This is a genomic window from Calothrix sp. PCC 6303 (assembly GCF_000317435.1).
In the GTDB taxonomy this organism is placed as follows: domain Bacteria; phylum Cyanobacteriota; class Cyanobacteriia; order Cyanobacteriales; family Nostocaceae; genus PCC-6303.
In genome coordinates this window covers 1,384,119-1,614,804 of sequence record NC_019751.1, presented here as the reverse complement: position 1 = coordinate 1,614,804, position 230,686 = coordinate 1,384,119, and the positions used below count along the sequence as shown (strand labels likewise).

Below are 230,686 nucleotides of genomic sequence, written 5' to 3'. Positions count from 1 at the left end.
ATTAAATTAGCCAGAGCGCGGCGAGTTTTATTTCTGGTGGATAGGAAAAATCTGGGAGAGCAAACCCAGAAGGAGTTTCAGCAGTACATAACTCCCGATGATGGGCGTAAGTTTACCGAACTTTATAATGTGCAGTTATTGACTTCCAATAATTTTGACCCGGTGAGTAAAGTTTGTATCACCACGATTCAGCGTGTTTACTCAATGTTGCGGGGAGAAGCGGAGTTTGATGTTGCAGAGGAAGAAGAATCGCTGTTTGACAGAGACGAGGAAAACCAACAACCGAAGGAGGTTGTTTATAGTTCGAGGATACCGATTGAAACCTTTGATTTTATTATTACCGATGAGTGTCACCGCTCGATTTATAATGTTTGGCGGCAGACTTTAGAGTATTTTGATGCTTTTTTGGTAGGTTTAACGGCTACACCTTCGTTGCAAACCTTTGGCTTTTTCAATCAGAATTTGGTGATGGAATATCGCCACGAAGATGCAGTAGCAGATGGGGTAAATGTGGGGTATGAAGTTTACCGCATTCGCACGCAAATTACAGAACAAGGTAGCACTGTGGAAGCTGGCTATCATATTGATCGACGCAACCGGAAAACCCGTGCGGTACGCTGGCAGGAATTAGATAATGATTTAACCTATACAAGTAATCAATTAGACCGTTCGGTTGTGGCGATTGACCAAATTCGCACGGTAATTAGAACGTTTCGAGATAGGTTATTTACGGAAATTTTTCCCGGTAGAAGGGAAGTTCCCAAAACTTTGATTTTTGCTAAGGATGATTCCCACGCTGAGGATATTGTGCGAATTGTGCGGGAAGAATTCGGCAAAGGGAACGAGTTTTGTAAAAAAATTACTTATCGCACTACAGGTGAAAAAACTGAAAATTTAATTGCTAGTTTTCGTAATTCCTACAATCCCCGGATTGCGGTAACTGTTGATATGATTTCCACGGGGACGGATATTAAACCCCTCGAATGTCTACTGTTTATGCGGAACGTCAAATCGCGGACTTATTTTGAGCAAATGAAAGGAAGGGGAACCCGCACGATTAACTATACGGATTTTCAAGCGGTGACACCCGACGCGGGAGTTAAGGAACAGTTTATTATTGTTGATGCAGTGGGGGTATGCGAGGCAGATAAAACAGATTCTCGCCCTTTGGAGCGTAAACGCAGCGTTACCTTTGATAAATTATTACAAGCAATAGCTTTAGATCAACGGGATGAAGACACGTTGATGTCATTAGCGGGAAGATTAGCGCGGTTAGATCAGAAATTAACCCCAAGCGATCGCACTCAGTTAGAATCCTTTACTGGGGGTAAATCTATGCGGCAAATTACTAAAGATATACTCACTGCTTTAGATTTAGACAACCAAATCGCTAAAGCCGAGGAAACATTTAAAACCGAAAATCCCACCGAACAGCAGCAGGAAGCAGCAGCAGAGGAATTGATTAATCAAGCTTGCGAACCCTTTGATAATCCTCAATTTCGCCAGCTACTTGATGAAATTTATGAAAGTAAGAAGGACAACGACCAAATTATTGATGTAGTCAGCCAGGATAAAGTTTTACAAGCCGGGTTTGATACAACTGCCAGGGATAAGGTAATGGGGACAGTGGAGAGCTTTCAGGAGTTTGTCGCCGCGAAGAAGGATGAAATTACCGCGCTGCAAATCCTGTATAATCAGCCCTACGGACAGCGACGGTTAACCTACGAGCAGATTAAGCAGTTAGCGAATGCCCTAGAACGTCCACCCTGCAACTTGACAACAGAGAAGTTATGGCAAGCTTATGCCCAGTTGCAAGCGGATAAAGTCAGGGGTGCTGGGGTGCAAAAGCTGTTGACAGATATCATTTCTCTGGTACGCTTTGCGATGGGGGAAACGGAGACGTTAGAACCCTACGCGGTGACAGTTGAGGAGAAATTTCAGCAGTGGTTAGCAACAAAAGAGTTTACCTCACAGCAGGTGGGGTGGTTGGAAAAGATTAAGGAGCATATTGCCACCAGTATGAGGATTGAGCCAGAGGATTTACAGGAAATGCCACAGGAAGCGTTTCAGGGTTATCAGTTGTTTGGGAATGATTTAATGGATATTTTGGATGAGTTGAATGAGGCGTTAGCTGCGTAATGGGTGAGGAGTTGTATGAGTTGCCGAAGGGTTGGGCATATTCAGAACTTAGAGATGTAGCAGAAATTATTATGGGACAAAGCCCACCAGGAGATTCTTACAATCAAGATGGTATCGGTGTTCCTTTAATTAATGGTCCAGTAGAGTTTGGACCTAGACCATTTTCTAAAACCATTAGATCAAAATTTACAACTCAACCAACACGAATGTGCAAAAAAGATGATTTAATTTTGTGCGTTCGTGGTTCAACCACTGGGCGAATAAATATTGCTGGTTTTGATGCTTCTATTGGTAGAGGAGTGGCTGCTATACGCTCACTCCTATATCAGGAATATTTGAATATATTTATTCATGCAATAAGAGAGCAAATATATAATCGTGGTACTGGTTCAACATTTCCTAATGTAAGTAATGAAGCAGTAAGTAGTATTATTGTTCCCCTTCCTCCACTTCCCGAACAACATCGCATAGTTGCCAAAATAGAAGAACTATTCACCCAACTTGATACAGGGGTAGAGCTACTCAAAAAAGTAAAAGCCAAATTAAAACGCTACCGTCAGGCAGTGCTAAAAGCCGCAGTCGAAGGAAATTTAACTAAAGAATGGCGCGAAGCGAATCAAGGAGAATTAGAACCCGCCTCAGTGTTACTTGAACGCATCCTCAAGCAGCGACGGGAGAAGTGGGAAGCCGAACAACTAGCGAAGATGAAAGCGCAGGGTAAAACTCCCAAGGATGACAGTTGGAAGCTGAAATATCAAGAACCAGTTGCACCGGATACCTCTGAATTACGTGAATTACCTGATGAGTGGGTGTGGACAACTTTAGAGTTAGTTGCTAATGCTGTTGATCCTCAGCCCAGCCATCGCACTCCTCCCACTGTAGATGGTGGTGTTCCTTACATAGGCATGGGTGACATTAAAGACGGAAAAATTGATTTTGAAAATTCTAGAAAAGTATCTATTGAAGTTTTAAAAGAGCATCAAGGGACTTCCAAAGAATAAATTATTCCAAAAAAAGGAAAAGACAGGTTGATTTAAAGAATGATAATCATTTTGAGGGGGAGAAAAGGGTTTGCCGTCGGCAAGCCCTTTTCTCCCCCTCATTTATGCATAAGAGTCTATACACTTGTTATTTGAAGTTAAACAGTGTAAATAAGGGATATTTTGCCGCTAAATAAATGTTGCTATTAAAATGAAATCACGTTTGTTTTACTACAACAAATATCAATAAACCAATTACCTAAATTTGGGAAAACTTCATGATTAGAATCGGTTAGCCGCTCAATCTGTTTTTCGATTTGAGCCATAGCTTTTTTTGTAAGCTTTACCCCATTCTCATAAGTTTCGTGTACTAGCTTAACGACTGGATGTTTCCCGTTCCATTTCATAGTGCTAGCAAAATTTAAAGCCGTTTCTAGTTCATCTAAAATACTCCCATTCCAATGATTTTCTAGTACTGCCCATGTCCTTTCTATTGGATTGTATTTACTATGATAGGGAGGATAATAAGCTAAACGTATATTTACTTGATGTTTGTGAGCAAACTCTACTATACGTTTCATAAATTGGGTACGCCGCGAACTATTCTGCGGACCATTATCTTGATTCAGAAGTAGTGTTTTAACTTCAGAAAAACGATGCTTTTCACAAGACCAAAAATCTTCTAGAATATCAACGATAAAATCACTTGTAACTTTCGATTCTGTAAAGTACAAAAATAACTCGTCAAGCTCTGGAAGAAATATTCCATAAGGAGTTACAGTTGTTTTCGGATTATAATCATGGTCTGATGCTTTCACCCCATCCCGGCTTTTACCCCCTCGGTCAAATGAGCCGATCTTAACACAGGCTTTCCGTCCATGCTTAGACGTAAAACACTCTTATCTTCATCTGCATCTTTATTTACTACATCTAATTGCTCAAAGATTGCATCAGTTTGTGGGATTTTTTTTGAGGCTGAACTTTCTTTACCCTTCTGAGCTTATAACCTAAATTATTTAATTTGACTCGAATTGTTTCTGATGTATGTAACTTTTCATCACTATAACCAGACTTTTCGATTAATTGCTTTCTAACTTCGGCTGCACTGAGTCTAGTATATAGTCTTTGACTTTTAAAACTCGGATCGGTTTGACTATAGAAGTCAACTATTTTTTTGATATCTTCTAAAAGATTTGGCAGATGTTCTTCTGCTTTGTAACGTCCTTTGCCACTCATGTTATCAACACAAGTAATACCGCTTTTTAATTCTCTTGTTCCTTTGCGAATTGTGTCTCGATTCCATCCTAATTCTGATTGTGCAAGTCTTTGCCCTCCTAAACCTAAGCTTTGAACTGTCGAAGCCATAAATCTACGCTTTTCTGCACCTTTTAATTGAGATGCAGTTTCAATGAACAACTTTTTCAGAGAATCAGTTAATACTATAGTCACCAGTTGCTACACTCAAAAACTCAGTCATTATTCAAATTACTACAAAAGGGGGATGAAGGGGCTGCCGTCGGCAGCCCCTTCATCCCCCTTTAAAATGATTATCATTATTTCCAATGGAATAGTTTATTTTCTGGAAGTCCCCAAGAGCGTTATCAGCTTCAGATGGGAGACTTTATTTTTGGAAAAATTGGAACTTTAGGCAAGCCTGTTAAAATTAGCCAACCTTTTAACTACACATTATCGGCTAATGTAGTCTTAGTTCAACCTGATATTAATTTTTTAAATCCTGAGTTTGCTATTACATATATGGCAAGCCCATTAATAGAAACTCTACTTAAGAAAGAAAGTCGAGCAACTACTCAATCAGCATTTGGTATTCAAAAAGTTCGTATTATTCCCTTTCCTTTGCCACCTTCACAAGAACAATTAGCTATTGCAGAAGAAATTGAACTGATATTTTCTGTCACAGACAAACTCGAAAAAACCATAAACGTAAACCTCAAACGTGCTGAAAAACTCCGCCAAACTATTTTAAAACAAGCATTTGAAGGCAAACTCGTACCCCAAGATCCCAACGACGAACCCGCCGAAAAACTGCTAGAACGCATCAAAGCTGAGAAAGCTCAACGCGAAGCTGACAAAAAACCAAAACGTCAATCTACAATTAAATCTAAGCAACCCCGTAAATCTAAAACTACAGCTACACAACTAGAGTTGAAATTAGATGATTAAACGACTATTCCCCGTTCCCAATCATCTGGGCGAACAACTCCCAATTCTCACGGAAGACAAAAAGCAAGTCCTCCAACAGCAAACCATCACCCAAAATTCCCCAGGAACAATTCTGCGGGACTTTCAAACCATCTTAGAATTTCTCCAACCTGACGGCGTTGAAGTTAGCAGCACTTATCACCAATTCTCCCTCAAATACCTCCAGGAACTAAATTCGCGCTTGAGTTACCCCATTGAAACTAACCTCAAGCGTCCCCAACAAAAATCCTACCCCTACATTTACGGGTTATATTTCGTCCTTCGCACCTCTGGATTGTCTCAAGTTATCACCCAAGGCAAAAAAACCAAATTAGTATTAGACGAACAACTCCTCAAAATTTGGCAAGGCTTCAACCCAACAGAACAATATTTCACACTTTTAGAATCCTGGTTAATTTGGGGAGAAAGCGAAGTCTTAGGCGAACCCAGAGACCCCTTTGGACTATTATTTCGCTGCTGTCAATTTTGGCGAGAAATTCCAGATGAAGGCTTAAATATTAACAGTTACTCTGAACAAGATAAATTAGTCTATTACCCAGGCTTGCACAGTCTTAGCCTCTTTCATTTATTTGGCTTTCTCGAACTCATCCCAGGAAAACCCGAACCTGCTAAAGGCTGGCGAATCGCTGCTGTAAAACGCCGTCCTTGGGGAGATGCAATGATAGCTTTAATCTCCGAAATTTATGATGAAATTGAACCAGACAGAGAAGAGGAGGAAATTACCCTTAACTTCCGCATCGCCTTTGAAAAATTAAAACCATCACTCCAAATCTACTTTCCTGAATGGGAACAAACCTTAGTCATTGCCAAAGGAGAGTTTACCGACGCAATTTATACTTTTAAAGTCACCCTGCTGGATGCTTGGCGACGCATAGCGATTCCCAGTAACTTCAATTTTGATCAAGTCGCCGCAGCATTTGTTCAAGCATTTGATTTTGACTTTGAACACCTCTACCGATTCATTTACAAAGACCATTTAGGGCGTACCTTTGAATTTTCCCATCCCTTTGTTGATATTCCTCCAAACACCAGCGATTTTCGCTTGGGTGAATTACCACTAAAAACAGGAAATCATCTGCAATTTATCTTTGACTTATTGGATGAGTGGGAGTTTGATTTGCTGCTAGAAAAAATTGAGCCTGCTAATGCCAAAATGAAACAGCCCAAAATTCTTGAGATTCATGGTGAAGCACCAACACAGTATGGCGAAGAGGAAGAGGTTTACTGATGCGATCGCACATTCAAGACCTGTCAGAATTGGTAATGCGATCGCTATTACTGTATTAGTAAGGATGGGTAGTGCGATCGAGCAACATCGCTTGCATCTTGTCTAATATTTATTCTCCATCTTCCACCGCGCCTAATGCTTTAAGTGAGGCTTTTTCAGCTTCGGTTAAACCTCTAACGCCTGTGATGGTCATATTTTCGTATGGTCTTTTATTTATTAAAGTTTTCAAACACTCTCCTGTTTCAACATTCCAAAGTTTGATTGTGCTATCACAACTACAGCTAGCAATTATGTTGCCGTCTGAACTAAAGGCAACTGAGCGAATCCAAAGAGAATGACCTCGTAAAATTTTCAGGCATTCACCACTGTTGATATCCCAAAGTATTACAGTTTGGTCATCTCCACTGCTAGCTAGAATTTTACTATCTGGACTAAAGGCAACAGCTAGCACTGAGTCGGTATGAGCCTGCAAACTTCTTAAGAATTCACCCGTGGAAATATTCCACAACCCAACACTTGCGTTAGAGATGCCACTAGCTAAAACTTTACTATCAGGACTGAAAGCAATTGAACGTGTACCAATATTATTTCCTACCTGCAAAGTTTTTAAGCATTCACTTGTATGAATATTCCATAGCTGTAATGTTCCATCCGAAAGACCGCTCGCAAGTATTTCGCCATCTAGACTAAAAGCAACTGAGCGTATTGAGTAATTCGAGCGCAAAATCTTCCAGCATCTTCCAACTGGAACTTCCCATAATCTTACAGTTCCATCTGCGCTACCACTGGCAAGTAATTGATTATCTGGACTGAAAGCAACAGATTGTACCCAGTCGCTATGTCCTTGTAAAAGTTTCAAACATTCTCCGGTTTGAAAATCCCATAGTCTGACTGTGTTGTCTGCACTGCCACTGGCAAGTATTGTACCATCCTGATTTAAAGCAATTGACTGTACCCAGTGAGTATGACCTTGTAGAGTTCTGAGAGATTTACCGCTACTAACATCCCATATGACTATTGCCAAATCATCTCCACTAGCCAGCTTTTGACTGTCCAAACTAAAGGTAATGGAATTTACCCAATTACTATAGCCTTGTAAAATTTTAAAGCATTCACCTGTGCTAATATTCCAAAACCTCACTGTCTTGTCATAGCTACCACTAACGAGATTGTTACCTTTTGGACTGAAAGCAATTGAACGTACTATATTGAAATGACCCTCTAATATTTGAATACATTTATTTGTACTTATATCCCAAAGTTTTATTATTTGGTTACTGCTACTAGCAAGTATTTTACTATCAGGACTGAAAGTAATAGCGAATATTGGATTATTAGGTGTTTCCAAAGTAGACTTACATTGACCTGTTTGAATTTCCCATAATTTTAGAGTTGCATCATAACCTGCACTAGCAAGCAGTTGACCATCTGGACTAAAAACAACTGAAGATACAGAATTTGTATGTCCTTGTAATATTTTTAAACATTTTCCAGTTTGAGTATTCCATAACCTTACGGTATTATCTGAAGCTCCACTTGCTAGTATCTTATCATCTGTCGATAAGGCAATTGAGAGTATTGAATCAGTGTGTCCCTCCAAAATTTGTAAACATTGACCAGTAGTAATGTCCCATAATCTTATTGTGTTATCAGAACTGCCACTAGCCAGAATTTTACCTTCAGAGCAAAACACTACAGAATTTACGGAATAGTTATGTCCTTCCAAAGTTTTTAAGCATTTGCCATTCTGACTATTCCATAGTTTAATTGTTCCGTCATAACCACCACTAGCAAAAGTATAAGCATCAGAACTAAAGTTAACTGAAAGTATTCCAGACGTATGTCCTTTACAAGTTAGTATCTCTCTACTAGTAGAAACTTTCCATAAACGAACAATACCATTGCCATCACCAGTAGCTAGAAATTGACCATCTGAACTGTATGCAACTGAAAAAACTGCACCAAAGTCTTTTACAAAACCAGAATCAATTAAATTAGCTTCAGTAAAATTTACATCCCGTAAACTCGCATTACTAAAATCTGCCGCTTTAATTACTGCACGACTTAAATCTCTCCCTTCCAACACTGCCTTATCTATCTTTACTGCTAGCGTCGCTGCATTCCCGCCAATATAACCTACCTCATCTTCGTTTTTATCCCGTGTCTCTTTAATGACACTAATAAGCAACTCATTATTACCCAACATCGGTAAAAGCAAATCCATCACTGCTTTTGTGAGTGGCACTTTGCCAAAAGTCTCTCTCAACTTATCCAAAGACTCACTTTTAAATTCCCTTAAAGATGCGTTCCCCAAAGGGTTTGCCGCAGGCATCGCCTCACCACTCCCTTGCTGAGAAAAATAACCAGACCACGTATAATCAGCAGGCGCGACAGTTTTATCTACAAGCGATCGCGCTTGTGCTAATTCCGTAAAATCACTCGCCAAAGCCCCCAATTCTGCGGCAAATTTATACGCTACAAAAAACTCTAACAGAGATCTATGCGCGGGAGTATAGTCACCATCAGCATTGCGGACAAGCATCGTTTGCGCCATCATGTCATAATGCCAGTGGTCTAAATCTTTCTCTTCTTGAACACTAGAACCAAATAAGCGGCGAATGCGTTCTGGGAACAGCCGATAATTCAGACTCATTTGGTCATTAGACAGCATTTCCCAGGAAAGTTCACACAAAAAGTACAGTTTATCTGCCAAAGAAGTAAAAGTACGTTCTGCTTTGATGTCTCGTTCCATTTTGCGCCGCACTGCATACAAATAAACCCGCGACATATCCACAGGTTTACCCGCTTCAATATCTGGCAATGCTTCCAAGATTAAGTCAGTCATCACTGGACGACGGGCTAAGTCTAATAATTGCTCATTGCCCATCACTTGTTCAACTGTCGCAGCTTCAGCTTGGTATGAAAGCACCTGCCGAATTTGCTCATCGTTGAATTTCTCTAATTCCAAAACTTCAAATTGCGGTGTTTCCCCAGTTAATTTTTTAGTTGATGCTTGCAACTCTGCATTTAGTAAAGCACGTCCTTCCTTCGCCTCTGGGAAATGCTCAGTCCGACAGGTAAGGATGACCTTAGCACCGGGAACTACAACCTTTGCCAGTTCCCAGAAGTTGTTAATCATCTGTTGACGGTCAACTTTTGCTGCCATTTCGTCAAAGCCATCGAAAATTAGTAGCAATTTACCCATGCGGTTGAGTTGGTCAAAAACTTCGCTGTTAATGCGGATATTGTGTTGGGTAAAAAAGAACCCTGCCAAAACATTCTCCACATTTAACGCTTTGGCAAAGTCACGCAAGGTAATTACTAAAGGGAGACGGGGACGTTCAACACCACGTTTTTGGGCATCGCGGTAACGTTGCAGTGCTATCCAAGCATAGTGAAAGACAAACCAAGTTTTACCTGTACCAAATTCTCCCAAAATTGAAATATGCTCTTTTGCGGGGTCATCAAGCCATAAATCGATATAGCCATCAATCCAGCCGTCCTCTTCTTCATAACGACTCACCCCAATTCGCTGCTTAGTCACTGGGTGAATTTCTTCTTTTGTACAAGCAAGGGGTACATACTTAGTATCAATTTTTCGGCGTTTGATTTCTGCTTCTAACCAGTCAAGATAGGCATTAAAGTCGGCATCCAAGTCAATTAGTTCGTCAAAAGTGAAACAATCAAGACGATGATTTTCTTCCTTCTTGACTTCATCCCTGGCGGCGCGGGAAATGCGGCGGGTTGTTACTAACCATCCTTCATCAGTTTTTTGCGCCTCAACTGAGGAACGCAACGCCATGACATCACTCAGTCCAATTTCTCCAGCAACGCCACGGATAAGAATGCGGTCATAACTGCGACGTACTGGAATTTGAATTATCCATTCAAAATATTCTTCTGCCCAGATTTCATATTTTTCAAAGTCATAGCCCAAGGTTTCAAACCATCCTCGCATTTGTTGGGCAAGTGCGATCGCTCTACATTGGTTTTCGGTTACACTTCCTGGTAATGCGGGATAATTCTCTACTGCCAACCTGGCTATTTCTGTGCGAATTCCCTCCAAAGTCGGCAATCTTTCCAGTTGTTCTTGAATAGTAGCAATTCTTTTATGTAGAGAACCAATTTTCTGGTTCAGCAATACATCAGCAGGTGTGCGAGTGCGTTTTGCAACTTCAATAAATACCGTCGCAAATTCAGCTACTTCTCGCCTGACATCAAGCCCTAAACCTCTGATATCATCACCTAATGTATAGGCATCTAGAAAAACATCAACCTCAGAAAGCAAAATTGAGGGGTTATTGTGGTCTAATGCTGTGCGAAAAGCTTGTTTAATTGCTTCTTGTCGAAATAATTCCAGCAATGGTTTTGGTTTACCCACACCGTATTCTACTAAGGCGTAAGCGTAAACACCACTAAAATCAGCAGGTGGATGCTCTGGATCTAGGTTAAACTGCTGGAGTAACTTAATAACTGTCTCACTACGCAGAAGTTTTTCTTTAATCAAAGGATTGGCGATGCTAGTAATGGCGTTAAAGACCAGATCCAGATTAATCAAGCTCATGAGGACACTCCAAAAGTACAGAGCTATCTTGCTAACTAAGGGTTACTTACTATTAGAAATGATGTATCGCCAAAAAAAGTTTTATTTTATACTTTCTCAAGCATTATCGAAATAAATACACCATACACCTAATTACTGTAATATACTCAAGCATTGGGATTTTTCCCAGCAATGCATTTATTTCAGTTATACAAAGAGTGAAGCTGGCATTATGGCTATAAGTGAGCAATGGAATCATTAATTTGAGACTTTCTTCGCTGCGATCGCCATCACAAAAATATATAATTCTTCGTTACTAGTAAAACTCCCTGTAGCATCACTCAATGGCTAACGAATCCTCAACCATCGTTCAAAAACTCTGGAATTACTGCAACGTCCTCCGCGATGATGGCGTTAGCTACAGTGACTATGTAGAACAGCTTACCTATCTGCTGTTCCTGAAGATGGTCGAAGAACAAAACCAACTTCCCCCGCCTTTGGGTAAACGTTCCACCATTCCTACAGAATACAGTTGGGAGGCACTGCGATCGCAAGATGGAGATGCCTTAGAAATCCAGTACCGCCACACCTTAGAAAACCTGGGTAAAGAAAAAGGACTATTGGGGGTTATCTTCCGCAAATCGCAAAACAAAATTCAAGACCCCGCCAAACTTAAGCGTTTGGTAGAACTCATCAACTCGGAAACTTGGATTGGTTTAGATATCGATGTCAAAGGGGAAATTTACGAAGGACTGCTGCAAAAGAACGCTGAAGATGTCAAAGGCGGTGCAGGTCAGTATTTTACGCCAAGGGCATTAATTAAAGCCATTGTAGAAGTCATGGAACCCCAACCAGGACAGCGCATTTGTGATCCTGCTTGCGGTACAGGTGGTTTTTTCTTAGTTGCCAATGACACCATTATCAAAAATTATAAACTCGATAAAGCCCAAAAGCTATTCTTAAAAAATCAAACTTTCAAAGGATTTGATGTCGCTGATGGGGTAGTGCGCCTCTGTGCCATGAATCTGTATTTACACGGTATTGCAGGTGATGAAAGTCCAGTGGAAGCCAAAGATAGCTTGATGGCAGATCCAGGCGATCGCTTTGAATTAGTATTAACAAATCCACCCTTCGGTAAAAAAAGCAGTATCACAGTTTTCAATGATGATGGCAAAGCGGACAAAGAAAAGATTGTATATCGCCGGGATGACTTTTGGGCTACCACATCCAACAAACAGTTAAACTTTCTCCAACACGTCAAAACCCTACTGCAAATCAACGGTAAAGCTGCGGTTGTCGTTCCTGATAACGTCCTGTTTGAAGGTGGTGCTGGTGAAACCATCCGCAAGAAATTACTGCACGAATGCGACGTACATACCTTGCTGCGACTACCTACGGGTATTTTCTACGCTCAAGGTGTCAAAGCTAACGTGTTATTCTTCGATCGCAAACCAGCTAGCGCCGATCCTTGGACTAAGAAACTCTGGATTTACGATTTCAGAACCAATCAGCACTTTACCCTGAAAACCAATCCTATACGCTACGAAAATTTGCAAGACTTTATCCAATGCTATAGTGCGGAAAAACGCCAGGAACGCCAGGAAACAGAAAGGTTTCGAGCCTTTAGCTATGAAGAACTCATGCAACGGGATAAAGTCAGTCTGGATATTTTCTGGCTGAGGGATGAAAGTTTAGAGGACTCCGATAACCTCCCAGCACCGGATGTTCTAGCTTTAGAGATTGCTGAAGATTTAGGAGCAGCGTTGGAACTATTCCAAAGTATCACCGAGAACTTGGAAGCGAAAACTGTCATCGAAGTGTAAGTGGGTTTGGTGCTGGAGGCGATCGCTGGAATTTGTAGAGTTTGGGTTGGGAGATGCGATCGCATCTTGAGATGAAGGTAGTCAAATTGTTCAATTCACCAGACTTAGCAATTTGTGCCAATTTTCACCTAACCAACCCACAGTTTTAGTTAGGTGGGGTTTAAGTTTTTCAATCACAGACGCAAATCCCTCAGCCTTCTTAGCATAGTCAAAAGCTCGTTCTAACGCCTTACCCACTTCATTTTTATCTGGTTGTGGTTTGTTGATTTCTTCTTCGGCATCAGCAATAGCATTGTCAATTTTACGACGGTCTGAAGTTTCTAACTTTGCCAGTATCTCACGTAAGGCGTTGAGTTCTGTTTCTATGTTGACGCTGGCAGGTGCAGGTAAACTGACTTGTTGAAAATTAATGTTTGCAGTGTTGCTGTCTCCTGTTTGAATTGCGCTACCAGGAACATTACCGACAATAGAAACTGAGCGGTTTTGCCAGCCTTTATTATCATTATTGATACTATCATCCTTGTTAGATGTTACTGGATTTGCCGCCTGTACAGTCTGATAACGCCGCTGCCTAATTTTTCTCATAGGGGTTAAATACTCTGGAATTCCCTGCAAATCAATAGATGTACAACCCATGTGAAAACAATCTTCATAATTCCTGCCAGCCGCCAAAGCAGTATAAAATCCCACGCTAAACTCAATTGCGGCTTTATCCCCAATCGCCTGATTCATCCCCACCACGCAATCAATATATTGGTGAATTGCTGTGGCTTGTGATTCGCTGTAGCAGGCGTTGAGTAAAACACACTCGACTTGTAATTGGAACAAATCAAATAGCTTTGCTAGGGCTTGGGTACTTACAAGCTGCATGTGCCCAGAATTATCTTCCAAAGCTAATCCATCAGTACCAGAACCATGTCCGGAAAAGTGAACAATTGTTGGTTGATGGTGAGACAGGAAGCGGGTTAAATCATCCACTCGTACCGCAGATTCAGTGATGATTTGAAATCCGTCTCGATTGGGAGATAGTTGCAGTGTGTTTTTGATTTCCCGCACTTCTTCATCTAGGCGCAGATTTGGTGTGTTTTTGGGGTTGGCGGAGAGGATGAGGATTTTTTTCATGGTGCTATTTAATGCTGACAAGTCAGTTCGTTAATTATCGCTGTTTGAATAAAATGTTCACTCTTCTTCCTTCTCCTTCTCTTTCTTCAACTCAGGGCGCTGCTGCTCGGTATGAACCGTTAAAACCTTCGCCAGCAAATCCACCTGACATTCGTCACTGGGGCATTTTTCCGTGGCTTTCAGTGCCTGTCCCCAATTTTTCAGGTTCGCTGCGGCTTCGGCAATGGCTGTTAAGGCATTGGCTTTGTCGGAGGAATTCTGAATCTGGTTGGCAGAGGCGATCGCTTTTTCCAGCAAAGCAGCAGCAGTTTGCCCTTGGTTGAGTTTGCCATAGGCTTCGGCAATGGCTGTTAAGGCATAGGCTTTGGAGTTGGAATCCTGAATCTGGTTGGCAGAGGCGAGCACTTTTTCCAGCAAAGCAGCAGCAGTTTGCCCTTGGTTGAGTTTGCCAATGGCTTTGGCAATGGCTATTAAGGCATCGGCTGTGGAGGCGGAATTCTGAATCTGGTTGGCAGAGGTGATCGCTCTTTCCAGCAAGAGAGCGGCTGTTTGCGCTTGGTTGAGCTTGCCATAAGCTTTGGCAATGGCTATTAAGGCATTGGCTTTGTTGTTGTAGGAATCCGGAATCAGGTTGGCAGAGGCGCTCGCTTTTGCCAGCAAGGGAGCGCCTGTTTGCGCTTGGTTGAGCTTGCCATAGGCTTCGGCAATGGCTGTTAAGGCATCGGCTTTGTTGTAGGAATCCGGAATCAGGTTGACAGAGGCGATCGCTTTTGCCAGCAAGGGAGCGGCTGTTTGCACTTGGTTGAGTTTGCCAATGGCTTCAGCAATGGCTATTAAGGCATCGGCTGTGGAGGCGGAATTCTGAATCTGGTTGGCAGAGGCGATCGCTCTTTCCAGCAAGAGAGCGGCTGTTTGCGCTTGGTTGAGCTTGCCATAAGCTTTGGCAATGGCTATTAAGGCTTTGGCTTTGTCGGAGGAATCCGGAATCAGGTTGGCAGAGGTGATCGCTCTTTCCAGCAAGGGAGCGGCTGTTTGCGCTTGGTTGAGCTTGGCAATGGCTTCGGCAATAGCTATTAAGGCATAGGCTTTGCCGGAGGAATCCGGAATCAGGTTGGCAGAGGTGATCGCTTTTGCCAGCAAGGGAGCAGTTGTTTGCACTTGGTTGAGCTTGCTATAGACTTCGGCAATGGCTTTTAAGGCATAGGCTTTCTCATAGGATTGCGAAATCAGGTTGGCAGAGGCGATCGCTTTTGCCAGCAAGGGAGCGGCTTTTTCGGGTTGTTGTAGCTCTGCATAGGCTTCGGCAATCGCTGTTAAGGCATAGGCTTTGTACTGGGAATCCGGAATCTGGTTGGCAGAGGCGAGCGCTTTTTCTAGCAAGGGAGCGGCAGTTTGCGCTTGGTTGAGCTTGCCATAGGCTTCGGCAATGATTGTTAAGACATAGGCTTTGTTTTGGGAATCCGGAATCTGCTTGGCAAGTTTCAAGGCTTCAGTAAAATTTTCATCCTTAGCAAAGGCGACAACCGCTTTTAATTTATACTCAGGACTGCTTACCTTTTGACCCATATCAGTCAATTTCCAGCGAATTTGAGTCAATTTCCCCGGAGTTGTATAATTCAACCAACCCCAAATCCCCAGCGTCAGTAAAAGGATAGTACTAACTCCCCCAAAAAAATAGTAAATTCGCTGCTTACCACGTTGAAGCACTGCTAAACTAGCTTGAATAAATTCTTGCTCTCCCTTGCTCAGTTCCTCTCGGCGTTGCTTCAGCTTGGCTTCTGCTTCTTTTAACACTGCACCCCGCAACAATACCCCTTCATCCCGTTGCATTTTTTGCCATTGATCCATTGTGAACCGCAGCCTTTCTTGCCAAGCACGAAAGCTACGATCTGCATCCATCCATTGTCGCAGTTCGACCCAATTACGAATCAATGCCTCGTGGACAACTTCCACTGTTTCTTGCTCGGCAGCATTACGACTAGTAACCACTAATCGCGCATCCGCCAACTGCTTCACCAATCCCCAGCTGGCTTCGCTTAATTCTGCCTTCGTTGCCAGTCGTCGCGTATCTTGCGTGCCTTCACCCGGATGCACTAATTGGATGAAAATGCGCCGTACTTGTTCTTTTTCAGTTGCACTCAACTTACCATACTTCTGATCTGCATGACGAGCCAAAGCTCCTTGTACCTTGCCTATTTGCTGATAAGCTGCATGAGTTAACTGTTTACCCTGGCGCTGCTGCCACAATTCCGTTAACGCAAATTCCAGCAGAGGTAAATTCCCCGGTTCATCTTCCACATCATCTAAAATCCGTTCCAGCAATCCTACTTCAAATGTCACCCCCAACTTGTCAGCAGGCTTGGCAATCACTTGTGAAAGTTCTTCATGATTCATCGACCTGATCAGCTTGATATCAGTTTTCAACCCACATTCCGCACTTCAGAATGTAGCATTTTATGCTACATTAGAACTCTCTGGCACGAGTAAATAAAAATACTCGTAAAATTCAAGTAAGACAGTATTAAGAATCAGCCAAAGGTTATTAAGTATACAGAAAATTGCGTAGGCGATTAATACTGGTTTCAAGCTTTTGAGAAAAGTTAATATATATTGTTTTATCGTGCCAAATTACTTAGATAGCAAAAGTGAGACAATTAAAAAAACTCAAAAATATTTGAGAGGTAAAAATGTCACCAACTTCAATTGCAGAAATTAAAAATATAGATCATCTCGGAATAGTAGCTGGGCTAATTGATGAAATAGGAATAGTTGAAACAATTAATTCCAAATTAGGAGTAGACTCCCGTGAGAAGATTACAGCAGGAGTATTGGTAAAAGCTGTTTTAATCAATGGATTAGGATTTGTATCAAGACCTTTATATTTATTCAAGCAGTTTTTTGATGATAAAGCAATTGAATTATTATTGGGAGAAGGTGTAGAAAGTAATTATCTCAACGACGATAAAATTGGAAGAGTCATGGATGATTTATATAAATATGGATTGAATAATTTATTTATAGAAATTGTCCTATCAGTAATTAAGAAATTTAAAATAGATACAAAATACTCACATTTAGATGCAACTTCATTTCATTTACACGGGAAGTATAAAAGAGAAATGAATCAAGAAAAAGAAGAAGAAATCACTAAAGAAAGACCAATATTCATAACCAAAGGATATTCTCGTGACCATAGACCAGATTTAAAGCAATGTGTTTTAGATTTAATCACGAGTAGTGATGGAGATATACCATTATTAATGAGAGCAGGAGATGGGAACGAAGCAGATAAAGCAGTATTTGGAAAAATCTTAATAGAATTTAAAAAACAAATAGTTTTTGACAGTATTATGGTCTGTGACAGCGCATTATATAGCCAAGAGAATCTCAAATTAATTGAGAATTTAAAATGGATAAGTCGAGTGCCGATGACGATTAAGAAAGCACAAGAATTAGTTCAGTCTGTAAATACAGAGGAGATGGAAGAGATAGAGGAGATAGAAACAGAAGAAAAGGAGATAGAAACGGAAGAAAAGAAGAAAAAGACATATCAAGATTTAGACGGATACAAGTGGAAAGAAGAAATAGTTAATTATGGTGGTATTAAACAAATTTGGCTAATAGTAGAAAGTCAAAAAAGAAAAGATAGCGATTTAGAAAAGCTAGATAAAAAGCTAATAAAAGAAAAAGATAAAGTTGAAAAGTTGCTTAAAGAGTTAAAAAGAGAAGATTTTGAAACTCCAGAGCAAGCACGATATAAACTAAAAGGTATCAATAAAAAGCTAAAATTCCATGAAATTAAAGAAGCTAATTTTATTGAAAGTAAATCAAAAAATAATAAAACTATTTATAAAATGGAAGGAGTAAGTTATGAAAAACCCGAAGAAATAGAAATACAAAGAAAGGAAGCTGGAAGGTTTATTTTAGCAACTAACCTAGTTAATGACGACGATAAATTAAAACCAGAAGAAATTATTACGACTTATAAAAATCAACAGTCTTGTGAACGAGGATTTAGATTTCTAAAAGACCCCTTGTTTTTTGCAGATAGTTTTTTTCTTGAAAACCCTGAAAGAATCGAAACTATGCTATTTTTAATGTCTTTATGTTTGCTAGTCTATAACCTTGGTCAAAGGGAACTGAGAAATAGCTTAAAAAGAATCAAAATCGGAATCAAGAATCAATTAGGAAAACTAACTTTATCTCCGACATTAAGATGGGTATTTCAATGTTTTCAAGGAATTCATTTTTTAATGTTAGATGGTCTTAATCAAATTGTTAATTTAACATCAGAACGTCATTTTATTTTGAGTTGTCTGCCCTCATCTTGTCAAAAATATTATTTACTTTCTTAACTTAAACAAGATTTGGACAGGAAATAAAAATTTATTGAAATTTCAAGGAGCAGTAATTGCTCCTCAAATTTTTAGTGCTTACGTAATCTATTTTATGGGTCAATCTTTTTGTCTTTGATTATTTATTTTTAAAAGTATATTCATTCAGCATTCTATTTCTTCATCATCCTGACTTTTTACTTTTTCCTTACTTGTAATCTTTTTGTACTTCAAATTGAAGTGCGGAATGTGGGTTTCAACACATCTCCAAAAGGAGGATATAACAGAGCATTTCCTAAGAAATCTGCTCGCATGGTTGCAACTAGCACATGGTTATATTGGGACTGATGAGGAGAGGATTGAAAACTGGCTAATAAACTATCTAGAAAACTATGGCGAACTTTATGATCCGCGCATAAAGTGTAAATTTCTTCAAATTGATCGGCAATCAGCAAAACCCGATGTGTAGGGTGATTTTGGTGAATCTGGGCAAATACATCAGCAAGAGTAATTTCACCCTCGCCAAGAGCTTGTGACAACTTACGAGCTTGGATGATTTTATCAGTATTATCGAGATTTTGCGTGTAAAGGGGAACTAGCGCCAAAGCCAGAGCATGGAAAGGCTCGGAACCAGGACGGAAGTGAGTAAATAACCAGTGACCTTCATTTTGGAGCTTTGGCACTAATCCCGCCAATACCACCGAAGATTTACCGCTTCCCGACGCACCCAATACGGGTATCAAATTGCGGTTTTGAGTCGCCGCGAAAAGTTCTTCGACAAATATCTCACGTCCAAAGAAAAACTCCGCGTCATCGGGGCCAAAGTGAAACAAACCGCGATAAGGACAGGGAAGATTTTCATCAGCAGCAACTGTAGATTCAATCGGTACTACTGTTGTATCTTCACGATAATAGTAATTAGTGATGGTAATAGTAGCAGTATTGCCAGTACCAGTCTGAATGGCACTGCTGTCAGCACTCCCTCCAACTTTGACGCTGCGGTTTTCTTCTGTCATCCCACCCTCTGTTATGGATTCTGCTCACTCCAAATCAACTCATCTGATTTAATAAGTCGCACTAGATATATAAGTAAAATCAACATAAGTATTTAAAGGATAATTCAAAACAAACATCTGTAATTACGCAAGAATCCGCAAATTTAAACAAAATCCTGCTCTAGCTCATAATTAGTCAAGCAGAATTAATTACACAATGTCATTGCGAATGCTTGTGGTGAATGTAAATATTTTGACTACTTATTTACGAATAAATATTGAAAAATAAATCGCTAGCACTATTGCGCTCGTTATAGGTGCTACCACACCAAGGATTTTATATACCGCTCCACTCGCTTAATATATATTCCCAACTATGCTCAAAATGCGATCGCATTATTTCTGTAATATTAAGCGATCGCCTCACTAGCTATTGTCAGCGAGGCATGACACCCAAGAATTGTTATGCCAAATGGGAAGTCAATCATGAGGCGATCGCAGACGAAAATGGTATTACGGGTAAGGAATTGTTTGATCAATTAGTACAATTTTAACGCCAGCATAATATGAATAAGTTGCAAAATAATTTACCCACACTATCTCAACTAATTCTTATAGTTGTCTGTAGCGAGGGTTTAGTGTGAGGACAATGGAATATGTGTTAAGCGATCGCATTCCCTAACCAGACTTCTGACGCTTCGCCATTTTCGTAAAACTCAAACAACAATGGGGACATTCCCCGTCACCCAATCCGCAGGAATAGGGAAAGGAGTTCCACAATTTTTACACTTTGTCGATAACTGAACAATCATTTAAAGGCGACAAAGCTTAATATAGGTGGCACGAATATTTCTAGCCCTCATAAAAAACCTCGAAATAGGGAATTAACGGCTGAACAAAAAGACGAAAATAAAGTATTTTCTAGTAATCGAGTTTTTGTCGAACATATAATTAGAGTCATCAAGATTTTTCGTGTAGCATCAGAGAGATTTCGTCTTCATTCAAATACATATTAAAAGGTAATTTTTACTGTTTGTGGTCTAGTTAGACTAAGAATTGGTTCCCTAATTTTGCCAGGTTCATCCTAGTTCTTAAAAATATGTGTGTGATGAATTAACTATCGAAGTTTTTCTGGGCTATACTATCATAAATTATCTCTAGCCCTCATTATTCAGTTGACTCTGGCTTTTCCGGAAAATTAGACCAGAGAAATCAAGAAGTAGCACAGAGAAGGCAACAAGTTGAAACGTTAAAAAAGAGCGTAGAATCTCTAAAAAAATCAGCGACGCGATCGCAGGGAGATAGAGAAAAAGCGCAACAAGCAGCACAGCAAGCTCAAACAAAACTTAAAGAAGCAGAAAAAAGTCTAGAAATTGCTGTTAATCAGCTAGAAGAAACCAAGCAAGAACAGCAAGTAGCATTACGAGAAAGGCAAGTAGCCCTACAAGAAAGGAAAATTGCAATTGAGCAATCTCAACAAGCAAAACAGCAAAACCAAGAAGCGAAAAAACAAGCACAAACAGCCGAAACGCAACGAGAAGAAGCAGAACAACAACGCAAAAATGCCCTGACAGCTACCCGATTAGAACAAGTGGGAATCAGAACATTGCGTCAGTTCTATGTAGGAGGGCAAATTGAGAATTTGCTGGAAATAATGCGGGCTGGAAGAGAGTTGAAAGGTTTGGTGAAAAGTAAACAGTCTTTGGCTGATTATCCGGCTTACAGTCCAGTGTTTAGTTTACAAGAGATTTTGTTAAACATTCGTGAATGGAATCAGTTAGAGGGGCATAATAAAGTTAACAGCGTCGCCTTTAGTCCCGACAGAAAAATGCTAGCTGTCGGTTCTGATGGCAGTATCAAATTATGGAATTTGACCACGGGTAAAGAAATTGCCTCCCTGACGACTGGAAATAAATCTGAGATTAACAGCGTCATGTTTAGTCCCGACGGCACAACCTTAGCTTCTGCAAGTGAGGATACAACCATTAAATTGTGGAATGTCGCCAAGGGTAAAGAAATTACATCCCTGACTGGACATGAAGAAAGTGTCCAGAGTGTTGTGTTTAGTCCCGATGGCACAACCTTAGCTTCTGGAAGTAAGGATACAACCATTAAATTGTGGAATGTCGCCAAGGGTAAAGAAATTACATCCCTGACTGGACATGAAGAAAGCGTCCAGAGTGTTGTGTTTAGTCCCGACGGCAAAACCCTAGCTTCTGCAAGTTGGGACAAAACCATTAAATTGTGGAATGTCGCCACAGGTAAAAAAATTGCCTCCCTGACTGGGCATCAAATAAATGTTGACAGCGTTGCGTTTAGTCTTGACGGCACAACCTTAGCTTCTGCTAGTTCTGATGGCAGTATCAAATTATGGAATTTAGCCACTGGTAAAGAAATTGCCTCCCTGACTGGACATGAAGAAAGCGTCCAGAGTGTTGTATTTAGTCCCGACGGCAAAACCCTAGCTTCTGCAAGTTGGGACAAAACCATCAAATTATGGAATGTCTTAACAGGTAAAGACATTCCCTCCCTAACTGGACATCAAGATTATGTCTACAGCGTTGCATTTAGTCCTGACGGCAAAATGTTAGCTTCTGGAAGTGGGGATAGTACAATCAAATTATGGAATGTCTTAACAGGGAAGGAAATTACTTCCCTAATTGGGCATCAAACAAGGGTCGAAAGTGTTGTCTTTAGTCCCGATGGCAAAACCCTAGCTTCTGCAAGTTTGGACAACAGCATCAAATTGTGGAATGTCGCCACGGGTAAAGAAACTGTCTCTCTCACTGGACATCGACAAACAGTCGAAAGCGTCGTTTTTAGTCCCGATGGCAAAACCTTAGCTTCTGCAAGTTCGGACAAAACTATCAAATTGTGGAATGTCGCCACGGGTAAAGAAACTGCTTCTCTCACTGGGCATCAAGAAACAGTCGGAAGCGTTGTCTTTAGTCCTGATGGCAAAACCTTAGCTTCTGCTAGTGTGGACAAAACTATCAAATTGTGGAATGTCACCACGGGTAAAGAAACTGCCTCTCTGGCTGGGCATCAAGGTTACGTCTACAGCGTCGCTTTTAGCCCCGACGGCAAAACCTTAGCTTCTGGGAGTAGAGACAAAACCATCAAATTATGGAATGTCACCACGGGCAAAGAAATTTACTCCCTTACTGGACATCAAGAAGGTGGGAGAAGCGTCACTTTTAGTCCTGATGGCAAAACTTTAGCTTCTGCAAGTTGGGACAAAACCATCAAATTATGGAATGTCGCTACGGGTAAAGAAATTGCCTCTCTAACTGGACATCAAGATTGGGTCAGCAGTGTCGTGTTTAGTCCCGATGGCAAAACCCTAGCTTCTGGAAGTGGGGACAAAACCATCAAATTGTGGAGTTTAGATTTAGATGATTTACTAGCGCAGGGTTGCAACTATCTCAAAGATTACCTCGCTACCCGTGATGAGTTGCGTCAGGAAATTTGTCCAAATAAATGAGGAAAGAAAGGGGAAAAGGTTAAGGGTTTGTGGGAGGATGCGATCGCGGCTTCGTAGTTTTGCGAATTGTGCGATCGCGTTTTGGTTGTTTGGGTTGGAGTGCGATCGCTTTTATTGGGGTTTGTGGGATTAGTGCGATCGCAGTTATGAGGGTTTGGGTTGGAGTGCGATCGCTTGTGCGACGAAAGTGGTTCGCGTTGATTGGATTTGTGGGGAAGTGCGAAGCTTGCGCGACGAGAGTGCGATCGCATTCCTAACCAGACTTCTGACGCTTCGCCATCTTTGTAAAACTCAAACAGCAATGGGGACATTCACCCCTCACCCAATCCGCAGGAATTGGAAAAGGAGTTCCGCAATTTTTGCACTTTGTCGATAACGGTAACTGATGGCGATCGCATACCATCACATCCTTAAACTGCCATTCAATACGATGATGAGGAGATTCTGCATAGCAAGCAGCACACAGCCGAATTGGTCGAGGTTTCATCGTCATACCCTTAGGTGGTAGCATTTGCCTCAGTCTTTCAACCTCCACCTCAATAACCTTTGCTAACGCTTCTAATTCTGTTTCGCTAGGAAATGGGTTCAGGTAGAGCTTCTCCCATCGCGTCGTAACGGCACCAATACCAGCAATTTTACCTAAAGAGTATCCTGAAGGAAGACTATTAGCCTTAAATCGACGTACACGACCTAAATAGTGACTAATACTTTCACATTCATATGGCTCAACAAAGCCTAATCTGGGTAGAATTTCATCACCCTTATTAATTTCCTTATTACTTATTATTTCTCTTTTCGGGAGGTATATATCTTCTGCCATACCGATTAGCTATTTTTTCTAAAATGTTTTGATCAATTTTGCTAAAGCCGTTTTTGAGAGAATGTAAAACCGCCTTCGTTAATATCTTCACCAGTAATCCTATTCGCGCACCTGTACTTTCCGCTAAAAGCTCGAATATAATCCCCTCAGATAAATTAGAAGCTTCAGGCAGAGCTAAAATATCAAATTCGATTGTATTTAATGTTTTTTTAAAATCATTTTCGTCCAAGCCGTCAAATTCATACAGCGTTGGAAAGCAAGTTAATAAATCAAATTCGTCCAAGATTGTATCTAACTCTTGTCCTCCGATTAAGACAATGGGAACATGGCATTCGTCAAAAAGTTGCTTAAGGTCTAGTAGTGCTTCCTTTTGAAGATTTTCTGCATTGTCAATAATGACCTGTTCAAAACCAAATACTTCAAGGCTTCCAGCCAATCTTGGGCGTAAATCATCTCGCTTACCCATTGGTGCTGCGTGTTTAATATCCTTAAGGATTTGCGAAAACAAACGCTTGGAACTTGATGCTGACCAAGCTCTTACATACGAAATTCGTTTTTGATCCTGCCCTTGATAGTGAAGAGAGGCTCGGCTTTTACCAACATCTCGCGGACCAATTACTCGCCCACATTGTCTAAGTATCCGTAGTTCATCTAGCCATCTTAAATATTCTGAAGAGCGATCGGTAGGTATAAAGTAATTACTGAATATCTCCTCAACTTCAACGACTTTAGCAAGTTGAGCATTTAAATCTAGCTGAGGAACTAGGACTTCGACAGAGGACTGAATTGCGAGTTGCGATCGTGCCATAGTTTACCAAATCTTTTTCAAATGTTGTTTACGGCTAGAAATAACCAATTTGTGTCTTTCCTGTGGTGGAGTCTCTGCTTTATCTAAAATTTCTAGTTGCGGCTCTATTTTCTCAACCTTTAGTTCTTCCCTTGAAACTCTCTCTGGCAATAATTCAATTTTCTCATCTTTCTCATCTTTATTTGAAGAACTTGAAGCTCTATTTTGTCGTAGTTCAACGACATTTGAATTTTTCTTAGAAGCAGCCCGTAGACGCTTTTGCTCTGCTTGTCTTTTTTCTTTCTTGCCCTGTTTGCGTTCTTCCACAAGCTCCTTTCGTTTGCTTAATGCCAACAACGCATCGTAATTAGAGTGTTCTCTACGAGCTTTGCTCCGCTCCTTATTAAGACTTTTTAATTCTTCTAAACTTAAGTCTTGAGTGTCCATGTTTATTGCATGAACATAGCCTAAGAAATTTTCCAGTTCATCATTTACATCGTAGCTATAAACATATAATGTCAAAATATGGTCTGGATCATATCTCAACGTTACATATTCACCTTTATGTGCATTGAGTGATTCTCCTCGATAAACCAAATTTTCAAACTGGATAGAGCCATGAGCTTGGACAACTCGTTGAGCTTCTTTCATCAAGCAAATATCCAATTCTCTTTCGTTTAAAGGTTCAGGCAGTTTTTCTCCCATACCCTTAAACCAGCGTTCAAATCTTGTAATGCGAGTATCTTTTGGATAAGGCTCGTGGTTATAAATGTCACAAAAGAAACTAGCTAAAATCTTGTCCAAGTCATGTATACTCAAACAAGCTTCTTTCTCTGCGTTTTCGGGTCGTTCTTGAACATTCGGTCCTGTGTAGCCCGGTAAGTCCTTTAGAACTTGAGTATTAATTGTATTGAAAATTCGCTCTACAATGCCACCTTGGATTGGGCGATCGCGTAATTCGCACTGAAATCCCAATTTCTTGCCAATAGCTTTTAGATGTTTTGAGCGAAAATCTTTTCCGCCATCAGTAAAAAAATATTGAAAAGGATGTCCGTATATTTTCCAAGGTTTACCAAGTTCATAATCATCGGGATACTGCTTGGGTAAGATAGCATGTCTTAGAGCAATAGCTACCTCAGCAGAACCAGGTTGTTTTATCCATAAGTGAAAACCGTTCACACAACTGGAAAAAGTATCTACAACAGTGGTGAGCCAAGGTCGTTCAGTTAATAATATACCGTCACTATCAACTATGCGAATATCCAACTTCGTATGATCGCATTGAATAATTTGGTTACTAAAATCAACCTTAAGTTGCTTTCCATCTCTCGTTTCAACTGTCATCCAAGACCCAGAACCTGGATTTCTAACTTTTTTCTTCCGTTCTTGCTGCTCAATTAATGGGTTTAAAATCCGATAGACAGTAGCTGGATGAGGATAATTTCCTTGTTCAAGCTTAAGGTCAACGATGGCATGTCGCTTGACTTCCCGAACTATAGATGCTGGCGATATTGGATGTTTATCTTTAAGGCTTTTTTCATAAGTCGTTTTTATAAATTCTTGCCAGTAGTCGCTGACTCGGTATTTTCCCTTATCAGAGCGTTGTAAACCTGATGTCTCTGATAGTCTGTCTTCATCGTATTGCTTAAGAAGACGCTCCACCTGTCGAGTTGAAACACCAAGAGTACTTGCAATTGCCTGCTTTCTTTGAGATTTAATGGTGCGATTTGGCGATTCCGCAAGCCATTGCATGAGATTAAATGTGAGTTTATGTTTATCTGACGTTTCCAGAATAATTTGGGATGGATCTATTACGAAATTATTCTCGCCAAGAAAAACAGCTTCAGGAAGTTGTGTAAATTTTTCTGTCAATTCAAATTTTTTGTCTGCCATTAGAGCAAAAACACTCATTAGAGTACCAATGTACCATGAATCGCTCAATAATACGACAAACAATTTGCGAAGTGACAAATTTTAATAAACGACATTCAATTTGCGAATATTTAGTTTGCGACATGGAATATGCGAATTAAGTAAATTCGTGGGCTTGATGTGCTAAGAGCATCAAACCTTTGTAAAATAGGGTTTATAGCAGTTAAATGCGGTTGCGACCTAACTTGCGAAAAGCGACATATAATGTGCGAATGTACAACATTCGCACATTAAATGCCGCTTTTTACTCATTTTTCAAATTTGAGTCGAATAAATTAGTTAATTTGATGATGACTAACTTTTCCTGGACTAAACAGTGGTATCCTGTAACTCCTATCAGCTATCTAGAACCCTCTCATCCCACTGCAATTACTTTGCTGGGTAAAAATCTGGTAATTTGGAGAGATAAGCAGCAAAAATGGGTGGCAATGGATGATGTTTGTCCCCATAAATTAGCGCAGTTATCTTTAGGAAGTATTGACAAAAATGGCAACATCATGTGTCGCCATCATGGTTGGTGTTTTGATGGGACAGGAACATGTACAAATATTCCCATGTTGAGCGATGAAAAGGCTTTAGAAACTGCTTGTAAAAGCGAGCGATCGCAAATTACCACATATCCGACTCAAGTATTACAAGGATTACTGTGGATATGGGCAGATAATAGTCCTACTGCTTTTGAGGATAGTAACTTAAAACAACCTGCACTAATGCCAGAATTTCAGCTTGATAGCTCTGCGACAGATTGGTTTATGTCAGAAGTTCCTGTTGGTTATACTGTCTCTTTTGAAAGTAGTTTTGACCCTTCTCATGCCCAATTTTTGCATAATGGGATTGCTGGATTTTCTCCCGAAAGAGCTATCCCCATGGAACATTTTGAAGTATCTGGAGAAATTTCTGCTGAAAATGGTTTTACTTTAAAGCATTCTGGTTACAATATTTTCAACAAGGATATGGATGCAACACGGCAGTTCACCCCACCTTGTTGTAATACAACAATCTACAAGTATTCTAACGGTAAATCTGCTTTATTTCAGTTATATTTTGTACCGACAGAACCAGGTTATTGTAAACACATTGGTAAGTTTATCACTGATACCTTTTCTCAAAAACGTAACTTCTGGTTTGAGCTACTGCCCAAATATTTACAAACCGGATTAAGACATTCATCTAGTTATAAGTTGAGTAACCAGGATTTATCAATGATGCATTCCCAAGCTATGAATGAATCATTGGAAGATAAACCTTGGCAAAAGTCATATTTTATGCCCTCATTAGCTGATATTGGCATCGTTACTTTTCGCAAATGGTTAGATGAATTTGCTGGTGGTAAACCTGCATGGCAAGGAATGAAAGAAGTACCTTTTCAAGAATTAAGTGACGAGCAGTTATATGATATTTGGCATAGACATACAAAACACTGCCCTAGTTGTCGGCAATCTCTAGTATTGATAGATAAAGTTAAAGATTATTGTCAGAATTTTACCGCAGTGTTGGCGATTTTAGGGTTGTTATTAATAGTTGTTAATTTACCGATAAAAATAGTTTTACTACCTGTTTTATTAAGCATATTGAGCTTAGGTTGCTCCTATAAACTCGGTTTAATGAGGGAAAGATTTATTAGCAGTGTTCCCAGAAAAGGTTTACCCGTGGTTGATTTATATAAATAGGGAAGCCGATTTATGAAATTATAGTATCAAAAAAATAGATAATTAATCGTTGATGTCATTGTAGTAACAACAAGTAATTAAGTGAGCATATGAGTATAAATTTAATAGAAGCTCAGAATGAAAGTTGGAGTAATTTTTGTAAATATCATGTTGGTGATTGGCATGGAAACTGGACTACATTTTCTTCAGAAGGTCAATTAACTAACTCTATTCAATGTATTAGAAGTTTTCGCCTCAATGAAGATGGTACTGAAATTCAACATCACAATCACTACACTTATGAAGATGGGAAAAAAGAATCGAAACTCTATGGTAATTATAATAAGTCAACGCTCAGAAGCCTATTTTTAAAAAACTGCTTTTCCTGGGGACTGAAACAAGTCGATTCAGGAACAAAATTCTTTTTTGAGACTGGTTTTAGATATGAGCAAAGACGAATAAGTGTAGTCGGGATTTATAAAAATGGTATTTCTATAGATTCAGTATTAGTCATTTCCGAACATATTGCAGATTTTCCAGATAAACCTACTTCAACTGTAAAACAAATTACTGGGATTAACTGGAATGGAATTAGTAAAACAATTACAGATGATTACCAAGTATCTTCCTCAGAAGAAAAAATATGGACAGCACTAGAAAGTTTAGGAATTGATTACTTTACCATGCACTTTTCTGATGGTATTTCAATTAGCTGTCCCCAAGTTATAGAAAAAGGGCAACATTTCTTAACGGTAATTGATTGGCAAGTATTACCTACTTTTTGGCAACGTGGTATCCGAAAATATGATCAATCTGGATTCTCAAGTCTGACTTTAGAGGAATTTCATAAACCCCAATAAATAGGAATTGAATACAATACGTTGCTATTTTTATCACGTATTACAACAACTTATCCGGTTTAATTGCTAAATCACGAATATGCTTACCTGTAGCATACTAAACAGTATTAGCGATCGCAAATTCTCGCGCAGTTACTAAAGGACTTCCAACAAAATAATTCCCCAATAGATGCATTGCTGGAACAGGCTTCTAGCCTCTTTTATGCAGGCTAGAAGCCCAGTTGACTTTATTTGTAGCTACATACTTACTGCTTGTTAATTGACATATTCTTCACTGGTTAGGTGCATTTAAAAAGACTGGGTTATGGACAACACCAGTCTTTTTGCTGTTCTGAAAAAATATTAGCCTTTGTGCAATCAGCTAATTACCGTTAGCTACAACTTGTTGACATTTGTCAAGGTAATTTTCCACCTCTGAATGCTGGGGAAATAACCGTTTGACTAACTCAAATTTCCGTAATGCTTGGCTGTATTCACCTCGACTGTACAATTGTAATCCTTCGCGGTATGTCTGATTTACCAATCCCTGTTGATTACTAATATTGGCAGAGTCGAGAAACTCTTGGATGGTATCACTGGTGAAAATAAAGGTAAAATTATCATCAGGACCAAAGGTGACTAAACCGATAACTTCTCCGTTATCATTGAGAACGGGACCACCGGAGTTCCCTTTAGGTACAGGGGCAGTAATTTGGAGAATTGGTGTACCATCTTTCAGGTTTTTCTTAGCCGAAATTTGACCACGAGTAAAACTAGCTTCGTAGAAGGATTCTTCGTTAAATACAGGAATTGTTTCAACTAATCCCGGATATCCCACCACGGTTACAGAGTCTAAGAGTTTGACTTGGTTGGATTCGGCAAGTTTGAGAACTGGTGCATTAATTAGATTAACTTTGATGATGGAAACATCCTTACCTTCACCTGCAACTGCACCAAAATTAATAATTTCAAAAGGTAGCTGTTCTTGATTTGGTAAATATACTAATTGAATTGGTTTGGTTTCAATCCACTTTAATTCGGCTTCGACATTTTCTAATGTTTCTCCGTCAGCTTCAAGTTTTGCAGCTAAATCTGCTCGAAGAATTTGCTGGCAATCCTCTGGGTTGGTAACATGGGCGTTGGTAGCAGCGTAACCATTGGGATTTACAAAGAATCCAGAACCATGACCTGTGATTTTTTCCAACTCATAGATTTTACCAGTATTGGGTGAGTAAACTTTGGCTTTGCAACCAACAACTACCCGCACGACTGATGGTTTAACATCTTCTGCGACTAAATTGGCTTGTGTGAGTTGTTGTGTTTGGCTGAAATTGGTTTGTAAAGGTTGTGAAGTTTGGGATTTGGCTGGTGCGATGGGTAATGTAGCCGAAAGTAAAGCAGAGATAACTAGGGCAGATTTGAATTGATTCTGGATTTTAGACAGCATGGTTTTGTTTCCCTGATTGTTAGGAAGGCTAAAAAATGAGTAATAAGTCATGAGTCAGTTTTGTAATGGGGATTTAGCGCAAACTTAACGGGGGCTTCTGCCTCCGTTAAAGTTTGCAAGACAGATCCCGACACAGAAGATGTTGCTTAAATCCCAAAGTTGGTTAAATAGGGTTTTGGATGGAATTGGGATTTATTTATGAAGCGGTAAGTTAATATTTTTGTGGCTTGAGAAGATATCAAAGGAGCAAAGTTACATAATACATAAATGTAATAAATACAGAACATTTGTCTCTTCGCTCCTTTGTTGGCGTAATGATTTAGTTTTACTGACCAAATGCACCGATACCGTAGTAACAATTTCTGGTATCGCAACTAGCCATATCTACACGGATTCGATAGGTTCCACTGCGAGAAGGATTTATGGTGATAGTAGGAATATCATCATTTCCCAAATCAGAAGCAACACGATTTCCTCGGCTATCATAGAGAGAAATATCTAAATCTCGACAATCACTATCACACACGCCAACTATGCCGTATGATGTACCTGCACGTAGATTTAATGTAATATAGTCAGAGCGACCGTGGTCGAGTACATCTATAAAAGGATCATGAGTTAAACTGTAGCCTTCCAAGCCGACTCTAATCGCAGCTGCCATTAATTGGGTACGAACTTGACCACTATATTCAGCGTCATCTGCGCGAACTGGGGTAACTGCAACGAAAAGAGAACCATAAATAGCGGTAATTCCAGCGACGGTTCCGAATAATGTAGCCTGAAGTTTTTTGTGTAACATTGAATTGCCTGTTGAACTCGATAACTTTAGTTTCCTAAACTGAAACTTGAGTACAAGCGGGCGTTATAATTTTATTTGAATTGATTTAATTGAGTAAATTGTCTTTTGAATATTGGGTATTTTTTTACTTTGAGTATTCTAAGTCTTGTTAATGACTGCAAAAATATTGACGGTATAACTGGCATCTGGGTGTGACTTCGTTACCATGTAAATGTACTAATCCCATGCTGTGTAACTTGAATCTGATGGCAGTTGGCAGATTTACCGGATTATCGCTGCTAGCAACTTCCTGCATTGCTGTCTGTAATTCTGGTTGTTGCTGCAAAATCTCTTCTAGATGTTGCAGGTGTCTACTATATATACCTTGTGCTGTGGCTGCGGTTTGCAAAAATTCAGCTAAATTGATTTCTTGCCGAGCAATTTTATACAGAGCTAAACGCACTAAAAAAGGGTGTCCTGACACCAATCCCATCAACTTTTCTACCTCTGTATCGCTCCAATTGAGTTGATGACGTTGGGTTAAATCTTTTACTTGTTCGTGGGTAAATTCTGGTAAATCTAATGCCAAACCGACATTAAAGGGTGACTGATTGATATCTACTGGTCCGTAAGCGTAGACTTCGGTGGAATATGCTAATACTAGCCGCAGTTGTTTCCAAATATCCCGACGTTTGGCTTCTTCGTGGACAGCACGCAATAATCCGAAAAAATCCTTGTAGATTTTGGGATATGCAAATAATCTATCGACTGCTTCTAAACCTAAAACTAAGGGTTGGTTGATTTCTGGGAATAAGTAGCGCTCAAAGTAATTTTTACATGTTTTCATGTAACCAAAGCGCTGTCCCGTTTTCCAATGTTCGTCCAGTTGTTGCAGCAATTTTTCGAGTAATTCTCGATTATTTCCCGCTACTCCTTCGGCGACAGTATCACAAAACCAGTGGATAAATTTGTTAAAGTCGCTGAAAAATTCTTCTTCTACTAATTGAAAATCGATTTCTACTGTTCTGTTGCCTTGGTTTTCTGCTTCCTGGAGAATCCGCGCTAGGAGTGAAGATTTTCCCATGTGTTGCGGTGCTTTGATGCGGATGAGGGAACCAGGTTTTTTGATTTCTTCGTAACAGCGCTGTTCGATGGGAGAACGTTCTACGTAGAAGGGAGAATTTAATGGTACTTGCCCTTCTGGATATTCGAGTTCTGGTAATGGGGAAGATGAGGGGGGAGAATTATTTGTTTTTTGTGGTTTCTCTATTTGTGTTTTCTCTGTATATATATCTGCGAGTGCTTCAAAATCGGCGATTTCTTGGATGTCGAAGTTTAATAGGTTGCAAAATTCTAAAAAATTCAGGTAGTCAACTGGTTTGCCATTGAGAAAACTGTAAGCTGTGGATTGTCCTCGATTGATTCTCTCAGCTAAATCGATTTGACGGGTAAATCCTTTTTGTAAGGTTCTTTGCTTGACGAGGGTGATGCAATCTGGACGAACTCTGATTCCGCGTGGCATGGCTGAGTGACAAAAACACTACAAGGTTCAGCTTACAGGATCGGTATTTGTTTGGTAAAGTCAATTACGAGTCAATTGTGAGTCAATAGCAACTCAATACGTACTCAATATTCTGGAAATTAAACTCAAGATACCTGTAGGGTTTGTATAGCCGCAACAGCGTAATGCACAATAATCAAGGATTTGGTGCGTTACGAACTCCGTTCTAACTCACCCTACAATACTAGGAACAAGTGTAGGTTAATAAATAGCCACGTTGTAGGGATTTAGCAATGCTAAATCCCTACGAAAGATGTATTTTTTCTCTACTAGAAATTAAATTATGACGGGAGATTACGAGTATAAAGTTGGTGGCAGTTTAGAGGAGGATGCTCCTAGCTATGTAAGACGGCAAGCGGATTCTGACCTTTATTACGGATTGAAGGCAGGGGAGCTTTGTTATGTTTTTAACTCCCGGCAGATGGGGAAAACAAGCTTGTTGGTGCGAACAATGAAACGGCTGCAAGCGGATGGTTTTGCTTGTGCTGTAATTGATATTTCGGGGTTGGGTAGCCAGGATATTACTCTGGAACAGTGGTATGGAAGTATTGTTGATAGTTTATTGACCGAGCTTAATTTTGTTGAACCGGAAGATTTGGCTGTGTGGTGGGAGAAGTCAATTGAAATTACTCCGGTGCGACGTTTGGGTAAACTTTTTGATGAGTTATTGCTGCCAAATGTTAATCAAAATATTGTAATTTTTCTGGATGAAATTGATAGTATTCTCCGCTTAGATTTTCCGGCGGATGATTTTTTTGCTTTGATTAGAAGTTGCTACCAAAGACGTTCTTTTAAGGCTGAATATAAGCGTTTGACTTTTGCTTTGTTTGGGGTGGCAACACCTGCGGATTTAATTAAAGATGAGGAAAGAACCCCATTTAATATTGGCACAGCAATTCAACTTGATGGTTTTAGATTAGATGAAATTGCACCTCTAGCACAGGGTTTAGAGGGGAAGGTTGAGAATCCCCAAGCTGTGATGAGGGAAGTTTTAGCTTGGACGGGAGGACAACCTTTATTAACGCAAAAGGTTTGTAATTTGTTAATTCAGGATTTGAGGAACCCCACCCCCACGCTTGCGAGGAGGGGAGAAATAGGGGGAAACGAATGGGTGGAAGGGGTGGTGAGGAGTGGGATTATTGAAAATTGGGAATCTCAAGATGAGCAAGAGCATTTAAAGACGATTAGGGATAGGTTACTGGTTAACGAGCAAATTGCTGTGGCTTTGTTGGGGTTATATCAGCAGATTTTACAAAAGGGAGAGATTGCTGTTGATGGTAGTTTTGAGCAGATGCGATCGCGTTTGACTGGTTTGGTGGTGCAGCAGCAGGGGAAATTAAGGGTTTATAACCAGATTTATGGGAATGTTTTTGATTTAATTTGGGTTGAGAATGAGCTAGGTAAATTACGTTTTTATGCTGATAAATTAAGGGCTTGGGTAGAGAGTAATTATCAAGATAATACTTGTTTATTGTGGGGAGAAGATTTAGAAAAATCTCGCGTTTGGGCGGATGGAAGAAAGTTAAGCGATGTTGATTATCGGTTTTTATCTGCGAGTTTAGAAGCTGAGTTAAATCAGAAGGTTGCGGAAGCGGAAGGGAAACAAAATCAGGCTTTCGAGGAAGAAAGGAAAGCTAATAAGCGTTTGGCAGAAGTGGAAAGGAAGACAAATCAAAAGATTCGTAATGGTTTGATTGTACTTACTTTATCTGTTTTTGGAGTTATTACAGCGTTAATTTTTGCTAGCAGCGCGGAACAGCGCCGAAGTGTTGCAACATCTCAATTTAACTCCACAAATTCGGAGCTAGATTCAAAAAAAATCGAACTAAGTAAAGCGAAAGAAAGTATTAAAACACTAACAAGACAACAAGAGGAAAGAGAAAAATTAATAGCAATAGCAAATAGTGAAAAAAAACAAGCAGAAACAGCCAAAAAACAATTAGAAATTAAGTCTAAACAAGCAAACTATAAGTTAAACGCTACTAATACAAAGTTACAAACCGCTAATCAGCAAGTTAAAGCAGCACAACAACTATTTTCAGAAGCGAATAATAAGGTGCAATCTGCGGAAGAAGAAGCTAAAAATGCGAAAGGAGAACAAAAAAATGCCAACAATTTAGCGCAACAAGCCAGGAATGAGCTTGCATCTGCAAAAAAAGGGTTAGAAGAGGCACAAAAAAAACAGCAGGAAGCAGAAAAGCAAGCACAAATAGCAGAGAAACAACAAAAAGAAGCACAGCAGCTACTAGCTAAAGCTAAGGTAGATTTGGAAATAGCTAGTAGAGGAGTAGAAAAATTAAATATAGCAGTGGTAGACATCCAACAAAAAATTGGTGAAAGCCGAGCTTTAGCAAGAAATTTAACTAATACTGGGGAGGTTTACAACAGTATTGGAGAAACAGAGCAAGCGTTGAAATTATTTAACGAAGCTCTACCAATTCAACGAGAAATTAGAGACTATATCGGACAAGGTAGAACACTTAGCAAAATCGGAACAATTTATAGCTATATTGGAGAACCTAAAAAAGCTTTGGAATTTTTTAACCAAGCTTTACCGCTCCAGCGTACAGCACTTGATCGTGCTGGAGAAGCAACCACATTGGATAATATTGGTGCAGTCTACCAAACTCTTGGAGAACGACAGAAAGCTTTGGAATTCTTCAATAAAGCTTTGTCTCTTCGTCGAGAAGTGGGTGATAAGGCAGGAGAAGCTACAACACTGGACAATGTTGGTAGTGTCTACCAAGCCCTTGGAGAATCACAAAAAGCTTTGCAATTCTTCAATCAAGCTTTGCCTCTTCGTCGAGAAGTGGGTGATAAGGCAGGAGAAGCTACCACATTGGATAATATTGGCACTGTTTACCAAACCCTCGGAAATCCACAAAAAGCTTTGGAATTCTTCAATCAAGCGTTGTCTCTTCGTCGAGCAGCAAGTAATCGTGTTGGAGAAGCTAACACGCTCAAAAATATTGCGAATCTCGAACGTAGTAGGGGAAATCTTAACAAATCCTTAACTCAGCTAAAAACTGCGATTAATATTAACGAAGATCTCAGCAAAAATTTTATTAATCCAGAGTTACGCGCTTACTATTTTTCTAGCGTTCAGGATAATTATGAATTATATACTGACCTGCTAATGCAGATGCATGTACAGCAACCATCTAAAGGTTATGATGCCCAAGCCTTAAGTGCTAATGAAAGAAGTCGTGCAATGAGCTTTATGGAATTTCTCACAGAATCTAATAGTAATATTCGTCAAGGTGCTAACCCTGAACTATTAGCACGCGAACGTAGTTTACAACAAGAAATTAGTGCTTTAGAAACACAACGACTAGAATTATCAAGTCGTCGGGACACAGAAAAACAAGTTACAGAAACTTCACAAAAAATTACATCTCTTTTGGAAGATTATAAACAACTCCAAACAAAAATTCGCATTAGTAGTCCCCGTTATGCTGCATTAAAGTACCCCAAGACTCTTTCTTTACAAGAAATTCAACAACAGGTATTGGATAATAATACTTTGCTCGTGGCATATTCCTTGGGTAAAGAACGAAGTTATCTTTGGGCAGTAAGTAAAACTAGTATTACAAGCTATCAGTTACCTAAGCGTTCTGATATCGAAGTAGCAACAAGTAATTTTCGTTACAGTTTAGGGCAACCTAATACAGCAGCCAATTTCGCCCAAGAAGACGGAAAAAAATTAAGTTCAATTATACTTTCTCCAGTAGCAAATCAACTTCAACAAAAACGATTACTTATTACTGCTGATGGCATTTTACAAACTATTCCCTTTGCCGCATTACCAATACCAAATAATAATGAGCAAGACTTTACTCCTTTATTAGTACAAAATGAAATTGTCAATGCACCCTCAGCATCCAGCATTGCAGTGTTAAGAAATCAACTTAAAGGACGTATCCCAGCGCCTAAAACTGTTGCAGTTATAGCTGACCCTGTATTTACAAGTGATGATCCTCGCTTAACAGGGAAAAGACCTGAAATAGCTCCGCAGTTAGATTTGCAATTCACAGGGAAAAGACCTGAAATAGCTCCGCAGTTAGATTTGCAATTCACACACTCAGGTTTTGCACGACTACCTTTTACACGCGAAGAGGCTGAGGAGATTCTTCGTCTTGTACCAGAGAATAAACGCTTCTCAGCATTTGATTTTGCCGCTAACTACGAAACAGTTACCAGTCCTAAATTAGCCAAGTATCAGATTATGCATTTTGCAACCCACGCTTTTGTGGACAGCCAAAATTTAGAGTTATCAGGCTTGGTATTGTCACAGTTTGATTCTAAAGGCAATCCAAAGCCTAGTTATTTAAGACTATTTGATATTTTCAATCTCAACTTATCAGCAGAATTGGTTGTTCTCAGTAGTTCTGATACTGGATTGGGCAAGGAAGTAAAAGGGCAAGGGATAGTAGGATTGACAAGGGGCTTTATGTATGCTGGTAGTCCAAGAGTTATCAGTAGTTTGTGGCAAGTCAGTGATCAAGGCACATCAGTCCTGATGGCTAGATTTTACAGAAAGATGCTGGTTGATGGCTTAAAACCTTCAGCAGCACTGAGAGCCGCACAATTAGATATGTTGAAAGAAGAAAAATGGAGAAATCCTTTTTATTGGGCAGCATTCACAATGCAAGGTGAGTGGAGATAAAAACTTTTATTAGGTTTTGGAATTTGTGCGATCGCGCAGCTAAACGAAGTTATCGCGTTTAGTAGGATTTGTAGGGATATGCGATCGCATTTATGGGGGTTGAGGGGAGACGCGATCGCGTTTGGTGGTTTGTAGGGATATGCGATCGCTTTTTAGTTGTTTGAGTTGGAGTGCGATCGCATTTAGTGGAGTTTGATGAGATGTGCGATCGCTTTTGGTATTTGGGGATGGCGATATACCGAAGGCATTAAGCTACCCTGCGGGAACGCTAAAAGCGAACGCTTATCGCGTTTGGTTTCGGGGATTGCATTGCGATCGCATAAATTTTAACTGTACATTTATTACCAAGTGATCGGAACCAAACCAGACTCAACTATATTTTTGTCACAGGACAATAACTGTACTTCCTCACCTTTGTTAGCTAAAAATATCACAGTCGCAACAATTTGGCGATCGTGCATTTCATTTATTGCTGATAAATTTATAGTGATTTCAATTACATCTTTATCTAATGGATAAATTATCACACGAGAATCAGCCTCAACTGCGGATATCACATCTTTAGCAGAAGGAATACATGTTCTTCCTCTTTCAACAATCCAAACAGCTTCAGCCAATGCAGTTGCGGGAATAATTAATCGAGAATCGGGATGAGAAAGAATAGCTTTAGCATTTGTACCCAAACGTGGGTTCCCTTCTAGAAACCAAATAAGAGCATGGGTATCAATAACATATTTCATCTATTATTTTGACCAATCTAAGTAGTCTTCTTTATCTCCATGAAATTCAGCAATAGAAAAATCCTCTTCTGTAGATTGCTTATTTCCAGAAAACATCCCAAACTTCATCATTTGTTGATGTTGCAAGCTAGTTTTCGTCTCTAAAAAAGTCACAATTACACGACTTTCCGATACCTCTAATGGTAATTCATCAAGTTCTACCTTGCCATCTTTATAAATTCCTTCAATCGATTGCAACATGACATCTTACTAATGATTTATTTAGGGCAATTATAAACTTAATTTCACTCATTAACTCGCATATTTATTTGACTCAATTCTTCCCGCACAACTCGCCGTAAAATTTCCTCTAGAGGTTCTCGACGTTGTTGTACATATTCACGCAACGCATTATTTATCAAAGTTTGGTAATTTCCACCACCAGCAAGATGAACTTGCTTGCGAAACCACACCAAAATCTCATCATCTAAGCGAATTGTAATCCTTGTTTTACCTTCACCTGTAGCTTCAATTGCTCCAGGTTTGCCTTGACTAAAATCATACTCAGTATCCATAATTTATACAGGCTACGCCAACGAGCATTGCATTTTGGTTGTTTTAGGGAAAGTGCGTTAAGTTTCAGCCTATTTTCTCCAATAGTGCTTCATTAATAACCGTTTGATAGCCTATCCCTCGTTTTTCTGCCTCTTCTTTTCCCCAAGTTATGATTTTAGGATGAAATCTGAGAGAAATCGGCTCATACTTGTCCTCTTCATCCTTAGCGGGTCGTCCACGCTTCCTTGGAGTAATCCCAAACTGATCTGCGATCGCACTACCTGTTATCGAACAGATTAGAGTTCCGCTAAAATAAATAACACAGTCATTAGGCGCAAAGCCATGAGCAATCAAGAACTAGAGCAACAACTCCTCAGCCTCGACTTAGCAGAAAGAATACGCATCCTTCAACTTTTGGCTCAAAGCTTGACAGTGCCATCATCACAGTCATCTCAAACTACTGATGAACTTGATTTAATAAGCGATAACTTCGTTAAGCTTCGCCAACGCACTCCTGAGCATCCCCTACGAAAAATTCCCTTGACAATTCCCCCAGATTTTGATGAACCCATGCCTGAATTATGGGATGCTTTGGGGCAATGATTTTACTAGACACCCACATTTGGCTGTGGTGGCTCCATTCTCCAGAACAGCTTTCTGAGCGTGGACTTTAGGACGCTGAGTATGTCAAATCCACCTGCCGACATTCTGTTGCGTAGACACGAAGTGGCTTGTCGTCAGACATCGCTCGTTTTAATTCTTGGGCTTCGACATCACTTAAAATCCCTGCAAATTTTGCGAGGGGATGGGTTTTGCGTGTGGCTTTTACCCTACGAACAAAATCCAGCACTGACTGGACTATATCATCAGGAGCCTGTTCGAGTTCCTGGAACAATTCTTCACGATTTGTCATGCATTCAATTATGCTATGTTGGTTATTTCTAATTTGAGTATATCTGAAAGGGAAGCTTGCGCGACGAGAGTCGTTCGCGTTTATTGAGTTTGTAGGGATGTACGAAGTTGAATATTAGGAAACTTCTAATTTGACACTCTCCGGTCTAAAGACACAGGGTTTTCACCTTAGTTACTTATAACTTTGATAATATTGATGATATTGAAACTAAAAATCTCAGTAAATGCCAAGAAAAAAGCGACCAAGAGAGCATGTAATAGCAGATTTAAGTGTAAATTATGTTGAACTATACGTACTGCTATGCGGCTATTCTGTAGAGCGTGTTGAGTACGATTATGGCTACGATCTAGTTATATTTACTTATAATGCTGAAGGTGAAATTGAAAATGGTCAGATATATGTACAGTTAAAGGCGACAGATTCGCTATCTATACTTTCCGACCAAAAAACTATTACTTTTGGTCTCACACGCTCAGATTTAGAACTATGGTTGCTTGAACCAATGCCATGTATTCTAATTGTATATGATGCCAAAAATAGCCAAGCTTATTGGTTATATATACAAGCATATTTTGAAAGCCTTGAGGGATTCGATTTATCAAATATTGGTGATAGTGTTACTGTTCGTTTATCTAAAGACAACGTATTAAATCGACAGGCGATCGAAATATTTGCTAAATTTAAAAATGATGTTCTCAGCCAGTTACAAGGAGTGATTCGCCATCATGGTTAGAGAAATTAAATTCACAGAATTAGAGAAATTACTCTTAGAGACGGGGTTTGTAACAATGCAGACCTTTGGTACTCAAAAGATTTACCAGCATCCATCATCTGGTACATTAATAGTTCTGCCTGGTTACGAGCAACAAGCCTATGTCAGAACATTGCATTTAGTTGCAGTGCGACGAATACTGTCGGAAAATGGCTTGATGGATAGCGATCGCTTCAACAGTTTTTTGAACAAGGTAGCAAGCTAAATGCCACATGCGAAGCTTGCGCGACGTAGCTTGTCTGACGCAAGTCGTAAGTCGTTCGCGTGAATTTCAATATTTTTAGCAACTAAAAATATTAATGATGTACTTGTTATAATCATCTGATAAGGATTTATTAAAGCTTAAAAATGCGCCAATTTACCCTTGAAGAACTCCAAAATCCCCACAGTAATGCTTTAGAACAAGCTGCGACAGAACCAATCGTACTGACAAGTGAATCACAAGCTAGCTATGTGATTATGTCGGTGGAAAATTATGAGCAATTAATGAATCGATTTGCTCAACTCGAAGATTCAATTTTAGCTCAACAAGCACAAATAGCTGTGGCTAATTCTCAAATGGTTGGTTCGGAGATTTTTACAGCAGAACTTGAACGTTTAGCAGCGCTTGATGACTAATTCATGGTATGGCAAAGTTAGATGGTTTAGAGACAGTTCTCGATTTTCTCAAAGGTTTACAACCTAAAATAGCTGCTCAAATAGCAAAAAAAGTAATGTCGCTGAATGTTGACCCCCTACCCGCAGATTATAAGGAATTAACTGGTTATTCAGGATACTATCGCGTAGATTCTGGAGAATATCGTATTGTTTATCGCTTTGATGTAGATGCAGATTTGGTCGAGGTAATTTTAGTCGGTAAACGTAACGACGATGAAGTCTATAAGCAACTTAAGCGTTTGCTGGGTTAGAGATTTACAGAGTGAAGCTTGCGCGACGTAGCTTGTCCGACGCAAGTCGTAAGTCATTCGCGTTTTGGTTGTTTGAGTTGGAGTGCGATCGCGTAGCTGAAGGAACCCCTAACTTGGTGACGATAGTCTTTCGCGTTACCTGTTATCGAAAGTATGTGTACACTAACTATCTACCTGACCCTCATCAAACTTGTTGCCGTAGCTTGGGTCTTGGGTACTAAAAATTTTGTCCCAAAAGGTAAAATATAAACCGTAATGTACCGTGTATTTGAGATGATGAATTGAATGATGGGCAGGACCAATAAACCATTTCCCAAGCCAATGATGTGGAAAGGATGAAGGTAGACGATCAAGTCCCATATGATTTAAGACTGCCCATACTGTCATCGTGGTAAGTACTGCAATCATAGTAACTAAGTGAAGTGGGATTACCAAGACGATAGCAATTAAAAAAAGCGACTGAAAAATTGCCTCTAAAGGATCAAAGGCAAATGATGTCCATGGAGTTGGATACCGTGAACGGTGATGTCCCTGGTGTAACCAGCGAAAAAGTGACGGATGGTGAAATAACCTATGTGTGAAATAAAAATAGGTATCTTGGAGAAATAACACGACAGTGTAACTTACACCTAAATACCACAAACCATACTGGTGGTAGTTACTGTACAAGCGGGTAATACCCGAACTATATCCTGACATGATCAATGCCGCTGCTAGCGCAAATATCCCCGCAGAGAGGATAGAAAGTTTAATATCATTTTGGATCGATCTCCAAGAGGGTGATTGATTTCGGAGATTTTGATTAATAAAGTACTGGCTAATTGGTGAGTAAAAGAACAAGTAGGTTCCCCCTGCTACCAAAAAATACCGCAGTACAATAATTCCAAAAAAAGCGATGCCGTAAAACCCAAATGAGTGGTGTATCAATTAAATCTCCTTGCCATTCCCGATCTTCCGATTCCTTTTCAGGAAGTAGCAATGTGGTTTCAATTTCTTGCTGGATTGCCATGAGTCATTCACAAAGCAATGGACTAGCAGTTGATTGGCATTGTACAAGTATTCTAGCACTTGGGATTTTTACGGGCTAAACTCCTAGGGATGATAAATTTAGGATTGTTTGAAACTGTCTAATATCTTAGTCAAAAGAGAGGATCCCCCCCTTTGGAAAAATACTCTACAAGGGTATCGCAACAGGAGTAGAGCCTAGGACTTACGCATTGACAAGAAAACTAGTCTATGTATTTAAGCCGCACAAGTAGCACTCAAATTATCCAAAACATATTCACGAATAACATTTGTAAATAGGTTTCTTTGTACTTCGTACCAATTGCTAATGGTTTTTTCAGAGCGCATTTTTTCTAAACGAACAAATGCTTGAAGCGAGCAGAATATATGTGTTTTTATTGCATAGCTATCTCTAACCATGAACCGACAAATACCACATAGCTGTTTTATTGCTCTATGAAAAGTTTCAATGCCCCAATGTGTATCATGAATTGTAACGAAAGTACTTCTGGTTATCTGTTCTAAACACTCTTTGAGATTTTCTTCTGAAGGCAGATAAAATATATAATGTCTAGAGTCTTCTTTTTTAAAGTCTTTCCTAAACAATTTTATAAACCCAAATTCCCTTAAATGAGTTACTAATCCTTCATTTGGAATATCTAAAATCCTTACCTGGCAGTACTTTCCAGGTTCTTTTGATACTGTTCTGTTCTTCTCAACTCCAAATAGAAAACCCAATTTCTGGTTTCTTAAAAATTTCAGATTTTCTACTCCTGAGTACCAACTGTCTCCTGTAACTATTTGTGGTTTTAATCCCCAACTAATCACTTCTACTACCATTTCTTGGAAATAATCGTTTTTTGTTTTTCCCTCCTGCTTATCATATATCCTGTAATTTATTGGAACCGAATGTCCATGAATATCGCTATAATAAAGTGTGATTAAATTTAATCCCTTAATAGTTTTATGGTATTAGGAGTTACGCACTGTACAAATTAGTCATGGTATGATTTCACCGCAATAGCTTGTTTCAGACTTTGACCAATTTGTTTTTAGCGATAAATTAACCGTGGGGTAGGGGTTTAGCATTGCTCATTGGTGTCAACTTAAGAAGATAAAGCCCAAATTTGTTGGGTGTAAGCGTCAATCTCTCGATGGCGCTTACGCCTGTATTTGACTAATCCAAACAGCTTGTGACGTTCCACAAGATAGCTCACAACGTCAGCCGCCTCACCACGGAGAACAGCAGCAGAGAAATGGTATAAACTACGAAAAACCATTTCAGTAGAAATAAGGTCTAATGGTTGATTCAAAGCCACAGCCACATCAATACACAATTGATTGAGAACAGCATAAAAATCCAAGTGGCAAAAATTTGGATTTGTACGCCGTTGGTATCGCCAACCCAAATATAAGCCAAACCCAAAAGTCGTTTTGTGAGCAAAAATGCGTCTTCAACACGCCAACGCCTGCGATATAATTCACAGACCTGCTGTGCAGACAACTTTTGGGGGTCAAGTACATTTGTCAGGTAGTAGTACCAAGTTGAACCCCACAACACAGAAACTAAGCGAACTGGACGCTGACAAGGGTTAGAACGGTATTCTCCCATGTCAATAATTTCATCACGGTAGAATGGGGCATTGGTCAAACAACGAATCACCTTGTAAGAAGTTTTTTCTCGTAGTCGTGTCAAGAAAAACTTATCAGATGATGTAAATGCATCGAACCAAGGGAATTTAAAAAACCCTAAATCAAAAATTAGCAATCCACCAATTGGTAAACGCTCAAGTAATTTGTCACACCAAGTTTTATCATTAGCTTTACTGTTGTTTGTATACCAGGTTGTCACTGGATGATGGTTAAACGCCTCTACCACCATCATGATTTTCCCCGCCAGTGTTTTTTGTTGTCCTTTGAGTGCTTTGAGTTTTCTTCTGAGTGCTTCGAGTGTTGACCCATCTGCAATCCAGATGGCTGTGAACTCTGCACATACTGGCTTCCAATTCTCTGGTACTACCTGATTTCTGGGTTGTACACTAATTCTCGCCATTACTTGCTCAAATATTTCTGCAAACAGTTCTATTGGCAGTGTTCGTAATCGTTTTGACAATGCTTGAGTACTCACCAGCATCGGCTCCACCCATAACAATCCCTCTTGTGAGATGACTCTAATTACTTCTCTTAATCCTGGAATTTGCCGATACACTAGACTCACTACTATCGCCATCATCACTGGCAGAGTCAATATTCTGTCTCGTCCTATTTTTCTTTTGTTCTGCCTCTTGTTCCTTTTTATGTTCATAGGATTTTAGGGGTTTGAAGTTTGCAGGCGATAGCAATGAAAATATCTGTTTCTCGATTTCTTCAATGGATGGTGTTGGCACATGTTTTTGTTGACGCAGATCGGGGTTTCCTGTTCTAGCTGGTCTTTTTTTTGCCATGATGTATCACCTATCACATCGAAAACAATATTTTGAGATTACATCTAAATCGACCCTTTTTGCTTAAGTTGACACCAATGAGCATTGCTAAACCCCTACGAGAAATATGGTTTTCCCGCAACATATATTTATTGTTTTCTGTCAATGCGTAAGTCCTAGTTATTACCTTTGATGTTAAACACAGTAAAATTACTAACAGCTTCTGCTTTGGGATAAATTGCCTGAACTTCAATTAAGTTTTTCCATTCCGCTTTAGTTGCAACCCTATACCAATCATAAAGCGCGTCACAGGAATCTGCGTGTATTTCACAAAAATCCCGCAAAATCCTGCGGCTAATAACATGCATCCAACTACTCCAAATTGGTGTTACAAAAATTGTCGCCTAAATTGTGTGTTTTAGTGGATCGCACTTGACAACAAACCCACAAAACCCTAACTGTCCGAAGCGATAAAGGGTGTGATCGCGCTCTATCTATAAACAAGACATTCCTCATTTACAATTTGAGAATGTAGAAAAAACTCAGGCAAAAATTATTTATGAGTATTTCCCTAACTCCTGAATTAGAGCAATTTATCCAAAGTCAAGTAGCAAGTGGTAAATATACCTCCACTGAAGAGGTGATTATTGCGGGTATTAAACTGCTGGAGGAAAGGGAAAATATTTACAAAGGTAGGTTTGATGAATTGAAACGGGAAATTGCCATCGGGGTTGAAGCTTCCGAACGTGGGGAAGTTATTGACGGGGAGATAGTTTTTCGTCAACTAGAGCAGAAATTACAGCAGCGTCGTCAACAAGCAGGGAAATGAGCAATATTTGTAGATTTACTGCTCCTGCGAGTCGAGATATTGAAAGCATAATTGATTATGTTGCTGACAACAGTAGTTTTGATGCTGCGGAAAGTTTGCTAAAGAAAATTAATCAAAAATGCAGTAATTTGGCTAATTTTCCCAATATGGGACGTAGACGTGATGAACTTTCTCCCTTTTTGCGTAGTTTTCCTGTTGATGATTATTTGATTTTTTATCGTCAAATTGAAAATGGGATTGAAATTACACGGGTTGTTAGTGGATATCGGGATTTAGATGCATTGTTTGATGAAGACTCATAGATCCCCGACTTCTGACAGAAGTCGGGGATCTGAAACCCAAATCACCCCCCATTTTCTCGCTGCTGTGTGCGTAAATATTCTAGGTTTTCCCGAATAGTCACTGTATTGGGATGATTTGCACCCAAAACCCGCTCCGCAATCTCCAAAGCTTGGATGTAAAGAGGTTCTGCTGCTTCGTACCTTCCCTGGGAATCGTAGAGTGAAGCTAAATTGTTCAAACTGGTTGCAACGTCGGGATGATTTTCTCCCAGTAGCTGTTTTCTTAACTCCAATGCTTGGATGTACATAGGTTCCGCTGCTTCGTACCTTCCCTGGGAATCGTAGAGTGAAGCTAAATTGTTCAAACTGGTTGCAACGTCGGGATGATTTTCTCCCAGTAGCTGTTTTCTTAACTCCAATGCTTGGATGTACATAGGTTCCGCTGCTTCGTACCTTCCCTGGGAATCGTAGAGTGAAGCTAAATTGTTCAAACTGGTTGCAACGTCGGGATGATTTTCTCCCAGTAGCTGTTTATATAACTCCAATGCTTGGATGTAAAGAGGTTCCGCTGCTTCGTACCTTCCCTGGGATTTGTAGAGTGCAGCTAAATTGTTCAAACTGGTTGCAACGGAGGGATGATTTTCTCCCAGTAGCTGTTTAGATAACTCCAAAGCTTGGATGTAAAGAGGTTCCGCTGCTTCGTACCTTCCCTGGGAATAGTAGAGTGCAGCTAAATTGTTCAAACTGGTTGCAACGGAGGGATGATTTTCTCCCAGTAGCTGTTTAGATAACTCCAAAGCTTGGATGTAAAGAGGTTCCGCTGCTTCGTACCTTCCCTGGGAATTGTAGAGATAAGCTAAATTGTTCAAACTGGTTGCAACGGAGGGATGATTTTCTCCCAGTAGCTGTTTAGATAACTCCAAAGCTTGGATGTAAAGTGGTTCTGCTGCTTCGTACCTTCCCTGGGAATTGTAGAGTCCAGCTAAATTGTTCAAACTTTGTGCAACGTCGGGATGATTTTCTCCCAAGCGGGATTTGACTGCGGATACGCATCCTTCATACCAAGGTGTTGCTAATCCATATAAACCCTGTCCATTGTAAAAGCTAGCTAAACCAGTAAAAGCCCAAATTAAATTTTCATCGCTGACTGCATCGGTTAAGTTTTCAGCAACTTCTGTCAAATGGGGAATGGCTGTTTTAACTGAGTTGATAAATTCTAAGGTTGGTGATTGGGGAATGGTTTGAGCAATTTCCATAAAGGTGTTGGTAAATGCTTGTTTAATTTCCTTGCTTTCCCCATCTGCGGTTAATTTTACTTTCAAAAATTCTCTAATTAAGGGATGAATTTTATAACCATATAAATCATCTGCTTCTAAACATTGCACCAAATGACGTTGGTAAAGCTGCTCAATTGCTGTCTCCACATCCGACTGTTCCCAGTTGAGTAACTTCGCTGTCGATTCTACCCATTCCCACACAAATATATCTGCCGCAAATAGACTTAATAATGTTGCGACTTGCTGTGTTTCTTGGTTCAATTCCACCCAACTGATTTCAAATGCAGCTAAAACCCCAAGCTGTGCGGTACTCAATGTTTTTTGTTGAGGATTTATTGCTTCCTGATGCAGTCGTTGCTGTTTCAACTGCTCCAACATTTTCGCTAAAGTGAAATGGGGAGGTTTTTTAACTAAATATCGTCCGACTAATTCTATTCCTAATGGTAAATATCCCAACCATTTACATAATTCCTTCGCTGTGGCTAATTCTTTATTTACCTTCTTTTCACCAACTAAATTAATCAATAATTCCAAAGCTTCCTCTGGTGATAACACATCAAGGGGTATTTCTTGAATATTTGTGTCCAGATTTCGTAACCTAGTTGTCATCAAAACCCGGAAGCGGTTATTTGTGGGAAGTAATTCAGCAAAACCATCTAAATTCGTCACATCATCGAAAACAACCAACACCAAACCTTCTGCTGGTTGCCAATTTTGCCAGCACCAAGCTACTTGTTGAATCAGCGTCAGTTGATTTCCTTGAAAATCCTGCTGTGGGACTTCCAAACCCATTTGCAACTGCACAAATTGAATGATTCCCGCTGCTATATTTGCATCTCTAGCATTTAACCAACAAATCCCACCGGGATAATCAGCTTCATGTTCCCTGGCATATTTTACTGCTAATTCTGTTTTCCCTACACCACCCATTCCCGCAACTGCGGAAATAGCAACTGCATTGTTTTTGTGGAATTTTTCGTGAATTTTGATAAGTTCATCGCTACGTCCAACAAAGTTAGGGATACTCGGATATGGAATATATTTGACAGCAGTTGCCGCTTTTTCTGGTGGGTAGAAGTTAAATGTATTATCTTTAACCTCGACTTCTCCACCTTTAATACTTATCCCTTGCCAGTTTTCATTAATCATATCTAAATTTCAAATAGTAATCCTATGCAATTATTGATTATGTAGATATTAATGTTGGGTACTCCGAAACGGAGTAGACATGTAGTGGCTTCTGTAAGTAGCAAGCTAACGCAAAGCCTCCACCCAACCTACAATTATTTATAAACATATTTATAGGACTTACGCATTGACAAAAAAGGCAAAATATAGTTTTAGGTAAAACCAGGTTTATTGTAGGGGTTTAGCAGTGCTAAACCCCTACTGCGCGGCTTTACATATCAATTTAATAAAACCTTGGAATGACCTATTTTCACAGGATGCATTACATGATTAATTTGTACAGTGCGTAAGTCCTAATTTATAAACATATTTATAAGCACTCTAGCTTGAGAGCGATCGCAATCTCTCAACTGTCATGATGACGCAAGGAAGCATCCCACTTTTTAAATCAATACCCTGGAAGGGTATCGCTATACGGACTAAGCCTAGGCTGTTGACTTTGTTGAAAATTGGGCGATTTTTGGTACTTTTGTTCGTGGCGTTTAATATCTCGTTAAAACCCTATCAAAATCAAGCTTTTAGCCATCGTGACTATCCACGTTTTTTGCATGAATGAAATCCCGAAAAAGTCACAGAGTCAACAGCCTAGACTAAGCCTGCCTCCGCAGGCTAAAATTTAAACACATCAACGCGATTGCTTCGTTACGTCGCAATGACGTAAGCGAGATACTTTCTGAAAAATTCCAGGTTTCAAAATAGACTAAGATTTATTTCCCAAAATTCAAAGTATTACCTGTGATGGTATTTGTCCCACCTTTGATATTTATCCCTTGCCAGTTTTCATTAACAATATTGGGACGTTCTTTTTTCAACATCTCTACCAATTCATTGATGCATTTTTCCAACCTAGAATCATCCTTTGCAGCATCCTGGATTCCATTTCCCAAATCTGCCAACTTTTTCCCTATTTCCGGGTTTTCCTTGGCAACTTCTTCTACCATCCCCACCAAAACAGCTTCCCCCATGTCTTTCCTTTCCCCAGCAGGTAAAGCCATTACCTTGGTAACATCGGGTGACTTTGCTTTCATCTGCCCTATAATCTCGTCATAGCCAGTATCAAAGCCTTTGTCGATTGCCCAACCAGCAAATTTATCGCCAATGTAGATTAAAAGCCCCAAAATGCCTAAGCTTACAGGTTCCATACGTTACCTTCGACATTACAGTTTTCTAGTAATAATACCTGGTGTAACCGCAGGATTCCGGAAGTGCTCTGTTTTTTTAATTTTTGCCGATACTTGAAATCACAATTCAGAAACTCCAACGGAAATATTTACGCGATCGCACTCAGGTTAAAATGCAACAATGAACAGAATCTTTGACCAAAAGTCGGCGAATAGGGTACCAATAATTCCAAATTTTCACTAAATTCTCAATATTTGCTCAAACCTTTAACTATATAGCTAAACCACTATTAAGTAATTGAATTTTTCAACTTTCAATAATTTAAATTAATAATTTTTAACAAACATAGCTTCAGCATCGTAAGAGAATTAAAAAGGGAATGAGGATGTAAAAAACTTTAAAATGCCCATATTGTCAGAACCAAAGCTTTCGGAAGTATCCGAATCAATATTTTAGTTCTGATTGGCTAAGTTTCTTAACATCTCTTCAAAATCTTTCTCATAAAAAACTGTTGTTAACTGGGAGATGATTGATGGCTTTCGGACCAGCATCAAGATTAGGAGTTGCTCTTTTCGAGGAAACCGATCCTGTTGAATTAGTACCAGGTCGTTCAGAAGAAGAAGTAGAAGTCGTAATCAAAGCGACTTACAGACAGGTGTTGGGCAATGCCTATGTCATGGAAAGCGAGCGTCTTGTTGTACCAGAGTCACAATTGAAACGTGGCGAAATCAGTGTACGTGAGTTTGTTCGTCAAGTGGCGAAGTCCGATTTATATCGCTCCCGCTTTTTTACCAGCTGTGCCCGTTATCGCTCAATAGAGTTAAATTTCAAACACTTACTCGGTCGTGCCCCCGATAGCTACGACGAAATGAAAGCTCACAGCGCGATTCTCGACAACGGCGATTTCGACGCAGAAATCGATTCTTACATCGATAGCGACGAATACCAAGCAGCTTATGGCGAGTTTATCGTCCCCTACATCCGAGGCTACAAGACCCGTAACGGTCAGAGCATGGTACAGTTTACTCACATGTTCCAATTGTTACGCGGAGCTTCCAGCAGCGATTTGAAAGGCAACCTCGCCGGAATTCGCCCACGCTTGAACTCCTTGGTAATTCAAAACACTGCAACACCTGTAATTCCACCTAGTGGAGCTTCAGATGGTTGGTCATTCCAAAATCCTTCCCTATCTTCCCGTACCCGTCTTGGTTCTGGAGCGGGTGAAGGTGGTAAAGTCTACCGAATCGAAGTTACAGGATATCGCTCAGGTGCTGTCAACCGGATTTCCAAATTTCGTCGCAGTAACCAAGTATTCCTTGTGTCTTACGAGCAACTTTCCCAAGAATATCAGCGCATTCATAAAATGGGTGGCGTAATTGCCAGTGTTACAGCAGTCAACTAGTACATGAAGGCAGAAATAAGTAGGCATAAGGAATAAAACTTATTTTATAAGCTTTTTGTCTATTTTGTAGACGCGTTCGCTCTTAGCGTTCCCGCTAGGGTAGCGGCTTCTTGTAGAGTATGCTTGGCTTATTTACACCGAAGTGTACTAAGTATATTCTGCCTCAACTAGGTTAGATAGAATCGGATGTTGGGGAACTTTATGTAACCCAATATCCGAGCGATTAGGAGCAAAGTAGCTTCAGCCGACGTATTCTAGACAAAAATTTTAAAAAAAACTATTGAGGAGTACCATCAAATGTCAAGCTTAGTACTAAATTCCCCTAAGGTAGAACTGTGGCAAAATAGCTCTACCGAGGAAATAGAAGCAACAATTCGTGCCGTGTATAAACATGTTATGGGTAACGCTCACCTAATGGAAAGCGAGCGATTGATTAGTGCAGAATCCCAATTACGCGATCGCAAAATCTCAGTAAAAGACTTTGTACGTGCAGTTGCTAAATCTGACATCTATCGCGCTCGTTTTTTTGAAAGCGCAGCACCCTACCGGTTTATTGAACTCAACTTCAAGCACCTATTAGGACGCGCACCTAACGATCAAACAGAAATATCAGAACATATCCAATGCTGCATCAACAACGGTTATGAAGCTGAAATCGATTCCTACATCGATAGTGCTGAATATCAAAATGCCTTTGGAGACAACATTGTTCCCTACTACAGAGGTAATACTTCCCAAGTTGGACAAAAGCAAGTTGCTTACAACCGCATTTTTGGTATAGTTCGCGGTGCTGCGGAAACTTCCAGCGCTGTCAAAGACTCACAACTAGTATATTCGGTTGCCAGCAACAGCACCTCGAAAATCCGAGCAACAGCAAACAGTGGCAGCACCGAAAAAAGATTCAAAATTGTGGTGACAGGTTCCAAATTTGATGCACCTCGTCGCATCAGCACCAACGAATATATTGTTTCTGCAACCAAAATGACTCCCCAAATTCAGCGGATTCATCGTGCAGGTGGCAAAATTGTTAGTATTACAGAGATAGTTTAGGGACTTTCAGAAAATAAAATATCCTGTGGTTTGGGCATTTTGTCCAAAAAGACAGGCAGTAATACCTGTTCCACAATAGAAAATTGGATAATTATTTAATTAGAAGCCCCTTAATTAATCTCAATTATTAGTAGTTAGTTATTGGGAGCCAAAAGCTAATGGTCAAAGATATTGATTATTAGTAGTTGATTGGCAGTTACTAACTACTAATAGCTTTAAAACCAGAAAAGCTTGATCAAAATAGACTTGGAAAAACGAATTTCAAAATAGTTGATACACCGTCGGAGGTAATAATATGTATGGGATAGCAACAACTGGAAACTCAAATATGAGTGACTATAATAATCGCATGGTGTTATTAGAGGTGACAGGTGTTTTAAACGCAAATGCCAGAAATAGCCATCAAATAATCAAAGTTCCTTATTCTCGTCTATCTCAAACAGTTAAACGGATTTGTCGAGCGGGTGGCAAGATTGTTAATGTCACAATGCCTTCTTTTTCTCCATCCGAAGTTACTGAAACTATTGAACAGAATCAGATAGTAGAAACAGTAGCTGCTGAAACTGTTGAGGAAACACCAATAGTTGAAACTGTTGAGGAAACACCAATAATTGAAACCGTTGAGGAAACACCAATAGTTGAAAGTGTTGAGGAAACACCAGTAGCTGAAACTGTAGTAGTGGAAATAGTACCCCAAGCCATCTCAGCTACATCCAAAAAAACAACATCAAAAGCCAAGGGAATGGGAGAAAAACCAAGTAAAAATACAAAACGCGATCGCAAACCGAAATCTAGGCACTAAATAGCAATTGATTTGCTCACCTGAAGTTAATTATTATCTGTTTTTAAAATCCGTTTTGTAATGAATATTACCGAATTCTTTGAGATGTCCTTTGGACAATGGCGATCGCAACGTAGCGCTCATCATCTAGCGTTTGCACATTTCGAGCAGGTTATTTCTCAAATCAATATCGAACTACTGAACCACGAAGACCCCGAAGTCGTGGAAATTTGTCAAACCTACAACATAGACATTAGCACTATCACTCATCCATTTCGTATGACATGGGAAGGTGAATCAGATTGGGATGACAAACCACTTTCTGGGAAAACAGTCCTTGTACCTGTTCCTGACCCACAAACAAACAATAAAGGTAAATTGTTGCGAGATCAAGGATATGCCGAAACCATTCCCGCAGTCGGTAATTACCACCTCTCAGAAGATGGGATATTTACCCTCGTCACCGCATATGAAAATGCCGCTGCTGAGGAGAAAATTTGGTTTGTGAATCCTAATTTACGCTTTCGGGCAGCAACAATCAAAACTAGCGATGGAAAAGGGGTCACAACAGCTTCCTTCTCATCAGAAATCCGCAAACAGGGAATAGTGAACAGTAAGCAGTGAACGGGGAAAATTAATACAACTGATAACTGACAACTGATAACTGGTAACTGACAACTGACAACTGACAACTGACAACTGACAACTGATATGACTGTATCGCTTAGTAATCCTGGTACATATAGCAGTGACTTGTTTTTACTAGCACAGTGGATGGCAGGAGATTTTAGTAACCACAAACAAGCACAGGCTAATCCAAAAGAATTTGCCCATATTCATGTACTTTTCCGTCCTTTAGCGTTTGATTTTTTTTCGAGTATTGGTTTTTATTCCGAACAAGTTTATGACTATGATTTATGGACACCATATCGTCAGGGGGTACACAAATTAGTTGACAAAGGCGACCACATATACATTGAAAACTATGCATTGAAAGATCGATTTATATATGCAGGTGCAGCGCGAGAATTAGATATTCTCAGAACAATTACCCCGGATCAAATTGAGCGTCGTTGCCACTGTTCAATGGTATTTACTCGTACTGGAAATATGTTCCGTGGTGCGGTAGAACCAGGTAATCAGTGTTTGATTCCTAAAAATGGACAACAAACCTATTTAATTAGTGACGTTGAAATTACAGAAAACACATGGAATAGCCTTGATAAAGGCATGGATATAGAGACCCACGAACAAATTTGGGGTTCTTCATCTGGATCATTGTGTTTTGAGAAAAGTCAAAATTTTGCCCACGAAGTACCTCTGGTAGGCGAGATATGCTAACACAAATTGAGTTAAATGAAACAGGAATGTTGCCACCAACGGCTGAAAAGAAGATGCGTTGCTGGATTCGCAGTCGCCATCTAATTTGTTCTGGAAACTTCTTTATTTTGGAAACAGTTGAATATACCACTGTTGAACGCTTTGGAGAATGTGTCACTTCATTGGGAGGGACATTAATTTCAGTTGAATCCATCAACAAAATTTGGATGGGAGCACATCGACAGGTGATTTTGTATCAAGCTAAAGCCAGTTTACATACCCCACATCATACATTGAAGCAGTATTGGATTAAGTATGGTGGATTTTTCACTCGATTTGATGAGCGATGCTGAAGATTCAATAACCGAGGTGGAATTAAATATTATGAGTGCAGCTAAAACTTACTTATTGATTAGATAATCTTAATCAATGAGATATTTTTATACAAAATAAAACTATTCATTATATTCGACCCTGGAATTATAACGAAAGTTAATTATCAAAGTGAAATATATGAAAAATCAAAAAAATCATGAAAAAACTGTGACTGAAATAATCTAGATTTTAGTAGACCTTAATCACACTATAACTCTACAGGCTAAATATACGGTTTTGAACATATTTTCATAAAAGTTAACTATAAAGGAATACCAAAAGTTGATAGCTTAAAAACATACTTGATAATAAATAAGGTTGCTAAATGCTAAATACTTTTGTTCCTCCCCTTAATATTGGTCTATCGCAATTAATTAACGAAGATGGCAACCCTCTAGAATTATGGGGAAATGCGTCCCCTGATGAAATCGAAGTCATTATTCGAGGGGTCTATCGACATGTTTTAGGCAATGCTTATGTGATGGAAAGTGAGCGTCTTGTAGTTCCCGAATCACAACTCAAAGCAGGTGAAATCACCGTTCGAGAATTTGTCCGACAGGTGGCAAAATCAGAGTTATATCGTTCTCGTTTTTTTGATAACTGCTATCGTTATCGAGCAACTGAATTGAATTTCAAACATTTGCTAGGAAGAGCACCAAATAGTTATCAAGAAGTGGCATTTCACAGTCAAATTTTGGACGAATCTGGCTTTGATGCCGATATTGATACCTATATTGATAGCGATGAATATTTGAATGCTTTTGGGGAAAATATCGTACCATTTTATCGAGGTTATCAAACCGACAATCAGATAACGATGCTTGGTTTTACTAATATGTTGCAATTGGTAAGAAGCAATTCCGGCAGTGATAAAGAAATCACCACAGGTAACACAGCCAAGTTAACGCGATCGCTCATTAGCAACAGCCCCTATGGTAAGGCAAAATTAACTGATATAAATGCTCTGTTGGCAGAAGTCTTGAAGCCGAAATTACCACAGGAACCAACCGTAATATATTCACAACAAATACAAGCACCTTCACAGTCAGATATCGAACGAGAACTACAAGAAAAAAATGCCCAAATAGCAGCTTTAAAGCGACAACTCGCCGATTTGCGACCATTTGCCAATATTGGAGCATTTCAAACTAGCGGTGATTGGCAAGTTTCCCCAGAAAAAGTCGATACTCAAAAACAGGAAATTGCCGCTTTGCAAGAACAGATTGCTGATGCTCGCAGATTAGCGACGATTGGTGAAGCTAAGTTAAATAAATGGCGCGATCGCGTTTTTCGTGGATAGGCTAAAATCAGTGAGCAGTTAACAGTTATCAGTTATCACTAAGGAGTTGGTGCGTTAGACGGAACGTCGTAACGCACCCTACAAGACTGACTTAAGCGTAAACCACAGCGACTGCACCACCAATCGCGGCGAAAATAGCCGACACAACCGCTGTTGAAAACAGCCACCAGGCGGCACTAGCAGCCGCTTTCCGCGTTTCTTCTGCTTGACGCTGTGCTTGGTGTTTCACCTGTTCTAAGCGACGCTGGGCTTCATGCTGGATACGTTCAGCCCGTTGGAGGACATTATTCCGGGCGCGTTCAATTTGGTCGATAATGCGGTTAGCATCGTCAGTGGAAATATCATCGCGGGAACTGAGAACAGCTACTAGGGTTTCCCTATCAAAAGATTGTAAGCGATCGCGTAAAGCATCGAAGCCAGCTTGCGGATCATCAAAGAGCGATCGCACATCACGCTTAATGCCATCATAGTTTAGTTCGGGGCGATCTAAACCATTGAGGTAGTTACGAACCTGGGCAAATACCCCATCGATGGTATCTTGGATGCGTCGTTGAATATTCCGCACCTGTTCCACAAATTGATCACGGACTCCAACAATATTATTAGCAATTTGTTCGGCTTCCTCATCGCTGATATCTTCACGGATTTTTAGCAATGCCACAATTGTGTCACGATCGAAATGATTCAATCTATCGCCGAGATTTTCCACTCCCAACTTCGGATCATGTAATAGCAAATTTAAGTCGCGTTTGATACCTTCAGGATTTAACTCCTGCTTTCCAGTTTGGCGAAGGTACTCTTCTACATAAGCCTGATAGTTTTGGACTTGTTGTTGAGTTCTGGCAGCGATTCGGCGAGGAGCGCGAACAAGGTTACTAATAGATTTTTGAGTTGAGTCAATGATTTCGTTGACTTGCTCTTCGCTCAAATCACGACGTTGACTTAGTAATTTTACTAATGTATCACGGTCTAATTGTGACAATCTTTGACGTAAAGCTACAGCCCCCTCTTTGGGATTATGGAATAACTGATCTAAGTCGCGTTGGATACCTTCAGGGTTAAGTTCATCTTTGCCTGTGTTGCGAAGATAATCAGCTAAAGTTGTTGTTACTGAGTCGTACTGTTCCTTAGCTTTACCTACTAACATTTGGGGTGTTTGACGCACATCATGCCAAGTATTTTCTACATCCCGGACAATTTGGTCAGCTTCAGTTTGGCTCAAATCTTGGCGTTGATTCAACAATTGTACTAATGTATCGCGGTCAAATCTAGATGTTCTGGCTTTAATTGCGGCAATTCCCCCTTGAGGATCATCCAGTAGTTTTTTCAAATCAGCGCGGATTCCATCGGGGTTTAATTCCTCCTTTCCAGTATTCCGCAGATATGATTCCAAGTTTAACCATAGAGATTCCACTTGATATTTTGCCTGTTCGGCTAGTCCTTTGGACTCAATTAGGGCATTTTGCCGCTGTTGTTCCAATAAGTCAACAATTCGATCCGCTTCCGCATGTTGAATATCATTTCTTTCTAGGAGAATTTCCCGCATTTCTTCCCGGTTGATAGCTGCAAGTCTGCGGGTGAGGGTTTCGTAGTCGGAATTAGAGTCAGCTACTAAGGGTTTGAAGTTGAATGCGATCGCATCTTCGGTAAACTCATATTTGGGAGTCACTAATAGGTAACTTTCCACTCGACGCTGTAAATCTTGAATGATTTCCCGTTCTTCAGCTGCGGTGACTTCTACCAAAACTTGCTGACGAATTACTTCCAGTTTGTCAACAATCCTTTCGATTTCTGCCTTGGTTAATAATCCCCGTTGTTGGAGAATATTACTAAAGTCTTGGGAAGATAGACGTTGCAACTGTTGCTTAACTTGACTCGGATCAGCAGCAGGATCATAGATGACATCCCGGAATTCCTGAGTCAACTTTTCTGAACTCAATTGCCAAGTATAGCTATTGAAAAGGTAATGTTCAACATCAATATAAATTTGGTTATAAGGTTGAGATGAGGCAGTTAAACCTAATTTCTCAGCTTGTTCAGTAACCTTATCCTTAGTTTGCGTTAATGTAGTGATAATTTTTTCAACATCAAAATCAGACAAATCAGTCCTCGCTAAAACTACCCCTGTTAAAGCTGTCATTGCTTGCTTAATTGGGTTGAAACCTGAATCTTGATTACTTTGGTTCTTATTCCCAGATTTAATTTCCCGCATCAAACCTTCTACCTTTGCACTGAGTTCATCAGTTTTCCCTTGTCCTGCGGGTAGAGATTTCAGGTATTCTGTCATCTCAGTTAACCGATCTTGCGTTGGTTGTTGACTATTGACAACCTGTTGCCAAACACCATACAAAGTATCGGTAATCTTATTAATATCACGCTTGGAAAGGTCAGTGCGATCGCTTATCAGTTCAACGAATCTATTCCGATCAATATTTTTTAGGTCACTTCCTTTAATATCTTTTAGTTTAGGATCATTAAGTAGCTGTTCAAACTCACCTCTAATTCTATTTAGATCTAACTCTGGAGGACGTACCATCTCCAAATATTCTTCTACCCGTACTTTTAAACCCTCAGGATCAATTGCATTGCCAATTTCCCGACGTACAGCAGCAGCAGCAGCTTCAGCGGTGGAAACCACCTGATTACTCATAGCTTTCGCACCCAATGCAGCAGTCGCAGTCCCCATAATTGCCTGGAAACCCGAAGTTGCGGTATTGACGACATTCCCCACCAAGGAACCCACCGTCGTTGAACTCACCCACACCAACAACAGGAAATAAGCACCCCAAATTACTAACCCCAGAATTGCACCCAGTTGCGGATTCAGCGTTAATAAACTCAACTTCACAGCCAAAAACGAAGCAATTAATAGGGATATCGTAACTGTAATTAGAGTCCAGAACCCAACTGCCGTACCGATTTTCTTAATTGTACCGCCAACACTACCAGTTTCCTCGGTACCATCGCCAGATGAATCCATAGCATGTCCTAAGTATGTGATTCCAGCGGCAACCGAGAGGTTAGTCAAAACTAGTTGAATCGCAAAAGCTAAAATCACCCCTGCAATTAACACTACAAAGAAACGTGGTCCCACTGTTGCGAGTGAAGCTTGCGCTGCTGAGATATCTCCCGGAATTTGCGAAAACCAAAATAGCACTAATTTTGGAGTCAGAAACATCGTAATTTTTCCCTCTTTAGGTATAAGTCGATTGTGGGTAAGATATTGTGTGATCGTAAATTTTACCTATCCCAATACTTAACTCCCTAGCACCAGAATCCTGTAATATATAGGGTTTCGACATCTCTCGGAGGTTGTAATCTCTTCTCTAGCGTTGGGTATAACTTTGTCAATTAATGTTAGTTTAATTTTTTGACCAATTCTTGCTCATTCCTTCAAAATCTTGATTACCTTCTCCCTAAATAATATTGAATCATGAGCCAATTGTTGAATTAAAGATAACTGCTTCTGATCAAGAGTTGCATCTAATAATAGTACCCAATCCCCTTCGGAAGAGGGGAATATATGGACATCAGCACAAATTCCTTCTTCAGGTTGCACCTGTGGTAAAAATAGAGGAGAATCATCCAGAGGAAGTAAACCTTCCAAAAACAAAATCTGTTCCCCGACATTTTCATCTTGGCAAAGATTTATAATTCCATAAGTAGCTAATTTTCCACCCCATGTAGATGGATTACCCTCCTTACTAACTAAAACATATGCCAAAGAACGACTTTCCAACATGAAATTAAGAATATATGTAATGATTGATTCGGGAACCTCTAACATTTATCCCTCCAATATTTTGCTTGCAAGAGTCTGAAAAACTTTTTCAACTCCGTAACCAGTTTTGGCACTAGTTAAAATCACATTCCAACCGTCATTTATTCGTCTTTCAAGCTCTAGATTATTAATTTCCCACTCTTCTTTTAAATCTGATTTATTCATCACGAGAACGAAGGGAATTTTGCCCAAAACCTCTTCAACTCTTTGTTGAAGTTCTAATGCTTTTTCCCAAGTGTTGTGTCGAGTTCCATCCACAACTAATAAATACCCGGATGAACCACGTAGATAAGATAGTTTAATTTTTTGAAAATCATCCTCTCCATATAAATCCCAAATAATTAAATTTAACTTTTCTTCTCCATAAACAACTATTTTTTTATCGATTTTCACCCCTACGGTTGTCTGGTAACTATCAGAAAAAATACTATAGACGTACCTGGAGATTAAACTTGTTTTACCTGTCGCAAATGCACCAACCAGACAAATTTTTTTCTGAAGCATAAAAGACAATTAGTTCAGATTTTTTTGATCAAAGATATCCACTTCTAATGATACTCGGCGATTTAAATTTAAAGCTTCTGTTTGAGCTTGAGGGTTTAATGGCTTTCTGGAACCTAAAGCAACAGTTTGGATTTTGATATTCTTAAAACCATCAGATTTGAGATATCCGAGAATTTTCTGAGCGCGAGTTTGACTCAAGACAATATTTTGGGCTTCAGTTCCACTATTACTAGCATGTCCAATAATTTTGATGTCTACCCTTTTTTGGAGAGATTGAGCAGTTTTAATGAGATTCTGAAAATCTGATGCTAGTTTTTTAAGTTTGTCAACCTCCCCAGGTATGAATTCGGTTTTACCCTCAGCAAAAAAGAACATTTCCTGCTCGATTTGCCGTTCATAGAATTGGAGTTTTTGAAGATTGTCATCTACTAAACCTTGCTCATTTAACTGATTCACCCCAGGAATTAAATGCCAGTTTCTTCTAGTTGTTAAAATCCACTGATTTGAAGCTGAACCACTCACTTGCAAAGTTCCATCTGGTGTAGTTTGCAGAAAAACCGTATTTGGAGGTTTTAGTCGTTCTTTTGCTCTTTTTGTCGCAATTTCTGGCTCTAATGATAAATAATACTCCCAAGTTGCCTTAATATCATCTTGATTGATTTGAAATTGTTGAGATATGGGATTTATGTCTCCAGTTATGGGATCACGCATTCCCGTAAGCAAGTATTTCCCATTTTGTCTTTCAGCTTTAGTAATTACAATTCCCGGTAAAGAATTGAGATGATGGACGTATGCATTCCAGCGTAGTTGCTGCCTAACGTAAAAAAAGCCCCAAATGCTCAACGCGATCGCACTCAGACCTGATAACATCCCTACATAGTTATATTTTTTCTTGGTTGAGGACTTGTATTGCGCTTGTAGACAATTTTCTAAATAAACCTTACTAGGTAGGAACAATTCACTATTACCGTTATAATCACGCAATTCTTGGTGAAATTTCAGGTGAATTTTGGCAATGGTATCCTGAAAAACTCCTCGAAATTCTTGAGGTGCATTCCCCCGAATAATACCAGCAACCACAGCTAGTGGTCCTTCTTCAATCCAAATCGTTAATTCCCCAAATTGCAGACTTTGTAATCCATCACCTTTTTTTAAGGTGAAAGAATCCTTGACAAAATCTTGAATAGCTGTCAGCATTCCCGAAACTAAATCAGGATCTTGAGTAATTACCAAAGGTGCAACAACATGTTGTAATACCAATCCGGTTTGTTTGTGAATCAAGAAAATCTGCTCAACCCGATATAGCAAAGTCCGCAGTAAGACTATCTCAGCAAATGATTTTCCTGTTTGTACCGCCTCGACCCGCCACTTTAGGCTTTGTAGTGATAAACTGTGATTTAGGGTCTGATTCAAAGACTGAATTGTCTCTTCCAGTGCAGATGCGATCGCTTTCCTAATGGCAGTCCCTAAAATAGGAAATAAAGCCTCCGAAAGCACATTCAAATCCTGCTCAACTGAAATTCTCACCGCGTTTTCAACCGTCGGTACAATAGCTTCCCCCAACTTATTACCATCTGTCGTCCCCAACATCACTGCTTCGGGGAGGATACAACTAATATCTTCTGGCTGAATTTTCGGGGTTTTTAATCTTTTGTGTAGTTCATCAAGTTGCTCAGACTCCATTCCAAATAATAAGCTACGAAGTTGAACCATTTCATCGCTGATTTGATTCTGATTCGGGGATTGATTTGATAATGTGTCACTGGAATTGTCGTTCATAATTCCCCTATTTCACAGCAGCTTATATCACTGAACAATGGACTTTGAGCATTTTTACCGAATATCAAACCTAGACTAAACATACCTCACCGTCATCAAGTTACGGGTATTCTGAATATACCTAAGTTACCGGAAACCTGCTTTATATACAACCAAACAAAAATATCGTGGGGATGCAATTATACCCCACATAGCCATCAAATTAAAATAACCTTAAGCTAAAATCTACGTCTTAAATGTATTCCTTCTTGCTATAACTAATTGGAACTAGTAATTAGAAAAAAAGTACTTTAGGTACTTGTGTACAGAGTGCAGCATCTAATAAATTTAATTAAGAATTTAACCGTAATGCCAGTTCATTTAATAATGTGGCTAAAGTAGAGCGATCGGTTTTTTGATGACGCAACTGTTCCGACTCACGCTGAAGCAATGTAGTTATCTCCTCATATTTCTCTCTAATCTCGTTATGTAAAGTTTTAGATTGCTCAAGAAGTTGTTCACGTAGTTCCGATTGACTACGATTAACTTGATCATCAAACTGCGTTAACCGTGATTGCAAAGATGCATTCATAGTTTTAGCTTCATTTACAGCAATTTGGATAGCAGCATCTCGATTATTTTGTTCATTTCTAATTCTCTCAGACAAGGAACTAACTTCTTGCTTGAAATAATTTTCCAGTGCATCTAAACGTTTTCTTGTATCTTCTCGAATCCCACTACATTCTTGCATCAGTCGTTCCTCTAAATGCAAAAATCGCTGTTCAAATTCTCTGACTTGACTCCCAAACAGAATATCCCGAACTTTCTCTAAATTATTATCGGGGACATTTGCAATCTTTAATTGTTCTTGTTTCCCATCTTGATGAGACTTCTCCTCATTCACCCCAGAATTATGACTATTTTGATCTTCTGTCTCTGCTGGAACCATACTTTTACGCCTTAAACACACTAAATTTTAGGCGATCGCCAAGACGGAGAGAATTAATAATTTACAATTGTATATATTTATTCTCTCTTTCAATAGGTATTTTCGGATATCGTGAACTATTAAAGGCTATTAGAAGCCATTTTACATTTGCTATCGAAACTTAATGACCAGGTAAATAGTCGAAGTGATTAACTGAAGTAACATCACAGGGATACCATAATGCAAGAACGTTTTAAATGATATCCGTTTTCCATATTGTTCCGAAACTCCAGCTGCTACAATATTTGAAGACGCACCCACCAAAGTTCCATTTCCCCCCAAGGTTGCACCAAACATCATCGCATAAAATAACGGTAAAACCTCTGGAGGAAATTGTCCGCTAAAAGTCGGTTCGAGTATTTCTGATGGTGCTAAATTAACATTCACAACATATTGTTTCAGCAAAGGAACCATTGCCACAACTAAAGGAATATTGGGAATAACGCTGGAGAGAATTCCTACAAAAAAGACTAAAAAGACACTCCCCAAGAGAATATTTTTTCCTAAAATTACCGCTAAAATCCCCGATAAACCACCAATTACCCCAGTTTTTTCCAATCCACCAATCAGGACAAAAATACTCATAAAAAATATGAGTGTACTCCAATCAATATCACTCAGAATATTATTAACTGTATCAATTCGGCTATGATGAGCTAATAATAAAGCTAAAGCTGCTCCTAATAAAGCTACAGCCGCAGGTGAAATTGGAATTGGTAGTTCTTCCCCAATTACGAAAAACAATAAAACTAGTGCAACTATCACAGCACCCAAAGCTAAAACACGGGGATGATTAATTTGGGGATGGGGTAATTCCTCCATGTTTTCCAATTTTGTATTCCATATTTTGCGAAACAAAAATGGTAAAGTGACAATTACTGTAATAATTGCGATCGCACCACCCAAACTTAGACGCTGGAGATAGTCGATAAAGCTAATATTAATCGCATCTCCAACAATAAATGTTGCCGGATCTCCAACTAGTGTTAATAAACCTGCACTGTTAGCAACGAACACTAATAAAATTAGCAAAGGAACAAAATTTATCCCAATATCCTCCGCTATCGGGGGAATTATTGGTGCTATCAACATTACTGTGGTTGCATTTGGTAAAACTGCACAAATAGGGGTGGTAATTGCCACAATTCCCAGCAATAAACGTTTTCCTTCTCCCTTTGCTAAGATTACCATTTGGGTTGCGAGGTAATCAAATACTTTAGTTGGGGTAAAGGATCTCACCAAAACCATCACACCAAAGAATAAAGCCAAAGTTCCATGACTCTTACTAATATAACCAATGGCATCATCTAAAGTCATGACATTTGTAAATACCAAGAATAATGCACCTAGTAATGCCGCGATTGTTAGGTGAATCCATTCAGTCATAATTAGGATAATCACACTGATGAATGTGATAATGCTAACCAATGCTTGCCAATTTTCCACAAATAACCTCTAATATAGACGCAGGTTTGGGCTTTCACCAGTCAGTATATAGGAAATATAAATAAAAGCCATTCCCTGATTTTTTTTACTGACTGATACTTTAAATTTAGTAAGTTTAATCCCCTGAAGAAAAATTCTCTTCTAGGAAATTTAGTGCATAGTTGCGGAGTTCGTAGTATTCTTTCGAGTTTCGCATTGCCCCTCGATCGCGTGGATGGGAAAATGGTACTTCTAGGATCTCACCAATAGTGGCAGCAGGACCATTAGTCATCAACACAATTCTGTCTGACATGTAAATTGCTTCATCCACGTCATGGGTAATCATCATCACTGCTTGGCGATTATTTTCCCAGATATCCAGGACTTGTCGTTGTAATTTCCCACGAGTCAATGCATCCAAAGCACCAAATGGTTCATCCATCAATAACATTTTAGGACGAATTGCTAAAGCACGGGCAATTCCCACCCGTTGTTTCATCCCACCTGATATTTCATCCGGATATTTATCGGCAGCAGGAGTTAAATTTACCATTGCTAAATGCTCATTCACAATGCTGATTTTTTCCGAGCGATTGGCATTTTTTAAAACTTCATCTACTGCCAAACGAATATTTTCCCGCACCGTTAACCAAGGTAATAAGGAATAGTGTTGAAAAACCATCATTCTTTCTGCACCTGGCTTCCGAATTTCTTTCCCATCAAGTTGTACCAAACCCGAAGTGACTTTTTCTAAACCAGCAACTATTTTTAGTAACGTTGATTTACCACAACCAGAATGTCCCACCAATGTGACAAATTCATTTTCTCCAATTGTCAGGTTTACATTATCTAAGACGATAAACTCATCTCCATCCTTGTTGCGATATGACTTAGATAAATTACTAATTTCTAAAAAGTTTTGATGATTAAAATGAGATTCATGTAAATTATTTGTATGTGTGGTAGATTTCATTCTTAGTTCCTTCCAATCAATAAAAATTGCAAACTAGGTTAAGACATAAAAAACGATTTGGGACGATTGGCACGAATTTCAAAGCTGTTGAGATAACCAATCGGATCACTAGGATCAAAAGCTTTTTTGTCAATAAAATTATCCGCTGCCGCCACTTTATAGTCATCTGACGGGGACTTAATTCCCATCTCGCTACTAATCTCACGATAAAGTTTAGTTTGCCAAGCTTTTTTGGCTAATTCTTCTGCATTTTTGGGAAACTCCTTGTTTTGTCCCCATCTTGTCGCTTGTGTCATCAACCACAAACTTTCAGATTGCCACATAAATGTTGAATGGTCATTTTCAATGGTGGCTAAATTGCTTGGATAATCAAAAAATATTGTTGTTCCTGGTGATGATATAACTCGGCTTTTCCCATCAAAACCTCCATAATTATAGTCACCCACAATTCCCGGACGAGTTAGCTTTGGCTTTGCACCTGTAAAGGAACGATTAGAAATAATCTTGGTAACTTCTTCATGATTTTTCGAGTCACCACAGTACCGACAAGCTTCAATCATCGCCTTTACTAATGAGCGATAAGTTTTCGGATTTTCGTCAATAAATGACTCCATTACCGCTAACAATCTATCAGGGTGTCCCTGCCAAATTTCCCTTCCTTGGGCAAAGGTAAAACCAATTCCCTCATTGCCAGAAATTGCTCTTGTATTCCAAGGTTCTGCCACCATGTAACCTTGAGTTGAACCAATTCGCATGTTTACCACCATTTGCGGTGGAGGAACAATAATAATCCGGAATTCTTCATCAGGGGCAACTCCTGCTGCTGCCGCTAAATAACGGACAAAGTACTCATAAATTGCTGAACTTAAAACAACTGCCCAAACACGATTTTCCGGACGTAATTTACCGAAATATCCGCGAAAGTCCCGCCCAAAAGTTTCTAAGTCACCGTTATATTCATTCCATGGACGTAAACCAGCTTCCCACATTGCCCGATTCATGGTCAGGGCATTACCGTGACGGTGAATCGTCATGGCAGCACATAGGGGGGCGTGGCGTGCCCCCTCTGCCCCTGTGCGGGCATTCGTGACTGCACCACAAACCACAGGAGAAGCATCCAAACGTCCAAAAATGATTCCGTCGCGGGAGGTTCCCCAACTAGCTTCACGGCTGAGAGTTACATTTAAACCATACTTGCGGAAGAAGCCTTTTTCCCAAGCTACGGCAAAGGGAGCACAATCGTTAACAGGGACATAACCGATAGTTAAATTGGGCTTTTCTAGGGTTTTGGGATTAACTAATTGTTCTATTTCTAAGGCTTGTTGAGATATATTTTGAGGGGCGCGGTTGGCATTAATAGCACAGGATGAAATGCTAGAACTTGCCGCTGCAATTCCCATACCTTTGATGAATTCGCGGCGTGTCCAATTATTTTTATTTGTGTGACTCATCGGTTTTTACAGAAACAACTGTAAGTGTAATTTTTCTCATTAAAAATAATGATTACTTACGAGCCAATACCTAGAAGGGTATCGCTATAAGAACAAAGCCTGGGGGTATTTGAAAAACTGTGATATTCCCTATTTACGATGAGTAACTAATACTTCAATTTTGCCAACTGCATAGTCTAGTAATAGTCCAGTTACACCTATTACTAATACGGCAAGAAATACAGAATTTAAATTCAGACGACTCCATTCATCCCAAACAAAAAACCCGATCCCCACACCACCTGTCAGCATTTCCACAGCGACAATTACTAGCCAAGCAATTCCTAAGCTAATTCGTAAACCAGTGAAGATATAGGGTAAGCTTGCTGGTAGAATAATTTTGGTAATTTGTCGCCATCGTGGCATTTCTAAAACTTTAGCAACATCAATGTAGTCTTTATTGATGCTGGAAACTCCTAAGGCTGTATTGAGGATTGTGGGCCAAAGTGAAGTGATAAAAATTACGAAAATGGCTGATGGATCTGCTAAATTGAAGATAGCGAGGGAAATTGGCAGCCATGCTAAAGGTGATACAGGTTTGAAGATTTGAATTATGGGGTTTAGTGCCATCATTGCCTGCTTTGACATGCCAATTAAAAAACCCAGGGGAATGGCAACTAAGGCACCTAGGGAAAAACCAATTAATACCCGACGCAAACTTGCTAGTAACAACCAACCAATTCCCAAATTACCAGGACCACGCTGGAAAAACGGATTCAGGATATAGTCCAGGTTGGCAACCAGTGCTTCCGCTGGGGTTGGCATGAGTTGACGGTTGGTAATGGCAATGAGCCACCATAATAGGATTACGCCCAGAAAACCAGCACATGGTAGCAGGAAGCGATCGCGTAAAACAACGGGCTTAGTACGCAGCCACACAGCTGCTAAATTCAATTGAAATATCATTGGCAATCTCGACAGATTTTAAATGTAGGGACACAAAATCCGAGCAGTATGAACCAAGGATACTGAAAATTTTTCTTTCAGTTTCCTCTCAACGCTTACGAAGTTAGCTGACGGGCTAGGGTTGAGAGATACCCTTTTCACTCAGATCATGGTTGTAATTGCCACAATCGATTTTTGAAATACGCCCCAATATTTGGTTCCTCCGTTCCAGTCTTAGTATTTTTGCTCACAAGCAAAGCATCTATCTGGATTAAGCTGACTTACTCTGAATATGGTTATATAGTAGCATAAATACTTGCATTCAAAATCTATCTATAGGTAAATACTTTTATTTGTAGTATTCAATACCATTTATTTTCAAAATTAACTACCTAATCATTCCTTCTACTTTTAACTTATCCAAAGCATCTTCCGCAGCAGCTTTCTCTGCTTCTTTTTTATTCCGTCCTCTTCCCTGTCCAAATTCCTTATCTTCTACAATAACTGTAGCCACAAATTCAGGTGCATGTGGTGTTCCACCCACTTGAACTGATACATATCTTGGTGGATTTGTAGTAATATTTCGTTGAATCCATTCTTGAAAACGATTTTTGGAATCAACTTTAGAACGAGACACAACAACATCTTCAGGAACCCCGTCAAATAATGGTTCTACAACTTTTTTGACAGCTAAGATATCAGAATTTTGGTCAAGATAATAGGCAGCAATTACTGCCTCAAAAGTGCTACTAAGTAGATTTTCATTTTGATAACCACCTTCAACAATTGCACCCCTTCCTAACCGCATCCGAAAATCTATTCCGACTTCAACAGCGAATTTTGCTAGTTGTTTTTCATCCACCAGTGCCGAACGTCTGCGGGTTAATTCATCTTCACCTTTTTCTGGATAGCGATTAAATAGATATTGTCCACTGAGGTAATTTAATAATGCATCACCCAAGAATTCTAAACGTTCATTATGTTCACCTTCTTTGGGATTTTCATGCACATAAGAACGGTGAGTTAGGGCTTTACGTAATAGTTGTTCATTTCTGAATTGTAGAAGTTGATGCATGATATGCATGATAATTTATGTTAGGTAATCAAGAAGATGAATTTACTAACCAAAAATTAAATAGTGGTAATGTTGCAAATTCTTGAAAATGGTGCTTTAAGGATTTCTTCCTAAGGCACCCTACACACGGAAGAAGCAGATAAGTAGGTGGGGGTGAGTAGTGAGCAGGGGTAAACCTAAACATTTGGGGTAGTTGTGCCTAGGCTGTTGACTCTGTGCTTTTTCGGGATTTCGTTCATGCAAAAAACGTGGATAGTCACGATGACTGAAACCTTGATTTTGGTAGGTTTTTAACGAGAGATTAAACGCCACGAACAACAGTATCAAAAATCGCGCAATTTTCAACAAAGTCAACAGCCTAGGCTTTGTCCGTATAGCGATACTCTTCCAGGGTATTGATTAAAAAAGTGGGATGCTTCCTTTTGTGTCGGGGTCTAAATCCTCGTTACAAAACATACTTATTACTCATTACTCATTACTTACTTATTATTCTCCTTCAGGTAAGGCTTGTACTTGACCATCAGGACTAAAAACAGCACGAATCCGAACCGATTGACCGTTACGATTAGGTGAGACAAAACGCTCACTAATTCTTGGCATTCCGGTACGTTCGATATTGTCAGTTGCGGCTTTACCTAGTGGGTAAATGCGTTCTAAAGTTCCATCAACCCCGACAATTAAACTATATTCTAGGGTTTGTTTGAGACCTGCAGGTGGTCGCCAGCGCTTTTTCAAGAAATCTCTGGCTTCAGCGATTTGGGGGGTATCAAAGAGAGTTCCATTGCTTCCACTACGATTTGCGGTGGCAACTGCCCCATCTGGTTTACGTCCTTCACGCAGACGGCTAACTAGTTGGGATTTCTCATCACCTGTTGGGGTGGGAGGATTTTTAGCGTTGCCACTAATGCGTTGGTTGATGGGTGCGCTGGGAACTATGGGAGGAATTGGGGATAATTGGGGAAGTTCACTAGATGCGCCGTAGGGTGGTGAGATATTACCTCCCAATCCGGTGGTGGGAGAATTGGGGGAACTGCCAGTACCTTTGGTGGGACTGACTCTGTTGGTGTTAGTTTTGGTAACTCCAGAACTGTTACCAGCTAAGTTGTTACCTGCTGCGGGGTTGTTGGAAAATGCGATCGCATTTCCACTTGAAAGCTTACCAGAGTTAGCTGGATTCGTCCCAAATATCGGGTCTCCAGAACTACTAAATAAATTTCCCGAATTGCCAGTAGTGTTATTTCCTGGGTTTTGAGTGGGAATTTTGTTTTGTTGTGTACCTAAATTCTGGTTTGTGGAGTTAGCAGCATTGGGCATCACTGGTGATAGTCCCCCAGCACCGGGAATTAAGTTGGGGTTACCAGCTTGAGGGTTAACTAAACCTGGTGGTAATGTCGGTAATCCTGATGAAAACGTTGAATTTGGACTAGGAGACAGTTGAACTGAAGACTCCTGTTGAGGGGAGGGTTCAAGGGCTATTTTCTCATCAACACTGCTAGATGTGGTGGCTGTTTGTTCTTGGAGACGGGTACGGTTAGCATGTTGATAAGTTATGGGAATTAAGGCTACAGCTACCGCTGCAACTGCTGCCATTGGTGCCCATTTGGGGATGCCAGATCTTCTATTACTGTTGGAATCGAGATTTGGTAATGCCATGACATCAGCAGAATACTCATCTAAAGCGGTTGCCAAATCAAATAGCTGTAAAAGACTAAGTTGAATGACGGGTGCTGATGTGTGGGAAGCAAGGGAACCGAGAAAAAGATTATGAGTTAAATTTCGACCCGGTTGTAAATGAATGTTGCTTCTAGAGTTTTCTTGATTAAAAGGAATTATTGTATTGGTTTGATATGAGTTATTGCTAGAATCTGTTAAGGTTTGGTTATCTAAGCCCAAATCTCTATTTTGATTGCCTGGAGAATAGTATTCTCGAAAATTTTCTGGGGATTTGTGAATGAATTCTTGAACATAGCTGCTGACAGCTGTATGCAATGCTTCAAGTTGATCCCGATCACCTCGAATTGCAATCCTTTCTTCTTCTGGCAGTCGCGGATCATCCAGACGAAGTTCAAAGCGTAAATCTTTAAGTACTGATTTACCCGTCCATCTTGACAACGGTGAACTTTGTGCCAAAACTTCGAGGGTGCAAGTAGGGGGTGTATAGCGACGAATTACAGGGTTTGATAGAGGCATGACTAGAAGTTCATTAGGACGTGATCGATTTTGGATTTTGTGACACAAGCAGTTTGACTAAAAGTAAAATTACTTGGTGAGTATGAGATTTTGGTCACTGAATTAAACTGGTTAATTAGTTTTTGGGTGCTTGCTGTTCCCACTCAGAATCAAAACCTAACTGGTTGATGACAAACCTCTCAAAAGTCGTGAATTAAAGTTCGATAACTTTGAATTTTTAACTTCCAAGTAGCCGATTTAGTCTTTTAACCCCAAATATCCAATCAACCGAAATCTATAATTTTGTCGAACGATCAATTAGGGCAAGCCAAAGTCTTCGGTGTCCACCGGGACCACTGTAGAACAGTAAGTCTACCAGTAATTTTAATCCCAAGTTAGTTAGGGATTCTATGGAGATACTTTCGTCTTCCTCCATCCGTTCTTGATACGTGTTGCAGAAAGCGTCAATGTAATCTCCTAGTAAAGCTGCCTGATGGGGTTCGCGGTTAGTTTCCGCCATTTGTTCCAACAGACTCACAGCACGGCGAATTAGTTCTTGGTGCTGTTTGGTAAGATGGCAGATAATGAGAACAAGCGATCGCGCTTCTTCTACATCTAGCTTTTTTCGTCCTCCTTGACCTTTTCGTAACGGGTTTGATTGACGTAACCGCCACAGCGCTACGCGATCTGGTACCTTTGACTCTAAACCGAGTTCGATTGCCGCAGAAAGCATGGCTTCCGAACCGATGCCAGTCAAGGTTTCTAGTGCCAACAACACTAAGTCCAACTGGGTTTTGATATTATCCCACTCAACCGAGCTTGGGGCACCTATTTGGGTTAAGTCCTCCCACTGCGATATTGGCGTGGGTGAATTGGCGGCAGGCTGCATAACTTTTAGCATAGGTGATCAGACTAATAGGGGCGTTGCTGTTACCCATTTTGAAACCAGACTCTTAAAAATTTAGATTGGTTTCTTCCCCAAGGCTAACTTATACAACTTAGCCAACGGCTTTGAGTATCATCTCAACAACACTTTTCTTTGTCTTACTCTATGACGAAAATCACCCCGATTAAAGTACTACTGTAATTTATTCTCTAAAATCACATCAAGATATTTTATGCATCTATCTCAGGTATGAAAAAATAAGAAGAAGAAAATAAAAAATTTCGTAGCTGCAATCAGGGATGGTTTAAACTTTCCACTAATTACAACTACGTAATTCACTTCTAGATTTTGTTGTATGTACCGAACTCTAGCCATTAATTATGAAACTATTAACTATTAACCCTTGCTCTTAAAGGAGTTGAGCCATTGTTGAACCTCATTGCGGGCAATATCCCGTCCACCTAAGCCAAAAGCCAAAGCGATGGCAACAGCGATCGCGCCTAACAACAAACCAAATGCTAGATTGACGATATCTGGGGCAACTCCAATTTGTTGTAGTGCCATGGCTGATACCAATGTAATAATTGAAATCCGTGCTACTTGTCCTAATACTCTTGCTTGGGCGCTACCAGAACTAGTAATTAGATTAAACGCCAAATTGGCGAAGAATAAGCCCACAGCAAAGATTAGTAACCCAGCTAAGACCCGCCCCATAACCAGGAGAATACCTGTCACCAAGGCTGTTAGAGAAGGAATACCGAGGATATTAACTGCTGCCACAGTGGCAAACAACATAATCCCCACAAGAACGATGATTCCAGCAAGTTCTGAGGGGGTGCGTGCTGCGATACCTGGTGTTGCATTGCCGACATTGGCAGCTGCACGGTTGAGGGAATTTAATCCCAAAACTGAAAAAATATTGTTAAAACCAAGACTAGTGAGGATACTAGTCACTAAATCAGCGATAAATCTGCCTAAGAAATAGGCAAGAATTAAAATTGTCGCCGCAGTGAAAATCAACGGTAAAGCGCTGAGAATCTGTTGCAGCATGGCGATTGCTGGGACAGAAATTGCGTCGATTTTCAGTGCATTGAGAGCTGCGATTGCCACTGGAATTAAAATCAACACATAAACAATTGTGCCAACAATATTAGACAGTGACTGTACCCCAGCCGCTGGACTTAAACCAAAACGACTACCAATATGATCTACACCTGTACTTGCTAACAAGTTGGTGACAATCTTACGGACTATATTTGCGACAAACCAGCCAGTAGCAGCAATTAGAACTGCACCTAAGATATTAGGCAAAATTCCTAAAACTTCGGTAATCAGATTTTGAACTGGTAGTAAAGCTTGACGCAACCCCAAGGTATCCAAAACTGGTACCAGGAATAGCAAAAATACAAACCAGTACAGTGCATTCCCAATAGTCTCAGACAAAGATAATTGGTTGAGACTGGGGGAAGCATCATCTGGTGGATTCAGCCGTTCATCGATACGTAAAGCATCCAAACCGCGAATTGTCACCAATTTGAGTACAGTTGCCAGTACCCAGGCTAATGCCAGGAGGACACCAACACCAAATAATTTCGGTAGAAAATCACCAATTTGGTTGAGGAAGTTGTTGAGTGGTTGGGAAGCAGTTCGTAAATTGAGTTGTTCTAGAACTGCAACTAAAGTGATGAGGAGAATACTCCAAAACACCAAACCAGAAATTATTCCCTCAACTTGAGGAACATCTCTACCACCGGAAACAGTAGCTGCAATGCGATTATCTAGTTTGGTTCGGTTTAAAATCCCCTTCACCACAGCAGATACAATTGCAGCAATCAACCAGCCGATTACAAGAATTACCACCGCACCCAAAAGCTGTGGTAAAAAATCTATCACCTGTTGGAGTGCTGTTCTGGCGTAATCAACAGACTCATTCACTCCCAGATTAGGAACGCGAGAAGCTTGTGCGAAAAGATGCTGCATCCCTTTCCCCATATCAAACCCCATCACTTGGGTTATATCTTGCCAAGTTGTATTCATGGTTTTGCGATATTAACTATCAGTGCTATGGCGCGAAACATTTGCGATGTTTTCAGCGTAGATTGCTTTGAATGAGCCAATACCCTGATAACTTCATAAATGTTTTGCAATAGTAATTTACCAGTAAAATACTACAAGGAATATTAATCTACGTAGCTTTTTGAATTTTTTATTTATAATTTGATTTTTAGACCCAAAAGTGCTGCGAAAAATTGCCTTTTTTGTAAGTATTTTGTGATAATGTATACATGTATCCAAGAATGTATCAGAAAAAATAATTTCCCATTCTCGGTGAAATATTTAGAATCAATAAATATGAGTGACTTTCGGCGCACATATTCGCACATATAATATCGGAGATGTCTAATAGATAAACATGTCTGCAAATCAAACTTTTGAGCAATCGATTCAAATTAGCGCTTCCGCCACCATAGTTGAGCGTTGTATTACCAATCAAACATTAATGCATCGTTGGTTAAATCCAGCTTTACGTTGCGAACCTGTGGGAGAATGGAGCAGCGACGTTGGTGCTAAAAGTAGATTTTTCATTCAGATACCAATCCTTCAGCCGACATTAAACAGCACCGTGGTGAAGCGACAACCAGGTTTAATTATTTGGCAGTTTACAGGGTTTTTTCACGGAAGCGATCGCTGGGAATGTCAACCCACCGAAAAAGGTACCACCCTCATCAACCGTTTTGAATTCACAATCCCTAATCCCGTTGTCAGTTGGGGATTTAAAACCTTTGCCGAAAAATCCACCAAACAAGACATGCAAGCACAACTACGTCGTCTCAAACGTGTTGCCGAAGAAATTCAAGTCAAGGAATCCTATTAGTACATGAAGGCAGAAGTAAGAAGGAAGGAGGCAGAAGCTAAGAAGGTATATAAATAAGGCTTTTTACCAAGTTATAATGATCGCTTTATTTCCGCCGTGCTGTACTAGTAGTCTGTCAAGATAAAAATGACGGTTGTAGAGACGTAGCACTGCTACGTCTCTACAGGATTGTGGATGTGTATATAACCATCAAAATTAATGACATGGACTACTAGTTGGGCATAGGAGTGAATATCATGTAGGGGCAAACAACCGTTTGCCCTAATCCCTATTTCCTCATAGGAAATTTACTTCTGACTCAAATCCTGCTCAATCGTTGAAATCTTCACCGCAAAATTAGTAATATCCTGTCCAGTGCGGAGATTTTTCGCCTCAGCATTATTCAACGCTAAAATATAAGGCTCACCACCAATTACCCCAATCAGCGCACCACCAGAAGAACCACTAGAAGTGGCACAATCATGTAACAAAAAGCCATTTTCCTCTCCCGTAATACTGCATCCCTCTTCATAACCAGCCGTCCATCCTTTACCAGCAGTAAAATACTTTTGATACTGCTCTGTAGGGAAATCACCAGAATAACCTACGAAAAATAGGCTTTTAGGGTTTTTAATCAGCGTCGAAGTTGGTATAGGTTTAACGCCTAAATAACCGTATTTTCTACCAAGAGGCTGATTAATTTTCATAATTGCCCAGTCTTTAGGACTAATATCGCTACTTTTCTTAAAATCAGTACCGTAAATAACCTTTTCCACCTCGGCGACATCTTCATATTTCCCATCGATGACATTGGGCATAAACTGGATTTTGGTACTCATTTTGCCAGTTTCCGGATTAATGATACAGTGGGCGTTAGTTAAAACCAGATTTTCAGCAATTAAAGTACCTGTGCAGTGATAACTTTCAGCATCAGTTGTGGTTCCCTGTACTCTGCCAATTGCCGACCAGGGGTATTTTTTGCTTAACATGGGAATACGAGGATCTTTACCAGTGGGCTTCCCTCTAGAATCACCTTCATCGGGTTTGACGGAACGTCCCAAACCATCGGGAATAAAGGGTTTTCCCTTGCCATCAAGTTTGAATTCTCCAGTTTTAGCACTAATAAACTTTGGTGTGATGCTTTGTTTGGTTTGAGCCTGAACCGATAGAGTTAAGGTTGCAGCACCGATGATTCCGGTAAATAATAGTGCGAAAGATTGTTTATTCATGGTTTTGATTCTCCTAAATTTAGCTATTGTTGAAGAAGGCAGTAGGCAGTAGGCAGTGGGCAGTGGGCAGTAAAGCTATTAAACCCCCTACTATTGATAAAAATTACGCATTTACGTCATTGCGTAGCTTGCGTCTTCGTAAGGAAGCAATCTCAAAATCTGCTGTTCACAACAGTTGAAGATCCCCTCTTCCGTAGGTTGGGTGGAGGCTTTGCGAAACCCAACATCACTATCTTGGTAACGCGAGGTTTAGCACCACAGATCCGCTTTTCATGACAGTCGTGGTGCAGCGAGAAACCCGGTTTCATTAGTCGGAGTGAAAAATCGTGATTTTGAATATGGAGAAACCGGGTTTCTAAACCTTTCCCCTTCCCCCCGTTTCCCCACTCATTACTCATTACTCATTACTCATTACTCACCTCCACTCCCCCTGTAAGGTGAAAGCCGCCCAATAAAAGGGATTCCGCCACTCCTTACCCTGCCACATCTGCAACTGTGCTTCCCGCAAAGCCACAGCCGGAGACTTACCAGCTAACACCGACTTGTAAAATATCGGCATCAACTGGGATGTCCCGTTGTCGCTGACATTCCACAACGACACCACAGCCCGTTTGGAACCTGCATACATTAACCCCCTTGTCAATCCAACTAAACCTTCACCTTTGGTATCCTTGCCCAAACCTGTTTCGCAGGCACTTAGCACCACCAACTCAGCAGCCCAATCCATGTTGAAGATGTCACCAAGGCGTAGATAACTTTTTTCCACGGGTTTACCATTTTTATCAACCTGTGTCAGCGCAATCCCTGATAACTCAGGTTGTTTAGTATCCACCAAGCCGTGGGTTGCAAAGAAAAGGTGTTGATATTGTTTGAGTGTGGGATTAGTGGCAAATTCGTAATTAGCATCAGCACCGAATGCATAGGTAGTTTGCTCAGATGGCAGTAATTTGAGCATTGCTTTAGCTTCGATGCGGGTACCTGGTAGAGGTATCAAACCGCTGCGGTTGAGGTTTTTCATTGCCCGTTGCTGGGCTGAACGATGTACATCAACTTCAATTCCCCAAGATTCGGGTTTGCCTTGGGCTTGTTCTGCTGAAAATACCGGATCTGCAAGTACAGCCAGGGTTTTGGGTGAAAGTGGACGGTTATTAAGTAGTTTGCGCTGGGTTTGAATAGCTGTAACTGAGGGGAGATTAACAATTTCGTGGTTAACCAGTAGTGGTTGATAAGAACCTCTCTGCAACGCGGAGAGAGGCTTTGATTCCTCCCTTCCCTGCTGCGGAGACAGATTTTGAGGTTTTGTTTGATCTTTCTCCCCTCCCTGCAAGCCAGGAGGGGCTGGGGGTGGGGTTCCAGGATCTGCTAATGCCGCAAAAGGAATAGTTTGTAATCCACCATCCGCGACAATAACTAATCGCTTGTTCCCCAACTTGTTAGCCACAGGTGCCAGAACCAATTGACTCAGTTGCAAAGCTGGTTGATTGATGTCATTTGGATGTTCTTGAGGCTTGTAATTATCCCCACGTTTAACGAATTTATCCATGACATCTCGGAAGTTGGTTACTGCTTTTTCAATCTCTTCACCTTTTGGCAGTTCATAAGCTTGCAGAGAATCGGGTGTAACTAACCAGAGATAACTACGTTCTTCACCAAGGGAATATTGCAGCAGAATGGTGTCTTTGTCCAGTTGTTGCTGAATTCCCTTTAATTCCAGGGGTTGAGGATATTGAAGTGCGTCATATTGCGGGCTTTTCTGGCGAATTTCGGCTTTTAGTGTTTCCTGCTGGCTGATAATCTCAGCAATTTCTTCTTCTAACTGTTTTGCTGTAGCTTTGGCTGCTGTGTCACTGTCTTTAGTAGTGCTGATAATATTGGTTCTGGCTTTTTCTTTAGCATTGAGTAACTGCTGTAACCGCTGTTCCTCTGCTAGGAGTTGGGGATTTACACCTTTGCGGATATTTGCCCCAGATTCGGCAAGTAAATCAATGAGAACTCTAGCACGGGAACGCTCGTTATTATTCAACGCTTGAGAATCGTAGCCTTTGGATGGATTTCTTTTGTGGAGTTCCATCAACAGACTGGTTTTGAATTGGTAGAAATTTTGAACTGATGCGAAATAGGTGGTTTGTAATTCTTTGTTAGTATAGGTTTTGCGTAGTTCTTCAATGATTTCGATAGCAGCGTCTATTTGTTTAAGGGATGCTTCCAAGTTGCCTTGTTTGCGTTCTAAGTCAGCTAAATTCGCTAGGATTTTAGCTTGTCCGGATTTATCCTCCACTTCTATCGTTAAAGGCAGAGATTGGTTAAAAAACTTGAGTGCTTTAGTTTTCTCTCCTAAACTATCGTAGACTAAACCTATATTATTGAGAGTTGTAGCTTGCCCAGATTTATCCTCCACTTCTATCGTTAAAGGCAGGGATTGGTTATAAAACTTGAGTGCTTGCTGTTTATCTCCTAAACTAAAGTAAACTTCACCAATATTATTGAGGGTTGTAGCTTGCCCTGATTTATCCCCCACTTCTATTCTTAAAGGCAGGGATTGGTTATAAAACTTGAGTGCTTGCTGTTTGTCTCCTAAATCTGAGTAGACAGCGCCAATATTATTGAGGGTTACAGCTTGCCCAGATTTATTCCCCACTTCTACATATAAAGGCAGGGATTGGTTATAAAACTTGAGTGCTTGCTGTTTATCTCCTAAACTATAGTAGACAAGACCGCTATTATTGAGGGTTGTAGCTTGCCCTGATTTATCCCCCACTTCTATTCTTAAAGGCAGGGATTGGTTATAAAACTTGAGTGCTTGCTGTTTGTCTCCTAAATCTGAGTAGACACCACCGATATTATTGAGGGTTGTAGCTTCCAACTGCTTATTCCCCACTTCTATCGATAAAGAGAGGGATTGATTATAAAACTTGAGCGCTTCCTGTTTATCTCCTAAATCTGAGTAGACACCACCAATACCCAGAAGAGTAAGAGCTTGCCATTTTTTATCATCTAATTTCTGCCACAAAACCAGTGCTTGCTCCAATTTTTTACGGGCTGCAATGAGTGATTCTGCGGTTCCTTGCTTATATAATTCCAATCCTTCCTTTGTTAATTTCTCAGCTTCCGCACGGGTTGCATCTGGCTGTGTCGTCGCTGGCTGTTGTGCTATTTGCAACTGTGCTAAAGTTGCCCTTGCCCCCACCGATTCCGACACTAAAACCACACTCAGCAAAGCAATCAAACTGTAATGGCTGAATTTTGGTAGTAAATAACTTAAAATAACCCTGTTTTTCTTGCACTGTGCCATTTTCACGCCTCAAATAGTAATTATCTCCATAGGAACTGCACCGTATTTATACGGTTGAGTTAACAAACAATATTTTTTCTGCTCAGGAAATATACTGATTTACATATTGGTTACTTTAAAGCTAAAGCGAAGAGGAAGTAAACCTGGTTTCAGTTTTTGCAACGAGATTTAGATCCCCGACGATGAGGTATTTGTCATTGCGACGCAAGGAAGTAATCTCAAAATCTGCTGTTCATGACAGTCTCGGTGCGGTGAGAAACCAGGTTTCACCAGCTTGGTAAGCAAATCATCAAACACTAAAACTGAAAGAAACCTGGTTTCCTGTACAAACTAATCAATCCGCAACAACCTTATCCTTCAAAATAAACTGGGTTGAACAGGACTTTTCGACTTCGAGGAAACCCGGTTTCATTAGTCAGAGTGAAAAATCGTGATGTTGAATACTCATTACTCATAATGATATCCATTCCATGCACGCTGAAAGCCTATTGATTATGATGGGCAAGGTTAGGTGACTTTACTCACAATCCTTGCACTTGGGCTTGGAGAGTGATTCAGTAAGCCTGAGATTATCTAGATGTTAGGTTAAAATGCAGTACATAGTTTCGGCAATTTATTCTTTGATTCTGGCGATTATTTGGATAGCGCCACTTTTCATTCTGGTGATGATTTGGATAATGCCATTTGCAATGCCCTTTCTGTTGAAATGGAAGGGTTCTGTGGCTAGTTTGCTCTGGAGTGGTTTTCTATCTCTTATTGCCTGTGTGCTTCTAGTTTTTTTGTTTGCATATTTGCCAGATTTATATGTCAGTATGCGGCTTGATTTTCTAGGTTTTGATTTTGATGCTTGGACTGACGAAGAACGAGTCAGAAATATTGCCCCTCAATTCAGAGGCGAAGCTATAAAACTTTATTTCTCAAGAATGGGTATTGGGTGGACTTTTAAAGCGATGATTGGTGCTGTCTTACTCATCCCTTATCAAATTTTTGCCTCTAGCTTGCTTTTGATATTAAGTAAGTTCAAAGCCTAATTAGACAAAAGTGCATAAAATTGTGAAAGCAAACATACCAGTTAGTGAAAGGGAAAAACAAACTTTCAATCAACTGTTAAAACTAACTGGGTAAATAAATCATGAAACTCACAGCTAAATCCATTGCTTTGACTGCTTTACTTGCTGTATCTTCTGGAGTGACTGTTTTTGCTGCTTCTTCTCAAGTTTCCGCCACAATTTTCCAAGCTTCTCCAGCAAATTCATCCAAAATTAATTCAGTAATTAGCGCATCTCCTTCAATTGTCGGTAATTGGAAAGGTAAAATTGTCGCTAAAGGTGATGATGCTGCCACAATTTTAGAGATTAATGTTCTTCCCAAACCTGGAAGCATCAAGCAGGGGACTTGGAAATTCTGGGGTTCTAATAATAATCAAGATGTTGTTTATCAAAGCGGTACTTTAGTGGCTACTGTCAATAATAATAATGTGGTTCTGGAATTAAAAGAGCAAGGTCAAAGTATGATAAAATTTCAGACTAAAATCACTAATAATAAAGAACTATCAGGAGAATCTTTGGATGGAAACAGTCAGGCAAAGGTTCTAATTTACTTGAATAAAACTAAATAATGTGGTGGATAAGAAGGGTGAAAATTAGAGAGATGTATTTTCCCAAAGAAAAAGTGGGATATCCAACTCAAAACCCCCTTCTTCCTTCTTCAATCCTGTGGCTGCAAAGGACGGATAATAGGTGGAGATGGTGTGTTATTGGTTGCAAACATGGTAGAAAGGGCTTGTTCTAGTGTTTCTGCCATGACAATCCGATTTTGATAAGCAACCACAACTCTAATTAGTGTTGGTAGGCTATTTTTCTCGGCTTCTAAATAGAGAGGTTCGACATAAAGCAAGTTGGAAGTACATTGATTTTTTGCGGCGCATCCCCCAATTGGTATGATTAGTAAATTCCCCTGAATTACCCGCGAACCTTCTCGATTCCATAGGGTTATTTGTCCAGAAATTTCTGGATCTTGGTTAATTAAAGCTTCTATTTGTTCTGTTCCATAAACTAGCTGTTGTTTGGGAAAAGTATATAACAACAACTTGCCGTATTCTTGATTATCGGAGCGGGCTGCTAACCAAGCAATTAGATTTTGACGTTTGGTTGGGGTAAAAGGTAGCAACAGAATAAATTCTTCAGTTTCAGCGCTAAGTAACTTAGTAATGAGAAAATAGGGTGCCACTGGACGGGGTTTGGTTCCGTATATTTCGGTGGGAATCTGCCACAAATCCTCTCGGTTGTAAAATACCTGTGGATCGGTCATGTGGTAAGTTAGGAGGCGTTCCGATTGAATTGCAAATAGGTCTATAGGGTAGCGGATATGGCTACGCAGGGGTGCAGGTATGTTGGTGAGGGGTTGGAATAAATTGGGGAAAATGGACTGGAAGGTGGCGATAATTGGGTCAGTTGGGTCAGTGATGTAGAAACTGACGTTACCATTGTAGGCATCTACTATGACTTTGACTGAGTTGCGGATATAGTTAAAGGAGTTCTCACCAGGGTCTGAGTAGGGATAGCGATCGCTTGTGGTGTAGGCATCAAGTATCCAGTAGAGATAGGTATTTTCTCCTTTGAGAGTTTTTCCACCTCCATCTGCTGCCACTAAATAGGGATCGCTATCATAATGCAGAAATGGAGCGATTTCTTGGACTCTTTCGGTAATTTTACGCCGAAATAGTAATTTGGTTTCGGGTGTGAAGTTACGGGTTAAGAGCATTTGCCAATCTTTGAGATATTGAGCAAATAATACCCGTCGCCAAATTGAAGAAATGGGAATTCCACCCCGTCCATCGTAGATGTTATAAACGTTGTCCCCGCCACTGGGATAATCTAACTCGCCTGTCTTTGTCCCCGTCATTACATAGGTTTGAGTATTTTCACCGTAGTAAATTCGCGGTTTGCCAATGGGAATGCTATTGGTGATTGTTTCGTTGGATATCCGTAGTGAACCTTTACCTCCAACTGTGTCAGAACCGATATCTTTGACAAAGTAATCGGGTAAACCTCCAGAACCAACTGTGTTTACGGGACTGAGGGTAAAACCATAACCATGGGTATACACTAAATGTTCATTTACCCAGGTTTTAGCTAGTTCTGGTACACCAGCATAATCTAGTTCCCGTGCAGCGATAATTGTTTGTTGTTTTTCCTGGTTTCCATTTGCTTGCTGTAAGGTGTAACGATCGATATCGGCACCAGGAAAGCTATAATAGGGGCGGATTTGTTGAAGTTGGCGATTGGTACGCAGGAGTGGGTTAGTGTCCCAAAGTCGAATATTCCGAATTGTTGAGGTGTTTTCGGCTAAATCAGCTTTGGTTAGGGTACCTTCGGGGTTAAAGGTTCGAGCTTCGATTGTATCTAAGTTAAAAGCTTGACGAGTTAAAGCGACACTGCGGTTAATGTAAGGGGTTTCTTGAATAAGTTCATTTGGTTGAACGATGAATCGCTGAACTAGTGAAGGAATAATTTCTCCAGAGGTTGCGGCAATGAGGATGTATACTGAGAGCGCATAAACTAGGTGACGGGGAATAAGGGTTAGGGATAAAGATTTTTTGCTTCTGCGTCGAATCACGAAAAACAGTAGTAAAAAGTAGAATGCGATCGCTATTGCTAAAAAACTCAACAATGTGTAGACTGGCAGTTCGACTTTAACTGCGGTATAACTGGCACCATAGCTGACTCCCCGTTGATCATATAGCAAGGAGTAACGCCACAGCCAATATTGAAATCCCACTGCCATCATCAAGCAGGAACCCAATATATTTAGATGTAACCTTTGGGGGATGGAGAAACCGATAAATTTCCCTTGGCTTAAACTATTTCCTGAACGCAAATATACTAGTAATGTAGCGACAATAGTATATATAAAAACTTTCAAAATAACTGATTCTAATAATTCCCATACTGGCAGTTTAAATACATAAAAGCCAATATCAGTATTGAATAGTGGTTCTTTGAGATTGAAAGGGGTTGCGTGAAAAAATTGGAGAAATTTATCCCAATTTGTTGAACAAATAAAGGCTAATAAAAGTGCATTTAAACCAGCGAATATATTCAAACTTAATCTGGGAAATATCCAAATTACCAGCGCTACCACCAGCATTAAGGTTAGTCGGATAGTTGATCTGGAAATTTCTGACAAACCCAATGCTTTGACAGCAACTTGTAAAGAGTTAGGTAATTGGAAATTAGGGTAAAAAATGTCCCATAGCTGCTGAGTCAAATCCACTAACACCCAAGCAGACAATAAACTGAGAATTAATACGGCTGGCAGTAAAACAGTTAGTTTCAGAGATGAAGGCAGGTTTTTGACGGAAATCGGCGAAAAAAAAGGTATTTGACTAGGATATTCGGGATGGGTATGATGCCGATATTTAGCAGCAAGTAACAAATTACCCACCATAAAACCACCACAAACCAAAAACGCGATCGCCCACAGCCAGAACCGCGTATTTAAGCGTAGCCAAAAAAGTGGTAAATAATCGACTTCCCGAAACCACAAAATCTCGGTGGTGAAGTGGGAAACCAGATCAATAACTAACCACACACTTAGGAAAAACAATACCAACCGAAAATTACGGTTCTTAAGGCGTTGGAACATGTTACCCCTTTCCCACTATCCAATGATATTTGGAAAATATAGATCAGATTATTGAGTGTATTTGAATCTTTGTATATGCTACCGTTTTTATGCGGTTCCAACACAGTGAAAATTGAAGAAGGCAGTGGGCAGTAGGCAGTAGGCAGTAGGCAGTGGGCAGTAGGGGTGTGGGAAATTGTCGTATAACAAGGCAGTGGGCAGTAGCGAGTTTGAACTAGAATTAAACGTGAATTTATAACTTTAAAATTGAATGTCTTACCAGACTACAAAAACTATTAATCTCAATACCCATATCAAAGGGCAAGGTTTTCCGATACTCTGCTTACATGGTCATCCCGGTTCGGGTTCCAGTATGTCGGTATTTACCAATCACCTCTCTAAACGATTTCAAACTTTTGCGCCAGATTTACGAGGATATGGCAAAAGTCGGTTTCAGGGCAATTTTGACATGGAAGACCATTTAGATGATTTAGAGCGGCTTTTAGAGCAATATAAAATCGAAAAATGCCTGGTATTGGGATGGTCATTAGGGGGGATTTTGGCAATGGAAATGGCATTGCGATCGCCTGAACGAGTAACAGGGTTAATTTTGGTAGCGACTGCGGCAAAACCCTATGGAAATCATCCCCCTATTAGTTGGCAAGATAATTTATTTACAGCAATAGCAGGAATTATCAATTTAATTAAGCCAGGTTGGCGCTGGAACATCAATACATTTGGTAAGCGATCGCTCTTTCGCTATCTTATCCAAAAACACACCCCCCAAGCTTACCGTTATATCGCCAATGATGCTGTTTCGGCATATCTCCAAACTTCGGCTGGTGCAACTCGTGCTTTGATGCAAGCGATTCGCTCTGGTTATGATAAAACTTCGGAAATCCAAAATATCCACTGTCCAAGTTTAGTCTTAGTAGGTGCTGAAGACCGCCATATTACTGCTAATTCTAGCTTGGAAACCTCCAGAAACCTAAAATATTGCCAATCCCATTGTTATCAAAATACTGCCCACTTACTACCTTGGGAAATTCCCGATTTGATATTAGCTGACATTGATAGTTGGTTGGTTAAACATCCGCAAGCTACTTGTCAGCCTAACTAAAGCCAACCATTGAAAATAAGCGAAAAGCCTGTTTTATCGGCTTTATCCCTTCTGGCACTCCGTGTCTACTTACTTCTGGCTTCATGTACTAGCTTGATTCCGAATCTCTCCGTAGACTAATTTCATCAGTATTATATTCAAGTTAGCTTTAAGTAAATATCGATGTAGCCCATAAGTAAGGTCATTAATTTTAGGTAAGCCACATGAGTCAAGATAAATTGCATTCTAACCAACAGTATCCTCCGTTTGATGACAAAAACTCAGAAACGCCAGATGTAGGTGGTGGCTTACCTGTGATTAAATACTGGGCAGAGCATACACTTTCACCCGAAGGAGCAAAACTTTGGAAAACTCTACTTCATCATAGTGCTTGTTTATCTTGCTCTTGGGGTACCGGAGGACAAAAAGGTGGCTTTACCAACGAAGAAGGTGAAAAACTTCAGCGTTGTATGAAAAGTGTTGAGGCAATTTCGGCAGAAATTAAACCAGGTATCAAATCTCAAGTTTTTGAGCAACGCACCATTGAAGAATTGCAAAAACTCACCTCACTGGAAGCAGATAGGTTAGGAAGGTTGAGTTTTCCGATGATTTTACGAGCAGGTAAATCCCACTATGAGCGGATTTCTTGGTCAGAAATTTATGAGATAGTGACAGAGGGTTTTCGTAAAACCCCGGAAAGAGTAGCTTCTTACAGTTCTGGCAGATCTTCCAATGAAGCAGCATTCCTACTTCAACTGATAATGCGATCGCTTGGCTCAAATAATCTAGCTGATTGCTCAGATTTATGCCATAGTCCCTCAACTTACGGACTTGAGCAGATGTTTGCGACAAAAACATCGGTTGTAAGTTTAGAAAGCTTGAAAAAATCAGATTGCGTAGTGTTGGCAGGATCAAATTCTGCTTACAACCATCCTCGTTTAATGAATGAGTTGATCGAACTACGCCGCCACGGTGGCAAAATAATTGTGATTAATCCGATGATGGAAATCGGCTTAGTTAAATTCGGTTCTCCTGCTTTCCCCGTCAAATCTCTAGTACCAGGTTCTGATATTGCTTCCCTATATCTCCAACCAATTCCTGGTAGTGATTCGGTACTATTTACTGGGATTCAAAAGGCATTAATCGAAACAGGACACATCAAAACAGAGTTTCTCCAAGCTCACACCGAAGGATGGGAACCAGTAGTTGAAAACGCTCGCTCAACCTCTTGGGAAACCATCGTTGAAATTTGTGGAGTATCGCAAAACGAAATTGAAGCGGCAGCAACTATAATAGCCGATGCCAAAGGGGTTGTTTTTGCCTGGGCAATGGGAATCACCCAACATGATAATGGTGTGGATAACGTTTTTAGTATTTGTAACACTGCGTTAATTAGCGGCAATATTGGGAGAGAGGGTGCAGGTTTAATGCCTGTCAGAGGACACTCAAACGTCCAGGGATTCGGCTCAATGGGTGTAACTACTCAAAAAATCAAAAAAGGACTTCAACAAGCCTTAGAAAAGCTTTTAGGTCGTTCTTTGAGTTCTGTAAAAGGCTATGATACTCGTTCCTTAATTGAAGCTGCCGACGATCACAAGGTAGACACCCTGATTTGTTTGGGTGGAAATTTGTACGCAGCTAACCCAGATTCAACCCAAGCAAAACGGGCTTTAGGTAAAATCGAAACTATCGTTTACCTCGCCACAAAACCCAATTTAGGACATTTTCACGGATTAGCCAAGCAGAATACAATTGTTATCCCCGTATTGAATCGGTTTGAAAACCCCCACAAAACAACCGTTGAATCGGGTAATAACTTTGTCCGTCTGAATGATGAAGGAAAAACCCATCTTCAAGATGCTGATTTGATTCCTGAAGTGAAATTTCTCACCGAGTTGGCTCATCGAATTCACGGAGAATACCCGGTAGATTGGCGCAGACTTCAAGACACCAAATTTATCCGGCAATTAATTGCAGAAACTGTTCCCGGATTCGAGAAAATGGCAACAATCGACGAAACTAAAGAAGAATTTACAATTAGCGATCGCATTCTCACTACACCTCACTTTCCCACTCCTTCCGGCAAAGCCAAGATGTTTGTGACACCATTGCCACAACTAACCCTCCCACACCAAAAAACCTTTGCTGGGGCTGAAAATCATCAAGGAATCGTTGTAGCTTTAATGACAGGGCGCAGCTATGCCCAGCACAATACTGTGGTTTATCAAATAGAAGATAAGTATCGAGGAATACCCCACCGTAACTGCATTTTAATGAATCGAATTGATTTAGAAAAAATTGGATTACAAGAACATCAACGGGTTACAGTTGAGGGCAATGCAGGTAAATTAGAAAATGTGGAAATTATATACGGGGCAGTGCGTCCAGGTGCTGCACTGATGTTTTACCCTGAAGTAAATGTAATTTTTAACCCAGCAGTAGATAAGCGATCTGGTACACCTGCTTTTAAAAGAGTACCTGTTTTTGTATATGCAGAAAATTCCCCTAAAAATTATTAATGGTTTTCCTAAATATGTCACTCAAGAGTCTGTTATTCTGTTATGAGTCGGGGAATTGAGATTATTTTGGCTTGATACCTAAGTACTGATTCTCGTACAAGTAATTCCTATTCCAAAACCAAGCCCAAAATAGAATTTTTTATGATTACCGTTGCTTTACCGAAAGGGGAATTACTCAAAAATACAATTCGCCTACTAAAAATTGCTGGATTAGATTTTAGTGCCTTTTTAGACTCAGGTACTCGTCAATTACAAATTCCTGATGCTAGTGGTAAGGCAAAGGGGCTTTTAGTCAGGGCACAAGACGTACCTGTATATGTAGAATATGGGCAGGCGCAATTGGGTATAGTTGGTTACGACGTGCTACGGGAGAAAAAACCTAATGTTGCACACTTGGTAGATTTACAATTTGGCTATTGTCGGCTTTCGGTGGCAGTTCCAGAATCTAGTTCCTATCGTTCACCTTTAGATTTACCAGCAAATGGAAGAGTAGCTTCAAAATATGTAAATTGTGCGCGGGAATATTTCCATAGCCTGGATTTACCTGTAGAAATTGTACCTTTATCAGGCTCGGTAGAGTTGGGTCCAATTACCGGAATGTCGGAGGCAATTGTTGATATTGTGTCCACAGGGCGGACTTTGAAGGAAAATGGATTAATTGAAATTGAAACCCTTTATGAAAGTACTGCCAGACTAATTGCTCACCCATTAAGCTACCGTTTGAATACAGGAAACTTGGGGGATGTTGTTGAGAAGTTGCGGGCAGAAATGTTATTAACTGCTAGTTGAGATCATATCCCGTGGGGGCAAACAGTTGTCTGCCCCAACTTCGCGATGGCTTTTAGACTGTTGCTTTTTCCAAAATTAGTTTTGAACGCTTCAAACTTTCAGGTAAAGGAACTGGGTAAGATCCTGTAAAGCAAGCAGAACAGAAACTGTTTGTATTTTCTTTAGTTTCTTCTAGCATTCCTTCCCAACTGAGGTAAGCGAGGGAATCGACTTCTAGTTGCTGGGCTATTTCGGGTATGCTTTTTGTGGCTGCAATTAATTGATCCTGTGTGTCGGTGTCAATTCCATAATAACAGGGGTGGGTGACTGGGGGAGAGGAAATCCGCATATGCACTTCTATTGCACCTGCGTCGCGGATAGCTCTAACTAGTTTACGGCTGGTGGTTCCTCGCACGATAGAATCATCGATGATGATGACGCGTTTTCCTTTGAGGACATCTTTAAGGGGATTGAGTTTCATTTTGATTCCCGACTCCCGCATTGCTTGGGTTGGTTGGATAAATGTTCGTCCAACGTAACGGTTTTTAATTAATCCTTCGGCATAGGTAATACCAGAAGCTTGGGAAAAACCTATGGCTGCTGGGATTCCCGAATCTGGTACACCAAAGACTATATCTGCATCTACAAGAGATTCTTCGGCAAGTCGTCGTCCTAAGCGCATTCGATAGCTATATAGTGTTTCATCATGCATGATGCTATCTGGACGGGCAAAGTAAATCATCTCAAAGATGCATAATTTACGTTCAAGTTGATTGCTCCAATGATGTGATGTTAAACCAGATTCTGTAATCCAAACTAGTTCTCCTGGTTTGACATCGCGCAGATAGTCGGCACCGATGATATCTAAGCCGCAGGTTTCAGATGCGAGGACGTAGCGCACCGGATTTTCGCCGATGGTGCCAATTACTAGGGGACGAATGCCGTTGGGATCGCGCACTCCCATGATTCCGGTGGGAGTAGCGATCGCTAAACTGAATGCACCCTTGCAACGGTGTAAGGCTTTGATTGTTCCTTCTAGCCAGTCTAAACCGTTGTTGACTTCTTCTGCGATCGCATGAACGATCATTTCTGAGTCTGTCGTTGTCATTAACTGACAATCCTGTTCAACTAGTTCTTCTCGCAAATCTATTGTATTGACTAAATTGCCGTTATGTGCTAATGCTACATAACCTAATCTAGTTTTTAAGACAGCGGGTTGAGCATTGGCTTTTTTGCTGGAACCAGTGGTGGAATAGCGGTTATGACCGATAGCGATGAAACCGGGTAATTCCTTGAGATTAGTTTCATTAAACACTTGGGATACTAAGCCCATATCTTTGCGGATATGCAGCTTTTCGCCTTCAAAGGTAGCTATCCCAGCCGATTCTTGTCCCCGATGTTGAAGTGCAAATAAGCCAAAGTATGTTAGTTTGGCAACATCTTCTCCTGGTGCAAAGATACCAAAAACGCCGCAAGCTTCTTCTGGCTTATCTGGTGCGTTATCTTGATTTTCTGAATTTTCAATAGATTGAAGATTCAAGTTAGAGGTGACGGGATGGTCGGGAATCATGCTGGCAAATGCTCCTGATGAAAGCGTCAAGTAAGGGATACGTGAAAAGCGTGGCTATAACAGCGGAGTAGATAATCGAAGTTCTCTTAACAAATCTTTAATCATCTATTAAGACATTACCGCAATTTTCGCTCATCGCGTTTAAAGTTGTCGTGATCAAATTTGGGACTCTTCTAACCTAACCGTCGTTCGATTGCATTGAGAAAGCGATCGCATATTACTTTCAACTCTACTTCTACCAAGCTTTGACTGTCTGTAGTGAAAACTTGCAACCCTTGATCTTGACTTTCCACTGTACCCAATTGTTGCCATTGATTACCTAAATTTTCCCCCAAATAAGATTCCCAAGCTTGTTGATGCACAAGAGGTACTGAAACCAAAATTCTCGCACCACCTTCACCAAATAAAACCTCATCCCAGCGCAACCCAGAAATATCACCAGGTAAATTTAGCTGAATTTTTGCCCCTAGGTTTCCCGAAATACAAGATTCTGCCACAGCGACAATCAACCCACCTTCAGCAGAATCATGTGCTGCATTTACCCAACCTTGATGAATTCCTTCCCTACAAGCTTTTTGTACAGTACGTTCTAATTCAAAGTTGACACGGGGTGGTTTCCCGGCAACAGTGTTGTGGATTGTGGCTAAATATTCGGAAGCACCTAATTCGACTTTAGATTCTACAGGGGTTCCCAATAGGTAAATAATATCACCTGCGTTTTTCCAACCTTGACCACACACTTTACTCAAATCAGCTATATAACCAACCATCCCAATTACAGGCGTGGGATAAATAGGTTGTGGATTTCCCTGAGAGTCGAGAGTTTCATTATACAAAGAAACATTTCCCCCTGTTACAGGTGTTTCCAACTCCCCACATGCTTCTGCCAAACCGCGACAAGCTTCGTGTAACTGCCAGTAACCAATCGGTTTTTCTGGGCTACCAAAATTCAAATTATCTGTCACGGCAATTGGTTCTGCCCCTACGCAGGAGAGGTTTCTTGCAGCTTCTGCCACAACTGCCTTAGCACCTTCATAAGGATCTAAATAAACATAACGGGGGTTACAATCTACCGTTGCCGCCACCCCTGTAAAAGTATTGGATATTACCGCTCCCTCTTTTTGTTCTAGGGGACGTAAACGAATCACAGCCGCATCTGCACCACCTGGTAACATCACCGTATTATTTTGAACTTGGTGGTCATATTGGCGATAAATCCAGCGTTTAGAAGCAATGGTGGGGGTATCTAGCAAAGTTAATAAAACATCATTCCAACTGTGCTGTTTACCTTGAACTTCAATTCCTGCCACCGTGCAAACTGGTAAACTATCTGCTGACCATTCCCAAGCTGTACGGGCATATTCGGGAGGTTCTGCCATTAATTCTCGGTGATAAATTGGGGTATTATCAGCCAAAGCGGTAGAGGGAATCTCCGCTGCCACTTTTCCTTCAAAGAGAATTTTGACGATGGGATTTTCGATTACAGTTCCCGCCACAACAGCCTGTAAACCCCAACGATGGAAAATATCAATTAATTCCTGTTCCCGTCCTTTGTGTGCCACAAACAGCATCCTTTCTTGGGATTCTGAAAGTAAGTATTCGTAGGGAACCATCCCCAGTTCTCGCACGGGGATTTTATCCAAATCAAACTCAATTCCTACACCACCCTTAGCTGCCATCTCCGCCGTGGAACAGGTGATTCCTGCCGCGCCCATATCTTGGGCTGCCACAACTGCACCAGTTTTAAAGGCTTCTAAGCAAGCTTCGATTAGGGATTTTTCTAAAAAAGGATCTCCAACCTGTACCGCAGGACGATTATCCAGGGAAGCATCACTTAATTCGGCACTGGCAAAACTTGCCCCACCCATCCCATCGCGTCCAGTGGTGGAACCAACATACAACACGGGGTTGCCCAGTCCAGCAGCACCAGATTTGACAATTTCGGGTGTTTCCATCAACCCCAATGCCATGACATTTACCAAGGGATTGCCAGAATATGCCGGATCAAAATAAACTTCACCACCAACAGTAGGAACTCCCACACTATTCCCGTAATGGGAAATACCTGCTACAACTCCTTGGAATAATCTGCGGGTTTTGGCATCCTCCAACGAACCAAATCGCAGGGAATTTAACACCGCAATGGGACGCGCACCCATAGTAAAGATATCCCTGAGTATCCCCCCAACACCAGTTGCTGCACCTTGAAATGGTTCAACAGCGGAGGGGTGGTTATGGGATTCAATTTTAAAAGCCAGTTGTAACCCATTACCCAAGTCTACAACCCCAGCATTCTCACCGGGACCGACTAAAACCCGTTTACCAGTGGTGGGAAACTGCTTTAATAAAGGTCGGGAATTTTTATAACAGCAATGTTCCGACCACATTACACCAAACATACCTAACTCAGCCTTATTCGGATGTCTTCCTAAGCGGGCGACAATATCTTGGTATTCTTCGGGCTTAATACCTTGGCTGGCGATTTCTGCCGGAGAAAAAGGAACTGCGGATGAGGCGGTCATGGGATTAATACACCAGAGGGACAGAAAAATATTGTATCTACTTCTGGCACCATCTTGTTACAGTATTTGACATCCTCACTGCCCTATAAGTGCGGTGATTTGAGGTTCCCACATTAGACATCTCCAGAAATTAATTATCCGTTACTCAGAACCCTTGTAGAGACGTAGCATTGCTACGTCTCTACGTCTTTTTCGGAGATGTCTATTATTCGTGTTCCACCCTGATTACACTGAGACATCGGGCTTCTGCTGTCTCAACTAAAAGCTACTCAGTTCACAATTGATGATGTTAGAATTGAGCTAAAATATACCTTTGTATGAAAATAGCGATCGCGCAAATTAATCCCACCATTGGCGATTTACCTGGGAATGCCGCACAAATCCTGGCATCTGCAAAATTAGCTGTAAAATTAGGCACTCGTCTATTACTGACTCCAGAACTATCTTTGTGCGGCTATCCACCCCGCGATTTACTTCTAAACCCCAGTTTTATCGGGGCTATGGGCGCAACTCTCCAGCAATTAGCCCTGGATTTACCACCTAATTTAGCTGTATTAATTGGCACCCCAGAAGTTAACGCTAATGCCCATGTAGATGGAGGCAAAGGCTTATTCAACAGCATGGCTTTATTGGAAAACGGTAAAATTCAGCAAATCTTCCACAAACGTCTTTTACCAACCTATGATGTTTTCGACGAAAACCGCTACTTTGAACCAGGTTTAGAAGCAAACCATTTCACTCTCGATCATATCAAAATTGGTGTCACCATTTGTGAAGACCTGTGGAATGATGAAGAGTTCTGGGGTAAACGCAGCTACGCCATTAACCCTATCGCAGATTTAGCCCATCTCAATGTAGACTTCATTGTCAATTTGTCAGCTTCCCCCTACAGCCTCAACAAACAAAAATCCCGCGAGGCAATGCTGGAACACACCGCAATTAGATTCAACCAGCCAATTATCTACACAAACCAAGTTGGTAGTAACGATGATTTAATTTTTGATGGCAATAGTTTCGCCGTCAACCGTCAAGGTAATATCATTTCCCGTGCTAATGGTTTTGAAACTGATTTAACTTACATCGAATTTGACCCCAATAAAAGGGATTTGCTACCATCTACCATTGTTGCTGCACCTAGCAGCGAAGATGAAGAAATCTGGCAAGCATTGGTTTTAGGAGTTCGTGACTATGCCCAAAAATGCCGATTTTCCAAAGCAGTCCTCGGTTTAAGCGGTGGTATCGATTCTGCCCTCGTAGCTACCATCGCCGCTGCTGCCCTGGGGAAAGAAAATGTCCTTGGTATTTTGATGCCATCTCCCTACAGTTCTGACCATTCTATCAAAGACGCGATCGCGCTAGCAGAAAACCTGGGTATCAAAACCGAAACTATTCCTATCGGCAATTTAATGCAAAGCTTTGATGCATCCCTAGAAAGTATGTTTGCTGGGACAGAATTCGGACTTGCTGAAGAAAACATTCAATCTCGGATTCGGGGCAACCTCCTCATGGCAGTCGCTAACAAATTCGGACATTTACTACTTTCCACAGGTAACAAATCAGAAATGGCAGTGGGTTACTGCACCCTCTACGGTGATATGAATGGCGGATTGGCAGTAATTGCAGATGTGCCTAAAACTCGCGTTTTCTCTCTCTGTAACTGGTTAAACCGTAACGGCGAAACCATCCCCGCAAATGTCATTACCAAACCCCCCAGCGCCGAACTCAAACCAGGACAAATGGATCAAGACTCACTACCACCATACGATGTGTTAGATGATATTCTCCAAAGAATAATTCAACAGCACCAGTCAACCAGCCAAATTATCGCCGCTGGACATGATGCTGCTACAGTTAATCGAGTTGTCCAAATGGTTACTCGTGCCGAATTCAAAAGACGACAAGCACCCCCCGGATTAAAAATTACCGATAGGGCTTTTGGAACAGGTTGGCGGATGCCAATTGCCAGTCAAGTTAAAAAATAAGTAATGAGTAATGAGTAAGTAGAACGGTGCAAATAAACCGTAGACGCGGTAGGCACGGAGTGACTTCTGTAAGTGCGGCTTCTCGCAGAGTACTATGTAACGAAAAGTAAACTGATTTGAAAACCTCTTTCCTCCTGCCCTCTGCCTCCTGCCTTCCGATAACGACAATTTTTAACACCCACCTACTTAATGAGTAATAAGTGTTTTTTGTAACAGAAATTTAGACAAGGCGCATTTACGGGGGAAGTTTTCACGCGCATTGCTGCCGCCGTTGATTGTTGGGGAATTAAACCCCCAAACTTTGTTAAACTAGTAACTGTTAACTAATGGTACAATAGTACTCTTATAGTTGGAAAAATTCTGAATTGATACATGATCACATTAAATAAGAATAAGCTAGTAAAACCATTTTTAAAATGGGCAGGAGGGAAAAGACAATTAGTTCCGGTAATTCTCGAAAAACACTTTCCCAAAAGTTACCCACGAGGGAGAACTTACTACGAACCATTTATTGGGGGTGGTGCTTTATTGTTTGCTTTACAACCCCAAAAAGCAGTAATTAGTGATACTAACGCTGAACTGATTAATTGCTATCAAGTAATTAAGAATGCTGTTGAAGAACTGATTATTGATTTAGAAACTCACCAAAATAATGAAGAGTATTACTACGCAATTCGAGATTGGGATCGACAAGATAGTTTTACTAGTAAAACACATGTACAACGAGCATCAAGAATAATTTTTTTGAACAAAACCTGTTTTAATGGGTTATTTAGGGTTAACTCTCAAGGACAATTTAATGTACCTTTTGGGAGATATAAAACCCCAAATATTGTAGATAAAGCTGTTTTAAGAGCGGTAAGTAAGTATTTAAATGACAATGAAATTCATATAGTCAACTCAGACTTTCAACATATTCTGGAAAGCGTTAAACCAATAGATTTTATTTATTTCGATCCTCCTTATGATCCGGTATCAGAGACAGCCTCGTTTACAGGATATGACGTTAATGGATTTAATAAGGATGAACAAATTAGATTAAAAAATACAGTTGATCAATTGGATAAGAAAGGCTGCAAATTTTTATTGAGCAATGCTTACACTCCATTTATTATTGATTTGTATAGAGATTATTATCTGTCGAAAATATCAGCTAATAGAGCCATTAATTCCCAGGGAGATAAAAGAGGGAAAGTAGATGAAATATTAGTCAAAAACTATGAGTAAAGGCAAAAATAATATTGCTTGGGAAAAATTATTTGATAAATATGCGATTCTCGAAAAGATATCAGAGTTTGGATATTTTGAAATAGAGTCTGCCAGTATCAATGAATTTCGGGAAAGTCGCTTAATGGCAAAGTTTGATCACTATGCCAGTTTGCCTGATATTTTTAAAAACTATAATCTTTCTATATTATCTATTTCTCGAAGTAAATATATTATCGGTAGATTCGATGCTTATTCAAAGGTTGCTTATAATCATGATTTACAAGTAACTACAGTAGAACTTCCAGCAACAATAGAAACCATAGATGACACAAACTTCTATTCTGAAAGTTCTGCATTGAGTTGCGCCTTTAATACAGGGATGATACATGATTTAGTTAATGATGGCAAGATGTATCATACAGTTTATGGAAGAATGTCTACGGGAGAATTTGAATTTTCCATCAATAGTGTGTTAGATGAACTACCATCCAATATCAAAGTGAATAAAGCTCAATGTGAAATAGATGCAGGATTTGAAAGCGAAAATTATTTTCTAATTTTGGAAGCTAAATTATATGATGTCGATGATTTTATCATTCGACAATTATATTATCCCTATAGACTTTGGTCTAACAAAATTCCTGACAAAAAAATAATTCCTGTTTTAATGACTTATTCAACATCTAGGAACACATTTAGTTTTTTTATTTATAAATTTGATGATTTATCTAACTATAATTCAATTCAACTAGTGGAGCAGCGAAACTATGTCATTGCGCCAGAAATAATTACTCATGAAGATGTAGATAAAATCTTTAAATCAATCGAAATAGTTTCGGAATCAGATATTCCGTTTCCTCAAGCAAACAATTTTGAGAGAGTTATAGATGTACTCACACTTTTAGTTGACAAAGAATTGACAAAAGACGAGATTACCGCCGAATACAGGTTTGATGAGAGGCAAACTGAATACTACACTGATGCAGCTAGATATCTGAAATTGATTGATAAATATATAAATCCGGCTACTGGCAAGTTAACATTTTATTTAACAGATGAAGGAAAGCATTTATTAAATGGAAAGTACAAAAAGAAAATTATATCTTTAATTAAAAAAATTCTTCAGCATGAGGCTTTTTACAAAACCTTTAAGCTAACCCTTGAAAATGGTTTGAACCCGGATATTCATACAATATCTGAAATTATCAAATCATCTAGTTTAAGCAAAAACTATGCAGATGCCACTATCAAAAGACGTTCAAGTACAGTACGTGGATGGATTGATTGGATTTTGAGTATTATTTCATAGAAATAGTCAACTGTACGTGATTTAGATTTGACTTTTCATTGCCAAAAGCGCCGAACCGTATGCAGCTTCAGTATTTCTAGAAGTTTCAACAGGAACTTGCAAATATTGCTGACGAATTGCTAACCAAGTCAGATTATTTGCCCCACCCCCAGCAGTGTAAACATGATTTAGTTTATCTGCCCCTAATTTTTGGAGTAACTCATAACCCTGCGCTTCAATTTTGGCAATACCCGTTAATAAACCGTGGAGAAACTCCACATGACTTTGGGGACGAGGTTCCAGACGTGGTGACAACTGGGGATCATTGATGGGGAAGCGCTCACCTGGCTTCAGTAAGGGATAATAATCAAGTTTACTAGGTTGTTTAAGGTTAATTTCTTGGCTGAGATGATTTAATTCTGTATTACTAAAAAAATGCTTCAGGACTGCACCACCTGTGTTAGAGGCACCGCCAACCAGCCAAAAGGGTGTTTCCACCTTTTCAGAGTTAAAAGATGGGAAACGGTGACTGTAGATGCCATAGCGTGCATCCTCAATGCGGGTATGACTTAATAACTTAACTGCGAGGGTTGAACCTAAGGAAGTAACAGCTTCACCCACATATTTCGCTCCACTAGCCAAAAATGCGGCGATACTATCGGTGGTACCCGCACAAACAAGACAATCTGGAGATAATTCAAAATCTTGAACAATCTGCGGAGTAATTTGCGCGATCGCACTCCCAGGTGCGACTATATGGGGCAAGGAAATCGGTAAATTTAGCTCAGTTAACCATTGGGGATATTCCAAATTCTCAACGTCATAGCCCAGTTTCAACGCATTATGGTAATCGCTAACACCTAACCTGCCATGCAACAAGAAACCTAACCAATCGGCTTGATGTAGGAAATATCTGGCTTTGGCAAAAGATGGTGACTGCGACATCCACAGCAATTTAACCAAACTTGATGTTGCATTTAATACAGTATGTTGTGGTGGAACTAGATCTCGAAGTTGCTCAATCACTGCTGCACCCCTCGCATCGTTGTACAGCATCGGTGGTGCCACAGGTTCCCCAAACTCATTACATAGCACGACAGTAGAGGATGTACCATTGAGTGCGATCGCTTGAATCCTTGACTTCAATTTTTTAGGGATTTGTGCCAAAAGTGCAAACAACCCTGTTTTCCAAGAATCAGCCAAATTAACCCCGGCAAACTCTGTAAACCCAAATCTTCCCTCAAATTGAATATTGCCCTGTGCATCAACTACCGCACTTCTGGCACCAGATGTCCCAAAATCGATCCCTAGATACAAATGACAAGCAGTAGAGACAGAAAAAAGCTCCCCCTGCCTCCCCTGCTTTTTCTCCCCCTCCCAAAACCCCATTTTTCACCTCCAATTGTTGAAAGTTGTAACAACCTATTTCCGAATCCGCCTAAAAAGGTGAAAAGTAGTAGACGAACCACTTTAAATCAATTGGTAATAGGAGATTCTTGACTATGCCATTATCTGACACTCAAGTTTACATTGCTTTAGCTGTTGCTCTAATCCCTGGCATCCTTGCTTGGCGTTTATCAACAGAACTTTACAAAAACTAAACAAGAACCTCTCTAGAGGCTCAAAACCTAGCAGTTAACAGCTATTTTCCGATATATTCACGGTTATTTTCCGTAATTATCGTGGAAATACTGATTAAAAACTGCTAGGTTTATTTTTTTTCCAGTGAAAACACCGTAGCAAAAATTATAAAATCAAGTAATATTACAGCAAAATATAGTCGCAATCCTCACAATTAAGCTGTCTGCGGCTTGTCTGTTTAATAAGCAAGGTTGCTCAATCTCATGCAAGCAATTCAACCCTCTAGACCACCTCTAGAGCCAAACCCCAAACGACCCCATAAACCCCGTCCCAAGAAGCATCTACGTCAACGTTCCCATCAGATCATGGCATTGGAAACAACTGCCAAAATCGGGGTAAATGTTCTAATTTCTGCCGCTGCAATCTCCGCTTTGGCAAATTTGATACCTGACAACTGGACACAGCAAGACAAACTCCGTACTATCCGTACCCAAGTTAGTTTGATGGAAACCCGGGTAAATACGATTAAAACTGAGTTTAACCGTAATTTTGATCCAACCCAGACTAACAGAATTATGCAGGAACAGGGATACCGTATTGATCCCAACCAATACCCTGTGGTGTTTACACATAGCAAAGAAGTAAATGAAGTAGATCAAGATTCACCTTAAAAGTAACTGTGTCTTGATAACCCTTGCAGCTGATAGTTAATAGCTAATGGTTACTGTAATGGTAGCTATCAAGTTATCATCTATTAGCTGAATTCCTGTGGCATGTTGAATCCATCGGTTTGAATCGTGATGCTTCTACCCTCGTTAGTGGTAGCGAAGATAAAACCCTCAGAATTTGGCGACGTAGTAAGGATTGAGTGTTAAATAAAATGTAAGTTTTTATTTTGTGGAACAGGCATCCTGCCTTGCATAAATTAGATTCACGGGCAAGACTTCGGCGTGAGCCCTCAGTCCTTACCTCCGGTACACTTCGTTCCGACAGGCTCAGGAACCATCGAACGCTGCCCATTCCACAAGATATATATATTATTTAATTGCTAATCCTAAGTAATATCTCATCTGTTTCTAGGGTTAAAATGAACTCAGGTTCCCGAAATACAACCCATGACTTACACCTCACCCAAACTGGTAACTTTCCAGCAATTTATAGCTGAATATGGGGATAATCCTAATTATGAACTAATTGACGGAGAATTACGCGAAATGGAGCCTACCGGACCTCATGAAGAAGTTTCAGGAAATGTTGCAGGTAGAATCTATGTCGAAATTCTTCGCTCTAATTTCAATTGGATGATTCCCAAAAACTGTTTAATTAAACCGCTACACACCGAAGCTACAGCGCTACGTCCTGATGTAATTGTTCTAGATAAAATAGAATTGAATAATGAACCACTTTGGCAAAAAGAGCCAATTATTTGTAATGGGAAGACAATTAAGCTAGTTGTTGAGGTTGTCAGCACAAATTGGCAAGATGATTATGCCAGAAAAGTCGAAGAATATGCTTTTCTTCACATACCAGAATACTGGATTATAGATTTTCGTGCTTTAGGAGGATTACAATTTATTGGCAATCCGAAACAACCTACTTTGACAATTTGTCAACTAGTTGAGGGTATCTATCAGCAGCAACAATATCGCTTAGGAGATACCATTACTTCTTATCTTTTTCCTAACTTACAGTTAAAGCTCGATGATTTGATGCCAAATTAATGATAAATTGCCAATAGTTGATAATTTTGTCATGTTTTACGGTATTTCAGGGTGCGAATAGTGAATGCGATCGCTATCTAACAGAATACCTTGACTAGTCTCTGATTTTTTTCGCTGCACCCACTCTCACGCAATGATGCCAAGTATCATTTACATCCCAGATATAAAACGTATGATATTTACCATCTTTCATATATTTATATCTCATCCAGTGCTTATCATCACTAGCTTGTAAAAATAATGCCGATTTGACTTTAACATCATCATGCCAAGTATTATCATTTCTCAACACTTGTAAACAATGATGATTTGCTCCATCCAATTTACGAAATTTTATCCAATGTTCGTTGTCTTTTCCTTTTAACATTAAAGCCTTCTGTGCCACAATAGAGCCGTTTTCGACACCTTTTTTGATATCCTGAACTGTTTTGTCAGTTTTTTTATCTAAGTTTTCGACTTTTTGCTTTGTTTGTTCCGATTCGTTTATCAGATTTTTTACTTCTTTTTTCAAATTTTTTATACTTTCCTGCTCAGTTTGTAATTTTTGCTCTTGAATCTGTAGCTTTAATTTTGTATTTTCTAATTCTTGCTGAGTCATTTGAAGTTGAGTTTCTAAATGGAAATATTTTTCTTTAAAATTTCTCACTTCTCGCAGTTCATCTTGTAATTCGTCTTGAGTTTTTCTCAGTTCGGCGATAGCTTGCTCTATGTATCCTAATGGTGTCTTAAAGTTATTTGTACTCATATATTTTATAAATATCTTTTAATTTTTTTGAGATTTGATTGCTTTCCAAATAAAAGGAATAATGTATAGGAATCGTACTTGAATCTTGTTAAGTATACTGAGAAACAAACGTTTGTATGGTAGGCTTCTAGCCAATTTGGTTTTTCAGAAATCAAATATGAGTCCTATATCAAACTATAATGCTTTTGTACGAAAACGAGACATCATAGCTGCCTTTACTCGAACATCATCATGCCATTGACGCTCATATATCTTCCATACTCCTAAACAATGGTGATAAAGATGATCTAAGTAACAAAAGCCAATCCAATGTTCATCATCTACACCTCGTAATAGACATGCTGCTTTTACTCGAACATCATCGTGCCAAGTATTATTATGTTTATTCCATACTCCTAAACAATGATGATTAGCTTCATCTAAGTTAGAAAAACCAATCCAATATTCATCATCTACGCCCCGTAACCAGCCTGCTGCTTTGATTCTAATATCATCATGCCAGGTATTATCCGTTGTTTTCAATACCCGTAAACAATGGTGGTTAGTTTCATCTAATTTATGAAAACCAATCCAATGTTCGTCATCCTTACCTTTTATCATTAAGGCTTTTTTAGCAACAATCGAACCTTTTTCAATATCTTTTTTCACATTATTAACTTCTTGAACAATTTTTTTATTTAATTTGCTTGTATTTTGCTCTATTTCTCTCGAACTTACCTTAATATCTGCCATTTCTTGTTTTCTTTGAGATAAGCCTATCTGTGTGTTGCTTATTTCTATCTTTACTTCTTGTATTGTCTCAAAATTTACTTTTTCTATCTTCTCTAGCTTTTGCTGATACAACTCTAAATTATCTTTTGTTACTTTTAATTCTAGTTGAACCTCTTTTAAATCTTGCTCTGTAGTTCTTAACTGATGCTGCAAACTAGCAAAAGTAACTTTTAACTCTCTTAAATCTCTTAATTCCTGATGTAACTCTTCTTGAGTATTTTTCATTTGTTTTGAATAGTTTTTCATGATTAAAATATTAATTTTGAACTATCTTCCAGATAATAAATTTTGCGCTAATTGAGATTCTGATAAAACATTTTCTTTCATACCATAATTCTGTGATGTATTACGCCAAAAATCACATAACATTCCATAATGTATCCAATCCTCAATTGCTCTTCGCTTTAATTCAGGTGCATTTCTCACCAAATATGCCATTCTTGCAGCATTAAGTTGAAGTTGTCCATAGGTTTTCAAAACATCATCTATAGAAGTGTTTTCGGTTAATTTGTTTAACTCATAGCACTCGGTTAATTCGTAAAGTTCAATATCTGATAACATTGCACCTGGTTTCATTCCCAGTTTCAATATTTGTCTACACTTGTCAAAGGGATTGGGCAAGGAATGGACTAAGTATTTTTTAAATTCGTTTCTAACTAATTCAATATTCCCCCCAATCACCTCATCCATTTTATAAATTAGTTTATCTATTAACAAATTAGCGTCTTGGAAAAGTTTTTCTTCTAAATCAGTAATATCTTTGTTAATTTTGTCAATTGCAAAATTTAGATCTTGAAAAATCTTATCCTCTAAAATATTCACCTCTTTTAAGGTATTATTAGTGATTTTTTCCAGAGCACAAATACTCTCCATCACTAATAAGGAAATTTGATTTATCCGATTTTCTAGATAAAAATCTGCTGTTTCTAGTGTTGTTCGGATATCTTTAATTGTTTCTTGTCGAATATTATCTACTAACAGGAGATTATTTTTAATTTTTTCATCAGCATTTCTTAATAATAGTATGATGTCATTGTTAGTTTTGATTTCAAGTTGTTCTAAGCCACCAATCGCTTGCTCTATTCTCTGCTTGGCAATATAATCTAATTCATCTGCTAGAGGGAAAAGCTTTTTATCAAATATTTTATTGATATCCTTCAAAGCTTGAGATTCAAGTTTATCTAGTCCATCTAAGGTTTGGTTAATTCTCTTCTTCGTTTTATCATCAATGTCATCAGATAACTTTTCTAGCTCTTGACGATTCTTTTCTGCAAAATATTTTAAGCTGCCTTTGATATTCAACGGGTCTTTCAGGCTTTTGACAAATTTTTTAAAGGGGGATTTGAACATATCGGTATGTTTATGAAGCCAATATTTGTAGGTAGTCTTAACATACCCAAATCTGTGAGTAAAATAAGACTTACTTAGAAAATATTTGTATCCCTAACAAATATGTTCAACCTGAGCAATTATTAAATAATTAAAAATTCGCCAATTTTATCGAGATAAATGATAAGTGGCGCTATCATTAGTCATCAACACTGTCATCCTTGCTCAAAGATGCTCTGCTGCCTCAACCCAGATTGCCCCAGTCCGATGAATCCTAACGGGAATCAATATTGCCAGAGTTGCAGCGCTCCTCTTACACAGCTATTACGAGGTCACTACAGGGTGAAGAGAGTGCTATCTGATGAAGGTGGATTTGGTAGAACTTACCTAGCAGAAGATGCCGATAAACTCAATGAACGCTGTGTAGTCAAGCAATTAGCACCTAAAGTCCAAGGAACTTGGGCTTTAGCCAAAGCTGTTGAATTGTTTAAAGAGGAAGCTAAACGACTGCAAGAACTAGGGAGACATCTACAAATTCCCACGTTACTGGCATATTTTGAACAAGATAATTATCTGTATTTAGTCCAAGAATTTGTTGATGGTCAAAATCTATTTAAGGAGTTACAACAAAAATTAACTTTGAGCGAACGTGATGTTCGGGAAGTATTACTAGATGTGTTACCTGTGTTGCAATTCATTCACGAACATGGAGTAATTCACCGTGATATTAAACCGCAAAATATTATGCGTCGCTCTCTACAATCTTCTTTTCCCAAACCTTCACATCCCCCTTCCCGAGGAAATTTAGGAAATGTGGGATTGGTGCGTGGAGATTTGGTTTTAATTGATTTTGGTGCTTCTAAACAATTGACTGCTACTGTCCAAAGTAAACCAGGAACTACTATTGGTTCTTTTGGTTACAGTGCCATTGAACAAATTAACGGTGGTGAGGCTTATCCAGGTAGTGATTTATTTAGCTTAGGTGCTACTTGTTTTCATCTTCTCAGTGCGATTTCACCTTTTCAATTGTGGACAGAATATGGCTACAGCTGGGTAAATTCTTGGCGACAACATGTTAAATACCCAGTGAGTAGAGAGTTTGGTGAAGTTATGGATAAACTTTTGAAAAAGAGTATTCATGAACGTTATCAATCTGCTAATGATGTTTTGGAAGATTTAATCTTACAAGCACCAAATCCACCATCAAATCCACCACAAATACCTGTACCTCATACTAATAATTCCCCAATTCAACCAACTCAAAATCCAGTTAAACCTGGTAATAGAACATTTCCAATTGGTAAACTTGCCAGTTTAAAGTTAGCTTTTCAACAAACGACAAAACTGCAAAAAACTATGTTGGTGGGGGGAACTTTCTTCCTCACAGCTTTAATTGGGACTCAAATCTATGGTTACGTGCGTTATGGTTTGTTTCCATCTGCCCCAAGTTTTCTAATTAGTAGTTTACCTAGTAGTGTGTTTTTGCAGCGGACATTATCGGGACATACTAATTCTGTGATGTCGGTTGCCGTTAGCCAAGATGGTAAAGTTATTGGTAGTGGCAGTCGAGATAAAACCGTTAAATTGTGGGATTTTGAAACTGGAGAGGAAATTCGTACCCTCAGAGGACACAACGAAGGTATAACTCAAGTTGCATTTAGTCCGTTGCGGGAAACATTTCCCCAAGGTTTGGGTAAAACCCTGGTGAGTGCAAGTAGCGATCGCACTATTAGATTATGGAACATTTCTACTGGTGAAGGTATTCGCATCTTCAGAGGTCATACTGATGGGGTGGTGGGGGTTGCCTACAGTCCAGATGCGAAAATTTTAGCAAGCGCTAGTAATGATAAAACTATAAAGTTGTGGAACATTTCTACAGGAGAGGAAATTCGCACCCTCAGAGGTCATACTAATGGGGTTTGGTCTGTTGCTTTTAGTCCAGATGGTAAAACTCTAGCTAGTAGTAGCGGTGACAAAACCATAAAATTGTGGGATGTTGCCACCGGAGATGAAATTCGCACCCTCCGAGGTCACACTCAAGCGGTAGTACGTATAGCCTATAGTTCAGATGGGAAAACTTTAGCTAGTAGTAGCAACGATCAAACCATTAAACTTTGGAATTTGCCCAACGGACAAGAAAGTCGTTCGCTTAATGGTCACGATGGTGCTGTTTGGTCAGTTTGTTTCCGTTTTGATAGCACTATGTTAGCTAGTAGTGGTAGCGATAGAACAATCCAACTGTGGAACCCTTTTAGAGGTGAAGAAATTCGTACCCTCAAAGGTCATGCAGGTAGTGTGTGGTCGGTTATTTTTAGCCCCGATGCCAAAAACCTCGTTAGCGCAAGTGAAGACGCTACAATCAAAATTTGGCGTGTATCTCCATAAAAACCTGGCAAGAAACATAGTACAATACACACAAATTCCCCTACCTCCTAACTGCTTTCCTCTAACTTCGGGAATGCAATTCTGTACACTTGTCACGTTGAGAAGTTATAGTTTAATCTCGAACCATCGGTATGTTATAGGTGGTGTTATGTCTAACCTGGATGCTCCAGATCGGCAAAACCGTAATCTGGAACAAGCCCTGACAAACAAAATTATTAATGATTACTTCGAGTATGCAGAAAGCTGGCTGCGTGCTATCCTGCGGATGTGCTTTTTCTCGTTAGGTTTTTTAGATGGTTTGCCTGTTTTTGTAGTTGAGTGTCCCAACCAAGCTGTTGCCAAGCGTTTAAGCCGTAAAACCAATCCATTTCGAGGAATTTTATACTACCTGACTGACGATTTTAGTGCTGGTAGTCGTTCGCTTTTTTGCTACCTTGATCAAAAATCGGGTGAATGGCATTGTTATGATACCAGCACCAGTTCTTGGACAGCAGTAATTGATTTGCAAACTCCTACTGCTCAAACTGATTGGGATTGAAGAAGGAAGAAGGCAGCGGGGATCATCCCACTCCCAAAACATGCCACCCCAATTCAAAACTGGTGACGCATAGGCATCCTCTTGATAATTGGGAATCCCTCAAATTCGGTTTGAAATAAGCGAAAATATTGAAGCAATGCTATTTCAACCTTGAGGAGTGTATTTATTGTGTTCCGTCTACTAAAAGCGATTACTTTGGGAATATTGCTGATTCTGACTAGCAATTTCTGCAATATATCAACTACTTGGGCTGCTGGTTTAGGTGTTAGTGATGCTCATCTTAGTTCTTGTCCAGCCTCTCCAAATTGTGTTGTCAGCCAAGATGCCGACATTAAACATAGCATTGATCCGATTACTTATCATATAGACCGCAACGCCGCACGAGAAACATTGCTTAAAGTTCTGACTGTTGTTCCCCGTACAGAGGTTGTAGAGCGAACTGATAGTTATATCCGTGCTGTTTCCAAAAGCCGCATTTTTGGGTTTGTTGATGATGTGGAATTCTATTTTCCCAAGCATGAAAATCTCATTCATCTACGTTCGGCATCTCGTGTAGGTGACTCAGATTTAGGTGTGAATCGTAGACGTATGGAGCAAATTCGTCTGGCTTTGCAGGATCTTAAAATCTAAGCAACTAATACAAGAAGGCAGTAGGGGTGTTTTGAGATGGGAATACCCTGCAAGTAGCAAGCCACAAGGAAGTAATGGCTGATAGTTCTTTTGCACTATCTACTGCCTGATTATAACTATAATTTTCCCACCCACCTACTTAGTTTAGGTAAAACTTCCGATCTCGATCAGTAATTATATATGTTGTAATTAGAGTCTAGAAATAAATAACTACAAGTAAGTTGCCATAAAAAAATTATTAGTGCGTGGCACTAGTAATTTTTTTCACTATATATGGTTACTAAAAGTGGCACATGCCCTATGGGCGAAAATGTGTCAATTGTGTCAATCCTAATTTTATTTTTATTTTCATCTCCTATTTTTAATCTATTGTGTAAATAATTCATGTTGACAGAAGTTTTTAGCGAACTTTTCCCTTTAATGAGTACAGCCAGTCCCCAAACCTTGGAATGGCTACTGAATGTTTCTACTGATCATGAGTATCCAGCCGGAAGGGCTGTGTTGATGGAAGATTCTTGGGGGAATGCGGTTTATTTTGTGATTTCTGGTTGGGTTAAAGTTCGACGAACTTTAGGAGATGATTATCGGGCTTTGGCAATTTTGAGTCGGGGGGATTTTTTTGGGGAGATGGCGATTTTGGATGAATCTCCCCGTTCTACTGATGTGATTGCTCTTTCCCCTGTAAAATTACTGAGTATTTCTAAAGAGCGATTTGTTCAGATATTATTTAAAGATCCACAGTTACACCATCGGATGTTACAGATGATGGTGAGACGGTTGCGTCATGTAAATATGCGTTTGCAAATGCGATCTTCACCTCCAGCGGTAAAACTGGCTTATACACTGGTTCTTCTAGGTGATAGTTATGGGCAGGATTTGGATGGTGGGAAGGTAATTTTTAATATTGCCTTTAGGGATTTAGCAGATGTGACTGAAATTGGTGTGGAAGAAACCACCGCTATTATCGAAAAGTTGGCGGAGAAGGGCTGGATTAAGATTGATACGGCAAAACAAGTGATTCACTTAGTCAATTTTAAGCAGTTGGTAAATTTAGCTGGAAAAATCTAACAGCATTGACAAATTATCGTTAAAATGCGGCTATTATTAAAGCCCGGTTTCTTCTCAGAAACTGGGTTTATTGATTTTTTGCCCATTATCTAACAAGCAACCCGAAAATGACTGATGCGATAAACCGTTCGGCTGACACTCACGAAAGCCTCAAATTGGAGGGGCAACGTCTATCGGTAATATTTCCAGAGACTTATCAAGCTAATTCGGAAATTACTCCAATTATCAGCTATGAAGTGGCAATGCCTCAACCACAAACACATTTATTTGAGGTGACGCTGAAAATTGAAAATTGCCCATCACCATTGCTGAATTTAAAGTTACCTGTATGGACTCCTGGTTCCTATTTGGTGCGAGAATATGCCAAGCATTTACAGGATTTTAGGGCTTTGGCTGGGGAACAGGTTTTAAGTTGTGGCAAAGTTGCTAAAAATCATTGGCAAGTTGAGACTAATGGTGTTTCTGAAGTTACTATTAAATACCGTGTTTTTGCTAATGAGATATCGGTAAGAACAAATCATTTAGATATGACTCATGGATATTTTAATGGTGCGGCAATATTTTTGAGGATTCCTGATTGGGAAAAGCAGGGAATTAATGTTACTATCATACCCCCATATCCAGATTGGCAGGTGACAGCGGTGTTGCCGATGGTGTCAACGGTTAAAAATACTTTCTATGCTAAAGATTATGATACTTTGGTGGATACGCCTTTTGAAATTGGTAAGCACCAAGTTTATGAGTTTGAGGTTTTGGGAAAACCCCATGAATTAGCGATTTGGGGTCAGGGAAATTTTCAGATTTCACGATTGATTTCTGATTTTGAAAAGATTATTGAGGTGGAAGCGGAGATATTTGAGGGTTTACCTTATGAAAGATATGTATTTTTATTACACTTACTAACTCAAGCTTTTGGAGGTTTGGAGCATAAAGATTGTTGTTCTTTAATATATCAGCGGTTTGGTTTTAAGGATACTGATAAGTATGAACGTTTTATTCAGTTGGTAGCCCATGAGTTTTTCCATCTGTGGAATGTGAAGCGAATTCGTCCCCAGGCTTTGGAAGTTTTTGATTATGATCAGGAAAATTATACACCGTCGCTGTGGTTTTGTGAAGGAACTACTAGTTATTATGATTTACATATTCCTTTGCGGGCAGGGATTTATAATGCTAAGTCATATTTAAATCACTTAAGTAAGGAAATTACTAGGTATCAAAATACTCCTGGTAAAGCAGTTCAACCACTTTCGGAATCAAGTTTTGATACTTGGATTAAGTTATACCGTCCTGATGCCAATAGTCCTAACTCCCAAATTTCCTATTATTTGAAGGGGGAAATGGTGTCATTGCTATTGGATCTCCTAATTCGGGCACGTCATGATAATATGCGATCGCTTGATGATGTGATGCGGCTAATGTGGCAACAATTTGGGAAAGCTGAAATCGGTTACACTCCCAAACAGCTACAAACGGTGATTGAGTCGGTTGCTGGGGTAGATTTAACTGATTTTTTTGAGCAATATATTGATGGTTTGGTTGATTTACCTTTTAATCAGTATTTGGAACCTTTCGGTTTGCAGTTGTTTGCTGATGCTGAGGAAGAGCCTTTTTTAGGTATTAAAGTGGCAGGTGAAAATAATCGGGATATAGTCAAGTTTGTGGAGTCACTCTCACCTGCCCAAATTGCGGGAATTGATACGGGTGATGAATTAGTGGCAATTAATGGTATCAAGGTTTCAGCTAGTAATTTATCAGAACGTTTGCGAGATTATCAAGCAAAGGACACTATCCAAATTACAGTTTTTCATCAGGATGAGCTTTTTACCTACGATGTAACGTTAGCCCATCCCCGTGTCAGCAGATATGCAATTAAACTGATGGCAAATACTTCTAAAATGCAGAAAAAGAATTTAACTGGTTGGTTGGGAATGTCGATAATTAGTTAAGCAACTAGCGTTAGAAGCTAGATTTTTCTCGAATTAATAAACATTCGGGAACAACAAACTGGGGAAACTTAAGCTGATTTCCAGGTACCATGGAAGCCGTGGGGAATGACACTGGGTAACGCTAGTGTACAAACTGGTTCGGAATTAAGTCTGTCTGAGTCATAAATCCAAACTTCACTAGTATCTTTATCTCCGTCATAAACTACGGTAATTACCCAACCTTGCCATGCATCTTCGGCATCTGGGATGTATATGGGTTCAGATGGGTAACGATTGTCACCAATTTTGGCAGTTGTGAGGGTATTTGTGCGATGATCGTAACGTGCGATCGCATTCAACAATTCTCGCCCAATATTGGTTCCTGGTTGTATCGTCGATAAATAGGTGTAACGTGATGCTTTCCCAACATCTGCGGCAGGAACAGTAGGGAATTCACACTGACTGTCTAGAAGTTTCTCGATGCTGATGACTTTCCCTGTTTCGGGATTTAGTTGTACCCGCGAAAGATGACTTTTTGCCACTGTTTGGATTTCACCTGTGGCAACTTCCTTTAAAAATTTATTGGTTTGAAAGTCTTCGTATCTGGCAATATCTACCACAACTGTACCGCTACCATCCACGTAACCGTTGGCAAAGTGCCACTGATACCAAGCTTCTGCTTCTGTACGACTAACTATTTCTAGGGTTTCGCGGTTGATAACAAGAATTTGGGTACCTTTCTCAGGTTGCCATGTCATCGCTTCACCAAAGCATTTTAATCCTAGCAATACGGGAAATAAGTTTAACCGTACAGGGGAAATAAAGAAGAGTAAATATTGCCCAGCTAAAACAAAGTCATGCACCAAAGGTACACCATTAATTTTATGTGCTGCCTGTTTGACTATTTTCCCAGTAGCGTTACTTTTGTAGAGGTTGAGAGTGGCATTTATACCGGGACTAACACCAAAGTTAAATATTTCACCTGTATTCGGATCTCGTTTACAATGTGCAGAGTAATGCTTTCCTTTAGTTAAACCTTGTAAATCATCTTCCCCAATGGTTTCTAAAGTTTGTAAATCGAGGATATGGGGTTTACCACCTTCCCATAATGCCAAAAGTTTATCTGGTAGTGCTAACACGGAAGTATTCGCGGCATTTTTTACGGGTTTAAATGGCTTTTGCCAAAATTTACCCGGTGCAGTCATCCCATAGTTGCTGTAAATTAACTGTTCTGCTAAAGATTCGGCTTGATATCCAGCGGTTTGTACATATCTATAAGTTGCTGTTGCCCCATTACTATTTAAATGTACTGCCAGAATCGCCCCATCCCCATCAAACCAATGTCCCATCCGCACACCACCTCTTTCCAATCTGGCGGGTCCATTGCGGTATAATGAACCGCAAATACCAGGGGGAATTGTTCCGGAAATAATTGGGAGTTGAGTCGGTAAGAATTCTTTAGCGGGATGAGATATGGCTTTTGCCCAAGTTGGCTGATTAATGGTAGCAGTAGTCATGGTTTTAGGGAAAGTTAGGATTTAGAAGGAAAGTATTTATTTTGTGGCTTGGGGAATTACTGCATCATTGTAGGGATATTATATTTAATCAGTAAACTCAATGGGAATCAGCTAAAAGTGCTAATTATTTGGGTGCGGCTCTTTTAGTAAGACAGGAAATGTAGTTTAGACAGGTATTGGAAGGGGTGAAGGGGTAATAGGGCAACGGGCTTTAGCAACTCGCTTCATCAAGGGAATTGCACCTTGATACAGAGCAAGATGATTGCGTTTATGCTCTTGGTGTAAATGGAAGCGCCAATACTTATGCCAATCCCCGCTAATATACAAAGAACGAAGCCGTAAAACAGCCTCGGCACCAGCTAGACTCCATCTGGCACCAGTAATATCCATCCGATCTTTAATCAGATGACGGCAAGCACCTTCGATAACTCCGGTAGCAATTGGCAACCCAGCTTTTAAATAATCATGGTATTTGAGATATTCGCGGTTGTTGAGCAAATATCTGGCACAGTTATCCACAGGTTTGCGTTCTTGGGGTGTGAGTTTACGTTTTGTCGCGCTTGTTCGCATCCCAGAAGCAACATCACTGGATTTCCCCTCAAGGATAGACTTCAAACGTTTCGTAACCCAGGCTTCGGCTTGTTTATCCGTACTGGAATAAAATACAAATGCTGCTTTCCACAAATACTCAATCACATGGATAATATCCAGGACAATAGTCAGTTCGAGGTGATGTTTTTTGGTAAATTTCTTCATCAACGATAATTGTTGCTTATTACCATCGACCAAGGCACAAAAGCGTTTTTGCCGATCTGGATCACGATGCAATGCCTCATCGAAAGCCTCTTTAATGACGACTTCTGGTTCCTTGGCAACAGAAGCCCAAACCCTTTTTCCAATAGGTTTAGGACGCTTTATTTTCTTATCCTCATCGGATGGGTTAACTATTTGCTCAACTGTACGAACAAACGGGTTGATTGTGTAAACTGAAGCTACCGTTGCCATTCGTTTGGCATTGGCTTTTTCTCCTTTGGTTAAACGCTTATCTAACTTCTTGCTGGAAGCTTGCGCTCGTTTTTGGGTTTGGGGACGTAAATCCTCTGTACGCACCGCCACTTCGACACTGGGCACAGCCCGTGTCGAGTGGCTCACAATCACACCTTTCCCATCTGCACTGATTACAACAATTTCTCCTATTTCCTCAACTTGTACCGCTTCTGCCTGTTGATATGTGTAGAAATCATCAAAATCGACAGCGCTCTGGTACGCTAGTTCTTCTGCTTGCCGTTTACCAATTTTGGCTGCTGTTGTTTTTTCGATAATATCCACTGTTTCCCTAAATCCTGAACGAGCTACTTCCACTGCTACTCGTTGTCTTAATCCGTGAGAATATTGTTCTGCTGGTAGGTTTAGCTCTGCATCTAATGGAAATAGGGTGTTTATCTTTCTACCTCCGTAACCGATTCGGTTTGCGATTACTGTGCCAAATATTGTTGTTAATTTCCTTGACAATTTTTTCTTGTGCGTTCGCTTGGCTTGGTCTTTTCCTACCCACTCAGAATCCGTTTCGTCTTGGCTACGCTTATCAAAGTATCCTTGTAACAGCCTTCTAAGTAGTTCATATCCATTATCAAGCAACTTACTTTCTATTTCTCCATGCTCCAACCCACAAATACTATCTGAGTCCAGCCAACCAACTATTTCTTCAAATAGTTCTCGTGCTTCTTCCCAAAACATCCCTGGATTTGATCTAGATGCTTGCATACGTCCGTACTTATTCCCGTTTTTATCTTTTGACAAGCAAGGATGCATCTGTTTCATTTTTGCACTGAAACATTACTCTGGTTGACTTGTCTCCTATTACTCTTATACCATACCTTGTACTACTAAAAGAGTCGCACCCTAATTATTTTGAATAGTGCATTTTACTTTGAGGGATAAAAGTACTTGAAAATACTAATAACTATTCTGACAAAAATAATTGCGATCGCACCAGTTACGATACCACCTGCAATACCTGCTACAATACTCAGTTGAAATGCAGATGTTTGGTAAAAAGGAACACCTTTGGGTGGCGGTTCTTGGGCAATAATCACCGAGGATACTATTTGGCTGGTTGCGAGTCCAATACCTGCGATCGCAATTACAATATTTATATTACGTTCTCTCTCTGCTTGTTGAATTTCTACCATTCCACGGGTAGTGTTTGTCAAATTTTCAAGAATGGTTAAGGTAGAGCGGAAACTAGAAGCATCTTTTTCTAGTTGAAGTATATATTTACCGCTTGCTGTTTTCCGCAGTTCTTCTAAAAACTTTTCTGTAGGGAAAAATTCCTGACACTGTTTTTCGTAGTTATATAAGTTAATTTCAATTGTATGTTGTTGGACTTCTAAGAGTCCTAAATCTTGAACGCAGTCGGGCAAAATCATAATATTTGCCTGTAAATCAGCTTTTAGTTGATGGAGATTTTTTCTAGATAAACTAGATATATCTATAATATTTGTTTGAGTTTTTTTCAAGAGTCGTTTTTTAAGTTCTCTTGCTTGTTCATATGCCCAGAGAATTTTATGGCGACAATAAAATAAATACCGCCAAGCATTGTAAAAAGTAGCTGCTGTACGAAAAGTTGCCATGTCTGGATAAAAAACCACTAGGACATGACTATTTTTTTCTACTCCTTTCCAACGTTCAGAACCTCGCCACATTTCATAAATTGTAGCGCCAAGAAATTTGCCAACATTTTGATGTTGATGTTTCTCTAAAATGATTGTTTGATAAGTTTTATGGGCTATATTTTCGGTATCTACATTATTGGCTGAATCTAACCAACCAGATATCATCCATGTTTGCCCTAAATATCCTTCTTCCGAAAGAATTCCAGGTGGTAAATCTTGTCCTTTAAAATTTTTGCTTTGAGGTAATTGTGTGATGTCTTTTGTTTTTTCTAAAACAGATAATAATTCAGGCAGTTCGACTGTGGCATCATGGGAACAGCTAAATCGCAAACAATCAGTATCTTCAAAATTTGCACGACTGTAACATCCATCAACGGTTTGATTATCAACAAAATCTAAACGTTCCGAGTCTTCTACATTTATTGTAGACACTAAATTAATTTTCCCTAGTTTATCGGGTAAATCCAACCAAAATTTATGGTATGTATTTTGAACTTCTTCTTCATTTTTTAAACCATCTGTCAGATTATAAATAAATAAGTCTAGGGTGGGATATTCTATCTTGCTCATTAATAAATGATATTAAATATATTAGGAAAGAGGTGGTGGAGGTAGAACAATATCGGATTGGTATTTTTTTGCTTCTTCGCTAGAATCAACAGCTTGGAGAATTGGCAAAGCAATATTTTCTAAGCGTTCATCAGGGACTGCATTCGGCTGATTTTGTTTACTTGGTTTATCGAATTTATTACGCTCTTTAATTTCGTATTGTGTCTGAATATTCATCCTCGCTTGCATGTACAGGGGTTTAATGCATTCATATTCTGCTAACTGTATCAAACGGTTAGTAGCAGTAGAGGGTTGTTTGACAAAGATTTCAGCAACTTGATTAATTTCCTGCTGCAATTCTGGTGGTAAAGGGACATTTAATTCTAGCAAAGCTGTTAAAAAAGCACGTAGGGTAACTTTTTCGGTGGAATTGAGAGTTTCATTCATTTCTTGTGTCAATTATTTTGATTAGAGGTTAGTTATACCTTGTTCATGACGAAAAGTGGAGTTTTGTCATTGCGACGTAAGGAAGCAATCTCATAATCTTGACTTAAAACTACAGTTCTCAAAATAGACAAGGTTTAGTATTTAATTAGGATTACCAGTAAGAATAAAACCTGCCCAATAATAGGGATGGTTGTAAAGTGGCTCTATCGATTCTATTTTATTTTGATCTTGTTCGATGATTAGAGCTTCAGTTTCTAAATAGGCTTGACAATGGGGATTTTTTATGTGCTTCGCTAGATTTCGATACCATTGGGCTAATTCCTCATACGTGAGATTAGATAACCAGTATTGAGAATCTTTTAATGCTTGTGCAAGAGTTTTTTCCTGTTGTAGCAGTTGATAAAATTTAATCATTAGGAGTGCGGTAGAACGTTCATCAACTGTCCAAAGGGTACTCAGGACACATTTTGCACCTTTGGCAAGAAATCCACTTACTAAACCGACATATTCATCAAGCAAATTATCTTTGCTGGTGATACCGGTTTCGCAGGCAGATAAACAAATGAGTTGATACTGATTAAAATTTAAATTTTCGTCATCGAAGATATTTCCTAAAGTTAATTTATCAGGTTCTGCCAGCATTAAAGCGGAATCTCTCGGTTGTTCTGGTTTGTGATAGCCATGTCCGGTAAAGTGAAAGTATCCTGTATTTAACTTCAAAGATTGGATTACTTCTTCTGCTTTGATAATAGGAAGATCTATTTGATGGTACTGCTGATATAACGAAGCTAGGACAACTGATTCGATTGTAGCAAAAGGCAAGTCTTTTCGAGGATTTTCGACATTTAAAAAGGATATTTCTTGATTTTTATTTTCAGCCGAACTTAGTTGTAAATCTAAACCGATTTGAAAACTAGGTAAATAGGTAATAGTAAACTTTTGGGGGAACAAACAATCGAGCGGTAGCAAATGTAAATCTCGATGGGGAATCAAGATTAATTCGTTAATATCTTTCAAATGCTCTCTGTTGATCAGGTTAATTTCAAGAATATCTCGAAGTTGATTAAACAACCTATATTCCATATTCAACCACCAAGGAGATTCTTCTTTGGATAAGCTGGTGTAATTACCCTCTCGATAATTTTGATAATCCTGCTTCCACTCCCGCATCCATTTTTCAAAGCGTTTTAGTCGTTGAGTATTGTGATAAAAGCAATTTTCTCCTGGTTGCTGATGAAATATTTGAGATGATTGAGATATTACAACTGGTTTGAAAACTATGGGTGGTTGCCCATGTTTAATAATAAAAGTTGTAATTGCAGCATCGCTAATATGCCAGTAGATTACAGCAGTTCCAGGTTTTAATAATTGCTGCATCCGCGAGTAGGGCAAAGTTTCTGCATCTCGCCAAGTTTTTTCTCGCAACCAATTTAAACAAGTATTTTTACGCTGTTCGGCTAATTGTAGTGCTTCTATAACTCTATTTGATTGAGCTAAACTATCGACACGAATTTGATTAAACTGGGCAAATTCTCGTCGCAGTTGAATTTTTTTACCTAGTGATAATTCATTCTCTTTGAGCCATCCCTCTAAAACGTCAGTTCCCCGTCGCCATAATTCTTCAACCTTATTTGCTGGCATTACGTATTGACAAACTTGAATTAAATCTTGAAGGACTTTGAGGTAAGTTTGGCGCAGTTCTGGTTTGTTTAGGTACTTTAATGCTTGTTCATAAGCAAATTTTGCTTGAAGCCAATTATCAAAGGGAGATTGTTGTTGCCATCCCTGCCAGTGGTAAGAATAGGCTTTTACGTAATAGACATAAAAGTCATCTGTTTTAATCGCTAATGCTTTATTGCAGTCAAGAATTGCCTCCTCATATCGTCTTAAGTTATTTAATGCACAAGCTCTTTTAGATAAGTATTCGTAGGAGTCAGGTTTGAGTATCAATGCTTGGTTGTAATTAGCAATAGCTTCTTCATATCGCTTCAACCCATCAAAAACATAGCCTCGATTAAAATATGCATCATAGTCATCAGGTTTGAGTATCAATGCTTGGTTGTAATCCGCGATCGCTTCTTCATATCGCTCTAAGTTCCTAAAAGTAATGCCTCGATTAAAATATGCATTATAATAATCGGGTTTGAGTATCAATGCTTGGTTGTAATCAGCGATCGCTTCTTCATATCGCTCTAAGTTATTAAAAGCATAGCCTCGATTAAAATATGTATTATAGTCATCAGGTTTGAGTATCAATGCTTGGTTGAAATCGGCAATAGCTTCTTCATATCGCTTCAACTCATCAAAAGCAATACCTCTCCCTAGATAATCTTCATGATTTATAGGTTGAATTTGAATTGCTCTCTCGAAATCGGCTTTTGCTTCTTCAACCTGATCTAATTTCGTATAAGCCATACCACGACGCGCTAGCGCCAAAATATAACTTGGCTGTATCTCTAATGCCTGTGTTAGATACTCAATAGAATTTTGATAACTCTCTAATCTATATAAAGCCAACCCTAAAGCATATAATACCCTGTGGTTTTGCGGTTCCAGTGTCGCAGCTTGCTGGAAAATCTCTAAAGCTGTTTGTTCTTGCCCTCTATCGAGTAAATCATATCCTTGCTCTAGCAAAGTTTCTACGCTGCTGCTTTGTGTCATTGCTTACAACTACTACGCTACTAATCACTATTTTTGCTTAAAAATAAGGACAGAGTAAAAAATATACGCAAAAAATTGTAACTTGGACTAAAGAAGGTTGTTGAGTAAAAACGGGACGTTAGAAAGGGTATCTTGAGAACAATGTGCCTATGAACCGCATCCATGCTAAAGCACACCCTGGAACCCCACCCCCTAACCCCCTGCCCCGCTTGCGGGGAGGGGGAACTAATTTCTTGTTCCCTCTCCGCTAACGCGGAGGGTTAGGGTGGGGTTTTGGATCATTTCCTTTTTGGAACACTCTAAGTCTCCAAAGAGGTTAACTATAAGCTTTTTACTCGGAATCCGGAGTTAAACAGCGAATTGCTTCTAATAATCCTCGTGCTTTGTTGAGTGTCTCCTCATATTCCTTTTCCGGTTCTGAATCTGCCACTAATCCGGCACCTGCTTGGACACTAACTTGACCATTTCGCAGTACCATGGTGCGAATAGCGATCGCGCTATTCAATTGTCCCTCAAAATCATAATATCCATATACCCCCGAATATACCCCGCGACGGCTGGGTTCTAATTCGTTGATAATTTCCATTGCCCGAATTTTTGGCGCACCACTTACTGTTCCTGCGGGGAAACAAGCTTTGAGTAAATCCCAGGCATTTTTATTTTTGGCTAGTTTTCCCACCACATTACTAACTATGTGCATTACGTGGGAATAACGCTCAACTATCATCAATTCATCTACTTTTACTGTGCCGCTTTCACAAACTCGCCCTAAGTCGTTTCTTCCCAGATCCACCAACATAACATGTTCGGCTATTTCTTTGGGATCTTGTAATAAATCTTCAGCTAGATTGTTATCTTCCTGGGTAGTTTTGCCTCGACGACGAGTACCAGCGATGGGACGTACCGTCGCAATTATCTCATCTCCATCCCCACATTCTGCCTTTACCATCACTTCTGGACTGGAACCAATAATTTGCCAGTCTTGGAAGTTAAAGTATGCCATGTAGGGTGAGGGGTTGATTTGCCGCAGGGAACGATATAGGGAGAAAGGATCACCTGTATAATCGGTGGTGAGACGTTGGGAAACCACTACTTGGAAAATATCCCCGGCTTTGATGTGTTCCTTTGCCTTTTCAACGCTGCTACAAAATTCTGATTTGGTGAAGTTGCTTTGATATGCGGCTGTTTCTGATGCTTGTGACAACTTCCTTCTTTCTGGGGAAGTCCAGGGTAAAATGGTTTTTTCTGGTGGTATGGGTAACGATAACTTCTGGACTATTTGGGAAACGCGATCGCACGCGGCATCATATGCTTGTTTTACATTCCCATTTCTCAAATCAGCGTATGCTATAGCCCAAATTTTCCGCTTAACTTGATCAAACACCAACAAGTGATCCACTTGCATCCATAATCCATCTGGGATATTCCGCTCATCTTGAGGATGAATCGATACCCGTGGTTCAATCCATTTAATTAGTTCATAGCCCCAAAACCCAAATAACCCACCAATTCCTGATGGTAATTCCGGCAGATGAACCGGATGATAGGGTGCTAAACACTTTGCCAAAGCATCAAATGGATCTCCTGTAAATACCACTTCTGAAGTATCACGATGCTTTTGGGTAGTTTGTTCTCCCCGCGCTTCCAAAATCCAGACAGGGTTACAACCTAGCAAACTATAGCGTCCAACTTTTTCGCCACCCTCTACCGACTCTAGCAAAAAACTGTATGGTTGACCTGCACATACCTTATACCAAGCCGAAACCGGAGTATCTAAATCGGCAACCCATTCTTGATATACCGGGACAAAATTACCTTGTGTTGCTAGTTGGGAGAATTGGGAAAAATCGGGAAAAATCATAATCTAATAAGTACTGAATGCCAAGCTCTGAGTGATTGCTCTCAACTTAGCACTCAGCACTTTTAACTAACTATACATCGTAGGGCTTTTTACCGCTAAACTTAATTTTAGCAGCGCTAGGGTTTTCACCAATCCGACGAGGAATAGCACCAACTTTCTGCCGTCCTTCGGTGACTTTTTCGGGGAAATTGCCATCAGCAGGGTGAATTTTGGTTGTTTCGCCGTTGGGAAGAATGCGGTAGATTTTATAATCTGTGATTTTCATCTTCCGTAGCTGTTGTCCACCAAGGAAGATACCGTACTCTTTACGAGCGATATAAAGAAGGTTTTCACCTTCATTCATTGTCGCAACACCACCAGTTGGTAGTTCAAAAACTTGCTTCTTTGGACTAGTCCAGGTGATCGCGTACTTTTCTTCAACTTCAGCTTTTGTTAGCAAGCCGCCTGTGCCGCCACCAAACAAAGGCGCTTTTCCCTTAAGTTTCTCTGCCATAAGGATCTTACACTCAAATGTTTTTACGGCATCGTAACATTGTCTTCAGGCAAATATAGCGATCGCGTTATAGTCTGTAACAGTTAATGGAAGTTGGCAAAGAGGCAGGGGAGAGGGAGGAAATGCAAAAGGGCTGAATATTGTCTAAATTCTCCACACCACAGGGCTGCTTGGATTTTAGGCTAACTCAGCATAGCAATCAACAGTAGCTACCAAGGGGCTTGAATATCAGGTATTAGGGTGGAAATGCAACTGACATTACGAAACGTAAACAACGTGGCAAAATCCGATAGTTACTATTCTCAACTAGATGTAGTATACTTTCACGTTGCCTACTGGATAGTTATTTTTACCTTCTGCCTGGGTGGAGAAATCGGTTGAAGTAAGTGCAGTCGTGGAAAGAGGAAACCGAAGGATTGATTATGAAAATTATAGTTATTGGGGGAGGGGCAGCTGGTTTTTTCGGCGCTATATCAGCAGCGAAAAATAATCCCCAAGCGGAAGTTACACTGTTGGAAGCGAGTCAGCAACCTTTGGCAAAGGTGCGGATTTCTGGGGGAGGACGTTGCAATGTTACCCATGCTTGTTTTGAATCAAAAGAGCTAATTCAGCATTATCCGCGAGGTGCAAAAGCTTTGCTGGGGGCTTTTTCTCGCTTTCAACCTCAAGATACTGTAACTTGGTTTGCAGAGAGAGGTGTACCATTAAAAACCGAAGCTGATGGCAGGATGTTTCCTATTACTGATGATTCGGAAACCATTGTCAATTGTTTGTTGAAGACGGCTAAATCTACGGGAGTGGAACTAGTTACAGGAGCAGTGGTAATTGGTGTCAAACTTGTGAGTGAAAATCCTTCCCAGTTTCAGGTAACGCTAAAATCAGGGGAGAAACTGAGATGCGATCGCATTCTCTTAGCAACGGGTAGTAATCCGGTTGGTTATCGGATTGCCCAGGAACTAGGGCATAAAATTACACAGCCTGTTCCCTCTTTGTTTACTTTCAACGTTCCAGACGAAAAGCTGCGAGAGCTTGCTGGAGTAAGTGTAAATCCAGCAAATCTGCGTTTAACTATTCCGGGTTATCCCCAACTAGAACAAAATGGAGCATTATTAATTACACATTGGGGTTTGAGTGGTCCAGCTGTCTTGAAACTTTCAGCTTGGGCGGCGAGAATGTTACACGAAAAGCACTATCAAGCAAATTTAACAGTTAATTTGACACCGCACCTGAAACAAGAAGAAGTTAGACAAAAATTATTAACGGCAAAAGTTGATTTTCCCAGAAAAGCGATCGCATTACATCGCGGGATAGATTTACCTCATCGTCTCTGGCAATATTTAGTTTTTCGTGCTGGAGTCACATTAGACACTCGCTGGGCTGAATTATCTAGTAAAGTCTTAAATCACTTAATACAAGATATCAATCAAGGACAATACTCGATTCATGGAAAAGGAGTATTTAAGGATGAATTCGTCACCTGTGGAGGGGTAAACCTGAAGGAGGTAAATTTTAAAACCATGGAAAGTCGGGTAACTCCCGGTTTATATTTCGCTGGGGAAGTCCTTGATATCGATGGAGTCACGGGTGGATTTAATTTTCAAAGCGCTTGGACAACATCATATCTAGCAGGTTCAGCTATGGGAACAGGGAACAGTGAATAGGGAATAAAGTTGATAACTGCTAACTAATAACTGATTTGATTTGTGACACTTCAGCCAACTGTCTACCGTGATTCGTGTCTTTCGCAATAGGATTTGACGCAAATATGGGATTTGTCGGGTTTTAGAAATAACTAATTTGGCACATCAGAAGAAACTGCCAAACTCACTAACTTAGAAAATGAGGGGGTAAGTTAGTTTAAATACATACCTGCTACTGCTCTAAAAGATTATTTCTAAAGCTCAGGTTGCGTCCCAATCGTAGTATTATCGATGACTTCCTCATTACAGTATCGCCCACTTCCCCAAACAGAGCAATCTCAACCTCTATCTTTTCCATATATCGAAGAAGCAACCATTAAACGCGCAAAAGAAGGAGTTGGTTTCGCACGCGATCGCCAAACTAATGAAATGATTAATACAGCGTTATTATCTTTGGCAGCGGAAGTAGATGGAGCTAGCAGCAGTAAAATTAGTGGTGGGATTCGACGTGGAATAATTCGCACTTTAATTCATAGTTTATTCCGCATCAAAGTTGAATTTCCAGAAAGGGTTCCCAACACACCTGTAATTGTTGTTGCTAACCATCTCAACCATCTCGATCCGTTTTTTCTCCTTTCCGAATTACCCAGCAATCCCTTCTTAAATATCTTGGGTGATGCTCGCACACTTTATAATACTTCTTGGAAACGTCAGATTTTGAAGTTAGCTAAAGGTGTAATTCCCTTAGAACGGATTTGGAAAGAGGAAGTTGCAGTGGTTGAAGCGGCTAAAAATGGACGCACAGACTTAGCTGATTTGGCAGCAGAAATCACAGCACATGTTCCCAAAGGTAACTCAATTGAAGGAATGCGGAGACTTGACCGAGTAATTCAAGCTACACTGAATCGTGGTGAGGCAATCTTGCTATTTCCCGAAGGAAAACTAGGTAAGACAGAAGGTAAGCTATTACCCCTAAAACGTGGTGCAGCTATCTACGCTATTCGTTCAGGAGTTCCTATTCTACCTGTTGCACTCGTGGGTACCCACGATCTTTACTTCCGTAAGCAAATAACCATCCGCTTTGGTGAACCTTTAGTAGTTTCCCAATCCAACAGACCTAAATCACAACAGGTTGATGATGTTCTTCAACAGATTCAGGATGCGATGGTGAATATACTACCACAAAATTACTCTGAAGCTTTAGGAATGAAACCATTCCGCCGTTTTTTAAACCATCTTTTTTGGTAGTTGATTGTTTATTATTTATTTTGCCAACACTTGGAAGCGAAAATTACGTTGAATATTTTGCCAAACTTGTAACGCAAGAACGAATAGACCAAAAAGCTGTCGAATTTGGTATATTTGCAATTCCAGCATTTGATTAACTTGTCGTAAGTTAGCAATATTTTGTTGACGAATCATAATGAAGCTAGGGGCAATACGAAGTACAGCAGATGTGTTGCGTTCAGCTATCACCAAAATATTGTTGATATTAGTTATTTTTTGCTTCAACAATAATATTCGCCAAGCTAGATATAACAGTACGAACGATAGCAACATATTAAAAGTAACTACAACTATTAACATAGATAAAATTCAATAAAATTAACAAAGTCTGGGGTTTAATTCCCCTGTCTTTACAGGCTGCTGTCTTACAAAGTTAAGTGGGGGCACGTTTGCTTCCGTCGGATGACCCCGCAAAGCTGCCTTATAAAATACCCGTTACAAAACGTACTCATTACTCGTTACTTATTTTTTAATAGTCCTAGTATATATTGTTCAACAATATAAATAATTTTCTAAAAAAGAAATATAGCTTTACTAAAAGCTGCTTTATATAGATGTTTTTTTGGTGAAGTTTGTAGGTAATAACTTGTGGTTATACATGCAAAATGTCAGCATTGGGGGAATTGGGTAAATTTATGTAGACTTGGATGCAAGTAAATTTACTTTGACTTACAAAAAGATGGTGTAATAGCCTACCTTTTGTCATCTGTAGATCTTCATGCCCAATAAATGCTTTTAAATTTTCCCTCAGTTAACACTAGCGAATTTCTTAGATCAGAAGTTCGCTTTTTTTTGTTTTCCCAGAAATGAAAGGGAACAGGTTAAATAGTAAACGGGTTAATTCGCCTGTGATTGCTTAGGCTATCTCGCGCAATGTTGGGCAAGAAAGAACTTTCACAACCTACTCATATTTGTTCAAATTGCGGTTATACAACCGATAGGGATGTTGCAGCTGCTCAAGTAGTTCTAGTTCGAGGACTCAAGATGCTTCTGTAGCCTTGCTTCCCGTAGGGTGAGTAAATTCATTGGAATCCCTGAGAAGCAAGAATCCTCGTACCTTTAGATGGAGGAGTGTCAACAAGGTCTGATTAAGGTTTATCATTAACAATAGGTGAGAATCTTCAGAAATCTGACTGGTTAACCTACGGTATCCTGAAAGTCATCAGCTTGGTTGTAAACCGTACATTATGTAAATCTATAGTTAGTTCTGGTGATGACCTCCGGTTGACTTTAGCTATATTCCCAGGAAAGACTAAAGCCAACGACTTACGTACCATAAGCTTCCCATAAGCAAAAAAGTGAAGTATTTCTGGGGGATGGAGTCAAATAATACGAAAAGCTCTTGATTTTTAGTCAAACCTGGATCAGAGTAGAAAGATTTCCCAAAGAAGTAATCCGAATAGGACTAGATCACTCATAATTTAGGTTGATTGGAAATTAAGAGCCTTATGACAGAGTTGGAGCGCTATTACCGAGTATTGGAATTGGAGCCTGGAGCAAGCCTTGATGAGGTTAATCAGGCTTACAAAGATTTGGCGTTTGTATGGCATCCAGATCGTATTCCCCAAGAAAATGAACGCTTAAGAGAAAAAGCAGTAAAAAAGCTGCAAGACTTGAATGAAGCGCGGGAAAAACTGCGATCGCTTAAAGCTAAATACCAAAAAAGTGTCTCTCCCAAATCGTCTACCTACCAAGCTAAAACCAGCACGTCCCAAAGGTCATCAGGATCGCGTACAGAATATTCACGCACAGAACCACGTAGGGAACCACCACGTTCAGAACCACCACGCACAGAACCACGTAGGGAACCACCACGTTCGGAACCACCACGCACAGAACCACGTAGGGAACCACCACGTTCGGAACCGCGTGTGGAACCACGTTCAGAATCTTACATGGAGCAGAGAGCAGAACCTGCAAAACCTAGCGATTTAAGTGGCAAGGACTTTAGCCAAGCAAATCTCAGCAATAAAGATTTATCAGGTCGAAATCTCAGTTACGCTAATTTGAGCAAAGCCAACCTCAGTGATACATTTATGCACAAAGCTATTTTGCGGGGTGCAAATTTATCTGAAGCAAACCTCTTCCGTGCCAACTTGCTACTGTCGGATATGCGTGAGGCTAATTTACGTTCTGCAAACCTAATTGGTGCCGATTTGAGTGGTGCTGATTTACGAGGTGCAGACCTAACTGGGGCGCGGGTTCGTTCAGGCGATCGCTTATTGGTTAAACTGATTGGTGCTAACCTCAGCGGTGCTATTATGCCTGATGGTTCAATTCATGAATAGTTAATCCTAACCCAAAACCTTATCCTTCAAAACTCGCGCAAATTGCTGAATTTGCCTAGCACTATTTTTGACTAAACTCAACATTTTAGGCATTTCAGCACTGATATATTCTACATTAATTTGATTCATTACTTGTCGAATTTCTACAGGCGGTTCTGGATAAAATTCTTGGTAAAGACTAATTAATTTTAATAATTCATGAACATATCTATTCACATGAATGACATTACCAAGTAATAAATTTGCCGAATTATTAATATCTTGAGTTTCATTACCTCCAATTCCATTTTTCGTATTTACTTCCTCTACTTGAAGAAGAGACTGTAAGTTGTTTTTGACAATTTGAGATTCTTCTTTGAGCTTTTTGAGTTGAAATAGAGTGGATATTTGAATTTGTGAGTAAGCTAATAATAATTGATGGACATCGACAATACGATAATTATCTGTTGTAGATTTAATCATAACAGATTCAGCAATTTTTTCTGAGTCTCCCGCTATAGTGTCAAATGTAGATTTAATGACAATAGGCTCATAAATTTGTTGCGAATCTCTCGCTAAAATTATTGGTATAGCATCAACTATTAAGACTTCTTCCGTTAGCGTCAAAACTTTTGGCTTGAGAATATTGTACAAACTTTCAATATCTCGCTCTAAAAATAAGCCTAAACTATAAGGACGACTCATGAATTCAAAAAATATTCGCCGAGATATCATTCCTTGGTAATGGTGATTTCGAGTGATCATTACTCCTGGAATTAGGGAATTTTGCTCAAATATCTTAATTAACTGTTTCCCTATATAGTTATACTCAATATTAACTTCCCACAAAGGTAAGTTTCCTAAATTTGAGTCGGGAGTCAGATTTAGTTTGCTGAGATTATCCATCTGTTTAATTTTTCGGCAAGAACAAAGCAGTTTTGATTAGAGTATTCCAAATAAAAAAGTGCCAATTGTCATTGCGTAAAGCCTACGACATACAACAAATCCATTTATTTCTTGCAACACTCTGATAGCAAAGACACTTTTATTTCTAAATTCTGCTCTAAATTGCGAATAAAATCTTGTTAAATCCGATACATTTGGTTATAAATAAATAATTTCAATTGCTGATGTCAGGTCATAAAATAAACATTCGGGAAAGAAAAATATCAACATCTTTTACTTCCATAGTCTTAGAGATAATTTATAAAGTAAACCTTAAATTTTTCGGGTGTATTAAAGCAACGCGTAACGGCTACATATCATCGGGTCACATATCCAAATCCTGAGACAGCCGTAACACACCCTACTTAATTTTAGCAATCATCATTTTTATCTTGACAGACTACAAAATAGATAAAAAGGCAATAAATAAGCTTTATCCTTGCCGACTTCTGAGTTAACTTCCTTCATGCACCAGAGAAAATGAATACAAAATCATCTTACATAACTAAAATCAGCGCACTCACAATTTTGCTCATCATTCAAAGCTGTTCATCTTCCAGTAAATCAAATCATACTTCTGAACATGGAACATCTCACTCACAAGTGAGTGAAGCTAAAAATATTTCTCAACCACATCAACAACATGATAAAAACCACACAACCTCAGTTGCAACTAAATCAAAATTGACAGTTCCTGAGAAAATTACATCAACTCAAGCTGTACCAATTGTGATTGATATTCAGGATAAAGCAGGGAAAAGTATTGATAAGTTTGATACTGTTCAAGAGAAGCAAATGCATCTAATTATGGTCAGTGATGATTTACGATTTTTCCAGCATGTTCATCCAGTTTACAAAGAAAATGGTAGGTTTGAAATTAGCCCAAACTTTTCAGCACCAGGAAACTATACACTTTTTAGTGACTACAAACCAGCGGGACAGAATGAACAGGTTGCGGTACAGAAAATCACAATTCCTGGTGAAGTTCCTATACCCAAAGATTTAGAAAAATTCAGTAATATTAAAATTGTAGGTGACACAAAAATCACTTCAAATTTATTGGAAACTAATTTAAAGTCTGGTAAAGATCTAAAATTGAATTTTGATTTACAATCAGTGGCAAAAAAACAGTTAGTTAAAGATTTACAACCATATCTAGGGGAAAAAGGACATTTATTAATAGTAAAGAGTTCATCACCTTTGAGTCAAAATGATTATATTCACGCTCACGCAATCAAGGATTCTCCCAAAGATAAAATTCAGTTTTCAACAAGTTTTCCTCAACCAGGAACCTATAAGCTGTGGTTACAATTTAATCGAGGTGGAAAGGTAGATATTGCTGATTTTTGGGTTAATGTGAAGTGAACCATCGGGTCTCTAGGGAATTATTTTTAATTTTCTGTAAACCTGGATAAACTACTAGAATCAGCATCGAGAAATAATGTTGTCTGTGCTGTATTTCTAAGAATTGAAGCTGGACAATTTGAAGTAATTGCACCTTGTAGCATCTGTTGAATAATTTCAGCTTTGCGTTTACCTGGTGCCAAACATATAATTTTCTTAGCTTGGCAAATCATAGGAATAGTAACAGTAAAGGCATATTGAGGAACATTTTCTAAACTAGTAAAATCTCCAGAATTTAATTGCTGTTGACGGTTGATTTCATCTAGTTTCACCAATTTTACATAATGGGTATCCTGGAAATTAGCCACTGCTGGATCATTGAAAGCTAAATGTCCATTATCACCAATACCCAATAGACATAGGTCTATCGATTTTAGCTGCAATAGTTGAGAATAGCGAACGCATTCCGCCAAAGGTTCTAAAGTATCCCCTTCAATATAGTGAAATTTATCCGGATTCACTCTTTTTTCGACTTTTTCGCGCAAATATCGCCGAAAACTTCCTGGATGCTCTCCAGATATACCTAAATACTCATCTAAATGGAAACAAGTAATTTTTGACCAATCCAAATTACCTAAGCTAATCAATGCATCCAAGAATTTAAGCTGTGAGTTTCCTGTGGCTAATAATACCCTAGCCATCCCCTGTTGTTTGATCACATCACTCAAATACTCAGATGCGATAGCAGCAGCATCCTTGGCTAATTCAGCATCTGAATCGTAAACATTTACCCAAAGATCATCAATTCGGAAATTTTGTTTTGCAGCTGGCATCTAAATTCTTCTTGTCAAGCAGCAGAACCATTATAGTTGTGTATCAGGAAATGAAACTGTTATTGAAGGTATCCTACAACTGAAAATATCCAAAAAAATGTAAACTAATGTCATCAGCTTAACAATTATTCATATAACCTCTGCCCAATGCTAACAGCAATTCTGTTTGACTTAGATGGTACCCTCGTCAACACTGATCCTATTCACTTTCTTGCTTGGCAGAAGATGCTGAGTCGATACGGAATAGATATTGATGAAGCTTTTTACAAATCCCGCATTAGTGGAGGTTTGAACCCAGAAATTCTTGCTGATATTTTGCCACAGCTATCACTACAACAAGCTGAGGATTTTGCGGAAGAAAAAGAAGCAATGTTTCGGGAAATGGCATTGGAATTACAGCCAATTGAAGGGTTGAGTGAGGTAATCGCTTGGAGTCGTCAGCACAAATTGAAAATTGCCTTGGTAACTAATGCACCCCGTGCAAATACTTGTTTTATGCTGGAACTATTGGGACTTGAGGATACATTTGATTTAGTTATTTTAGCAGAAGACGAAGCAGCAGCTAAACCCGACCCCACACCTTACCAGGTCGCCCTACAGCGTTTGGGGGTTAAAATTGAGAATGCGATCGCGCTGGAAGATTCACCCTCTGGAATACGTTCGGCTACAGGTGCTGATTTACGTACAATTGGGGTAGCCTCCACCCATGAACCTCAAAAACTACTGCATTTAGGTGCATTTATGGCAATTTCTGATTTCACTGACTTGGAGTTTTGGGGATTCTTAACCAGCGAGATGGCGGATAATCTAGTGACTGATAATACTTAATTAGTCCTCAGCACTGAGATAGATTTCCTCCCAAAATGGGAAGACTAACTTTACAACTAAAGCGTCAACCCATATAGCGATGAATATTCAGTCTTTTCGACCAAATAGATGGTGGCATTGGATTCTGGGAACTCTGATCATTACCACAGGATTGACTAGTAGTGCCTTAGTCCTACTGATGCAATTACCACAATCCAATTGCCATTCAGAATCCGAATCCACAAATACCGCATCAGCACGAATCTATTGTGCAATTTCCTCTGTTGATGAGCATAATCCGGAGAAATTAATACGCGCAATTCAACTCATTCATGGAATTCCTAAAAGTAATCCATTGCGCTCTAATAGCGATAGATTAATGACACAATGGTCACAAGCATTAATCGGATTAAGTGAAGAGGCTTTTCAACAGGGAGACTTAACTAAAGCTATTGAATTAGTTGAGGAACTTCCAGATAATGTAAAAATAGACCAGCAAGTGCCAGATAAAATTAAAGAGTGGCAATCCATTTGGTCGGAAGCAGAAGATATCTATAAAACTGCTGAAGCCATTATGAAGGAAGATGAATCCAAAAACTGGTATGCAGCAATAACTAAAGCTAAAGAACTTAAAGTTATTAAGAACGAATATTGGTCAAGTACCAAATATCAACAACTATTGCATCATATCCAAGGAATTAAAGAAGCAGCAGAAAAGCCAGAATCTAGGGAAAAAGTTGCTATTAAAAAAGATAAAGAAAACTCAGATGATGTCAATATAGTCGCTACAGAACAGGAGAAAGAAGACTCGAATCAACTTAAAAAAGCTCGTAATCTTGCCCGTTCTGGAAAAATCAATGATATGCGAAATGCATTAATGGAGGCAAGTATGGTTATTTCTGATGCACATTATCAAGATGCACGCGCATTTATTAAGGATTTAGAAACTAAGATTGCTATGAGCGAAGACATTTTATATCTAGCAGAAGCGAAAAAACTAGCAAGTAAAAAAGATGACTTTTCTTTAGAAATGGCAATTAATGAAGCTAGCTTAATCGGAAAAGAAAGACCCCTCTACAAACAAGCAAGTCAACATATTGAAACTTGGAAAAATCAGAGAAAGCAAGGAGATAATTATTCTAAAAGTAAGCTAGGTTTTTCTGATTATGTTCCCACTTCTTCCTCAGATATTCTTAGCAATAAAAATCAGTCATCTTCATCAGCATCAAATCTAGAAACAGTGGATATTTTTTCATCTTCTCCTGATGTTTCTGTTAATGCAGCAGATACAACCACGTTCCAGTTAGAAAAGATAGAAAGTGAAGTAATTAAGGAGAAAAAAAATTAACTTTTATCTGGCTACATAGCTGTTAATGACTAATGTTAAGATGCATCTATCAAATTTTTAAATAAACCTTGTTGACATTGAAATATAGAATTATTCTAAAGATAATTAGGTAAGTATAAATAAAATAAACTATGTAACGAAATGTAAATTCAACTCAAAGTCTTCTTACAAAGTGTTTACCAATATTAAAGCTATTTTTAGGTAAATAGCTTCATTCTAAAGGTTTAGCCGCCAGTATACTCACTGATACGACTTTACCCTTAGGGTGTTAAAAACATGATTTAACCTATTGATAATAATTCTCTATAGTGGTTATAGAGTTTTAGCTTGCGTATGAAGATGCAAAGGAGAATATCGCTTGAAATACCTATAAAACAAGCTTTTTTTGTATTTACAATATTAAAGGCTATATTTTTATTGTTAAATACTTGCATTTATTTTCAATTTAGGCTAAAGTCGAAATAATAATAAATTAGCTAGTATACTTCGGTGTAAATAGCGCAAAGTTGCTGGTGTCGCTTTCCGTCCCGTCAAACTTTGTAAGGAAACTAACCATTTATTTTGGTTGAAAGTCTTACAGATAAACAATTTTTCCTTCTGCCTTCATATACCAGGACTGAATTTAGGCGAAGATACTACTCAATTGGAATCGGATGCATCTATCGACAACTAGCTTCTCACAGGTAGATAAAAGGTAAGTAGGTGGGTGTAAAAAATTATCGTTGTGGGGAGTGAGTACTGGTCAGGATTTGAGGGTATGTATTCCGTAGCTATCAAAGATTTAGTTAGGAGATGTTTGAAAAGTCTTACTCTTGGCATCAAAGTGTTCTGTATCCTCCTAATTCCTCCGATAAATTGGGGGACTTTGATTCTAGTTCCCCCTTTTTGAAGGTAGGGGGGATCTATAACTGCCTAAGATGACAGTTAAACACTTTTCAAATAACCTCTTAGATGGCTGATTTAATATCAAGTAGTTATGCTTATATAAAGGTATTTTCAGCCTGCCTTGTGAAAGTTTTGAACCCAACCCAACAGCACTTACCCAATAATCTCTATACTACTAATTAGTTATGTATATGGCTATATCAAAATCTAAGATAGCATACGTAGTTCGAGAGTAACAGTTGATCATAATTGTTTTGATAAAATCTCTAAAACTCTCTCTCAAGATAGATATATAAAAAATCAATTATGACGAAAAATCATAAAATCATGACATCATCAGGATTAAAGAAATTTGGGAAGAATATTATAAAAACATAGTCTCTATACTAAAAACGTTTTAGCTAAATTAAAATATGGAGAATCTTTGGTATATTTTATACATTTAAAGTCTTTTTAAGAGTTATATAAATCTAGTTTAATGACATGGATACATTCTTTTGTTCGGATAATTCGCGGGAAGTTGGAGAAGAAATTATTGGTACTGCAACTAATAACCAAACATATATTTTAGTTGAATGTCCACAACCTTGGATGTCAGAAGCCTTTAATTCTAAATGGGTGCCGAGTAATTTAAAGCTTTTGGTGGAAGAAGCGAAACAGGCAAGATTGCCAATTAAGTTTTTATTGATTGCCAATGATATTACTCACAAGAGTAATCGAACTACACTTTTGATTTATCAGCGCAAAGAAGGTTTAGGTAGCGGTTATTGTAAGCAAGAATTCAGTTTGTCAAATATTGAGCAAGTAGCACCAACAATTAGAAAATGGTTGTGGGGTGGAATACCTAATTTTGCAGTAGAAGCATCAAAGAGTCGAGATATTTTAATTTGTTCCCATGGTAGTCATGATCGTTGCTGTGCGCGATATGGAAATCCTTTGTATTTTCATGGAAATCAATTAATTTCAGAGTTGAAATTAGATGATATTCGGATTTGGAGAACAACTCATTTTGGTGGACACAGATTTGCCCCAACTTGTATGGATTTACCAGAGGGAAGATATTACGGTAGGTTAGATATTGATAGTTTTCAATCAATTTTGACTCGGACTGGTGATGTTAGCTGTCTGAATCAGGTATATCGGGGTTGGGGAATTTTACCCAACGAAATTCAAATTTTGGAACGAGAATTAATCTCCTATTATGGCTGGGATTGGTTCCAGTATAAAGTGGCTGGGAGAATCATCGAAGTCAGTGCAGATAAAAATCATATATTAGCCGAACTTACATTTGAAAAACCAGATGGTTCAATGTATTGCCACCAAGCACAATTAGTGAAAGACGATGCTAAAACTGTAGAATTACAAAGTTCGTGCAATACAACCAAAAAATCATCTTCTAGTCAGTATGCGATCGCTAAATTATATCCGGTCTCTGAACCCGTGTTTGCAGCAAAAATTATCGAACACCAAGCTGTAAAATCTAAAATTGCTTAATCTATTCCCAATTACCATAGAACAGGTGTATTATATTATCTAATTGTATTCCTAATCTAAAATCCCATGCCAGAACAACAGCAGTGGAATTTAGTCACAACCACACAACCACCAGAATATTTTCAGCAGTTGGTGAAGAAATATACACCAAATTCTGATGGTAAATTTGCTGCACAATTATTTTGGCAACGAGGAATTAGGGAAGAGAATCAACTAGCTGCTTTTATTAATCCCCAAGTTTATCAACCATCGAATTCATATGAGTTTGGGGAGGAAATGCAACTAGCCATCCACAGGTTGCAACAAGCTAGAAATAACCATGAAAAGGTGACAATTTGGGGCGATTTTGATGCTGATGGCATTACCTCTACTGCGGTGTTGTGGGATGGATTGGGGCAATTTTTTACACAAAAAACTCAGTTAAATTACTACATTCCCAACCGTTTGTATGAATCTCACGGCTTGAATATACCAGGAATTGAAAGGTTAGCAGTCCAGGGATGTAAGTTAATTGTCACTTGTGATACTGGCAGTACGAATGTTGAGGAAATAATTTATGCTCAAGAATTGGGTATAGATGTCATAGTTACCGACCATCACACCTTACCATCACAACGCCCTGCTGTTGCGGCAATTATTAACCCGCGCTATTTCCCCAAAGAACATTCCCTCCACCATCTTTCGGGTGTCGGTGTTGCCTATAAGTTAGTTGAAGCCTTGTATCAAAGTTTGCCAGATATTCCTCAGCAACCCCTAGAAGAATTATTAGATTTAGTGGCAATCGGTTTAATTGCCGACTTGGTACAACTGAGTGGTGATTGTCGATATTTAGCGCAACAAGGTATCAATCGTCTGCAAAACGACTACAAACAACCTCCAGAAAAACGTCGTCGTCCTGGTGTAGGAAGACTTTTAGAATTATGCCAGCGTAGTGGTGATCGACCAACTGATATATCCTTTGGATTAGGACCGCGAATTAATGCGGTAAGTCGGATTCAAGGAGATGCTAGTTTTTGTGTAGAATTGCTTACGAGCCGAGAATGCGATCGCGTGCAAGAATTAGCTGAGATAACTGAACTAGCAAATTCCCGTCGCAAATCTTTACAGAAAGACATTGCCCAACAAGTTAACCAAAAGCTATCACAACTAGATTTATCCACCACCAGTGTAATTGTTTTAGAAGATTCCCAATGGTCGCCCGGTGTATTAGGATTAGTAGCAGGTCAAGTTGCCCAAGAAACAGGTAGACCAACAATTTTATTAAGTACAGAACAGAATAATTCTGATGCTGCCATCCTCGCCCGTGGTTCTGCCCGCTCCATCAACTCGGTGGATTTGTACCAACTAGTCAAAGATCAAGCGCATCTATTACACCGATTCGGTGGACATCCATTCGCCGCTGGATTAAGTTTACCAGTTGAGAACATCCCCATCTTTGCCCAAGCTGTGAATCAGCGGTTACGGCAAACATTAGCGGGTGTTGACTTAGTTCCCACAGTCCAAGCAGACTTGGTGGTGACAGTTGCCGATTTAGGTAAAGAATTATTTCTAGAAATGAAATTACTGGAACCTTGTGGTATGGGAAATCCAGTTCCCAAATTACTAATTAAAAACTGCTGGTTTGAAAATACCTGGCATCGTAACCAACAGGATTCAGCAGGGAAAAAAATTCAATATATCAAAGCCGAATTTGATATCCGCGATCAATCTACTAAAAACCCCTTTCCCGGAGTGTGGTGGGGACACTACAAAGACGACCTACCAGTAGGATATTGTGATTGTATCGCCGAATTAGACTACAACAGCTTTAAAAAACGTTATGAAATCCGTTTAGTTGCCGTTCGTGCTGCGGAAAACTCCACATTTAGCAATTCAAATATGACCACCATCCTTGACTTGCGTAATTTAAGCGATCGCAAACAGCCACAACCCAGTCACCAAGACTCAGAATTGAGAATCGAAACCTGTCCCACAAGTTGGGGAGAACTCAGAATATGGATTATGCGTTCGCGTAGCGTTTCCTCTGGAGAATCGCATTATACACACAAACCTCTATCCCTGGCTTGGTCAAAACCCCAACCCCAAACCCCAGAAGCTATTTGGTACACCCTCGTTGGGTTAAGTAAATACCTCAGTCGCACAAATACATTAGTCACCCGTGTACAAATCCTCACAAAACTCGGTATCGGCGACCAAGCATTATTTATCGGCTTACAAGCATTAAAACATCTAGGTTTTACAGTCACCAATCAAGACCGTTTTTTAGTATTTAATCAAACATCAACCACAGAATCAGAATTAGCCAAACCACTAGTCAAGCAATTTTTAGCCGCAGTCAAAGAACAGCAATTCCAACAACAATACTTTGCTGAAGTTCCCTTAACTACAATTCAATCTTTTGCTACTAAAACTATCCTGGATCTTAGATTCAGTACTACATAAAAGTACAAGATTGTAGCGACTATCTTAGTTGTGTGTACATCGTAACTCTGAAACGGAGAGGGACAGCTTTGAAACCAGTTACATCTGTCAGAATTTTTTCCATACTCACCCCTTCGGTCTGTATTCACAGCGAAACTTCTGCCTCTGCCAAACTGTCATATCCACGTCTGCCAAACTCCCGACATCAGAACACTTTGGCTGTATAAAATAACTCAACCCTGCCCAAACAAAACTACGCCCTAAATCCAACCCAGTTTTGAACCAAGACTCATAATTACCGGGAATACCTCGTTCCTTAACGATTTCTGGTTCAACCCAAATTCCATGGGCACCGAGAATAATTTGTCCCATCCACAAAGCACGGGGTAAATGGGTTGGAGAAGTAATCAATTTAACTTTATGCACACCCCAACTCTGCAAAATCGGCAAACTGTAATAAAAGTTTTCAAATGTTGAATTAGCGCATCTTTCCAACCAAGTATTTTGCAGATTAACACCTTTCTCCTGAAAAATATTCACAATACAAGGATCCTGGGAACCCTTAGAAATCAGAATTGGAATATCCGGGTATTGTTTTGCCAGTTGTGCAACATGCACCTCCCGCTGGATACTACCACCCATAACAAAGAAAGCACTTGTAGACTTGGAAGATGCCGAAATTAAAGTTATAACGTTAAATAATAACCATGCACATAGGAGAAGACACAATCCCTGTCGAATTCTCTTTAATAATCCCCACTTTATCTGTAGACTTTTCAGCCTCGTAGTTAGCAACCCTTGGTTTATTTTGCGTTTCATATGTCAGAAATAGCTGATCAAAATTAATTATGCTAACTTTGAGTAGTCATGCGGATAACTTATTTAAGTGCTATCTTATATAAAATACGTCGGTTTGGGTGCGGGAAGACACTGAGTTTCTCTGTCTTGCTTGACCACTACCTAATCATGATCAAAATCGGCATCTAAGAGAAAAATGTTGTAGAAGTAACACAATTTTTACAACACAGTTCTGAATAAATTTTTTCGGTTAAGAATAGCTGAGACAAATATAAAGACTTATAAGTTTCGGGTTTTCTCGAAAGCTGATTGCTAAACTGTCAACAACACTAAAATTCCAGCTGATATACATGAACCAATCTGCGAAACGTCACTCGCCACTGCAAGTAGCATTGATTGGTGGAGCAATTGCCTCCACGGCTCTGTTTTCGGTATTTGGTCCGGCTTGGTGTCGCTCTGTGCGTGCTGCTCTCCAGGATAGCCCGAAAGCAGTGGTTGACCAAGTGTGGCAACTTGTAGACCGCGAATATGTAGATGGCAAATTTAATCAACAAAACTGGCTTGCCATTCGCCAAAGCTTGTTGAGCCGTAATTACACTTCTCGTGAAGAAGCTTACACAGCTATTCGTGAAGCGATGCAGAAATTGGGCGATCCTTACAGTCGGTTTATGGATCCCAAGCAATATGAAACTTTAACTAGCCAAACTTCCGGGGAGGTGTCGGGGATTGGCATTCGGATGGAATTGAATGAAAAAACCAAAAAATTGACTGTTGTTGAGGCAATTGATAACTCTCCAGCCCTAAAAGCCGGTGTGAAATCAGGGGATGAAATTGTAGCAATTGACGGCAAACTAACCAAATCCATGAAGGTTGAGGATGCTTCCAGGTTGATTCGCGGTAAGGCAGGAACTCCCATAACTCTCAAATTGGCAAGGCAGGGGAAAACTGCATTTGACCTGAAATTAACTAGAGCAACAATTGAAGTACCGACAGTACGTTACACCCTCAAACAGGAAGGTTCCCGTAAGATTGGCTACATTAGATTACGTGAATTTAGCGCCCATGCTTCTGACCAGATGCGTCGTGCTATCCGCGATCTGAATGCTCAAAATGTCAATGGTTATGTACTAGATTTACGTGGTAATCCTGGTGGATTATTACAAGCCAGTATCGAGATTGCTCGGATGTGGATGGATGACGGTACCATTGTTAAGACAGTGAATCGTGTTGGTTCCAGTGATGAAAGCAAGGCAAACCGCACTGCCCTGGCAAAGCAGCCTTTAGCAGTTATTGTTGATGGAAATTCAGCTAGTGCGAGTGAAATTTTGACAGGGGCACTCAAAGATAACAAGCGTGCGGTTGTGGTGGGTTCCCAAACCTTTGGTAAGGCTTTGGTGCAGTCAGTTCATGAGTTAGCTGATGGTTCTGGTGTTGCCATTACGATTGCTCATTACTACACTCCCAAGGGAACCGATATCAACCACAAGGGAATTACACCTGACATCAAGCTAGATTTGACAGAAGCACAGCAGCGTCAGTTAGCAGCTAATCCTAATTTGGTAGGGACAACAAATGATCCTCAGTATGCAAAGGCGTTAGCAGCTTTGTCGGGAAATAGTTTTGCTCAACCTATAACTAATTCAACTTCTCAAAAACCCAGCAGTGGGGCAATGAATTTGAAGTTGTAATGCCGAAGGTTGGGATTTTGAGAGATATCTCTCTTTCCCAATCCAAATAAATTTTGTTGCCAATTGGGTAATTTAAGATTTTGGAATGGGAATACTAGTGTTAGTAATTCCAAGTCCAAAGTCTTTATTTGTTTTTATATATATTATGAATAGTTATAATTCTGAGCAACCGCATCAAACTGGTGAATATTTACCAATGTGTTCGGTGGTAATACCTATTTATAACGGTGAGGTAGATTTACCCGAATTACTCACATGTCTTGTAGCCCAAACCTATCCCAGAGATAAAGTCGAGTATTTACTAGTAGATAATCATAGTAGCGATCGCACTCTGGCTCAAATCCGCTCTGCATCTGAAAATAGCCCCATCACCATTCGTCCCTTGAGTGAAGATCAAATCCAAAGTTCTTATGCCGCACGTAACACCGGCATTCGCGCTGCCACTGGTGAAATTATCGCCTTCACTGACGCTGATTGTCGTCCACAACCTCAATGGCTCAAATCACTAATTCAGCCATTTCTAAAGCCAAATATCGCCCTAGTTGCCGGAGAAATTACTGCATTACCAGGAGACAGCTTTTTAGAACAATTTGCCGACCGCCAAGAAACCCTATCACAAAAACACACCCTTGCCCATAAATTTTATCCATATGGACAAACTGCTAATCTAGCAATTCGCCGCATTGCCTTTGAAAAAGTTGGGTTATTTCGTCCCTACCTTACCACTGGAGGAGATGCAGATATTTGTTGGCGAATTCAGCAAGAATATGTCGGTAATATAGAATTTGCCCCAGAAGCCATTGTTCAACACCGTCATCGGGCTACCTTCAAAGAATTAGAAAGCCAATGGAGACGTTACGGTCGTTCTAATCGATTTTTGCACGAATTACACGGGGTAGACTTAATGCCGAAAATTACCCTGCAAAAATCCAGCTACGATTTAGGACGTTGGTTAGTCAAAGAAGTACCAAAACACAGCATCAAGATTTTATTGGGGAAAGCTTCAGTTGTGGATTTACTCCAAACCCCCATCGGCTTATTCACAGCAAATGCCCGTTATCGTGGACAACATGATGCCAAGTTATCAGAAAATGCCAGAAATATCGATTGGATGTAGGGAGTGAGGGGAGACACCTACAACACATAAGCGCAATTAGGATTTATTGTGGAATTATAACGCTAAGTTAAAAAGTAAGTAATGACTAATAAGTATGTTGTGTAACGGGGATTTAACAAGGCAGCTTTGCGGGGTCATCCAACGGTAGAAAACGTTCTGCCGTCATTAGGCAGGAGACTTAAACCCCCAAACGTGCTTAAACAGGCTTTGTCTCTCACCTATCATCCCCTCAACTTGATGATTAGTAGTTTTTAGTCGCCAAATTCCGCTAAATTGGAGTAGATAACTTTAACAGTTATCAGTTATTCAGTCCCCACCAATTGGTGGAAGACTCTGGCGACGGGTTCTCACCACAAACCTGATAACTGATAACTGATAACTGATAACTGATTTAAAGGAAGTTTTCGATGTCAGCACAATTGTTACTGGTAGATGATGAACCTGGATTACGTGAAGCCGTGAAAGATTATCTACAGGAGAGCGGTTTCGGGGTTCAAGTTGCCAGTAATGCCCGTGAAGGCTGGGATTGGATGCAACAAAATACACCAGACTTGGTGATTTCTGATATCATGATGCCCCAAGTTGATGGTTATCAGTTTTTGAAGCAATTACGAGATGATACTCGCTTCAAAAATCTACCAGTGATATTCTTAACTGCAAAAGGTATGACAGGCGATCGCATTCAGGGTTATCACGCTGGTGTTGATGCCTATTTACCAAAACCATTTGATCCTGATGAGTTGGTGGCAATTGTGGAGAACTTGCTAGCGCGTCGCAATTCCAATACCATCACCATTGGGGAGGAAGGGGAAACCCCTGATATTGCCGAACTTGCCAAGCAAATAGCTCAAATCAAATCACTACTAACACAGAAAAACGCCATTAACCAAACACCAGCACCATTCACAATTGATTTAACTCCCAGAGAACAAAGTGTTTTAAATCTTGTGGCTGAGGGTTTAATGAATAAGGAAATTGCCCGTCGTCTCGATACTAGTGTGCGGAACGTAGAAAAATACGTCAGTCGGCTATTTAGCAAAACAGGAACCAATAGCCGTACCGAGTTAGTTAGGTTTGCCCTAGAGCATGGTTTAGCTAAATAGCTCAAAATCTGTAATCAAAGTTAATTAATGATTACAGTCTATTTGTACTGATCTAAGCTACCCATACTGGAGTGGCGAGAAATAATTTATTTGAATTAGTAGTATTTGAGATTTTCGTTTTCTCAAAGTGATGCGAAAAATAACCCTGAACTATAAAGTCTTGTAATTTCGCCAACCTTATCCTGATTTACGGGAAAGGATCAAAATATCGGTTAGTAGGCACCCAGAATGCATTTTTGAGCAAATAGACCAGATGTGAAGGCTGTACTGTAGACTTTTCCTTGGACATTCATCAGCGGACTTTCTCAGACGCTGCTGTGGATTGATAACCCTTGTAAGCAAAATATTTGTATTTTTATTTTCACCTTTGAGAGTATTTTTTGCCGCGATTTGAGGATTATCTATGTCATAGCTCCGTAGAGTCAAGGTTCTCGTAGAGTGGAGTAACGTTGGATAAAATGCCTTGCAGATAATTACATCAGCCAGCTTAACTTTTGTGATTCGTGTGTGATGGTGGAGCAAATTTTCCAAATTTGTGACTATTTTTGCTCAATCATCAAGAGCAATTTATTGACTTTCACTACTGAGCATTCTCAGTGAAGTTACGAAGGCGCATGAGTTGTCTTCGCATCCGTGGAGAAGCCTTAAACTCTGATATTTCAACTGCCTTGACTGTGGTGTGCAAAGTCTCCACGAAGTCATCTGAATCACCAATTAATGCATCTAATAATACTTGTAATAGTTGATCTCGATCACTCAATAAACTTTTTTCTTCAACTAAACGAAATTTAACGTGAATTTCGCACTCGTAAACACCGACTTGCTGATTATTTACTTGACAGGGTAATGCTTTAGAATTCATAACCTTTCAGATCCCTTAACTTGAGTATTCTTCAAAGTGAGCAGCTATCTTTCAAGCTGAAGTTTCTTATATACTTTCCCAATCCTGGAAGTGAATTTAGAATCCTTCCACTCATATTGTGTTGTATTCCATATTGCTCCCCTTTTCGTTTTTTCGCTAGACTTTTTGCCTAGATTTTTCCTTTCTTCCTCCAAATGTGCCCAATGTTTTTTATGTGAGCCATAACCATTATTCAGTTTTTAAGACTCCATACAATGAAGTTTGTGTAAGAACTTGCGATTCTGTTTCACATCAACTTGATAATCCAGTTAACACTAGGTTTTTTGTAACTAGAATAATGGTATTTACACGTAGGTAAATTCTCTGAATATATTGGGGCTTAATGATATCCAGAGCGAGTTAGAACGGTTGTCAGTGAAATCACTAGATGTATGATTTTTACAATTAATAAAACATGGGGGGGTAAACACGTAAAAAAAAGTGAGAAAAATTTATCTCCACGACGATAACACAGACTTTGCTTTTAGAACATTTCAAGCAGAGTATATTATACAATCCGATAAATCGGGCAAATTTGATGATTTATCTGAAAAAACAAGAATCTTTTGCTTTTGTCCAGAGAAAAAAGACCATAATTGGCAATTAGTAGTTCCCTGATTCTGAAGTGTCAGAGAAAATAGGGAAACCAATTAAAAGAATTCCCAATTCGCGGGAAGCAAGCCTAAAGGTATTACGTTTTGCGACGAGGATTTAGACCTAGACAGAAAACAGCCCAAAGTAAGTGTAGCCGAAGCCTCCACTTAACTTTCTCAGAAAGCTGCCGTCGTTGATTGCTGGGGAATTAGACCCCCCAATGTTGTTAAAAATTCAGGGGTTGTGAGAATTTTAGAAGATTCAAGCTGCAAAATCGAGTTTACAATGGTTGCAGAGTTAGAAAGACCTCGCCGCTTCACGGTGGGTGAGGTTACTTCTGCCTGAATTTGTAGAAATTAATCCTGATCCAACCAGACTCCATATGGAAAACGCGACGTTGCTCAAGTCCACAACCCGACACATCCGCATTTTTGCGGCTAAACTTGACCAGGATGGCGAATTAGTACCTAGCAACGAAGTTTTGACTTTGGATATAGATCCAGATAATGAATTTAGTTGGACTGAAGATGCGTTGCAGAAGGTTTATCGTCAGTTTGATGAACTGGTAGAAGCATCAAGTGGTGTAGACCTAACTGACTATAATCTACGTCGGATTGGTTCTGACTTAGAACATTTAGTGCGATCGCTTCTGCAAAAAGGTGAAATTAGTTATAATCTCAACGCTCGTGTTGCTAACTACAGCATGGGTTTACCTCGTATGGAAGCTGAAAGCAGTTGATTCTGTGCTTTTTATCGGAGTTAGATTAATACGGTTCGCTTAAATATCTTGATCGGAAACTTTGAACCACATCAGCCGTAGGGGTAAAGCGCATTGCTAAACCCCTACAGTGTGGTCTATTTACCTGCTTGGGGGTTTAAGTCCCCTGCCTGATCTAAATCCTCCTCACAAAACAGGCTAATTACTAATTACTCATTTTTGAATATCTGCATATCTTGACTTTTAATTTTACTCTCCGCAAGACCTGGTATAAAAGCAGCACTAGGGGCGGAAATTGAGACTGAGTTGATGGAAGTATTGATATATGTCTCAGTTTTTGATTATGATCGACAATATTTAGCTTTAAATTAAGTTTTTGGATGCACAGATTCCGATAAACTAAAAACAGTCCTATGCTATTTGACGTTTCGTGAATGATCCATTGTGGAATGGTTAGGTTCGCCCCAGGCAACTAAACTCTAACGCGATAATCATCATGACATAGTTATAAGTTTACTTGATGAGGCTGTGAATTTAGCTTAGTATATTATTCCTTAGGAAACTGACTAACTGTTAAGACTAATTCCATCTGTAAACAGAAAAATCACCCCTGGGAAGCTACACACTACCTAGCTAAAAGTAACAGCGGTCTACAGTGCCGCTACTAAATCCTATTACAAAAATTGCCAATTTTGCCGATCGGTGCGAAAACTATGGAAAAAGACGCGGCAACGCTCTATTGCCCGAATGAAAATTGTCAGGCTGACAATCGACTGAATGAGAAATTGTGCCAGCGATGTCAGACACCTCTGCTGAAGCGTTATCTTTGGGTAGCTGGTGAGAAAAAGGATTTGGGCAAAGTTGGAGAATTATTAGCCCAGCGTTACTTGATTGTTGGTAAATCCGTCGTTTTAGACACTAAACCAGCCTTAGTACCCCAGGTTCCGGAACTAGAAAATTTGCAGTCCTTAAGAGCCTATTTGAGACTGTTTCCTTACCGTCTGAATGTACCGCAAGTTTATGGAATATTGGCAATTTCTGAAGGTAATTCCCATCAAGAAATCCTACTTTTAGAAAGACCCCCGTTGTTACTAAATCATCTCCCCGAAGAAGTAAAGTTACAGGACACTTTAGCATTAGCTTGGCATCAAGCCACATCAATGCGTCAACTGAATTGGTTGTGGCAAATTGCCCATCTTTGGCAACCTTTGGCAAGTGAAGGTGTAGCCTCAACCTTACTCAACCCTGCTTTGTTGCTGGTGGAAGGGTCGTTAGTTCGCTTATTGGAGTTGCACTCAGATGGCGAAAAACACCCAAACCTGTCGGATTTAGGCTCGTTTTGGCAAACGGAATTATTGCCCTATGCCAAAGATGCGATCGCGTCCTTTCTCGGTGCCGCTTGTAAAGGTTTAATTAACGGTAAAATCCGCTCTGGTGAGCAGCTAGTTGAGATTTTAGATCAAGGACTAGCAGAACTCGGACGCAATTCCCAACCCAGTACCTCCTCAAAATTCGCAACGTCTGTAAAAATCGTCACACAATCAGACCAGGGACCAAGCCGTCAACGCAACGAAGATTCTTGCTATCCCAGTAGCGGCACAATTATTGACAGTGGCACCTCTGAAACACCTTTAGCCATAGTATGTGATGGAATTGGCGGACATGAAGGTGGGAATGTGGCATCAAACCTAGCCATTGAGGTAATTGAAAAGAAAATTCAAGAAATTAACAGTCATTACCACAGTGACATAGACCCGGCAAACTTGATTGCCGAATTGGAGCAAGCCGCTGCCATTGCTAACGATAGAATTAGCGAGGAAAACGACAGCGAAGGCAAACAAGGACGGCAACGCATGGGAACAACCCTGGTAATGGCGTTACCAGTGGCACATGAGATGTATATTACCCATGTTGGAGATAGTCGCGCATACCTAATTACACACCAAGGCTGTTATCAAGTCACCCTTGATGATGATGTGGCAACCCGTGAAGTCAGACTAGGCTATGCTGTTTATCGTGATGCCATACAGCAAGGTGCCTCCGGTTCCCTAGTACAAGCTTTGGGTATGAGTTCTAGTAATTCTTTACATCCGACAGCACAAAGATTTGTTCTGGATGAAGACTGTGTATTTTTGCTTTGTTCTGATGGGTTGAGCGATTTTGATCGAGTTGAACAATATTGGGAAAGTGATATTTTACCCATATTGAACGGGAAAGCTGATTTACTCGGTGTTGCTAATCGTTTAGTGGAAATTGCCAACACTCAAAATGGTCATGATAACGTCACAGTTGCATTAGTTCATTATCAGCTACAGTACCATGAACCAGAAAACGCGATCGCTGCTACTGCTGCCGAAATCATCACCGATACCAACTCCAAATCTACCGCTAGTCGTTTGTATCCCAGAAATAATCAAAACACTAAAGTCATTCCCGATACATCTCGCGCTTCAGCCAATCAAGCCCCAAAAATGCCCCTACATTTGCTTGCTTTGGCGTTTGTCGTTGGCAGTGGTTTAGTAATTGGATATCTTTGGCAACGCAATTTCCCCTTCAATCCAATTGGAACTACAGCACCCGCAACTACTTCACAACCAGCGAATTCAAGCCGCAACAACCGCAATTCATCCCCAACCGCACCACCAGAAGCCTTTATTAAACTGCAAAACCCAACGCCCTACAGTACAACCCAAAATCCCTTCCAACCCGCCGCTAACCTACCAAGTGGTACTATCCTGAAAATACAAAATGTGAATTATAATAATTCAAAAAACGAAGGTGACAAGTCTACGGAGCGAATTAAAGTCTACATATGCCAAATTGCAGCAGATGATAGTAGCGTAGAGCCATCAGCTTCTGAGAATGCAAACTCAGGTTCCAGATTACCCCAAGGTGAAATCTGGATTGAATCGGCAAAACTAAAATCAGTCTTGGAACTGCCTAGAGGTGGCAATAATCCATGTTTAGAAGCAAATGGTAATCCAAATACCTCAACTCAGCTAAACTCCCCCAGAAAATAGTTACCCAGTCCCTTATGAAAACAATGACAAGAGCTATTACTAGTGAACTACCACACACTGACCTATGCCTGCGGCAGGCTAACGCCAACGGTACAGTGTGGGCTTCCCAATTCATCGGGAATAGCCTCACTCCGTAATTCTATTAGTCTGACATTCCCTCCAAGGGCAGGAATCCTGGTTCCCAAGACCCAAATCTTTTACCCTGAGCGAAGTCGAAGGGTTTTCTTGCAACATATACCTCCACCGCTTGGTTTTCGCTTATGGCATTGATGGTCAAGATTTCAATATCCTATCAAAAAATCCTGGGGATTCTTCATCTATCTCATAGATAATATTTGAAAAAACCTTGACCCTGAGCGAAGTCGGAACCAAGTGTACCGGAGGTAAAGGGTCAAATGTTCTCCGCCCTCACTCGGCTACGATTTCGGTTTTTCCCGCCTTATATCCCGCCACTGATTCGGATTACCAAATTCAATGAGGGACTTACGGCGATATAGTTAAAAAAATAAAAAAACTTAAATCTCTGACAAGTTCCCTCAACCTATTAGTTTTTCTAATTAAATAAATCCATGCCATCTTTAAATCTGGCAATCAGACGACTAGTCAGCACAGGTACAGATAATTTCGCCATTTGGGTAGTAAAAGCACCTTATCCCAGTGGCTATGTTCATCATGATTGCGTCTGGAGTGCCAGCATGAACCAAGCTTGGCAGGAATGGCAAGAACTGTTTGCCGAGCATAGTAACCTGAACATTTCACCAAATTCCTATTCCTTCCCAGGGTTAAATGGCACCTCTCTACCACCAGAATTATTATCACCAACTGGAGGTAGACCACAAAACTATGCTGGGTTATTGATGCAACATTTTGGTAATAGTTTGTGGAAATGGGTATTTGACCAAAACGGACCAATTCCTGGCAGTTTAGAATGTAGCCACGGGATTGCGATGGGACAGGGAAAAAGTCTACGATTACGGATGGAAATCAGAGATCCTCTCATGGTGAGCCTACCTTGGGAAATTATGCAGCCTATTGGGAAGCCTGCAATTTCACTCAATCAAAATATATTATTTAGCCGTACTACTAGTGAAGTTGAAAAACTCCCCCAGTTAAGAGTTGATCCTGGTTTAAATGTTTTACTGGTTTTGGGTGAAAATGATGATCTGCAATTGCAAGAAGAGGCAAGAACTTTACAAAAAACCCTCACTCTGGGAAATCCTGGAGGTAGTAATACCTTGGGATATGCACCTTGTATGGTGCGGACACTAATTCAACCCACTCCAGAACAACTAATTGCTGAACTGGAAACCCGCGCTTACAATGTGCTTTTCTATGCTGGACATGGAATGCGAGGGGCAGATGGCGGTATATTGCTGTTGGGTTCTGGTTCCACTTTAACCGGGATTGAATTAGCTCAGGTTTTAACCCGCACTGGTATTAAACTAGCTGTGCTAAATTCTTGCTGGGGCGCACAACCTGCCGCAATTAATGGTCAGTCGTTACCCCATAGCAGTTTAACTGAAGTTTTAATTCGTTACGGTGTTCCCGCAGTTTTGGGAATGCGTGATAAAATAGCTGATCACGAAAGCCTCAGCTTTATTCAAGCCTTTGCCCAAGCATTGCGATCGCGTAAAGCAATCGATCAAGCTGTTGCCGAAGCCAGACAAAAATTATTAGTAGTATATAGCTTCATCCAACCTTCATGGACTCTCCCCGTACTCTACATGCATCCGGAATTCGATGGACGAGTGTTACGGGGATTGGACGAAGATGTGACGCAGTTTCCTGCCGATACCTTAGCCCCAGCAGAATATATCATGCCCAAAGCTTACTTGCGGGCAATATCTGGTGAAGAAGCTAAGTGGACATTAAAAAAACGGGCTACACGTATTGGTAGAACTGCCGAAAATGATATTGTGATTCCCGATTTACTCGTCTCTCGTCAGCAAGCACAAATTATTTGCGTTGTCCCCTTTGGTGAAGCTACATTAGTACCAACATATGTACTGCGTGACGAATCCAGTTATGGTACCTTTATTTCTCGCTCCGGTTCTTGGGAAAGAATCCATCGTCAGGAAATACCGCTTGAGCCAGGAATGCAGTTAAGATTTGGCAGTCCAGAAGTTTGGGAATTTTGTATTGAAAATTCTTAAGTAATGCACAGTAAAATATGAGATTTTCTCATCTTTGACCTGCATAAAATTAATTATTCATCCTGGAAAAATCATCCCTAATTTGCGGAAACACAGCACCTGAAGCTGTAGCTGTCAATACCACCGAAATTTACCCCCGACGAACTAATGACTAACCTTACCCATAACTTCGACAACTTCCAACCATTCTGCTCTCCTGCACAATTGGAATTGTTGGAAACATTACTAGAAGCTGAAGATACTGCTTATCCGTGGAATCCAGCCAAACCAGAGTCTGATGATTATTTTGGCGATGTTGAACGTCAATGCCAAATACAAGATTTATTAGACGAAGAACTGACAGTGCGATCGCAGTCTTTCTACAATCAGCTTGATACTCTTTGGTCTAATGTTTCAGCTAACCAAGAGTATAAATGTAACACCGTAGTAAATTTGGTAACTCAACTTAAAGAAAACCTGACTAAACAAATAGCAGCAAGGGTTCCCCACGAATTAATTGAACGAATTGCCGAAAAAGCATCTGAAATATTCAACCCCAAACAATCTATGGGGGAACAATTAGTATCCTGCGCTCAAGCAGTCTTACCAAGCTGGGGAAGTGATGATTTAACTGTTTTAGCCCGTCCTTTTGCCTATGCGATGCGTAACAGCGAAGCCCAAAATCTCGAAACTGTCCTTGACAAAGTTGGTGAACATGAATGGCAAACTCTCTCAGAAATTGAACAGGCACGGATTAGTGTAGCGATCGCATACTATGCATTAAAACAAATTAACGCTTTTCAAAACGAAGGTTAGTTTTGTTTTTTTAGTTCTGTCGTTCCCTATTCAGGCAATGTATGCATCACTATTTTTTACCTGCAAGCATTACTTGTAGCTATTGGTGTTTTATGGTTTAGATAGTTGAAATATAGTGGGAGCGGTTAGCCGCAAGACCTATAAATCAACCCCAATGGCATTTAGAAAAGTTCAGTTTTTAACTGTTCTTAGTGTGAAAGTGCAAATACGATCCACTGGGGATTATTCCTGCCTTCAAGTAAGGAGTGATTTTGTGAGCTTGAATACAAATTGCCCAACTATACCATATGGTAGATGCAGCGAAAAAACCTCTATCTAAAGACATAAAAACAAACCAAGGCAAATAGATGATGCTTGTAGTTAAAAGAGACAATTTCCAGGCGTTGAATCAATCATATCTAATTTGCTTTCAACCTCTGCCACCGTTACTAAAATTGCAACAATAAAAATCACTTACGTTCTAAAAAACGGGTAGCGAAGTTTTGCGATCGCGTTGGAGATAGAACCCTTGCTTTGAGGATTGCAGCCATCAAGAATGCATAGGAAACAACCCCAATCAGCACCAACAACAAAGGATAAATATTCCCAATCGTGTTCCAAAGTGCATGAAGTGATGCTGAAGTCAAGTATCCAACTAAAAGAATTTGCCAACCTTTACGAGGTTTGAGGACGGCTAAACCGATAAAATAGCCCAGGTAGCCACTATAAGCCATATGTCCAGCAGCCAAGCCCAAAATACGGGGAATCAGCAACTGTAAACCCACCAACTGTCCAGCTTCGGTACCCGATTGGAGGGCAACATTTTGGGTAATTTGCGGTACATATTGCCCTAAAGTTTCCAACAAAGTGAAGCCTACAGCCGAAGCCGTACCCAAAAGTATCCCATCTAAAGGCTCTTTTACGCCAATGCGATCGCTCCAAGCATCAGGTAGGGTTCTACCAATCAGATATATCCCCAAAACCGGCAAAGCCTTGAGCAATTCCTCCATCAAACCAGCCCCAAAAAACATATGAATTAGCAATTCAGTTAGGGTGATGGATTCATCTCGCGGTAAATTACCCGGTAAAACGACGCGAAACACAAATATAAACAAATCCAAAATTGGACTTTTTAGCAAAGCTGCGGTGGCAAGTCCCGCACCAACCAATAGCCACCAAGGCTTATGCTTACCACACAAACGATAAATAAAATAATAAGCTGCTCCAGCAATATAAGTACCAACAATAATTTGATTTGCCTGTGGGTTCCCAACAGTAGCAAACATGAACACAACAAAAATTACAGTCAGAATACCGGGTATCAAAAAAGCTTTACTAGTTAGATCTTTTGCGGTAGAGATAATCGGAAATAATTGTGTAAAGCTAACCGAATCAATCCTTGTAGCGCTGTCATTGTTAGCAGGTGCCAGGGAAGTCGGGACAGATTGGGAACCTACTACAGTCACCTGGTGTTGAATTTCATACTCAAACAATAATTGTGGACCATCATTTGCCAGCGAAATGCGATCGCCTGGTTGCAATTCCTGGCAACCTTCCAAGCGTTCTCCATTTAAATAGGTACCATTTGCACTGTTGAGATCGCAAATTACCCAGGTATTACCACCATCAGGAGAAGGAGATAGGGGACGCACCACTGCGTGACGACGTGATACCATACGGTACTTGATGGCATCCAAAACTATCTGACAGGTAGGATCTCGCCCAATTGCCACCTCTCTGTTTGCCAGCAGCGCATAGCCTAACTCAGAGCCTATTGCCGCACCGTTACCAGACACCAGCCGCAGAAAAGCATTTTGTCTTGCGTTTTTGCCTGTCATTGAGTTATGAGGAACATTTAAACTATCAATTAAAATAAGTTGGCAGTCAGACTAGTAATCTGTCAAGTAAATTTTCACAGCTTTAAAAGTTCTACACCCGATCTTAACGTTGCAATCATTAGATGACAGACTCATAGCATCAGCCACTATCTTTAGCAGAATTGCTAAATACACTATAGCTTTACTCTTCGCCAATAAAAGAGAAATTAAAAATTAAAAATTTCTAATTATTGAAATTTATCCCGCCACTTACTTGTAATTTAACAACATATCATAGGGGGAATACTGATTATTTTCCTCAAATTAAAACTCCTCCGTGATGAAACCCGGAGTTTTTTGAGGGATTCAAATGCGTCGTCGAACAACGACGTAACTGGCTATGCCTACTCAAAGTCTTGATGGAAAACTACAGTTCTCAAGATAGACGAGATTTAGTATCAAGATATATAATTTTCAAATTTAGTATTTCTTGAACCCAAATTAAATTCTGCCATTGCTTTGGGAAAATTTTCATTTTCATGGTGAGAACGACTTAACTTAATCAGTGCAAAACGTTGTATATATGTGAGATTTTGCCAATCTGTTAGTGCCAAAGACAAACCTATTTCTGTAACTTTTTTACCAACATATTCCGGAATTTCCTCAGAATTTATCCATGCTGGACGTGGATCTATTGGCAGTTCCGAAGGGAATTTTCCAGTTTTTTGAAAAATTAAATTTTGTAGATACTCTCTGTATAAATCAACTTCGGTTTCAGTTGTAGTCGGTAAATCAATCAAATTTTGACGCTGAGATTGGTTCATTTGATTCCATTCTACTAACTTTAATTTAATTCCACATATATCAAGTTTGTAGCGTACATACATAGGTATACAACGCAGTGAATCTACAAAGTCTGCTTCAAACTGAAAAAAAATTGTCATGGTTTTTTAACAGGATTTAATTTATGTTCTTGATATTCAAAATTCTTAAAATATTAATCTTAGTCTGGGATTACTAATCCTTTTAAATTAACACTACTTTCCACATCTCTCAATTCTTTACTTTGAATTAAAACACCAAAATTCCCCAATCCCATCGGGTCTAGAAGCTGTTGTAATCTATCTCGACGTTGGAGGATTTGATTAATTGGTAATTTAGAATCAGCAATTTGGGATATTCTTGTTCCTAATCCTAAAGCCATTAAAAATAATGCCTGCTGTATAAAACCAACTTTTTTCAAACCACATTTTTCTCCCCACAGTTCTAAAGCAGTAAAATCAACGTGGGTTGTAATATCTTGTTTCCCAATATTTATATAAGGATTATCATGGCGTTGATGTTGATAATAGCATTGCAAATTACCTTGATGACGACGAGGATTGTAATAGCGGGTTGCAGAATATCCATAATCGATTGTGAGTAAATATCCCTTTTGAAGTTTTGCCGACACTGTTGTTAACCAATCTAATGCGGCTAAATTAACTTCACTGCGATATTCATCAGCATATACATTGATATTAATATCTATTAATTCAAAATAACTTATTAGTTTGGAAGTTGATATTTCACCAGTTAATTCAATAAATGAATTTTCCCAATCATCATTCGATTTTGGTGAAGATTCTATTGGTAGTAAGGACTCATGAGTAACAAAAACCTCGGATATTTTGCCCTGATTGACTATAAATTGGTGAACAGGAAAAGCATCCACAAGTTCATTAGAAAAAAAACAACCTACTATTGAATTGTCACTAAGTTCTTCCCAACTGCACCAACTAACAGTAAAGTCTTTCAGCTTTTGCTGTTGCTGTTTTTGCAGAATCGGCGATTTTTCAATAATAATATATTCAAATACTTGAAAAATATCTGAGTAGTTTTGCTGTAAATAGTTGAGAATATCGGTTGCTAAATATCCTTGCCCCGCTCCCATTTCTACCAATGAAAATTTCGCTGGTTTTCCTAATGATTCCCACATATCGACAAATTGAATTGCCAACATTTCTCCAAAATCTTTACCCAAATGGACTGAAGTGAAAAAATCACCTTTTTTCCCCAAGTTTACAGCTTCAGTTGAATAATATCCATATTGAGGATCATATAAAACCATATCCATATATTCAGCAAAGGTAATTCGCTGTTCAGCACTATCAGCAATATGGTTTTTAATGATTTCACAAAAAATTGGATTAGAACTCATAATTAGTTAGTAAAATCGGGGATTAAATAAGCTTAATCTATTAATAATCGTCACGGCGAAATAGTCCAAACACAGGACTTAAAATAATTCCAAAAACAAAACCACCAATATGTGCCCAATATGCAACACCTCCACCATCTACGCTCATTTGAGATGCAACTTGAGCTAGTCCAGATATAACATTTTGGACAATAAATAACCCAATTAATACGAATGCTGGTATTCGTAAAGTTGTAAAAAAGAAACCGAGGAAAGCCAAAGTCATTACCTTAACTTGGGGAAAACGAATTAAATAAGCACCTAAAACGCCGGAAATTGCTCCACTAGCTCCCAAAGAAGGTATTACCGAGTTAACTCCAAATAGCCACTGACATAAAGCAGCTAAGGCACCGCAACAAAGGTAAAAAATTAAATATTTTAAATGCCCCATCCGATCTTCGATATTATTACCAAATACCCATAAAAACACCATATTAGAAATTAGGTGCCACCAACCGCCATGTAAAAATTGTGAGGTAAATAGGGTTGTCCACTCAATACCGGGAGTTGCACTTAATTGACGAGGAATAACCGCATAAAGCTGGAAAAACTGCTCTAATTGTGCATTCGACAGGCTAACTTCGTGGAGAAAAACCAAAATATTCATACCAATCAACCCGTAGGTAATAAACGGGGTGATACGGGTTGGGTTTTCGTCGTAAAGAGGAAACACAGGTGTTTTTAGTTATTATTGGTTAAATGTCAATATAGCCTGAATTGCGTTAGTTTGTGGAATCTAGCGCTACAGATAGTTAGGAGTTGGCAAGCAACCACGCAACTACAATTTATCAGGAAATCTGGGAAGGGGAAGGTTTCAGGATGTAGAGACGGGATATACCGGGTCTCTACAAGGTTGGTTCTTGACCAAATTGCCTTACAATAACCGTATTGGAGGCTAAATGATAGTTTATAGTAAATATTCTTCCCCCGGCTTTTTATCGTTAAATAAACCCAATACGGGACCGAGAATAGCACCAAATACGAAGCCCCCAGCATGTGCCCAATAGGCGATACCACCGCTTTCCATGCCGATATTTGTTGTTGTTTCCAAGGTTGCAATGCTGTAAAAAGCTTGTTGAATAAACCAAAATCCTAAGAAAAAATATGCGGGAACCCGGAACGTGGGGAAGAAAATACCTAAGGGGACAACTCCGAGAATTTCTGCTTGGGGAAAACGCAAAATATAGGCTCCCATCACACCTGCGATCGCGCCACTGGCTCCGAGGTTAGGTATATTAGAATCTTGGGCAAAGTACCACTGAACTAAGGATGCGAGAATTCCGCAGCCCAAATAGAAAATAATATACTTAATATGACCTAATTTATCTTCGACGTTATTACCAAAAATCCATAGAAAAAGCATATTACCGCCCAAGTGCAGTAAACCACCATGCAGAAATTGTGAAGTGATTAATGTTGCCACCTCTGGGACAGGTTGGTTAATTACAGTACCGTGAAAACTCAGGGTAAGTTCCCTAGGAACTACGGCAAATAATCGGAAAAATCCATTTAAATACTGTGGTGGCAGGCTCGACTCGTATAAAAAAGCTAGGATATTCAACGCAATTAAAGCAAAAGTTACATATGGTGTAATTGTCGTTGGATTGTTGTCTTTAATTGGAACCATTGTTGTTTTTCCTCATATTCTTGCTCACAAGGCTGAGATTAACTGATTTTCACCATGCTGACTTCTAACTCAGGTATGGGATAGCCATAAAGTTGGTTATCAGTGTTAGCTTTAACGTTGCCAAAAAAGCTCAAGTTGAGTTTTGGAAATAAGCACAAAAAAAAGGAGCATTTCGCTCCTACATAGTGACTCAAAAAAATATTGTTAATAACATTATCAGTTTTGAGATTGGGACTTGGGTACAAATTTCAGGAAAAGCAGCAAGATAAAACAGCCCTGGTGCTACTTCCCGACATTTGAACTTCAGTCAAGTTATTAGCTTGATAAAATAGTGACATACTCCTACACTGCTTGCCAGCAATACAGTGTAGGCTTCCCAGCGACTCCCGGTAATCCCGTCGGACATTAACTGAGCTTTGTTTAGACTGCACGAGATGCCCCTCCGCACAGTTTTAGCTTGCTTGATGCAGGCTAAAATACAAAAGTGCTAATAAGCTAAACCCATACTTCGAGTTGTTTCAGCACCAAGGTAGACCCGGATGCTCAAAAAGTCGGTAGGACAAGCGGTTTCGCAGCGTTTGCAACCAACACAGTCTTCGGTGCGGGGGGAAGAGGCGATTTGAGCGGCTTTACAGCCATCCCAAGGAACCATCTCCAGAACATCGGTGGGGCAAGCCCGAACACATTGAGTGCAACCGATGCAGGTATCGTAGATTTTTACAGCATGAGACATTTTTAAAAGGCTCCTTTCCGAGGACTTTTCCTGATGAAAGAATCATTAATCAAGGGCTAGTTTACCGCAGCGTCCTATCTGTCGTAAGCAAAAGGCTACATAACTTCAAACAATGTAATGCTTAGAAGCAAGAGTTGCGATTAACTGGTTATTGGGTAACTATATATTTCGGGCAGGAAATGGCAAGTTGAGGACAAAATTGCCCAGATTTAATGTTTTCACCCATGGTGAGATTAAAAAGTTACAAGCAATCAGAAGGCTTCGTATATATGAATATCAAGATAAAAATTTGGGTTGAGTCCAGATAGAAAAATCTCAATGCAGATTTTATTGAATTTGGATTATATTAAAATAATTCTTAATAGTCTGCGGTTTGTTATTCTTAGTCAAATCAGGGATAAAATTAAGTTTTGTAACGGGAGATTTCAACCCCAAAAGTTTGTCTACTCCAAGTGTTTGCCAATCAAGTAAGTAATGTCAAAATCAATTATTTGGGTACATGGTGACTGTTTAAGTCCAAACAGCCCAGCATTTGAAGATTATCCTGATGCCCCTGCTATTTGGGTATGGGATGATGCTCTATTAGCAGAGTGGCAAATCAGCTTAAAACGGATTGCTTTTATCTACGAATCTTTACTAGAGTTATCTGTGGTGATTCGGCGGGGAGATGTAGCAACAGAGGTGATTGCTTTTGCGAAAGAACATGGTGCGACGAAGGTTGTCACCATCGATAGTCCTAGTCCTCGATTTGCGATGATATGTAATTCTATAGAGAAAGAAAAGTCTCTGGAAGTGGAAATCTTTGAAGTTAACCCGTTTTTCGACTATGACGGCTTCATCGATTTGAAGCGATTTTCCCGCTATTGGAAAGTTGCGGAAAAACATGTGTATGAATAGGATTTAGAAGTTTTAACAATGGTTCGTACTGGCTACACTCTACCGGTTTTTGCGGTGGCTGCGGCAAAAGCGGCTTTACTCCATCTCCAAAATCCCCAGGAAAAGCTATCTTTCATTACTTTGGATTTACTACCTGATGCAGCAGATATTCTCATCCAGCAAGTTGCTTGCTTAGATTCTACAACAGCTTTGGGAATTACTCAAAGTGATCCTGGTGATAACTTAGATTTGACGAGGAATACACCAATTTGGGCTTGGGTACAGTTATCTCCACGACAGGATGAAGTGCTAATTCTGGAGGGTGGTGAAGGATTAGGGAAAACTTCGACGGGGGAAGCTGCAATTTATAGTTTTGCGCGGCGGTTGTTTGATGCTAATTTGTTGGGATTGATACCTCAAGATAAATCTTTGACGGTGAAAGTGATTCTACCGGAGGGTAGAGAGTTAGCAAAACGCACTTCCAATGAGGCTTTTGGAGTTTTAGAGGGTTTGTCTTTGTTGGGTACTAGTGGTATTTCTCAACCTTTAAGTGCAGAAGAACACTTGGATGAATTCCGTAGTGAGTTGCGAGTCAAAGTTAAGAATCATCCCAACTTAGTATTTTGTATTGGCAGTAATGGTAAATCTGTTGCCCAACGTTTGGGGATTTCTGAAGATGTAATTGTTTCCACTGGTAACTGGTTGGGTGCGTTGTTGGTGGAAGCTGGTTTGCATGGTGCTGAGTCGGTTTTGTTGTTGGGATATCAAGGTAAATTAATTAAGTTAGCTGGGGGAATTTTTAATACTTCGAGCCATTTGGCTGATGGGAAGCTGGAAATTATTGCTGCTGCGGTGATTCAGGTAACGGGAAGTTTAGATGCTGCTAAGGCTGTTTTGGGATGTAAAACTGCTGATGATGCTTATAAGGTTTTGGTAGATATGGGTTTGGCAGAGACGGTTTTTGGGTATTTGAGAAATAAGATTAAGGTGCAGGCTGAGGGTTATGTGCAAAAGTATGCGGGGAAATCTGTTGAGGTGAGTGTGGTGTTGTTTGATAGGTTGGGTGGGGTGATTTAATATTTTTAACGCAGAGGGACGCATTAGACGCTTTTGCGGCTACCTTTGGAAGTCACTCCGTGCCTACCCGCAGGGTAGGGAAGCGCAGAGGGGCGCAGAGAGTAGTTTGCGGGAGATTATTCTTCTGCTAAACTTCCCTTCGGGAACCCTAAAAGCGAACGGAAGAGAGAAGAGGAGGGTTGGTTGATTATTTGGAAGTTGTCATAAGTCTGATGTGGGGTATCATGAAGTTATCATTTCTGTTGGAGTTAAATAGTGTCAGAAAATAATCTCCAAATAGATGAAAGTCTTCTCCAAGAAGCCCTTACTTTAGGTAATTATCAAAGCAACAGTGCAGTTATTGAAGCTGCTTTGCAAGAGTATATTCAACGTCGCAAACAACTCCAAGTTATGAAATTGTTTGGCACAATTGACTATGACTCTGATTACAACTATAAACAGCAACGACAAAAGGCATGAGTGTTATTGTTGATACATCTGTTTGGTCACTCGCTTTACGCCGAAATACACCAGATAATGCAGCAGATGTCATCACTTCTTTTCGTGATTTGATTACTAATGGACGGGTTGTTTTATTGGGAGTTATTCGTCAGGAGATCCTTTCTGGTATCCGTCATGTTGAGCAGTTTGAGAAATTACGAGATTATCTCCGTCCTTTTCCAAATTTAGAACTAAGCATAACAGATTACGAACTGGCTGCTGAGTTTTTTAATACTTGTCGCAGTAATGGTGTTCAAGGTTCAAATACTGATTTTTTGATATGTGCAGCCGCAGTCAATCGTGGCTACAATATTTTGACTAAAGATAAGGATTTTGAGAATTTTAAAATACACGTTCCAATTGTGTTGCTATAAGTTGAACATGATGTTTGGAAATGTAAGTTCTAAATTAGAGAAAATTAATGATTTTGCATGATGCATAGAGATACGAAAAATGGGGGGGGGAGGAGTGCGTTTACTGATTTTGGGGGGGACTGGTGATGCTGCGGAGTTGGCTAGAAGGGTTGTGGAGATACCTGCTTTAGAGGTTAGGGTATCTTTGGCTGGTCGCACTCGTCAACCGGGTGAGGTTTCGGGGTTGGTGCGGGTGGGGGGTTTTGGTGGTGTTGCGGGGTTGGTTGATTATTTGGAAGCTGAGAAAATTGACTTGCTGGTTGATGCAACTCATCCTTTTGCTGCTAAGATTTCTGAGAATGCAGCAGTTGCCGCAAAACAGACAGGTATACGCAACTTGATGTTAGTACGTCCTGGTTGGGAAAAGCTTCCTGGTGATGATTGGTATGAAGTTGAGAGTGTGGAAGCTGCTGCGGAGATGCTTCCAAGTTTGGGGAAACGGGTATTTTTAACCATTGGGAGACAACAATTAGACAGATTTTCCCACCTTCATGATACTTGGTTTTTGATGCGTTCTATTGATCCACCGGAAACGCAAATACCAGGGGGAAAACTATTATGCGATCGCGGTCCGTTTTCGTTGGACAATGAAAAACAACTCCTCCAAAAATACCAAATAGACACCCTAGTTAGTAAAAATAGTGGTGGTGATGCAACTTACGCCAAAATCATCGCTGCACGAGAACTAGGAATTAAAGTCATCATGATACAACGTCCCCCAATCCCCCATGGAGAAAAAGTCACAGACGTTGATGCCGCGTTAAAATGGCTCAAAGAGTTTCCCTAACCTCTCTCTTCTCCCTCTCTCTCTCCCTCTTCTCTTCCGTTCGCTTTTAGCGTTCCCGAAGGGTAGTTTAGCGGAAGAATAATCTCCCGCTAACTTCTCTCTACGTACCTCTGCGCTTCCCTCCGCGAAACTCTGCGTTAAAAATACTAATTTCCAAACGCCTAATAATCAAAATAAATAAATGGTAAACTCCCTTCAGGAGCCAGCAACCAAACAAAATAGAAACATAAAGGCACAAGTACCAACTTCAAATGCCATTTAAACTGCACCTCCAGTCGCCGTTGAAAGATGTAAAATACACTCATCCACATCACCAAAAACAAAAACGCCATCCCCAACTGCATCGGACTCAACTTTAACGACTCTACATACACCAACTGAGCAAATTGTACATCTGCTGGATGTCCCCATAAATTCTTCACTACCAAAACTGAATCTTGGAGATTGGGAAGTTTAAACCAAATCCAAGAAAAGAACACCATCAATTGGGTAAGTAACCAAGCAACTATAGTACCAGGTGGAGTTTGCCAAAATAGCTTTAGTGCGGGAGTGCGATCGCTGACTACATCCGTGAGACGATGTACTGCTAGGGCAAATCCGTGTAATAGTCCCCAAACAAGGAAACCGAGTGCTGCACCATGCCAAATGCCAGCAATTAACATCACTATTACTAAGTTAATGCAGGTACGCACCAAACCACGACGGGAACCTCCTAGGGGAAAATATAGATAGTTTCGCAACCAATCTCCTAATGTCATGTGCCAACGTCGCCAAAAGTCGGCAATACTGGTACTAAAGTAGGGAAAATCAAAGTTTTCTGGTAATACTAATCCGAATAATAGGGTGCTACCCCTGGCAATATCAACGTAGCCACTAAAATCAAGGTACAATTGCAATCCATAGGCAAGGATTGCTAACCATAAATCTGTACTTCCGGCTCTTTGAATGTTACCAAAGCATAAGTCAACGTAGATCCCAATGTTATCTGCTAGTAAACCTTTTTTGACTGCACCTTTGGCAATTAACCAGAGTGCTTCTGCGAATAAATCTGGTGTGGGTAATCTCGGTTCTGTAAATTGATTAGCTAAATTTTGAAACCGAGTGATGGGACCTGATGTAATCTTAGTAAATAGGAGTTTATATGCGGCGAAATCAATGAATTTTTGACTAGCTGGTGCTCCTCTATAAATATCAACTAAATAGGCAATACATTCAAATGTAATATAGGAAATACCCAAGGGAACAATGACTTTTAATGTTCCGGAATCTGAGGTATTGGGAATGATTGATGTGAGAATTGGAAAGGGCTTTAATAGGGAATTCGTATATTTAAAAGCAAAAAGCAATACCAAATTAGTAACAATTCCAAAACTTAAAATCCACAAGCGGCGGCGATTCCAATCGGAGTTAGCAAATTGCCATTCTTCATCTGATATTTGAAAGTCTTGATTATGTTTTCCTGGTGAGGTATTTTTCCCAAGAGATAATCCTAATTGATAGTTAATAAAAACCAGTACTAATAGCAAAGGTATATATATAGTTTGCAGCGAAGCATAAAAAGCTACGCTAGCACCAAATAACGTCCATAAGCGTAAACTTTTTTCTCCTACCGACCAATAAATGGCGACAACACTAAATAAGAATAATCCGTATAATACTGATATAAAATTCATCGTTTGTTGTTACTAGCGCGGGATTGATAGTTAACTTATTACTTATTACTTATTACTTATTACTCATCCAAGGTATCATCGGATCATTTGCCAACTTCTTTGAGACTTCATAGGCACCAAAACGGTTCAAATGGCTCGGATCTGAGAAAAAACCGTTATTTTGGGGATATAGTCGGCTTAAATCCCGGAAAGTGAAGTTTTCATATTCCGAGGCTAAATTTACCATATACTGCTGAAATTCCTGCTCGTGTTTGCTACGAATCGAATCCAGGTATTCAGCAGTTAGAGGCATATTCGCAAACACGATGGATATTTTATGCGATCGCGCAAATTGGAGAACTGCTAAAATTGCTGCATCTTGGATTCCTGCCAGTTGAAATGATTTATAGTCGTTGTCGTAGTCTCCCGATACCTTCGGATGTTTCTGGTAGTAGGTTACGGGGTCAAAACGGGTGGATAATGCCAAAAATCCATCAAAATCCACCGATTCTTCCACTACTTGTTCTGCGTTGGAATTTTTACTTTCCTTAATTGAACTTCCAGGAAAGATTTTTAATTGTTCTCCCAAAAAGGTTTTCAACTCGCTACGCTTGGGATAGGTTGCCGATACACTAGCTAATCCGTCACTCAACCATTTATTAACTGCTTGATAACTGTTTTCTTGCTGGCTATCAACCACTTGGGGATTTTTCACCAAATCAGTATTTTCACCCCTAGCAAATGACTTTTCAATGGCTTTTTTATAACCGGGAGAAGCGGCAATCGAACGAAAAGTGATATCTTCTCTACCACTATTAAATGCCCTTGCCCCATCTGCCCAAATAATTAATTTTGGGATTTCACTGGGTTCTAAGGCATGTTGTAGCATAAAGTTTACCACCTGTGCGGTGGCTCCATTTATACCCAAATTGAATATATCTAAATTACCATAACCCTGTGCCGCCAAACCCTTGCCAAGGGCTACCGGATCTACACCTCGCAAACCCCGTGAGGAACCAATAATCAAAACATCTGGTGGTTTTCCAGCTTTAGCAAGTTTCTCTTTATACAGAGCTAACTGTTCATCCAACTGGCGAGCGTTGAAAGTTGGAGTTTGCGATCGCGCTGCCAGTAAAATAGCTGTAGCGGTGGCTTTTTCTTTGGTATCACTGGTAAAGCTGGAGGCGTTAAAGGTAGAATTTCCATTATTATCACCAGTAAAAGCAGCAGTGCGATCGCTACTTTGATCGGGTGATGTTTCTGCAACCTTGGGTAATGGTGGTGAATCCTGAGAAATCACCTGATTTAAACCCCAATCCACTTGAACGGTTAGCAATAAACCTAAAAATCCCCAAATAGCTGCCACTGAGTATCCTTGAAACGGCAAACTCCGTTCATCAGAGTCAACAATCTCGCTAAATATGGGAGTTGCTACCAACCATTTTCGCGCACTTGCAGTCCAATCTTGAGCAACCTCAGCTACGAAACTGGGAAATTCTGAGGCTTTGAAGTCAGGACGTAAAATTGGTTCATCAACATCCGCTGGTAAAAGTTCTCGTACATACCCAGCAGAAACAGCAAATTCTGGTGTTGCTTCGGGGACAAAACGGCGACGTGTCGCAAAATCCATCCCCTGATTCCAAACTGGTTCTTTGTTACCAGCGCGTCTGCCATATATGCGTACACCTAACAAACCGGGAATTCGCAATTCCTTCACCAATTGGGCAACTTTCACAGCTACCTTTTTCCGACTGGGACAAACAGGTGCATCACACATCACATGAAGTAAATCAGCTTTACGTAGTAAAAGGACGCGAATTCCCCCAGTTTTCAACCGTAAATCCAAATCAGGATTGAGAACACGTTCCAAAAGAAAAGTTAACGCAGCTTCATCCCCAGAACTAGCTAATTCTAAGGGAGAAACCGCCAAATTTGGATGTTCTTGAGCAGGTAAAGACACCCAATCCACCCAAGCAGGTTGATTTTGATTTTGCACCTGCCCATATACAGCAGTATTGTAGATTGCCTGGGGCGCGATCGCATTCAACAAAGAACCGGCTTTTTCCACACAGATTTTTTGCTCAGGAACCTTTGCAGCAGTGCAAAATACATGTAATGTCGATTCCTGAAGCGAAGTTGTCACCTTAATCCCATCACTAATAAATTCCTCCAGCAACAACCGGGAAATGGACTGTAAATCACCCCATCTTGCCCATTCCTTCAACATCAAATCGGGAGGTTTCAAATCCACCCGCAACAACCAGTCAGGTTTACTTTCCCCCGTTACTTGGGTGACAATTACCGCATCTTGGTACCCTGTCAACTTCAAATAACGCAACTTTTTGGCAATGGGTTCGGCAATTAAAGATTCTGGTGGACTATAACTAGATTGACATAAAATCCACAACCGATTCTCAGTTACTTGGGGATTATCTTTGAGCTTTTGCTTCTTGACTTTTACCTTGACGCTAATGCCAAAGGAACTTAGAGTTTCACTCAAATAACGGGCAATCGCCTCCGGATCACCTTGACGAGCTAAACTTTCATTAGAAACAATTAACCCCCCAGCTTTCCCTGCATCACGCAACAGCGCTTGTTCAACCTGCTGCAAATGCCTATCTAACTGATTTAAATATACCCGGTGACACCACTGCGGACGATTTTCACCTTTTTTGCGTCCGTACACCAATACTTGATAAATTGATGGTTGTTCACTGTCATTTGCCGTCAAAGCATCTAAATCTGTTTGTTGTAATGCTCTAAGCAAATCAGATAAAATCTGCCACCGTTTTGGACATTCTCCCCCTTCACATAAAATATGTAGATCATTTCCTCGCAACCTGATTTTCACCCCCAAGGTATTAATACCCGTTGCTTGGCTGACCCATTGCACTATATTCTTTTGTCGATCTAGTGATGCTGTTTTCATGGGAAGTGATTTTACAAGAGAACATCGGGGACGGGAGAAAAATCTGGTTACAGACTCGCCACTAATTGTAGATCGCTAAATCTCACATTTAGCAGAGGGACTACATGCAAAGTTAGCGGAGATTTGACTACAGCTAAACTTTATTCGAGAAACACATATATAACCTGTGGGAAGGTTCGACGACATCCGCATTTACAAATTCATAATTCATCCTATAGCTTGAAAAGATTCTGACTATTGTATTCTGCTGCACATACAACTTACATACTTTCAACTCGGTACTCCTTTGGTGTCTGAAACCTTGTAAACTGGAATTATAGAATTATTGCAATATTAAGTTTCCTCGCAATTCGTTATCCTATTAGCTTGCAAAATTCGTCAAGATAGTTTTGTAATGTCCGAATGAAAAGGCAGGGTAGAATGATCTCTTAACCCTGGTGTGGAGTTCCTAAACTTCTCTTTCTCCCTGCCAAAAGCCTCTTATTCAAGCAAGATATCCGAATTTGCTTGAGCTTACGCCAACGATTCTACAATAGCGAAGATAAACCCAATGCCACCCCTTAACCCCAAAAACACATCCAGTAATGGATTTAACCTCGGTTTGTTTGCAATTCCTCAGTCAATTGTTTTGCAGGTGGGTACATCCTCACTTATGCTAGCTCTAGTCGCCCAAAAAGCCGCTTTTGAAGCGATGGAAAGCATTGGACAAGCAAGTGAGGAAATCTTTAGAGGTGAACGATTACCAATTCTAGATTTTCCCGAATCTGAAAGTCAAAAAAGTAGCTAAGAAATATACCTTTTTCTTCGGTACTTATAGTAGACAAGATAGCTGTAAGTCATGACAAGGCTAGATAAATAAACCATAGTTGGTTATAGAACAAAAAGAATATGGGTTCTCTTATATACTCTTTTGCTGAAGCAGTAAATATCTATCCTGCATCCGATTTATTTTTACGCCATCGCCTTCAGGTGGTAGAAGAACTGTGGGAAGAAGTATTACAACAAGAATGTGGTCAAGCAACGGTTGATTTACTCAAAAAACTGCGGGATTTATGTTCACCAGAGGGACAAGCGACTAAAGATCAGGCAGCTTCGGTGTTCAAATTAATCGAACAATTGAGCATCAATGAAGCAATCAGGGCAGCACGAGCATTTGCACTGTATTTTCAGCTGATCAATATTATCGAGCAAGATTACGAACAACGCCAACAATTAACTCGCTACGAAGCTGAACCAGAAAATAAAGGCGAAGAAGCAGTTACAAGCACCGTATACTGCCAAGATGAAGAAAGCTTTCACCATAATAATGGTGTCGGAGCAGAAATGCTGGCTAAAAGTTGGCATAATTCCGACAATAGTAAACATAAAGGGACTTTTTCCGGATTATTCCCCCAACTATTCAAATTGAATGTTCCACCCCAACAAATTCAACGTTTAATTTCCCATTTGGATGTACAGTTAGTTTTTACAGCACACCCAACAGAAATTGTCCGCCATACCATTCGTGGGAAACAACGTCAAGTTGTCCAGCTTTTACAGCAATTGGATGCCTTAGAAAAACGGGCAGGTGGAAGTCTCACAGGCGGCTTTTTGTGGGAAGCTGAAGAACTCCAATCACAATTAATCGAAGAGATTAGATTATGGTGGCGAACTGATGAATTACACCAGTTTAAACCCTCCGTCCTAGATGAAGTCGATTATGCTCTCCACTACTTCCAAGAAGTTCTCTTTGATGCCATACCCCAACTATATCGCCGCTTCAAACATACCCTGAACCAAACCTTTCCCTGGTTAGAACCACCTCAAAAAAACTTCTGTAAATTTGGTTCCTGGGTAGGAGGAGACAGAGATGGAAATCCATCGGTGACACCAGCAATTACTTGGGAAACTGCATGTTACCAAAGAAATATAGTCCTAGAGAAATATACCAAAGCTGTAAAACAACTAATTGAGTTAATTAGTGTCTCCATGCAGTGGAGTGATGTGCTTCCCGATTTGCTGGAATCCCTGGAAATGGAACAAGCGCAGATGAGCGAAGTTTACGATCAATTGGCACTACGCTACCGCCAAGAGCCATATCGATTGAAGCTATCATACATCCTCAAGCGGTTGGAAAATACCAGCATCCGGAACAAAGCTTTACAAAAAGGCGAAATTCTCAACGACGAACATCATCATCACGTTTACCATTCCGGAGAAGAATTCCTCGCGGAACTGCGGCTAATTCAACACAACCTTTCGGAAACAGGTTTAACTAGCCAACAGCTAGAAAACCTCATTTGTCAAGTGGAAATTTTCGGCTTTAACCTGACACAGCTAGATATTCGTCAAGAATCATCTCGTCATGCCGATGCGTTAAACGAAGTTGTCGAGTATTTAGGGATTTTAAACAAACCCTACAACGACATGAGCGAAGTTGAGCGGGTAGCTTGGTTAACCAGCGAACTTAAAACCCGTCGTCCCCTAATTGCCGCAGAACTACCATTTTCCGAGAAAACCAACGACGTAATCAGCACTTTCCGCATCGTGCGATCGCTTCAACAAGAATTTGGCTATAATGTCTGCCAAACCTACATCATCAGCATGTGTCGTGAAGTCAGCGACGTGTTGGAAGTCCTACTTTTTGCCAAAGAAGCCGGACTTTATGATCCTGGTACCGCAATCGGGACAATTCAAGTAGTTCCCCTATTTGAAACCGTTGAAGACTTACTGCGATCGCGTAGTGTCATGGGTGAACTATTTGAACTTCCACTTTACCGCGCTCTCCTGGCAGGTGGCTACGAAATCACCGAAAATCATCCCAACTCCCTCTCCCCCACATCCTCACCCCTCACCCCCAACCTCCAAGAGGTGATGCTAGGATATTCCGACAGCAACAAAGATTCTGGCTTTTTAAGCAGTAATTGGGAAATCCATAAAGCTCAAAAATCCCTCCAGGAAATTGCTGAGGGATACGGTATAAGTTTACGCATTTTTCATGGTAGAGGTGGTTCAGTAGGGCGAGGTGGTGGACCAGCCTACGAAGCAATTTTGGCACAACCAGGACACAGTATAAATGGACGCATTAAAATCACCGAACAAGGAGAAGTCCTCGCCTCCAAATACTCCCTGCGCGACCTAGCCCTATATAACCTCGAAACCATCACCACAGCCGTCATCCAAGCCAGCCTCCTAAAAACAGGCTTCGACGACATCGAAGCCTGGAACGAAATCATGGAAGAACTCGCCGCGCGATCGCGTCAACACTACCGCGCCCTAATTTACGAACAACCCGACTTCATCGACTTCTTCCACCAAGTCACCCCCATCGAAGAAATCAGCCAACTGCAAATCAGTTCCCGTCCAGCCCGTCGTCCTTCCGGCAAAAAAGACCTAACCAGCCTGCGGGCAATTCCCTGGGTATTTAGTTGGACACAAATCCGTGTCCTTCTCCCCTCCTGGTATGGAGTCGGCACCGCCCTCCAAGAATTCCTCAACGAAGAACCCGAAGAACACATGAAGCTGCTGCGTTACTTCTACATCAAATGGCCCTTCTTCAAAATGGTAATTTCCAAAGCCGAAATGACCCTGGCTAAAGTAGACTTACAAATGGCAAGTCATTACGTCCAGGAATTATCACATCCCGAAGACAAACCCCGATTTGATAAAGTCTTCGCCCAAATTGCCGAAGAATACTATCTCACCCGAAATTTAGTTCTGCAAATTACCGGGAATAAATGTCTTTTAGATGGCGACCCTGTACTTCAGCGCTCAGTACAATTACGCAACGGGACAATTGTTCCCCTAGGATTTATTCAGGTGTCCCTACTCAAACGTTTGCGCCAATCCAAAAATATCCCCACCTCAGCCGTAATTCATTCCCGCTACAGTAAAGGGGAACTACTACGTGGTGCCTTGCTGACTATCAACGGTATCGCCGCTGGAATGAGAAACACAGGTTGAAGAAGAAAAACATGGACTTTCTAGCAGAGGACAGGAAGAAATACCTGCTAGAAAGCTCATCAAACTTCCTGGAATGTGTGGAAACTCAGTGTCTTTAAACCTGAGAGGAAACACGACTCAAGCGACTTTACCCTACTGAGAAATTACATGTTTAAAATAATCGGTCAATTCAGCAAACTTGACAATATTACTAAAACTTGTACCCTCATCGCCCTCACATCAGGGGTTTTTGCAGGATTCATAGGTGGGCAAATAGCTGTAAACCTTAGCAATCAAAAATGCCAAACTCAGGGCTGGGGTTTTAAAGAACTATGTTACGTCTCTTCAACACCAGTTGCCATGTGGCAAGGCAGTACCACAGGAGCATGGACAGGGGTAGTTTTAGGAGCCTTTGTTGGGGGTTTGGTTGCGCGTCGAAGCCCTAAATCTTAAAACAAGTCGCAACTAAGTTTTGTAAGGGGGATTTGACCCCCTAAAGTTCGTTAAAGGGTTTCTGGTGGTGCAATATCATTACCTACTTTTACACCTTGACTATTTGACTGTAATCCTGGCTTGTTGCTTGGTTCTTGGTTTCGATGAGAATCACTCACAGAAGAAGAAGTATTAGGATTAGGACTCACTAACTTATTAGAGTTTGCTTGCTGTGACATCACTGATAATCCTCCAACTGCACCTGCAACTAGAACTGTGTAACCCAGATACAAATGCATTGGATTGACTTGAAAATCAAAACTGCTAGATTTTTTACCCGTTTCATACCAAGAAGGTAAAACAGCTTTGACTGGTTCTGGCTGTGGCAATGAAGCTGCTAAATTTGTACCATTCAGCCCCAAACTATTAGCCATCACGCGGATAAAGCCCCTAACATAGACATCTTCAGGTAATTCATCCCATTTTCCATTCTCAATTGCCTCCATGAGATGAATTTGGACGTGGGTATAGGTATTGAGTTCAGTTAGGGATAATCCGCGAAGTTCACGGGCTACACGTAATTGTTTACCAATTTCCTGTAGAGATTCGCTGCGTTTTTCTGTTAGTTGTTGACTAATTTCTGCTGGGGAAGGTTTTTTTTGTTTCAACCAGTTTAAAGAAGGGATAGTCGTATTTGTTTCGGTTGTTTTATGACTACTAGTAACACTACTTACTCGTGGTGTTTCTAAATTTAAATTTATTTCCCCAGGATTAGCAATAATTGAGTCGGGATGAACTTTGACACTTGTTAAACATGCAGATAAATCGCTAGTAATTTCACTACTATCTGGAGTAATGTTTGCAGAAATTATGGATTCTTCTGGAGTTGGGTGTAGTTCGGGGGTAATTTTCTTATCTTCTGTATTTTGTTGAGAAAACTGCCTAAAAGCTAAACCGATTGCTTCTCTACCGACAGCCTTAAATAACAGCTTGGCATCGTCAGCAGAATCACCAAGCATTTTTTGTACGGTTGCTAAGGCACGACGGTAAACTTTGCTGCGATGCAGTTCAGTTTCGATTCGACCTAATAGCGATCGCAATTCGTCTTGAGAGATTTCAATAGTCTGATTTCCAGGGGTTGTTAACGAATATAAGGGTGTCATAATCTTGTCGTAAATCGTAGTTAGCTATTAAACAAAGGCAGTTTCATCTGTGTAATTTCTTCTACACTTATCTTGATATTTCCGGATTATTGAGTATTATTTATTGCGTTTTTATAAATACATTAAAATGTCCTGATACTGACTTTTTATTCAAGTTCTGTATCAGTAAAATAGCGGATTAATCAAGATATTTGTAAAATTATAAAATCCCTAATCAGTGAATTTACTATTTTGAATGTGCTGCCAAAACAGGCAGCCGGTTTTGGGTGAGGGAAACTTCCACTACAAACCTGCCTTGTGTAAATCCCCATTACAAAACAGACTTATTACTCATTAATTGTTTTTTAACAGAGGTTGGAGATCAACATAATCTCCAACCTCAAAAGTCGATTATTTACTGTCTGAGATATTTCGTAGTAGCAAGTACTTTTACTAACTTAGAGAAAATCCTGCCGTGTAACGGTAAGGTATCTCTATTTACTATCCCCATCTACCAATTTCAGAAAAGATTCCACAGCTTGCCGATATTTTTGTGGTGCAAATGCGCCAATATCATTGTGATCTGCACCTGGTACCAAAAGTAATAGTTTTGGTTCTGGGGTTGCAGCATAAAGCTTTTCTGTCATTGATGCGGGGATGGTTGAATCGTTAACGCCATGAATGAATAAAACTGGCATCTTTAACTTCGGTACTTTTGCGATTGACTCGAACCGCTGCGTTACCATCAAATCGACGGGGAACATCCAAAATTGTTTCCGGTATTTGACAATATCGCGGATTGAGCTAAATGTTGCTTCTACAATTAAACCTGCTGCCTCTGGATTTTTGGCTGCCAAATCAATTGCTACACCACCTCCAAGGGAGTGACCATAAATAAAAATATTTCTTGGTTTAACTTGACGCTCTCCAATTAAGTAATTCCACGCTGTAGCAGCATCCTGATAAATACGTTGTTCATTAGGAAAACCACCTTCACTAAGTCCATATCCTCGATAATCAATCAGAAGCACTGAAAAACCAGCCTGATTAAACCCTCTAGCTGCACTTAGGTTTGCTGAGATATTCAGACCATTTCCGTGGAAGTACAGTAAAACTTTTGTCTTTGGAGATTGTTGGTTTTCAATCCACCATCCATGAATTCGTTCTACTTTGGTTGCAGTGACTGGAACAGAAAGCCATACCTCCTCATAAGGCAAGTTTAACTTTGCTGGTGTGGTGTCAACTACACTGGAAGGGAAAAAAATAAACTTTGGCTGTTGGATAATAATAAAACAGCAAGCAGCGCAATAGGCGATGCCTACGGCGGGTGCAGCCATCGCACTCACCGCTGTTACCCACAGTCCAATTTGTACTGATAAATCTATAAAAGGTTGCAGCTTTTATCACCCCGTTTTATTTATGACTAAATACAATAATTTATCACTATTTAATTCACTAAATTTGGTACCCTAAATCTTATGAACGTATTATTCAAAATATACTTTGAATAAGCGAGATTAATGAGTTAAAGAATATACACATATTTAAGTGCTTTCTTTATTGAATATAATGCATTAAGAAATATCTAGGAGAAGTCAGTGAAGCTTTTAGACGAGGCTCAAGAAAAATTATTCCGCGAAATAGGTTCACATTTACAGCAAATACGTCAAGAACATGGAATTAGTATTGAAGAAGTATCAATGCATACGCGAATAAAACCAGCATTTTTACTGGCTTTAGAAGAGGGACGAGCGGAAGATTTACCGGAGGCTATTTTCGTCCAAGGTTTTATCCGTCGTTATGCTGAAGGTATGGGTTTAAATGGTCTTAATTTAGCTGATAAATTTAGTCCTCTACTACCGCCAATAGAGGTTAATAATGATGATCTTAATTTAGAAAAAAAATCAAGTTTATATGTACCTCTTGCAATACCGTATATTTTATTACTAGCAGCAGCTTCCTTTGGACTTTTTTATATATTGAATCCAAGGCAATCTCAGGACTCTACGGCTCAAAAAAATACTGTCTCGACTACTAATCAAGCTCAAGCTACTCCTAAAGTTACGATTTCTCCGGTAAACTCAACTCAGGCAAATCCTAGTAGTACTGTAATATCAACGCCTACAATTTCTCCCACACCTACAATTTCTCCCACATCTACAGTAGTGGGTTCTAGTGTAGAAATGGGAATAGAGCTTCAAGACGAATCATGGATGCGGGTGAAAGTTGATGGGAAAACCGTATTTGTTGGAAATATGAAAAAAGGAGAAAAACAAAGCTGGACTGCTCAAAAAGAGATCTCGATCCGTTCAGGTAATGCTGGGGCAGTTTTAGTTTCTGTAAATAAACAGCCAGCTACAGTTATGGGAAGTGTCGGCAGTGTGAAGGAGGCTAAATATAGTGCAACCGAAGTCACACCAGCACCGGATTCTATTCCAAAGCCTCAGTAAAATTGCTAGTGTAATACTAATTAAAAAAGAAGTAATGAGTAATCAGTAATAAGTGATAAGTCTATTTTGTAACGGGGATTTAACAAGGCAGCTTTGGGGGGTCATCCAACTCCGCAGACGTGCCGCCCCGAGCAAACTACAGAAAAAGTACAAAAATTACGCTATGAATTTCGACGTTGGCTAGATAGATATCAAAAACCTCGTATTTTCAAATTTATGTAGGGCAGATGGAATGCTTGCCCTACACTTAGTCTGAATTGAACTAAACCTCTTCTATGATGAAATCCGGAGTTTTTTGAGCGATTTAAATGCGTCATTGCGTAGACGCACAGCGGCTTGTCCTTCCCCAAAGGGGTTGCCGTTCACGTAGACGAAGCTAGTATGCCCGTAGGGCTGGCTACGCCTACTTAAGATCTTGATGGAAAACTACAGTTTTCAAGATAGACGAGGTTTAATAATCAAGTGACTAAATTTCAGCGAAAGCCCGCTCAATCAAGCGTCGTGCTAAAGTTTGTGTACCTGTATGCTCATAATAGTTGGTAGACATATCAATGAACGCAGCCACATAATCGAGCTTATCATCAGCAATTTGCATAACGCCTTGAAGATTACCCAAAACTCTCTCAGGGGATAGATTATTAGTGCTTACCAGGTTAGTCATCCAGCCTTTTACTGAGTCAAAACTTTCACCAATAAAGTTGAGCTTTCCACCTGCGCCATTACCAGGAATCGCATCTTGGATATTTTTGAAAGTCGAGTTTTGTTCCAACTCCTGTGGTTGCATTTGACTTAAACCAGATGTTGCTTTTTGGATAAAATCTGGACCTAGGGGAATTAACCCATCAACACAAACCAGGGCAACCATACGAATTAATGATTCACCGCTATATTCACCTAGTGAAGCGACGAAATCACCAATACTGTCGCCAGGAATTCCATTAATTTGGCAAAATGCCACTAATTCGGCTACCAGTTTTAAAGACAAGTCAATAGTTTGAGCTTTATCAGCTTTGGGAGTGATTTTATCGAGAAAACCCAAAAAGGAAATACTTTCGCCAACTTTATTTGCCAAAGCTGCTGCACCCAAAGCTTTATCGGTGCTATCAACTGTTTGGTACAGCCGCATTGCGGTCTGATAGCCTTGGGAACGATCATTATATAGATATACAGCGCGATCGCCTATTTGCTGAATTAGGCTTTCGTCTGACTCACCAGTGATGTGTTTAATGGTATTCACAAAACCAGTAATATTTCTCCACTCACCGGGAGCGACAAAATCTAACGCATTTAATAACGAAATTGTCAAACCACCAGTTGGTAATTCGTCAACCAACTCAAAAATTGCTTTACTCATCAAGTTCTCCTGGTTTAGTCATGTAAAATTACGAGTCTCAGCTATTTTATTTCAACTTAGACAAACCAGCTAAATTAAACTTTTGCAACCAAGCTTCACGATCACTAGCGGTAAAAGTTGGATCTTTGGAAATAACTTTAACTTGATATTTACCCACTAAAACACCTGTTTGTGTACTTCCTAGGGTTCTGGAGGGATAACCACCAATTTTTTTAGTGCTGTTAGAATAAGCAGCAGCTGCTGTTGGGGTGCTAGTTGTATCAGAAATCGCTAGTTGTGCCAGTACTTTGCCGCCTTTTTTCAAATTAGCTTCAGCAAAGCCCTTTTTCTCTTGGGTGTAAACCCGTTGATAGCCATCACCATCTCCTGGGAAGAACTTGTTAAATTCACTACCTTGTGTTGCCTTTTTGTCAACTGCTTGACCGCTGCGCTGACGGCTACTTTCCTTTTGGGCTGTATCAAATTGGCTAGGAGCCTTGCTTTGACAAGCTGTTGTCAGTAATATAACTGACAGTAGCAATGCTGCGAATACTCTACGGATCCTTGGTAAAGCCATACGTAACTCCTCGTTATACCTAAAATGCTGACGGTAATAGTTTGAGCATCTACTCGAATTTAGCCGCAAAGCTGCGAGTATGCCCAGAACCAGGACACAAAATAAACATTATGTATCATAGGCAGGAAGTTTTGTTCGCCAATAGATCTTAAATAAGTCTTACACCCCTGAGACTATGGCAAGCATATATTTTCTTCCTGTCTAGATCCTTTTTCACTATTCTTTATAAGCAATAACAGCATAGAACGGGTCGCCGCCAGATGCACCCAACCATTGGAGGAAGTTAGGAACAGAGGATGCACGAGTTATAACTTCGGGGATCGAAAAGCCGGGAACTGAATTAAAATAGTTTTTTACCAATTCAACTCGACTTGTCTCTGAAGTATCACGCCAAGCTTGAATTGCTTTTTGGTAAAACATTCGGTTAGAAAAGCTGATAATTGCTAATCCACCTGGTTTGAGAATGCGGTGAATTTCCGAAAATATGGCTTCGGGGTATTGTAAATACTGCACTGATACACAATTAATTACTGCATCAAAATCTTCATCTTTCAAAGGTAGCTGAAGGTTTTCATTGAGATTCTGGACAAAATATTGATCCAAACGACGATTTCGTCCTAATTCTTCGGCATTCAGTCCATGTCCCTCTACGTAGGAGAATTTTATGTCTTCTGGTAGATGTGAAACCCAACTACTCATCATGTCGAAGATGCGAGTATTGGGTTGTAAACGCTGACTATACAAATCAGTCAACTGCTGAATAAAACCTTCATCTACATGGGTGACGAAGCGAGGAAAGGAGTAAAAAAGCTTGTCGTCGGTACTGTCGATTTTAATACGTTGATTGGGATTAAGTAACATATAAATCTGATCAGAAAAATTTTGATTTGCAACAAGTGCCACCTTTAGTTAGTAGTAAACTGAGGTGAGAAGTAATTGGACAAAATTCAATTCATCGATAAAAGCAAGGCGATAGCGAAACAATCCGTGCTTAATTAATTCTATCCGACTCTGATTTAATTTTTGTGACGCTAGCGTGGAATATATTGAAACCAGTTTACCTGGATTTATCACATAAGGTCTGAGGGGTTTGCACTCCTTGGTCATATATTTAATGAACTCTATCAACTTTAGTGTTACTAAAATAGTTAAAATGTTAGCAAAAATACCCACAAATATAGTATTTATAGCTACCTTTGGTTATCATTGTTTTTATCTTATTTTTTCCTAGACAATGTTCCATACAAGACCAGCTTTAAATAGAATCTATCCAAAATTAATATTTTCATGTTTTTCTTTATTTATTTGGATACTACCATTATTAATATTTACTTCCGAACAAACTAGTTTAATGGCACATGATGAGGGACTCTATGCTGGACGTGCCAAAATGATGCTAGATTCTGGTGATTGGATACATCCTTGGGCAAGTTCTCACCATAAAACTCCAGGCTATTATTGGATTATTGCTTGTTCCTATAAATTATTTGGGGTTACTGAGTTTGGTGTTCGTTTCCCAAGTATTATTTTCGGTATATCGTGTATTTTGATCTTATATGAAATTAGTAAGATTATCTTCAATATCAGGATTGCTTGGTTGACTGGTGCTATTTTTAGTGTTGAGTTTCTTTGGTTGCAGTATTGCCGCTTAGGAAACCCAGATGTGGTGATGATTTTTCTATTTTTGCTGGCAATTCTAGCTTTGTTAAAGGCTGAAAAGCATAGCCAAAATCGCTGTTTTTTAGATTTAATTGCTGGGTTTTCTTTATCTTTAGGCTTCCTTGTCAGAAGTTTCATGATTTTCCTGCCAATTATGGCTTTATTTCCCTATTTACTTGGTGAATATCGCCGTCATCGGCATTTAAATAGTCCTTTTTTGTATTTGGGCTTTATTATTGGTTTAATTCCTACATTTATTTGGATTTGGTTAAGTTTCCTCCACTATGGAAATGGTGGAGTGACGGAATTAGCTAACTTCGCAATTAGATTAGGCTCTAATGAACGTCAAGGAAATGGAATATTATTTTATTTTTGGAATATTCCTATCAAATCATTTCCTTGGTTTTTCTTTGCGGTGTTTGGCTGGATTTTGAAAGTGAAAAACCCTTTACCTAAATATCAATTATTAATAGTTGGTTTTCCAGTAGTTTTATTTTTAGAATTGACTTTTTTCTCAACTCGTTTATCGCATTACAGCTTGTGTTTATATCCCTTTATTGCGATGTTGGCAGCTATTGCTTTAGATCATCTAATCAAGATATACCAGTTGGAGTTAAATGATCAATATATTGATTTTGAAGACACTTACCAACCTTTGAGAGGAATTCAAGTTTTAACTCGTAAAAAACAACCTATAGGAATGAAAGAATTTTCTTTAATTCGCAATTTTAGTTATATTTGGGGATTTTTTGGTGTTTTAACTTTATTCGTCACGAGTTTAATTATGACTTTCGATAATCCTAACTTCAACCGCTACGGGACACTGTGCTTTGTCTGTGGTTTTAGCTTCCTGATTGTCCCGATGATATTTTGGGGACGCTACCATCGAAAAATAAAGTTTCTTTCAGCAGCTTATTGGGTTGCTGGGTATTTGATTCCAGCTTGGTTAGGTTTAGCTGTTGCTGGTGGAAGTGGATTTTTGGGTAATTACAATCCTGATTTTAAAACCTTTGTGGAGCAACCAGCGATCGCACAAGTTCTCAAATCCTCTCCAGTTAATTTCGTTGGCACTGGAGGTAAATCAGAGGTTTTGATGTCTTTTTATACTCGTACATCAGGTATGCATACAGAAAATGTCGCTAATTTATTTCCCGGCAGTTATGCTTGGATATCCAATAATAACTTGGCTAAGGCATCTTGGCAGTATGAAATATTGGGGAAAATAAAAGAGTATAGTTTAATACGTATAAAAACAAACTTAACTGAATAGTAAACTAGGGTTTCGGTAGTTTTGGAAGGGAAATTAGATCCCTCCCACTCTCAAAGTTTACCAAAAATTTGGGTCTAAAGTCCCGTCCTTATAGGACGGCTTTTTGGTACGATAGTAGGAGCAGGCAGGGCATTGTCTGTTGGACTAGGTAATCTAAGACGGGCTATGCCTGCTATTGCTGTTTGAATCCAGAATCCCTGAACTTTCAGATCAGGGAGTATGTCAAGCTAATCCCACCAACTTGGCGCTCAGTTCCCAGAGTTTTTTAGCTTTATTGTCATCACTAGCTTCATTGGAAACCTCCTGTACAAAGGATTTTCGACCTTCTTTTTGTCGGTTTCCCCAACTCCAGTACATTCCCGATTGATTGTACTCTGGTTGTGCCACTACATCTCCCACGCGATCGCCTGCCAGTTCTTCCGATACATATCCCCCGGTAATATTTTTTTGAAATAGGGGGAAGATTTTTTGGAATAGGGGAAAATGGTTGCGGAATAAGGCTGTGGTGGCAACACATCCAGGGTATAGGGAACTAAAAGTGATACCTGTAGATTGGTGATAACGTCGGTGGAGTTCTCGCATCGTTAACACGTTACAGAGTTTGCTATCTTTGTAAGCTTTGCCTGATTTGAATTTTTTACCATCAATCATGGAAATTGGCGCTTTAAAACCAGCTTCAAACCCTTTCAATTCTCCCAAATCTGGAGGTGCAGGGATGGGGATTTTACCTCCCAATTCTTTGGGATTGGCAGTGACGGTACCTAAAATAATCAATCTTGGTTCTTTTGCCCCAGATTTTTGTAAATCTTCTAACATCAGATTACACAAGAGAAAATGCCCCAAGTGATTGGTGGCAACACTAATTTCGTAACCATCTGGACTGTATGCAGGTTCTTTTAATAAAGGTAGATAAACAGCAGCATTACAAACTAAAGCATCTAAAGGTTTGCCAGTGTTGCGAAAATCCTGGACAAATTGCCGCACACTTGCCAAACTAGCTAAATCGAGATGAATAATTGTGTAGTTATTGGGTGACATACCCAGGGAATTGGCGGCATTTTGGGTTTTAGGAATATCACGACATGCCATGATGACATGCCATCCTCTTTCAGCAAGCGATCGCGCTGCTTGCAAACCGACCCCTGATGATGCTCCTGTAATGATAACAGTTGGTTGGCGATTTTGTTCCATACTACTCACACTCCGTAGACCACCATAGACTTTTATTTCAGAATCTCATAGGCTGGTTGTTAGGTGGAGTTTTCTTGACTGAATTTAACACATGGGAAGGCTTGGTTTTCATTAACCATGTGCAGTTTTGAGTATCTAATTACAAGCAAAAAACGCCCAGGAGTGTTACCGTGTTTCCACCCTAGGCGTTTTTTGATTTTCAACTTACTCCTCACACCCTTCAAGGGTATCCCCTATTATTGGGTTTTACAAGTATCATAGGTAACAATTTACTGAATCTTTATATTTACCGAATTAACTAACTCAGAATTGGGAATTTAATATGTCGCAGTTTGCCTACGATTTAGTTTTGCGTGGTGGTAAGTTGTTGGGGGAAAATCAGGATGCAATAGATATTGGAATTAGGGATAAAAAGATTATAGCGATCGCATCCCAACTAGAAGGTGCTGGGAATATAGAGTTGGCTGTTTCTGGGAAGTTAATATCCCCCCCGTTTGTGGAATCCCACGTCCATTTGGATTCGGCTTTAACTGCTGGGGAACCTCGATGGAATGAAAGCGGAACTTTGTTTGAGGGAATTCAAATTTGGGGGGAAAGGAAACAGGGAATTACCCTTGCTGATGTGAAACAACGGGCAATTGAGACGTTGAAACAGCAAGCTAGCTATGGGGTATTATTTGTGCGGACTCACGCAGATGTGAGTGAACCAAATTTAATTGCCCTACAAGCACTTTTGGAGGTGCGGGAGAAAGTGAAGGATTGGATAACTGTTCAGGTGGTGGCTTTTCCCCAGGATGGCATTTATTCTCAACCTGAAAATGAGGCTTTATTGGTGAAAGCTGTGGAAATGGGTGCGGATGTGGTGGGGGGTATCCCTCACTACGAACTAACTCGTGAGGATGGTGTCCGTTCGGTGCAGCGGATTTTTGAGTTGGCGCAGCAGTATGATAGGTTGATTGATATTCACTGTGATGAAATCGATGATGATCAATCACGGTTTTTGGAAGTGGTGGCTGCCTGTGCAATTAGGACGGGGATGGGTAGTAAGGTGACTGCTAGTCATACGACGGCTTTTGCTTCTTACAATAATGCCTATGCTTTGAAGTTGATCGGTTTTCTGCAACGGGCAAAAATTAACTTGATTGCCAACCCTTTAATTAATATTACTTTGCAGGGCAGAACTGATAGTTACCCGAAACGCAGGGGGGTAACAAGGGTAAAGGAACTTTGGCAAGCTGGGTTAAATGTGAGTTTTGGTCATGATTGTATCCAAGATCCATGGTATAGCTTGGGTACGGGGAATATGTTGGATGTAGCACATATGGGGGTACATGTATGCCAAATGACGGGAACTTCGGAAATTGATGCTTGTTATGATATGGTGACGCGAAATGGAGCCAAAACCCTCAACTTGGTAGATTATGGGGTGGAGGTGGGGAAGACGGCATCTTTAGTTGTTTTGGATGTACGCGATACCTACGGTGGTAAACAACGCTATAATGCTATACGCCTACGTTCTCGTCCTTTGTATGTGATTTCTCAGGGTGTGAGGTTGGAGATTTAAAAAATGACTATATTTTGCAAAATATTCTTATGCTTCTAAATCATCAGTAAATATATCATGTTGTTCTTGAAAAACCCTTTGAGTATGAGATAAACTTAAATCTATGGAAAGCAAATCAAGACCATCAATGATTTTGGGAATATGATTTTGATCAACTTGTAGACCTTGAAAACATTTTTGTCTATAATCTGGTCTTTGCTGAAAGAGTTCAATTGCTTTTTTTAAAGGTCGTATAACCTCGTATGTATTTTCAGCTTTATCAATTGATGATTCAGGTATTTCAGATTGTAATCTAAGAACTGCTAAATCGATTAAATCTCTAGCTTCTACACTACTATCCATATATCGATCAGCATTTGCTAATAGTTTAGATGTAAAGCAATCATTTAAGCTTAAGCATGGAACAGGCGACCATTTTGGGTATCTCGGTACGTCTAGTTGAAAACGATTTTCAGCAATAATTTCCGTTTTTATCCATATATCATCTACACCAATTATCATCCGAATCCCATACTGGTCAGTTGTACTACGTCCAATTTTGATTTTACTTGAATCACGAAATAACCCTTTATACCCATGATCAAATATTAATGTACGCAGGTATTTGTAGCCTTCTGTACCAATAGAGCAAATAAAATCAACGTCATTACTCCGTCGGTATTCTTCAAAATCAAGAGCAAGAAGGGTTCCACCACCAAAGTAAGCAGAACCCTCCCTAAGTACCTCATCATCTAAACATTCGAGGATTGTGAGAATTTTATTATGGTGTTCTAATCTAAAGGTCATAAATCAACCAGTAGCCAGGATTTATAGAGTCTGGCAAGTTCTTTCAGGAAATCGAGTTCTTCACCCTCAAGATTATTATATATCTCATGATATCTCCAACCACGTTCATAGCGACTCAACATTTCTTCTGCGGAGAACCGATAGACATCATCAGTCTGCCAGCAAATTGATTCCAAAAAGGGTAGTTTTTTTGGAGTAGCGACAGAATTAATTCCTGATGTTGGTGTGATCATGTCTATTTTCATTAACCCTTTAGCTAACTCTATTTCTAGAATAACTTCATTTTCCAGTTAGATTCTATCCAAATAACGGATAAGGGCAAAAGCTGGGTTCACCAGATTACGGAGTGGAAGTGGGGAAAACTGGATGTACGCGATACGCACAGTTTGTATGTCATTTCTCAGGGTGTGAAGTTGGACTAACTGTAACAGGGAGTATATTTGTTCCCATATAAAATCCAAAATATATTAAGCTGAAGCAAGAGTTACAGTAGCGCCCTATGTCAATTATTGCTTTACGAGCATGGTATCTTCAGGATTATGAGCCAATTCCGGAGTTGGAGAAACGTCCTGCGGATATTCGTTTAAGCAAAAAGAGTTTGCTAAGATCGGGTTTGCGGGCGGATTTTTTGGATGATATTGAGGATGTGAGAAATTCTTTGTGGTTTAGACGCTACTTGGAAGGGGAAAATATTGAGTTCTATGTTGAGGGTAGTGGTGGCTATGCGGTTGCCAATATTGATTTAATTAGTCACGAGATTTATTTTACCAAGCAAGCTTTGTTGGCACAGTTGGAACCGATAATTTACTTTTCTCCCCAAACTGAATACGGGGAAGCAACTGAGGTGTTGCGGGAAGGTTTAGAAAAAAGCTTGGATAATTTGAATAAGCGAAGCTTGCGCGACGGAACTCGTTCGCGTGTTCCATTAAACCTAGTAGAATCCTACCGTCCGGAGGATGCTGCTGTCCGCCTTAACCGCACAATGATGCGGAAAATTCGCAAAAGTTTACTATTTATTGCAGATATTACCCCCATTTCCCAGGTTCACAGTCAGGAAGCTACTATTTTACTCCCAAGTCCCAATGTTTGTGTGGAAATTGGTTACGCGATTCAAAGTAAACGCACCGAGCAGATTTTACTACTTCAAATGCAACGTTCTGATTTACCTGGACAGTTTCCTTTTGATTTACCTCCCACACAAATGCTTCTTTATAAGGATGCTAAGGAGTTGAATAAGATGTTAACTACTACTTTGGAGGTGCAGTTGGGTAGGTTCAAGTTGTTTTAACAGTGATGTTACTGTGAGTAACTTGGAAATGAAATATCTGTAATTCTATAATCCAATTACGATTGCATTTTTGATTAGGACTTTGATGTTGAAATCTCATCGTTACCAAATTCCTTCAAACTTCTTAGTAGCGCAGTTAGTCAGTGCTATTATTATTTCCCTGGGATGTGTTGTTTTACTAGGTTGGTATTTTGATGTTGAAGTCATAAAAGCTGGTTTCGGAGTTAGTCAAACCACAATCAAGGCAAATGAAGCACTGTGTTTTGTATTCGCTGGTGCTTCCCTTTGGCTAGTTTTACAGTGTGAAAATTCAAGGGTATTTTATTACTTGGGAATTCTCTGTGCGCGGTTTTCAATTGTGGTGGGGGGACTAACTTTTTCGGAATATATTTTCGGTTGGAATCTAGATATTGACCAAATTTTATTTGTGGATTCTAGTAGCACAAGTTTGATTCATCCTGGTAGGATGGGTTTGAATGCGGCTGTAAATTTTATGTTGTTTGGTAGGGCTTTGGAGTTATTATATGAACCAAAAACCCCTAAAAATAACTGGTATAACCAAATACTTACTATTCTTGGAGGATTGATTTCTCTACAGGTAATTATTGGTTACTTTTATCAAATTGATATTGCTCAAGGTGTCATATTAAAGCAGTATTTAATGTCTTTAGATACAGCCATCCTATTTATTGTGCTGTGTGTTGGCATATTATTAGCACGTTCGGAGTCCGCAATTATGCAGTTATTTACAAGCAATTCTGACGTGGGGTTGTTAGCGCGGAAGTTACTAGCTGGTGCTGTGGTAATTCCCCTGATACTGGGGTGGTTAATTTTACAAGGATATCGAGCAAGGATATATGATGTCGGGTTTGCCATGTCCTTGTTTGCCATTGCAGTGATGGTGATGTTGGGGATTTTGATTTGGCGCTCTGCTGCTAGTATAGAGAGTCTGAGTGAGCAACGTGATATCTCTGATAGGCTATGCCAACGCACTCAAGCTGCATTGAATGCAAATGAACAAAAGTTGCAGAGTTTGGTGGAAGCGAATGTGATTGGTATTTCCTTTGGGGATGTGCAGGGAAATATCACCAATGCCAATGATGAACTGCTAAAAATTATCGGTTATAACCGTGAAGATTTGGGTTCACAGTTACTTTCTGGACAAAATTTAACCCCACCAGAGTACCATCAGTTAGATCTACAGAAGATTGCTGAGGCTAAAGAAAATGGTGCATGTAAAGCTTATGAGAAAGAATATATTCGCCAAGATGGGACTCGTGTACCAATTTTAATTGGTTACACCTTAACTGGGGAAAATCGTGACGAGTCGGTGGCATTTATTTTAGATTTGAGCGAACGCAAGAAAATCGAAGAGGCTTTGAGTAGTCAGCAGAAATGGCTGGAAGAATTGCTGAATTTGATGCCAATTCCCTTATTATTGATTGAACCAGGAACTGCAAAGGTAACTTTCGCTAATCAAGCAGCGGAGGAAATTGCTGGGGGAAAATTTGCGAAAAATGTCCCAGGGGAGGAATACCACACAGTTTACTACTGTACTGATGCCCAAGGAAATAGAATTCCCGATATGGAGACTCCGGGAGTTAGGGTTGCCAAGGGGGAAAAACTCACAGATTTTGAGATGGATTGGCATACTTCTAAAGGTATCCGCTCACTTTTAATCCATGCTGATACTTTACCAGCAATGCATGGCAACCCAGCTAATTGTGTTTTTGTATTTCAAGATATTACTAAACTCAAACAGGTGGAAAGTTCCCTTTCCCTGGGTTATAAACGCTTAAATCTTCTCTTCAACACGGCAAATAATCTTTTATCCAACCAAGAACCTGTGGTGTTATTGGAAAGCGTTTTACACCAGTTGTCGGAACAAATTGGTTTAGATTGTTATTTTAACTATTTGGTGGATGAGAAGCAGCAGGAAATGAAACTTGTTTCCTATAGTGGTGTAACTGAGGAAGAAGCCAAAAGTATTCAAGCTTTTCAAGGCAATCCACAGCATTTAACGAACGACTTACGACTTGCCTCAGACAAGCTACGTCGCGCAAGCTTCGCATACGTGCAACAATCTACTGATACCAATATTCAACTGCTGCGTGATTTAGGTTTGGAGGCTTATGCTAGCTTTCCCTTAATTGTTCAGGGAGAATTATTGGGAATTTTGGCTTTTGGTAGCCGCAAGCACTGCAAATTTAGCGAAAATGAATTAGGCATGATGCAAGCTGTGTGTGATCAAGTTGCCATTGCGATGCAGCGTAACAGCTTATTGTCTTCTTTGCAACGACAAACAGAGCAATTGCGGGAAGCTAACCGGATGAAGGATGAATTCTTAGCTATCTTATCCCATGAATTGCGATCGCCATTAAATGCCATTATGGGATGGGCGCAGTTATTGCGATCGCGTCCGCAGTTAGATGAAGCAAAAAAAGCCCAAGCAATTGAAACAATTGAACGGAATGCCAAAGCGCAGAAGCAGTTAATTGAGGATTTACTGGATATTTCCCGAATAATTCGCGGTAAACTCCGTCTCAATGTTAGTGCTTGTGATGTTATCCCCATCATCACATCCGCAATTGAATCTGTCCGCATCGCTGCTGAAGCCAAGGAAATCAAAGTTCAATTTTATTTAGATAATCAATATTCCCAAGTTTACATCACCGCCGATGCCGAAAGACTACAGCAAGTTATTTGGAATCTCCTAACCAACGCCATCAAATTTACACCTCCTGGGGGAAATGTCGAAATCAAGCTGACTTTACAACCAACTGATAGCAATACTTCCAATAAGTCAACAGTAAAAATACATGTTGCTGATACAGGAATGGGTATCGCTTCCGAATTTCTGCCCTACGTATTCGATCGTTTTCGTCAAGCCGATAGTTCCAGCACGCGATCGCATGGTGGATTAGGCTTAGGATTATCAATAGTTCGGCAATTAGTCGAACTCCACGGAGGTACAGTTGCCGTCACAAGTTTAGGGGAAGGGCAAGGTGCCACCTTCACTGTCCAATTACCCCTTCTCGAAAGTAAAACCATCCCCAATAGTTTACCTACTTCCTCCCCCCAACTCACCCCAGCTTCCATCTTCAATACTCCTTCCTTAACTGGAATCTGTGTCCTAATTGTGGATGATGAAGCAGATAGCCGTGATTTTCTAGTTACCGTCCTCCAACAATGTGACGCTGAGGTGATTGCGGTTGCTTCCGTCGCTGAAGCTTTAACAGCTATTTCCCAACACCATCCCCAGGTATTAGTAAGTGATATTGGAATGCCAGGGGAAGATGGATACTCTCTCATCCGTAAAATACGTAAGTTATCTCCAGGGGAAGGAGGCAAGATTCCCGCTGCTGCCCTCACAGCTTACGCCCGCCCAGAAGATAGAGTTAGGGCAATTCGTGAAGGTTTCCAATTACACCTTCCCAAACCCATCGAACCAGCAGAACTTGCGGCTGTGGTTGCAAGTTTAGTAGGGAGAACTTGAGTTTCCTTAGTTAGCACTAACTTTGAAATCTCTCAGTATTTGCTTGGCAGCGGTGATACCTGAAAGAGCAGCACCTTCCATAAAACCTTGCCACTCATAGAAAGAACTCGTATGTTCCCCGGCAAAATAGAGGTTATCCACTGATCTACCTTCATTGTTAGCGATGGTGGTAAAATAACCTGGTTGGTTACAGGTGTAACTCCCGCGATTCAGGGGATTTAATGACCAATTTTCCAAATGTGCTAAAAACTGATTATTATTGGTTCTTACTGCTGAATTATTTACTCCTGGAAAAACAAGTTTCAAATTGTTGAGAAAATTAGCAGTTTCCTGTTGCAGTTTTTGCGGTTTGAGGTTTGCACCTAAGTTGCCACCAGAATAATCTGTTAACACTGCTCTATTCTGAGTCGCTTGGCTAGGATTAGTTTCCCAACTTCCTTGCAGATATGGTAGATTGGCATAGCAGCTCCCATTACTTCCAAGAGTAGCCCAAGGACGACTATTAAAGCCCACCATCAATTTTGAATTGGTACCATAAACTAGATTATTAATAGCATTGATTTTCCACTGAGGAAGTTGTAGCCCCTGTAAATCTACAGCTCGCAAGGTAGAAAAGGGAATTGCAAAAACTACAGCATCAAATGTCTGGCTGAGGCTACCTTCAAAAGATAATTCTATTTTGCCAGAATTATTCTTTTTGGCTGCAATCAACTTTTTACCGTACTCAATCTGCCCTTGTAGACGATTTTTCAACCCTTCTACAATTTGCTGATTCCCACCAATGACATGGTAACGTTCATCACTAAATACACCAAAAGGTTGAAACTTGGAGCGCTTATCTGCATGGATAAACTGTAGAAAATTCAAACAGCTTTGTTGGTTAATTTCTAATCCATATTCCCCAATATACGCCGCTTTGATGGTGTTTTTAATTAAATTTCCGGCTCCACGACTATCGAGGTAATCTTGAAGATTGGTAAAATCAAGAATCTGATCTGCTGGAGTAAAGCTATTAGCAGTTGGTTGTCCGAGTGTACGCAAATCTTCACCCATTGCTGCCACAAAGTTCCGGTATTCATCAACTATTGCTGACTCATTGTAAGATAGTCCATCAAAATAGTAAAAGATTTCTCCTGGTTCTTTTCCAACATCTTCCAGTTGTAAATTAAATTCTCTTGCGTATCCCAGCATCGTCAGATGTAAGGTGTCAATAAATTCTCCACCTCTTTCAGCAACTTGACTGGGAAAAAAATTCTCTAAAGAATAGCAGCGTCCACCTGCTCGGTTACTTGCTTCATACAGGGTAGCTTGAATTCCTTGCTTTTGGAGTGAGTACCCACAGCTAAGTCCTGCTAAGCCTGCTCCGATAATAGCTATTTTGGCATCTATTGGTAGTGGTGCAGCCAAAGTGCGACGAAAACTGCCAGAGGTGACACCAATTGTTCCCCCTAAAAGGGCAAATTTTCCCATGTTAGCCAAGAATTCGCGTCGTTTGCTCCGCTTAATTGACATCTGAAATTCTAATGCTGATATAGCTTCCATCCCTTCAGCGGTAGAGATGCGATTTTTTTCACAAAAATAAGCACTATTAATTGTGCGTGCTAGTTTCCGCAATAGTGGTGAATGACTCATAAATTAAGTAGATGTGAAATGAATTTTTAATGGTTGTTATTTTTTCGTTTTATTACTGAATATTATAGTGTTTATTTTAACTTGATGGGATGTGATACCAATATGATTTACAACTCGTTCATATATGAGTAAAAGCTTGTTTTAAACACTTAAGTGCGCTATAAAAATACATTGCTTTGAGGGAATATTTAAGTAATATTACGCATCTTGGATGTGTTTTACTACAAATTAAACTTCAATTCTCTAAGCTCAACTTTATCCTTTTCAAATATGGATAAAATCGAGATCAAAAAAAGGCAAAAAACGAAGATGCAATAAGATTGGAACCCTGAATATGCTTTGAGGGGAAATATTTACAATTTTAATCGCCAACTGCTGGTATTATTTACCGCACATCTGTAAATTAAGAAAGGCAGGGATTCTTCCCTACCGTGAAAGCTTCCCTCTATTTATGCCTAATAACACTTGGAACCGTCATCATATTCTTTCCCTCGCCGATTTTACTGCCGCTGAGTACAACACAGTTCTGAAAACTGCTGCAAGTTTTCGGGAAGTGCTATCCAGGAGAACCAAAAAAGTTCCAACTCTCCAAGGGCAAGTAGTTGCAAACCTATTTTTTGAACCTTCCACCCGTACCCGCAGCAGTTTTGAGTTAGCGGCAAAGCGTCTTTCTGCTGATACCCTGAATTTTGCTTCCGCAAGTTCCTCCATGACTAAAGGTGAAACCATCTTAGATACAGCAAAAACCTACTTGGCGATGGGAACTGATATTATGGTGGTACGCCATAAAGAGGCTGGAGTACCAGATGCGATCGCACAAGAGATGGATCGTTTAGATTCTAGGGTAAGTGTCCTCAATGCGGGTGATGGACAGCACGAACATCCATCCCAAGGACTCCTAGATTTATTTACCATTTGTTCGTTAATTGACCCCATACAGCCGAGAATTGAACTACTACAGGGTAAGAAAATTGCTGTAGTTGGTGATATTCTCCACTCACGCGTTGCCCGTTCTAATATTTGGAGTTTAACAGCAACTGGGGCGGAGGTTCACTTAGCTGCACCTCCAACTCTCCTTCCCAAGTGGTTTGCGGAGTTTGTTGAGGGTGAAGATTCTCCCATTGCCAACCGCAAGTTATTCATCCACTGGGATTTGGAACCAGCTTTACAGGATGCAGATTTTGTGATGACTTTACGGTTACAGAAGGAACGGATGACTGCACATTTATTACCTAGTTTGCGGGAATATCATCAATTATTTGGGATTACTCGCAAGAGGTTGGAGTTGTGCAAACCTGGGGTGAAGGTGTTGCATCCAGGTCCAGTTAATCGTGGCGTGGAGATTAGTTCTGATATCATGGATGATGCTGAATTAAGCTTGATTCAAGCTCAAGTAACTAGTGGTGTGGCAGTCAGGATGGCATTGTTGTATTTAATTGGTAGTGGGAAATCTGTATGAATTATTTAGCTGATAATTCCAGAAACCAGGTTTCACTCCTCTTGCTAAACAAACAATCAAACACTAAAATCGAAAGAAAGCTGGTTTCCTGTGCAGACAAATCAACCCGCAACAATCTTATCTAGAAAAACCAGATTTATCACGACTTCTCGTCTCCGAGAGAAACCCGTTTTTAGTCGTCAAATCCAGAACCATCATCCTGAGTTATGGAAAAACCGGGTTTCTAAGATCTCCAAACTGGTTTTCTGTGCAAACAAACCAACTCGCAACAATCTTATCTAGAAAAACCAGGTTTCGGAATCCTACATCTGGAAACAAATTGCTATAGTGGAATTAAAAACGGCAAAAGTACGACTTTGAAATGGTTCCCAGATTCTCTTTACCGCCAAATTTTTATATTCGTCGCGCTCAAATTAAGGATAAATGGGAAATAAAGCGGATTTTGTGGACTTGGAATGATAGCCGCACAACTTTACCAATCAATTTAAATATATTAGCTCTAATTGCAGTTTTCTCCATCCTATTATATTTTAATTTCTTCCTATTTTTGGGTTCTTTCCTCATTTATTTAGCCTATGAATCTCAGTCTCGCAAATATACAAATTTCTGGGTTATTTCTCACCGAGGTTCTGTGGTGGGTTGTGCAGAGTTGAGGGTTTATCAAAAATATTCATTATTATTCAATCTCTGCCTAAAAACAGGATATCGTCGGCGGCAACTCGGTTCCTATCTGGTATCACACCTAATTTATCAAGCTACTAAACCTCTTTATTTATCTTGTTATCGGGAACTAATTCCTTTTTATTCCCGTTTCGGTTTTGTTGCTATTTCCCCTACAAGTTTATCTCCAGAGTTACAAGCTGTTTTGGGTGTTTCTCCCCATACAGCTATTATTCCGATGCAGTTAGTTTGAGTTAGCAAAATGAAATTCATCAATGAACCGTCGGTAGAAACTAAAATTCACAAGATGAAGGAACGAATACGTTTCAATCATCCCTTAATTACCCAGCGAGGTATAGATCAAACTTCGATGTTGTTGGATGATGGGAATCAAGAGAATCCGGAATTTTCCTTTATGGTGATTGGGGATAGTGGTACTAAGCCTTCATCCAATAGCTTGCACCAATCAGATATCACTCCCCAGCGTCGAGTTGCCAAGTTGATGCTTCCCCACCAAAAAGAATGTAGTTTTGTCCTCCACACTGGGGATGTCATCTACGTTGTGGGTTCCCGTGAATACTACCAACAAAACTTCATTGAACCTTACCGGGAGTTTTTAGAAGGTGGAGAAAGTCCGCAGAATATAAAGTGCGATCGCATGACTTTCAAAACCCCTATTTTACCAGTTCTTGGCAACCATGATTACTATGATGTCCCCCTAATGTATCGTCTCATTGCTGGGAGTACTCAATCTTTGCGACGTTTTTTCCGTTACCGAGATATTGAAATTGGTTGGTATGGTTCCAATCAAGGTGATGCTTATGCTAAAGCTTTCATGGATTATTTAGCTGCTATTCCTTCCCCAAAACTGCTAGAAAATCACCTGGATAGTTTCTATACTGCGAAAACTGATACCGGGAGATGTCTACGTTACGAACCTGGCTTTTTCACCCGTATTCCCAACCGCTACTATACTTTTTGTTACGGGGGAATTGACTTTTTTGCCCTAGATTCCAACACTTTCAAAAATCCTCCACCTCTTCCCAGTACCAAGGAGGGTGAAATCAAGCGTCGGGAGTTAGAAAAATATCACTACGAGATTGCAGCGGAAGAAATCCAAATTTTGACTGCTTGTCAGCAATTAAATTCTGAAATTTTTGAGGAAGCAACAAAGTTGGATTTCCTCAAGGCAAGGTTAAACCAAATTGATGAGGTGAAAATCGACATTGAAACCCAACTCACTGCAAATGAAAATACTGCGGTGGATTTTGAACAACTCAACTGGTTAAAACAAAGATTAATTGCATCTTGGAATAATCCAAATGTGAGGGGAAGAATTATTTATTGCCACCATCCACCCTATGTTACCGAAAAAAGTAAATGGGAGCAGTCACAAACTTTAGCTGTGCGTCGTCGTTTGCGTCATGTATTTGATGCTGTTGCGGCAACTCTGGGTGTTGAAAAACTGGCTGGGCAACCAGTTGTTAACCTCATTTTAAATGGTCATGCTCACTGTTTGGAATATTTGAAAACAACTAATACGGGACATGCTGATTCCCATCTTAATTGTATTGTTTCTGGTGGTAGTGGACACCGCCCTCGTCGTCAACGTCGGGAAGGGAATGAGTTGATGGAAGTTTTTGCTGGAAGTTCTCAGTCTAAGGTTGCTGATTCTCATCTTTTTCTGGGACGTACTAATTATGGGGATGAGGAATGTTTACCTTATTCTTTTGTCAGGATTGATGTCAAACCTGGTAATCCTCCGAAGTTTGTTGTTAAACCTTTTGCAAGTAATTGGTATCACAATCAATGGCATGATCTTGATTTAGAAGCTTTTGAATTTTAATTGTTTGGGGAGACGCGATATACCGCGTCTCTACATACATGTTCTGATTTTTTTTAATTTAATCTATCTTTTAATGGTTATATAGATTGCTTATAATACTGGTATATTTTTATATTACTATTTTGCTTGTATATTGATATAGCTATGTACTGATTCAATTATAAATCAAGCATCTATAAATTTAAAATTTTAAACATTCAAACATCTAAATGGATTATGAACTTTTGAACATCTACACATCTATGGTATATTTCCTAAAAATCTCCTAGAAAAAAATGAATAAATATTCAGAATTTCCTAGCAATTAACGATGACCCCACAAAACTTACTCTTACTTATTTTTTAATGATTATCACCGTAACCGCATACAAAGGTGGGGTAGGAAAATCCACAACTGCATTCCATCTAGCTGCATACTTGCAAACCAAAGCAGACACCTTACTAATTGATGGAGATTTAAATTCCTGTGCATTAACCTGGGCAAACCGTGGTAGTTTACCCTTTAAAGTTGCCGATGAGAAACAAGGAGTAACTTTAGCTGCACTTTACGAACATATAGTAATTGACACCCCAGCAAAGCCAGAACCCTTAGAACTCAAAGCTTTAGCCAAAGGTTGTGACATGATGGTGGTGCCTTCCACCCCGGATGCGATCGCATTGGCTGCTACACTGCAAATGGCTGAGACTTTACGTGAATTCTCCACGAATTACCGAGTTTTACTCACAGTGATTCCCCCCTATCCAAATCGTGCCGGAGAGGAGGCTAGAGAGATGCTGAAGGCTGCTGAAGTTCCCCTATTTAGTTCTGGGATTCGGCGGTTAGCTGTGTTTCAGCAAGCGGCTTTGGAGGGGGTTCCAGTGAACATGGTGAAGGATGCCTATGCAAAAATTGCATGGCGAAGTTATGCAGAGATTGGGAAGGAGATATTAGGATGAGTGGGAAAAAGAAAAGTGGTCGTTTTGATGATTTAATTGATGCTGCTCGGATGCGTCAGCAACGTGATATATTACCAAACGTTGAGGATATTTCGACTCCTAAAAGTAAGAGTACAGATCCTGAATTTGTTCGCACTACTTTATATTTACCAAAAAAGCTGCATAAACAATTAAAGGCGAAGGCTCTTTTTCAAGATAGACAAATGAGTGATATTGTGGCGGAGTTAATTGAAGGATGGTTAAATCCTGATTCTGTGAACCTTTTAGACATCTCTGAAAAAGACTTAGAGACGTAGCATTGCTAGGTCTCTACAAGGGTTCTGGGTAACGCATAATTAATTTCCAACAGATATCTATTTTATTTAATTCAGATTCCTAAGTATCTTCATAATATATGATTGGTTGACAGACCTGTAGAGACGAGACATGTCGCGTCTCTCCATACCCTACAGGACAATTTCTTCACCTTTTTCTGTGAAGCGAACATCTTTAATTTTCCACTGAGGGTTGCTTGTTAAAGTTTTGCGGACACTGCCAAAAAGTGCAGTTTGTTCACAGCTTGAAAGGGAGGATAAAGTTCTTTGAGAATTGGGTGCAACTCGCAAATCAACGGTAGCGACACCATTTTTCACATTCACACGATAATTAGATAAATTAAAGTCACCATTATCTCGTTTTTCTAAAATCTTACCAACTGCCCCAGCAATTGGTTCATCTGCGGAAACTGTTGTTGTTTGGGGTACTAAGTTCTGACATTGACTATCAATGGTGTACAGGGTGACATCTGTAGTCTTCCCTACAACATTAGGATTATAAGTAATAGCTTTCTTGTCTGAATCCACTTTTGCCCTCAATCTAGCCACACTAGGGGTAGGGAATGGTGAAGCTGAAGTATTGATGCTGATATCGGGTATGGGAGTTGGGGAAGTTGGTGTTGTAACTATACTATTGCCTTCCAGGGTGGGTGAAGGTGTCGCAGTGTTATTTTGGGAAACCGAGTTAGATGCACAACCGCTGACTAATGTTGCGATGATAAAGGGGAATATATAACGTTTTTGTAATTTCATCTTGTCTTTCTCTTGCCATTAGAGTTAAGTATTAACTTCTATTCGGTGGAATCTATTTCCGTATAAATTGATATTTTCCTTGATAAAATTATGTTAAAAAAAAGTACAGTAGGGATGTTTTGAGATGGGGATACCCTGCGGGTAGATACGGTTCAAATATGTGAAAAATTGCTGTAATCCAAAAATCGGCGTTGCTGATTTGATGTATGAAAACGATTCTGCATAATTTTGAAATCGTTGGAAGACGCAATATATTGCGTTTCTACATTTTAAATTCATCCCTTAATTCAGCAACGCCCAACAATCTTTCATAATTTGAAGCAAAACAACCTTAGCCAAAGCATATTCTACACAGTTACGGCTTGCTTACTCAAATTAATACTTGCATTCTTCCCTTTTAGCATCATTTTAACTCCCTTAGCTGGTGATAAAGTGACACCACGACGACGGGGTTTTTCTGGTTGGGAATCAACTAATTCCAGTTGGTAATTTGAGAGGATGGTGGCTAAAACCAGCTTCATTTCAAATAATGCCAATGCTTCACCAATACAGCGACGGGAACCGCCGCCAAATGGGATAAACTCATATGGTGAAAACTGGCGTTCTAGGAAGCGTTCTGGTTTAAATTGTTTAGGCTGAGGGTATAAATCTTCTCTTTGATGTATGAGGTACATACAACCTATGACAGTTGCCCCTTTTTGAATTTGATGTCCGAGGATTTCTGTATCTTCCTGGGCAACACGGGGAAATGTGAGCATTGCGACTGGATATATCCGTAGTGTCTCGTTACAGAAAGCTGTGAGATACGGTAATCTAAAAATACTCATGGTATCCCCAAAATTACTCAACTGACTTAGTTCTTGGAGGATTTTTTGGCGAGTTTCTGGGAGGTGATGTGACCAGTATAACCCCCAAGACATGGCGGTGGCTGTGGTTTCATGCCCTGCAAATAGCAGTGTCATTAATTCATCGCGCAATTCTTGGTCGTTTAAACCTTCCCCATTTTCATCTTTGGCAGACATTAACAGTTCGAGAATATCTATTCTACTGGAGTCTGGGTTAGCGCGACGTTGGGCAATTTCTGCATAAAGTAGCTCATCAAGTTTAGCGCGATCGCGTACAAATTTCCCCCAAGGACTCCAAGCACCTAAATCTTTTTGTAAGCTGTGGAAAAACAGCGCACTGGAGGATAATGGGGATCTAAATAACTGAGACATTTCCTCCATCAAACCCTTGATTTCCTGACAGCGTTCACCTTCATGCAACCCGAAAACCGACTCGATAATCACTTGCATGGAAATTTCTTGCATTTTCTCCCGTGCAAGGAAGGGTTGGTTAATTGGCAACTCATCCATGACTTTTTTTGTCAGGTTGACAATTAGTTCACCATATGATTTCATCCTATCACCATGGAAAGATGGCATAACTAACTGCCTGCGTTGACGATGGCGATCGCCATCAATCATAATTGTGGAATAATCACCAAGTAAGGGTCGTAATATTCCATTCAGCTTCCCAGGTGCGTTATATTTCTTCCGGTCGTTAGTTAAAATTTCTTGAATTGCTTGGGGATTATTTACAAATATCAAACCATCTCCGAAACCAACAATCTGAGTGCTAAAGATATCAGCATTCTCCGCAACTGCATTTTCCATGTATCCAACGGGATCTATTACCCATTTTATTTTTTGGAGAAAGGGATGACTTTTAACTGGATTAAGTGGTTTCATGTAGTTTTTTATTCCCAAATAAGATTATATACACAAGTATCTAGAGAATTACTTCTGCCTAAATACCTATCCAATTTTACAACTTTTATTTAGATTCATGTTTTCCCATACTGAGAACCTCGACTTACATGCATCAAGTAAGCCGAGGTTTGAATTTTCTGCAACTTCGATTTAAGATTTACTGGGATTGAGAATACGGAGAAGATTTGAGTTGAAGCTACTTACTTCTTCTCCCAATACACTGAAAAAATCATGATCAATTCTATATACAACTTGAATAGCTGCTAGTGCTAAATCATAACCTTCCTTAGTAATGCTCAAAGACTTCGCTCTTGTATCTTTAGAATCAGTTTCACGCTTAACTAAACCTCTTTGCTCTAAAGCACGTAATACCTTAGAAGTCATCATGATATCAGTTTTAGCATGACCTGCTAATCGTGCTTGGGTGACAGTTTCTTGGCTTTCACTGAGCCAAATAATACCTGCTAGGAGGACAAATTGGACATGTGTTAATCCCAATTTACCAAGATCCGCATTCATTTTGCGCTGCCAGAGATTGGAAACTTGCCACAGTAAAAATCCTGAACTGTCATCTGGACTTTCAAACTGAAATACTTGATGATCGCGTGGAGAGTTCAACTGATACTACCTCGATTTCGTCTAGGTTTCGTAATATGGGGTTAGTTATCATATTTCGGTGATGAAGTGAAATACATAACCCCAATTACGTTGATGTTTGATGAAATAAAAATGTGTGGTGGTGATGGGACACATATTCATTTCCAATATCATAAGCATAGACTGATTCACCCATAGCTCTGCGGGTTGCTGTGAACATTTGCGCTTTTTATTTTGCAAAATATGCGACTCAATCGTTTCCAAGAAAGGGTTGAATCCAGTTTTGCTGGATGCTGAAGTCGAGAATGGTAGCAGCGATGGCAAAACAAAGTATGCTTTCTGTGGGGAGTGCGATGGTGGAGATGTCGATATTTTTCAGGGAACCATCGATTTGTGCTAAACCCCGCACTAATCCAAATGCCATGACTCCTCCTGATTTGAGATGGGGGTTATCATCGTTACGGATGATGTAGCGGTAGGTGACACCAAATAGGAAACCAGAAAAACCGATGAATATGCTGCTAGTCCAGGAAAATGGCTGTAAATGAAGTAGCCATGTATTAATGATGTTTGTGAGTAGGAAGCCAAATACTGAGGCAACACTGGAAATTATGCCAGCTTTGAGGGATTCTAGCCTTTCTGCCATCTTGGGAGTATCAAAAATGTGATTCATGGGATGAAAATCAGTGAATAGTTATCAGTTAACAGTTATCACAGTTTTATGTTGAGTGGAATGATGGCGATTCCAAGTATGATGGTAGGTAACGTCCTTTTGTAAAAAATATTTAAAGAATCGCTATGATTTTGACATTGGGTTGGGTTTCACTGTTGGTTGTTTTTACCTTTTCGATTTCGATGGTAGTCTGGGGTCGTAACGGACTGTAGGGGAATTGTGGAAATTTCATTCCTAAACTATTTGGCGTTAGCTGCTTTGGTGATGTTGGTTGCTGTTACAGGTGGTGTTGGTTATCTTACCTTAGTTGATTGGCGCGATCGCCGTCGCCAAGAAAGGGAGAAACAGGAACTCCGTCGCACCACTACCCCGAAGCGAAAATAAACCTTGGGGACAAGCTAACTTGTCCCCTTTGTTTTGCAGATGCGTCATGGTTGGTACAGCTTGGTGGAGATGAATTTTCTATGATGTCGAGGAAAGCTTCAACTCCTGATTTCCTATGCTAAGTGACTGGTTTGGAAGGGAACGTATAGTTCGTAACCTGGAAATATTTCAAGATATTATTATTATTTCTCTGTGTATTGGTTTATTTTGTTTCATGATGCTGCGGTTGGTGGATATGTTTTCCACTTTGTTGCAACCGTTGAATCTGCGTCAAGTTACCTCTGATATTCTATTTATTTTAATTTTGGTGGAGTTATTCCGTTTATTAATTGATTATCTCCAAGCAAGGCAAATTTCGGTGAGTGCTGCGGTGGAAATCTCTATTGTTTCGTCACTACGAGAAGTTATCCTCCAAGGTGTACTAGATATTCCCCGTGAACAAATTATCGGAATTTCCATATTTTTGGTGGTTTTAGGAATCATGCAGGTTGTTTTTCCTTGGGTGACAATACATCCCCCAACTTCCGAATCAGATTCCTGATGGTATAATCGGGAATGGCGAAGCGTCCTCTCCAAAGTATGCTAATTTCCGTAACTACTACATACGACCCCAGAAAAGCTACATGGGATGATATCTCTATTGAAACCTGGGATGCTGGGAAGTGGAAGCAGTGGAAGCCAAAATCTACCGATGATTCTGCAAAGGTTGAACGTGAGTATCTCCGGTTGAAGTATGGGGTGGAGGTTGCTAATTCAGCTTTGAGGTTGGAAAGGGTAAAAATTAAGTTGAAATTAACTACTTGGAAATCTATTGGTTTACAGGGTACTTTCCCCTGTAAAGCTGGTGATGTGGGGAAAAATGGTAGCAGCAATAAGCAGTATACAATTTCTCTGGGTTTCACGGCGAATGATGTGGGTATCAAAGCTGCGGTAGCGAAAGCACGGGAATTAGATTTACTCTTGGTGACAAAGCAGTTTCAATGGACTGCTGAGTTATTGGGGAAGCAAGCACAGAAGTTGGATTTAGTTGTGAGTAGTAAGTTGGAAGCACCCATCCAACAACTAATTACAGCTTACGAAGAGGAGTTTTGGAAAACCCACGAAAAAAACCGTCAAGGAATCAGAACTTGGGACACCCACTACCTACGGCATCTCAAAAAACTACCACAGAATCAGCCTCTTTCAGAGAATGCGATCGCATCTGCACTGCAAAGCACTAAACCCAATACTAATTCTCGCTTCTATTTAGCTTGGCAATTAAAGAAGTTCTGTGATTTCTGTGAGTTTGATGCTACCAAGTTAATTACTTCCTACGCAACTCCCCTTCCCCAACCTAGTTTACGGAAGATTCCCAGCGATGAACAAATTACCCAGGGTTTTGAGTTGATGGGGACACCCCTTTCCCCCTACACCAGTAAAGATAATCTCACTTTCCCTGATCAATGGCAATGGGGATATGGGATGCTAGCTACCTACGGGTTGCGTCCCCATGAATTGTTTGCGGTGGATTTGGAAGCTTTTTGCGATTCTGAAAATACATTTCACCTAGTCAAACTCAACCCAACTTTAACCCAAGGTACGAAAACCGGGGAAAGAAGTTGTGGAATCCCCCCCTTACATCCCCATTGGGTGGAATTGTTCGATTTGAAAAATATTAAACCCCCATCCCTGGGTGAAAGCTTGAGTAATGCCACCGCAAAACTCCACTTCCGTTTCCGCAACCTTGGTATCGGCTTCAAACCTTACGATTTACGCCACGGATTCGCCCTGCGAGGACATCGTTTGCGTGTTCCCATAAAAACTATGTCTGACTACATGGGACACAGCGTCCACGAGCATACCAAGACATATCAAAGGTGGATGGATGAGGATACGAATTTGGAAATTTACAAGGAAGTAGTAATTCAGGGGATGGGAATGTCGAAAGAAGCGATGGGGGAGATGATTCGGAAGTTGGAAGCGGAGAATTTAGCTTTGAGGGAGGAGAATGAGAGGTTGAAGTCTCAGAAACCCGGTTTTTCAGAACCTTAATCAATTTAATTATTGCCACCAGCAGCGAGAAGTTTACGGATGCTGGGGGAACGAAATCCAAAAATAATGTCTTTGGGAAAAACACCGCGCTGAATCAATTCACGCTCAATATAAATCTCGGTGCTGTTGTGTTGAATCCAGATTTGACCTTCAATAATATCTAGTTGCATAGCGCAGCCGTAAATGCGATAATCGTCCTGCCATTCATTATGTACAATTAGATAGCGATCGCGTTCAAGATCAAAAATAAGTTGTGCGTTGGCATCATTTTTGATAAAGTCTTCTAGAAAATCACGCACTATTTGACGGTACTCGTTTATTCTATCCATTGGTCAATCACCTCACGATTTGGGTTGTAAATAATTAACCGGACTTCATACCGCTTAACCACAGTTTTTGCAGGTTCAAATCTGAGAAACATTTGGTAAGTATCTGTAGGGACGGCTAAATATAAAATGCGTTCTGGTTCTGCGGATACTTCTAGAGCAATGCGATAATTAAGAAACTGACCAAGGGCAGTATGAAATTCAGAAATAGTTGATCCGCCTGCAAAGCTTTTCACTTCTACAGCTATTTTACGTCCTAATTTTTCGGCAGCGATTGTCTTTTCGGCAGCAAGATCAATATACACATCAGCAACACCATAGCGCAATTGATAGGGATCGTGGGTGATCTGCCAACCATCTTTTTCCAGAGCGATTTTCACAGTGTTGTGAAAGAGGTCTTTTGCCATATTATCTCACTCTTATCGCATTACTTCTACCATTATGGGCATTTGTCACTACAGAGAACAGTGGAGATGAGAATATTTTAGAAACCCGGTTTTTCCATTACTCAGGATGATGATTGTTAATTTCACGACGAAAACCATGTTTCTCTCAAAGATGAGAAGTCGTGAAATAGCTGAATTAGAACTTAGAATTTTAGTCACGTCTAATTGGTAAAATTCTCACCCTAGATTGGGCTTTGTCAACAGTAACTAAAGCACCACTATCTAGTTCAGATGCAAATTGACGTAAAGCAAAAATTACGAGATTTTCAATACTGGTAGGCAAAATATTTTGAGTTCGTACTTGAATCACACTTGGTGTTTCCATTCCCGTTGCTGCTAGCAGAGAACCAAAATCCAAATCGTGGGTAAAAACTATGTATTTGTTATCTCTTGCCCACTCCATAATTACCGTATCCTTTTCACAAGGACTACCAATATTACACCAATGAACAGCTTCAATATCGTATTTCTCGAAAACTTTTACCCAATCTGGGGACAGGTTCATGTCAATTAAAATTTTCATGACGATATTGCGATGGATGGATTTTCCAGAGGAACTTCAATTTCTTCTACCCTCCAAGCAGCATAAGCTAGTGCTTCATATATATCTGCTTCTTCTAAGTAGGGATATGCTGCAAGGATTTGGCTTGTAGTGTGTCCTGATGCCATTAAGCCAACAATTGTACCGACAGTAACACGTATCCCCCGAATACAGGGTTTACCACCCATAACTTCTGGGTTGCGGGTAATTCTGGTGAGGTTTTGCATGGTTGTTTGTCGTCAGGTTTGATTGAGCTATTGTTTATTATGACTATTTTCGCTGCAATCATCGTTTTTTGGAGATTTCCGAAACCCGGTTTTTCATCACTCGGCACGATAATTATTAATGTGACGACTAAAACCGGGTTTCTCTCGAAGACGAGAAGTCGTTAACAACCTGATTTTTCGGCTGCGGGTTAACTCGTTTGCACAGGAAACCAGACAGGAGAGTGGAAGTAAGTCTTTACGGAAGCAATACCAAACGAAAGCCGTGACTACTTCGATTATCAACCCGCGTATGAAAGTCACGACCAGCACTACGAGAGTAAAATGGGTTGAGATTCCAAGAACCTCCACGCAGCAACTTTGTATCTATATCCTTCCCAGTTAACCAAGCACTACCATCAATTGGTGCGCCATTATAATTGTAATTACCAACATCTTGGCACCATTCCCAAACATTCCCGTGCATATCATACAAACCAAAAGCATTCGGGGGAAATGTTCCTACTTCTGTTGTTTCCCCCCTATAAATTCCTTTGGGTGCAGAACCATAACCTGCTTTAGTTCCATCGTAATTTGCTAAATCAGTTGTAATCGTCTCCCCAAAGTAAAATGCTGTATTTGTACCAGCACGACAAGCATATTCCCATTCTGCCTCGCTTGGTAATCTGTAATTACGTCCTGTTTTTTGGCTTAGTTTCTTACAAAATTCTACTGCATTATCCCAAGACACTGATTCAACAGGTCGCTTATCACCTTTGAAACTAGCAGGATTATTCCCCATAATTGCTTGATATTGTTCTTGAGTAACTAAATACCTCCCCATGAAGAAACCGGTTACTTTAACTTGATGCTGAGGATTTTCATTGTCTTTTCTTCCTACTTCATTTTTTGGAGAACCCATGGAGAAATTTCCCCCTGGTATTTGTAGCATCTCCAAAGTGATCCCATTCCCTAAGTCTTCAATCAAGTATTTCGCATCTAATTTCCTACGGTTGTTTATTGTCCCCTTCGCATCTACCATTACAGTTTCAAAATTTAAGGTTTGTAGAGATAAATCTTTTGCTGTAGCTATTTCCTGTACTGAAGCAGTTGGGGAACTATTAATTGGTGCGATATTAGGTGTTTTAGGAACTTCCGGTTGATTGTTTTGAGAAACACCCTTAAATAAATTTCCTCCAACAACAGCTAAACCGAATCCCATACCTACTCCACCCAAGAGTTTTAAACTTTGACGACGGGATATGTCTGTTCCTTGCGGTCTTTTTATTGTCTGCTTTACCTTCAACCCTGTAACTGCATCTAATGCTTGAACTGCTGTGGGATAACGTTCACCTGAACGATAGCGCACCATATTATCTAATACTTTCGCAGTTTTATCGTTGACATTTGCCCAATTCCGCCAAATTACTTCCCCATTATTGGGATCTCTTGGTAGTTGATGTGGTTGTATCCCCGTTAATGCATAGATTCCCAGCATCCCTATTGCATATACATCACTACATAACCTTGCTTCACCTATTGCTTGTTCACTGGGCATAAATCCAGGTGTCCCAATAGTTATTGTTGATTTTACTTGCCCTTGACTTATAGATAAACCTTTTATTTCTTTGACTGCACCAAAGTCGATCAATACTATTTTCCCATCTTGACGACGCATGATATTTGCCGGTTTGATGTCGCGGTGAATAATATTGTTGTTGTGAACGACTGCGAGGATTTCTAGTATTTCCCGAAGTAATTGTAGGACTTCTATTTCGTTGAGTTTGCTTCCTGCTGAAATCTCTTTATCTAAGTCATTTCCGTCGATAAATTCTTGAACTAGGTAAAATTCCCCGTTTTCTTGGAAGTGTTCGCTGAGTTTGGGTATTTGTTCGTGAAGGTTTCCCAACCTATATAGTGCGTTTGCTTCCCGTTCAAATAGCTGCTTTGCTAATTCTAATACTGCTGGGTCGGAATTTTGTGGTCGTAGATGTTTGACGACGCATTTGGGTTTGGGTGTGATAGGTATATTTAAGTCTTCTGCAAGATAGGTTGCACCAAACCCACCGTCTCCCAGGTGTTTAATAATTTTATAGCGGTTACGGAGGATGGTACCAATTGGAAGCATCACGTTACACCAATAGTATTGGTTCACATCTTCCCAAATTTGATGATTTTAATCAACCTATTTGTCAGGTTTTTCAGAAACCCGGTTTTTTCATCACTCAGTATGATGATTCTTGATTTCACGACTAAAACCGGTTTCTCTCGAAGATGAGAAGTCGTGATAAATCTGGTTTAGCTGGTGAAACCTGGTTTCTAGTCAAAGCGCGATAAAGTTACGCGATCGCATTCCCACTAAATGCCTTGTAAACTCGTCATATACTACTGCCAAATTATCTCTAAATCTAAAGTAAACCCCGGTAATATATCTTCTCCCGATATTTCTGTGGGATTTTCCAACACTTCTACTGCTTTCCTCAACCGATATATTTCAACTTGACGCAATTTCCGATTAATTAACCATCCCAGTTTCACCCCATTATTCATATATTCCTGCATTTTCCCTTGAGTTTCTCGCAAACTATCGGTTGGTGACATTAACTCCAGAACAAAGTCGGGTGCGATGGGGGGAAATTTTTCCTGTTCTTCGGTAGTTAGGGTATCCCACCTGTCATTCCGAATCCAGGAAACGTCGGGGGAACGATTTGCACCGTTGGGTAGTTTGAAACAGGTGGAGGAGTCGAAGAGTACACCTAGTTTATGCTTGCGATTCCAAATTACAAAATCTGCACTGATTTCCACATTTCGTTTCCCTGTTCCCCCTCCTGTTGGTGGCATAATGATAACTTCCCCGTTGCTGTTGCGTTCAAATTTTATTTCCGGGTTGTTCCGACAAAGCTGATAAAATTGCTCGTCGGTAAGTTGGATGATATTTTTAAGGTTAATTGTGATTGCTGTCATTGAGAATCACCAGATTCAGCTATGTTTAAAGGGTAACTTAAAAATTGTGAAATAAACCTAATTTCTAAGGTAAACTGATGGTTCATGTGTCCGAATCAGATTCCTCTAAAAGTTAAGCAATATCTAATTAATTTCTAAATTTATTTTTGATGATGTTTTCCCCGAATCCATATATTTTATTCTGCCCTAAACACTATTTGCATGTCAAAGTCAATCCCTAAAACGCCAAAAATAGCAAAAAATAGGGCATAAAAAGTAAGCAAAAAGTAAGAAAGCTAAAATCCAGTAAAACCTAAAACATCTATGGAACAAAGAGAAAAAGAGGTAAAAACGCGCAGGGCACTTGCTCAACATTGGCTCAAGAGTGAGAAGGCATTGGATGCGATCGCACGGGCAGCAGAATGCACAGAATGCGATCGCGTTTTGGAAATAGGACCAGGAACAGGTATCCTCACACGGCGGTTACTACCTTTGGTGGGGGCATTGGTAGCGGTGGAAATTGATAGTAATTTGTGCAAATTATTAGTTAAAGGATTGGGGGAAAAAGATAACTTTTTATTACTTCAAAGCGACTTTTTAGAAGTAGAATTAGCAACACTATTAGCTGGGTTTCCCAAGTTTCAAAAACCCAACAAAGTAGTGGCGAATATTCCCTACAATATTACTGGACCAATTATTGAGAAACTCTTAGGAAGAATTAGCAATCCAAATCCAGAACCCTATGAATCTATCGTCTTATTAATTCAGAAAGAAGTCGCCGAGAGGTTAGTATCGAAGCCAGGAAATAGAGCATGTGGAGCATTAACAATTCGTGTACAATATTTAGCAGAATGTGAGTATATCTGCACAGTCCCCGCCAAAGCATTTCACCCAGCACCCAAAGTTGACTCCGCAGTCGTCAAATTAACACCCAGGAAATTGGAGAAAGTCGCAGACGACCCTAAATGGTTAGAAACTCTGGTAAAATTGGGATTCGCCGCCAAAAGGAAAATGTTACGAAATAATTTGCAATCTGTGGTGGAACGCGATCGCATGAATGAAATTATGGAACAATTAGGGATGAATCCCCAAGACCGCGCCGAAGACCTCAGTGTGCAACAATGGGTAAAATTGAGCAACCATCTTTCAATTCCCTCAACAGAAGTAGTTCCATGCGACTAACAGCACCTGCTAAAATCAACCTATATCTAGAAATCATCGGCAGCAGAACAGATGGATTTCACGAATTAGCAATGGTGATGCAGAGTATCGAACTTGCAGATGAAGTTGATATTATTTTGAGCGGGGATAAAAGGATTCAAGTTAGTTGCCAAAATTCCCAAGTACCAAGCGACAACAGTAATTTGGCATATCGTGCAGCCGAATTGATGGGGAAAAAATTTCCTGATGCATTCACAAAATACGGGGGATTTGAGATTCAAATTACCAAAAATATCCCCATCGCCGCCGGATTAGCAGGAGGTTCCACAAATGCCGCAGCCGTATTTGTTGCCGTAGACTTATTATGGAACCTGGGACTTACCCAGGGAGAACTTCAAGAAATATCAGCAGAAATAGGTTCCGATATTCCATTTTGTATCTCAGGCGGGAGTGCGATCGCAACCGGGAGAGGAGAACAAATTTCACCCATCCCCAGCTTGGAAGGTATATATATAGTATTGGGGAAATATAAAAGCCTCGAAGTTTCCACACCCTGGGCATATAAAACTTACCGTACTCAATTTGGGCATACATATTCCCAGGATATAGATAGTCTAGCAGTTCACTCCGGAAACATGGTAAAAGCTATCTCCAAGAAAGATGTGAAAGATATTTGCCAGGAATTACACAACGACTTAGAAAAAGTTGTACTTCCAGAATATCCCCTAGTTAGGGAACTTAGAGAAACATTTCACAATGCAGGGGTATTAGGAACTATGATGTCAGGTTCTGGTCCCAGTGTTTTTGGAATTTGTGAAAGTCAACAGCAAGCGAAGGAAGTTGAGGAATATATAAGGGGGAAGATTCCTAATATGGATTTAGAGTTATTTGTGACGAAGATGGTTTCCCATGGAATTCAAGTTACTTCACATGCTTGATAGCTATATAACTATGAAGCATGTAGACTCTTGGAAACTTCCGAAAAATGCTTTCATCCATCCACTTAAAACTTAGAGTTTCCTTTAAGGGATATATTAGGTTCAGTAGCAGGAGAAGATTCCTAATTTGGATTTAAAGTTATTCGTCACGAAAATGGTATCCGACGGAATTCAAGTTACTTCACATGCTTGATGGCTATATAACTATGAAGCATGTGGACTCTTGGAAACTTCCGAAAAATGCTCTCATCCACCCACTTAAAACTTAGAGTTTCCTTTAAGGGATATATTAGGTTCAGTAGCAGGAGAAGATTCCTAATTTGGATTTAGAGTTATTCGTCACGAAAATGGTTTCCCATGGAATTCAATTTACTTCACATGCTTGATGGCTATATAACTATGAAGCATGTATAGTAGTACAAGTTTCATTTTCCCCTATTACTCATTACTCATTACTCATTACTCATTCCCATGACATCACCCCAAGAACAACCAACCTCATCTCCCCTACGTTGCTTCACAGGTTCATTAATTTCCGGAGGCATGGGATATGCACTATATAACGTTATGGTATCTATAGCAACTAAATTTGCCAATCAACCGATTCACTCAGATAACGAGATAGTAGTCAGGATTACCGTTGCAGTGAGGACATTAATTGTTGGGGTATTTGGGATGGGAATGGGGATATTTGGATTAGTTGCGTTAGGATTATTTGCTTTGGGGATACAACTGGGCATTGAGAAGTTCACAAATAAAGAATCTTCAGAAAGTTAGAATTTATATGCTTCATCGTTATATAACTATCAAGCAAGAAAATCTCAGATGTCATTCAGCAACTATAAAAGCATCAGCACAGTCATCAAAAAATTCCAAATCAAGTATATTCAAACCAATTTCATGGAAGAAATTGAGTTTCCAGTCAAAGATAGCTTTAAAGAAGAACTAGATATCCTTTTTACAGATGGAGTTGTAGATAACTCCGAAGATGCAATCTGTGAAAACCTGATTTATCCGGTTCTTAAAGAAGTATGGAAAAACTACCGTAGTAAACTGACACTGTGGAGTCATCAAACCTTAAACTATGATGAGGATTTATCGGGAGTACCCGATTATATAGTTTCTCAGCGGAATCCACTCAGTCCCGTAGTCTTCGACAAACCCTACTTTATTGCAGTTGAAGCAAAACAAGATCGATTTGAAGAAGGATGGGGACAATGTTTAGCAGAGATGGTAGCAATACAGCGCATCAACGAAAATTTAGAAACAGATATTTTTGGTATTGTCTCCAACGGGAAAATTTGGCAGTTTGGAAAACTCACAATAGATGTGTTCACCAGAAATAAAAATCTGTATACGATTCAAGAGTTAGATAAGTTGTTTGCTGCTGTTAATTATATCTTTGAGAACTCAATTTCATAGTCTATATGCTTTATAGTTATATAACCATGAAGCATATAGACTATTTTTCAACCATCCAAACTAAACTAGCAAGAATTTGACCCACTGGAGACAAAGGATAATCAGTAAAATCGATAGTGACTATTTTTTCCTCCAACTTCATGAATCTCCATTGGGTACCACTACTGACACAACCATATATAACAGGAATCAAATTATTCTTCATCGCATTAAATCTTTGTGCAGCAACCATAGAAGCAACACATTGCCCAATTCCAGATTTTAAATCAGCCTTCTTAGCCTCTACAATTATGACAACAGGAGCTTCAATTTCCAACTGTTCTGGAGAACGACTAATTAAAAAATCGCAAAACCCATTTAATCCCACTTCTGCATCAACATCAAACTCTTCCCCAGAAAATAGACTGACTTGACGTTGGAGAATTTTGCGAACTTCAATCAAAACAGGGGAAATAATCATTTCTGAACGTGCTTTTTCACTACCTGTCGCAACTGCTAAGGGTAAACTCTCCTCTAAAAACGCAGTTAAAGTTCCACTAGGAGTAATCGCGTCGATATTTGGAAGGAAACAAACACCCTCCACCGTAGTCAAACCAAAAGCTTCCTTTACCTTGCCAATTGTGGTGAAATTTTTGTATGACATTAGTTAAATATGGTGTTTCTGAATAAATTTAAAATTTTACCAATAGCCTACCTGTGACGCACACTCTTAATTTTAGCCTTTAGAGTCACTCCTGATAACCAGTTCCACAGTTGGGACAAAATTTGTGTTTAAAAGATGCTAAAGGTTCACCGCAACTGCGACAAAAAGAACGTAACTTAGTCCCACATAACAAACAATATTTTGCCCGATGAATTAACCAAACTGCATCCGGTTCACTTCCTGGAGTCCAACATTTGGGACAAAACTGCTGTTTTTCGGGAATAGATACCACCTCACCCCGCACCACCGCATCCAAATATCCTACCGGAATTGAAAGCGCGATCGCACAAACGGATTTAGTCTTAGTATTCAAGCGTGATGTTTGTCCTCGTTCAATTTTACCAACACTTTGAATATGTATACCCATCGCCTTCGCTAATTGTTGCTGACTCATTTTTAATTCAGTGCGGAGTCGGTGGATGTATGTTCCCAGGGTTTCCCCAGGTAGGGGTAGTTTAGGGTCTTTCATAGTTAGTATAGGTTATAGTATAGTTTATTTGATATTTAGTATAGGTTAATAAAATACCTTGTCAATTACATTCGCTAGGTTAGTGTCGATTTTTTTAGATAAAAGAGAACTAAATAAAACTACATACAACTCCTATATATCTACCTTAATGCCACTTCTGCAACAGTATGGGAAACACTCACCACAAAGCATTAATCGGGACACAATTATTAAATATCTCCAAAACATCCCAAATATCTCCAACAGTACCCGTAATCGTCACCAAGCCGTGATTCAAGCCGTTTTTAACTTTGGAGTAGAGCAGGGATATCTAGATTACAACCCAATTTCCCGGTTGAAAAGATGCAAAGTTGTGAAAACACAAGAAAGTGAAATTACAGCAGAACAAATGACTCAGCTATGTCAATTTGTAGAGAAAGACTTGAGAATGTCAGCATTAATTAGATTGATTTACAGCACCAAGCTGAAAATAGGAGAAATCTTAGCGCTAAACCTAGTAGATGTAGATTTGGAGAATCAAAGAATTTTAGTTAGGAAACAGGATTGGAATCACTATGACGTAGAAACAGCAACCTATTTGCGGAACTACATCACATTTTCCCGTCACCCTCAAAGTCACGCACTGTTTACCGCAAAGCACCCATCCACAGCTAAAGTAACTCGGTTAACTTATCGTCGCGTTCATCGCTGCTGGGTAGATATAACATCCCAAAGTAGTTTGTTGGTAGGATTGCATTTAACTTCCCTATGGTGAACGGGAAGTATATTTAGATAGCTAGTGTTTCCAAATTAAAATATAGTATCAATTCATAATACATAGTCTATATTAAACTATGTACTAACTAACAACTCAACAATGGCAACCGGAATATGGGTACTAGGAAATCAACTTTCACAACAACAAGCAGCAATCCAAAGTTGTAGTCACCAAGAAAATACCCCCGTCATCTTCATTGAATCCCTTCAACACATCCAAAAGCGACCTTACCACAAGCAAAAACTCGTGTTAATCTGGTCAGCAATGCGTCATTTTGCTGAGGAACTCCGTCAACAGGGGTATGCAGTTACCTATGAAGTCAGTCACGACTTTATTACACCTCTCAAAGCATGGGTAAAAGCAAACAACATCAGCGAAATTCGCATCATGGAACCCCCAGACAGGGGATTTTTGGACATCATTGCAGAATTACCCTGTAAAGTAACCGTGATTGCCAACAATCATTTCCTTTGGCAAAAAACAGAATTTCAAGAATGGGCAAAAGGGAGAAAAAGCCTGTTGATGGAATATTTTTACCGGGAAGGAAGACAGAAGTTTAATATCTTGATGGAGGGGAAAAAACCAATAGGAGGAGAATGGAACTACGACAAAGAAAATCGTCAACCACCCAAAGGTAAATTAAATCCACCTCCACCAAAACACTTTGAGGCAGATGACATTACTTTGGAAGTTATAGAAGTAGTAAATAACTTAGAAATACCAACCTACGGTTCCCTCACATCCTTTAATTGGGGAGTCAACCGAACCCAAGCACTAGAAGTATTAGAGTATTTTATTTGTACCAATTTAACTGAGTTTGGCACATATCAAGATGCAATGGTTACAGGAGAAGAAACCATGTGGCATTCTTTGATATCTCCATATTTAAATATTGGTTTATTACATCCATTGGAAGTTATTCAAGCTGCCGAAACAGCCTACCAACAGGAAAAAATCCCCCTAAATAGCGTCGAAGGATTTATTCGTCAAATATTAGGATGGAGAGAATATATGCATGGCTTATATCATTATGTAGAAGCATCATACTTCCAAGAAAACTATTTTGAACACACCCACCCATTACCAGAATTTTTCTGGACAGGTGAAACAAATATGAATTGCCTACATCAGACATTTAAGCAAATTCATAACACAGGATATGCACATCATATCCAAAGATTGATGATTTTAAGTAACTTTTCATTGATAGCGGGGTTTTCACCTCAAGAAGTAGAAAACTGGTTTCATGGGGCATTTATAGATGGATATGACTGGGTAATGCAAACCAACGTAATTGGGATGGGACTGTTTGCCGATGGCGGAATTTTAGCATCAAAACCCTACGCATCCTCAGCCAATTACATCAATAAAATGAGCGATTACTGTAAAAATTGTGCATACAACCATAAAGAAAAAATTGGCGAAAAAGCCTGTCCATTTAACTTCTTTTACTGGAACTTTCTCCACCGTCACCGCAATAAGTTAATGAAGCAAGGAAGAATGAGCTTTATTTTAAAAAACCTAGATAAAATGTCAGCAGAGGAATTGGAAAGTATTCAACAACAAGTAGATAATTGGTATCATTGAGCTATCGGAAATCAGCATTGGAGAAAAACTCAATTATGGAGAATAAAGGAAACTTACAGCATTTTGTGGAAAATATGGCTGTTTTAATTGGGTTGAATCTACGTGATGAATATAAGGATGGTGTTATTGCCAACTTTCAACGCATCCAAAATATTGCTCAAATTGTAAATGAGTTTGAATTACCAGAAGAAATTGAGATTTCACCAACTTTTCAGCCGTAGATATCAAGGTATTTTTGGATGAATTTAGATAGAACTGACGCTGTTGCGATCGCATCAGCAGTACAAACGGGTAAAATAGCGGCATCGCAAGTTATTCAAAGAACTTTACACCAGATTCAAATAGGAAACAAACAATTAAACTGCTTTACTGCTATCACTACCGAAAGCGCTTTCCTTGATGCCGAAAGAATAGATAGGGAAATTGCAGCAGGGAAAAAACCTGGAGTTCTTGCAGGTGTCCCCTTTGCTGTGAAAAACCTCTTTGATATCCAAGGTTTAACAACCCTCGCAGGTGCCAAAATTAATTCCGAGAATCCCCCAGCAACCCAAGATGCAACTGCTATCACCAAGTTAAAGGAAGCAGGTGCAGTGTTGGTGGGTGCGTTGAATATGGATGAATACGCTTATGGGTTTGTAACGGAAAACTCCCACTACGGAACAACTCACAACCCCCATGATATCACCCGCATTGCAGGAGGTTCATCGGGAGGTTCCGCTGCTGCTGTTGCTGCTGGGTTAGTACCAATTTCTTTGGGTTCAGATACCAATGGTTCAATCAGAGTTCCTGCTGCATTGTGTGGTATCTACGGTTTGAAACCCACATACGGGAGATTATCCCGTGGTGGTGTAAAGTTATTTTCAGCCAGTTTTGACCATATTGGAGGTTTTTCAACCTCAATTCGAGATATAGCAGTGATTTTTGATGTTTTACAAGGTGTAGATAGTCGAGATCCTATTTGTAGTCAACTTCCACCTGTGAAAACTCAACATGTGGCATCATTGAATAATATAGATGGAATTAAAATAGCGATCGCATCTGAGTATTTTTCCCAGAAATGTGAACCGGAAGCACTAGCAGCAGTGCAAAAAGTTGCAGATGCATTGGGGGTGAAGAAGTATGTTAGCATCCCCGAATCACACCGCGCTAGGGCAGCAGCTTTTATTATTACCGCTGTGGAAGGTGCAAATTTACACTTTCACAATTTAAAACACCGTCCCCAAGATTTTGATCCCGCCACTAGAGATAGATTCCTCGCAGGTACTTTAATTCCTAGTCAATGGTATATCCAAGCTCAAAGATTTAGAAGATGGTACCAAAACGAAGTGAGGGAAATCTTTCAACATGTAGATGTAATTATCGCACCAACTACACCCATCGCTGCACCGTTAATTGGTCAAGAAACGATGCTTTTAGATGGGGAAGAAATTTTAGTACGTCCATATTTAGGACAATTTACACAACCTTTATCATTTATTGGTTTACCAGTTTTATCAGTACCAATTAAAAGAACAAATGCTTTACCTTTAGGTGTGCAAATTATCGCAGCACCTCATCATGAAGCGAAGATTTTACAAGTTGCCGGATTATTGGAAAAAATGGGTGTAATTTCCGCAACTGTGGTTGGTAATTAGTTTTAAATATCATCGTTTTAAGTCGTAATGCACGATGTCAAAACAATTCGCAATTGCGAATTATTAGGTCATCCGACTGTTATACTTTGCACGTTCACAAACTGATACCAATTTGAAAAAACAATGCGACAGATAGATATTTGTAGAGACGTAGCACTGCTACGTCTCTACTGTTTGATGTGTTGCAATCATTATTTGAATTGGTATGAGTTTTTTATTAAACCAAAAGTCATACTCAAAGCCATAGCCTTGGTTTCCAAAGCTCAATCTATAGCCGTGTGAAGTATAGAAATGAATGTGTAATTTTTCATCTTTGCGTAGCTTTCTTGTCAGTTTCGGAGTACGTCCGTTCAGCCTTACTTACATAATTTTCGGAGAGATCTATGCCTAATTCCTATTTTCAATATGTACATTCTTATTCATCCTTTTCCGCCAGTAAATGTTACGCTTTGAATAAAATAACGATTAAAGAATGCATAAATAACCAAAGCGGGGATGGTAAATATCATCGAAGCTGCCATGATGTAATTCCAAAAGCTGATATATTGACCTTTGAAAGTATTTAAACCCAACGGCAAAGTAAACATTTCGGGGTCAAATAAAATTACAACAGGTAATAAAAAGTTATTCCAACTACCCATAAATACAAATACTGCTTGTGCAGCTAATGCTGGTTTTGCTAATGGTAAAACTATGCGTTGAAAAATACCAAATTGTGTCAATCCATCTAAAGCTGCTGCTTCCTCTAATTCTTTGGGAAAATTGATAAAAAATTGCCGCATCATAAATATAAATGTGGCATTTACCATGCTCGGAACAATCATTCCTTGATAGGAATTTAACCAGCCTAAAGTCTTTAAAATAAGGAATGTAGGAATTAGTGTAATTTGCGCGGGTATTGCTAAAATAGTCAGAATAAGTAAAAACCAAAAGTGTTTACCTGCAAAACTGAGTCTTGCTAGTGCGTAACCTGCCATTGTGTTAAATAAGAGGTTTAAGGCTGTGACAGCAACGGCAATAATTACGCTATTAAATAGCCAGCGTAAAAATAATGGTTCCTGGAAAAATATTTGTTTGTAATTATCGAGAGTAAAGTTTTTGGGGAAGAAATTAGAATCTCCGTTAGAAATTTCTGCAAGAGATTTAAATGATGCTGAAAGTGCCCAAAGAAAAGGAATAAGGGTAATAACTGCATATAGAGTTAGCAGTGTGTATAGGAGTATTTTCCAGATTGGGAATGTACGAGACATTTTTAGTTTGATTACTCATTAATTATTAAATAATTTGCTCTTTTACCCAAGATCTAAATTCTCGCATTGTTTTATTTTTTGATTCAGTTTTTAACTTGTAGAGATGTTGAGGAATTACTTGAGTAAGTGGAATATTTGGAAAATATGGGCTAAATTCTGTTTCAACATATAAACTATTTATCAAAATATTTATTTGTAATTTGTCCCGCTCAAATCTCCACAATTCTGGTACTCCTAATCTTTGATAAATTTCTCTATTAGTCCGAGAAGTAACATCGACTTCTAGTGCTAAATCTGGTGGTGGATCTATGGTCAAATCAATTCTAGTTTTAGCACGAATTAATGCCTCATTCTGAATATAAAAGCAATTATCTGGCTCAACTCCTTGCAACATTAACTGATTTTTAAAAGTAGTTGAACCCAAAGGTGAAAAATCTATATCAAATTCTTCAAATAGTATTTTGATTAAATCGCCAATATTTTCTTTACTGCGTTCGTGTTCGGGTAGTGGTGTCATAATTTCCAGCATCCCTCTATTGTAAGCGACTCTTGCAGCACGCTTTTCTCCCAATTCTTCCAGAATTATTTCAAATTCATCCCAGCTAACATTTCTTAATAAAACTCTTTGTCCTGGTGGCACTTCTAAACGACTTAATTCTAGTAGCATATTTAACTTATTTATTATTGGTTAGTGGTTAATAGTGATTGATTCAGACTTACATTAAACTAGCAAATCATGAAAATATAAGTTATATTTTTTCACCAAATAAGCGGCGTTGAATCAGGGTTACGACGATAATAACGCTTGCAAGTAGAAATGCGATCGCAGATCCATATCCCATCTGTAAGTTGCGAAAGACTGCTTGATATATGAGTAATACTACTGTGAGGGTGGCATTATTGGGACCACCATTGCCGTTGGAAAAAATGTAAGATTGGTCAAATAACTGGAATGTACCAATAATCCCCATTGCTAACACAAAAAATGTCACTGGACGTAACATGGGAATCGTAATGTGTATAATTTGCTGCCAAGGATTTGCTCCATCTAGTTCAGCCGCTTCGTAAAGCGATCGCGGAATATCTTGCAAGGCTGCTAAATAAATTACCATGAAAAATGGCGCGGTTGACCAGATATTCATGATCATAATCCCTTTGAGTGCTACGCTAGGGTCGCCTAACCAGTTGTAGGTAGGTAATCTTAAAAAGGCAAGAAAATTATTTAATAAACCATTACTGTTATATATCCACATGAAAATCAGCGTTAATACTGCTGATGAGGTGACAGTTGGCAAAAAATAGAGAATTCTCCACCAATTTTTCCCGCGAATCCCAGAGTTCAAGGTGACAGCTAAAATCAAAGCCAAAATCGTTTGCGATGGGACTACAATCGTCACATATTCGATTGTATTTCGTAACGCAATCCAAACGCGATCGTCTTCCACTAAGTTGTTAAAATTGCGAAACCCAATAAATTCGTATTTAATTCCACCAAGTAGCTGGACTTTATGCAGTGACAAAAATACCGCATAAATAATAGGTAATACAATAAATGTCCCCAACACCAAAATAGTTGGAGTCATAAACCCATATCCAGCTATATTTTCAGTCAGATATAACTTGGTGTTTCTTCTTCGTCTTCTTGCTTCAATCACTTGTCAATCTCCGCACCTTTCATACACTTAAATTTAGTTGTAGCGAAATAAGATGCATGATAATCTATAATACTCCTTTAGATAGATGTATAAAAGCAAAAATATCATCCCTCTCGAAAGTTAATATCCCTTATTATTATTGAAATTTTTCAACCCTCTAATTTAATACCAATTTGAAAAAACAATGCGATAGATAGATATTTGTAGAGACGTAGCACTGCTACGTCTCTACTGTTTGATGTGTTGCAATCATTATTTGAATTGGTATAAGATTAAAAACTTAATTAAAAAATACATAAACCTCGTCTATCTTGACAATACCTTCGCCAAAACGGAATATCACAAAAACCATGCAAAATCATCGGATTCCTGAAAAATAAGGGTTTTATTTTCAGCCGACAGCAAAAGCTTAAAACCCTTATGGGCTAAAGAACGTAAATAAAACCCTGTACGGGAAAACCAGCACCATGTTTATACGGCTTTTAGTTTTGCCAAAAAAAACAGAAAGCCTTAATTTACCCTGGAGACTTAAAGCTTTATTTATCGTAAAATAGCGAAGGTATTGTTAGTCAATCAGCGTCCAATTTTCTAATTGGATATTAGGAATACGCTCATAATGCCGAGTATTATTTGTTACTAAGACTAGTCTTTCTGTAATCGCTACACTGGCAATTAGTAAATCGAAATCTGCAACTGGTTGTCCAAGTTTACGAAGTTCGGCTTTTAATTCTCCAAATAATTTCAATGAATCATTATTTAAAGGGATAACAGTCATGTTTTGTATAAATCTTTCAGCACGGATCAAATTTTCTTCAACTCTACTAGAATTGTAAGCACCGTAATATAATTCGGCAACAGAAATAGAACAAATTGAGACGTTATTCAAGCCGATAGATAACAGTTTATTTCTAACAACCTCACGACCATTAAGCCAGTAGATGCAAGTGTCAGTATCGAGTAAATTATCCATTATGGTTATTCACTGACTGTACGGCTTGCGTAAATATCATCAACTATTTCTTCTGTACTCCGGGTATCCTCCCAACTCCCAAATGTATTTAATAATTCTTGCGTTCGTGTTAGCAAAGCGTAGCTTTCTTGCGTCACGGGAAGATCTGCTTGTTGTTGCTGTGTTTCTTGTTTAATAACTTTCTTGACAATTTGGGTAATTAATATTTCTAAGTCTGCTGCTGTCAAATTACTTAGAGGTTGCTCTGAAATCGATGGAGAATTTTCCATAAATACTAATTGCCTAAATATTTGCTCTTATTCTACCAGCGCAATCGCATGAAGATATGTCTAGTTCTCCTCGACATTAACGAATTTTCAACTCTTATAAATAGCTAAATCCAAAAATTAATTTCTAATCAAGTGTCTTAATCAATTGATTTGCTTGATTTTGCGCCTTTTCCATTGCTTGCATCAACGTCTGTTCTCCCAACATGGCACTAATAAATTGGTTGTCAAAATTATTCGTAATTGCTGCGGGAAACTTCCCCACTTGCCAAGGTGTACCATAATTTACACCTGCTACTAAAGATGATCTCAAGGGGTCTTGTTCATAACCTAAATTTGCAGCTACAGATTGACGAGTTGGTAAAGCAAAGCCAGTTCCCGTCCACTTCTGCATTCCTTGTTTCCCGGTGAGGTAGGAAATTAATTCCCATGCTTCGGGTTTATGCTGGCTTTGTTTGTTCATCACATAGGCGACAGTGAATATCATTGTGCCTAATTTTTTATTTACCTTCGGTATTTCTGCGGTGGCAAAACCTAAGTTGGGAAATGTTTCCTTGAGAAAAGGGATTGCCCAATTACCTTCAATGACCATTGCAGCTTTACCTTGACCAAACATTTCAGTTCCTGAGTTGGTGCCTACATCAGATTTCTGTACCGATGAATGTTCTTTCTGATACTGATCTACAACAACCTGTAACCCTTGTAATGCTTGTTGATTTGCAAAATTAGCGCGACTATTACTGTCAATTAATTCTCCACCAAAGGCTTTGATTTTATAAGCTTGTCTTGCTAATTCAGGTGTTTCGCCAAAACCATATTGGTCAATTCTACCGTCATTATTTGTGTCTTTTGTGAGTTTTTTGGCATCAGCACGCAATTCTTCCCAAGTTGTGGGAGGATTTTCTAGACCTGCATTTGCAAAGGCTTGTTTGTTGTAAAAAAGTGCCAAAGTCGAATAATCTTTGGGTAAGCCGTAGATGCTATTTTTGTATTTGAAAGTGTTAAGCAGGGCTTCTTGAAAATCAGGTAAGTCAAATTCGGGCTTGATGTAAGTATCGAGGGGTTCGATAACGTCTTGACTCATCAAAAAAGGTGCTTCCAATGCATCCAAATAAAATACATCGGGAGCAGCTTCACCAACAAGACGTGTTTTGATCACGTCCATATATTGGTCGGCAATGACCTCATATTTTACTTTTATACTTGGGTGCTGGACTTCAAAATCGCGCAATACGCTTTTAAGCAATCGTTGTTCGGCAGGAGAAGCACTCCAACCACTAAGCTTGATAGTTGTAATATTGACTGTTGGTGATTTAGTTGATAGTGGCAGATAATTACAGCCTATGATGCTGAGTGCGATCGCAACTACCAATCCAATGAAGTTTAATAGGCTTTTTCTCATCGCATATAGGATGAAGGGCAATCATAAAGAATATTTAAATTTTAGATAATCAACTGTACAGCTTTTACACCATGAATAAATATTCACAATTGGGAATGGGGTTTTGGGAATAAACCCATTACCCACACTCACTATTTAAGAGGGTAGGACTTACGCATTGACGGGATGGTAAAATAATGCATTGGAAAACGGTGTCGTCTACTTTCAAGGTATCGGACAATTAGAGAAATCAGCAAACCCTCGACAGCACAATGTAATTTGGAACATTACACCCTGTTCTTGCTATCGGAGCCAAAGCATGGAGGGTGCAGTCGATTGGCAGAAATCTTGGGAGATGTTTCACATGATAGTGTGAATAGGTTTTTGCTGAGAGAAAGATACGAGCCAAAAGATTTATTTGACATAGTAAAAGAGATAATCAATATAGAAGGAGGGATTTTAAGTGTTGATGATACAGTAATAGAAAAGCTGTACAGCAACCCAAAATACGCAGAATTAATTGGATATTTTTGGTCTGGTAAATATCATAAAACGATTAAAGGTTTAAATTTAATAACACTTTATTACAGCGATATTCGAGGCAATTGTGTTCCCATAAATTACAGGATATACGATAAGAAGGAGGGAAAAACCAAAAATGATTATTTCCAAGAGATGCTAATAGAAGTGACTGATTGGGGATTAAAGCCGCGAATAGTCACAGGGGATAGTTGGTACTCAGGAGTAGAAAATCTGAAATTTTTGAGAAACCAGAAATTAGGTTTTTTATTCGGAGTTGAAAAAAATAGAACAGTATCAAATGAGCCTGGAAAGTACTGTCAGGTAAGTACTTTAGAGATTTACGATGAAGGTTTGATAACTCATTTAAGAGAATTTGGATTTGTAAAGTTGTTTAGGAAAGTGTTTAAGAAAGAAGACTCTAGACACTACATATTTTATCAGCCTGATGACGAGAATCAGAAAGAAGTCTTACAACAAATAACTAGAACTGAATTTATCACTATTCATGACACACATTGGGGTATTGAAAGTTTCCATAGAGCAGTAAAACAGCTATGTGGCATTTGTAGGTTTATGGTTAGAGATAGCCACGCAATCAAAACACATATATTCTGCTCACTTCAAGCATTTGTTCGTTTAGAGAAAATGCGTTCTGAAAACATCATTGACAATTGGTATGAAGTACAAAGGAATCTATTCACAAAAGTTATTCGTGAATATGTTTTGGATAACTTGAATGCTAGTTGTGCCGCTTGAATACATAAACTAGCTTTCCTGTCAATGCGTAAGTCCTAGAGGGAACGAATAGGCAACAATTTCCGTATCTCTTCAAAAATCCTCACGAAGTCAGAGGAATCTCCTCTGACTGTTGCCTGTTGCCCGTTCCCTGTCCCCTCGAACGATGGGAAGATCGGTGAATGAGAATTTTACAGTCTCTTGGGTAGAGTCACAGTCACCTTAGTTCCTTGGTTCACTTCACTTTCAACCCCAATTTCACCACCATGAATCTCCACACAAGCTTTTACAATTGGTAAACCTAAACCTGTACCCGGTATGGTATCTACATTACTTCCCCGACTAAATGATTGAAATATGTTTCCTTGTTCGCTATCAGGAATACCAATACCGTAATCTGTAATTGTAAAAGTAACTCGTGACTCACTTCCCATCAAGTGAAACTCAACTTCACCACCATGGGGAGAATATTTAATGGCATTGGAAATTAGATTCACAAACAACTGTCTTAGTAAACATCTATCTCCCCAAAAACCTTTATTGTTTCCAGTTACCTTAAAACTTAAAATATGTCGTTCATCTAATGTTAAACGTTGTTCCTCTATCAGGTCAGAAAAAAAGTTCAGTAAATCTAAAGGTAAAGGCTTGAATTTAGTTTTACTCAGTTCAATCTCATTTACAAGCAACATATCATCTACTAATTTTGACATGTGCCTAGCTTTAACTTCAATAATATCTAAAAATTTAGTTCTTCGTTCTTCGCTAAGATGAACATAGTGTTTTTTTAGAGTCGATGCTGCTGTTAAAACCGAAGTTAAAGGGGTGCGATACTCATGGGAAACCGTCGTGATAATTTGGGATTTGAAGATATTTAATTTTTGTTCCTTTTCCAAAGCACATTGAGTCTTTTTCAAAAGTTCAGCTTGCTGAATAGCAATTGCTAACTGTACAGATAATTCATGCAACATCTCCACTTCATCACTTTGCCATTGCCTCACTTGTAAAGATTGGTGTGCAATTAATAACCCCCATAAAGTTGGAGTCGGCTTACCATTTTCTGGTAGGATAATTGGCGCAACCAAATTATGGGGAACATTCAAGATATTCGCAGCTTCGGTAGAATCTAAACTTTCCCCAGCTTCGTAGATATGGGAAATAGCCTTTTGACATTCCTCACTCATGCAGACATTGTGAATCCCCGATTCCATCTCATTGGGAAAACATGATCCAAAATTGATATTGTTATTTTGCGAAAACTGATAAATCATCACCCGCAAATTCGTCGCACCTTGGCGCAACACATAGGAATCTAGGAGTTGATGCACCTCTGTAACTGCTGTGTGGAGAATCTGATCCAAATTCAGGGATTGACGAATTCTTAAAGCCGTGGTAGCAATAAGACGCTGCCGATCTCGCGTTTTTGCTAACTCCGTTTGTAAATGCGATCGCTGAATCACATTACGTACTGCTAACTGTAATGCATCCGCTTGGAGATGCTGCTTCACAAGGTAATCTTGAACACCCATCCTCATCGCTTGTGCAGCAACAACTTCATCTCCAAATCCTGTTAGCATGATAACTGGCATGGAAGTATCAATTATTTGCAACTTTAATTGATCTAAAAACTCTAACCCACTCATATCGGGTAGGCAAAAATCCAGCAAAATCACATCACATCGCTGCTGCTTGTAAATACTCAGTGCATCTTCAGCTGATTCAGCCTCTAAAACGTGATATGACTGCTGAGGGTCTTTAGATAGTAAACGTCGATAAACTTTCCTATCCGCTGCACAATCATCAACGATTAACAGCTTCCATAGATCCAGCATAGGGTATTGGGTGAGCTTCAATATTTAATTCTAAAGAAAATATAAATAAAATATTAATTTACACAAAGTTTCTTAACGTAGGATGCCTTTTAGGACATAAAAAGCCATATATTTGCCCTAAAATCGGCTATTCAGCCTCTCTGGTTTCATCTGGTTCAGAGAATACCAAGGATTTAACCTGTATAATTACCCAGCATCGGTGACACACAACCTAGCAGACCAATTTGATAATGCTAGAATATAAAGAAAATATTAAATTGTCTGGAATCATGAATCAATATCAAGTGCCAGCGATTAACGTCTCCAGATTGCGTCAGCTGTGGAATGTGGTTGAACAAACCCAGGCAAATCTGCTTCTCAATCTCAATGATGGGGATTTAGTCAAGCAAATTTTGCAGCAAATCAGCTATCGGGAAACCCTAAGTAATGAAGAAACTGATAAACTTAGTATGTATATCCACTCCCGTACCTCACTAATTCGGGATTTAGTTCAGGAAAGAGAAGCCTAAAGCTTTTGACTTACTCCGTGACGCGATAGAGTATTTCGTTAGTGGATATTTTGTTTTGGCGATTTGGACTTGGAGTTAATTCAGGAGGAGAAGTTGCCACTATCCCCCATTGTTTCACAATATTAGTTAAAAAGACATCTTGCTGCTTGCGGTAACTGTTCAAGTCTCCGGTGGAATTCATAATTGTAAACCAGACATTTCCTTGTTTTTGGGTAGGAATCACCCCCACCAACCCACTAACAGTATCCAAGCTACCGGATTTAACAACTGCAAACTTCGGAATTTTCCTCGCTTCCAAAACACCTTTATCTTGCCCCATCACCATAAAAACATCTGCAACTGTCATATTGTAGGGTTTTAGGTAGTCTTCAACTGCCCGCAATAAACCAGTTGCAGCACGGGGAGAAATCTGATTTTCGTAGGTTAATCCAGAACCATTAACTAAATATATTTCATTTTCTGGAACACCCACGATTGCAGCAGCTGTTTTGGAAATTACAGCAGCACCCCCCACAGCATCAGCAAACATTTCTGCCATATCGTTATTGCTGTACTGATTCATTTTTTTGAGTAATTCAGCCAAGGGGTAAGAACTATGGCGAATTAGAGGAGTTATATTACTAGGAACACTATTTACTGCTTTCACCTTACCAGCGATCGCTATTTTCGGTCGAGGCGTACCAGGTGGTAAAGTTTGGTATTGACGCTGAATAACAGGTGTCCACTTAGTACTATCCAAAGCTATCTTGAAAAAATTTCCCGCAGCTACAGCATCCCGGTTAAAGTTCATGTAGAACTTACCTGTAATAACTAAGTCACCTGTAACCTGCTTAATCCCCATTTTATTGATTTCGTTGCCCAGTGCGATCGCTTCCTCCCAAACAAACAAAGGATCACCACCACCCTCAATTACCAAATCACCCTTCAATACTCCGTTCTCCATTCTACCTGTTCCCCCCACCTGTGTGATAAAGCGGTGGTCAGGAGTTAATGTTTTCAACGCAACTAAAGTTGTGGCAACCTTACTAATAGAAGCCGCTTTTACTGGTGTTGTCCCCTGGTAATTTGCCAACAAACCACTACCCGATTGCATCCAAACACCGTGTAATTGCTGAGAAGCACTAACAACAGCTAAGGATTTCACATATTTATTAACTTGGGAATTCGTTGCAGGATCTGGATTTACAGCCGCTACAATCAAAGGTTGTTTTACAGGTGCCGCCGCATTAACTGTTGTACTATTGTGATTTACCGCACCACTAGTTTTAGCCTTGGGAGATGAGCAACCCCCAAGTATAACTAGTGATACCAATGATAAAACGGGTAGGAAACGGAAAGATTTTGGCATAGTGACATACTCCCATACCGATACAGAATACCAAAAATTCCGCAATTTTCCCTTTGCAAATACTGTGGGGCAACACTATCAACTGAGAAAACACCCAAGTTATACAACAGATTTTAGAACCATGTAGAGATGAGTCGCGTCTCTACATGGTTCTGCTGAATTTTGACAAAAACAACAGCTATAAACCAAAATTGCTATTTAAATATAGTTCCAATTCCCTCAACAAAGGATTAATAGTTCTAGTTTGAATAACGTGGGGTGGATTCCAATCTACCCAAGTGTATCCACTATGCTCAGTTAACTTGATATTAACCTCATGTTTGAGCCAACCGAGAAAAATAATCACATTTTTTTCCACAACCTTCCTACCAAAACGCTGATAGCAAGCCTTATAAGTATCAACAAAGCGGAAATTCGTATCAATATCCAAATCGCTAGCTAAAATCCCTGTTTCTTCCCTTAATTCCCGTAAAGCACAACCCAACTCATCCTCATTATGCTCCATATGTCCCTTCGGCAAGTCATAGCGCTTGGGTTTATGCATCAATAAAAAGCTCAAATTAGACGGTGATTCTACATTTGAGAGATTATGCTTTCGTGTAGCCTCTCCTGTGGAGAATCGCATCACAATCACACCGCATGACTTGACTTTTTGCATACCACAACGAAGTCTTGTAAAGTTTCCTACCTAAAAAAGCCCCTCCGTGCATAACTTTACAGCAGCTTTTACACCGGAGATCCTACGTGTTGGCGTAGCTGGCTTAGATTTTAACCTACATTATAAACAATTTTTGAGCGGTTAAAAACTATCTATAGATTTAATGCTATGAATAATATTTAATATTCATTTTATATTTATGATGAAAAGGGTGATCACTGAGACCAGAAAGGCTGTAAGCTGTACTTATCGATTTAATTCTAGTATCTGGCAATACTAAAACTCTAATTAATTGAATCGTACTTCCCACAATCATAGTTGACTAAGGAATCCATCAAAATATAGAGGCAAGGAGTAAACATATATTTCTTGCTAGGCTTTTTCCTATCTAGGAATAGTATCTCAATCTTTGAGGAAAACTTAATAAGCAATCCAGCCAAGTTATTTAAACTGGTAACTAAACCACTTTTAAATAACTTTTTTAACTTTGCCATGTACAAATTATAAATCTCTGAAAAATTAGTTCAAAGCAATTTATCTCTATAAACTTTAGTAACTGAAGACATATATTTAACTAATATAGCACGCTGAAATAGTTGTGTACATTTGGTTGTTCTAGGGATTTAATAGAGATTAACGTACTATTTTGGCGACAAAATCAAATACTGGTATCGGACTTAATGCTAGAAAATTTTGAATCAAACAAAAATAATTTACTAGATTCTGAAAATAAACCATTTGTTGCCAAGTCATCAAGCATCTAACCTTATAAATTGTTGTGAACAATGGGAATAACTAACAAAATCAAATTACGCAATTTGCGCGATGATATCTTCAGCAGTGTAGCTGCTGCAATTATCTCTCTACCTATAATTTCATCCTCTTAAGCCAAGATTTAAAGCTTAGTTTAAAGGAAGCATCTGATGATTTATCAAGCCGTTTATTTAAAAGGACATAGACAGATGCTAATCTACTACTCACTGGTTATCTAATTAACTTATCTGACCATTAAGGAAAATTTACTACATGGATTTCTTGTCCCTTTTCTTGACAGACTTCGTTGCCCAGTTGCAATCCCCAACACTCGCCTTTTTGATTGGTGGGATGATCATTGCTGCCCTTGGTAGCGAATTAATCATTCCAGAGTCGATTTGTACGATCATCGTCTTCATGCTGCTCACTAAAATCGGTCTGACAGGTGGAATTGCGATCCGCAATTCCAACCTGACACAGATGGTGTTACCCATGCTCTTTGCCATCATGGTAGGGATTATTGTTGTCTTCATCGCCCGCTATACCTTAGCCAAACTACCAAAGGTGAAAGTCGTGGATGCCATCGCCACTGGGGGTTTGTTTGGTGCGGTGAGTGGTTCTACCATGGCAGCAGGCTTGACGGTACTGGAAGAACAAAAAATTCCATACGAGGCATGGGCTGGTGCACTCTATCCCTTCATGGATATCCCAGCGCTCGTAACTGCGATTGTGGTGGCTAACATTTACCTCAACAAGAGGAAGGTTAAACAAGCAGCCTACTCTACTGAACAGCCCGTTGCGGCTGGCGATTATCCCGATCAACAAGATTATCCCAGCAACCGTCAGGAGTATCTCAACCAGCAGAAGGGGGATGGGGATAACAAGGTCAAGATATGGCCAATTATCAAGGAAAGCCTCCAGGGTTCTGCCCTATCGGCAATGTTATTAGGTCTGGCTCTTGGACTATTCACCCAACCGGAAAGTGTCTATAAAAGCTTCTACGATCCTGCCTTTCGCGGCTTGCTTTCCATCTTGATGCTGGTCATGGGTATAGAAGCTTGGTCAAGAATTGGCGAATTGCGTAAGGTAGCCCAGTGGTACGTCGTGTATAGTGTGGTGGCACCATTTTTACATGGGTTAATTGCCTTCGGTCTCGGCATGATTGCCCACCAAGTTGCGGGATTCAGCATGGGTGGCGTTGTCATCCTAGCTGTCATTGCCTCCTCCAGTTCAGACATCTCAGGTCCACCCACATTACGAGCAGGTATCCCCTCAGCGAATCCCTCCGCCTATATAGGTGCATCCACAGCTGTCGGTACGCCAGTTGCCATCGGTATCTGTATACCCTTCTTCATCGGACTTGCCCAGGCGATCACCCAGCAAGCCGGTAAGTAATTCCAAACCGGTCAAGGTCTTTGAGCGATCCCTTGACCCAGCAATTCAAGTAGATCAATGTACATAATTTAAGGAGGTAAGCAACATGTCCAAGCGTGCCAATAAACTCGTCATCGTCACAGAAAAGGTTCTACTGAAAAAGGTCGCCAAGATCATTGATGAATGTGGGGCAACTGGTTATACAGTGGTTGATACTGGCGGTAAAGGCAGTCGCAACGTGCGCTCTACAGGTAAACCCAGCAGTGCCGACACCGATTCAAATGTCAAGTTCGAGGTACTCACCGAAAGTCGGGAGATGGCAGAGAAGATTGCAGATCAGGTTGCAATCAAGTTTTTCACCGATTTTGCAGGCATTATCTATCTCTGTGAAGCAGAGGTACTGTACGGTAGACATTTCTGTGGACCAGAGGGCTGCTAAATCGAGACGACGCAGAACTAGTTGGGATGGGTGTATTCATTTGCCAACATCTTGACAATGACAAAATGTTTCCCCATCTTCAGAATACAGTTCCCAAGGTGATTTATTCAGCTATTTTACACAGCCGGGAAGCATTTAATCTCAAACAATAATGAATGTAAAGACGCGTAGAGCGAAGCGCTTCCCGCACCGTAACATCGCGTCTTTGACATATCGGGTTTCTACAGTTCCCAACAATTCATGCAACGGCGATAAATATGAATTTTATAGACTCAGTAAATATCATTACCCCTTTATCAAAGCTGATTTCCCACCCTTTGCTAGGAACAGCTACCCCATCAGAATATAGCCCCATCATCCTCACCGGAGTATTACTGAGCCTGATTGTTGTTTACATTGCCAGTAAACTGGGTGGTGAAATTTCCCGAAAAATCGACTTACCACCAGTTTTAGGTGAATTAGTAGCTGGTGTCATCGTTGGTGCTTCCGCTTTACATCTTTTGGTGTTTCCCGAAGGTGGTGCAGAAGCATCCAACTCCGTAATTGTAGGACTTTTACAGTTCATCAACAATCTGACTCCCGATGCCGCAACCTCAATTTTTGAAGCTCAAAGCGAAGTTGTTTCAGTTTTAGCGGAAATAGGGGTGATTATTCTCCTATTTGAAATCGGTTTAGAATCGGATTTAAAAGAATTAAAAAAAGTTGGATATCAAGCAACAGTTGTAGCTTGCGTAGGTGTGGCAGTTCCCTTTATTGCAGGTACAGTTGGGTTAATTTACTTTTTCCATTTTCCCGCAATTCCCGCGATTTTTGCAGGTGCCGCACTCACAGCTACTAGTATTGGTATTACCTCCAAAGTGCTTTCCGAAATTGGTCAATTAAAATCCCGTGAAGGTCAAATTATCGTTGGTGCTGCGGTAATTGATGACATTCTGGGAATCATTGTGTTAGCAGTGGTTGCAAGCTTGGCAAAAACAGGTGAAGTAGATATAGCTAACGTTATCTATTTAATTGTCAGTGCAACAGCATTTTTGATTGGTTCAATATTACTGGGAAAATTCTTCAATCAATCCTTTGTGGGGATTGCTGATAAGTTGCAAACGCGAGGAAACATCATTATTCCTGCGCTTATATTTGCCTTCTTCATGGCTTTTATTGGTAACGCAATTCATTTAGAAGCCATTTTGGGTGCGTTTGCTGCGGGTTTGGTACTGGATGAAACCGACAAACGTAAGGAACTAGACGAGCAAGTTAAACCAATTGCTGATATTTTAGTACCGATATTCTTTGTTACAGTTGGGGCAAAAGTTGACCTGAGTGTACTCAATCCAGCAATTCCCACCAACCGGGAAGGATTATTTATCGCCATATTTTTGATTGCGATCGCAATCGTTGGTAAATTTGTCACAGGTTGGGCAGTTTTTGGGCAACCGGGAATTAATCGAGTTGCCATTGGTGTGGGAATGATTCCCCGTGGTGAAGTTGGTTTGGTGTTTGCGGGGATTGGTTCTGCAAGTGGTGTGTTAGATAAACCGTTACAAGCAGCAATTATTATGATGGTGATTTTGACAACCTTTATCGCTCCACCGTTGTTGAGATTAGCATTTAAAGAACCTGTGGAACCACAGAAACCATTGGAGAAACAAGCCGATGCGGTGATTGGTAGTTAAGTTTTAATTTTTTTGACCGTATGTGAAGGTGGGTGCGTCAACTTTATGGTTATCGCATCCACCTTCTTTGTCGTCATCAATACCAAAACCTTATCTAGACATTCCACCGGAACGTCTCTACGTGTGGTCTATTTACCTGAAAATTGCTTGTAAAACCATACGCGATACCTACGGTGGTAAACTACGCTCTCACGATCAAAGCCTTAGTTTTAAGAGCTTTTCTTGTTGGACGATGCCGAACCTATTTTTTTTAGTATAAAATTTTACATTTGGTGAAATTGTTAAGATTGTGGAGTTTTTATATATTACTTATACTTAAGGCACACATTTTATTGATGAGTATGAGTGCGGTGAAATGAGCAATACAGTTTTCCCTCAATTCCAGCATGATTTGATTCCCCAAAGTCGTTCTCCTGAAAAAGACTTGGGACTTGCCAGTGAAATGGAAGCCTTTCGGTTCTCTATGTTTCAACTGTTTCAGCGGAAGACGGATGAAATTATCTCTGATTATCCCAATGAAGAAAATCAGGACAGACTGTACCTCAAAGTTCGCCCAGTCCTAGATGGATGTTCCGAGGTAAAAGAGGTTCACCATCGTCGCAGTATGCTTCAAGATCTTCTATGGTTGAGAGTTTTGGCAAGCATCGACGATGATCGAAAGCGTCTCGAAGATGTCTATCGATGCCATCGGTCGGGAAAAGGAGGACTGGAACTAAATCCAGATCTGGACATTCCCTCACACCAACTTAAGACCAAAATCCACAGAATGCCGGGGGGGTATCTTCAAAATCTTGAAGAGGATAATTTTGAGGCAGGGGTACTGTACGACCATGGGGTTTTTCTGTATGGACGGGGGTGGTTAGGATCCCTCAATGATGAACTCGGTCAGACCTTGATTCATCATGTCTTGGCACAGCACTACCCAGATTTTCAACCCCAGAGGATTTTGGATTTAGGGTGTTCAGTTGGTCACAGCACCTTACCCTATCAATCAGCTTATCCGCAAGCCCAAGTTTGGGGGATTGATCTAGGAGCGTCGTTGTTGAGATATGCGATCGCGCGCGCCAGAATTTTGAACAAAACAGTGTATTTCTCTCAACAGAATGCCGAAAGCACCGAATTTGCTGATCAGTCTTTTGATTTGGTAGTGAGCCATATTCTTCTGCACGAAATCCCTGGTGTGGCAAGGAAGCGAGTATTTGCTGAAAGCTATCGCCTACTGAAGCCTGGGGGAGTAATGGTGCATTTGGAGAGCAAATTATTTCTTAAACCTTCCACGCTAGTTGCTCGATATTTCCGCGACACAGAGGTCTGGGCGAATTCAGAACCCTATCTGGCTTCATCAAAATTCGAGGATTTTCCCACCTATGCTTTAGCTGCGGGGTTTGCGCCAGATGAGTTTCACATGTATTCTGTGCCGGGGTACTATGCCGCCAAACAGGGAAATGCCAATGCGGGGTGGGTGGCTTTTTGTGGGGTAAAGAGCTAATAAAGACGCTTTGGGGGTTTAAGCGATCGCTCTCAAGATCAAAGCTTTAGTTTTACAAGCTTTTCTTGTTGGACGATGCCGAACTATAGTGTTACTAGTATAAAATTTTGCATACTATCACATGCGCGGCTTCTGTGAATGAGGCATTGAGGTTACTGACGAAAATTAGAAAATCAGCAAGCCCTAAATAGTCAGGTAGACTAATAAGTGTCTCAACTTCTCAGACGAATGACATGTCTCTCAACGAACTTCTACCTGTTGTCAACCAACTGCCGCATCAAGATAAACTTCGACTCATTCACTTTCTCCTTCTTGCTGTTGCGAAAGAGGAAGGATGTAGCCTAGAGGTAACTGGAGAGAGTGATTCAGAGAATGTGTTACTCCAGCAACTTGCATCCACTGGAGCAGAAATATGGTCGCCTCAAGCAGATAGTGCGGCTGTTCAAGCATTGTCAGATCTTCTGGTTGCAGCAAAGGAAGCATCCGATGCTTGATGGGCAGCGTTATTCATTCACTGAACGAACTGATAGTCTCGGGCGCTCGGTCATCATGCCATATTTACCTTTGATTCTCACATTGGGGAATCGTTCTCTAGAAGTTATGGCACTGTTGGATACAGGTGCGAGTGTTAATGTTCTCCCCTACGAGATTGGTATACAGCTAGGGGCTGTCTGGGAGAATCAAACTGTCTCCATTCCATTGAGCGGAAATTTGGCTCGGAGCGATTCACGAGGTTTGGTTGTGTCTGGAACGATTGCCCAGTTCCCTCCTATTTTACTTGCTTTTGCTTGGACTGAAATGAGAGATACACCTGTAATTCTTGGGCACATGAATTTCTTTGCGGAATTTAACGTGTGTTTTTATAGACATGAATTAGCTTTTGAGGTTTGCCCAAAGGAAAGATGAATTTAAAACTATATGCGATCGCGCTTCACCTCAGGCAAGCTTCGCTCTCAAGATCAAAGCTTTAGTTTTAGAAGCTTTTCTTGTGGGACGATGCCGAACCATAGGATTTTCGGTATAAAATTTTACATATTCTCATATGCACTTAAGTAGAAAAACACATCGCACTCATCGTTACTTACAGTGAGTTCTAGCTTGTAAAATAGAATTGATAATCCATTCCATTATTATTGATAAATTTATGTCTTCTGCTGCTATCACTACGCTTGTTAAGATGGTTGAGTCCCTGCCCGATGATTTGCAAGAAAAATTTGTAGAGCATATTCGTGACTATATTAGCGATTTAGAGGATGAAAAGCTTTGGGATACTTCATTTAGAAGGACACAGGATAATTTAGTCGCAGCAGCCAGAAAAGCGAAACAAGAAATTGCAGCAGGTCAATCAACACCTATGGATTATGAGCAATTATGAAGTCTGCAACGCTACCATCCTTTTGGTCTAAATATCGAGGATTAAGTAGTGCTGTTGGCTCAACCCCAGCAATTTCCGATGTCACATTTAATGTCTAATATAGTTAGACCACGTTGAAGATCTAATGCTTATTAGAAGCGGGTAATTTCGATTGTGCGTTGCGATCGCTGAAAACAAACATCAAATTCCCGAAAGAAGTTTGTTTGCCCAAGAATTAAAGGTACTTGAGAGGCTTGTGTCCAGGCAAATGCTAGGCGAACTGGTTCCAGATTCGCAATTTGAACATGCACAAATAAACCTCGTGCTTCAACCTTTGCGAGATTTCCAGCCAATGGTAAACGGACAGTTTGCTCCTCCCAAACTGCACCCAATTGTAGTCCAATGTCATAAGGTAATAGGTTGACCGTAGACCCAGTATCTAGAAGCGCATTCGCAGAAACAGAGTAGTCTGCATGACTTAGAGTGATAAGAATCTTGGGTAAGGCTTCATCGTCAGAAAAGGGAAACTCGACGGTACTAGGCATGATTAGATGCCTCTCGATCATCCTGAATCATCTGCATCAAAATATTTGCGGCTTCTGTTGCATCGTAGGGCGACCAGATCGGGTACTCTGATGCAGAAAAGATGACTTGTAGTTCAGCGTGTGGGATTTGTGCGGCTAGGAGTTTGAAGAGTGATAATTTGTCTGACTGATTAAGATTATTGACAAGAGGAATTAAATCGGTGAGAGACATGGTTCAACTCCCAAACATACGAGAATATATTGATCATAAGCGATCTGTGAGGTACGGTCTCACTATTAAAATGCAGCGGACAGTTAAAGGTCATCCGTTACCTGAAAATGACATTTGGATTGCAGCACTAGCATTGCAGTAAGCTAAAACGCACTTAGTTTGTAATCGCAAAAGCTTTATAGCAAGCCTTTTAGACTTCAAAAGATGTCATTTAGATGCGTCTAAGCTTATGATTTGATATTAGTGACACGGGATGCACACTTTCAAAACTGCGAGAAGTCGCCGTATAACAAGCCTGCTGCACCGGAACGAATTTAAGATCTCGTTTAGAGGAAAAAGTTATCTGCGTCCGAGAGCAATTCTTCTGTTTTGATAGCGACGTGGGCAAGAGTGCAGTCTATGCATTGGGACAAATCGACTCAGAAGCATCAATTTCGCGCCATCATAGAATTACACCCATCCATCGCCTTGGAGAAAACCCATGCTCTCGTCCCAACTCATCGCCACCCTCAACAAACTTCCTCCAGATCTCCAAACTGAAATCCTCCACTACGCCGAATACCTCGCCACCAAATACACCCAAACCCTACCTTCAGAAAATCACCCCCAAAAATATCGCCAAGCCGGAACCATGAAAGGTATGTTCACCATGTCCGACGACTTCGACGCTCCGGTAGAAGATCTCAAAGATTACATGTAAAAAGCTGTATTTCCCCTTGATGCTTTAATATGGTTGGAAATCTAGATCATTTGCAAAGCATCCAAACCGATGATTGAAGTTGAGCATCTAAATAAAACCTATGGCTCAACCCCAGCAATTTCCGATGTCACATTTAATGTGGAACCAGGGGAAATTTTGGGGTTTTTGGGACCTAATGGTGCCGGGAAAACGACGACGATGCGAATTTTAGCTGGATATTTGCCTGCAACTAGTGGCACAGCTAGAATCGCAGGGTTGGATGTTCATGAAAATTCGCTGGCAGTGCGCCAAAAAATCGGTTATTTGCCGGAAAATCCCCCTTTATACCCAGAAATGACAATTGAAGGATTTCTGCATTTTGTGGCACGTATTAAAGGAGTATCCGCAGGCGATCGCATAACCAAAGTAACAGCCGCCCTGCAACGGTGCAACCTCAGCGACAGAAAAAATACAATTATTCGCAAGCTTTCCAAAGGTTATAAACAACGGGTGGGAATTGCCCAAGCAATTGTTCATGACCCCCCAGCAATTATTTTAGATGAACCGACGGTAGGACTAGATCCTCGGCAAATTATTGATGTGCGGAACTTAATTAAAAGCCTTGCAGGTACCCACACAATTATCCTTTCTACCCATATCCTCCCAGAAGTGAGCATGACCTGTAGTCGGGTTGCCATCATCAATCGTGGTGAAATTATGGCAACCAATACACCGGAAAACTTGATGACACAGTTGACAAGTGGCTCAGGTTATGAACTGGAAATAGAAGGAGAGGCAAATTTAGCCAAACAAGTATTACAACATCTACCTGGCGTGAGTTTGGTAGAATCGATTCCGACGGTGAATACTGGGCAGACATTCCTTAAGGCGAATCGCACCTGTTTGCGAGTTATATCCCAACCGGGAAGCGAACCAGCAAACGAGATAGCTACAGCTTTGTTGCGTGCTGATTTTGGTTTGTATGAGATGCGACGAGTCAGCGCTACCTTAGAAGATGTGTTTTTACAACTCACCACCGCCGAAAAAACCGTGGATTCCCCCAAAGAGTCCCAGGAAAATATCGCAGGAGAAACTAACTAAATGGGTGTCGTGATTAATAATATCTTGGCGATATATCGCCGAGAACTGCAAAGTTATTTTGTCTCACCGTTAGCTTATGCGATCGCAGGAATCTTTTGGTTCTTATCTGGACTGTTTTTCGTGCTGATTCTCCAAGATATTCTCCAATATGTGGCAGAATTAGACCTTCAAGGACAAGTAGGGGCACCAGTTAGAGCCATTGATGTCCCTTATGAGTTTATTCGTGCTTTTCTGGATCGGATGGGTTGGTTGTTATTATTTATACTGCCAATTCTTTCCATGGGTTTATATGCTGAAGAGCGGAAGCGTGGCACACTAGAACTTTTAGCCACATCACCCATTACAAATTGGGCTGTTGCAGTGGGGAAACTACTGGGAGTATTAACATTTTTTGTTACCTTGGTGATGCCATTAATGGTCTTTGAAGCCATTGTTTTGAGTTCAGCAAGTCCTGCTATTTCCCCAAACATCATGTTCGTAGGTCATTTAGGATTAATCTTATTAGCAGCAGCAATATTATCTTTAGGGATGTTTATTTCCTCCCTCACCGA

At 39.9% G+C, this 230,686-nt stretch carries 196 protein-coding genes, 4 pseudogenes and 1 riboswitch (2 of these 201 only partly in view); of the genes and pseudogenes, 102 read left to right on the top strand and 98 right to left on the bottom strand.

The window, feature by feature from the left end:
- Positions 1-2,139, top strand: partial view of a type I restriction-modification enzyme R subunit C-terminal domain-containing protein gene (locus CAL6303_RS06660; RefSeq protein ID WP_015197079.1) — the 3' portion only. 597 nt of this gene lie to the left of the window's left edge; only the last 2,139 of its 2,736 coding nucleotides appear in the window; its start codon lies beyond the left edge, outside the window; the stop codon is at positions 2,137-2,139.
- Positions 2,139-3,140 (top strand): restriction endonuclease subunit S, encoded by a 1,002-nt coding sequence (locus tag CAL6303_RS06655; RefSeq protein ID WP_015197078.1) that lies wholly within the window; start codon positions 2,139-2,141, stop codon positions 3,138-3,140. The genes CAL6303_RS06660 and CAL6303_RS06655 overlap by 1 nt, the downstream gene beginning before the upstream one ends.
- A 185-nt stretch (positions 3,141-3,325) precedes the next feature.
- Here CAL6303_RS06655 and CAL6303_RS29030 read toward each other — a convergent pair.
- Positions 3,326-4,562: pseudogene (locus CAL6303_RS29030) on the bottom strand (ISAzo13 family transposase).
- 162 nt (positions 4,563-4,724) lie between these two features.
- On the opposite strand from CAL6303_RS29030, the pseudogene CAL6303_RS28380 reads away from it, so the two are divergent.
- The 3 genes and pseudogenes from CAL6303_RS28380 to CAL6303_RS31390 all read left to right on the top strand — a co-directional run.
- Positions 4,725-5,300 (top strand): annotated as a pseudogene (locus tag CAL6303_RS28380) (restriction endonuclease subunit S); the annotation flags it as partial.
- On the top strand, positions 5,293-6,567 hold the full coding sequence (locus tag CAL6303_RS06635; RefSeq protein ID WP_015197077.1) for an IS1096 element passenger TnpR family protein: 1,275 nt from the start codon (positions 5,293-5,295) through the stop codon (positions 6,565-6,567). The pseudogene CAL6303_RS28380 and the gene CAL6303_RS06635, both read left to right, overlap by 8 nt.
- Positions 6,542-6,673: a hypothetical protein gene (locus tag CAL6303_RS31390; RefSeq protein ID WP_255348449.1), complete on the top strand. Its 132-nt coding sequence runs from the start codon at positions 6,542-6,544 to the stop codon at positions 6,671-6,673. Before CAL6303_RS06635 ends, CAL6303_RS31390 begins: the two co-directional genes overlap by 26 nt.
- Before the next feature lie 3 nt (positions 6,674-6,676).
- Here CAL6303_RS31390 and CAL6303_RS06630 read toward each other — a convergent pair whose 3' ends face one another.
- Positions 6,677-11,131: an NACHT and WD40 repeat domain-containing protein gene (locus tag CAL6303_RS06630; RefSeq protein ID WP_015197076.1), complete on the bottom strand. Its 4,455-nt coding sequence runs from the start codon at positions 11,129-11,131 to the stop codon at positions 6,677-6,679.
- A 323-nt stretch (positions 11,132-11,454) separates the two neighbouring features.
- Here CAL6303_RS06630 and CAL6303_RS06625 point away from each other — a divergent pair, with 323 nt between their 5' ends.
- Positions 11,455-12,933 (top strand): class I SAM-dependent DNA methyltransferase, encoded by a 1,479-nt coding sequence (locus CAL6303_RS06625; RefSeq protein WP_015197075.1) that lies wholly within the window; start codon positions 11,455-11,457, stop codon positions 12,931-12,933.
- Positions 12,934-13,023: 90 nt separating this feature from the next.
- On the opposite strand, the gene CAL6303_RS06620 is transcribed toward CAL6303_RS06625, so the two are convergent.
- Together CAL6303_RS06620 and CAL6303_RS06615 are read right to left on the bottom strand one after the other, a co-directional pair.
- Positions 13,024-14,055, bottom strand: a complete 1,032-nt coding sequence (locus CAL6303_RS06620) for a CHAT domain-containing protein (RefSeq protein WP_015197074.1) — start codon at positions 14,053-14,055, stop codon at positions 13,024-13,026.
- A gap of 57 nt (positions 14,056-14,112) precedes the next feature.
- Entirely contained in the window at positions 14,113-16,479 is a 2,367-nt protein-coding gene (locus CAL6303_RS06615; protein ID WP_339374005.1) for a hypothetical protein, read from the bottom strand.
- 263 nt (positions 16,480-16,742) lie between these two features.
- Here CAL6303_RS06615 and CAL6303_RS06610 point away from each other — a divergent pair, with 263 nt between their 5' ends.
- Positions 16,743-18,410: an IS1634 family transposase gene (locus CAL6303_RS06610; protein ID WP_015173935.1), complete on the top strand. Its 1,668-nt coding sequence runs from the start codon at positions 16,743-16,745 to the stop codon at positions 18,408-18,410.
- A 209-nt stretch (positions 18,411-18,619) separates the two neighbouring features.
- Here the strand turns inward: CAL6303_RS06610 and CAL6303_RS06605 are convergent, their stop codons facing one another.
- On the bottom strand, positions 18,620-19,405 hold the full coding sequence (locus tag CAL6303_RS06605; RefSeq protein WP_051036612.1) for an ATP-binding protein: 786 nt from the start codon (positions 19,403-19,405) through the stop codon (positions 18,620-18,622).
- A 296-nt stretch (positions 19,406-19,701) separates the two neighbouring features.
- Between CAL6303_RS06605 and CAL6303_RS29795 the strand changes: the two genes are divergently transcribed.
- The 3 genes from CAL6303_RS29795 to CAL6303_RS06600 all read left to right on the top strand — a co-directional run bounded on the left by CAL6303_RS29795 (position 19,702) and on the right by CAL6303_RS06600 (position 22,868).
- Positions 19,702-19,938: a hypothetical protein gene (locus tag CAL6303_RS29795; RefSeq protein ID WP_144051010.1), complete on the top strand. Its 237-nt coding sequence runs from the start codon at positions 19,702-19,704 to the stop codon at positions 19,936-19,938.
- Between the two features lie 246 nt (positions 19,939-20,184).
- Positions 20,185-20,400, top strand: a complete 216-nt coding sequence (locus tag CAL6303_RS29025) for a transposase family protein (RefSeq protein WP_083866360.1) — start codon at positions 20,185-20,187, stop codon at positions 20,398-20,400.
- Between the two features lie 575 nt (positions 20,401-20,975).
- A complete protein-coding gene (locus CAL6303_RS06600; protein WP_015197073.1) occupies positions 20,976-22,868 on the top strand; it encodes a WD40 repeat domain-containing protein in 1,893 nt (630 codons plus the stop codon).
- On the opposite strand, the gene CAL6303_RS06595 is transcribed toward CAL6303_RS06600, so the two are convergent.
- The 4 genes from CAL6303_RS06595 to CAL6303_RS06580 are packed head-to-tail and all read right to left on the bottom strand — an operon-like array spanning position 22,844 to position 26,368.
- Positions 22,844-23,179 (bottom strand): hypothetical protein, encoded by a 336-nt coding sequence (locus tag CAL6303_RS06595; RefSeq protein ID WP_144051009.1) that lies wholly within the window; start codon positions 23,177-23,179, stop codon positions 22,844-22,846. The genes CAL6303_RS06600 and CAL6303_RS06595 overlap by 25 nt on opposite strands.
- Positions 23,122-23,688: a TniQ family protein gene (locus CAL6303_RS06590; RefSeq protein ID WP_015197072.1), complete on the bottom strand. Its 567-nt coding sequence runs from the start codon at positions 23,686-23,688 to the stop codon at positions 23,122-23,124. Before CAL6303_RS06590 ends, CAL6303_RS06595 begins: the two co-directional genes overlap by 58 nt.
- Complete coding sequence (locus CAL6303_RS06585; RefSeq protein WP_015197071.1) at positions 23,645-24,496, bottom strand: AAA family ATPase; 852 nt, start codon at positions 24,494-24,496, stop codon at positions 23,645-23,647. Before CAL6303_RS06585 ends, CAL6303_RS06590 begins: the two co-directional genes overlap by 44 nt.
- A gap of 3 nt (positions 24,497-24,499) precedes the next feature.
- The gene (locus tag CAL6303_RS06580) at positions 24,500-26,368 is read right to left on the bottom strand and encodes a Mu transposase C-terminal domain-containing protein (RefSeq protein ID WP_041740314.1); all 1,869 of its coding nucleotides are present in this window, start codon (positions 26,366-26,368) and stop codon (positions 24,500-24,502) included.
- A gap of 206 nt (positions 26,369-26,574) precedes the next feature.
- Between CAL6303_RS06580 and CAL6303_RS06575 the strand changes: the two genes are divergently transcribed.
- Entirely contained in the window at positions 26,575-28,077 is a 1,503-nt protein-coding gene (locus CAL6303_RS06575; RefSeq protein ID WP_015197069.1) for a Rieske 2Fe-2S domain-containing protein, read from the top strand.
- A gap of 89 nt (positions 28,078-28,166) precedes the next feature.
- Entirely contained in the window at positions 28,167-28,916 is a 750-nt protein-coding gene (locus tag CAL6303_RS06570) for a DUF3598 family protein (protein ID WP_015197068.1), read from the top strand.
- A 361-nt stretch (positions 28,917-29,277) separates the two neighbouring features.
- Here CAL6303_RS06570 and CAL6303_RS06565 read toward each other — a convergent pair whose 3' ends face one another.
- From CAL6303_RS06565 to CAL6303_RS06555, 3 genes are all read right to left on the bottom strand, one after another.
- Positions 29,278-30,342: a S1C family serine protease gene (locus CAL6303_RS06565; RefSeq protein WP_015197067.1), complete on the bottom strand. Its 1,065-nt coding sequence runs from the start codon at positions 30,340-30,342 to the stop codon at positions 29,278-29,280.
- A 325-nt stretch (positions 30,343-30,667) separates the two neighbouring features.
- Positions 30,668-31,141 (bottom strand): hypothetical protein, encoded by a 474-nt coding sequence (locus CAL6303_RS06560; protein WP_015197066.1) that lies wholly within the window; start codon positions 31,139-31,141, stop codon positions 30,668-30,670.
- A gap of 148 nt (positions 31,142-31,289) precedes the next feature.
- The gene (locus tag CAL6303_RS06555) at positions 31,290-32,642 is read right to left on the bottom strand and encodes an AAA-like domain-containing protein (protein ID WP_015197065.1); all 1,353 of its coding nucleotides are present in this window, start codon (positions 32,640-32,642) and stop codon (positions 31,290-31,292) included.
- Between the two features lie 322 nt (positions 32,643-32,964).
- Between CAL6303_RS06555 and CAL6303_RS06550 the strand changes: the two genes are divergently transcribed.
- Complete coding sequence (locus CAL6303_RS06550; protein ID WP_015197064.1) at positions 32,965-37,347, top strand: CHAT domain-containing protein; 4,383 nt, start codon at positions 32,965-32,967, stop codon at positions 37,345-37,347.
- A gap of 195 nt (positions 37,348-37,542) precedes the next feature.
- The gene (locus tag CAL6303_RS31385; RefSeq protein ID WP_255348448.1) at positions 37,543-37,677 is read left to right on the top strand and encodes a hypothetical protein; all 135 of its coding nucleotides are present in this window, start codon (positions 37,543-37,545) and stop codon (positions 37,675-37,677) included.
- 11 nt (positions 37,678-37,688) lie between these two features.
- On the opposite strand, the gene CAL6303_RS06545 is transcribed toward CAL6303_RS31385, so the two are convergent.
- The 4 genes from CAL6303_RS06545 to CAL6303_RS06530 all read right to left on the bottom strand — a co-directional run bounded on the left by CAL6303_RS06545 (position 37,689) and on the right by CAL6303_RS06530 (position 38,975).
- A complete protein-coding gene (locus tag CAL6303_RS06545) occupies positions 37,689-38,087 on the bottom strand; it encodes a type II toxin-antitoxin system VapC family toxin (RefSeq protein ID WP_015197063.1) in 399 nt (132 codons plus the stop codon).
- A gap of 3 nt (positions 38,088-38,090) precedes the next feature.
- Positions 38,091-38,327, bottom strand: a complete 237-nt coding sequence (locus tag CAL6303_RS06540; protein WP_015197062.1) for a hypothetical protein — start codon at positions 38,325-38,327, stop codon at positions 38,091-38,093.
- A 44-nt stretch (positions 38,328-38,371) separates the two neighbouring features.
- On the bottom strand, positions 38,372-38,641 hold the full coding sequence (locus CAL6303_RS06535; RefSeq protein WP_015197061.1) for a BrnA antitoxin family protein: 270 nt from the start codon (positions 38,639-38,641) through the stop codon (positions 38,372-38,374).
- 64 nt (positions 38,642-38,705) lie between these two features.
- The gene (locus CAL6303_RS06530; RefSeq protein WP_238993777.1) at positions 38,706-38,975 is read right to left on the bottom strand and encodes a BrnA antitoxin family protein; all 270 of its coding nucleotides are present in this window, start codon (positions 38,973-38,975) and stop codon (positions 38,706-38,708) included.
- Here CAL6303_RS06530 and CAL6303_RS06525 point away from each other — a divergent pair.
- The gene (locus CAL6303_RS06525; protein WP_015197060.1) at positions 38,964-39,224 is read left to right on the top strand and encodes a hypothetical protein; all 261 of its coding nucleotides are present in this window, start codon (positions 38,964-38,966) and stop codon (positions 39,222-39,224) included. The two genes, CAL6303_RS06530 and CAL6303_RS06525, sit on opposite strands and share 12 nt — an antisense overlap.
- A 67-nt stretch (positions 39,225-39,291) precedes the next feature.
- Here CAL6303_RS06525 and CAL6303_RS06520 read toward each other — a convergent pair whose 3' ends face one another.
- Positions 39,292-39,534, bottom strand: a complete 243-nt coding sequence (locus CAL6303_RS06520; protein WP_015197059.1) for a hypothetical protein — start codon at positions 39,532-39,534, stop codon at positions 39,292-39,294.
- 223 nt (positions 39,535-39,757) lie between these two features.
- Here CAL6303_RS06520 and CAL6303_RS06515 point away from each other — a divergent pair, with 223 nt between their 5' ends.
- The 4 genes from CAL6303_RS06515 (at position 39,758) to CAL6303_RS06500 (ending at position 41,214) form a co-directional block, all read left to right on the top strand.
- A complete protein-coding gene (locus CAL6303_RS06515; RefSeq protein WP_015197058.1) occupies positions 39,758-40,267 on the top strand; it encodes a DUF4365 domain-containing protein in 510 nt (169 codons plus the stop codon).
- Positions 40,260-40,511 carry a hypothetical protein gene (locus CAL6303_RS06510; protein WP_015197057.1) on the top strand — a complete coding sequence of 84 codons (252 nt, stop codon included), beginning with the start codon at positions 40,260-40,262 and terminating at the stop codon, positions 40,509-40,511. Before CAL6303_RS06515 ends, CAL6303_RS06510 begins: the two co-directional genes overlap by 8 nt.
- Positions 40,512-40,654: 143 nt before the next feature.
- A complete protein-coding gene (locus tag CAL6303_RS06505; RefSeq protein WP_015197056.1) occupies positions 40,655-40,924 on the top strand; it encodes a type II toxin-antitoxin system prevent-host-death family antitoxin in 270 nt (89 codons plus the stop codon).
- 8 nt (positions 40,925-40,932) lie between these two features.
- Positions 40,933-41,214: a type II toxin-antitoxin system RelE family toxin gene (locus CAL6303_RS06500; RefSeq protein ID WP_015197055.1), complete on the top strand. Its 282-nt coding sequence runs from the start codon at positions 40,933-40,935 to the stop codon at positions 41,212-41,214.
- A gap of 162 nt (positions 41,215-41,376) precedes the next feature.
- Here CAL6303_RS06500 and CAL6303_RS06495 read toward each other — a convergent pair whose 3' ends face one another.
- The 5 genes and pseudogenes from CAL6303_RS06495 to CAL6303_RS06475 all read right to left on the bottom strand — a co-directional run bounded on the left by CAL6303_RS06495 (position 41,377) and on the right by CAL6303_RS06475 (position 45,010).
- The gene (locus tag CAL6303_RS06495) at positions 41,377-41,913 is read right to left on the bottom strand and encodes a sterol desaturase family protein (RefSeq protein ID WP_321572295.1); all 537 of its coding nucleotides are present in this window, start codon (positions 41,911-41,913) and stop codon (positions 41,377-41,379) included.
- 118 nt (positions 41,914-42,031) lie between these two features.
- The gene (locus CAL6303_RS31040) at positions 42,032-42,223 is read right to left on the bottom strand and encodes a hypothetical protein (RefSeq protein WP_015197053.1); all 192 of its coding nucleotides are present in this window, start codon (positions 42,221-42,223) and stop codon (positions 42,032-42,034) included.
- Positions 42,224-42,456: 233 nt separating this feature from the next.
- Positions 42,457-43,191, bottom strand: a pseudogene (locus CAL6303_RS06490) (transposase); the annotation flags it as partial.
- Positions 43,192-43,325: 134 nt separating this feature from the next.
- Positions 43,326-44,663 (bottom strand): annotated as a pseudogene (locus tag CAL6303_RS06485) (IS4 family transposase).
- A 155-nt stretch (positions 44,664-44,818) separates the two neighbouring features.
- Positions 44,819-45,010 (bottom strand): type II toxin-antitoxin system HigB family toxin, encoded by a 192-nt coding sequence (locus CAL6303_RS06475; RefSeq protein ID WP_015197052.1) that lies wholly within the window; start codon positions 45,008-45,010, stop codon positions 44,819-44,821.
- Between the two features lie 191 nt (positions 45,011-45,201).
- Between CAL6303_RS06475 and CAL6303_RS06470 the strand changes: the two genes are divergently transcribed.
- Together CAL6303_RS06470 and CAL6303_RS06465 are read left to right on the top strand one after the other, a co-directional pair.
- On the top strand, positions 45,202-45,471 hold the full coding sequence (locus tag CAL6303_RS06470; protein ID WP_015197051.1) for a type II toxin-antitoxin system ParD family antitoxin: 270 nt from the start codon (positions 45,202-45,204) through the stop codon (positions 45,469-45,471).
- Complete coding sequence (locus tag CAL6303_RS06465) at positions 45,468-45,773, top strand: type II toxin-antitoxin system RelE/ParE family toxin (protein WP_015197050.1); 306 nt, start codon at positions 45,468-45,470, stop codon at positions 45,771-45,773. The genes CAL6303_RS06470 and CAL6303_RS06465 overlap by 4 nt, the downstream gene beginning before the upstream one ends.
- A 41-nt stretch (positions 45,774-45,814) precedes the next feature.
- On the opposite strand, the gene CAL6303_RS06460 is transcribed toward CAL6303_RS06465, so the two are convergent.
- Both CAL6303_RS06460 and CAL6303_RS28375 read right to left on the bottom strand, forming a co-directional pair.
- A complete protein-coding gene (locus CAL6303_RS06460; RefSeq protein ID WP_015197049.1) occupies positions 45,815-48,178 on the bottom strand; it encodes a tetratricopeptide repeat protein in 2,364 nt (787 codons plus the stop codon).
- 746 nt (positions 48,179-48,924) lie between these two features.
- Positions 48,925-49,359, bottom strand: a complete 435-nt coding sequence (locus CAL6303_RS28375; RefSeq protein WP_015197048.1) for a hypothetical protein — start codon at positions 49,357-49,359, stop codon at positions 48,925-48,927.
- A gap of 512 nt (positions 49,360-49,871) precedes the next feature.
- On the opposite strand from CAL6303_RS28375, the gene CAL6303_RS06450 reads away from it, so the two are divergent.
- The 7 genes from CAL6303_RS06450 to CAL6303_RS06420 all read left to right on the top strand — a co-directional run bounded on the left by CAL6303_RS06450 (position 49,872) and on the right by CAL6303_RS06420 (position 55,567).
- On the top strand, positions 49,872-50,741 hold the full coding sequence (locus CAL6303_RS06450; RefSeq protein WP_015197047.1) for a phycobilisome linker polypeptide: 870 nt from the start codon (positions 49,872-49,874) through the stop codon (positions 50,739-50,741).
- Positions 50,742-51,038: 297 nt separating this feature from the next.
- The gene (locus CAL6303_RS06445) at positions 51,039-51,791 is read left to right on the top strand and encodes a phycobilisome rod-core linker polypeptide (RefSeq protein ID WP_015197046.1); all 753 of its coding nucleotides are present in this window, start codon (positions 51,039-51,041) and stop codon (positions 51,789-51,791) included.
- Between the two features lie 328 nt (positions 51,792-52,119).
- Positions 52,120-52,593: a phycobilisome linker polypeptide gene (locus tag CAL6303_RS30695; protein ID WP_203225944.1), complete on the top strand. Its 474-nt coding sequence runs from the start codon at positions 52,120-52,122 to the stop codon at positions 52,591-52,593.
- A 60-nt stretch (positions 52,594-52,653) separates the two neighbouring features.
- The gene (locus CAL6303_RS06435; RefSeq protein WP_015197044.1) at positions 52,654-53,196 is read left to right on the top strand and encodes a phycobiliprotein lyase; all 543 of its coding nucleotides are present in this window, start codon (positions 52,654-52,656) and stop codon (positions 53,194-53,196) included.
- Between the two features lie 87 nt (positions 53,197-53,283).
- Entirely contained in the window at positions 53,284-53,913 is a 630-nt protein-coding gene (locus CAL6303_RS06430; protein ID WP_015197043.1) for a chromophore lyase CpcT/CpeT, read from the top strand.
- On the top strand, positions 53,907-54,245 hold the full coding sequence (locus CAL6303_RS06425) for a hypothetical protein (RefSeq protein ID WP_015197042.1): 339 nt from the start codon (positions 53,907-53,909) through the stop codon (positions 54,243-54,245). The genes CAL6303_RS06430 and CAL6303_RS06425 overlap by 7 nt, the downstream gene beginning before the upstream one ends.
- Before the next feature lie 347 nt (positions 54,246-54,592).
- Positions 54,593-55,567 carry a phycobilisome rod-core linker polypeptide gene (locus CAL6303_RS06420; protein WP_015197040.1) on the top strand — a complete coding sequence of 325 codons (975 nt, stop codon included), beginning with the start codon at positions 54,593-54,595 and terminating at the stop codon, positions 55,565-55,567.
- A gap of 91 nt (positions 55,568-55,658) precedes the next feature.
- Here the strand turns inward: CAL6303_RS06420 and CAL6303_RS06415 are convergent, their stop codons facing one another.
- From CAL6303_RS06415 to CAL6303_RS06355, 13 genes are all read right to left on the bottom strand, one after another.
- The gene (locus CAL6303_RS06415; protein ID WP_015197039.1) at positions 55,659-58,745 is read right to left on the bottom strand and encodes a hypothetical protein; all 3,087 of its coding nucleotides are present in this window, start codon (positions 58,743-58,745) and stop codon (positions 55,659-55,661) included.
- A 207-nt stretch (positions 58,746-58,952) separates the two neighbouring features.
- On the bottom strand, positions 58,953-59,354 hold the full coding sequence (locus CAL6303_RS06410; protein ID WP_015197038.1) for a hypothetical protein: 402 nt from the start codon (positions 59,352-59,354) through the stop codon (positions 58,953-58,955).
- The gene (locus tag CAL6303_RS06405) at positions 59,355-59,852 is read right to left on the bottom strand and encodes a Rab family GTPase (protein WP_015197037.1); all 498 of its coding nucleotides are present in this window, start codon (positions 59,850-59,852) and stop codon (positions 59,355-59,357) included.
- A gap of 9 nt (positions 59,853-59,861) precedes the next feature.
- Entirely contained in the window at positions 59,862-61,631 is a 1,770-nt protein-coding gene (locus CAL6303_RS06400; RefSeq protein WP_015197036.1) for an OmpA family protein, read from the bottom strand.
- Between the two features lie 331 nt (positions 61,632-61,962).
- Positions 61,963-62,559 (bottom strand): hypothetical protein, encoded by a 597-nt coding sequence (locus tag CAL6303_RS06395; protein WP_015197035.1) that lies wholly within the window; start codon positions 62,557-62,559, stop codon positions 61,963-61,965.
- A 150-nt stretch (positions 62,560-62,709) separates the two neighbouring features.
- Positions 62,710-64,044, bottom strand: a complete 1,335-nt coding sequence (locus CAL6303_RS06390; RefSeq protein WP_015197034.1) for an ArsB/NhaD family transporter — start codon at positions 64,042-64,044, stop codon at positions 62,710-62,712.
- Between the two features lie 115 nt (positions 64,045-64,159).
- Positions 64,160-64,996: an ABC transporter ATP-binding protein gene (locus tag CAL6303_RS06385; RefSeq protein WP_015197033.1), complete on the bottom strand. Its 837-nt coding sequence runs from the start codon at positions 64,994-64,996 to the stop codon at positions 64,160-64,162.
- Positions 64,997-65,034: 38 nt separating this feature from the next.
- Positions 65,035-66,447 (bottom strand): ABC transporter substrate-binding protein, encoded by a 1,413-nt coding sequence (locus CAL6303_RS06380; protein ID WP_015197032.1) that lies wholly within the window; start codon positions 66,445-66,447, stop codon positions 65,035-65,037.
- Between the two features lie 129 nt (positions 66,448-66,576).
- Positions 66,577-67,392, bottom strand: coding sequence for a nitrate ABC transporter permease (gene ntrB, locus CAL6303_RS06375; RefSeq protein WP_015197031.1), 816 nt, complete (start codon positions 67,390-67,392; stop codon positions 66,577-66,579).
- Positions 67,393-67,472: 80 nt separating this feature from the next.
- A riboswitch (cyclic di-AMP (ydaO/yuaA leader) is annotated at positions 67,473-67,659 on the bottom strand.
- Between the two features lie 100 nt (positions 67,660-67,759).
- A complete protein-coding gene (gene rnc / locus CAL6303_RS06370; RefSeq protein WP_015197030.1) occupies positions 67,760-68,446 on the bottom strand; it encodes a ribonuclease III in 687 nt (228 codons plus the stop codon).
- A gap of 486 nt (positions 68,447-68,932) precedes the next feature.
- Positions 68,933-70,636 (bottom strand): DUF4335 domain-containing protein, encoded by a 1,704-nt coding sequence (locus CAL6303_RS06365; RefSeq protein ID WP_015197029.1) that lies wholly within the window; start codon positions 70,634-70,636, stop codon positions 68,933-68,935.
- 274 nt (positions 70,637-70,910) lie between these two features.
- Positions 70,911-71,516: a DUF3038 domain-containing protein gene (locus tag CAL6303_RS06360; protein ID WP_015197028.1), complete on the bottom strand. Its 606-nt coding sequence runs from the start codon at positions 71,514-71,516 to the stop codon at positions 70,911-70,913.
- 381 nt (positions 71,517-71,897) lie between these two features.
- The gene (locus tag CAL6303_RS06355) at positions 71,898-73,538 is read right to left on the bottom strand and encodes a mechanosensitive ion channel (protein WP_015197027.1); all 1,641 of its coding nucleotides are present in this window, start codon (positions 73,536-73,538) and stop codon (positions 71,898-71,900) included.
- Positions 73,539-73,914: 376 nt separating this feature from the next.
- Between CAL6303_RS06355 and CAL6303_RS06350 the strand changes: the two genes are divergently transcribed.
- A complete protein-coding gene (locus tag CAL6303_RS06350; protein ID WP_015197026.1) occupies positions 73,915-74,376 on the top strand; it encodes an SRPBCC family protein in 462 nt (153 codons plus the stop codon).
- Between the two features lie 287 nt (positions 74,377-74,663).
- On the opposite strand, the gene CAL6303_RS06345 is transcribed toward CAL6303_RS06350, so the two are convergent.
- Both CAL6303_RS06345 and CAL6303_RS06340 read right to left on the bottom strand, forming a co-directional pair.
- The gene (locus CAL6303_RS06345; RefSeq protein ID WP_015197025.1) at positions 74,664-75,584 is read right to left on the bottom strand and encodes a trypsin-like serine peptidase; all 921 of its coding nucleotides are present in this window, start codon (positions 75,582-75,584) and stop codon (positions 74,664-74,666) included.
- A 415-nt stretch (positions 75,585-75,999) separates the two neighbouring features.
- Positions 76,000-78,876, bottom strand: coding sequence for a CHAT domain-containing tetratricopeptide repeat protein (locus CAL6303_RS06340; protein WP_015197024.1), 2,877 nt, complete (start codon positions 78,874-78,876; stop codon positions 76,000-76,002).
- Between the two features lie 590 nt (positions 78,877-79,466).
- Between CAL6303_RS06340 and CAL6303_RS06335 the strand changes: the two genes are divergently transcribed.
- Entirely contained in the window at positions 79,467-79,907 is a 441-nt protein-coding gene (locus CAL6303_RS06335) for a hypothetical protein (protein WP_015197023.1), read from the top strand.
- A 101-nt stretch (positions 79,908-80,008) separates the two neighbouring features.
- Entirely contained in the window at positions 80,009-80,494 is a 486-nt protein-coding gene (locus tag CAL6303_RS06330; protein ID WP_015197022.1) for a hypothetical protein, read from the top strand.
- Positions 80,495-80,583: 89 nt separating this feature from the next.
- Here the strand turns inward: CAL6303_RS06330 and CAL6303_RS06325 are convergent, their stop codons facing one another.
- Complete coding sequence (locus tag CAL6303_RS06325) at positions 80,584-83,523, bottom strand: UPF0182 family protein (RefSeq protein ID WP_015197021.1); 2,940 nt, start codon at positions 83,521-83,523, stop codon at positions 80,584-80,586.
- A 250-nt stretch (positions 83,524-83,773) separates the two neighbouring features.
- Here CAL6303_RS06325 and CAL6303_RS06320 point away from each other — a divergent pair, with 250 nt between their 5' ends.
- The 3 genes from CAL6303_RS06320 (at position 83,774) to hisG (ending at position 87,909) form a co-directional block, all read left to right on the top strand.
- A complete protein-coding gene (locus tag CAL6303_RS06320; protein ID WP_015197020.1) occupies positions 83,774-84,622 on the top strand; it encodes an alpha/beta fold hydrolase in 849 nt (282 codons plus the stop codon).
- A 203-nt stretch (positions 84,623-84,825) separates the two neighbouring features.
- A complete protein-coding gene (locus tag CAL6303_RS06315; RefSeq protein ID WP_015197019.1) occupies positions 84,826-87,120 on the top strand; it encodes an FdhF/YdeP family oxidoreductase in 2,295 nt (764 codons plus the stop codon).
- A 141-nt stretch (positions 87,121-87,261) separates the two neighbouring features.
- On the top strand, positions 87,262-87,909 hold the full coding sequence (gene hisG, locus CAL6303_RS06310; protein ID WP_015197018.1) for an ATP phosphoribosyltransferase: 648 nt from the start codon (positions 87,262-87,264) through the stop codon (positions 87,907-87,909).
- Positions 87,910-87,961: 52 nt separating this feature from the next.
- On the opposite strand, the gene purF is transcribed toward hisG, so the two are convergent.
- The gene (gene purF, locus CAL6303_RS06305; RefSeq protein ID WP_015197017.1) at positions 87,962-89,458 is read right to left on the bottom strand and encodes an amidophosphoribosyltransferase; all 1,497 of its coding nucleotides are present in this window, start codon (positions 89,456-89,458) and stop codon (positions 87,962-87,964) included.
- Between the two features lie 173 nt (positions 89,459-89,631).
- Positions 89,632-91,980, bottom strand: a complete 2,349-nt coding sequence (gene purL, locus CAL6303_RS06300; protein WP_015197016.1) for a phosphoribosylformylglycinamidine synthase subunit PurL — start codon at positions 91,978-91,980, stop codon at positions 89,632-89,634.
- 317 nt (positions 91,981-92,297) lie between these two features.
- Here purL and CAL6303_RS06295 point away from each other — a divergent pair, with 317 nt between their 5' ends.
- From CAL6303_RS06295 to CAL6303_RS06285, 3 genes are all read left to right on the top strand, one after another.
- Positions 92,298-93,962 (top strand): NAD+ synthase, encoded by a 1,665-nt coding sequence (locus CAL6303_RS06295; protein ID WP_015197015.1) that lies wholly within the window; start codon positions 92,298-92,300, stop codon positions 93,960-93,962.
- 372 nt (positions 93,963-94,334) lie between these two features.
- Complete coding sequence (locus CAL6303_RS06290) at positions 94,335-95,189, top strand: DNA adenine methylase (RefSeq protein ID WP_015197014.1); 855 nt, start codon at positions 94,335-94,337, stop codon at positions 95,187-95,189.
- A complete protein-coding gene (locus CAL6303_RS06285) occupies positions 95,182-96,480 on the top strand; it encodes a type II restriction enzyme (RefSeq protein WP_015197013.1) in 1,299 nt (432 codons plus the stop codon). Before CAL6303_RS06290 ends, CAL6303_RS06285 begins: the two co-directional genes overlap by 8 nt.
- A gap of 21 nt (positions 96,481-96,501) precedes the next feature.
- Here the strand turns inward: CAL6303_RS06285 and CAL6303_RS06280 are convergent, their stop codons facing one another.
- A complete protein-coding gene (locus CAL6303_RS06280; RefSeq protein WP_015197012.1) occupies positions 96,502-97,848 on the bottom strand; it encodes an FGGY-family carbohydrate kinase in 1,347 nt (448 codons plus the stop codon).
- Between the two features lie 113 nt (positions 97,849-97,961).
- On the opposite strand from CAL6303_RS06280, the gene psaM reads away from it, so the two are divergent.
- The 3 genes from psaM to CAL6303_RS06265 all read left to right on the top strand — a co-directional run bounded on the left by psaM (position 97,962) and on the right by CAL6303_RS06265 (position 99,761).
- On the top strand, positions 97,962-98,060 hold the full coding sequence (gene psaM, locus CAL6303_RS06275) for a photosystem I reaction center subunit XII (RefSeq protein WP_015197011.1): 99 nt from the start codon (positions 97,962-97,964) through the stop codon (positions 98,058-98,060).
- A gap of 243 nt (positions 98,061-98,303) precedes the next feature.
- Positions 98,304-98,711 (top strand): hypothetical protein, encoded by a 408-nt coding sequence (locus CAL6303_RS06270; RefSeq protein WP_015197010.1) that lies wholly within the window; start codon positions 98,304-98,306, stop codon positions 98,709-98,711.
- Between the two features lie 444 nt (positions 98,712-99,155).
- The gene (locus CAL6303_RS06265; RefSeq protein ID WP_015197009.1) at positions 99,156-99,761 is read left to right on the top strand and encodes a Uma2 family endonuclease; all 606 of its coding nucleotides are present in this window, start codon (positions 99,156-99,158) and stop codon (positions 99,759-99,761) included.
- Positions 99,762-99,855: 94 nt separating this feature from the next.
- On the opposite strand, the gene CAL6303_RS06260 is transcribed toward CAL6303_RS06265, so the two are convergent.
- The 3 genes from CAL6303_RS06260 to CAL6303_RS06250 form a co-directional block, all read right to left on the bottom strand.
- Entirely contained in the window at positions 99,856-100,506 is a 651-nt protein-coding gene (locus tag CAL6303_RS06260) for a hypothetical protein (RefSeq protein ID WP_015197008.1), read from the bottom strand.
- A 174-nt stretch (positions 100,507-100,680) separates the two neighbouring features.
- The gene (locus tag CAL6303_RS28370; protein ID WP_015197007.1) at positions 100,681-101,523 is read right to left on the bottom strand and encodes a hypothetical protein; all 843 of its coding nucleotides are present in this window, start codon (positions 101,521-101,523) and stop codon (positions 100,681-100,683) included.
- A gap of 21 nt (positions 101,524-101,544) precedes the next feature.
- On the bottom strand, positions 101,545-102,627 hold the full coding sequence (locus tag CAL6303_RS06250; protein ID WP_015197006.1) for a hypothetical protein: 1,083 nt from the start codon (positions 102,625-102,627) through the stop codon (positions 101,545-101,547).
- Between the two features lie 210 nt (positions 102,628-102,837).
- On the opposite strand from CAL6303_RS06250, the gene CAL6303_RS06245 reads away from it, so the two are divergent.
- From CAL6303_RS06245 to CAL6303_RS06225, 5 genes are all read left to right on the top strand, one after another.
- Entirely contained in the window at positions 102,838-104,991 is a 2,154-nt protein-coding gene (locus CAL6303_RS06245; protein WP_041739153.1) for a serine/threonine-protein kinase, read from the top strand.
- 148 nt (positions 104,992-105,139) lie between these two features.
- Positions 105,140-105,529, top strand: coding sequence for a hypothetical protein (locus tag CAL6303_RS06240; RefSeq protein WP_015197004.1), 390 nt, complete (start codon positions 105,140-105,142; stop codon positions 105,527-105,529).
- Between the two features lie 168 nt (positions 105,530-105,697).
- Positions 105,698-106,159: a DUF1499 domain-containing protein gene (locus CAL6303_RS06235; RefSeq protein WP_015197003.1), complete on the top strand. Its 462-nt coding sequence runs from the start codon at positions 105,698-105,700 to the stop codon at positions 106,157-106,159.
- Positions 106,160-106,543: 384 nt separating this feature from the next.
- A complete protein-coding gene (locus tag CAL6303_RS06230) occupies positions 106,544-107,227 on the top strand; it encodes a Crp/Fnr family transcriptional regulator (protein ID WP_015197002.1) in 684 nt (227 codons plus the stop codon).
- A 107-nt stretch (positions 107,228-107,334) separates the two neighbouring features.
- Complete coding sequence (locus CAL6303_RS06225) at positions 107,335-109,173, top strand: M61 family metallopeptidase (protein ID WP_015197001.1); 1,839 nt, start codon at positions 107,335-107,337, stop codon at positions 109,171-109,173.
- Between the two features lie 68 nt (positions 109,174-109,241).
- Here the strand turns inward: CAL6303_RS06225 and CAL6303_RS06220 are convergent, their stop codons facing one another.
- The 7 genes from CAL6303_RS06220 to psaD form a co-directional block, all read right to left on the bottom strand.
- Complete coding sequence (locus tag CAL6303_RS06220) at positions 109,242-110,669, bottom strand: carotenoid oxygenase family protein (protein WP_015197000.1); 1,428 nt, start codon at positions 110,667-110,669, stop codon at positions 109,242-109,244.
- Positions 110,670-110,834: 165 nt separating this feature from the next.
- A complete protein-coding gene (locus CAL6303_RS06215) occupies positions 110,835-112,490 on the bottom strand; it encodes an ISKra4-like element ISCasp2 family transposase (RefSeq protein WP_015196346.1) in 1,656 nt (551 codons plus the stop codon).
- A 104-nt stretch (positions 112,491-112,594) separates the two neighbouring features.
- Positions 112,595-113,914 carry a hypothetical protein gene (locus tag CAL6303_RS06210; protein ID WP_015196999.1) on the bottom strand — a complete coding sequence of 440 codons (1,320 nt, stop codon included), beginning with the start codon at positions 113,912-113,914 and terminating at the stop codon, positions 112,595-112,597.
- 21 nt (positions 113,915-113,935) lie between these two features.
- A complete protein-coding gene (locus CAL6303_RS06205; RefSeq protein WP_015196998.1) occupies positions 113,936-114,340 on the bottom strand; it encodes a hypothetical protein in 405 nt (134 codons plus the stop codon).
- Positions 114,341-114,481: 141 nt separating this feature from the next.
- On the bottom strand, positions 114,482-117,001 hold the full coding sequence (locus CAL6303_RS06200) for a CHAT domain-containing protein (protein WP_015196997.1): 2,520 nt from the start codon (positions 116,999-117,001) through the stop codon (positions 114,482-114,484).
- A 331-nt stretch (positions 117,002-117,332) separates the two neighbouring features.
- Positions 117,333-118,862 (bottom strand): anthranilate synthase component I, encoded by a 1,530-nt coding sequence (gene trpE / locus CAL6303_RS06195; protein WP_015196996.1) that lies wholly within the window; start codon positions 118,860-118,862, stop codon positions 117,333-117,335.
- 70 nt (positions 118,863-118,932) lie between these two features.
- On the bottom strand, positions 118,933-119,355 hold the full coding sequence (gene psaD, locus CAL6303_RS06190) for a photosystem I reaction center subunit II (protein ID WP_015196995.1): 423 nt from the start codon (positions 119,353-119,355) through the stop codon (positions 118,933-118,935).
- 422 nt (positions 119,356-119,777) lie between these two features.
- Between psaD and CAL6303_RS06185 the strand changes: the two genes are divergently transcribed.
- Both CAL6303_RS06185 and CAL6303_RS06180 read left to right on the top strand, forming a co-directional pair.
- A complete protein-coding gene (locus tag CAL6303_RS06185) occupies positions 119,778-121,016 on the top strand; it encodes an NAD(P)/FAD-dependent oxidoreductase (protein ID WP_015196994.1) in 1,239 nt (412 codons plus the stop codon).
- A 270-nt stretch (positions 121,017-121,286) separates the two neighbouring features.
- A complete protein-coding gene (locus CAL6303_RS06180) occupies positions 121,287-122,243 on the top strand; it encodes a lysophospholipid acyltransferase family protein (protein ID WP_015196993.1) in 957 nt (318 codons plus the stop codon).
- 15 nt (positions 122,244-122,258) lie between these two features.
- Here CAL6303_RS06180 and CAL6303_RS06175 read toward each other — a convergent pair whose 3' ends face one another.
- Complete coding sequence (locus tag CAL6303_RS06175) at positions 122,259-122,582, bottom strand: hypothetical protein (RefSeq protein WP_015196992.1); 324 nt, start codon at positions 122,580-122,582, stop codon at positions 122,259-122,261.
- 1,148 nt (positions 122,583-123,730) lie between these two features.
- Here CAL6303_RS06175 and CAL6303_RS06170 point away from each other — a divergent pair.
- Positions 123,731-124,570, top strand: coding sequence for a pentapeptide repeat-containing protein (locus CAL6303_RS06170; RefSeq protein ID WP_015196991.1), 840 nt, complete (start codon positions 123,731-123,733; stop codon positions 124,568-124,570).
- 6 nt (positions 124,571-124,576) lie between these two features.
- Here CAL6303_RS06170 and CAL6303_RS06165 read toward each other — a convergent pair whose 3' ends face one another.
- Positions 124,577-125,455: a histidine kinase gene (locus CAL6303_RS06165; RefSeq protein WP_015196990.1), complete on the bottom strand. Its 879-nt coding sequence runs from the start codon at positions 125,453-125,455 to the stop codon at positions 124,577-124,579.
- 519 nt (positions 125,456-125,974) lie between these two features.
- On the opposite strand from CAL6303_RS06165, the gene CAL6303_RS06160 reads away from it, so the two are divergent.
- Positions 125,975-126,859, top strand: a complete 885-nt coding sequence (locus CAL6303_RS06160; protein ID WP_015196989.1) for a hypothetical protein — start codon at positions 125,975-125,977, stop codon at positions 126,857-126,859.
- A gap of 26 nt (positions 126,860-126,885) precedes the next feature.
- Here CAL6303_RS06160 and CAL6303_RS06155 read toward each other — a convergent pair whose 3' ends face one another.
- The gene (locus CAL6303_RS06155; protein ID WP_015196988.1) at positions 126,886-127,671 is read right to left on the bottom strand and encodes a glucosamine-6-phosphate deaminase; all 786 of its coding nucleotides are present in this window, start codon (positions 127,669-127,671) and stop codon (positions 126,886-126,888) included.
- A gap of 147 nt (positions 127,672-127,818) precedes the next feature.
- On the opposite strand from CAL6303_RS06155, the gene CAL6303_RS06150 reads away from it, so the two are divergent.
- From CAL6303_RS06150 to recJ, 4 genes are all read left to right on the top strand, one after another.
- Positions 127,819-128,499, top strand: a complete 681-nt coding sequence (locus CAL6303_RS06150) for an HAD family hydrolase (RefSeq protein ID WP_015196987.1) — start codon at positions 127,819-127,821, stop codon at positions 128,497-128,499.
- A 178-nt stretch (positions 128,500-128,677) separates the two neighbouring features.
- Positions 128,678-129,826: a hypothetical protein gene (locus CAL6303_RS06145; protein WP_144051008.1), complete on the top strand. Its 1,149-nt coding sequence runs from the start codon at positions 128,678-128,680 to the stop codon at positions 129,824-129,826.
- A 1,368-nt stretch (positions 129,827-131,194) separates the two neighbouring features.
- Positions 131,195-132,205, top strand: coding sequence for a sucrase ferredoxin (locus tag CAL6303_RS06140; RefSeq protein WP_015196985.1), 1,011 nt, complete (start codon positions 131,195-131,197; stop codon positions 132,203-132,205).
- Between the two features lie 66 nt (positions 132,206-132,271).
- Entirely contained in the window at positions 132,272-134,647 is a 2,376-nt protein-coding gene (recJ, locus tag CAL6303_RS06135) for a single-stranded-DNA-specific exonuclease RecJ (protein ID WP_015196984.1), read from the top strand.
- Between the two features lie 105 nt (positions 134,648-134,752).
- Here recJ and CAL6303_RS06130 read toward each other — a convergent pair whose 3' ends face one another.
- Positions 134,753-135,445 carry a YdcF family protein gene (locus tag CAL6303_RS06130; RefSeq protein ID WP_015196983.1) on the bottom strand — a complete coding sequence of 231 codons (693 nt, stop codon included), beginning with the start codon at positions 135,443-135,445 and terminating at the stop codon, positions 134,753-134,755.
- A gap of 329 nt (positions 135,446-135,774) precedes the next feature.
- On the opposite strand from CAL6303_RS06130, the gene ctpB reads away from it, so the two are divergent.
- From ctpB to CAL6303_RS06115, 3 genes are all read left to right on the top strand, one after another.
- A complete protein-coding gene (gene ctpB / locus CAL6303_RS06125) occupies positions 135,775-137,112 on the top strand; it encodes a carboxyl-terminal processing protease CtpB (RefSeq protein WP_015196982.1) in 1,338 nt (445 codons plus the stop codon).
- Between the two features lie 145 nt (positions 137,113-137,257).
- The gene (locus CAL6303_RS06120) at positions 137,258-138,229 is read left to right on the top strand and encodes a glycosyltransferase (RefSeq protein ID WP_041740298.1); all 972 of its coding nucleotides are present in this window, start codon (positions 137,258-137,260) and stop codon (positions 138,227-138,229) included.
- A gap of 407 nt (positions 138,230-138,636) precedes the next feature.
- Positions 138,637-139,332 (top strand): response regulator transcription factor, encoded by a 696-nt coding sequence (locus CAL6303_RS06115; RefSeq protein ID WP_015196980.1) that lies wholly within the window; start codon positions 138,637-138,639, stop codon positions 139,330-139,332.
- Between the two features lie 580 nt (positions 139,333-139,912).
- On the opposite strand, the gene CAL6303_RS06110 is transcribed toward CAL6303_RS06115, so the two are convergent.
- Positions 139,913-140,194 carry an Npun_R1517 family heterocyst differentiation transcriptional regulator gene (locus CAL6303_RS06110; RefSeq protein ID WP_015196979.1) on the bottom strand — a complete coding sequence of 94 codons (282 nt, stop codon included), beginning with the start codon at positions 140,192-140,194 and terminating at the stop codon, positions 139,913-139,915.
- 1,015 nt (positions 140,195-141,209) lie between these two features.
- Here CAL6303_RS06110 and CAL6303_RS06105 point away from each other — a divergent pair.
- From CAL6303_RS06105 to CAL6303_RS06090, 4 genes are all read left to right on the top strand, one after another.
- Complete coding sequence (locus CAL6303_RS06105; protein WP_015196978.1) at positions 141,210-141,566, top strand: NAD(P)H-quinone oxidoreductase subunit M; 357 nt, start codon at positions 141,210-141,212, stop codon at positions 141,564-141,566.
- 692 nt (positions 141,567-142,258) lie between these two features.
- A complete protein-coding gene (locus tag CAL6303_RS06100) occupies positions 142,259-144,565 on the top strand; it encodes a PP2C family protein-serine/threonine phosphatase (protein WP_015196977.1) in 2,307 nt (768 codons plus the stop codon).
- 569 nt (positions 144,566-145,134) lie between these two features.
- Positions 145,135-146,718, top strand: coding sequence for a CHAT domain-containing protein (locus tag CAL6303_RS06095; protein ID WP_015196976.1), 1,584 nt, complete (start codon positions 145,135-145,137; stop codon positions 146,716-146,718).
- Between the two features lie 147 nt (positions 146,719-146,865).
- Entirely contained in the window at positions 146,866-147,513 is a 648-nt protein-coding gene (locus CAL6303_RS06090) for a hypothetical protein (RefSeq protein WP_015196975.1), read from the top strand.
- Between the two features lie 449 nt (positions 147,514-147,962).
- On the opposite strand, the gene CAL6303_RS06085 is transcribed toward CAL6303_RS06090, so the two are convergent.
- From CAL6303_RS06085 to psaC, 6 genes are all read right to left on the bottom strand, one after another.
- The gene (locus CAL6303_RS06085) at positions 147,963-149,330 is read right to left on the bottom strand and encodes a PrsW family glutamic-type intramembrane protease (protein WP_015196974.1); all 1,368 of its coding nucleotides are present in this window, start codon (positions 149,328-149,330) and stop codon (positions 147,963-147,965) included.
- Positions 149,331-149,767: 437 nt separating this feature from the next.
- The gene (locus tag CAL6303_RS06080; protein WP_015196973.1) at positions 149,768-150,253 is read right to left on the bottom strand and encodes a nitrate reductase associated protein; all 486 of its coding nucleotides are present in this window, start codon (positions 150,251-150,253) and stop codon (positions 149,768-149,770) included.
- Positions 150,254-150,312: 59 nt separating this feature from the next.
- Complete coding sequence (locus CAL6303_RS06075; protein WP_015196972.1) at positions 150,313-151,509, bottom strand: class I SAM-dependent methyltransferase; 1,197 nt, start codon at positions 151,507-151,509, stop codon at positions 150,313-150,315.
- 40 nt (positions 151,510-151,549) lie between these two features.
- Entirely contained in the window at positions 151,550-152,221 is a 672-nt protein-coding gene (locus CAL6303_RS06070; RefSeq protein WP_015196971.1) for a rhomboid family intramembrane serine protease, read from the bottom strand.
- 234 nt (positions 152,222-152,455) lie between these two features.
- On the bottom strand, positions 152,456-153,175 hold the full coding sequence (locus CAL6303_RS06065) for a rhomboid family intramembrane serine protease (protein WP_015196970.1): 720 nt from the start codon (positions 153,173-153,175) through the stop codon (positions 152,456-152,458).
- A 487-nt stretch (positions 153,176-153,662) separates the two neighbouring features.
- On the bottom strand, positions 153,663-153,908 hold the full coding sequence (gene psaC, locus CAL6303_RS06060; RefSeq protein ID WP_015196969.1) for a photosystem I iron-sulfur center protein PsaC: 246 nt from the start codon (positions 153,906-153,908) through the stop codon (positions 153,663-153,665).
- Between the two features lie 474 nt (positions 153,909-154,382).
- Here psaC and CAL6303_RS06055 point away from each other — a divergent pair, with 474 nt between their 5' ends.
- From CAL6303_RS06055 to CAL6303_RS06035, 5 genes are all read left to right on the top strand, one after another.
- Positions 154,383-154,805 (top strand): hypothetical protein, encoded by a 423-nt coding sequence (locus CAL6303_RS06055; protein WP_015196968.1) that lies wholly within the window; start codon positions 154,383-154,385, stop codon positions 154,803-154,805.
- A gap of 18 nt (positions 154,806-154,823) precedes the next feature.
- Entirely contained in the window at positions 154,824-155,861 is a 1,038-nt protein-coding gene (cbiD, locus tag CAL6303_RS06050; RefSeq protein WP_015196967.1) for a cobalt-precorrin-5B (C(1))-methyltransferase CbiD, read from the top strand.
- A 255-nt stretch (positions 155,862-156,116) separates the two neighbouring features.
- Positions 156,117-156,320 (top strand): type II toxin-antitoxin system VapB family antitoxin, encoded by a 204-nt coding sequence (locus CAL6303_RS06045; protein WP_015196966.1) that lies wholly within the window; start codon positions 156,117-156,119, stop codon positions 156,318-156,320.
- A complete protein-coding gene (locus tag CAL6303_RS06040) occupies positions 156,317-156,715 on the top strand; it encodes a PIN domain-containing protein (RefSeq protein WP_015196965.1) in 399 nt (132 codons plus the stop codon). Before CAL6303_RS06045 ends, CAL6303_RS06040 begins: the two co-directional genes overlap by 4 nt.
- A gap of 79 nt (positions 156,716-156,794) precedes the next feature.
- Positions 156,795-157,541: a cobalt-precorrin-6A reductase gene (locus tag CAL6303_RS06035; protein WP_015196964.1), complete on the top strand. Its 747-nt coding sequence runs from the start codon at positions 156,795-156,797 to the stop codon at positions 157,539-157,541.
- Positions 157,542-157,702: 161 nt separating this feature from the next.
- Here CAL6303_RS06035 and CAL6303_RS06030 read toward each other — a convergent pair whose 3' ends face one another.
- Entirely contained in the window at positions 157,703-159,214 is a 1,512-nt protein-coding gene (locus CAL6303_RS06030; RefSeq protein WP_015196963.1) for an MBOAT family O-acyltransferase, read from the bottom strand.
- A gap of 52 nt (positions 159,215-159,266) precedes the next feature.
- Positions 159,267-162,122 carry a hypothetical protein gene (locus tag CAL6303_RS06025; protein ID WP_015196962.1) on the bottom strand — a complete coding sequence of 952 codons (2,856 nt, stop codon included), beginning with the start codon at positions 162,120-162,122 and terminating at the stop codon, positions 159,267-159,269.
- Positions 162,123-162,672: 550 nt separating this feature from the next.
- On the opposite strand from CAL6303_RS06025, the gene CAL6303_RS06020 reads away from it, so the two are divergent.
- The 3 genes from CAL6303_RS06020 (at position 162,673) to CAL6303_RS06010 (ending at position 166,496) form a co-directional block, all read left to right on the top strand.
- Entirely contained in the window at positions 162,673-162,909 is a 237-nt protein-coding gene (locus tag CAL6303_RS06020; protein ID WP_015196961.1) for a hypothetical protein, read from the top strand.
- A gap of 101 nt (positions 162,910-163,010) precedes the next feature.
- Positions 163,011-166,064, top strand: a complete 3,054-nt coding sequence (gene ppc / locus CAL6303_RS06015; RefSeq protein ID WP_015196960.1) for a phosphoenolpyruvate carboxylase — start codon at positions 163,011-163,013, stop codon at positions 166,062-166,064.
- A gap of 147 nt (positions 166,065-166,211) precedes the next feature.
- Positions 166,212-166,496: a hypothetical protein gene (locus tag CAL6303_RS06010; RefSeq protein ID WP_015196959.1), complete on the top strand. Its 285-nt coding sequence runs from the start codon at positions 166,212-166,214 to the stop codon at positions 166,494-166,496.
- A 50-nt stretch (positions 166,497-166,546) separates the two neighbouring features.
- Here CAL6303_RS06010 and CAL6303_RS06005 read toward each other — a convergent pair whose 3' ends face one another.
- Positions 166,547-167,638 carry a helix-turn-helix domain-containing protein gene (locus CAL6303_RS06005; protein ID WP_015196958.1) on the bottom strand — a complete coding sequence of 364 codons (1,092 nt, stop codon included), beginning with the start codon at positions 167,636-167,638 and terminating at the stop codon, positions 166,547-166,549.
- Between the two features lie 473 nt (positions 167,639-168,111).
- Positions 168,112-168,954: an alpha/beta hydrolase gene (locus CAL6303_RS06000; protein ID WP_015196957.1), complete on the bottom strand. Its 843-nt coding sequence runs from the start codon at positions 168,952-168,954 to the stop codon at positions 168,112-168,114.
- 261 nt (positions 168,955-169,215) lie between these two features.
- Here CAL6303_RS06000 and CAL6303_RS05995 point away from each other — a divergent pair, with 261 nt between their 5' ends.
- Positions 169,216-170,067 (top strand): helix-turn-helix domain-containing protein, encoded by an 852-nt coding sequence (locus CAL6303_RS05995; RefSeq protein WP_015196956.1) that lies wholly within the window; start codon positions 169,216-169,218, stop codon positions 170,065-170,067.
- 466 nt (positions 170,068-170,533) lie between these two features.
- On the opposite strand, the gene CAL6303_RS05990 is transcribed toward CAL6303_RS05995, so the two are convergent.
- The 3 genes from CAL6303_RS05990 to CAL6303_RS05980 all read right to left on the bottom strand — a co-directional run bounded on the left by CAL6303_RS05990 (position 170,534) and on the right by CAL6303_RS05980 (position 172,838).
- Positions 170,534-171,421, bottom strand: a complete 888-nt coding sequence (locus CAL6303_RS05990; protein WP_015196955.1) for a hypothetical protein — start codon at positions 171,419-171,421, stop codon at positions 170,534-170,536.
- A 46-nt stretch (positions 171,422-171,467) separates the two neighbouring features.
- The gene (locus CAL6303_RS05985) at positions 171,468-171,977 is read right to left on the bottom strand and encodes a hypothetical protein (protein ID WP_015196954.1); all 510 of its coding nucleotides are present in this window, start codon (positions 171,975-171,977) and stop codon (positions 171,468-171,470) included.
- A 216-nt stretch (positions 171,978-172,193) separates the two neighbouring features.
- Positions 172,194-172,838: a class I SAM-dependent methyltransferase gene (locus CAL6303_RS05980; protein ID WP_015196953.1), complete on the bottom strand. Its 645-nt coding sequence runs from the start codon at positions 172,836-172,838 to the stop codon at positions 172,194-172,196.
- A 373-nt stretch (positions 172,839-173,211) separates the two neighbouring features.
- Between CAL6303_RS05980 and CAL6303_RS05975 the strand changes: the two genes are divergently transcribed.
- The gene (locus CAL6303_RS05975; RefSeq protein WP_015196952.1) at positions 173,212-174,906 is read left to right on the top strand and encodes an ArnT family glycosyltransferase; all 1,695 of its coding nucleotides are present in this window, start codon (positions 173,212-173,214) and stop codon (positions 174,904-174,906) included.
- A gap of 222 nt (positions 174,907-175,128) precedes the next feature.
- On the opposite strand, the gene CAL6303_RS05970 is transcribed toward CAL6303_RS05975, so the two are convergent.
- Positions 175,129-176,097, bottom strand: a complete 969-nt coding sequence (locus tag CAL6303_RS05970; protein WP_015196951.1) for a protochlorophyllide reductase — start codon at positions 176,095-176,097, stop codon at positions 175,129-175,131.
- 322 nt (positions 176,098-176,419) lie between these two features.
- Between CAL6303_RS05970 and codA the strand changes: the two genes are divergently transcribed.
- Positions 176,420-177,661 carry a cytosine deaminase gene (gene codA, locus CAL6303_RS05965; RefSeq protein WP_015196950.1) on the top strand — a complete coding sequence of 414 codons (1,242 nt, stop codon included), beginning with the start codon at positions 176,420-176,422 and terminating at the stop codon, positions 177,659-177,661.
- A 27-nt stretch (positions 177,662-177,688) separates the two neighbouring features.
- On the opposite strand, the gene CAL6303_RS05960 is transcribed toward codA, so the two are convergent.
- Both CAL6303_RS05960 and CAL6303_RS31035 read right to left on the bottom strand, forming a co-directional pair.
- Positions 177,689-178,447 carry a nucleotidyl transferase AbiEii/AbiGii toxin family protein gene (locus CAL6303_RS05960; protein ID WP_015196949.1) on the bottom strand — a complete coding sequence of 253 codons (759 nt, stop codon included), beginning with the start codon at positions 178,445-178,447 and terminating at the stop codon, positions 177,689-177,691.
- Entirely contained in the window at positions 178,444-178,692 is a 249-nt protein-coding gene (locus CAL6303_RS31035; RefSeq protein ID WP_015196948.1) for a hypothetical protein, read from the bottom strand. Before CAL6303_RS31035 ends, CAL6303_RS05960 begins: the two co-directional genes overlap by 4 nt.
- A 254-nt stretch (positions 178,693-178,946) precedes the next feature.
- Between CAL6303_RS31035 and CAL6303_RS05950 the strand changes: the two genes are divergently transcribed.
- The gene (locus CAL6303_RS05950; protein WP_015196947.1) at positions 178,947-179,735 is read left to right on the top strand and encodes a hypothetical protein; all 789 of its coding nucleotides are present in this window, start codon (positions 178,947-178,949) and stop codon (positions 179,733-179,735) included.
- A gap of 85 nt (positions 179,736-179,820) precedes the next feature.
- Positions 179,821-183,231, top strand: a complete 3,411-nt coding sequence (locus tag CAL6303_RS05945; protein WP_015196946.1) for an ATP-binding protein — start codon at positions 179,821-179,823, stop codon at positions 183,229-183,231.
- 6 nt (positions 183,232-183,237) lie between these two features.
- On the opposite strand, the gene CAL6303_RS05940 is transcribed toward CAL6303_RS05945, so the two are convergent.
- The gene (locus tag CAL6303_RS05940) at positions 183,238-184,863 is read right to left on the bottom strand and encodes a flavin monoamine oxidase family protein (protein WP_015196945.1); all 1,626 of its coding nucleotides are present in this window, start codon (positions 184,861-184,863) and stop codon (positions 183,238-183,240) included.
- Positions 184,864-185,314: 451 nt separating this feature from the next.
- Between CAL6303_RS05940 and CAL6303_RS05935 the strand changes: the two genes are divergently transcribed.
- The 5 genes from CAL6303_RS05935 to CAL6303_RS05915 all read left to right on the top strand — a co-directional run bounded on the left by CAL6303_RS05935 (position 185,315) and on the right by CAL6303_RS05915 (position 190,060).
- Complete coding sequence (locus CAL6303_RS05935) at positions 185,315-186,322, top strand: aspartate carbamoyltransferase catalytic subunit (protein ID WP_015196944.1); 1,008 nt, start codon at positions 185,315-185,317, stop codon at positions 186,320-186,322.
- 361 nt (positions 186,323-186,683) lie between these two features.
- The gene (locus CAL6303_RS05930; protein WP_015196943.1) at positions 186,684-187,235 is read left to right on the top strand and encodes a GNAT family N-acetyltransferase; all 552 of its coding nucleotides are present in this window, start codon (positions 186,684-186,686) and stop codon (positions 187,233-187,235) included.
- Positions 187,236-187,244: 9 nt separating this feature from the next.
- On the top strand, positions 187,245-188,828 hold the full coding sequence (locus tag CAL6303_RS05925; protein ID WP_015196942.1) for a metallophosphoesterase family protein: 1,584 nt from the start codon (positions 187,245-187,247) through the stop codon (positions 188,826-188,828).
- Positions 188,829-189,173: 345 nt separating this feature from the next.
- Positions 189,174-189,764 carry a ParA family protein gene (locus CAL6303_RS05920; RefSeq protein ID WP_015196941.1) on the top strand — a complete coding sequence of 197 codons (591 nt, stop codon included), beginning with the start codon at positions 189,174-189,176 and terminating at the stop codon, positions 189,762-189,764.
- Positions 189,761-190,060, top strand: coding sequence for a hypothetical protein (locus CAL6303_RS05915; protein ID WP_015196940.1), 300 nt, complete (start codon positions 189,761-189,763; stop codon positions 190,058-190,060). Before CAL6303_RS05920 ends, CAL6303_RS05915 begins: the two co-directional genes overlap by 4 nt.
- Before the next feature lie 150 nt (positions 190,061-190,210).
- Here the strand turns inward: CAL6303_RS05915 and CAL6303_RS05910 are convergent, their stop codons facing one another.
- The 4 genes from CAL6303_RS05910 to CAL6303_RS05895 form a co-directional block, all read right to left on the bottom strand.
- On the bottom strand, positions 190,211-190,831 hold the full coding sequence (locus CAL6303_RS05910; protein WP_015196939.1) for a GerMN domain-containing protein: 621 nt from the start codon (positions 190,829-190,831) through the stop codon (positions 190,211-190,213).
- Between the two features lie 347 nt (positions 190,832-191,178).
- Complete coding sequence (locus CAL6303_RS05905; protein WP_015196938.1) at positions 191,179-192,561, bottom strand: cytochrome P450; 1,383 nt, start codon at positions 192,559-192,561, stop codon at positions 191,179-191,181.
- A gap of 171 nt (positions 192,562-192,732) precedes the next feature.
- Positions 192,733-193,200, bottom strand: coding sequence for a MarR family winged helix-turn-helix transcriptional regulator (locus CAL6303_RS05900; RefSeq protein WP_015196937.1), 468 nt, complete (start codon positions 193,198-193,200; stop codon positions 192,733-192,735).
- 229 nt (positions 193,201-193,429) lie between these two features.
- Positions 193,430-193,852 (bottom strand): hypothetical protein, encoded by a 423-nt coding sequence (locus tag CAL6303_RS05895; protein WP_015196936.1) that lies wholly within the window; start codon positions 193,850-193,852, stop codon positions 193,430-193,432.
- Between the two features lie 125 nt (positions 193,853-193,977).
- Between CAL6303_RS05895 and petN the strand changes: the two genes are divergently transcribed.
- From petN to CAL6303_RS05885, 4 genes are all read left to right on the top strand, one after another.
- Complete coding sequence (gene petN / locus CAL6303_RS29010) at positions 193,978-194,064, top strand: cytochrome b6-f complex subunit PetN (RefSeq protein ID WP_015196935.1); 87 nt, start codon at positions 193,978-193,980, stop codon at positions 194,062-194,064.
- Positions 194,065-194,071: 7 nt separating this feature from the next.
- Positions 194,072-194,236 (top strand): hypothetical protein, encoded by a 165-nt coding sequence (locus CAL6303_RS30690; RefSeq protein ID WP_085953322.1) that lies wholly within the window; start codon positions 194,072-194,074, stop codon positions 194,234-194,236.
- Positions 194,237-194,351: 115 nt separating this feature from the next.
- On the top strand, positions 194,352-194,777 hold the full coding sequence (locus tag CAL6303_RS05890) for a phosphate-starvation-inducible PsiE family protein (protein WP_015196933.1): 426 nt from the start codon (positions 194,352-194,354) through the stop codon (positions 194,775-194,777).
- Between the two features lie 14 nt (positions 194,778-194,791).
- Positions 194,792-196,267 (top strand): site-specific recombinase (XisC), encoded by a 1,476-nt coding sequence (locus CAL6303_RS05885; RefSeq protein WP_015196932.1) that lies wholly within the window; start codon positions 194,792-194,794, stop codon positions 196,265-196,267.
- A 5-nt stretch (positions 196,268-196,272) separates the two neighbouring features.
- Here CAL6303_RS05885 and CAL6303_RS05880 read toward each other — a convergent pair whose 3' ends face one another.
- The 6 genes from CAL6303_RS05880 to CAL6303_RS05855 all read right to left on the bottom strand — a co-directional run bounded on the left by CAL6303_RS05880 (position 196,273) and on the right by CAL6303_RS05855 (position 200,747).
- Complete coding sequence (locus CAL6303_RS05880) at positions 196,273-196,596, bottom strand: element excision factor XisI family protein (protein ID WP_015196931.1); 324 nt, start codon at positions 196,594-196,596, stop codon at positions 196,273-196,275.
- On the bottom strand, positions 196,584-197,000 hold the full coding sequence (locus tag CAL6303_RS05875; RefSeq protein ID WP_015196930.1) for a XisH family protein: 417 nt from the start codon (positions 196,998-197,000) through the stop codon (positions 196,584-196,586). The genes CAL6303_RS05880 and CAL6303_RS05875 overlap by 13 nt, the downstream gene beginning before the upstream one ends.
- Positions 197,001-197,190: 190 nt before the next feature.
- Positions 197,191-197,562: a DUF5615 family PIN-like protein gene (locus CAL6303_RS05870; RefSeq protein ID WP_015196929.1), complete on the bottom strand. Its 372-nt coding sequence runs from the start codon at positions 197,560-197,562 to the stop codon at positions 197,191-197,193.
- Entirely contained in the window at positions 197,559-197,807 is a 249-nt protein-coding gene (locus tag CAL6303_RS05865) for a DUF433 domain-containing protein (protein ID WP_015196928.1), read from the bottom strand. The genes CAL6303_RS05870 and CAL6303_RS05865 overlap by 4 nt, the downstream gene beginning before the upstream one ends.
- Before the next feature lie 235 nt (positions 197,808-198,042).
- A complete protein-coding gene (locus CAL6303_RS05860; RefSeq protein WP_015196927.1) occupies positions 198,043-199,911 on the bottom strand; it encodes a bifunctional serine/threonine-protein kinase/formylglycine-generating enzyme family protein in 1,869 nt (622 codons plus the stop codon).
- Between the two features lie 257 nt (positions 199,912-200,168).
- Positions 200,169-200,747 (bottom strand): Uma2 family endonuclease, encoded by a 579-nt coding sequence (locus CAL6303_RS05855; RefSeq protein WP_015196926.1) that lies wholly within the window; start codon positions 200,745-200,747, stop codon positions 200,169-200,171.
- Between the two features lie 303 nt (positions 200,748-201,050).
- On the opposite strand from CAL6303_RS05855, the gene rsmA reads away from it, so the two are divergent.
- From rsmA to CAL6303_RS05835, 4 genes are all read left to right on the top strand, one after another.
- Positions 201,051-201,908, top strand: a complete 858-nt coding sequence (rsmA, locus tag CAL6303_RS05850) for a 16S rRNA (adenine(1518)-N(6)/adenine(1519)-N(6))-dimethyltransferase RsmA (protein ID WP_015196925.1) — start codon at positions 201,051-201,053, stop codon at positions 201,906-201,908.
- Entirely contained in the window at positions 201,899-202,825 is a 927-nt protein-coding gene (gene ispE / locus CAL6303_RS05845; protein WP_015196924.1) for a 4-(cytidine 5'-diphospho)-2-C-methyl-D-erythritol kinase, read from the top strand. Before rsmA ends, ispE begins: the two co-directional genes overlap by 10 nt.
- A gap of 471 nt (positions 202,826-203,296) precedes the next feature.
- On the top strand, positions 203,297-203,602 hold the full coding sequence (locus CAL6303_RS05840; RefSeq protein WP_015196923.1) for a DUF3082 domain-containing protein: 306 nt from the start codon (positions 203,297-203,299) through the stop codon (positions 203,600-203,602).
- A 48-nt stretch (positions 203,603-203,650) separates the two neighbouring features.
- Positions 203,651-204,247, top strand: a complete 597-nt coding sequence (locus CAL6303_RS05835) for a hypothetical protein (RefSeq protein ID WP_041739147.1) — start codon at positions 203,651-203,653, stop codon at positions 204,245-204,247.
- 40 nt (positions 204,248-204,287) lie between these two features.
- Here the strand turns inward: CAL6303_RS05835 and CAL6303_RS05830 are convergent, their stop codons facing one another.
- Together CAL6303_RS05830 and CAL6303_RS05825 are read right to left on the bottom strand one after the other, a co-directional pair.
- Positions 204,288-204,890 (bottom strand): hypothetical protein, encoded by a 603-nt coding sequence (locus tag CAL6303_RS05830; RefSeq protein ID WP_015196921.1) that lies wholly within the window; start codon positions 204,888-204,890, stop codon positions 204,288-204,290.
- Positions 204,891-204,975: 85 nt separating this feature from the next.
- On the bottom strand, positions 204,976-205,419 hold the full coding sequence (locus CAL6303_RS05825) for a double zinc ribbon domain-containing protein (protein ID WP_015196920.1): 444 nt from the start codon (positions 205,417-205,419) through the stop codon (positions 204,976-204,978).
- 58 nt (positions 205,420-205,477) lie between these two features.
- Here CAL6303_RS05825 and CAL6303_RS05820 point away from each other — a divergent pair, with 58 nt between their 5' ends.
- The 4 genes from CAL6303_RS05820 (at position 205,478) to CAL6303_RS05805 (ending at position 209,397) form a co-directional block, all read left to right on the top strand.
- Positions 205,478-206,173, top strand: a complete 696-nt coding sequence (locus CAL6303_RS05820; RefSeq protein WP_015196919.1) for a tyrosine-type recombinase/integrase — start codon at positions 205,478-205,480, stop codon at positions 206,171-206,173.
- Positions 206,174-206,275: 102 nt separating this feature from the next.
- Positions 206,276-207,763: a cryptochrome/photolyase family protein gene (locus CAL6303_RS05815; protein WP_015196918.1), complete on the top strand. Its 1,488-nt coding sequence runs from the start codon at positions 206,276-206,278 to the stop codon at positions 207,761-207,763.
- A gap of 35 nt (positions 207,764-207,798) precedes the next feature.
- Entirely contained in the window at positions 207,799-207,984 is a 186-nt protein-coding gene (locus tag CAL6303_RS05810) for a DUF4089 domain-containing protein (protein WP_015196917.1), read from the top strand.
- Between the two features lie 18 nt (positions 207,985-208,002).
- Entirely contained in the window at positions 208,003-209,397 is a 1,395-nt protein-coding gene (locus CAL6303_RS05805; RefSeq protein WP_015196916.1) for an Asp-tRNA(Asn)/Glu-tRNA(Gln) amidotransferase GatCAB subunit A, read from the top strand.
- A gap of 419 nt (positions 209,398-209,816) precedes the next feature.
- Here CAL6303_RS05805 and CAL6303_RS05800 read toward each other — a convergent pair whose 3' ends face one another.
- From CAL6303_RS05800 to CAL6303_RS05775, 6 genes are all read right to left on the bottom strand, one after another.
- Positions 209,817-210,647, bottom strand: a complete 831-nt coding sequence (locus CAL6303_RS05800; protein ID WP_015196915.1) for a carbohydrate ABC transporter permease — start codon at positions 210,645-210,647, stop codon at positions 209,817-209,819.
- A gap of 25 nt (positions 210,648-210,672) precedes the next feature.
- The gene (locus tag CAL6303_RS05795) at positions 210,673-211,314 is read right to left on the bottom strand and encodes a Uma2 family endonuclease (protein ID WP_015196914.1); all 642 of its coding nucleotides are present in this window, start codon (positions 211,312-211,314) and stop codon (positions 210,673-210,675) included.
- 82 nt (positions 211,315-211,396) lie between these two features.
- On the bottom strand, positions 211,397-212,302 hold the full coding sequence (locus CAL6303_RS05790; RefSeq protein ID WP_015196913.1) for a carbohydrate ABC transporter permease: 906 nt from the start codon (positions 212,300-212,302) through the stop codon (positions 211,397-211,399).
- A gap of 565 nt (positions 212,303-212,867) precedes the next feature.
- Positions 212,868-213,272, bottom strand: coding sequence for a type II toxin-antitoxin system VapC family toxin (locus CAL6303_RS05785; RefSeq protein WP_015196912.1), 405 nt, complete (start codon positions 213,270-213,272; stop codon positions 212,868-212,870).
- A 5-nt stretch (positions 213,273-213,277) separates the two neighbouring features.
- Positions 213,278-213,541, bottom strand: a complete 264-nt coding sequence (locus tag CAL6303_RS05780) for a hypothetical protein (protein WP_015196911.1) — start codon at positions 213,539-213,541, stop codon at positions 213,278-213,280.
- 124 nt (positions 213,542-213,665) lie between these two features.
- Positions 213,666-214,940: an ABC transporter substrate-binding protein gene (locus tag CAL6303_RS05775; RefSeq protein WP_015196910.1), complete on the bottom strand. Its 1,275-nt coding sequence runs from the start codon at positions 214,938-214,940 to the stop codon at positions 213,666-213,668.
- Positions 214,941-215,219: 279 nt separating this feature from the next.
- Between CAL6303_RS05775 and CAL6303_RS05770 the strand changes: the two genes are divergently transcribed.
- Positions 215,220-216,197 carry a transposase gene (locus CAL6303_RS05770; protein WP_083866358.1) on the top strand — a complete coding sequence of 326 codons (978 nt, stop codon included), beginning with the start codon at positions 215,220-215,222 and terminating at the stop codon, positions 216,195-216,197.
- Between the two features lie 170 nt (positions 216,198-216,367).
- Here the strand turns inward: CAL6303_RS05770 and CAL6303_RS05765 are convergent, their stop codons facing one another.
- Positions 216,368-218,005, bottom strand: a complete 1,638-nt coding sequence (locus CAL6303_RS05765; protein ID WP_015196909.1) for a hybrid sensor histidine kinase/response regulator — start codon at positions 218,003-218,005, stop codon at positions 216,368-216,370.
- 230 nt (positions 218,006-218,235) lie between these two features.
- Between CAL6303_RS05765 and CAL6303_RS05760 the strand changes: the two genes are divergently transcribed.
- On the top strand, positions 218,236-218,514 hold the full coding sequence (locus CAL6303_RS05760) for a hypothetical protein (protein WP_015196908.1): 279 nt from the start codon (positions 218,236-218,238) through the stop codon (positions 218,512-218,514).
- 10 nt (positions 218,515-218,524) lie between these two features.
- Here the strand turns inward: CAL6303_RS05760 and CAL6303_RS05755 are convergent, their stop codons facing one another.
- Both CAL6303_RS05755 and CAL6303_RS05750 read right to left on the bottom strand, forming a co-directional pair.
- Positions 218,525-219,862 carry a D-alanyl-D-alanine carboxypeptidase gene (locus tag CAL6303_RS05755; protein ID WP_015196907.1) on the bottom strand — a complete coding sequence of 446 codons (1,338 nt, stop codon included), beginning with the start codon at positions 219,860-219,862 and terminating at the stop codon, positions 218,525-218,527.
- Between the two features lie 178 nt (positions 219,863-220,040).
- A complete protein-coding gene (locus CAL6303_RS05750) occupies positions 220,041-220,520 on the bottom strand; it encodes a bis(5'-nucleosyl)-tetraphosphatase (protein WP_015196906.1) in 480 nt (159 codons plus the stop codon).
- A 1,026-nt stretch (positions 220,521-221,546) separates the two neighbouring features.
- Here CAL6303_RS05750 and CAL6303_RS05740 point away from each other — a divergent pair.
- From CAL6303_RS05740 to CAL6303_RS05710, 7 genes are all read left to right on the top strand, one after another.
- Complete coding sequence (locus CAL6303_RS05740) at positions 221,547-222,668, top strand: sodium-dependent bicarbonate transport family permease (RefSeq protein WP_015196903.1); 1,122 nt, start codon at positions 221,547-221,549, stop codon at positions 222,666-222,668.
- Positions 222,669-222,753: 85 nt separating this feature from the next.
- Entirely contained in the window at positions 222,754-223,086 is a 333-nt protein-coding gene (locus CAL6303_RS05735; RefSeq protein ID WP_015196902.1) for a P-II family nitrogen regulator, read from the top strand.
- A gap of 257 nt (positions 223,087-223,343) precedes the next feature.
- The gene (locus CAL6303_RS05730) at positions 223,344-224,756 is read left to right on the top strand and encodes a cation:proton antiporter (RefSeq protein ID WP_015196901.1); all 1,413 of its coding nucleotides are present in this window, start codon (positions 223,344-223,346) and stop codon (positions 224,754-224,756) included.
- A gap of 355 nt (positions 224,757-225,111) precedes the next feature.
- Positions 225,112-226,245 carry a methyltransferase domain-containing protein gene (locus CAL6303_RS05725; protein ID WP_015196900.1) on the top strand — a complete coding sequence of 378 codons (1,134 nt, stop codon included), beginning with the start codon at positions 225,112-225,114 and terminating at the stop codon, positions 226,243-226,245.
- 233 nt (positions 226,246-226,478) lie between these two features.
- Complete coding sequence (locus CAL6303_RS05720; RefSeq protein ID WP_015196899.1) at positions 226,479-226,739, top strand: hypothetical protein; 261 nt, start codon at positions 226,479-226,481, stop codon at positions 226,737-226,739.
- Complete coding sequence (locus tag CAL6303_RS05715) at positions 226,732-227,151, top strand: hypothetical protein (protein ID WP_015196898.1); 420 nt, start codon at positions 226,732-226,734, stop codon at positions 227,149-227,151. Before CAL6303_RS05720 ends, CAL6303_RS05715 begins: the two co-directional genes overlap by 8 nt.
- Before the next feature lie 238 nt (positions 227,152-227,389).
- On the top strand, positions 227,390-227,620 hold the full coding sequence (locus CAL6303_RS05710; RefSeq protein WP_015196897.1) for a hypothetical protein: 231 nt from the start codon (positions 227,390-227,392) through the stop codon (positions 227,618-227,620).
- Between the two features lie 131 nt (positions 227,621-227,751).
- Here the strand turns inward: CAL6303_RS05710 and CAL6303_RS05705 are convergent, their stop codons facing one another.
- Together CAL6303_RS05705 and CAL6303_RS05700 are read right to left on the bottom strand one after the other, a co-directional pair.
- Positions 227,752-228,144, bottom strand: a complete 393-nt coding sequence (locus CAL6303_RS05705) for an aspartyl protease family protein (protein WP_015196895.1) — start codon at positions 228,142-228,144, stop codon at positions 227,752-227,754.
- Positions 228,137-228,355: a hypothetical protein gene (locus tag CAL6303_RS05700; protein ID WP_015196894.1), complete on the bottom strand. Its 219-nt coding sequence runs from the start codon at positions 228,353-228,355 to the stop codon at positions 228,137-228,139. Before CAL6303_RS05700 ends, CAL6303_RS05705 begins: the two co-directional genes overlap by 8 nt.
- A 481-nt stretch (positions 228,356-228,836) precedes the next feature.
- Between CAL6303_RS05700 and CAL6303_RS05695 the strand changes: the two genes are divergently transcribed.
- The 3 genes from CAL6303_RS05695 to CAL6303_RS05685 all read left to right on the top strand — a co-directional run.
- Complete coding sequence (locus CAL6303_RS05695; protein WP_015196893.1) at positions 228,837-229,055, top strand: DUF2281 domain-containing protein; 219 nt, start codon at positions 228,837-228,839, stop codon at positions 229,053-229,055.
- A gap of 69 nt (positions 229,056-229,124) precedes the next feature.
- Positions 229,125-230,135 carry an ABC transporter ATP-binding protein gene (locus tag CAL6303_RS05690; protein ID WP_015196892.1) on the top strand — a complete coding sequence of 337 codons (1,011 nt, stop codon included), beginning with the start codon at positions 229,125-229,127 and terminating at the stop codon, positions 230,133-230,135.
- A protein-coding gene (locus tag CAL6303_RS05685) for an ABC transporter permease (protein WP_015196891.1) crosses the window boundary here: on the top strand, positions 230,136-230,686 show its 5' portion. Its footprint extends 250 nt past the window's final position; only the first 551 of its 801 coding nucleotides appear in the window; the start codon lies at positions 230,136-230,138; the stop codon falls past the right edge of the window.

Excerpts from the sequence above, each read along its gene's own strand:
- CAL6303_RS06655 (WP_015197078.1), top strand. The coding sequence starts at position 2,139 with ATGGGTGAGGAGTTGTATGAGTTGCCGAAGGGTTGGGCATATTCAGAA.
- CAL6303_RS06635 (WP_015197077.1), top strand. The coding sequence starts at position 5,293 with ATGATTAAACGACTATTCCCCGTTCCCAATCATCTGGGCGAACAACTC.
- CAL6303_RS31390 (WP_255348449.1), top strand. The coding sequence starts at position 6,542 with ATGGCGAAGAGGAAGAGGTTTACTGATGCGATCGCACATTCAAGACCT.
- CAL6303_RS06630 (WP_015197076.1), bottom strand. The coding sequence starts at position 11,131 with ATGAGCTTGATTAATCTGGATCTGGTCTTTAACGCCATTACTAGCATC.
- CAL6303_RS06625 (WP_015197075.1), top strand. The coding sequence starts at position 11,455 with ATGGCTAACGAATCCTCAACCATCGTTCAAAAACTCTGGAATTACTGC.
- CAL6303_RS06620 (WP_015197074.1), bottom strand. The coding sequence starts at position 14,055 with ATGAAAAAAATCCTCATCCTCTCCGCCAACCCCAAAAACACACCAAAT.
- CAL6303_RS06610 (WP_015173935.1), top strand. The coding sequence starts at position 16,743 with ATGTCACCAACTTCAATTGCAGAAATTAAAAATATAGATCATCTCGGA.
- CAL6303_RS06605 (WP_051036612.1), bottom strand. The coding sequence starts at position 19,405 with ATGACAGAAGAAAACCGCAGCGTCAAAGTTGGAGGGAGTGCTGACAGC.
- CAL6303_RS06595 (WP_144051009.1), bottom strand. The coding sequence starts at position 23,179 with ATGTCCCCATTGCTGTTTGAGTTTTACAAAGATGGCGAAGCGTCAGAA.
- CAL6303_RS06590 (WP_015197072.1), bottom strand. The coding sequence starts at position 23,688 with ATGGCAGAAGATATATACCTCCCGAAAAGAGAAATAATAAGTAATAAG.
- CAL6303_RS06585 (WP_015197071.1), bottom strand. The coding sequence starts at position 24,496 with ATGGCACGATCGCAACTCGCAATTCAGTCCTCTGTCGAAGTCCTAGTT.
- CAL6303_RS06580 (WP_041740314.1), bottom strand. The coding sequence starts at position 26,368 with ATGGCAGACAAAAAATTTGAATTGACAGAAAAATTTACACAACTTCCT.
- CAL6303_RS06575 (WP_015197069.1), top strand. The coding sequence starts at position 26,575 with ATGCGGTTGCGACCTAACTTGCGAAAAGCGACATATAATGTGCGAATG.
- CAL6303_RS06570 (WP_015197068.1), top strand. The coding sequence starts at position 28,167 with ATGAGTATAAATTTAATAGAAGCTCAGAATGAAAGTTGGAGTAATTTT.
- CAL6303_RS06565 (WP_015197067.1), bottom strand. The coding sequence starts at position 30,342 with ATGCTGTCTAAAATCCAGAATCAATTCAAATCTGCCCTAGTTATCTCT.
- CAL6303_RS06560 (WP_015197066.1), bottom strand. The coding sequence starts at position 31,141 with ATGTTACACAAAAAACTTCAGGCTACATTATTCGGAACCGTCGCTGGA.
- CAL6303_RS06555 (WP_015197065.1), bottom strand. The coding sequence starts at position 32,642 with ATGCCACGCGGAATCAGAGTTCGTCCAGATTGCATCACCCTCGTCAAG.
- CAL6303_RS06550 (WP_015197064.1), top strand. The coding sequence starts at position 32,965 with ATGACGGGAGATTACGAGTATAAAGTTGGTGGCAGTTTAGAGGAGGAT.
- CAL6303_RS31385 (WP_255348448.1), top strand. The coding sequence starts at position 37,543 with ATGAGATGTGCGATCGCTTTTGGTATTTGGGGATGGCGATATACCGAA.
- CAL6303_RS06545 (WP_015197063.1), bottom strand. The coding sequence starts at position 38,087 with ATGAAATATGTTATTGATACCCATGCTCTTATTTGGTTTCTAGAAGGG.
- CAL6303_RS06540 (WP_015197062.1), bottom strand. The coding sequence starts at position 38,327 with ATGTTGCAATCGATTGAAGGAATTTATAAAGATGGCAAGGTAGAACTT.
- CAL6303_RS06535 (WP_015197061.1), bottom strand. The coding sequence starts at position 38,641 with ATGGATACTGAGTATGATTTTAGTCAAGGCAAACCTGGAGCAATTGAA.
- CAL6303_RS06525 (WP_015197060.1), top strand. The coding sequence starts at position 38,964 with ATGAGCAATCAAGAACTAGAGCAACAACTCCTCAGCCTCGACTTAGCA.
- CAL6303_RS06520 (WP_015197059.1), bottom strand. The coding sequence starts at position 39,534 with ATGACAAATCGTGAAGAATTGTTCCAGGAACTCGAACAGGCTCCTGAT.
- CAL6303_RS06515 (WP_015197058.1), top strand. The coding sequence starts at position 39,758 with ATGCCAAGAAAAAAGCGACCAAGAGAGCATGTAATAGCAGATTTAAGT.
- CAL6303_RS06510 (WP_015197057.1), top strand. The coding sequence starts at position 40,260 with ATGGTTAGAGAAATTAAATTCACAGAATTAGAGAAATTACTCTTAGAG.
- CAL6303_RS06505 (WP_015197056.1), top strand. The coding sequence starts at position 40,655 with ATGCGCCAATTTACCCTTGAAGAACTCCAAAATCCCCACAGTAATGCT.
- CAL6303_RS06500 (WP_015197055.1), top strand. The coding sequence starts at position 40,933 with ATGGCAAAGTTAGATGGTTTAGAGACAGTTCTCGATTTTCTCAAAGGT.
- CAL6303_RS06495 (WP_321572295.1), bottom strand. The coding sequence starts at position 41,913 with ATGTCAGGATATAGTTCGGGTATTACCCGCTTGTACAGTAACTACCAC.
- CAL6303_RS31040 (WP_015197053.1), bottom strand. The coding sequence starts at position 42,223 with ATGGCAATCCAGCAAGAAATTGAAACCACATTGCTACTTCCTGAAAAG.
- CAL6303_RS06475 (WP_015197052.1), bottom strand. The coding sequence starts at position 45,010 with ATGCATGTTATTAGCCGCAGGATTTTGCGGGATTTTTGTGAAATACAC.
- CAL6303_RS06470 (WP_015197051.1), top strand. The coding sequence starts at position 45,202 with ATGAGTATTTCCCTAACTCCTGAATTAGAGCAATTTATCCAAAGTCAA.
- CAL6303_RS06465 (WP_015197050.1), top strand. The coding sequence starts at position 45,468 with ATGAGCAATATTTGTAGATTTACTGCTCCTGCGAGTCGAGATATTGAA.
- CAL6303_RS06460 (WP_015197049.1), bottom strand. The coding sequence starts at position 48,178 with ATGATTAATGAAAACTGGCAAGGGATAAGTATTAAAGGTGGAGAAGTC.
- CAL6303_RS28375 (WP_015197048.1), bottom strand. The coding sequence starts at position 49,359 with ATGGAACCTGTAAGCTTAGGCATTTTGGGGCTTTTAATCTACATTGGC.
- CAL6303_RS06450 (WP_015197047.1), top strand. The coding sequence starts at position 49,872 with ATGGCTTTCGGACCAGCATCAAGATTAGGAGTTGCTCTTTTCGAGGAA.
- CAL6303_RS06445 (WP_015197046.1), top strand. The coding sequence starts at position 51,039 with ATGTCAAGCTTAGTACTAAATTCCCCTAAGGTAGAACTGTGGCAAAAT.
- CAL6303_RS30695 (WP_203225944.1), top strand. The coding sequence starts at position 52,120 with ATGAGTGACTATAATAATCGCATGGTGTTATTAGAGGTGACAGGTGTT.
- CAL6303_RS06435 (WP_015197044.1), top strand. The coding sequence starts at position 52,654 with ATGAATATTACCGAATTCTTTGAGATGTCCTTTGGACAATGGCGATCG.
- CAL6303_RS06430 (WP_015197043.1), top strand. The coding sequence starts at position 53,284 with ATGACTGTATCGCTTAGTAATCCTGGTACATATAGCAGTGACTTGTTT.
- CAL6303_RS06425 (WP_015197042.1), top strand. The coding sequence starts at position 53,907 with ATGCTAACACAAATTGAGTTAAATGAAACAGGAATGTTGCCACCAACG.
- CAL6303_RS06420 (WP_015197040.1), top strand. The coding sequence starts at position 54,593 with ATGCTAAATACTTTTGTTCCTCCCCTTAATATTGGTCTATCGCAATTA.
- CAL6303_RS06415 (WP_015197039.1), bottom strand. The coding sequence starts at position 58,745 with ATGTTTCTGACTCCAAAATTAGTGCTATTTTGGTTTTCGCAAATTCCG.
- CAL6303_RS06410 (WP_015197038.1), bottom strand. The coding sequence starts at position 59,354 with ATGTTAGAGGTTCCCGAATCAATCATTACATATATTCTTAATTTCATG.
- CAL6303_RS06405 (WP_015197037.1), bottom strand. The coding sequence starts at position 59,852 with ATGCTTCAGAAAAAAATTTGTCTGGTTGGTGCATTTGCGACAGGTAAA.
- CAL6303_RS06400 (WP_015197036.1), bottom strand. The coding sequence starts at position 61,631 with ATGAACGACAATTCCAGTGACACATTATCAAATCAATCCCCGAATCAG.
- CAL6303_RS06395 (WP_015197035.1), bottom strand. The coding sequence starts at position 62,559 with ATGGTTCCAGCAGAGACAGAAGATCAAAATAGTCATAATTCTGGGGTG.
- CAL6303_RS06385 (WP_015197033.1), bottom strand. The coding sequence starts at position 64,996 with ATGAAATCTACCACACATACAAATAATTTACATGAATCTCATTTTAAT.
- CAL6303_RS06380 (WP_015197032.1), bottom strand. The coding sequence starts at position 66,447 with ATGAGTCACACAAATAAAAATAATTGGACACGCCGCGAATTCATCAAA.
- ntrB (WP_015197031.1), bottom strand. The coding sequence starts at position 67,392 with ATGATATTTCAATTGAATTTAGCAGCTGTGTGGCTGCGTACTAAGCCC.
- rnc (WP_015197030.1), bottom strand. The coding sequence starts at position 68,446 with ATGCATCAACTTCTACAATTCAGAAATGAACAACTATTACGTAAAGCC.
- CAL6303_RS06365 (WP_015197029.1), bottom strand. The coding sequence starts at position 70,636 with ATGCCTCTATCAAACCCTGTAATTCGTCGCTATACACCCCCTACTTGC.
- CAL6303_RS06360 (WP_015197028.1), bottom strand. The coding sequence starts at position 71,516 with ATGCTAAAAGTTATGCAGCCTGCCGCCAATTCACCCACGCCAATATCG.
- CAL6303_RS06355 (WP_015197027.1), bottom strand. The coding sequence starts at position 73,538 with ATGAATACAACTTGGCAAGATATAACCCAAGTGATGGGGTTTGATATG.
- CAL6303_RS06350 (WP_015197026.1), top strand. The coding sequence starts at position 73,915 with ATGTCTGCAAATCAAACTTTTGAGCAATCGATTCAAATTAGCGCTTCC.
- CAL6303_RS06345 (WP_015197025.1), bottom strand. The coding sequence starts at position 75,584 with ATGAATAAACAATCTTTCGCACTATTATTTACCGGAATCATCGGTGCT.
- CAL6303_RS06340 (WP_015197024.1), bottom strand. The coding sequence starts at position 78,876 with ATGGCACAGTGCAAGAAAAACAGGGTTATTTTAAGTTATTTACTACCA.
- CAL6303_RS06335 (WP_015197023.1), top strand. The coding sequence starts at position 79,467 with ATGCAGTACATAGTTTCGGCAATTTATTCTTTGATTCTGGCGATTATT.
- CAL6303_RS06330 (WP_015197022.1), top strand. The coding sequence starts at position 80,009 with ATGAAACTCACAGCTAAATCCATTGCTTTGACTGCTTTACTTGCTGTA.
- CAL6303_RS06325 (WP_015197021.1), bottom strand. The coding sequence starts at position 83,523 with ATGTTCCAACGCCTTAAGAACCGTAATTTTCGGTTGGTATTGTTTTTC.
- CAL6303_RS06320 (WP_015197020.1), top strand. The coding sequence starts at position 83,774 with ATGTCTTACCAGACTACAAAAACTATTAATCTCAATACCCATATCAAA.
- CAL6303_RS06315 (WP_015197019.1), top strand. The coding sequence starts at position 84,826 with ATGAGTCAAGATAAATTGCATTCTAACCAACAGTATCCTCCGTTTGAT.
- hisG (WP_015197018.1), top strand. The coding sequence starts at position 87,262 with ATGATTACCGTTGCTTTACCGAAAGGGGAATTACTCAAAAATACAATT.
- purF (WP_015197017.1), bottom strand. The coding sequence starts at position 89,458 with ATGATTCCCGACCATCCCGTCACCTCTAACTTGAATCTTCAATCTATT.
- purL (WP_015197016.1), bottom strand. The coding sequence starts at position 91,980 with ATGACCGCCTCATCCGCAGTTCCTTTTTCTCCGGCAGAAATCGCCAGC.
- CAL6303_RS06295 (WP_015197015.1), top strand. The coding sequence starts at position 92,298 with ATGAAAATAGCGATCGCGCAAATTAATCCCACCATTGGCGATTTACCT.
- CAL6303_RS06290 (WP_015197014.1), top strand. The coding sequence starts at position 94,335 with ATGATCACATTAAATAAGAATAAGCTAGTAAAACCATTTTTAAAATGG.
- CAL6303_RS06285 (WP_015197013.1), top strand. The coding sequence starts at position 95,182 with ATGAGTAAAGGCAAAAATAATATTGCTTGGGAAAAATTATTTGATAAA.
- CAL6303_RS06280 (WP_015197012.1), bottom strand. The coding sequence starts at position 97,848 with ATGGGGTTTTGGGAGGGGGAGAAAAAGCAGGGGAGGCAGGGGGAGCTT.
- psaM (WP_015197011.1), top strand. The coding sequence starts at position 97,962 with ATGCCATTATCTGACACTCAAGTTTACATTGCTTTAGCTGTTGCTCTA.
- CAL6303_RS06270 (WP_015197010.1), top strand. The coding sequence starts at position 98,304 with ATGCAAGCAATTCAACCCTCTAGACCACCTCTAGAGCCAAACCCCAAA.
- CAL6303_RS06265 (WP_015197009.1), top strand. The coding sequence starts at position 99,156 with ATGACTTACACCTCACCCAAACTGGTAACTTTCCAGCAATTTATAGCT.
- CAL6303_RS06260 (WP_015197008.1), bottom strand. The coding sequence starts at position 100,506 with ATGAGTACAAATAACTTTAAGACACCATTAGGATACATAGAGCAAGCT.
- CAL6303_RS28370 (WP_015197007.1), bottom strand. The coding sequence starts at position 101,523 with ATGAAAAACTATTCAAAACAAATGAAAAATACTCAAGAAGAGTTACAT.
- CAL6303_RS06250 (WP_015197006.1), bottom strand. The coding sequence starts at position 102,627 with ATGTTCAAATCCCCCTTTAAAAAATTTGTCAAAAGCCTGAAAGACCCG.
- CAL6303_RS06245 (WP_041739153.1), top strand. The coding sequence starts at position 102,838 with ATGCTCTGCTGCCTCAACCCAGATTGCCCCAGTCCGATGAATCCTAAC.
- CAL6303_RS06240 (WP_015197004.1), top strand. The coding sequence starts at position 105,140 with ATGTCTAACCTGGATGCTCCAGATCGGCAAAACCGTAATCTGGAACAA.
- CAL6303_RS06230 (WP_015197002.1), top strand. The coding sequence starts at position 106,544 with ATGTTGACAGAAGTTTTTAGCGAACTTTTCCCTTTAATGAGTACAGCC.
- CAL6303_RS06225 (WP_015197001.1), top strand. The coding sequence starts at position 107,335 with ATGACTGATGCGATAAACCGTTCGGCTGACACTCACGAAAGCCTCAAA.
- CAL6303_RS06220 (WP_015197000.1), bottom strand. The coding sequence starts at position 110,669 with ATGACTACTGCTACCATTAATCAGCCAACTTGGGCAAAAGCCATATCT.
- CAL6303_RS06215 (WP_015196346.1), bottom strand. The coding sequence starts at position 112,490 with ATGAAACAGATGCATCCTTGCTTGTCAAAAGATAAAAACGGGAATAAG.
- CAL6303_RS06210 (WP_015196999.1), bottom strand. The coding sequence starts at position 113,914 with ATGAGCAAGATAGAATATCCCACCCTAGACTTATTTATTTATAATCTG.
- CAL6303_RS06205 (WP_015196998.1), bottom strand. The coding sequence starts at position 114,340 with ATGAATGAAACTCTCAATTCCACCGAAAAAGTTACCCTACGTGCTTTT.
- CAL6303_RS06200 (WP_015196997.1), bottom strand. The coding sequence starts at position 117,001 with ATGACACAAAGCAGCAGCGTAGAAACTTTGCTAGAGCAAGGATATGAT.
- trpE (WP_015196996.1), bottom strand. The coding sequence starts at position 118,862 with ATGATTTTTCCCGATTTTTCCCAATTCTCCCAACTAGCAACACAAGGT.
- psaD (WP_015196995.1), bottom strand. The coding sequence starts at position 119,355 with ATGGCAGAGAAACTTAAGGGAAAAGCGCCTTTGTTTGGTGGCGGCACA.
- CAL6303_RS06185 (WP_015196994.1), top strand. The coding sequence starts at position 119,778 with ATGAAAATTATAGTTATTGGGGGAGGGGCAGCTGGTTTTTTCGGCGCT.
- CAL6303_RS06180 (WP_015196993.1), top strand. The coding sequence starts at position 121,287 with ATGACTTCCTCATTACAGTATCGCCCACTTCCCCAAACAGAGCAATCT.
- CAL6303_RS06175 (WP_015196992.1), bottom strand. The coding sequence starts at position 122,582 with ATGTTAATAGTTGTAGTTACTTTTAATATGTTGCTATCGTTCGTACTG.
- CAL6303_RS06170 (WP_015196991.1), top strand. The coding sequence starts at position 123,731 with ATGACAGAGTTGGAGCGCTATTACCGAGTATTGGAATTGGAGCCTGGA.
- CAL6303_RS06165 (WP_015196990.1), bottom strand. The coding sequence starts at position 125,455 with ATGGATAATCTCAGCAAACTAAATCTGACTCCCGACTCAAATTTAGGA.
- CAL6303_RS06160 (WP_015196989.1), top strand. The coding sequence starts at position 125,975 with ATGAATACAAAATCATCTTACATAACTAAAATCAGCGCACTCACAATT.
- CAL6303_RS06155 (WP_015196988.1), bottom strand. The coding sequence starts at position 127,671 with ATGCCAGCTGCAAAACAAAATTTCCGAATTGATGATCTTTGGGTAAAT.
- CAL6303_RS06150 (WP_015196987.1), top strand. The coding sequence starts at position 127,819 with ATGCTAACAGCAATTCTGTTTGACTTAGATGGTACCCTCGTCAACACT.
- CAL6303_RS06145 (WP_144051008.1), top strand. The coding sequence starts at position 128,678 with ATGCAATTACCACAATCCAATTGCCATTCAGAATCCGAATCCACAAAT.
- CAL6303_RS06140 (WP_015196985.1), top strand. The coding sequence starts at position 131,195 with ATGGATACATTCTTTTGTTCGGATAATTCGCGGGAAGTTGGAGAAGAA.
- recJ (WP_015196984.1), top strand. The coding sequence starts at position 132,272 with ATGCCAGAACAACAGCAGTGGAATTTAGTCACAACCACACAACCACCA.
- CAL6303_RS06130 (WP_015196983.1), bottom strand. The coding sequence starts at position 135,445 with ATGAAACGCAAAATAAACCAAGGGTTGCTAACTACGAGGCTGAAAAGT.
- ctpB (WP_015196982.1), top strand. The coding sequence starts at position 135,775 with ATGAACCAATCTGCGAAACGTCACTCGCCACTGCAAGTAGCATTGATT.
- CAL6303_RS06120 (WP_041740298.1), top strand. The coding sequence starts at position 137,258 with ATGAATAGTTATAATTCTGAGCAACCGCATCAAACTGGTGAATATTTA.
- CAL6303_RS06115 (WP_015196980.1), top strand. The coding sequence starts at position 138,637 with ATGTCAGCACAATTGTTACTGGTAGATGATGAACCTGGATTACGTGAA.
- CAL6303_RS06110 (WP_015196979.1), bottom strand. The coding sequence starts at position 140,194 with ATGAATTCTAAAGCATTACCCTGTCAAGTAAATAATCAGCAAGTCGGT.
- CAL6303_RS06105 (WP_015196978.1), top strand. The coding sequence starts at position 141,210 with ATGGAAAACGCGACGTTGCTCAAGTCCACAACCCGACACATCCGCATT.
- CAL6303_RS06100 (WP_015196977.1), top strand. The coding sequence starts at position 142,259 with ATGGAAAAAGACGCGGCAACGCTCTATTGCCCGAATGAAAATTGTCAG.
- CAL6303_RS06095 (WP_015196976.1), top strand. The coding sequence starts at position 145,135 with ATGCCATCTTTAAATCTGGCAATCAGACGACTAGTCAGCACAGGTACA.
- CAL6303_RS06090 (WP_015196975.1), top strand. The coding sequence starts at position 146,866 with ATGACTAACCTTACCCATAACTTCGACAACTTCCAACCATTCTGCTCT.
- CAL6303_RS06085 (WP_015196974.1), bottom strand. The coding sequence starts at position 149,330 with ATGACAGGCAAAAACGCAAGACAAAATGCTTTTCTGCGGCTGGTGTCT.
- CAL6303_RS06080 (WP_015196973.1), bottom strand. The coding sequence starts at position 150,253 with ATGACAATTTTTTTTCAGTTTGAAGCAGACTTTGTAGATTCACTGCGT.
- CAL6303_RS06075 (WP_015196972.1), bottom strand. The coding sequence starts at position 151,509 with ATGAGTTCTAATCCAATTTTTTGTGAAATCATTAAAAACCATATTGCT.
- CAL6303_RS06065 (WP_015196970.1), bottom strand. The coding sequence starts at position 153,175 with ATGGTTCCAATTAAAGACAACAATCCAACGACAATTACACCATATGTA.
- psaC (WP_015196969.1), bottom strand. The coding sequence starts at position 153,908 with ATGTCTCATGCTGTAAAAATCTACGATACCTGCATCGGTTGCACTCAA.
- CAL6303_RS06055 (WP_015196968.1), top strand. The coding sequence starts at position 154,383 with ATGTCAAAATCAATTATTTGGGTACATGGTGACTGTTTAAGTCCAAAC.
- cbiD (WP_015196967.1), top strand. The coding sequence starts at position 154,824 with ATGGTTCGTACTGGCTACACTCTACCGGTTTTTGCGGTGGCTGCGGCA.
- CAL6303_RS06040 (WP_015196965.1), top strand. The coding sequence starts at position 156,317 with ATGAGTGTTATTGTTGATACATCTGTTTGGTCACTCGCTTTACGCCGA.
- CAL6303_RS06035 (WP_015196964.1), top strand. The coding sequence starts at position 156,795 with ATGGGGGGGGGAGGAGTGCGTTTACTGATTTTGGGGGGGACTGGTGAT.
- CAL6303_RS06030 (WP_015196963.1), bottom strand. The coding sequence starts at position 159,214 with ATGAATTTTATATCAGTATTATACGGATTATTCTTATTTAGTGTTGTC.
- CAL6303_RS06025 (WP_015196962.1), bottom strand. The coding sequence starts at position 162,122 with ATGAAAACAGCATCACTAGATCGACAAAAGAATATAGTGCAATGGGTC.
- CAL6303_RS06020 (WP_015196961.1), top strand. The coding sequence starts at position 162,673 with ATGCCACCCCTTAACCCCAAAAACACATCCAGTAATGGATTTAACCTC.
- ppc (WP_015196960.1), top strand. The coding sequence starts at position 163,011 with ATGGGTTCTCTTATATACTCTTTTGCTGAAGCAGTAAATATCTATCCT.
- CAL6303_RS06010 (WP_015196959.1), top strand. The coding sequence starts at position 166,212 with ATGTTTAAAATAATCGGTCAATTCAGCAAACTTGACAATATTACTAAA.
- CAL6303_RS06005 (WP_015196958.1), bottom strand. The coding sequence starts at position 167,638 with ATGACACCCTTATATTCGTTAACAACCCCTGGAAATCAGACTATTGAA.
- CAL6303_RS06000 (WP_015196957.1), bottom strand. The coding sequence starts at position 168,954 with ATGGCTGCACCCGCCGTAGGCATCGCCTATTGCGCTGCTTGCTGTTTT.
- CAL6303_RS05990 (WP_015196955.1), bottom strand. The coding sequence starts at position 171,421 with ATGAGTAAAGCAATTTTTGAGTTGGTTGACGAATTACCAACTGGTGGT.
- CAL6303_RS05985 (WP_015196954.1), bottom strand. The coding sequence starts at position 171,977 with ATGGCTTTACCAAGGATCCGTAGAGTATTCGCAGCATTGCTACTGTCA.
- CAL6303_RS05980 (WP_015196953.1), bottom strand. The coding sequence starts at position 172,838 with ATGTTACTTAATCCCAATCAACGTATTAAAATCGACAGTACCGACGAC.
- CAL6303_RS05975 (WP_015196952.1), top strand. The coding sequence starts at position 173,212 with ATGTTCCATACAAGACCAGCTTTAAATAGAATCTATCCAAAATTAATA.
- CAL6303_RS05970 (WP_015196951.1), bottom strand. The coding sequence starts at position 176,097 with ATGGAACAAAATCGCCAACCAACTGTTATCATTACAGGAGCATCATCA.
- codA (WP_015196950.1), top strand. The coding sequence starts at position 176,420 with ATGTCGCAGTTTGCCTACGATTTAGTTTTGCGTGGTGGTAAGTTGTTG.
- CAL6303_RS05960 (WP_015196949.1), bottom strand. The coding sequence starts at position 178,447 with ATGACCTTTAGATTAGAACACCATAATAAAATTCTCACAATCCTCGAA.
- CAL6303_RS31035 (WP_015196948.1), bottom strand. The coding sequence starts at position 178,692 with ATGAAAATAGACATGATCACACCAACATCAGGAATTAATTCTGTCGCT.
- CAL6303_RS05950 (WP_015196947.1), top strand. The coding sequence starts at position 178,947 with ATGTCAATTATTGCTTTACGAGCATGGTATCTTCAGGATTATGAGCCA.
- CAL6303_RS05945 (WP_015196946.1), top strand. The coding sequence starts at position 179,821 with ATGTTGAAATCTCATCGTTACCAAATTCCTTCAAACTTCTTAGTAGCG.
- CAL6303_RS05940 (WP_015196945.1), bottom strand. The coding sequence starts at position 184,863 with ATGAGTCATTCACCACTATTGCGGAAACTAGCACGCACAATTAATAGT.
- CAL6303_RS05935 (WP_015196944.1), top strand. The coding sequence starts at position 185,315 with ATGCCTAATAACACTTGGAACCGTCATCATATTCTTTCCCTCGCCGAT.
- CAL6303_RS05930 (WP_015196943.1), top strand. The coding sequence starts at position 186,684 with ATGGTTCCCAGATTCTCTTTACCGCCAAATTTTTATATTCGTCGCGCT.
- CAL6303_RS05925 (WP_015196942.1), top strand. The coding sequence starts at position 187,245 with ATGAAATTCATCAATGAACCGTCGGTAGAAACTAAAATTCACAAGATG.
- CAL6303_RS05920 (WP_015196941.1), top strand. The coding sequence starts at position 189,174 with ATGATTATCACCGTAACCGCATACAAAGGTGGGGTAGGAAAATCCACA.
- CAL6303_RS05915 (WP_015196940.1), top strand. The coding sequence starts at position 189,761 with ATGAGTGGGAAAAAGAAAAGTGGTCGTTTTGATGATTTAATTGATGCT.
- CAL6303_RS05910 (WP_015196939.1), bottom strand. The coding sequence starts at position 190,831 with ATGAAATTACAAAAACGTTATATATTCCCCTTTATCATCGCAACATTA.
- CAL6303_RS05905 (WP_015196938.1), bottom strand. The coding sequence starts at position 192,561 with ATGAAACCACTTAATCCAGTTAAAAGTCATCCCTTTCTCCAAAAAATA.
- CAL6303_RS05895 (WP_015196936.1), bottom strand. The coding sequence starts at position 193,852 with ATGAATCACATTTTTGATACTCCCAAGATGGCAGAAAGGCTAGAATCC.
- petN (WP_015196935.1), top strand. The coding sequence starts at position 193,978 with ATGATTTTGACATTGGGTTGGGTTTCACTGTTGGTTGTTTTTACCTTT.
- CAL6303_RS05890 (WP_015196933.1), top strand. The coding sequence starts at position 194,352 with ATGCTAAGTGACTGGTTTGGAAGGGAACGTATAGTTCGTAACCTGGAA.
- CAL6303_RS05885 (WP_015196932.1), top strand. The coding sequence starts at position 194,792 with ATGGCGAAGCGTCCTCTCCAAAGTATGCTAATTTCCGTAACTACTACA.
- CAL6303_RS05880 (WP_015196931.1), bottom strand. The coding sequence starts at position 196,596 with ATGGATAGAATAAACGAGTACCGTCAAATAGTGCGTGATTTTCTAGAA.
- CAL6303_RS05875 (WP_015196930.1), bottom strand. The coding sequence starts at position 197,000 with ATGGCAAAAGACCTCTTTCACAACACTGTGAAAATCGCTCTGGAAAAA.
- CAL6303_RS05870 (WP_015196929.1), bottom strand. The coding sequence starts at position 197,562 with ATGAAAATTTTAATTGACATGAACCTGTCCCCAGATTGGGTAAAAGTT.
- CAL6303_RS05865 (WP_015196928.1), bottom strand. The coding sequence starts at position 197,807 with ATGCAAAACCTCACCAGAATTACCCGCAACCCAGAAGTTATGGGTGGT.
- CAL6303_RS05860 (WP_015196927.1), bottom strand. The coding sequence starts at position 199,911 with ATGCTTCCAATTGGTACCATCCTCCGTAACCGCTATAAAATTATTAAA.
- CAL6303_RS05855 (WP_015196926.1), bottom strand. The coding sequence starts at position 200,747 with ATGACAGCAATCACAATTAACCTTAAAAATATCATCCAACTTACCGAC.
- rsmA (WP_015196925.1), top strand. The coding sequence starts at position 201,051 with ATGGAACAAAGAGAAAAAGAGGTAAAAACGCGCAGGGCACTTGCTCAA.
- ispE (WP_015196924.1), top strand. The coding sequence starts at position 201,899 with ATGCGACTAACAGCACCTGCTAAAATCAACCTATATCTAGAAATCATC.
- CAL6303_RS05840 (WP_015196923.1), top strand. The coding sequence starts at position 203,297 with ATGACATCACCCCAAGAACAACCAACCTCATCTCCCCTACGTTGCTTC.
- CAL6303_RS05835 (WP_041739147.1), top strand. The coding sequence starts at position 203,651 with ATGTCATTCAGCAACTATAAAAGCATCAGCACAGTCATCAAAAAATTC.
- CAL6303_RS05830 (WP_015196921.1), bottom strand. The coding sequence starts at position 204,890 with ATGTCATACAAAAATTTCACCACAATTGGCAAGGTAAAGGAAGCTTTT.
- CAL6303_RS05825 (WP_015196920.1), bottom strand. The coding sequence starts at position 205,419 with ATGAAAGACCCTAAACTACCCCTACCTGGGGAAACCCTGGGAACATAC.
- CAL6303_RS05815 (WP_015196918.1), top strand. The coding sequence starts at position 206,276 with ATGGCAACCGGAATATGGGTACTAGGAAATCAACTTTCACAACAACAA.
- CAL6303_RS05810 (WP_015196917.1), top strand. The coding sequence starts at position 207,799 with ATGGAGAATAAAGGAAACTTACAGCATTTTGTGGAAAATATGGCTGTT.
- CAL6303_RS05805 (WP_015196916.1), top strand. The coding sequence starts at position 208,003 with ATGAATTTAGATAGAACTGACGCTGTTGCGATCGCATCAGCAGTACAA.
- CAL6303_RS05800 (WP_015196915.1), bottom strand. The coding sequence starts at position 210,647 with ATGTCTCGTACATTCCCAATCTGGAAAATACTCCTATACACACTGCTA.
- CAL6303_RS05795 (WP_015196914.1), bottom strand. The coding sequence starts at position 211,314 with ATGCTACTAGAATTAAGTCGTTTAGAAGTGCCACCAGGACAAAGAGTT.
- CAL6303_RS05785 (WP_015196912.1), bottom strand. The coding sequence starts at position 213,272 with ATGGATAATTTACTCGATACTGACACTTGCATCTACTGGCTTAATGGT.
- CAL6303_RS05780 (WP_015196911.1), bottom strand. The coding sequence starts at position 213,541 with ATGGAAAATTCTCCATCGATTTCAGAGCAACCTCTAAGTAATTTGACA.
- CAL6303_RS05775 (WP_015196910.1), bottom strand. The coding sequence starts at position 214,940 with ATGAGAAAAAGCCTATTAAACTTCATTGGATTGGTAGTTGCGATCGCA.
- CAL6303_RS05765 (WP_015196909.1), bottom strand. The coding sequence starts at position 218,005 with ATGCTGGATCTATGGAAGCTGTTAATCGTTGATGATTGTGCAGCGGAT.
- CAL6303_RS05760 (WP_015196908.1), top strand. The coding sequence starts at position 218,236 with ATGCTAGAATATAAAGAAAATATTAAATTGTCTGGAATCATGAATCAA.
- CAL6303_RS05755 (WP_015196907.1), bottom strand. The coding sequence starts at position 219,862 with ATGCCAAAATCTTTCCGTTTCCTACCCGTTTTATCATTGGTATCACTA.
- CAL6303_RS05750 (WP_015196906.1), bottom strand. The coding sequence starts at position 220,520 with ATGCAAAAAGTCAAGTCATGCGGTGTGATTGTGATGCGATTCTCCACA.
- CAL6303_RS05740 (WP_015196903.1), top strand. The coding sequence starts at position 221,547 with ATGGATTTCTTGTCCCTTTTCTTGACAGACTTCGTTGCCCAGTTGCAA.
- CAL6303_RS05735 (WP_015196902.1), top strand. The coding sequence starts at position 222,754 with ATGTCCAAGCGTGCCAATAAACTCGTCATCGTCACAGAAAAGGTTCTA.
- CAL6303_RS05730 (WP_015196901.1), top strand. The coding sequence starts at position 223,344 with ATGAATTTTATAGACTCAGTAAATATCATTACCCCTTTATCAAAGCTG.
- CAL6303_RS05725 (WP_015196900.1), top strand. The coding sequence starts at position 225,112 with ATGAGCAATACAGTTTTCCCTCAATTCCAGCATGATTTGATTCCCCAA.
- CAL6303_RS05720 (WP_015196899.1), top strand. The coding sequence starts at position 226,479 with ATGTCTCTCAACGAACTTCTACCTGTTGTCAACCAACTGCCGCATCAA.
- CAL6303_RS05715 (WP_015196898.1), top strand. The coding sequence starts at position 226,732 with ATGCTTGATGGGCAGCGTTATTCATTCACTGAACGAACTGATAGTCTC.
- CAL6303_RS05710 (WP_015196897.1), top strand. The coding sequence starts at position 227,390 with ATGTCTTCTGCTGCTATCACTACGCTTGTTAAGATGGTTGAGTCCCTG.
- CAL6303_RS05705 (WP_015196895.1), bottom strand. The coding sequence starts at position 228,144 with ATGCCTAGTACCGTCGAGTTTCCCTTTTCTGACGATGAAGCCTTACCC.
- CAL6303_RS05700 (WP_015196894.1), bottom strand. The coding sequence starts at position 228,355 with ATGTCTCTCACCGATTTAATTCCTCTTGTCAATAATCTTAATCAGTCA.
- CAL6303_RS05695 (WP_015196893.1), top strand. The coding sequence starts at position 228,837 with ATGCTCTCGTCCCAACTCATCGCCACCCTCAACAAACTTCCTCCAGAT.
- CAL6303_RS05690 (WP_015196892.1), top strand. The coding sequence starts at position 229,125 with ATGATTGAAGTTGAGCATCTAAATAAAACCTATGGCTCAACCCCAGCA.